At 39.9% G+C, this 230686-nt stretch carries 187 protein-coding genes, 1 tRNA gene, 2 pseudogenes and 1 riboswitch (1 of these 191 running past the window's edge); of the genes and pseudogenes, 84 read left to right on the top strand and 106 right to left on the bottom strand.

Annotated features, from left to right (window positions below; translation table 11 throughout):
• Positions 1-450: 450 nt before the first annotated feature.
• Entirely contained in the window at positions 451-933 is a 483-nt protein-coding gene (locus DYI03_RS01425) for a hypothetical protein (RefSeq protein WP_036870447.1), read from the bottom strand.
• Positions 934-1199: 266 nt separating this feature from the next.
• Between DYI03_RS01425 and DYI03_RS01420 the strand changes: the two genes are divergently transcribed.
• The 3 genes from DYI03_RS01420 (at position 1200) to DYI03_RS01405 (ending at position 4228) form a co-directional block, all read left to right on the top strand.
• Entirely contained in the window at positions 1200-2231 is a 1032-nt protein-coding gene (locus DYI03_RS01420; RefSeq protein ID WP_147287656.1) for a hypothetical protein, read from the top strand.
• 636 nt (positions 2232-2867) lie between these two features.
• Positions 2868-3245: a transposase gene (locus tag DYI03_RS01410; RefSeq protein ID WP_004357394.1), complete on the top strand. Its 378-nt coding sequence runs from the start codon at positions 2868-2870 to the stop codon at positions 3243-3245.
• Positions 3230-4228 carry an IS3 family transposase gene (locus tag DYI03_RS01405; RefSeq protein WP_004355165.1) on the top strand — a complete coding sequence of 333 codons (999 nt, stop codon included), beginning with the start codon at positions 3230-3232 and terminating at the stop codon, positions 4226-4228. The genes DYI03_RS01410 and DYI03_RS01405 overlap by 16 nt, the downstream gene beginning before the upstream one ends.
• Before the next feature lie 359 nt (positions 4229-4587).
• Here DYI03_RS01405 and DYI03_RS01400 read toward each other — a convergent pair whose 3' ends face one another.
• From DYI03_RS01400 to DYI03_RS01380, 5 genes are all read right to left on the bottom strand, one after another.
• Positions 4588-7047 (bottom strand): outer membrane beta-barrel family protein, encoded by a 2460-nt coding sequence (locus tag DYI03_RS01400; protein ID WP_021669786.1) that lies wholly within the window; start codon positions 7045-7047, stop codon positions 4588-4590.
• Between the two features lie 116 nt (positions 7048-7163).
• The gene (locus tag DYI03_RS01395; protein WP_021669787.1) at positions 7164-7529 is read right to left on the bottom strand and encodes a GntR family transcriptional regulator; all 366 of its coding nucleotides are present in this window, start codon (positions 7527-7529) and stop codon (positions 7164-7166) included.
• A gap of 62 nt (positions 7530-7591) precedes the next feature.
• The gene (locus DYI03_RS01390; RefSeq protein ID WP_242401800.1) at positions 7592-8347 is read right to left on the bottom strand and encodes a hypothetical protein; all 756 of its coding nucleotides are present in this window, start codon (positions 8345-8347) and stop codon (positions 7592-7594) included.
• Positions 8348-8453: 106 nt separating this feature from the next.
• The gene (locus DYI03_RS01385; RefSeq protein ID WP_021669789.1) at positions 8454-9194 is read right to left on the bottom strand and encodes a GIN domain-containing protein; all 741 of its coding nucleotides are present in this window, start codon (positions 9192-9194) and stop codon (positions 8454-8456) included.
• 12 nt (positions 9195-9206) lie between these two features.
• Entirely contained in the window at positions 9207-10034 is an 828-nt protein-coding gene (locus DYI03_RS01380) for an ABC transporter ATP-binding protein (RefSeq protein WP_021669790.1), read from the bottom strand.
• Positions 10035-10570: 536 nt separating this feature from the next.
• Between DYI03_RS01380 and argR the strand changes: the two genes are divergently transcribed.
• Both argR and DYI03_RS01370 read left to right on the top strand, forming a co-directional pair.
• On the top strand, positions 10571-11050 hold the full coding sequence (gene argR, locus DYI03_RS01375) for an arginine repressor (RefSeq protein WP_021669791.1): 480 nt from the start codon (positions 10571-10573) through the stop codon (positions 11048-11050).
• A gap of 701 nt (positions 11051-11751) precedes the next feature.
• Positions 11752-13776, top strand: coding sequence for a M13 family metallopeptidase (locus DYI03_RS01370; RefSeq protein WP_021669794.1), 2025 nt, complete (start codon positions 11752-11754; stop codon positions 13774-13776).
• Positions 13777-14018: 242 nt separating this feature from the next.
• Here DYI03_RS01370 and dgt read toward each other — a convergent pair whose 3' ends face one another.
• Positions 14019-15356: a dGTP triphosphohydrolase gene (gene dgt / locus DYI03_RS01365; RefSeq protein WP_036870421.1), complete on the bottom strand. Its 1338-nt coding sequence runs from the start codon at positions 15354-15356 to the stop codon at positions 14019-14021.
• Between the two features lie 125 nt (positions 15357-15481).
• On the opposite strand from dgt, the gene dut reads away from it, so the two are divergent.
• The 4 genes from dut to DYI03_RS01345 all read left to right on the top strand — a co-directional run bounded on the left by dut (position 15482) and on the right by DYI03_RS01345 (position 20430).
• Positions 15482-15919, top strand: coding sequence for a dUTP diphosphatase (dut, locus tag DYI03_RS01360; RefSeq protein WP_004356243.1), 438 nt, complete (start codon positions 15482-15484; stop codon positions 15917-15919).
• 69 nt (positions 15920-15988) lie between these two features.
• A complete protein-coding gene (locus tag DYI03_RS01355) occupies positions 15989-17674 on the top strand; it encodes a tetratricopeptide repeat protein (protein WP_021669796.1) in 1686 nt (561 codons plus the stop codon).
• A complete protein-coding gene (locus tag DYI03_RS01350) occupies positions 17671-18594 on the top strand; it encodes a DUF4292 domain-containing protein (protein WP_004356257.1) in 924 nt (307 codons plus the stop codon). Before DYI03_RS01355 ends, DYI03_RS01350 begins: the two co-directional genes overlap by 4 nt.
• Positions 18595-20430 carry a M23 family metallopeptidase gene (locus DYI03_RS01345; protein ID WP_004356226.1) on the top strand — a complete coding sequence of 612 codons (1836 nt, stop codon included), beginning with the start codon at positions 18595-18597 and terminating at the stop codon, positions 20428-20430.
• Positions 20431-20584: 154 nt separating this feature from the next.
• Here the strand turns inward: DYI03_RS01345 and DYI03_RS01340 are convergent, their stop codons facing one another.
• Positions 20585-23542: a hypothetical protein gene (locus tag DYI03_RS01340; RefSeq protein ID WP_036870244.1), complete on the bottom strand. Its 2958-nt coding sequence runs from the start codon at positions 23540-23542 to the stop codon at positions 20585-20587.
• Positions 23543-24062: 520 nt separating this feature from the next.
• Here DYI03_RS01340 and rbfA point away from each other — a divergent pair.
• The 10 genes from rbfA (at position 24063) to murI (ending at position 34445) form a co-directional block, all read left to right on the top strand.
• On the top strand, positions 24063-24398 hold the full coding sequence (rbfA, locus tag DYI03_RS01330; protein ID WP_004356241.1) for a 30S ribosome-binding factor RbfA: 336 nt from the start codon (positions 24063-24065) through the stop codon (positions 24396-24398).
• The gene (locus DYI03_RS01325) at positions 24398-25627 is read left to right on the top strand and encodes an FtsX-like permease family protein (protein WP_021669275.1); all 1230 of its coding nucleotides are present in this window, start codon (positions 24398-24400) and stop codon (positions 25625-25627) included. Before rbfA ends, DYI03_RS01325 begins: the two co-directional genes overlap by 1 nt.
• 556 nt (positions 25628-26183) lie before the next feature.
• Positions 26184-27557 carry a DUF6242 domain-containing protein gene (locus DYI03_RS01320; RefSeq protein ID WP_021669273.1) on the top strand — a complete coding sequence of 458 codons (1374 nt, stop codon included), beginning with the start codon at positions 26184-26186 and terminating at the stop codon, positions 27555-27557.
• Between the two features lie 61 nt (positions 27558-27618).
• Positions 27619-28311, top strand: coding sequence for a type IX secretion system protein PorG (gene porG / locus DYI03_RS01315; RefSeq protein WP_021669272.1), 693 nt, complete (start codon positions 27619-27621; stop codon positions 28309-28311).
• A 55-nt stretch (positions 28312-28366) separates the two neighbouring features.
• Entirely contained in the window at positions 28367-29113 is a 747-nt protein-coding gene (locus DYI03_RS01310; protein ID WP_021669271.1) for an isoprenyl transferase, read from the top strand.
• A 14-nt stretch (positions 29114-29127) separates the two neighbouring features.
• Positions 29128-31746, top strand: coding sequence for a BamA/OMP85 family outer membrane protein (locus DYI03_RS01305; RefSeq protein ID WP_021669270.1), 2619 nt, complete (start codon positions 29128-29130; stop codon positions 31744-31746).
• A gap of 59 nt (positions 31747-31805) precedes the next feature.
• Positions 31806-32324 (top strand): OmpH/Skp family outer membrane protein, encoded by a 519-nt coding sequence (locus tag DYI03_RS01300; RefSeq protein ID WP_004356236.1) that lies wholly within the window; start codon positions 31806-31808, stop codon positions 32322-32324.
• A gap of 78 nt (positions 32325-32402) precedes the next feature.
• Positions 32403-32906 (top strand): OmpH/Skp family outer membrane protein, encoded by a 504-nt coding sequence (locus DYI03_RS01295; RefSeq protein WP_021669269.1) that lies wholly within the window; start codon positions 32403-32405, stop codon positions 32904-32906.
• Between the two features lie 180 nt (positions 32907-33086).
• Complete coding sequence (locus DYI03_RS01290; RefSeq protein WP_021669267.1) at positions 33087-33596, top strand: OmpH family outer membrane protein; 510 nt, start codon at positions 33087-33089, stop codon at positions 33594-33596.
• 6 nt (positions 33597-33602) lie between these two features.
• Complete coding sequence (gene murI / locus DYI03_RS01285; protein WP_004356244.1) at positions 33603-34445, top strand: glutamate racemase; 843 nt, start codon at positions 33603-33605, stop codon at positions 34443-34445.
• 79 nt (positions 34446-34524) lie between these two features.
• On the opposite strand, the gene DYI03_RS01280 is transcribed toward murI, so the two are convergent.
• The 6 genes from DYI03_RS01280 to thiD all read right to left on the bottom strand — a co-directional run bounded on the left by DYI03_RS01280 (position 34525) and on the right by thiD (position 40447).
• The gene (locus DYI03_RS01280) at positions 34525-35499 is read right to left on the bottom strand and encodes a patatin-like phospholipase family protein (RefSeq protein WP_021669266.1); all 975 of its coding nucleotides are present in this window, start codon (positions 35497-35499) and stop codon (positions 34525-34527) included.
• Positions 35500-35913: 414 nt separating this feature from the next.
• Positions 35914-36510, bottom strand: coding sequence for a thiamine phosphate synthase (locus DYI03_RS01275; protein WP_021669264.1), 597 nt, complete (start codon positions 36508-36510; stop codon positions 35914-35916).
• Between the two features lie 118 nt (positions 36511-36628).
• Positions 36629-37399, bottom strand: coding sequence for a sulfide-dependent adenosine diphosphate thiazole synthase (locus tag DYI03_RS01270; protein ID WP_021669263.1), 771 nt, complete (start codon positions 37397-37399; stop codon positions 36629-36631).
• A gap of 13 nt (positions 37400-37412) precedes the next feature.
• Positions 37413-39008 (bottom strand): phosphomethylpyrimidine synthase ThiC, encoded by a 1596-nt coding sequence (thiC, locus tag DYI03_RS01265; RefSeq protein ID WP_025064485.1) that lies wholly within the window; start codon positions 39006-39008, stop codon positions 37413-37415.
• Positions 39009-39014: 6 nt separating this feature from the next.
• Complete coding sequence (locus DYI03_RS01260) at positions 39015-39629, bottom strand: thiamine phosphate synthase (protein WP_021669261.1); 615 nt, start codon at positions 39627-39629, stop codon at positions 39015-39017.
• Positions 39626-40447: a bifunctional hydroxymethylpyrimidine kinase/phosphomethylpyrimidine kinase gene (thiD, locus tag DYI03_RS01255; protein WP_021669260.1), complete on the bottom strand. Its 822-nt coding sequence runs from the start codon at positions 40445-40447 to the stop codon at positions 39626-39628. Before thiD ends, DYI03_RS01260 begins: the two co-directional genes overlap by 4 nt.
• A 376-nt stretch (positions 40448-40823) precedes the next feature.
• Between thiD and DYI03_RS01250 the strand changes: the two genes are divergently transcribed.
• The 5 genes from DYI03_RS01250 to DYI03_RS01230 all read left to right on the top strand — a co-directional run bounded on the left by DYI03_RS01250 (position 40824) and on the right by DYI03_RS01230 (position 44930).
• Positions 40824-41690: a DMT family transporter gene (locus tag DYI03_RS01250; RefSeq protein WP_004356281.1), complete on the top strand. Its 867-nt coding sequence runs from the start codon at positions 40824-40826 to the stop codon at positions 41688-41690.
• A gap of 312 nt (positions 41691-42002) precedes the next feature.
• The gene (locus DYI03_RS01245) at positions 42003-43253 is read left to right on the top strand and encodes a peptidase U32 family protein (protein ID WP_021669257.1); all 1251 of its coding nucleotides are present in this window, start codon (positions 42003-42005) and stop codon (positions 43251-43253) included.
• Between the two features lie 21 nt (positions 43254-43274).
• Positions 43275-43739, top strand: coding sequence for a DoxX family membrane protein (locus DYI03_RS01240; RefSeq protein WP_021669256.1), 465 nt, complete (start codon positions 43275-43277; stop codon positions 43737-43739).
• A gap of 211 nt (positions 43740-43950) precedes the next feature.
• Positions 43951-44373: a SufE family protein gene (locus DYI03_RS01235; RefSeq protein WP_004356248.1), complete on the top strand. Its 423-nt coding sequence runs from the start codon at positions 43951-43953 to the stop codon at positions 44371-44373.
• A complete protein-coding gene (locus DYI03_RS01230; protein WP_021669255.1) occupies positions 44370-44930 on the top strand; it encodes an RNA methyltransferase in 561 nt (186 codons plus the stop codon). The genes DYI03_RS01235 and DYI03_RS01230 overlap by 4 nt, the downstream gene beginning before the upstream one ends.
• A gap of 220 nt (positions 44931-45150) precedes the next feature.
• Here DYI03_RS01230 and DYI03_RS01225 read toward each other — a convergent pair whose 3' ends face one another.
• The 12 genes from DYI03_RS01225 to pyrE form a co-directional block, all read right to left on the bottom strand.
• Positions 45151-46359 carry a DNA/RNA non-specific endonuclease gene (locus DYI03_RS01225; RefSeq protein WP_021669254.1) on the bottom strand — a complete coding sequence of 403 codons (1209 nt, stop codon included), beginning with the start codon at positions 46357-46359 and terminating at the stop codon, positions 45151-45153.
• Between the two features lie 115 nt (positions 46360-46474).
• Positions 46475-48277 (bottom strand): hypothetical protein, encoded by a 1803-nt coding sequence (locus DYI03_RS01220; RefSeq protein WP_021669253.1) that lies wholly within the window; start codon positions 48275-48277, stop codon positions 46475-46477.
• 712 nt (positions 48278-48989) lie between these two features.
• Positions 48990-50531 (bottom strand): YifB family Mg chelatase-like AAA ATPase, encoded by a 1542-nt coding sequence (locus DYI03_RS01215; protein ID WP_115367869.1) that lies wholly within the window; start codon positions 50529-50531, stop codon positions 48990-48992.
• Positions 50531-51523 (bottom strand): DUF4369 domain-containing protein, encoded by a 993-nt coding sequence (locus DYI03_RS01210; protein ID WP_025064481.1) that lies wholly within the window; start codon positions 51521-51523, stop codon positions 50531-50533. Before DYI03_RS01210 ends, DYI03_RS01215 begins: the two co-directional genes overlap by 1 nt.
• Positions 51524-51624: 101 nt before the next feature.
• Positions 51625-51710, bottom strand: a tRNA-Leu gene (locus tag DYI03_RS01205).
• 103 nt (positions 51711-51813) lie between these two features.
• Positions 51814-52395 (bottom strand): hypothetical protein, encoded by a 582-nt coding sequence (locus tag DYI03_RS01200; RefSeq protein WP_004356237.1) that lies wholly within the window; start codon positions 52393-52395, stop codon positions 51814-51816.
• On the bottom strand, positions 52392-52700 hold the full coding sequence (locus tag DYI03_RS01195; protein WP_021669249.1) for a hypothetical protein: 309 nt from the start codon (positions 52698-52700) through the stop codon (positions 52392-52394). The genes DYI03_RS01200 and DYI03_RS01195 overlap by 4 nt, the downstream gene beginning before the upstream one ends.
• Before the next feature lie 154 nt (positions 52701-52854).
• Positions 52855-53268 carry a polyketide cyclase gene (locus DYI03_RS01190; RefSeq protein ID WP_025064480.1) on the bottom strand — a complete coding sequence of 138 codons (414 nt, stop codon included), beginning with the start codon at positions 53266-53268 and terminating at the stop codon, positions 52855-52857.
• Positions 53269-53427: 159 nt separating this feature from the next.
• Positions 53428-55968 (bottom strand): hypothetical protein, encoded by a 2541-nt coding sequence (locus tag DYI03_RS01185; RefSeq protein ID WP_021669098.1) that lies wholly within the window; start codon positions 55966-55968, stop codon positions 53428-53430.
• Entirely contained in the window at positions 55965-56786 is an 822-nt protein-coding gene (locus DYI03_RS01180; RefSeq protein WP_021669097.1) for a GLPGLI family protein, read from the bottom strand. The genes DYI03_RS01185 and DYI03_RS01180 overlap by 4 nt, the downstream gene beginning before the upstream one ends.
• Positions 56787-56922: 136 nt before the next feature.
• The gene (locus DYI03_RS01175) at positions 56923-57336 is read right to left on the bottom strand and encodes a polyketide cyclase (protein WP_025064480.1); all 414 of its coding nucleotides are present in this window, start codon (positions 57334-57336) and stop codon (positions 56923-56925) included.
• Positions 57337-57969, bottom strand: a complete 633-nt coding sequence (gene pyrE / locus DYI03_RS01170; RefSeq protein WP_021669862.1) for an orotate phosphoribosyltransferase — start codon at positions 57967-57969, stop codon at positions 57337-57339.
• A 441-nt stretch (positions 57970-58410) separates the two neighbouring features.
• On the opposite strand from pyrE, the gene pdxS reads away from it, so the two are divergent.
• From pdxS to lgt, 4 genes are all read left to right on the top strand, one after another.
• Positions 58411-59286: a pyridoxal 5'-phosphate synthase lyase subunit PdxS gene (gene pdxS, locus DYI03_RS01165; protein ID WP_004358395.1), complete on the top strand. Its 876-nt coding sequence runs from the start codon at positions 58411-58413 to the stop codon at positions 59284-59286.
• A gap of 4 nt (positions 59287-59290) precedes the next feature.
• Positions 59291-59863 carry a pyridoxal 5'-phosphate synthase glutaminase subunit PdxT gene (gene pdxT / locus DYI03_RS01160; protein WP_004358387.1) on the top strand — a complete coding sequence of 191 codons (573 nt, stop codon included), beginning with the start codon at positions 59291-59293 and terminating at the stop codon, positions 59861-59863.
• Between the two features lie 183 nt (positions 59864-60046).
• The gene (ychF, locus tag DYI03_RS01155) at positions 60047-61150 is read left to right on the top strand and encodes a redox-regulated ATPase YchF (protein WP_004356109.1); all 1104 of its coding nucleotides are present in this window, start codon (positions 60047-60049) and stop codon (positions 61148-61150) included.
• Between the two features lie 15 nt (positions 61151-61165).
• Positions 61166-62011, top strand: a complete 846-nt coding sequence (gene lgt, locus DYI03_RS01150) for a prolipoprotein diacylglyceryl transferase (RefSeq protein WP_004356115.1) — start codon at positions 61166-61168, stop codon at positions 62009-62011.
• A 178-nt stretch (positions 62012-62189) separates the two neighbouring features.
• Here the strand turns inward: lgt and mutS are convergent, their stop codons facing one another.
• The 7 genes from mutS to DYI03_RS01120 form a co-directional block, all read right to left on the bottom strand.
• Complete coding sequence (gene mutS / locus DYI03_RS01145) at positions 62190-64856, bottom strand: DNA mismatch repair protein MutS (RefSeq protein WP_021669858.1); 2667 nt, start codon at positions 64854-64856, stop codon at positions 62190-62192.
• A gap of 606 nt (positions 64857-65462) precedes the next feature.
• The gene (locus DYI03_RS01140; RefSeq protein ID WP_004356102.1) at positions 65463-66371 is read right to left on the bottom strand and encodes a LysR family transcriptional regulator; all 909 of its coding nucleotides are present in this window, start codon (positions 66369-66371) and stop codon (positions 65463-65465) included.
• 14 nt (positions 66372-66385) lie between these two features.
• Positions 66386-66883, bottom strand: coding sequence for a threonine/serine exporter family protein (locus DYI03_RS01135; RefSeq protein WP_021669857.1), 498 nt, complete (start codon positions 66881-66883; stop codon positions 66386-66388).
• Positions 66884-66895: 12 nt separating this feature from the next.
• Positions 66896-67675 (bottom strand): threonine/serine exporter family protein, encoded by a 780-nt coding sequence (locus DYI03_RS01130; RefSeq protein ID WP_004356091.1) that lies wholly within the window; start codon positions 67673-67675, stop codon positions 66896-66898.
• The gene (locus DYI03_RS13370) at positions 67665-67826 is read right to left on the bottom strand and encodes a hypothetical protein (RefSeq protein WP_004356087.1); all 162 of its coding nucleotides are present in this window, start codon (positions 67824-67826) and stop codon (positions 67665-67667) included. The genes DYI03_RS01130 and DYI03_RS13370 overlap by 11 nt, the downstream gene beginning before the upstream one ends.
• 381 nt (positions 67827-68207) lie before the next feature.
• The gene (locus DYI03_RS01125; protein WP_021669855.1) at positions 68208-68597 is read right to left on the bottom strand and encodes a hypothetical protein; all 390 of its coding nucleotides are present in this window, start codon (positions 68595-68597) and stop codon (positions 68208-68210) included.
• A 13-nt stretch (positions 68598-68610) separates the two neighbouring features.
• On the bottom strand, positions 68611-70536 hold the full coding sequence (locus DYI03_RS01120; RefSeq protein ID WP_021669854.1) for an AAA domain-containing protein: 1926 nt from the start codon (positions 70534-70536) through the stop codon (positions 68611-68613).
• 133 nt (positions 70537-70669) lie between these two features.
• Between DYI03_RS01120 and DYI03_RS01115 the strand changes: the two genes are divergently transcribed.
• Positions 70670-71842 carry a hydroxymethylpyrimidine/phosphomethylpyrimidine kinase gene (locus tag DYI03_RS01115; RefSeq protein WP_021669853.1) on the top strand — a complete coding sequence of 391 codons (1173 nt, stop codon included), beginning with the start codon at positions 70670-70672 and terminating at the stop codon, positions 71840-71842.
• 52 nt (positions 71843-71894) lie between these two features.
• On the opposite strand, the gene DYI03_RS01110 is transcribed toward DYI03_RS01115, so the two are convergent.
• On the bottom strand, positions 71895-72530 hold the full coding sequence (locus DYI03_RS01110) for a DUF4294 domain-containing protein (RefSeq protein ID WP_025064479.1): 636 nt from the start codon (positions 72528-72530) through the stop codon (positions 71895-71897).
• A gap of 173 nt (positions 72531-72703) precedes the next feature.
• Positions 72704-73657 carry an NAD-dependent epimerase/dehydratase family protein gene (locus tag DYI03_RS01105; RefSeq protein WP_004356117.1) on the bottom strand — a complete coding sequence of 318 codons (954 nt, stop codon included), beginning with the start codon at positions 73655-73657 and terminating at the stop codon, positions 72704-72706.
• Positions 73658-73843: 186 nt separating this feature from the next.
• Here DYI03_RS01105 and kbl point away from each other — a divergent pair, with 186 nt between their 5' ends.
• The gene (gene kbl / locus DYI03_RS01100) at positions 73844-75031 is read left to right on the top strand and encodes a glycine C-acetyltransferase (protein ID WP_004356114.1); all 1188 of its coding nucleotides are present in this window, start codon (positions 73844-73846) and stop codon (positions 75029-75031) included.
• Positions 75032-75192: 161 nt separating this feature from the next.
• Here the strand turns inward: kbl and DYI03_RS01095 are convergent, their stop codons facing one another.
• The 21 genes and pseudogenes from DYI03_RS01095 to DYI03_RS00985 form a co-directional block, all read right to left on the bottom strand.
• Positions 75193-76791 (bottom strand): RluA family pseudouridine synthase, encoded by a 1599-nt coding sequence (locus DYI03_RS01095; RefSeq protein WP_373277454.1) that lies wholly within the window; start codon positions 76789-76791, stop codon positions 75193-75195.
• Positions 76792-76891: 100 nt separating this feature from the next.
• The gene (locus tag DYI03_RS01090; RefSeq protein WP_021669851.1) at positions 76892-77356 is read right to left on the bottom strand and encodes an RNase H family protein; all 465 of its coding nucleotides are present in this window, start codon (positions 77354-77356) and stop codon (positions 76892-76894) included.
• An 81-nt stretch (positions 77357-77437) separates the two neighbouring features.
• A complete protein-coding gene (locus DYI03_RS01085) occupies positions 77438-77926 on the bottom strand; it encodes a DUF2059 domain-containing protein (protein WP_021669850.1) in 489 nt (162 codons plus the stop codon).
• A 108-nt stretch (positions 77927-78034) separates the two neighbouring features.
• Complete coding sequence (argS, locus tag DYI03_RS01080) at positions 78035-79855, bottom strand: arginine--tRNA ligase (protein ID WP_021669849.1); 1821 nt, start codon at positions 79853-79855, stop codon at positions 78035-78037.
• A gap of 59 nt (positions 79856-79914) precedes the next feature.
• Positions 79915-80865, bottom strand: coding sequence for an acyltransferase family protein (locus DYI03_RS01075; RefSeq protein ID WP_021669848.1), 951 nt, complete (start codon positions 80863-80865; stop codon positions 79915-79917).
• Between the two features lie 97 nt (positions 80866-80962).
• Entirely contained in the window at positions 80963-82261 is a 1299-nt protein-coding gene (locus tag DYI03_RS01070; protein WP_021669847.1) for an L-cysteine desulfidase family protein, read from the bottom strand.
• Positions 82262-82509: 248 nt separating this feature from the next.
• The gene (locus tag DYI03_RS01065; RefSeq protein ID WP_115367866.1) at positions 82510-84387 is read right to left on the bottom strand and encodes an IS1634 family transposase; all 1878 of its coding nucleotides are present in this window, start codon (positions 84385-84387) and stop codon (positions 82510-82512) included.
• A gap of 629 nt (positions 84388-85016) precedes the next feature.
• A complete protein-coding gene (locus tag DYI03_RS01055) occupies positions 85017-86867 on the bottom strand; it encodes a sulfatase-like hydrolase/transferase (protein ID WP_021670152.1) in 1851 nt (616 codons plus the stop codon).
• A gap of 151 nt (positions 86868-87018) precedes the next feature.
• Positions 87019-88317, bottom strand: coding sequence for a tyrosine--tRNA ligase (gene tyrS, locus DYI03_RS01050; RefSeq protein WP_004355960.1), 1299 nt, complete (start codon positions 88315-88317; stop codon positions 87019-87021).
• 111 nt (positions 88318-88428) lie between these two features.
• Entirely contained in the window at positions 88429-88677 is a 249-nt protein-coding gene (gene yidD, locus DYI03_RS01045; RefSeq protein ID WP_004355971.1) for a membrane protein insertion efficiency factor YidD, read from the bottom strand.
• The gene (locus DYI03_RS01040) at positions 88674-89114 is read right to left on the bottom strand and encodes a ribonuclease P protein component (RefSeq protein WP_021670153.1); all 441 of its coding nucleotides are present in this window, start codon (positions 89112-89114) and stop codon (positions 88674-88676) included. Before DYI03_RS01040 ends, yidD begins: the two co-directional genes overlap by 4 nt.
• Positions 89115-89173: 59 nt before the next feature.
• Entirely contained in the window at positions 89174-89929 is a 756-nt protein-coding gene (locus tag DYI03_RS01035; protein ID WP_021670154.1) for a uroporphyrinogen-III synthase, read from the bottom strand.
• Positions 89930-89935: 6 nt separating this feature from the next.
• Positions 89936-90868, bottom strand: a complete 933-nt coding sequence (locus DYI03_RS01030; protein WP_021670155.1) for a DUF4271 domain-containing protein — start codon at positions 90866-90868, stop codon at positions 89936-89938.
• A 6-nt stretch (positions 90869-90874) separates the two neighbouring features.
• Entirely contained in the window at positions 90875-92167 is a 1293-nt protein-coding gene (metK, locus tag DYI03_RS01025) for a methionine adenosyltransferase (RefSeq protein ID WP_004355919.1), read from the bottom strand.
• Between the two features lie 290 nt (positions 92168-92457).
• Positions 92458-92558: riboswitch (SAM-I-IV-variant riboswitch) on the bottom strand.
• 1039 nt (positions 92559-93597) lie between these two features.
• Positions 93598-94476 (bottom strand): hypothetical protein, encoded by an 879-nt coding sequence (locus DYI03_RS01015; RefSeq protein WP_231556652.1) that lies wholly within the window; start codon positions 94474-94476, stop codon positions 93598-93600.
• Between the two features lie 2 nt (positions 94477-94478).
• Positions 94479-95402, bottom strand: a complete 924-nt coding sequence (locus DYI03_RS01010; RefSeq protein WP_021668335.1) for a DUF488 domain-containing protein — start codon at positions 95400-95402, stop codon at positions 94479-94481.
• Between the two features lie 178 nt (positions 95403-95580).
• Positions 95581-96639, bottom strand: a complete 1059-nt coding sequence (locus DYI03_RS01005) for a relaxase/mobilization nuclease domain-containing protein (RefSeq protein WP_025064752.1) — start codon at positions 96637-96639, stop codon at positions 95581-95583.
• Positions 96629-97054 (bottom strand): plasmid mobilization protein, encoded by a 426-nt coding sequence (locus DYI03_RS01000; RefSeq protein WP_025064753.1) that lies wholly within the window; start codon positions 97052-97054, stop codon positions 96629-96631. The genes DYI03_RS01005 and DYI03_RS01000 overlap by 11 nt, the downstream gene beginning before the upstream one ends.
• Positions 97055-97414: 360 nt before the next feature.
• Positions 97415-97885 carry a DUF3408 domain-containing protein gene (locus tag DYI03_RS00995; protein ID WP_025064754.1) on the bottom strand — a complete coding sequence of 157 codons (471 nt, stop codon included), beginning with the start codon at positions 97883-97885 and terminating at the stop codon, positions 97415-97417.
• Positions 97886-97889: 4 nt separating this feature from the next.
• Positions 97890-98882, bottom strand: a complete 993-nt coding sequence (locus DYI03_RS00990) for a toprim domain-containing protein (protein ID WP_115367868.1) — start codon at positions 98880-98882, stop codon at positions 97890-97892.
• Between the two features lie 213 nt (positions 98883-99095).
• Positions 99096-100381 (bottom strand): annotated as a pseudogene (locus DYI03_RS00985) (VapE domain-containing protein).
• A 637-nt stretch (positions 100382-101018) separates the two neighbouring features.
• On the opposite strand from DYI03_RS00985, the gene DYI03_RS00975 reads away from it, so the two are divergent.
• The 3 genes from DYI03_RS00975 (at position 101019) to DYI03_RS00965 (ending at position 103679) form a co-directional block, all read left to right on the top strand.
• Entirely contained in the window at positions 101019-101333 is a 315-nt protein-coding gene (locus DYI03_RS00975; RefSeq protein ID WP_025064872.1) for a helix-turn-helix domain-containing protein, read from the top strand.
• Positions 101333-101620 (top strand): helix-turn-helix domain-containing protein, encoded by a 288-nt coding sequence (locus DYI03_RS00970; RefSeq protein WP_036870320.1) that lies wholly within the window; start codon positions 101333-101335, stop codon positions 101618-101620. The genes DYI03_RS00975 and DYI03_RS00970 overlap by 1 nt, the downstream gene beginning before the upstream one ends.
• Positions 101621-101942: 322 nt before the next feature.
• Positions 101943-103679 (top strand): tetratricopeptide repeat protein, encoded by a 1737-nt coding sequence (locus DYI03_RS00965; protein ID WP_115367867.1) that lies wholly within the window; start codon positions 101943-101945, stop codon positions 103677-103679.
• 206 nt (positions 103680-103885) lie between these two features.
• On the opposite strand, the gene DYI03_RS00960 is transcribed toward DYI03_RS00965, so the two are convergent.
• Together DYI03_RS00960 and DYI03_RS00955 are read right to left on the bottom strand one after the other, a co-directional pair.
• Positions 103886-105415 (bottom strand): IS5 family transposase, encoded by a 1530-nt coding sequence (locus DYI03_RS00960; protein WP_115367854.1) that lies wholly within the window; start codon positions 105413-105415, stop codon positions 103886-103888.
• Positions 105416-105513: 98 nt separating this feature from the next.
• Positions 105514-106710: a transposase gene (locus DYI03_RS00955; RefSeq protein ID WP_115367947.1), complete on the bottom strand. Its 1197-nt coding sequence runs from the start codon at positions 106708-106710 to the stop codon at positions 105514-105516.
• A 189-nt stretch (positions 106711-106899) separates the two neighbouring features.
• Between DYI03_RS00955 and DYI03_RS00950 the strand changes: the two genes are divergently transcribed.
• From DYI03_RS00950 to DYI03_RS00875, 17 genes and pseudogenes are all read left to right on the top strand, one after another.
• Positions 106900-107661 carry a GLPGLI family protein gene (locus DYI03_RS00950; RefSeq protein WP_244916327.1) on the top strand — a complete coding sequence of 254 codons (762 nt, stop codon included), beginning with the start codon at positions 106900-106902 and terminating at the stop codon, positions 107659-107661.
• A gap of 10 nt (positions 107662-107671) precedes the next feature.
• Positions 107672-110224, top strand: coding sequence for a carboxypeptidase-like regulatory domain-containing protein (locus DYI03_RS00945; protein WP_021668055.1), 2553 nt, complete (start codon positions 107672-107674; stop codon positions 110222-110224).
• Positions 110225-110547: 323 nt separating this feature from the next.
• Positions 110548-111467: pseudogene (locus DYI03_RS00940) on the top strand (IS982 family transposase).
• A 680-nt stretch (positions 111468-112147) separates the two neighbouring features.
• A complete protein-coding gene (locus DYI03_RS00935; protein ID WP_115367866.1) occupies positions 112148-114025 on the top strand; it encodes an IS1634 family transposase in 1878 nt (625 codons plus the stop codon).
• A 142-nt stretch (positions 114026-114167) separates the two neighbouring features.
• A complete protein-coding gene (locus tag DYI03_RS13365; RefSeq protein ID WP_021669440.1) occupies positions 114168-114329 on the top strand; it encodes a hypothetical protein in 162 nt (53 codons plus the stop codon).
• A 92-nt stretch (positions 114330-114421) separates the two neighbouring features.
• Positions 114422-115237, top strand: coding sequence for a GLPGLI family protein (locus DYI03_RS00930; protein ID WP_115367865.1), 816 nt, complete (start codon positions 114422-114424; stop codon positions 115235-115237).
• A 26-nt stretch (positions 115238-115263) separates the two neighbouring features.
• Entirely contained in the window at positions 115264-116076 is an 813-nt protein-coding gene (locus DYI03_RS00925; RefSeq protein ID WP_158635978.1) for a GLPGLI family protein, read from the top strand.
• A 33-nt stretch (positions 116077-116109) separates the two neighbouring features.
• Positions 116110-118722, top strand: a complete 2613-nt coding sequence (locus DYI03_RS00920; RefSeq protein ID WP_147287655.1) for a TonB-dependent receptor — start codon at positions 116110-116112, stop codon at positions 118720-118722.
• Positions 118723-118730: 8 nt separating this feature from the next.
• Positions 118731-118823: a cysteine peptidase family C39 domain-containing protein gene (locus DYI03_RS13830; RefSeq protein ID WP_154655473.1), complete on the top strand. Its 93-nt coding sequence runs from the start codon at positions 118731-118733 to the stop codon at positions 118821-118823.
• A 265-nt stretch (positions 118824-119088) separates the two neighbouring features.
• Positions 119089-119451, top strand: coding sequence for a hypothetical protein (locus DYI03_RS00910; protein ID WP_025064782.1), 363 nt, complete (start codon positions 119089-119091; stop codon positions 119449-119451).
• 306 nt (positions 119452-119757) lie between these two features.
• Positions 119758-119937 carry a hypothetical protein gene (locus DYI03_RS00905; RefSeq protein WP_147287654.1) on the top strand — a complete coding sequence of 60 codons (180 nt, stop codon included), beginning with the start codon at positions 119758-119760 and terminating at the stop codon, positions 119935-119937.
• 81 nt (positions 119938-120018) lie between these two features.
• A complete protein-coding gene (locus DYI03_RS00900; protein ID WP_021670371.1) occupies positions 120019-121299 on the top strand; it encodes a radical SAM protein in 1281 nt (426 codons plus the stop codon).
• A complete protein-coding gene (locus DYI03_RS00895) occupies positions 121290-123590 on the top strand; it encodes an outer membrane beta-barrel protein (protein WP_021670370.1) in 2301 nt (766 codons plus the stop codon). The genes DYI03_RS00900 and DYI03_RS00895 overlap by 10 nt, the downstream gene beginning before the upstream one ends.
• Positions 123587-125800 (top strand): peptidase domain-containing ABC transporter, encoded by a 2214-nt coding sequence (locus DYI03_RS00890; protein ID WP_231728370.1) that lies wholly within the window; start codon positions 123587-123589, stop codon positions 125798-125800. The genes DYI03_RS00895 and DYI03_RS00890 overlap by 4 nt, the downstream gene beginning before the upstream one ends.
• A 13-nt stretch (positions 125801-125813) precedes the next feature.
• The gene (locus DYI03_RS00885) at positions 125814-126281 is read left to right on the top strand and encodes a hypothetical protein (RefSeq protein WP_025877949.1); all 468 of its coding nucleotides are present in this window, start codon (positions 125814-125816) and stop codon (positions 126279-126281) included.
• 38 nt (positions 126282-126319) lie between these two features.
• Positions 126320-126646, top strand: coding sequence for a hypothetical protein (locus DYI03_RS00880; protein WP_025064780.1), 327 nt, complete (start codon positions 126320-126322; stop codon positions 126644-126646).
• A gap of 284 nt (positions 126647-126930) precedes the next feature.
• On the top strand, positions 126931-128460 hold the full coding sequence (locus tag DYI03_RS00875) for an IS5 family transposase (RefSeq protein ID WP_115367863.1): 1530 nt from the start codon (positions 126931-126933) through the stop codon (positions 128458-128460).
• Between the two features lie 18 nt (positions 128461-128478).
• On the opposite strand, the gene DYI03_RS00870 is transcribed toward DYI03_RS00875, so the two are convergent.
• Genes DYI03_RS00870 through DYI03_RS00860 form a run of 3 tightly spaced genes read right to left on the bottom strand, consistent with a single transcriptional unit; the run spans position 128479 to position 131492 of the window.
• Entirely contained in the window at positions 128479-128895 is a 417-nt protein-coding gene (locus DYI03_RS00870; RefSeq protein WP_021668629.1) for a hypothetical protein, read from the bottom strand.
• Positions 128892-130211, bottom strand: coding sequence for a site-specific integrase (locus DYI03_RS00865; protein ID WP_115367862.1), 1320 nt, complete (start codon positions 130209-130211; stop codon positions 128892-128894). Before DYI03_RS00865 ends, DYI03_RS00870 begins: the two co-directional genes overlap by 4 nt.
• 51 nt (positions 130212-130262) lie before the next feature.
• The gene (locus tag DYI03_RS00860) at positions 130263-131492 is read right to left on the bottom strand and encodes a site-specific integrase (RefSeq protein WP_025064557.1); all 1230 of its coding nucleotides are present in this window, start codon (positions 131490-131492) and stop codon (positions 130263-130265) included.
• 15 nt (positions 131493-131507) lie between these two features.
• Here DYI03_RS00860 and DYI03_RS13825 point away from each other — a divergent pair, with 15 nt between their 5' ends.
• From DYI03_RS13825 to DYI03_RS00845, 4 genes are all read left to right on the top strand, one after another.
• Positions 131508-131639 carry a hypothetical protein gene (locus tag DYI03_RS13825; RefSeq protein ID WP_259299383.1) on the top strand — a complete coding sequence of 44 codons (132 nt, stop codon included), beginning with the start codon at positions 131508-131510 and terminating at the stop codon, positions 131637-131639.
• A gap of 393 nt (positions 131640-132032) precedes the next feature.
• A complete protein-coding gene (locus DYI03_RS00855; RefSeq protein ID WP_004355922.1) occupies positions 132033-132395 on the top strand; it encodes a BlaI/MecI/CopY family transcriptional regulator in 363 nt (120 codons plus the stop codon).
• A 61-nt stretch (positions 132396-132456) separates the two neighbouring features.
• Positions 132457-133860, top strand: a complete 1404-nt coding sequence (locus tag DYI03_RS00850) for a M56 family metallopeptidase (protein ID WP_025064558.1) — start codon at positions 132457-132459, stop codon at positions 133858-133860.
• 103 nt (positions 133861-133963) lie between these two features.
• Positions 133964-134905: a tetratricopeptide repeat protein gene (locus DYI03_RS00845; RefSeq protein ID WP_021668618.1), complete on the top strand. Its 942-nt coding sequence runs from the start codon at positions 133964-133966 to the stop codon at positions 134903-134905.
• 144 nt (positions 134906-135049) lie between these two features.
• Here the strand turns inward: DYI03_RS00845 and DYI03_RS00840 are convergent, their stop codons facing one another.
• The 10 genes from DYI03_RS00840 to DYI03_RS00795 all read right to left on the bottom strand — a co-directional run bounded on the left by DYI03_RS00840 (position 135050) and on the right by DYI03_RS00795 (position 145100).
• Positions 135050-136255, bottom strand: coding sequence for an acetate/propionate family kinase (locus DYI03_RS00840; RefSeq protein WP_021668617.1), 1206 nt, complete (start codon positions 136253-136255; stop codon positions 135050-135052).
• A 91-nt stretch (positions 136256-136346) separates the two neighbouring features.
• Positions 136347-137387, bottom strand: a complete 1041-nt coding sequence (gene pta / locus DYI03_RS00835; protein WP_004355980.1) for a phosphate acetyltransferase — start codon at positions 137385-137387, stop codon at positions 136347-136349.
• A gap of 219 nt (positions 137388-137606) precedes the next feature.
• Positions 137607-139925: an outer membrane beta-barrel family protein gene (locus DYI03_RS00830; protein ID WP_021668616.1), complete on the bottom strand. Its 2319-nt coding sequence runs from the start codon at positions 139923-139925 to the stop codon at positions 137607-137609.
• Positions 139926-140209: 284 nt separating this feature from the next.
• Positions 140210-140920 (bottom strand): ABC transporter ATP-binding protein, encoded by a 711-nt coding sequence (locus DYI03_RS00825; RefSeq protein WP_004355914.1) that lies wholly within the window; start codon positions 140918-140920, stop codon positions 140210-140212.
• Positions 140904-141995 (bottom strand): glycosyltransferase family 9 protein, encoded by a 1092-nt coding sequence (locus tag DYI03_RS00820; protein ID WP_025064560.1) that lies wholly within the window; start codon positions 141993-141995, stop codon positions 140904-140906. The genes DYI03_RS00825 and DYI03_RS00820 overlap by 17 nt, the downstream gene beginning before the upstream one ends.
• Before the next feature lies 1 nt (position 141996).
• Positions 141997-142599 carry a DUF4254 domain-containing protein gene (locus DYI03_RS00815; RefSeq protein ID WP_021668614.1) on the bottom strand — a complete coding sequence of 201 codons (603 nt, stop codon included), beginning with the start codon at positions 142597-142599 and terminating at the stop codon, positions 141997-141999.
• Positions 142600-142839: 240 nt separating this feature from the next.
• The gene (locus DYI03_RS00810) at positions 142840-143676 is read right to left on the bottom strand and encodes a hypothetical protein (protein ID WP_036869851.1); all 837 of its coding nucleotides are present in this window, start codon (positions 143674-143676) and stop codon (positions 142840-142842) included.
• A gap of 26 nt (positions 143677-143702) precedes the next feature.
• On the bottom strand, positions 143703-144128 hold the full coding sequence (locus DYI03_RS00805) for a hypothetical protein (RefSeq protein ID WP_004355917.1): 426 nt from the start codon (positions 144126-144128) through the stop codon (positions 143703-143705).
• 1 nt (position 144129) lies between these two features.
• Entirely contained in the window at positions 144130-144591 is a 462-nt protein-coding gene (locus DYI03_RS00800; protein ID WP_242401816.1) for a hypothetical protein, read from the bottom strand.
• Positions 144588-145100 carry an RNA polymerase sigma factor gene (locus DYI03_RS00795; RefSeq protein WP_004355928.1) on the bottom strand — a complete coding sequence of 171 codons (513 nt, stop codon included), beginning with the start codon at positions 145098-145100 and terminating at the stop codon, positions 144588-144590. Before DYI03_RS00795 ends, DYI03_RS00800 begins: the two co-directional genes overlap by 4 nt.
• 894 nt (positions 145101-145994) lie before the next feature.
• Between DYI03_RS00795 and DYI03_RS00790 the strand changes: the two genes are divergently transcribed.
• The 4 genes from DYI03_RS00790 to DYI03_RS00775 all read left to right on the top strand — a co-directional run bounded on the left by DYI03_RS00790 (position 145995) and on the right by DYI03_RS00775 (position 150024).
• Positions 145995-146231: an acyl carrier protein gene (locus DYI03_RS00790; protein WP_004355939.1), complete on the top strand. Its 237-nt coding sequence runs from the start codon at positions 145995-145997 to the stop codon at positions 146229-146231.
• 253 nt (positions 146232-146484) lie between these two features.
• On the top strand, positions 146485-147747 hold the full coding sequence (gene fabF / locus DYI03_RS00785) for a beta-ketoacyl-ACP synthase II (RefSeq protein WP_021669176.1): 1263 nt from the start codon (positions 146485-146487) through the stop codon (positions 147745-147747).
• On the top strand, positions 147737-148618 hold the full coding sequence (rnc, locus tag DYI03_RS00780; RefSeq protein WP_004355950.1) for a ribonuclease III: 882 nt from the start codon (positions 147737-147739) through the stop codon (positions 148616-148618). The genes fabF and rnc overlap by 11 nt, the downstream gene beginning before the upstream one ends.
• 596 nt (positions 148619-149214) lie before the next feature.
• Positions 149215-150024, top strand: coding sequence for a DUF3108 domain-containing protein (locus tag DYI03_RS00775; RefSeq protein ID WP_025064561.1), 810 nt, complete (start codon positions 149215-149217; stop codon positions 150022-150024).
• A gap of 72 nt (positions 150025-150096) precedes the next feature.
• On the opposite strand, the gene DYI03_RS00770 is transcribed toward DYI03_RS00775, so the two are convergent.
• The 6 genes from DYI03_RS00770 to pncB form a co-directional block, all read right to left on the bottom strand.
• Positions 150097-151995, bottom strand: a complete 1899-nt coding sequence (locus DYI03_RS00770; protein ID WP_021669174.1) for a 4-hydroxy-3-methylbut-2-en-1-yl diphosphate synthase — start codon at positions 151993-151995, stop codon at positions 150097-150099.
• 63 nt (positions 151996-152058) lie between these two features.
• On the bottom strand, positions 152059-152565 hold the full coding sequence (gene purE, locus DYI03_RS00765) for a 5-(carboxyamino)imidazole ribonucleotide mutase (RefSeq protein WP_004355965.1): 507 nt from the start codon (positions 152563-152565) through the stop codon (positions 152059-152061).
• Positions 152566-152620: 55 nt separating this feature from the next.
• Positions 152621-153238, bottom strand: a complete 618-nt coding sequence (locus DYI03_RS00760; RefSeq protein ID WP_004355952.1) for a phosphatase PAP2 family protein — start codon at positions 153236-153238, stop codon at positions 152621-152623.
• 36 nt (positions 153239-153274) lie between these two features.
• Positions 153275-154786 carry an RNA polymerase factor sigma-54 gene (gene rpoN, locus DYI03_RS00755; protein ID WP_021669173.1) on the bottom strand — a complete coding sequence of 504 codons (1512 nt, stop codon included), beginning with the start codon at positions 154784-154786 and terminating at the stop codon, positions 153275-153277.
• Between the two features lie 38 nt (positions 154787-154824).
• A complete protein-coding gene (locus DYI03_RS00750) occupies positions 154825-155478 on the bottom strand; it encodes a hypothetical protein (protein WP_021669172.1) in 654 nt (217 codons plus the stop codon).
• 200 nt (positions 155479-155678) lie between these two features.
• Positions 155679-156899, bottom strand: a complete 1221-nt coding sequence (pncB, locus tag DYI03_RS00745; protein ID WP_021669170.1) for a nicotinate phosphoribosyltransferase — start codon at positions 156897-156899, stop codon at positions 155679-155681.
• A 261-nt stretch (positions 156900-157160) separates the two neighbouring features.
• Here pncB and cysS point away from each other — a divergent pair, with 261 nt between their 5' ends.
• On the top strand, positions 157161-158648 hold the full coding sequence (gene cysS / locus DYI03_RS00740) for a cysteine--tRNA ligase (RefSeq protein WP_021669169.1): 1488 nt from the start codon (positions 157161-157163) through the stop codon (positions 158646-158648).
• 194 nt (positions 158649-158842) lie between these two features.
• Here the strand turns inward: cysS and DYI03_RS00735 are convergent, their stop codons facing one another.
• The 3 genes from DYI03_RS00735 to upp all read right to left on the bottom strand — a co-directional run bounded on the left by DYI03_RS00735 (position 158843) and on the right by upp (position 161416).
• A complete protein-coding gene (locus DYI03_RS00735) occupies positions 158843-159160 on the bottom strand; it encodes a heavy metal-binding domain-containing protein (RefSeq protein WP_004355983.1) in 318 nt (105 codons plus the stop codon).
• Between the two features lie 190 nt (positions 159161-159350).
• Positions 159351-160397, bottom strand: coding sequence for a C1 family peptidase (locus tag DYI03_RS00730; protein ID WP_021669168.1), 1047 nt, complete (start codon positions 160395-160397; stop codon positions 159351-159353).
• Positions 160398-160756: 359 nt separating this feature from the next.
• Positions 160757-161416 (bottom strand): uracil phosphoribosyltransferase, encoded by a 660-nt coding sequence (gene upp, locus DYI03_RS00720; protein WP_025064562.1) that lies wholly within the window; start codon positions 161414-161416, stop codon positions 160757-160759.
• 281 nt (positions 161417-161697) lie between these two features.
• Between upp and pckA the strand changes: the two genes are divergently transcribed.
• The 9 genes from pckA to DYI03_RS00675 all read left to right on the top strand — a co-directional run bounded on the left by pckA (position 161698) and on the right by DYI03_RS00675 (position 174001).
• Positions 161698-163311, top strand: coding sequence for a phosphoenolpyruvate carboxykinase (ATP) (pckA, locus tag DYI03_RS00715; RefSeq protein WP_004355962.1), 1614 nt, complete (start codon positions 161698-161700; stop codon positions 163309-163311).
• 210 nt (positions 163312-163521) lie between these two features.
• Positions 163522-164853 carry a tRNA (N6-isopentenyl adenosine(37)-C2)-methylthiotransferase MiaB gene (gene miaB, locus DYI03_RS00710; RefSeq protein ID WP_004355931.1) on the top strand — a complete coding sequence of 444 codons (1332 nt, stop codon included), beginning with the start codon at positions 163522-163524 and terminating at the stop codon, positions 164851-164853.
• A gap of 297 nt (positions 164854-165150) precedes the next feature.
• Positions 165151-167022, top strand: coding sequence for an ABC transporter ATP-binding protein (locus DYI03_RS00705; protein WP_021669165.1), 1872 nt, complete (start codon positions 165151-165153; stop codon positions 167020-167022).
• Positions 167023-167066: 44 nt separating this feature from the next.
• Positions 167067-169046 (top strand): LTA synthase family protein, encoded by a 1980-nt coding sequence (locus DYI03_RS00700; protein WP_021669164.1) that lies wholly within the window; start codon positions 167067-167069, stop codon positions 169044-169046.
• 134 nt (positions 169047-169180) lie between these two features.
• On the top strand, positions 169181-170188 hold the full coding sequence (locus tag DYI03_RS00695; protein WP_021669163.1) for a lysophospholipid acyltransferase family protein: 1008 nt from the start codon (positions 169181-169183) through the stop codon (positions 170186-170188).
• Positions 170166-171323 (top strand): glycosyltransferase family 4 protein, encoded by a 1158-nt coding sequence (locus DYI03_RS00690; protein WP_036870201.1) that lies wholly within the window; start codon positions 170166-170168, stop codon positions 171321-171323. The genes DYI03_RS00695 and DYI03_RS00690 overlap by 23 nt, the downstream gene beginning before the upstream one ends.
• Positions 171324-171326: 3 nt before the next feature.
• Positions 171327-172052 carry a glycosyltransferase family 2 protein gene (locus tag DYI03_RS00685; protein WP_021669161.1) on the top strand — a complete coding sequence of 242 codons (726 nt, stop codon included), beginning with the start codon at positions 171327-171329 and terminating at the stop codon, positions 172050-172052.
• Positions 172053-172078: 26 nt separating this feature from the next.
• Entirely contained in the window at positions 172079-172819 is a 741-nt protein-coding gene (locus DYI03_RS00680) for a glycosyltransferase family 32 protein (RefSeq protein WP_021669160.1), read from the top strand.
• 9 nt (positions 172820-172828) lie between these two features.
• Positions 172829-174001: a glycosyltransferase gene (locus DYI03_RS00675; protein ID WP_004355923.1), complete on the top strand. Its 1173-nt coding sequence runs from the start codon at positions 172829-172831 to the stop codon at positions 173999-174001.
• 243 nt (positions 174002-174244) lie between these two features.
• Here the strand turns inward: DYI03_RS00675 and DYI03_RS00670 are convergent, their stop codons facing one another.
• The 4 genes from DYI03_RS00670 to prmC all read right to left on the bottom strand — a co-directional run bounded on the left by DYI03_RS00670 (position 174245) and on the right by prmC (position 178933).
• A complete protein-coding gene (locus DYI03_RS00670; protein ID WP_115367861.1) occupies positions 174245-176122 on the bottom strand; it encodes an IS1634 family transposase in 1878 nt (625 codons plus the stop codon).
• A gap of 762 nt (positions 176123-176884) precedes the next feature.
• Positions 176885-177589, bottom strand: a complete 705-nt coding sequence (locus tag DYI03_RS00665) for a ComF family protein (protein WP_025064570.1) — start codon at positions 177587-177589, stop codon at positions 176885-176887.
• Entirely contained in the window at positions 177576-178079 is a 504-nt protein-coding gene (locus tag DYI03_RS00660; RefSeq protein ID WP_021669916.1) for a regulatory protein RecX, read from the bottom strand. Before DYI03_RS00660 ends, DYI03_RS00665 begins: the two co-directional genes overlap by 14 nt.
• Positions 178076-178933, bottom strand: coding sequence for a peptide chain release factor N(5)-glutamine methyltransferase (gene prmC, locus DYI03_RS00655; protein ID WP_025064571.1), 858 nt, complete (start codon positions 178931-178933; stop codon positions 178076-178078). The genes DYI03_RS00660 and prmC overlap by 4 nt, the downstream gene beginning before the upstream one ends.
• A gap of 26 nt (positions 178934-178959) precedes the next feature.
• On the opposite strand from prmC, the gene ribD reads away from it, so the two are divergent.
• Positions 178960-179967, top strand: a complete 1008-nt coding sequence (gene ribD, locus DYI03_RS00650) for a bifunctional diaminohydroxyphosphoribosylaminopyrimidine deaminase/5-amino-6-(5-phosphoribosylamino)uracil reductase RibD (protein ID WP_021669913.1) — start codon at positions 178960-178962, stop codon at positions 179965-179967.
• Positions 179968-180032: 65 nt separating this feature from the next.
• Here the strand turns inward: ribD and DYI03_RS00645 are convergent, their stop codons facing one another.
• Together DYI03_RS00645 and rnr are read right to left on the bottom strand one after the other, a co-directional pair.
• Positions 180033-180842, bottom strand: a complete 810-nt coding sequence (locus DYI03_RS00645; protein WP_021669912.1) for a hypothetical protein — start codon at positions 180840-180842, stop codon at positions 180033-180035.
• The gene (rnr, locus tag DYI03_RS00640) at positions 180842-183118 is read right to left on the bottom strand and encodes a ribonuclease R (protein ID WP_025064573.1); all 2277 of its coding nucleotides are present in this window, start codon (positions 183116-183118) and stop codon (positions 180842-180844) included. Before rnr ends, DYI03_RS00645 begins: the two co-directional genes overlap by 1 nt.
• Positions 183119-183193: 75 nt before the next feature.
• Here rnr and DYI03_RS00635 point away from each other — a divergent pair, with 75 nt between their 5' ends.
• Positions 183194-184204, top strand: a complete 1011-nt coding sequence (locus DYI03_RS00635) for an NAD-dependent epimerase/dehydratase family protein (protein ID WP_021669910.1) — start codon at positions 183194-183196, stop codon at positions 184202-184204.
• Positions 184205-184209: 5 nt separating this feature from the next.
• Positions 184210-185184, top strand: a complete 975-nt coding sequence (locus tag DYI03_RS00630; protein ID WP_021669909.1) for a phosphatase PAP2 family protein — start codon at positions 184210-184212, stop codon at positions 185182-185184.
• A 95-nt stretch (positions 185185-185279) separates the two neighbouring features.
• On the opposite strand, the gene DYI03_RS00625 is transcribed toward DYI03_RS00630, so the two are convergent.
• The 3 genes from DYI03_RS00625 to polA all read right to left on the bottom strand — a co-directional run bounded on the left by DYI03_RS00625 (position 185280) and on the right by polA (position 192476).
• A complete protein-coding gene (locus DYI03_RS00625; protein WP_021669908.1) occupies positions 185280-187301 on the bottom strand; it encodes an Ig-like domain-containing protein in 2022 nt (673 codons plus the stop codon).
• 68 nt (positions 187302-187369) lie between these two features.
• The gene (locus DYI03_RS00620; RefSeq protein WP_021669907.1) at positions 187370-188893 is read right to left on the bottom strand and encodes a GH3 auxin-responsive promoter family protein; all 1524 of its coding nucleotides are present in this window, start codon (positions 188891-188893) and stop codon (positions 187370-187372) included.
• Between the two features lie 820 nt (positions 188894-189713).
• Positions 189714-192476 (bottom strand): DNA polymerase I, encoded by a 2763-nt coding sequence (polA, locus tag DYI03_RS00615; RefSeq protein ID WP_036870455.1) that lies wholly within the window; start codon positions 192474-192476, stop codon positions 189714-189716.
• An 88-nt stretch (positions 192477-192564) separates the two neighbouring features.
• Here polA and DYI03_RS00610 point away from each other — a divergent pair, with 88 nt between their 5' ends.
• Complete coding sequence (locus tag DYI03_RS00610; RefSeq protein WP_004358443.1) at positions 192565-193542, top strand: polyprenyl synthetase family protein; 978 nt, start codon at positions 192565-192567, stop codon at positions 193540-193542.
• Between the two features lie 431 nt (positions 193543-193973).
• Here the strand turns inward: DYI03_RS00610 and deoC are convergent, their stop codons facing one another.
• From deoC to mnmG, 6 genes are all read right to left on the bottom strand, one after another.
• Positions 193974-194885 carry a deoxyribose-phosphate aldolase gene (deoC, locus tag DYI03_RS00605; protein ID WP_004358425.1) on the bottom strand — a complete coding sequence of 304 codons (912 nt, stop codon included), beginning with the start codon at positions 194883-194885 and terminating at the stop codon, positions 193974-193976.
• Between the two features lie 58 nt (positions 194886-194943).
• Positions 194944-195279: a nucleotide pyrophosphohydrolase gene (locus tag DYI03_RS00600; RefSeq protein WP_004358418.1), complete on the bottom strand. Its 336-nt coding sequence runs from the start codon at positions 195277-195279 to the stop codon at positions 194944-194946.
• 4 nt (positions 195280-195283) lie between these two features.
• Positions 195284-195736, bottom strand: a complete 453-nt coding sequence (gene dtd, locus DYI03_RS00595) for a D-aminoacyl-tRNA deacylase (RefSeq protein WP_021669903.1) — start codon at positions 195734-195736, stop codon at positions 195284-195286.
• Between the two features lie 18 nt (positions 195737-195754).
• A complete protein-coding gene (gene uvrC, locus DYI03_RS00590) occupies positions 195755-197602 on the bottom strand; it encodes an excinuclease ABC subunit UvrC (RefSeq protein WP_021669902.1) in 1848 nt (615 codons plus the stop codon).
• A 223-nt stretch (positions 197603-197825) separates the two neighbouring features.
• Entirely contained in the window at positions 197826-198356 is a 531-nt protein-coding gene (locus DYI03_RS00585) for an adenine phosphoribosyltransferase (RefSeq protein WP_021669901.1), read from the bottom strand.
• Positions 198357-198435: 79 nt separating this feature from the next.
• Positions 198436-200307 carry a tRNA uridine-5-carboxymethylaminomethyl(34) synthesis enzyme MnmG gene (gene mnmG, locus DYI03_RS00580; protein ID WP_025064575.1) on the bottom strand — a complete coding sequence of 624 codons (1872 nt, stop codon included), beginning with the start codon at positions 200305-200307 and terminating at the stop codon, positions 198436-198438.
• An 813-nt stretch (positions 200308-201120) separates the two neighbouring features.
• On the opposite strand from mnmG, the gene DYI03_RS00575 reads away from it, so the two are divergent.
• From DYI03_RS00575 to DYI03_RS00565, 3 genes are read left to right on the top strand one after another with little or no spacing between them, the layout of a single operon-like run.
• Complete coding sequence (locus DYI03_RS00575; protein WP_021669899.1) at positions 201121-201807, top strand: succinate dehydrogenase cytochrome B subunit, b558 family; 687 nt, start codon at positions 201121-201123, stop codon at positions 201805-201807.
• 28 nt (positions 201808-201835) lie between these two features.
• The gene (locus tag DYI03_RS00570) at positions 201836-203818 is read left to right on the top strand and encodes a fumarate reductase/succinate dehydrogenase flavoprotein subunit (protein WP_004358450.1); all 1983 of its coding nucleotides are present in this window, start codon (positions 201836-201838) and stop codon (positions 203816-203818) included.
• Between the two features lie 48 nt (positions 203819-203866).
• Positions 203867-204622 (top strand): succinate dehydrogenase/fumarate reductase iron-sulfur subunit, encoded by a 756-nt coding sequence (locus tag DYI03_RS00565; protein WP_004358456.1) that lies wholly within the window; start codon positions 203867-203869, stop codon positions 204620-204622.
• A gap of 150 nt (positions 204623-204772) precedes the next feature.
• Here DYI03_RS00565 and DYI03_RS00560 read toward each other — a convergent pair whose 3' ends face one another.
• A complete protein-coding gene (locus DYI03_RS00560; RefSeq protein WP_021669898.1) occupies positions 204773-205396 on the bottom strand; it encodes an agmatine deiminase family protein in 624 nt (207 codons plus the stop codon).
• 330 nt (positions 205397-205726) lie between these two features.
• Here DYI03_RS00560 and DYI03_RS00555 point away from each other — a divergent pair, with 330 nt between their 5' ends.
• Positions 205727-206878 (top strand): TlpA disulfide reductase family protein, encoded by a 1152-nt coding sequence (locus DYI03_RS00555; RefSeq protein ID WP_021669896.1) that lies wholly within the window; start codon positions 205727-205729, stop codon positions 206876-206878.
• A 90-nt stretch (positions 206879-206968) separates the two neighbouring features.
• Here the strand turns inward: DYI03_RS00555 and yfcE are convergent, their stop codons facing one another.
• Positions 206969-207508, bottom strand: a complete 540-nt coding sequence (gene yfcE, locus DYI03_RS00550; protein WP_021669895.1) for a phosphodiesterase — start codon at positions 207506-207508, stop codon at positions 206969-206971.
• Between the two features lie 128 nt (positions 207509-207636).
• Here yfcE and DYI03_RS00545 point away from each other — a divergent pair, with 128 nt between their 5' ends.
• Entirely contained in the window at positions 207637-208572 is a 936-nt protein-coding gene (locus DYI03_RS00545; RefSeq protein ID WP_021669893.1) for a tetratricopeptide repeat protein, read from the top strand.
• A gap of 93 nt (positions 208573-208665) precedes the next feature.
• Here DYI03_RS00545 and dprA read toward each other — a convergent pair whose 3' ends face one another.
• The 3 genes from dprA to DYI03_RS00530 are packed head-to-tail and all read right to left on the bottom strand — an operon-like array spanning position 208666 to position 211559.
• Positions 208666-209793, bottom strand: a complete 1128-nt coding sequence (gene dprA / locus DYI03_RS00540) for a DNA-processing protein DprA (RefSeq protein ID WP_021669892.1) — start codon at positions 209791-209793, stop codon at positions 208666-208668.
• A 48-nt stretch (positions 209794-209841) separates the two neighbouring features.
• Complete coding sequence (locus tag DYI03_RS00535; RefSeq protein ID WP_021669891.1) at positions 209842-210258, bottom strand: acyl-CoA thioesterase; 417 nt, start codon at positions 210256-210258, stop codon at positions 209842-209844.
• The gene (locus tag DYI03_RS00530; protein ID WP_021669890.1) at positions 210255-211559 is read right to left on the bottom strand and encodes a DUF2851 family protein; all 1305 of its coding nucleotides are present in this window, start codon (positions 211557-211559) and stop codon (positions 210255-210257) included. Before DYI03_RS00530 ends, DYI03_RS00535 begins: the two co-directional genes overlap by 4 nt.
• 449 nt (positions 211560-212008) lie before the next feature.
• Here DYI03_RS00530 and dapB point away from each other — a divergent pair, with 449 nt between their 5' ends.
• The 3 genes from dapB (at position 212009) to DYI03_RS00515 (ending at position 215048) form a co-directional block, all read left to right on the top strand.
• Positions 212009-212761: a 4-hydroxy-tetrahydrodipicolinate reductase gene (dapB, locus tag DYI03_RS00525; RefSeq protein WP_025064577.1), complete on the top strand. Its 753-nt coding sequence runs from the start codon at positions 212009-212011 to the stop codon at positions 212759-212761.
• Positions 212762-212809: 48 nt separating this feature from the next.
• A complete protein-coding gene (locus DYI03_RS00520; RefSeq protein WP_021669886.1) occupies positions 212810-214348 on the top strand; it encodes a S26 family signal peptidase in 1539 nt (512 codons plus the stop codon).
• Positions 214349-214421: 73 nt separating this feature from the next.
• Complete coding sequence (locus DYI03_RS00515) at positions 214422-215048, top strand: WbqC family protein (RefSeq protein ID WP_004358452.1); 627 nt, start codon at positions 214422-214424, stop codon at positions 215046-215048.
• Between the two features lie 126 nt (positions 215049-215174).
• Here the strand turns inward: DYI03_RS00515 and DYI03_RS00510 are convergent, their stop codons facing one another.
• From DYI03_RS00510 to pnp, 4 genes are all read right to left on the bottom strand, one after another.
• Positions 215175-215729, bottom strand: coding sequence for a DUF3332 domain-containing protein (locus DYI03_RS00510; RefSeq protein ID WP_004358429.1), 555 nt, complete (start codon positions 215727-215729; stop codon positions 215175-215177).
• A 68-nt stretch (positions 215730-215797) separates the two neighbouring features.
• The gene (locus DYI03_RS00505; RefSeq protein ID WP_004358412.1) at positions 215798-216328 is read right to left on the bottom strand and encodes an LOG family protein; all 531 of its coding nucleotides are present in this window, start codon (positions 216326-216328) and stop codon (positions 215798-215800) included.
• Between the two features lie 261 nt (positions 216329-216589).
• Positions 216590-218224, bottom strand: a complete 1635-nt coding sequence (locus tag DYI03_RS00500; RefSeq protein WP_021669885.1) for a leucine-rich repeat protein — start codon at positions 218222-218224, stop codon at positions 216590-216592.
• A gap of 410 nt (positions 218225-218634) precedes the next feature.
• A complete protein-coding gene (pnp, locus tag DYI03_RS00495; RefSeq protein ID WP_021669884.1) occupies positions 218635-220881 on the bottom strand; it encodes a polyribonucleotide nucleotidyltransferase in 2247 nt (748 codons plus the stop codon).
• 363 nt (positions 220882-221244) lie between these two features.
• On the opposite strand from pnp, the gene DYI03_RS00490 reads away from it, so the two are divergent.
• On the top strand, positions 221245-222774 hold the full coding sequence (locus DYI03_RS00490; RefSeq protein WP_115367858.1) for an IS5 family transposase: 1530 nt from the start codon (positions 221245-221247) through the stop codon (positions 222772-222774).
• Positions 222775-222896: 122 nt separating this feature from the next.
• Here DYI03_RS00490 and DYI03_RS00485 read toward each other — a convergent pair whose 3' ends face one another.
• Entirely contained in the window at positions 222897-223721 is an 825-nt protein-coding gene (locus DYI03_RS00485) for an alpha/beta hydrolase (protein ID WP_021669638.1), read from the bottom strand.
• A gap of 242 nt (positions 223722-223963) precedes the next feature.
• On the opposite strand from DYI03_RS00485, the gene DYI03_RS00480 reads away from it, so the two are divergent.
• On the top strand, positions 223964-224488 hold the full coding sequence (locus DYI03_RS00480) for an NUDIX hydrolase (RefSeq protein ID WP_021669639.1): 525 nt from the start codon (positions 223964-223966) through the stop codon (positions 224486-224488).
• 217 nt (positions 224489-224705) lie between these two features.
• A complete protein-coding gene (locus tag DYI03_RS00470; RefSeq protein WP_081686627.1) occupies positions 224706-225170 on the top strand; it encodes a hypothetical protein in 465 nt (154 codons plus the stop codon).
• 199 nt (positions 225171-225369) lie between these two features.
• Here the strand turns inward: DYI03_RS00470 and DYI03_RS00465 are convergent, their stop codons facing one another.
• Entirely contained in the window at positions 225370-228078 is a 2709-nt protein-coding gene (locus tag DYI03_RS00465; RefSeq protein ID WP_036870376.1) for a calcium-translocating P-type ATPase, PMCA-type, read from the bottom strand.
• A 324-nt stretch (positions 228079-228402) separates the two neighbouring features.
• Between DYI03_RS00465 and topA the strand changes: the two genes are divergently transcribed.
• Positions 228403-230686 carry the 5' portion of a type I DNA topoisomerase gene (gene topA / locus DYI03_RS00460; protein WP_025064546.1) on the top strand. Its footprint extends 62 nt past the window's final position, so 2284 of the gene's 2346 nt are visible here — the first part of the coding sequence; its start codon is at positions 228403-228405; its stop codon lies beyond the right edge, outside the window.

Genomic DNA, 230686 nt, shown 5'->3' with positions numbered 1-230686 from the left:
TAGTTTGCTAAAATTTATTTCGCTTACCTTATAATAAGGTGAAAATATCAACAAGTATCTATCCAACCTTATTCTATGAACGCAAAGATAACTTATTTTCGTTGATATGACGAACAAAAACAATGAAAGTTTACTTCCGTTCTGCCATTTTGCAGACTTGCGTTTGCAAAGATACAATAATCGAAAAGCGATTGCAAGTTTTTAAAAGAATTATTTTATAAAGAAGTTTTTTTCAAAGTGCGATTTCTTGCCACGATTTCGTTAAGCACACGAATCAAATAACAATATTCAGATAGGAAACTAAGGAACAAGCGAATGATAATGCCTTGTAGGGGCGTGATTTATCACGTTCCTAACACCCAATTTCACTTGTAGGGGCGTGATTTATCACGTTCCTAATACACTAAAATTTGCGGAGAGGAACGTGATAAATCACGCCCCTACAAAGTATCATTGCTCGAAAGGTTCTATTTCCTCGTTAATCGCCTTACGAATATGGATTTCGGCTTTTTTCTTATTTTGCTTGGTCAGCCCTTCTTCAAGATTGGTAGCCTCCTTGTCGGCATAAGAAAGCAAAACTGATGTTAGACGACTGTTTACATTGTCTATCATTTCTTCTTCTTTGCTCTTACCCTGCGACTTTTTAGCCTTACTATATTTGGAAATGCTATCGGCAATAAAGTTATCCATTTCTTCTTGCGCTTCTCCATATATTTTTTCTCCAAACAACTTTGCTTGAAGTTCGGCTACACGGTTGGCATTTGGTTGAACATTACCTTCTTGGTCAATATTTTCTGACAATTCATGGGTGTCTTGGGCAGCCACATTGCCATTTTGCGGTGCTGTGGCAGGGGGCAACTGGTTGATAATATCAATAATTGATGACGAACAATGGAAAATACTTGTAATATTGGCAAACAAGAAATTGCTCATAAAACTGTCTATTGTTTGAAGTGCAAAAGAGCCTGTTTTGAGTTGCAAAACAGGCACTTTTAAAATTCTATAAAATCACGATAGTTCTATATTCCACAAATTTATTGAATATTGCAACCTGTTTCGCTGTAACTTCAAAATTGGCATCTTTTTCAATGTTCAGCAAAAAAAAATATTTTTATTTGCATGGATTTGAGAAAAAAATAACTACTTTTGCGGACAATTTGAGTAATTATTATCAATTAACAACAATATTTTTTTTATTTATGAACACAAAATTACAATTATTTTGCGCTATCATTCTATGTTTGACAATCAAATGGAATGCAGTATTTGCAGCCGATAACGGTATGAGCATTCGGCAAACAACAAATAGGGAGGTAAAGTCTAATCCTGCAAACAACGCCTACGATGTGGTGGCGACTCGTTCAACAACGAACAATAACGAAATAACACAAATAGAATTAGAGATAGTGAAATCTTTATTAATCCGTGAAGGTGTGGGATATCCAAAGCAAACCTCTGAAAAGCGCATTGCCTTAAAAAAAATCTATGATGCACCAAAGGAACATACGATGAAAGAATTGTTAAAAGCCAGGCAAGAATATATAGATGATACTGATGTAGAAAAGCCAGAGCATGGCAAACGCTACACCATTAAATTCTATAACTACGACCAACACACATTTTTGCTCGACTATTCTGATGGTAAGCTGTCTACACGCGAATTTAAATCAAGAGAAGTACCCAAAGAGTCGGCATGCTTCACGGCGCATGTCCTTAACAATGGAAAAGTGGCTTTCCAAACGGTTGATAAAAAGTGGTTGGGTTTTCCTATAAAAATGCCTGCTCCTGATTGGCTTACAGGTTATGCTCCTTATGGTGTAACAAACACATGGGACGAGGCAACCAACGGACTTGAATTACAAAAGGCTGGTAAAGGGAACCATGTAAACTCTGAGAATTTTCTTAATCTTTTCGGTAAATTCTATATTAAATCTAAAAGAGGAACTCGCATCAACAACAACGAAGAGGTTCAGGGGTTTTGGGTGTTAAAAACATCAGATAACACTTTTGACGCAGCAGGCGAACCTTACTATGACGAAACCTTTTCGTCTGTAATACTTATTGAGCAAGTGAAGGTAACCACAGGCATACAGCAGATAGATACCGCTGCAAAACGCACAAGCGAGAATAAAATCTACACGCTGTCAGGACAACGTATCTTTGTTAAAAAACTCTCAGAGTTGCCACGTGGCATTTACATTGTAAACGGTAAAAAGCTATTGGTGCAATAGTTTTTAGATTTCTCCTCAAATAGTGTTCATCGGCTTTGCTAAGTTTTATGACACTATTTGAGGAGGATTTTTTCTCGTTGCCACCCTTTTAACCTTCCCCCTTATTTTTTTGTGCAGGGTTTTTGCTTTGAATTTATATGTTATATAAGGGAGGAAGAAAATATTTGTAATTTTTTTTTGCTTATTTTTAAGCACCTTTCCCCTTGTTAAAGCATAAAGAAAATTGCACAGCTGTGAAAATACGTATCGACCTTTGTTCATAAGTATCTGCTTGCAAATTGTAATTTGTGGCAAAGATACTCTTTTCAAAAGTAGGGAGTCTATTTATCACATGATAAGAATGGATTTATAGGAGTTTCAAGAAATTGTTAAGGTGGGTTCTAAATATTACCACTGTAATATATAACTTTAAATAATGGGTTACGTTTTGCTATCTTTTGGTCTTTTATTGGCACAAATCGTCAGTTCATTCGGTCGCATAACCCACTATGCTCCCTCATTCACTGCCTATTTTTGCTCAATAAAAACCTCAAAATACAGCAAAGCTAATTTTTAGAACCCACCTTATCTATTGTTTGTTATGTCTTATCCTGAAATTTCTATACACATTTTCGGTGCATAAAATGAGTAAGAAATATGGTAAAAAATCGGAAACATTACAGTGATGAAGCTCGTTTAGGTTTGGTTCGTTTGTATTACGAATCAGGTTTGAGTAAGTCTAAGTTTGTTAAATTGCACAACATTTGCAATGTAACTCTCTTAAGTAGTTGGATAAAGCGTTACGCTTGTGAGAAAAAAGGCTTACCTTTGCCCTCTGAATCATTCGATATAGACATGGCAAATATAAGTAAAGAGGGTTATCGTAAAGAGTTGTCGGAATTGAAAAAGCAGTATGCAGAGTTAGAAAAAGCCTTGGAAATTTCTCGTTTAGAGACCAAAGCTCGTGATATGCTCATTGATAAGGCAGAAGAATACTTTAACATTTCAATCAGAAAAAAATGTGGGGTCAAGTAGCCACTTCACTGGTCAAGCAAGACAACCTCAGTGTTACGCTTGCTTGTAAGCTATTTGACCATCATCGTCAGTCTTTTTACCAGTTAAAGTCTGATATTGAAAAGGATATTGCCAACGAGCGTCGTGTACTTGAAAGTGTCTGCGAAATTAGGGCGGAAGACCCTGGTATCGGTGCTTATAAGCTTTGGCTCATGATGAGAAACATCTATGGTTATGAGGCAGTTATGGGTCGTGATCGTTTCTATGTCCTGCTTCGCAGACACAAGTTGATGCTTCCTCCCCCTAAGGTACGGCATACGACCAACTCCAATCATCGTTATCATAAATGGAAGAACCTTATAAAAGGCATTTCTCTAAACTCTGCCAACGAACTATGGGTAGCCGATATAACTTATATTTGGACGGCTCAAGGCGTTTGTTATCTACATCTTATAACTGATGCCTACTCCCATAAGATAATAGGTTGGGTATTAACCGATACCTTAAAAGCAGCCATGTCAATAGAAGCCCTCCAACAAGCCATCGACCAAGCAGTTCAAAGCACAGGTAATAGCTGCCTAAAGGGACTTATCCACCACTCCGACCGTGGCGTACAATACTGCTGCGATGCCTATGTTGAAGTCTTAAAATCGTATGGTATATCCATCTCTATGACAGAAGATTACAAGCCCACCGATAACGCCATAGCCGAACGAGTAAATGGTATTATCAAAGAAGAATACGTTTATCGTACCCACCAATTTGCAAACCAAGCACAAGCAAAAGAAGTTATCGGACGATACATACAATTCTATAATAACAAACGCCCCCACATGAGCATCGGCTACAAAACCCCTGCCATGGCGCATCAAGAGAAAGGACCACAACAAAAAAAGTGGAAAAAGAAAAAATATGATAAAAAACAAGAGACGAAAGAAAACAAAATTGTAACTTTACAGCGACAAACAACAAGTCAGGGGCAAAGCACATGCCAGCAACCCTGATAAGAAAGAAAAAAATTGCATGCCCCATTGAGGGGCATACAATTTTGACAAACAACAAGTAGGGGGTCAGCAAGTCCAGCTCTCATACTTTAAGTGCAACTTTAGGACTCTGTCTACTAATTTAGTATAGCAAAAAAGAAAGTGTATAGAAAGTTAGTTTATATAGCCTAAAAGTGTATAGAAAATTTAGGTAAAGTCAGTTATCTATTGTTTGAAATGCAAAAGAGCCTGTTTTGAAGTGCAAAAGAGCCTGTTTTGCACTTCAAAACAGGCTCTTTTAAAATTCTATAAAATCACGATAGTTCTATATTCCACAAATTTATTGAATATTATATGGAGGGATTTGCATCATAAAAACCTTACATTCCTACACCGCCAACGCCCATTTGCGAGTCGTTTTTCTTCTCTTGGAAGTCGTTGTTAATCTTGCTTTGATGTTGTTGATATTGCTTTTTGGTGTTACCAAAGTTCCATGTTATGTTCAGAGCTATCTGGCGTACAGGTATAACCACATTCATACGCTGTGTAAAGTTAGGACCTTCGCTGTATTGGTTTTGGTAAATTTTTCCATTGTATGGAGTAAAGAACGTCAAGCCAAGGTTGAGTTTGTCGTCAAAGAAACTCTTTGTCATGGTAAGGCTAAGCATATTGAAACCATTTCCGTGTCCTTGCAAGGTGTGTCGTTTGGTCATTCCGCCTGTGTAAAGACTAAACTTTAAGTCCCATGGGAAGGTTTGCTGCATACCAATATACGCCATTCCCTGCCAAGCGTATTTCTTTTGTCCCAATTGTGAAGAGCGCAAATCGCCGTAATCGAACCCACCATTGAAGAAGATGCGTGTTTTTGGCGACAAAGAATAATTGGCAAACATACTAAAATTAGTCCAGCGGTTGCGCACAATGTTACCATAAGTGGTGTTCAACATGCCGTTTCCGTCCATGAACGAATATTGTTCTATTTGGTTGTTAGCAAAGTTTTCAGCCAAAGTGAGGTTAATCATAAACTTAGGCGTGAAGGCATTGAAAACCAAAGCAACGTTGTGGCTCGTTTCTGCTTCAAGATTTGGATTACCATAGCTTAATATCGTTGGCACAGAGCGGTCGATATAAGGATTCAAGAAGGTTGCCCCAGGGCGTGAAATGCGCATATTGTAGTTTACACCAATGTTCATTGACGGAGCAAGATTGTAGCTAAAACTTGCCGAAGGCACTAAATTGCCATAGTTGCGCTTAAAGTTTTCGCCTTTGCCAAGTATAAATTCTACATTTTCCCATGTGTGTTCGTAGCGTGTTCCAGCCTTTGCGCTAAACTTACCGAGTACGATTTTGTATTCTAAATAAGAAGCTGCAATGCTCTGTTGGTTCTTGTAATTCACACTATTGAGAGGGTCGAACTGCTCAATGCCATTCATAATGTTGTAATATTTAGAATCGGACGTGTTGCGGCGGTTAATGTATTTTACACCAGCATTGAAGGTTTGATTCTTTGCAAGCGGTGTGGTGTAATCGACTTGCACGGTGTGTTCTGTGCCACGAGTGGCAGCATCAGAATACATATCGTTCAAAGAAAGTGGTATTCCTGCTGGCAATGGGTCGTAAACACGGCGGTTTTCGGTTGTGTTAGGCGATGTTGAGAACAAATAACTCAAAGTTATGTTACTCGTGCGTGCCTTATTTAAGAAGCGTTGATAGTCAATGCTACCATTTAAAGACGTGTTTGCGTCGCGCATCATCATCTCGTCGCCATACTTAAAGCCTGCACCATACGCTCCGCCAGAGAAACTTGTGGTTGGGTGTCCCGTACTCTTCTTGTAATAATCGGTAAGTCCTAAGGAAGCACCTATATTGCTTATTGAGTCGATTTCGTAATTCAAACTCACATTAGCCATGGTAAACGGAATGTGGGTCTTTGGCTTTTGGAACGAGTGCATAACCGAACCGTCGGTTGATGTGCGCTCTATGGTAACTTCAGGCTCGGCCATGTGCATATTGGCGTGCATAACATTTGCGCTGTAAGTGAGCTTTCCTTGTTGTCCACCCACAAAAGCCGATGATTGAAAACCATAGTTGGTAGCCGTAAAAGAGAGGGTTCCATTGTAACCATTCACACTTTGTTTCTTGCCTTCCATTTTGTTCATCACAATATTGAGTATGCCACCAACGCCTTCGGCATCATATTTTGCACCAGGATTGGTAACTACTTCGATTGATTTTATAGACGAAGCAGGCATAGCTTTGAATATTTGCGACGGATTGGCAGAGAACATTACGTTAGGTTTTCCATCAACGTAAACTTTGAAAGAACCTTGTCCGTTCACGGTAATATTGTCTTGTCCGTCCACAGTTACCATAGGTACTTTGCGCAACATGTCGAGAACCGTGTTTGATTTAGCGTCTACATCGCTTTGAACATCATAAGTCATCTTGTCGGTTTCCATCTTTACCAATGGTTTTTGTGCCATAACGACAACCCCTTTCATCATCTTTGCATCATCTTGAACCAACAAAGTGCCGAGGTTAAGGGTAGGATTGGCAGCATCAAGTTTGATGTTTCGGGTAATAACTTTGCGCCCCATGGAACTAATGGTAATGGTATAATCGCCCGAACCTTTCACTTCTTGCGAAATTTTACCATTATCGTCGGTTACCGACATGGCAACAGGTGTTTGCATATTGGGCTTTTTGAAAACACGAATCGTTGCAAATGGTTCGGTTTCGTGGGTAATAGAATCTATCAATTCGCCCTTTATAAGGGTTGTTTGTGCAAAAATTCCAGTGGAAAAGCACATACAAGCCAATGTAAATAATATTTTTTTCATCGTTTTGTCGTAATGTTAGATGATACTTTGCTTTCTGTTTTATCTCTTTTCGTAGCTATTCGGTTGTCAATATCAAAACCTAATGAGTTTTAAACTCAACAACCGAACGTGCTATTTTAATTTGTTTCTTGCGCTTTTATCCACTCTTCTGCCACATCATTCATGCTGATATCCAACAAATTCATTTGGCGGAAAACTTCTGGTAGCATCTCGTTTACAAATTCTTTCTTGCGTTCCTTGAGGATAGACTGGCGAGCATTAGGCGACACAAAGTAGCCTAAGCCACGCTTGTTGTAGATAATTTCCTCACGAGCCAATAGTTCGTAAGCTTTAACGGCGGTGTTGGTGTTCACTTCCAACATGACTGCATATTCTCGAACCGAGGGTATTCGGTCGTCAGCCTTATATTTTTCAGCGATAATTTCGTCGCAAAGTCGCTCTGCCATTTGCTCGTAAATCGCTTTATTGTTATTGAAATTCATATCTAAGCCTTTCTTTTAAATTTGAGTTGAATAAAGATGGGGCATATAACAGCCCCAATGGTTTAAATATTCAACCAACGAGTATTTACAGCTTGTAACTTACAGTAGATGCGATAAGCCAAATAATAGCAAATAAATACTTGTATAATACCCCAACCCCATAGTATCCAAGGATTGTTTTTTACCCATTCTGGAATGTAAACCACATAGTCGGTATATCTATAAATCATGTATCCGTAGCCAATAAACAAACTTGTTGTGGCAATTCCGATAACGATAAGTGCCAAAGAAGTCTTCAACCATGCTGCTTTTCGGAACAACATACCGCCTAAAATGTAGGCTGCGTTGGTGGTAAAGAAGAAGAATAACACTCTATTAAGAGCGTTGTCTTCGCCATCTGTATCATAAAAATGATGGGTTTCGATGAGCAATTGTTTTGTAGTTACTGCCAATGAGGCGAACGTTCCCTTATGAATTATCATATTAATGAGCATTTGTAAAGCATCGGCAACGAAGAAAGCCGCTACTGTAAGCACTACTAAAAAGAGGGTAGACCCAAGGAAACGTGCCGTAAACTTCTCTAAATTGGTGGCAGGAAACATGAGTTCGTCTATTTTTTGCTGCTTCATTTTCAAGTCGCTGATTATCGTTGAGCCGCAAAGAACGAGAATAATGATGGTAACAACAGTCAGAAATCCACTTACACGGAAGAACGATCCTTTGTAAATATCGTCAGTAAGCGCTTCAAATTTGAATGGGTTGGCAGCCACTATGCACGCAAACGCATAGCCAAGCAGCAGACCCAAAAAGTAATTCATGTATTCTTTTTTACGAATAAGGACAAGTCTTGAACAAACATATCCAAATCTTTTTATATTGAAAGTTTCCATATTGTTATTTCGTTTTTATTGTTTTACAAGTTGATTACTTACTTTTTTGACAACGTACAGTTTTGTTGTTGATACTTCCGTTGCCGTTTACTGTGCAAATAGGCTCAGTTTTGGTTGTTCCACGCAATGATACAAAAGCATTTCCTTCTATTCCTATCTGTGCATCGCCCGCATTTACAAAGTTAATATCCATTGAAGAATTACCAAAAATTCCTACATTTGTGCGGTCGGCAGTTAATGCTTCGACATTTACAGACGAGTTTCCATCGATGTTAAGCTTAAACGTTTTGGAAGTTAATTCAGCTATATTTATACTTGAATTGCCTTGAATATCAAACATAACGCTGTCGCCTTTCATTGGTTTTACGATATGAATATCTGAGTTTCCTTCCTGTCTAATGTTGCGTAACGTTGGCATTGTAACGTAAACTTCAGCACGATAATCCGAAAAATTGAAGTTTCCAAAAGTTAATTCGCCTTTTCCGCCAACATTATGGTCCTTTTCATCAATGATGAGAACGCCATTTTCAACCTTCATTGTCACCTCTTTTACAAATTTTTCCTTCCCTCTTACAACTACTTTAAAGGTGTCGCCAGGAATAAGACTTACTGTTGCATTTCCCATCAGGAAGAGGTCTTGGAAAGGCGTAACCTTTATTTCTTTTGTAAGCATCTTACCATTGTCTTGTTTTTTACGAATGCACGATGTAAAAAACATGGTGCAAATTATCATTGAAACACAAACAAATATTTTATTTAAAGCTATTTTTTTCATTTTCTTTCCTCCTTATTGATTGTTTAATTTACCTAATGTTGCTGCATTGAAGAGCAATTCAAGATTGATAGTAGTTTCTGAACTGTTGTCTTTTCTGCGTGCTATGACCGCATTTCCTTGCAAAGAAGGTTCAGCATAAAGCACTGATTCGTCCATTTCACTGGCGTTGCGGTAAGTGAATTCATATTCTTTCGCAATGTCTTCTACCGACGAATTGAGTATCATTTCCGAGTTGCTAAGAATAAAAACATGGTCTAATAGCTGCTCAACATCATGAACTTGGTGTGTTGATATAATGAGTGTTGAGTCAGAAGGAAGATTTCCTGCAATCACTTTGCGGAACAAAGCCTTTGAAGGAATATCTAATCCGTTTGTAGGTTCGTCCATAAGGAGCAATTGACAGCACGATGCAACGGCAAAACTCATATAGATTTTTTTCTTCTGACCCATTGAAAGGTGCTTGAAGTTTACGTCTACTGTCATTTCAAAGTCCTCCAAACATTTCATTAAAATCTCTTCGCTGAAACGAGGATAAAAGTTTTGATGAATTTTTACATACTGTTTCAGCGAGAGATTTGGAAGATTATATTCTTCTGGCACTACATATATTTCACGAAGCATTTCTGGGTGGCGCTTCTTTGTTTCCATTCCGTCGAAAGTTACTAAACCTTTCTTTGGGTGAAGCAGACCAGCAACAAGGTAAAGCAAGGTGCTTTTACCCATTCCGTTCTTGCCTAACAAACCATAAATGCGATTTTCTGAAAGTGTTAAGTTCATACCATCGAAAACTTTTTTCTTGTTCCCGGGATAACTAAATACTAAGTTTTTTACTTCAATCATAGCTGTATTTTTTTATATTATTATTGCCTATTTAAGTGTACTACCTTTTTAGTACACTGCAAATGTATAGTTTTATGTTAGTTTCTCCAAATTTTTAGGCATTTTTTTTCAATAAAACTTGTTTTTTTTCTTATTTCAATGTTTTTTCATTGCTTACACCTTATTATATAATATAGGCGGAAATATTTTCTGTTCATTTGCAAATTAAATTTTAGTTCTAAGTGTCAGACTGCTAAATGTTACCAATGAATATTCAAAAGTGAAAATATAATACACGAGAGGTAAGATAATTGAGAATTTAAATAATTGTTTTGAACTTCTATTGATTTTATTTTATACACTAAATGGGGAAAAGTTATCTGCAATACAATGTTTTATGTTGTTCTTAGTACATTTCCACAGAATGAATATAAATAGTCCAAAAGTGGTAATCTGTAATAATTTGTTATTCAATATGTAAGTTTTTGATAAAAAAAATTGCATATTAGAAAAATTTTAGATATATTTGCAGTATAATTTGTATACAGATTCGCATCATGAAAATAAAGAGCAAAAGATTAGAAACTATCAAAATGCTTATTTCAAGCATGGAGCTTAGCTCGCAAGAAGAAGTAATTAGAGCGTTAGAGAAAGAAGGTTTCAAGCTCACACAAGCGACCCTTAGTAGAGATTTGAAACAATTAAAGGTAGCGAAAGCTGCTACAATGAATGGTAAATACGTTTATGTTTTGCCAAACGACACCATGTACAAGCGTGTTTCAACACCTGGAAGAGTGTCTGATATGCTTCGTAACAGTGGCTACTTGTCAATCGATTTTTCTGGTCAAATGGCTATTATGAAGACACGTCCAGGCTATGCGAGTGCGATTGCTTACAATTTAGACAATAGCGATTTACCTGAAATTCTTGGTACGATTGCTGGTGATGACACCATCTTTATTGTTACGCGTGAAGGCTGTTCACATGAAGACGTGCTTTCATCTTTATCGTATGTTGTACCCGAAGTTATGGAATAAACAAAGAATAGACAAATTAGATAATATAAAGCCCAACGAAGTTCTAAACAAGCAACCTCGTTAGGCTTTTATAATATATGAAACAACAGAGCAGAATGAAATCAAACAGTCTTGAATAAAAATACGATGTTTTTTTAATCTATTATAATCGTTTTTATATCAAGTTGAAATACAAAATAGGCTCTTTTGAACTTCAAAACCTATTGTTTTGTGGCTCAAAACAATAGGTTTTAAAAATACTTACATAAGAGATTGATTTTCAAAGCAATACAGATTGGTTGAAATTCCCTATAAATTTAGATAAAAATACATCTTAAAAACGAATAATATTCATGGTTCTATACCCAATATTTCAACAAAAATGAAAAGATTATACATTGCCCTTTATATTATATCGCTGATTTTTACCCTCTATGCTGCCTACGATGATATTTGCAATAATAGGTTTACAAGGTTAGTAGGAATTGGTTTTGTAGTGTGTTTTGCTACGTTATCACTTTGGAAAATCTTAAAAAAATAATTGAAAGGGTGTGTTCCATATTTCAAAAAAACACTTTGAAAACTTGCTACTTATAAAAAATATTTATAATATTGCAGTTGGAAACGAAAAATACCGTAAAGCCCTCACTACAATTGGGAGGTCTTTGTAGCGTGAAAGACGACTAAACAAAAGAAAAACAATCATAAAATAAAAAACAAAAATGAAGAAAAGAACAATGATTGCTGCATGTCTTTTGGCTGCTATGTCAGTAAATGCGCAAAATCAAACATCAGGTATCGACAAAAAGAACATGGACTTGAGCGTAAAACCTGGTACAGACTTCTATCAATACGCTGCTGGCGGTTGGTTGAAGAACAATCCTTTGGACGCTGAACACACCAGCAACGGTGCGTTTGTAGACCTTTTCGAGCAAAATCAAGTGCGTATTCAAGAGCTTATTATGGAGTATGCTGGCAAACCACAGCAACAAGGTACACTCGGACAAAAGCTCGGTAGCCTTTACAACATGATGATGGATAGTGTACGCCTTAACCGTGAGGGTTTCAATCCTATCAAACCAACCCTCGCTCGTGTAGCTGCTATCAAGAGTAACAAGGAGTATCAGCTCGTTACAGCACAACTTGACCGCCGTGGAGAAAACACTATGATGTTCGGAATTGGTGTGGGTGCCGATATGCGCAATGCCGATATGAACATTGTTTCTATTGGTCAGAGTGGTTTAGGTATGGGTACTCGTGATTATTATTTGAACGATGATGCTCAAACAGTAAAGATTCGTGAGGCTTACAAAACCTATATGAAGAATCTTTTCAAGATGATTGGCAACGATGAAGCTACTGCGCAGAAGAAAGTAGATGCTATTATGGCGATTGAAACTCGCATTGCAAAAGCAAGCTACTCACAGGTTCAACTCCGTGATATTGACAAGAATTACCACAAGATGTCTTACAACGACTTGGTAATGAACTTTCCTGGCATTGATTGGGGTAACATCTTCTTGCAGACAGGTTTTCCTCGCTTCGATGCAGTAGACCTTGGGCAGCCTGAACCAATCCATGAAGTAGAGAAAATTCTTGCTGAAACCTCTCTTGACGACCTCAAGGCTTACGCTGAAATCAAGGTTATTTCAGGTGCAGCAAGCCAGTTGAGCGATGCGTTCCGTGCGGAAGCATTCAAATTTAGTAGTGCTATGAGCGGTGCCAAGCAAGACCGCCCACGTTGGAAGCGTGCTGTAAGTACAGTTTCAAGCGTATTTGGCGAAGCTGTTGGTAAACTTTATGTTGAAAAATACTTCCCTGAAAGCAGCAAACAACGCATGATTGAACTCGTAAAGAACCTTCAAGAAGCATTGGCACAACGCATTCAAGAAGCAACATGGATGAGTGCTGCAACAAAAACACAAGCTAAGGATAAGTTAGACAACTTCATTGTGAAGATTGGCTACCCTGATAAGTGGCGTGATTATAGCGGTTTGCAAATCGACGAAAAGCTCTCTTTGTATGAAAACATGCAAAACGTGAGCGAGTTCTTCCTCAAAGACGAGTTGAACAAGAAGGTAAATAAGCCTGTTGATAAATCAGAATGGGGCATGACACCACAAACTATCAACGCTTATTACAACCCTACAACCAACGAAATCTGCTTCCCAGCAGCTATCCTACAACCTCCTTTCTTCGATGCTAACGCTGACGATGCTGTAAATTATGGTGGTATTGGCGCTGTGATTGGACACGAAATGAGCCACGGATTCGACGACCAAGGTTCACAATTCGACAAGACTGGTAACCAACGCGACTGGTGGACAGCACAAGACAAAAAGAATTTCCAAATGCGTTCAAAGGTATTGGTAGACCACTTTGGCAAGTTTGAAGTTGTAAACGGTAAGAAAGTGAATGGTCAGCTTACTTTGGGCGAAAATATTGGCGACAATGGCGGTTTGAACATTGCTTTCCGTGCGCTCCAAAATAGCATGAAGAAGCACCCATTGAAGACCATTGACGGTTTCACACCAGAGCAACGCTTCTTCCTTTCATGGGCTCGTGTATGGGCAGGCAATGCTCGTCCTGAGTATTTGGATATGGTTATCACAACCGACCCTCACTCTCCTAACAATGCTCGTGTAAATGCTGCGCTCCCACACATCAACGCTTGGTACGATGCCTTTAAGATTAAGAAGAGCGATAAGTTGTATATCCCTGCCAAGAAACGTGCGCAAATCTGGTAAAAATCTATTGAAATAAATATTTTTCCATGATAATGACCGAGAATAATTCCCGTAATAACGGCTTTGTTCTCGGTCTTTTGTTTGCTCAACCGATTTGTTATTAGGTGTAATAAAGGATAGATTCAGAATTATTTCAATTCTACTTAAAATAAAAATAGTTTATTCTGATACACAAAATAAACTATTTTCTATCCCAAAACAATTGGTTTTGAATTTTTTGTACGCTACATGCGTTGTTCCGATTATATAATAGGCAAACTTATACCATTTATTTTCTGATAAATATCCAATGCGTAAATGTCCGTCATGCCGCTAATGTAGTCGATAACCGCCATGATGCGGTCTTCAAGGTTAGGATTTTGAATGTCGTATTGACTTGAAAAGCGGCGTATAAGTTGCTTGCTATGAAACTTTTGGGGTTCAGCAGCAGCACCGATAAGGGTTTCCATAAGGGTTTCCATAATCTTGTAACCCGACAATTCTACGTCCAAAACCGCTTTACTGGTGTAGATTTTATCAACTGAAACTTGAACACAATGCTTGTAATTGGCACGAGGGAGTTCGGGAATATGGTCGATTAACGAGCCTTCAAACGTACCATTGAGAATAGCTTCTTCGTTGTCTACAAAGGCATTGACACACAAGGATTCGAGCAAACCAACGGCACAGGCACGAAAATAAACCACCTGTTCGTTCTTATCGGTAACTCCTTCGTCTTCAATACGTTTGCGAATACTTTGCTTTATCTTTTCATCGAAGAAGCCTAACAACAACTCTGACGTTTCTTCGAACGACAAAAGTTTGAGTTTATGAGAATCTTCAATGTCCATTATCTCGTAGCAAATGTCGTCAGCAGCCTCCATTAAATAAGCCAATGGGTGGCGAACGTAAACAATTCCATGTTCCGACGATGCTTTACAGATAATGCCCAATTCATCAGCGATGCGCTTATAAATGTTTTCTTCTGACAAGAAAAAGCCAAATTTGCCGTGCTTTCCCGCCATAGAAGCCGAAAAAGGATATTTCACAATACTCGCTAATGTGGCGTAAGTCATGACAAATCCACCCTCACGGCGACCTAAAAACTTGTGGGTAAGCAAGCGAAAAGCGTTGGCATTGCCCTCAAAATGAGTTATATCGTCCCAAAAACGTGAACAGACTTTGGCTTGTAAATCGGCACCAGCCCCTTCTGTAAAGAAAGTTTGAATGGCCTTTTCACCACTATGCCCAAAAGGAGGATTGCCCATATCGTGGGCATAACAAGCTGTTTGCACAATAGTTCCTATTTCTTCAAAGTGAGTTCCACGCAGTTCAGGGTGTCGTTCCATCAATTTTCGAGCCACATCGTCGCCCAAAGACTTACCCAATGATGCCACTTCAAGCGAGTGAGTGAGTCGGTTATGCACAAAGACACTACCTGGGAGGGGGAACACTTGTGTCTTGTTCTGCAACCTACGGAAGGGCGCAGAGTAAATCAATCGGTCGCTATCACGCTTAAATTCCGACCTGTCATCGTGTCTTAATGCGTGTCGGTCTTCCTGCCCGAGTCGTTTATTGGAGATAAGTTTTTGCCAATCCATCATAATTTAAAAAATCTTCGCTTACGCAAAAGTACTTAAATTTGGCTAATTTCAGCCTTTTTTACCCTTTAAAATTCATATATGTGCATATAAATCATTATTTTTGCACATTATAATAAGAAATCATGATTCAAGTAAAAGTAATTAATAAGGGCAATCAACCTTTGCCCACATACGCCACAGCACAGAGCGCAGGCATGGATTTGCGTGCCAATATAGATAGTCCCATTACGCTGAAACCAATGGAACGTCGCCTTGTTCCAACAGGTTTGTACATCGCTTTGCCCGAAGGTTACGAAGCACAAGTGCGTCCTCGCAGCGGTTTAGCCCTAAAACATGGCATCACTGTGTTGAACACTCCAGGTACAGTAGACGCCGATTATCGTGGAGAAATCATGGTTTTACTCATTAATTTCTCTACCGAAGCATTCGTCATCAACGCTGGGGAACGCATTGCACAAATGGTAATTGCACGCCATGAGCAAGCAAATTTTGAAGAAGTAGAGGTGCTTGACGAAACCGAACGTGGCGCTGGTGGCTACGGACATACAGGCGTTAAGTAATTGAAAGTAAACTAATAATGGGAGGATAACGGATTGAATATTTCTTTTAAGCAATTCATTACAAAAATAATGCTGCCTCTATGCTTTGCGCTAACAGCTCTTCCGATGCAAGCGCAAGGCAATGATGTGCGTTATAACTATTTCTTTATTGAAGCAATACGCCAACAAGAAATGGGCAATCTGTCAGCTGCTTTCGATTTATTGAACCATGCTCGTGAGCTTAATCCGAACGCTCCAGAAGTTTATTTCGAATTAGCAGGCTACTATGTCGATATACAAAATACAAAAGAGGCACGCTACTGTTTTGAAAAAGCGGCTGAATTAGCTCCTGAGAATGCTACCTATTTGGAAAAGATGGGGCAGTTTTACATCTCGCAAACCGATTATCTAAAAGCGATAGAGGCCTACGAACGCTTGTATTCAAGCAATAAAACACGAGAAGACGTACTTCAAATTCTTTTCCAACTATATGGTTCGCAAAACAATTACAAGAAAACACTCGATGTTTTGCAGCGCATGGAACTGCTTTTGGGTAGCAATGAACAGTTGTCGCTTACCAAAATGCAAATCTATGAGCAGATGGGCAATAAGAAAAAAGCACAGGAAGAACTCATAAACCTTGTGCGAAAGCACCCATTAGACCTCAATTATCGCATCATGTTGGGCAACTGGTTGTTCCAAAATAATAAGAAAAAAGAGGCTTTTAAAGAGTATCAAACTGTGTTAAAGGAAGAGCCTGACAATGCGTATGCCCACCTTTCGCTCTTGGATTACTATCGTGATGCGAAGAACGAAAAGATGGTTGAGACGCTAACAGAGAAGCTTTTATCATCGAAAAAGACGGAAAAAGAAACAAAAATGGCTTTGCTCCGCCAAGTCATAGCAGACAATGAACAGAGCGAAACAAAGGATAGCACGGAAGTTTTGCAACTCTTTGACCATGTACTTTCTTATCCGCAGACCGATGCAGACATCATGATGATGAAGGCTGCCTACCTCTCTTTGAAGCAAGCACCAAAGGATAGCATCAACAAAGTCTACGAAAAAGCCATTGCTATCGAACCCGATAACTCGCGCGCTCGTATTGCTTTGATTCAAAATCTATGGGAAAAAGAAGAATACAACAAGGTAATTGAAATCGCCAAACCTGCTCAAGAGTACAATCCAACCGAAATGGCTTTCTATTATTTCGAGGGATTTGCTCACTATATGAAGAAGGATAATGATGCGGCTTTAAAGGCCTTCAAGAAGGGAGTAACGCAGATTAAACCTGACAGCGAGCCCAATATGGTGTCCGATTTCTATGCCATTATGGGCGATATTCTGCACGAAAAGGGATTAAACAAAGAGGCTTTCGAGGCTTATGATAGTTGTTTTCAATGGAGAGCTGACAATTATAATGCGCTCAACAATTACGCTTATTACTTGAGTTTAACGCTAAAAGATTTGGAAAAAGCTGAAAAAGCAAGTTATAAAACTATCAAGGCAGAACCTAAAAATCCTACATTCTTAGACACTTATGCATGGATTTTATTCTTGCAAAAACGCTATGAAGAGGCGCAAATTTATATCGATGAAGCCATAAAAAATGCCCCAGATAGCAACGCAACGTTCTTGGAACATGCAGGAGACATCTACTATCATACGGGGAAAGTGGACAAAGCACTTGAGTTTTGGCAAGAATCTTTGAAGTTAAACAAGGACAATCCAACGCTCAAAAAGAAAATTGAACAAAAGAAATACATTGCAAAATGAAGATAAAAAACATATATATTGCAGCTGTAATAGCAGCAGTTTTGGCAAGTTGCGGTACGCAAAAAGCGGTCGTAAAGCCTACTACTACGCCAAAGCCTACCCCTACGAACGCAACAGCGGGACAAGAAAAGAAGCAAGCAGAGCAAGAAAAGAAACAACAATTACAATATGTGCAGCGTGTTTCTGACTTGGCTCTTTACCAAAAGAATGTTGTTTCTAACCTTTCTTTCACAGTAAATACAGGCAAAAAGGAGATTACTGTACCAGGAATACTCCACATGCGCAAAGATGAAGTCATTCGTTTGCAATTACTTATTCCCCTACTCCGCAGTGAAGTAGGACGCATTGAGTTCACCAAAGAATATGTTTTGTTCATTGACCGCATGCACAAACAATATGTAAAGGCCAATTATACCGATGTCGCTTTCCTTAAAAACAATGGCATCAACTTCTATTCTTTGCAAGCATTATTCTGGAATCAGCTTTTCATTCCAGGCGAACAACGTGTTGGCGAGCATAGTCTCGAGGCTTTCAACGTAGACGCTGCTGCCTTAAAAGCCCCAAACAAAGGTATGATTCCTATCACGCTAAAAGAAGAAAAAATGATATATCGCTGGCTCACAGAGGCACTTTCAGGGTTTATTAATCAAGCAGAAGCAAAATATACCAGTCCAAATCATGGTGTTTCCACACTGACTTGGAACTATTCTGACTTCAAACCTTTCGGCTCAAAAAAGTTCCCTTGTCGCCATGAGGTGCTAATAAAAACCCCAATAGCAAAAGGACAGAAGACCATTTCAGCCACTTTCGAGTTGGAAGGACTAAGCGACAATGCCAATTGGGAAAGTTTTACCACGCCATCGTCTAAGTACGAGCAAGTGGGAGTAGAAGAAATATTGGGAAAACTAATGCAACTTTAAATGAAACGTATTTTATTTATATTGTTCATGCTGACCACATGCTTGCTCAGTCCGTATGCTCAAAAGCAGCGAACTGGCACCAAAAAGCCTGTTGTAAAGCAACAAACTACCAAGAAAACCGTAAAAAAGCAAGCGGTAACAACAAAGAAAACAACAGCAAAACAAACTGCTACAAAGAAACCTACGGCGCAAAATCGTAAGAAAAATGCAAAGGGAAATACGAAGCAGAAGTATGTTACAACGGAAGAAATAAAAGGCTTGCAAAAGAAAAACCAGCAGATACAAAAGGAAATTCAGCAGAACGAACAGGAATTAAAAGCCAAGCAACAAGATGTAAACGACCGTTTGCAAAAAATTATAACGTTGGATACTGAAATTGGACACCAACAACAAAGCATTGACACGATTGCGTCTGACATCAAACAAGTGAATGGCAACATCGGAATCCTTAAAGGACAGTTGCAATCGCTTGAAAATCAATTAGGAGAACGTCGTAGTCGTTTCATTCGTTCCATGCGCTACATGGCTCGGCATCGTGGCATTCAAGACAAATTGATGTTCATTTTCTCTGCCAAAACATTGACACAAATGTATCGTCGTTTGCGCTTTGTGCGTGAATATGCCGCCTATCAGCGTGCGCAAGGTGAACTGTTAAAGCAGAAACAAAACCAAGTAGACCAGAAGCACAATCAACTTGAAGCGGTGAAAGGACACAAAACCAACTTGTTACGCCAAGGAGAAAGAATTCAAGGACAAATGCAAGGCAAGAAGGTGGAGCAACAAAACGTAGTGGCATCGTTGCAAAAAGACCAACAAGTATTACAACAAGTCATTAGCGACCGCCAGAAAAAGCAACAAGCAATCAATGCACAAATCGACCGATTAATCGCAATAGAAATACAAAAAGCACGCCAACGTGCTATGGAAGAGGCACGAGCGCAAGCAGCAGCACGAGCAGCAGCAGCCAAACAGCGAGCAGCAGAAATGGCACGCAAACGTGCAGCAGCAGAAGCGGCCGCTCGTGAAAACGCAAGACGCATTGCTGAGGCGAAAGCACGTGAGGCACAAGCCAAAGCAGCGGCACAAGCCAAGGCAGCAGAGTTGGAACGACAACGCCGTGAAGCCCAAGCAAAAGCCGAACAGGCACGCCGTGAGGCAGAACAAGCCCGTAAAGCAGCCGAAGCTGAAGCATCAGCAAAACGAGCAAAAGAACTCAAACGTGCCGAAGAACGTGCGGCAGCAGCTCGTGCGGCAGAGCAAAGAGCGCGTCAAAAGGAGGTAGCCGAAACTGCACGCGCACAGCAACAGGCTCGTGAAGCAGAAGCAAATCGTGTGGCAGCAGAACGAAAAGCAATAATAGACAAGCAGCGTGCCGACCGTGAGCAGGCGGCTGCACGTGAAGCCGATGCAAATAGTTCTTTACTTTCATCAGCCGACCGTGCCATGACAGGTAGCTTTGCCAACAATAAGGGACGTTTACCAATGCCTGTTTCAGGTAAAATTGTTACTCGCTTTGGTACTTACAATGTTCAAGGAATGTCGAACGTGAAGCTCAATAGCAATGGTATTAGCATTAAAACTGCCGCTGGCAGTGCTGTACGCAGCATTTTCAAAGGCGAAGTAACAAGTGTTTCTCGCGTTGCAGGCTCTACGATTGTCATGGTACGCCATGGTGCTTACATATCAGTTTACTGCAATTTGGGTAGCGTGAGTGTAAGCCGTGGTCAGAAAGTAGGTACAGGTCAAACTCTTGGAACAGTCAATTCAGGCGGTATTCTCCAATTCCAATTGCACAAAGAGACCCAAAAACTCAATCCTGAGCAATGGCTCCGATAGGCAATGCCTATTACGCATAAAAAAGAGGTTGTATTCAACTTTAAAAGAGCCTGTTTTGGAACGCAAAACAGGCTCTTTTAAAAATGCTTCAAGTTGGAGTTGTACTAAATTCCATAAATTTGAGCGAATAGTATGGAATAAATATAGAAAGCTTTTAGAATACTACTTTTGTCGTTAGCGTTTCTTTTGTCATGTCATCAGTACAACGAACGATGTAAGTTCCACTCAATTGTATGCTGAATATTGCTTCTGCTCCTTCCAAATGATGCTGCATTACGAGTTTTCCGTCAAGCGAATAAATGCTAATCAATGAAGATGCAAATGGAGAACGTACTTTCAGATGATGCTCAAAAGTAGAAACTACAAACTCATTGTCTATTCCCATTTCTTCAATACCATTAGCGCAACCGCTACCATCGCCTTCTATTTTTGGTCTCCAATTTCTTTCTAAGGCAATTTTTGTATTACTTGTTAGTGCAGCTTCATCAGAAGTAGTCCCGTTAAGTAGATTTGGTTTATTTGGAAATTTGCTCAATTTTGGTAATTGACTATACATATCGTTGAGTTCGCAAGCAGTCATGCCGTTGTTAGCAAATCCTACAATTTTCAAGTTTGAACAATCTTTAATATCAACAGAATGTAGTTTATTTCCAGACATTGCCAATTGTTCCACGCTCTTCGTACCCTTTAAAACAACCGAAGTTAAGACGTTATTTCTAAGATTGACTAATCTAAGAGCAGAAAGATTATCGAATGTTATATTTTCCAATTCATTATCAGAAACTAAAACTTTCTCCATTACATCGTTATTGGCAGGGAGTGTCAATGTTTTCATCTTGCATTTGCTGGCTTCTATGAATTTTAAGTTGTTACAATTGGCAAGATTAACCCCTGTGAGAGGATTATTTGAACACCAAAGTTTATTCAATTTACTTAAAGGTAGGAAGTTTAATTTTTCAATCTTACAATTACTAAATCCTAATTCTTCCAATTCTGTATTTTTGTCTAAGTTCAAAGCAGTAAGATTAGCATTGTCTTTGAGTGCAAGATACTTCAAACTACCCAACTTTGTAAGGTCGAGTGTTGAAATTTTAGTACCCATTGCGTATAGAGTATGTAGTACAGGCGATTCAACTTTCAGTGTTTTAATAGGATTACTTGAGCAATCAAGATTCTCAAGTGCTTTGTACGCTGACAAATCAAGACTTGGAAGACGGTTGCTCTTGCATAAAAGTTCTACCAAAGGTGCATCGTCAGGAATGATAAGCGACTCCAATGCACATTCGTTAGCAATGATATTTTTTACTTCATGGCAATTAGATAAATCCAAATTCTTGAGTTGTTTCATTCGAGAACAATCTACATAAGAAAGATTAGGACACTTGCTAAGGTCTAATTCCTTTAAGAAGTTTTGTGAAGCCACTAAACGAACTAATTTAGTACAATTGGTAAGATTGATTTCTTGAAGCGAATTGCTACCAAAAATCTCTATGTTTTGAAGTTCTGTACTTTTCGAAAAATCAATTTCAGACAAGTAATTATAAGCAGCTTGAAGTACTTCCAGTTGTGGACAACCAGTAATATCAAGTGCTTTTAGCTTGTTTGTCATACAATTTAATTTCGTAATATTACCCTTAATTTTCAAGTCTGGACCTTTTATTTCTGATTTAAATTCGCTAAAATCAGTACCAATCGTATAGCTTACATCGTTTCCGTCGCCCCAGTCAATGGTAATTGGCGTATTAGGTTCTTTTGCAGCAAGTGCAAAACTCATCTCTCCAGAGGCTTGAACTGTAGTCATTGACACCTCGCTGGTGCGTTCATTGGTAACAACTGTGCCACAAGATTGCAGTACAGACGATAACTGAAGTTGTCCGTTACATGGGTCTACAATAGCGGCAACAATGCGATATTTGTTGGCTTCAAAATTATCTATCGTGAAAACATCAGACTTAAAATTGTATGTATTATCATCATTTACCTTCAATTCGTAACCCTCAACAGGACTAATCATCTTTATAAACTTGTTGTAAACCGCACCTTCAGGAATATTTACTTTTTCGTTTTCATCAGGTTCGGGGATAGGATTGTTTTCAACAAGATACACATTCATGCGCAATCCCTTCGTGTTTTGAATAGAAGAAATAGTACCATTTACTTTGCAAACAAACTTTCCATCACCCACTGACGATACCGATGGTGTCATTTGAGCAAAGCCCGGTCCATAGAAAGGACGAGAAAGCAAAAACTCATATATGTCGGTTTGCACATCGCTGATTTTCATTGCAGGCGTATAAATTGACAAATCTCTTAATTCTTCATGATTGTTTAATGACCCATAGGGCGACATCAAATTTCTATCTACCATTACTCGTGGCATAGCACTAATCTTATACTTTGCAGCAAGTTCGTTTTCACTCGGTGTTGCTGTAAACTTCTTTTCTCCAGCCTTGCTCACAAATGTTATAAATTCGTAGCGATTAGGTTGGCGAGTTCTGTATTTCATCATCGAAATACTGGTTACCAATCCACGATAACGATTGAAAGCCTCCTTGTCAGTAGGGTCAATGAAAGTTTCAACTACATGAGTTGGACGGCGATAAGTTGCATCAATATAGTATTTTCTAAATGGTCTGACGTATGTTTTTAAGTCTACATCAATACCATTTAGCTTTGACGGCTTTATATAAATAAGGTGTGGTTCGGTGTCTTTCGGGGTATGGAAAGTAATAAACCCTACTCCATCACGCATTTTTTCTCCCGGTAAAAGTTGAATATCGTTACGAGTTTTGCGCTGCAAAGTAGAACGGTCGTTGTCGAACCAATATTCAAACTCCATGGTATTAATTGCAGTTTTTGAAAAATTATCGATATAAAAGGCATAAAAAATAGGCTCATCGGGCGTATTATTAGGTTGAGAGAAAAAGTTAGAACCATAGAAATCATCAAAAACAACGCCTTCAAATTCAGGTGGTAATTTACCTTCCGAGGCTTTCACTTCTTGCTTTTGAAGCGGTTTTACTACTTTTTTCATAACTTGCGCCATGCTTGATGTGCTGCATAAGCATGCTGTCAGAACGAAACTCATTAGACGTAAATGTTTTTTCTTCATTGTTTGTTAGATTGTTGTGAATATTTTAGGAGCTACTTTGTTTAGGTTTGGCAACTGGCTCCTATCGTTGCGGCTTTATATGCTTTTAAATTATTTTTTTCAATTCTGTTATGGCAAATATAATTAATATTTTTATTATTTAAAAAAAATACACAGAATTATTACTTTAAAGTGTATTTTTATTACAAGTATCGCTTATTTATTTACAATATATACATTTTAAAAAAATAAAAGTATATAAGAAACGATTACTATCTCTTCTTCATAATATTTCAAAGAAAGCGCACTATTATTAGAGTTTTTTATTCAAAATTATTGCTGTCCAATAAAAAAATGAAAGCTCTACCCTCCCCTTATCCATCGGTATTACAGACATTTTTTCTTCCAGGGGCTTGTTCATCGATTTCAAACTGTAATCATTATAAATGTGGCTATTTTGAATAACCTGCAAACTTTTATAATCCTTATTTTGATATGTGCCAGAATTGCCGTATATTTGCAATGAATTAAGAAAGAAATAATGCAAGAAACAAGACAAAACCGCATAGCGCGCTTGCTTCAAAAGGAGTTGGCAAGCATTTTTCAAAGTCAAACTCGTGCCATGCACGGAGTGTTGGTAAGTGTTACACGAGCCAAAGTTAGCCCCGATTTGGGCATCTGTACCGCTTATTTAAGTATATTTCCATCGGAAAAAAGTGAGGAATTATTAGAAAATATCAATAAAAACGAGAAGTCTATCCGCTTTGAATTGGGACAACGCGTACACAATCAATTGCGCATTATTCCAGAATTACGATTTTTTATTGACGATTCGCTCGACTATATTGAGCGCATCGACGAGTTGTTGAAGAAGTAATGAACTTTCCGTTTTACATCGCTCGCCGCTATTTGTTCTCTAAAAAGAGTACGCACGCAATCAATGTTATCAGTTTGATTTCAGTGATTGGCGTTGCCGTAGCCACTATGGCGCTTGTCGTTGTATTAAGCGGATTCAATGGATTCTCCGACTTAGTAGCTTCGTTTTTCACCAATTTTGACCCACAAATCAAGGTTGAGGCTGCGAAAGGAAAAGCCATTGCTGCTGACAATCCTACGTTGGCAAAAATAAAAAAACTACCTTTTGTGGCAGTATCTACCGAGTGTGTAACCGACCAAGCGTTGGCTACTTATCACGGAAAACAAGTTATGGTAACTATAAAAGGGGTAGAAAATAACTTCGACTCGCTTACCAATATTCGTGAAACCCTCTTTGGAGATGGCGATTTCCGCCTGCAAGTAGCCAATTTGGAATACGGAGTGTTGGGCATTGGTGTAGCCCAGCAACTCAATACGTCAGTCCATTGGGACGACTTCTTGCGCATCTATGCTCCACAACGCAAAGGACAATACGACGCATCGAACCCTACCAACGCTTTTGTAGCCGACTCTTTGGTGTCGCCAGGAGTCGTTTTCCAAGTAAAACAAAGTAAATATGATAATAATTTTATCGTTACTTCCATAGGTTTTGCACGCCGAATTTTTAACCGACAAGGTGAGATTACATCGTTAGAATTAAGGCTAAAAGCAGGCGAAGATATAGGGAAGGCAAAGGCTGGTATAGAGCAACTTGCGGGAAAAGACTTTGTTGTAAAAGATAGATACGAGCAACAAGCCGACACATTCAATATCATGCGCATTGAGAAACTCTTTGCTTATGGTTTCCTAACCTTTATTTTGATGGTGGCTTGCTTTAATATTATCGGTTCGCTTTCCATGCTGATAATTGATAAAAAGCAAGATGTTATCACGCTGAGAAACCTTGGAGCAACCGAAAAACAAATCAATCAAATTTTCCTTTTCGAGGGTAGAATGATATCAGTTGCGGGAGCTATAATCGGAATAGGATTGGGATTACTCTTGTGTTGGCTTCAACAAACTTACGGACTCGTAAAATTGGGCGACCAAGCAGGCAATTTTGTTGTCAATGCCTATCCTATTAGCGTTCATTTTTGGGATATAATCGGCATTTTTGCAACTGTAATCATCGTGGGTTGGCTATCGGTTTGGTATCCAGTACGCTACATGAGTAAACGCTTAACACAATAAGATAGGTTAAGCGTGAAAGTATTTTTATACGCAAAAAACGTTTCTTTTATCGCTACATTAGAACAGTTTTCAATTGATAATTGTTCTAAATTCGTGTGTTTATAAATTGTTTTTTCGCTTTCTTTTTACACTTTTATAAAACATTGAATACCAAAGTGTTACGAACAAGCTATTATTTTGGTTTTCAAAACCTATTGTTTCGCACCTCAAAACAATAGGTTTTTCGGCTTAAAAGAGCCTGTTTTGACATGCAAAAGATTGGGTGTGGCGTGTGGACGTATATGGATTGTTCTATTTTTCTGTAACATCGGCAATTCGTTTTATTTTGTTCTGAAAAAATAAAGCGTTGGCATGAGCAACGGAAAAGAATAAGAACATCGTATGAAGTCAAAAAGACTAAAAAACAAGCGAGTATTAATTTTATTTTGGAACTTACTTTACTAAACAAACTTAAAATTAGACGGATTTTCCATATTTTACATAATTAAGTATCAAAAACGGAGAATATCTAAAGAATTCTATTTAAATTTGCAGACAAATTGTATAATTACACTCAATGAGAAATAAGATATATTCCCTTGTAGCATTTATGGCTGCAACACTCGCGCTTACTGGTTGCATGAAGAACGAGGAACTTGACAACAAAGACGCTTATAACGGTACAGCTATTGTTAGCTTTACAATTGACAAGGTGAAAGTGGCACGCGATACTGTCAATAGCGCAGGCAAAGACACCACCATTTGGGTAAGCTACAAGGCTAAAAATCATAAATTTTATATAGACCAATTGAACGGAACAATTTACAATCCCGACTCATTGCCTTGCGGAACAAAGGTGAATGCAATGTTGGTCAAGCTTGTAACCAAACGCCATGAAATGATAACGATTAAGGCATTGGAAGATGCAACTGAAAAGGAAGTTGTTAAGGACGATTCTATTGATTTTTCAAAGCCACGTACAGTTTATGTATATTCGGAAAATCATCAATTTCATCGTGCCTATACCATAACGGTAAATGTACACAAACAAGTGGGAAATCATTTTGCATGGAAGGCTTTAAACACCAGTGCTGAGTTGGCAACATTGGAAGATACGAAGGCTTTCAGTTTCAATGGTAACATTTATGTATTCGGAAAGAAGGGTACACAAACGATTGGTTATTATACAAAAGAAAATGACGGCAACAATTGGACAAAGCTTTCTCAAGCGTTTTCTGTTGATGCTTACAAGAATATCGCACTCAGAAAGAACGAAATCTTTATTTTAGACAATGGACAAATAAAGCGTTCTACTGACGGACAAGCATGGCAAACAATGGGTACAGCTGCGCTAAAACAATTGGTGGCAGCAAGTAGAATAGAACTTTTCGCTCTCTCTACTAACAATACCCTTATGAATTCGAAAGACAACGGTCAAACATGGACAAGCGAAGAATTGGACGATGATGCAACAAAATTGCCTGTTTCGAACATCAATTCCATAACTTTGCCAATGACAACCAATCCTGGTATCGACAGAGTGTTGCTCGTTGGGACAGCAGCAAACGCTTCGTTTGCAACCACATGGGCAAAACTTTCTGATTCAGAGCGACCAAACGATGTTTACAAATGGTCGTTTAATAACTCGGGAGCAAGTTCAACGTTCTCACTTCCAAACTATAACCACCTTACAATTGTGAATTACAACAACCAAATTTTGGGACTCGGACTCGCTAATGGGAAGTTTGCACAGATGATGGAAAGTAACGATGGCGGTATTATTTGGAAGAGAAATTTGCCTTATACTTATCCAACAGGAACGCCAGCAGCTACATTTGCTGCCACAGTTGACGGACAACAATATGTTTGGATAATTAGTGGTGGACAAGTTTGGAAGGGAAAACTCAATAGTATGAGTTGGACACAAAACCAGACTTCGTACGGCAATTAAATAAAAGCACTGCAATAGAACTGAGAAACAAAAAATTTGTAGGAGCAATAAAACAGAAAAAATGAAACGTATCCTTTTTTACATGATGTTTTTCGTAATGTCTGCACCTATTATGGCGCAAGATGGCGAAGAATATAGAATGGAATTAGGTGCGGGTGCAGGCGTTATGGGTTATTTGGGCGACTTTAATGGGTCGCTAACCAAAGACTTACAGCCTATGGGGTCGGCAATTATGCGTTATGCGTTCAACCCTTATATGGGCTTAAAGTTCAATGCTTCGTATGGAAAAGTCAAAGGAAAATCAAGTGATGTAAAAACTTATTATCCTAAATTTGCAAAAACTCCCTACGAATTTAACAATACATTGGTGGACGTTGGCATAACCTACGAATATAATTTTTGGCCTTATGGTACAGGAAGAGAATACAGAGGCGCACAAAGATTAGTGCCTTTCATCTTTGGAGGAATAGGCGCAACTTATGTAAGCATAAAGAATGGCGACAAGAAATCGGCTTTCTCAGCTAATCTCCCAATCGGTTTGGGTGTGAAATACAAAATGGGTGAGCGAATGAATGTGGGCGTTGAATGGGCAATGCACTTTTGTTTGTCTGACGAATTAGATGGGCAAAAAGACCCATACGATATAAAAAGTAGTGGATTATTCAAGAATACAGATTGTTATTCCACTTTGCAATTCACGTTTACCTATAGTTTCATGGCAAAATGCCGCACTTGTCATAACGACGATGAGTAGGTTTTTCGCCAAAATAGTAATATAAAAATTGACAAATTATAATCTTCCCAAAACAATGGCAGAAGAATTAGATATAACTCGCATACCCGAACACATTGCAATCATTATGGACGGCAATGGTCGTTGGGCTATGGAACGCAATAAACCACGCTCGTTTGGACACCAAGCAGGCGTTGAAACAGTGCGTAAAATAACAGCAGAGTGTACAAGATTAGGGGTAAAAAACCTCACGTTATACACATTCTCCACCGAAAATTGGAATCGGCCTACCGATGAAGTAACGGCATTAATGGGACTCGTTTTCACCTCGCTTGAAGACGAAATCTTTATGAAAAATAATGTTCGTTTCCAAGTAATCGGAGATATAAAACGCCTTCCTGTTGAAGTGCAACAGCGACTTCAAGAAACGATGGAGCATACGGCGAAGAACGATGCCATGACCATGACAATAGCATTGAGCTATTCTGCACGTTGGGAAATTACAGAAGCAACAAAGCAAATAGCACAAAAGGTGGGGAAAGGAGAAATAAAATTGGAAGAAATCACAGAAGATACAATTAGTAAATATCTGTGTACCAACTTTATGGCTGACCCTGATTTATTGATAAGAACGGGCGGTGAATATCGCATTTCCAATTATCTTTTGTGGCAATTAGCTTACTCCGAACTTTATTTCTGTGATACCTATTGGCCTGATTTCGACGAAAAAGACCTATATAAAGCTATTGTCGATTATCAAGGAAGGCAACGCCGATTTGGAAAAACAGAAAAACAAATAGAAACAGAACAAGAACAAAAATAAGAAAAGCAATATAAATGAGTAATACAAAGAAAGTCTTAATACTCTTAGCGGTTATATTTTGCTTCAGCTTAAACATTAAAGCACAGCAAAAAATAGTAAAGCCTACCATTTCGTATGCAGGCAATCCTACCACTTATAAGTTAGCAGGTTTAGCTGTCTCAGGGGTGGAAGGCTATGAAGACTATGTGCTTACAAGCATTTCCGGATTATCAATTGGACAAGATATAGATATTCCTGGACAAGCAATCTCTAATGCAGTGAAGCGTTATTGGAAGCATGGATTGTTCTCAGATGTATCCATTTCGGTCGATTCTCTTGTTGCTGATAAAGCTTATTTGCACATTTATTTGCAAGCACGTCCACGCATTTCTACCATCAACTACGTTGGATTGAAGAAAGCCGAGCGCGAGGATATGGACAATAAGTTAGGAATTATGAAGGGAGGACAGATTACTCCGAACATGATAGACCGTGCTAAATTGCTTGCAAAGAAATATTTTGAAGAAAAAGGTTACAAAGACGCAGAGGTGTTTATACGCCAACGCGACGATGTAACAGCCAAAAATCAAGTTATTCTTGATATAGAAGTTGATAAGAAAGAAAAGAAAAAAGTCCGCAATATTATTATAGAAGCTAATAAAGGATTGAGCGACAAACAAATAAAAGGTTCACTTTTTTCCAAAGGAGCATTCAAGAAAACCAGTGAAGCAGGTAAACTTGGAAATATTTTTAAGTCAAAGAAATTTACTCCAGAACGTTGGGAAGAGGACAAAAAGAACCTTATTGAAAAGTATTACGAGCATGGTTATCGTGATGCAACCATTGTCAAAGATAGCGTTTGGAATGTAGACCCAAAGCATGTAAACGTATATGTGAAGGTCGATGAAGGCAAAAAATATTATATCCGCAATATCAATTGGGTTGGTAATACAGTTTATCCTACCGAATATTTGAATAGCTTGTTGGACATGAAAAAAGGTGATGTTTATAACCAAAAGTTCATGAACAAACGCTTAATTGAAGACGAATCGTCAGTAGGTAACCAATATTGGGATCACGGATATTTGTTCTACAATCTGCAACCTACCGAAGTAAACATCGTTGGCGACTCTATCGACCTTGAAATGCGTATTTATGAAGGTCAGCAAGCCCGTGTGAAACGTGTTCGAATCAATGGTAACGACCGCATTTACGAAAATGTTGTACGCCGTGAATTACGTACAAAGCCAGGCGATTTATTCTCAAAAGCAGCTTTAACACGTACCGCTCGCGACTTAGCATCTATGGGACACTTCGATCCAGAGTCGGTTTCTCCAGTGCCAAAACCAAACTACGAGGACGGTACAGTGGATATTGATTGGAATTTAAAGCAAAAGTCTAACGACCAAGTCGAGCTTTCTTTGGGTTGGGGACAAGCAGGTGTTATTGGAAAAGTCGGGTTGAAACTCAACAATTTTTCTATGGCAAACCTATTCAGAAAGAACAAAGAACATCGTGGATTTATGCCTATTGGTGATGGCGAAACGATGGCATTAAGCGCACAAACCAATGGTAAATATTACCAATCTTATAACCTTCAATACGGAACAAACTGGTTTGGTGGAAAGCGTCCAGTGCAGTTTACAATGGGTTTGAACTACTCTAAGCATACCGATGTTAATAGCAGCTATTACAACCAAAACTACATGAACAATTATTACAATTACATGTACGGTGCTGGAAATTATAATTACAACAATTACGAGAATTATCTTGACCCTGACAAGTATATCCGATTGATTGGTGCATACGTGGGTTGGGGTAAGCGTTTAAGTTGGCCAGATGACTATTTCCAACTCTCTGTTCAGCTTTCTTACCAACGTTACATGTTGAAAAACTGGCGTTACTTCATCATGACCAATGGTACTGCCAACAACTTGAACCTTAGTGTGTCAATCAATCGTACCTCAACCGATAACCAACTCTTCCCTCGTTTTGGTTCAGAATTTAGTGCATCATTGACCATAACGCCACCTTGGTCAAAGTTTGACAAGAAGGATTACAAGAATTTGGCTACCGATAGATATTCTTCAACCTATCAAGACGAGCAGCAAGAGAAGTTCCGTTGGGTAGAATACCACAAGTGGAAGTTTAAGGCACGCACCTTTACTGCCCTCACACAAGGTCAAAAATGTTTGGTTTTGATGACTCGCGTAGAATTTGGATTGCTCGGTAGTTTCAATAAATACAAGAAGAGTCCGTTCGAAACTTTCTATATGGGTGGTGATGGTATGAGTGGTTACTCAACAGGATATGCTCAAGAAACCATTGGCTTGCGTGGTTACGAAAATGGTCAGCTCACTCCTCGTAGTGGTGAAGCGTATGCCTACGACCGTTTTTCTCTCGAACTCCGTTATCCATTCCTTTTAGGTAATACAACCATCTATGGTCTTGGATTCGTTGAAGCAGGTAATGCGTGGGCAGATACCAAGAAGTTTAATCCATTCGACATGAAGCGTTCAGCTGGTGTGGGTGTCCGTATCTTCCTCCCAATGGTAGGTATGATGGGTATCGACTGGGCTTACGGCTTTGACACAGTCTATGGTAAAAAGGGTGGAAGCCAATTCCACTTTGTACTCGGACAAGAGTTCTAATCGATTCAAAACAAAAGTTTTAGTTTGTACCTCAATAAATAAACATAGAGAGAATTGATATGAAAAAATTAATAACATTATGCTTGGTAGCAGTCTTTGCAATGGCTGCCCATGCGCAAAAGTTCGCTTTGCTCGATATGGAGTATATTTTAAGCAATGTACCTGCCTATGAGCGTGCCAACGAGCAGTTAAATCAAGTAAGTAAGAAGTGGCAAGCCGAGGTAGAAGCCCTCAATACAGAGGCTGCTACCATGTATAAAAATTATCAGAACGAAGTCGTTTTCCTTTCTCAAGACCAAAAAAAGAAGAAGCAAGAAGCCATTATGGCAAAAGAAAAGCAGGCTGCTGACTTGAAACGCAAATACTTTGGTCCGGAAGGCGAGTTGTTTAAGAAGCGCACAAGCCTTATTTCGCCTATCCAAGACGAAATATACAATGCGGTAAAAGACATTGCCGACCAACGTGGTTACAGCCTTGTTGTCGACCGTTCTAGTGCAACCGCAGGTATTATCTATGGTTCGCCAAAGATTGATATTAGCAATGAAGTGTTGCAAAAGTTAGGTTATGGCAATCAATAACCCATTCTTTTCATCGGCGAAAGCCCATATTTAGAACTCCAAAATCGTAATTATAAACAATAAAAAATAAGAAGTAAAATGAAAAAGCTAATTTTAATGTTGATGCTCTGTGCTCCAATGACAATGTTCGCACAGAAATTTGGTCATCTTGACTCACAAGCACTCTTGCAATCATTGCCAGAAGCCATGACTGTTCAAAAGGAACTCGAAGGAAAAGGCAAGGAATATGAAAAGCAACTTACCGATATGCAAACAGAATTGCAACGCAAAGCTGAAGAATACGAAAAGACAAAGAGTACAATGAATGCTACAAAGCAAGCTGAAACAGAGAAAATGCTTCAGGACATGTACACCAAGGTTCAACAAACTGCACAAGATAACCAAAAGGCTTTTAATGAATTACAACAACAAAAGCTCGGTCCTGTTCTTGACAAGGTACGCAAAGCTATCGAAGCAGTAGCTAAATCAGGCAATTATGTTTACATTATGGAAAAGGCAGCAGGTCAGCCTCTCTATGTAAACGAAGCTATCAGCAAGGATATTACTGCTGAAGTGAAGGCTCAACTTGCTAAGATGAAATAAAAAAACAAGTTGTGGCGAGCCTTAAAGGCTTTCCATATCGTCAAATAAAGCGGGTGTCTTTGCCCCGTTATCTACTCCATGCCCTTCTAAAGGAAATGGAAAAGGGTGAGGTTACCGCAAGAATAATCTTGTTGCGGTAACCTTTTTTGTTGATAATAACAGCGAAAAAAAAGATAATTTATGATGAAAAAATATTTTCTATTTCTGCTTTTTGCCGCCCTACCGCTATGGGTTAGTGCGCAAACACCTATTAAATTTGCTTATTTCAACTACACCGAAGTGTTGAAAATGATGCCCGAATATGGTGTGGCAATGCGTAATATGGCTAACCTTCGTGCCAAATTCGATGCAGAAACCAAGCGTTCTGAAAACGATTTTCATGCCAAATATGAAGAATTTTTAGAAGGTCAACGCAACTTTGCGCCCTCTATTTTGAAGAAGCGTCAAGCCGAATTGCAAGAGATGATGGATAAGAATATCGCTTTTAAGAAGGAGTCTGACCGTCTATTACTGCAAGCCGAGAAAGATGCTTTTGCCCCTGCACACGCTCGTTTGAAGCGAGTTCTTGCCGAAATGGGACATGAAAGAGGTTACGCTTTCATTCTCAATGCCGATAATAATGCGCTACCTTACGTCAATAACATGGTGGGCGAAGACATTACGGAGGCGTTAAAAACGGTTATAAAGTAATTATTTATGGATTTTACGCTATCACAATCAGCAGGTCCGATAGGGGTTTTCGATTCTGGATATGGTGGTCTTACCATTCTGAAAGGCATACGCGAGCAGCTGCCACAATACGATTACATTTACCTTGGCGACAATGCTCGTGCGCCCTATGGTTCGCGTTCGTTCGATATTGTTTATCAATTCACACTGCAAGCCGTCAAAAAATTGTTCAGCATGGGTTGTCAATTGGTTATCTTAGGGTGCAATACCGCTTCCGCAAAGGCTCTGCGTACCATTCAGAAAAACGATTTACCCAACATAGACCCACGCCGCCGTGTTTTAGGAGTCATACGACCAACAGCTGAAATCGTGGGGAAACTCACTGAAAGCAAGCACATTGGTATTTTGGCAACTCCTGGAACGATAAAGAGCGAAAGCTATAACATGGAAATTAAGAAGCTATGGGGCAATGTTGAAGTTACGGGTGAGGCTTGTCCGCTATGGGTTCCCATTGTTGAAAACAACGAGGCCGAAGGTGAGGGGGCTGATTATTTTGTGAAAAAGCGTATTGACCATCTCTTGCAAACCGACCCAAAAATCGATACATTAATTCTCGGTTGCACGCATTATCCTATCCTTTTGCCCAAAATTAAGCAATATGTTCCCGAGGGAATCCGCATCATTTCGCAAGGCGAATATGTGGCAAGCAGTTTGAAAGACTATCTTTCTCGCCACAAGGATATGGACAATCTTTGTACAAAGCAAGGCTCTGTGCGCTATTTTACAACCGAAAATGCTGACAAATTCAAGGAAACAGCTCGCATTTTCCTACAAGAAAATATGGAAGTTCACCGCCTAAAATTAGAGTAAATACAAGAATATCGTAGCGTTGAAAAACTAAAAACGGCACGGAGTTGGCAGCAAAAAATGGTAAGCTACCGACTTCGTGTTATTTTTTGCACTTATTTTTCAGTTGCATAAAGTCGCTATAATGCGCTTGTCCAGCCTGTCTACCAATTTTTATCATATCAGCAATGGCTTCCGAACTGAAACTTGTTACCCCATAATCATTTAAATTGGGGTTGATATAGATGTCGGCTTGCTTTCTATTCTCGTTGTATTTAACAATATCGGGGCGTTCAACCAACCATTTTACAATGCCGCCTAAGCCTTTCAAAAAACTCAATGGCGCACTAAAATCATCGTGTTTCGTTTGTGTTAAGTCCACTGCAATGACAATATCTGCCCCCATTTCTCTTACCACATCAACAGGAAGGTTGTTTATCATGCCACCATCGAACAGCACAAGCGAGTCTGAAACCACAGGTTTGAATGCCCCAGGGATAGCCATACTGGCACGCATGTTTCGCGCAAGACTATCGCCTGAAAGCAAAACTTGTGCTTGTTGCTTCATATCGAACGCCACACAGCGAAACGGAATGGGTGTTATGGTTCTGTTTTTCTGCTTGTATAAAGGTGCATTTGCCACCAACGAATCCAAAAAATTATATACTTTATCGCCATGCAAAACACCCAATCCGTGTGTCTTTTTACCTTCATTTTTTCGTTTTCTGATAGGAAATCCGAATAAATAAGTTATGCCATCTTCTTCTTTTATAATGCGTTTCGATAGCGTCTTATCCCTATCGGTCAACAAAGCCAGCCAATCTTGTGAACGAAACAAGGTGTCTAAATCGTCTGCCCGATAACCAACACTATACAAACCGCCCACAATGCTGCCGATACTCGTGCCTGCAATGTAGTCAATTGGTATTCCTGCATGCTCAATTTCGTGCAAAACACCCACTTCAGTAGCCCCTTTTGCCCCGCCACCGCCTAAAACCAATCCTATTTTAGGGCGTTGCGCCATGGTCGAAAGCACCACAGCGAAGAATAGAATGTATGTGAAAAACAATCGCTTCATGCTGCAAATATACTGTTTTTCAATAACATACCCCTCATAAATTGCTTTTTAAAAACTTATTTATCCTACTTTCGCAACTCGTTTTCTGCTTGTTTGAATTAAAAACCAAGTTTAGAAAAATAGAACAATCTTTGCTAATGTTTCACGCTATCGTCTGTTTTTTCTCAAAAACCTACGCTTTTTCAGTTCAAAACAGCCACTATTGCACCTCAAAATAGGCTCTTTTGCATTGCAAAATAGGCTCTTTTGAAAAGCAGGAAACTGATATTTTTTATTCGTTTGATAATCAATGAATTACAAAAAATACAAATTTCTTTATCGTGAAACAATTCGTTTTATGGAATTTAGAACAATTTTTGCAATTTCAAAAGATGAATTGCGACCTTTATTCCGAGATGGAAACTATCTCGAAAGTTATGGTTTCGCAGCTGCCGTTGCTATCTTCTTGATGTAATCGTCAAAGTTTGCATCATTGATTCGGTTCCAAACATCGCCTAACAAGGCTACTCCGCCAAAGCCATAACGCTGAATTGGAACGATATTTTCGGCTGTTATTCCCCCTAAAGCAACGACTTTCTCGTCAATAATGCCTTGCTTTTGGGCGTTCAAAAGGATTTGCGGCGTGAACGATGAGGCGTATCCTTGTTTGGAAATGCTATCGAAAATAGGACTGAGAAAGACGTAATCGCACAAGGATTTGTAGGTTTTCACTTCCTCAAACGTGTGGCACGAGCGAGAAACAGAACCTTTAAAACCTTTGGGTAGCACGCTATTGCGCCGATTAAGATGCAAGCCGTAGAGCAAAAAGCGAGCCGAAAGTTCGAAATTATCGTGCAGCACCAAACGTGTATGATACTCCACAGGAATGGCTTTGATAAGGTTTTCCACAGCTTCGGCAGCGGCTTCAGGTTTCCGAATATGCACCAAATCAACACCCAAGCGGAGCAATTTCGCTATTATCGTTGCTTCGTTGGGAATGAAATTGGGTTCGGTTATAACAATAAAACGCATCTATCTTACTTTCATAATAAGTTTATTATCAACAAAAAGGGACTATCGTGAGCGTGAAAAAGAATAAAAAAAAGTGGAAACTACTGCTTTTTGCAGCAATTTCCACCTAAATTATATTTTATTTCAACCGGTTGATGATAGCCTCAGCTACCTTTTTACCCGAAAGAAGCATACCGCCAAAGATTGGTCCCATGCGTGGTGTGCCGCCAACAGCTGATGAAGCCATACCGCAAACATAAAGTCCTGGGTATATTTCCTTTGTTCCTTCTACCACTTGGCGTTCGCCTTCAGCTACATCGAGCGAGCGTTCACCAATCACATCACCCGTTGCCGTATTGAGTTTGATGCCGTTTTTGCGTGCAACAACCTGGCACATTTCGCTGTCATGACCTGTTCCGTCTATGACAAACTTTGCCATAATATTCAATGGGTCAACGTGTAAACCCTCGCGAAGTACAGGAGTCCAGTTCACAACCACACCACTTACTACGTTATTCTTAAACACTACGTCTTCCACAGAGTAGCAATTGAAAATGGTTGCACCTGCATGGGTCGCCTTATAGAGCAAAGCTGACGTACTTTCTACCGAGTCGGCAGTATACAAACCGTCTTCGTATAGCTCGTAATTGATGTCGAAATCCTTGATAATGCTCAATGCTTCTTCTTGTATAACCAATTGATTGAACATCATAGCACCACCCCACATGCCACCGCCTGGCGATAGTTTGCGGTCGAAAATTGCTACATTCAATCCTGCTTTTGCCATGTAATAGGCTGCTGCAATGCCCGAAGGACCGCCGCCAACAATGGCAACATCGAGTTCGAGACACTTTTCCATTTTAGCAAAATAGGTGCTAATAATTCCTTTTGATACTTGTTTTTCTATCATAATATTGTTGATTTTAGTTATTTTTCTTTTCTTCTTCGTTGCAATCGCAATCCTCTAAGGTTTGACTTATGCGCATCGCACAGAAGTTAGGACCACACATGGTGCAATATTTTCCACCCACTTTGTTCGATGTTTTCCAATATTCTAATGCTTTTTCTGGGTCGAGCGCAAGGTTAAACTGGTCTTTCCAACGAAACTCATAGCGTGCTTTGCTCAAAGCGTTGTCTCTTATGGCAGCACCAGGGTGTCCCTTTGCCAAGTCGGCAGCGTGGGCAGCAATCTTGTAAGTAATTACTCCTTCACGCACATCGTCCTTGTTTGGAAGTGCAAGATGTTCTTTCGGTGTTACATAACAAATCATGGCTGTGCCGTACCAACTAATCATTGCTGCTCCAATGGCACTTGTAATATGGTCGTAAGCAGGTGCAATATCGGTTACGAGAGGGCCTAAAGTATAGAAAGGAGCGCCGTGGCACTTCTCTATTTGTCTGTCCATATTCTCACGAATCTTGTGCATTGGTACGTGTCCAGGTCCTTCGATAAAGGCTTGAACATTCTTTTCCCATGCACGTTCTACGAGTTCTCCCATCGTATCGAGCTCGGCAAATTGTGCAGCATCGTTGGCATCGTAGGTTGAACCAGGGCGCAAACCGTCGCCAAGTGATATGGCTACATCGTATTTGGCACAAATATCGCAAATATCATCGAAGTGGCTGTAAAGGAAACTTTCCTCGTTGTGTACTTGACACCACTTAGAAATGATGCTACCACCACGGCTTACCATACCCGTAAGGCGACCATTGGCAAGATGAACGTTCTTCAAACGGATTCCGCAATGTATGGTAAAATAATCGACACCCTGCTCGCATTGTTCTAAAAGCGTGTCTCTAAATATTTCCCAAGTAAGGTCTTCTGCCTTGCCGTTTACCTTTTCGAAGGCTTGATACATTGGAACAGTGCCAACGGGTACTGGGCAGTTGCGTAAAATCCACTCTCTTGTTTCGTGAATGTTGCTACCTGTCGATAAATCCATCAAGGTATCGCCACCCCATTTGCAGCTCCATACCGCTTTTTCTACCTCCTCTTCAATGCTTGAATTTTCGTGTGAGTTACCAATATTGGTATTTATTTTCACGCAAAAGTTCGTTCCTATAATCATAGGTTCGCTCTCTGGGTGGTTGATATTAGCAGGTATTACGGCACGTCCTGCGGCAACTTCGCTGCGCACAAACTCTGGTGTAATGTGTGTTTTAATGCCCAATGCCTCGCAATTCATATTCTCACGAATGGCTACATATTCCATTTCTTCGGTTACGATGCCCTTTTTTGCGTAATACATCTGTGTGCCTTTGCGATTTTCAATCCATGGTTGGCGCAATTTTGGCAATCCTTTTTCCAAGTCGATTTCCACATTTGGGTCGCTATAAGGGCCACTTGTGTCGTAAACAATAACAGGTTCGTTGGGACATTCTGTGCGCTTTCTGTTTTCGGTTGTAATGGTTGGTGTTAAGTTGATACGGCGCATTCCTACACGAAGGTTCGGATATTTCACACCTTTCATGTAAATTTTCTCCGAATCTGGATAGGAAATTTTGATGTCGTTCTTCATAATCATTTATATTTTAATTAGTTTTTCCATTTCTTCTTTAGGGTTTTCAGCATTCAAAACAGCCCCACTTATTGCAATTCCGCTTACTCCTATACCCAACAAATCGGATATATCATCGTGCAAAATGCCCCCTATGGCGATGAGTGGGATTTGTATTTGGGCGTCTTTCATTTGGTTTAATAAAGTTTCATAGCCTTTTAAACCAAGCACGGGAGCAAGATTTTGCTTTGTAGTGGTGTATCTGAAAGGTCCACACCCAATGTAATTAGCCCCTTGAGTTGCCAATCGCTGAATATCAGCAAAGGTATTGGCAGTGCCACCAATGATTTTCTCATGTCCAAGTAGGGTTCTTGCTTCATCGACAGGCATGTCGTTTTTACCCAAATGTACCCCATCAGCACCGAGTTCGTGAACCAAATGCACACGGTCGTCCAACAAAAACGTTGCGTGATAGTTGCGACAGAGCGCAGCAACTTGGCGACCCACGCTTAAAAACTGCTCATCGGTAGCATTTTTCATGCGCAACTGCACCCATTTACACCCTCCACGGAGTGCCAATTCTGTGCCTTCTATGTAGCCAAATCTTTTGTTTTCGTGCGTAATGAATTGTATGTTTGTCATTGCTTGATTAGTTTTTCAGGATTATAAAAATGGTTTACTGCTCCGTGTCCACTGCCAATTTCTACATCAGCACCTTCTTTTAAAGCGTTTGAAACATAGTTTTTTGCCATTGCAACCGCATCTTCCAATTGTAAGCCACGGGCTAAGAGAGCCGTAATCGCCGACGAAAGTGTGCAGCCTGTGCCGTGTGTGTTGCGTGTTTCAATGCTTTCAGCTTTGAAAACCATAGGTTCACTGCCGTTAGAGAAATACAATCGGTCGGTTTTCATGCTTCCTTCCACATGCCCACCTTTTATTAATAGGGCGTTGCAACCGCGTTTTAAAATTCGCATTGCTGCTTCATCAATGTCTGAAACCGATGTGATTGGCATTCCAGCCAACACCTCTGCTTCTGGAATGTTGGGCGTTAGCAAGGTAGCAAGGGGTAAAAGTTGCTGGCAAAAAGTATGAACCGCACTATCGTCCATGAGCTTATTGCCCGAAGTAGAAACCATAACAGGGTCTATAATCAGCGGAATATCGCTTACTTCGGATAAGGTTTTGGCAATGCTTTCCATATTTTCAGCACTCCCCACCATACCTATTTTAATAGCATTGGGGCGCAAATCGGTCAATACAGCTCGTAGTTGAGCCTCAACAACCGAAGGATTAATGTTTTGAATATCGAAAACCTGCTTTGTGTTTTGTGCGGTAACTGCCGTTATCACCGATGAAGCGTAGCAGCCTAAAGCCGACATTGTTTTAATATCAGCCTGTATTCCAGCTCCACCGCCACTATCGGAACCTGCAATGGTCAAAGTTTTTACATAGTGCATCATGCGTCCTTAAAGTAACAAACATTACTTTCGAACGACCGAACAACAAGGGGGAATACACCAAAAACGGATAGATAAACGCAAATTCTATATTCGCACTTCCTACGGCAGCATTATCTGCATCAGGTTATACGGGTATAATCTCAGCTCACCCAAATAAGGTGGCACCCCTTTTTCGGTTAATCCGAAAGTTTATCTGCATGCAAAGGTACTATTTTAAAAAGATTTTAGATGATAGAATAAGTTAAAAGGCGTTAAGTTATACTTTTCTCTTGTCGTTTTAATAATTCAGGTCATCGTGCCAACAATACCATAAAAAACTTGTACCTTTGCAACAATATTCAACAAACCGCTTGTCGGGAATGATGAACGAAAGAAAATGAACGCAAAAGTTAAAGGTTTTATAGCTGGCATATTGGCAGCAGTGTTTTATGGAACGAACCCTTTGGGGGCTTTACCGCTTTATGCTCATGGCATAACTTCGGGTAATGTGCTGTTTTATCGTTACGGTTTGGCTACCTTCATGTTTGCTATATGGGTGGCTTTTTCGGGCGAAACCTTTAAAATAAAACGTGGACACGCCATAAAGCTCTCGGTTTTGGGTTCGTTTGTGGGTATCTCGTCCGTCCTATTATTCCTTAGTTTCTATTACATGAATGCAGGTGTGGCATCGACCATTCTTTTCTCCTACCCCATTATGACAGCTGTTTTAATGGTAGTTTTCTATCACGAACATATCAAATGGGCAACGGCTCTGTCCATTCTTCTTGCTGTCTCTGGAATTGGTCTACTCTATCGTGGCGATGGCGGTACAACTTTGAGTGCTATGGGCATATTGTTGGTCTTAGGTTCATCATTGCTTTATGCGCTCTATATTGTCTATGTGAACCAATTTAAGATAGAAATGTCGCCTATCAAATACACGCTTTGGATAACTTTATTTGCGTGGATTTCCATTGTGGGGTATATGATTTTTGTGGGCGACCCGATTGTCATGCTTGACGAAACCGAAGAATGGCTCTATGCCCTACAATTAGCGTTATTCCCAACACTACTTTCGCTTTATTGCATAAACATTTCCATTCGCTCCATTGGTAGTACAACCTCGTCAATACTTGGTGCTTTAGAGCCTGTTACAGCAGTCGTCATCAGTACTTTCGTCTTTGGCGAAGCCTTTACCCTCCGCCTTGCCATTGGTATTGTGATGATTTTGTCATCCGTTCTGCTCATCATCTTAAAGAAATAGAAACGCTTTGAAAAACGAAATAGGCTCTTTTGAACTTCAAAATAGGCTCTTTTGAACTTCAAAACAGGCTCTTTTGAAAAGTGGGAAACTGACGCTTTTAATTCGTTTGTTAATCAACAAATTTAAAAAACACAAGTTTCCTTATCGTGAAACAATCCGCTTTGCGGAATTTAGGACAATTTTTGTAAGTCGAAAATTGCTTGTTTTGAATTTCAAAATTGCCAATGTAGCAGTCGGTTGAACCATCGTTTTGTGGCTTATCGTGCAAAATTCTCATTATTTTATAGTATCTTTGCCCCATAAAAGATAAGTATGGATATTCAAGAATATGAAATAATGGCACCTGTTGGCTCGCGCGAAAGTCTTGCAGCAGCTATTCAGGCGGGTGCTGGCTCAATCTATTTTGGCATTGGGCAGCTTAATATGCGTTCCCATTCGGCGAACCATTTCACGATAGAGGATTTAAAAGAAATAGCAGAAACCTGCAACGAACGTGGTATTAAAACCTATCTAACTGTGAACACGGTGATTTACGGCGAGGATATTAACACGATGCACGAGATAATTGATGCGGCTAAGGCTGCCAATATTACTGCTGCCATTGTCAGCGACGTGGCTGTTATGGTTTATTGTCGTCAGGTTGGCTTGGAAGTTCACCTTTCTACGCAGCTCAATATATCCAACATCGAGGCATTAAAATTCTACGCTCAATTTGCCGATGTGGCTGTTTTGGCGCGCGAATTAAACATGGAGCAGGTGGCAGAAATCTATCGCCAGATTGAAGAACAAGACATTCGAGGTCCTCGTGGCGAATTGGTGCGCATCGAAATGTTCTGCCACGGTGCATTCTGCATGGCCATTTCGGGCAAATGTTACATGAGTTTACACGATTCAAATCGCTCGGCTAATCGTGGGCAATGCACTCAAATTTGTCGTCGTTCTTACACCGTTACCGACAACGAAACAGGCAATCAGCTCGAAATCGATAATAAATACATCATGAGTCCGAAGGATTTAAAGACCATTCGCTTCGTAGACAGAATGATGAAATCGGGTGTTCGGGTGTTTAAAATCGAAGGTAGAGCGCGTGGACCAGAGTATGTTTATGAAGTTATCACTTGTTATAAGGAAGCCATTCAGAGCGTTTTGGACGGCACTTTCACCGAAGAGAAGAAAGACAAGTGGGACGAACGCCTTTCAACCGTGTTCAATCGTGGCTTTTGGGACGGCTATTATCAAGGACAACGCTTAGGCGAATGGACAAAAAACTATGGCAACAAGGCTACTGAAAAGAAAGTTTTGGTGGGTAAAGTGATGAAATATTTTTCAAAACTTGGCGTTGCTGAAATTGCAGTTGAGGCTTCGGAAGTGGAAAAGAACCAATCTATGCTCATCACGGGGCCTACAACAGGTATCATGAAGTTTGATGCCAGCGAAATACGCTACGATTTAAACCCCGTAGACAAAGCCGAAAAGGGTTGGCGCGTATCTATCCCAGTTCCCGATAAGGTGCGCCCGAACGACAAAGTTTACAAGCTTGTGAAAACAAATATTGAACAATAAACGAATAAAACCGATATAATCATGATTGAATTACGACAAATAGCAAAGCTGTTTCTACGATTGACAGTTGCTGTATCTATGCTTTCAGCCGTTGCCGACCGCTTCGGGCTATGGGCAAAGGAACTTTGTATGTGGGGCAATATGGATAAATTCATCGCCTATACACAAACGTTAATCCCTTATATTCCAGCTAATTATGTTGTATATTTGGCATGGACAGCTACCGTTTTTGAAGTTTTACTTCCTATTTGTTTGCTCCTCGGACTTAAATTGCGTTGGACTGCTTCGCTTTCAGGACTGATGATACTCACTTTTGCCCTCGCTATGGCAACATCATTGGGTATCAAAGCAGCAATAGACTATTCTGCTTTCACTGCTTCGGCAGCTGCTTTTGGCATCTTAGCTTGTGGAAATGGCTTTTGGGAAATGGACAATTTGTTTGGGAATAAACGCAGCGGCAGTCGTCGTATTCAAATGATTGGTTAAAAATATTAGGTGGGTTATAAAAATTACCACCGCAAAGAAACATAATTAAATCATGGGTTACGTTTTGTTTTCCCTTTGTTTTCTTTTTGGCTCAAATCGCCAATTCGTTCGATTGCATAGCCCGCTATGCGCCCTTACTCATTGACAATTTGTTCACAAAAAAGAAAACCAAATTAAAACAAAGCTAATTTTTAGAACCCACCTATCAAAAATGACAATAAACGAAATACAAGACGAAATCATTGAAGAGTTTTCAGAGTTTTCAGAGTGGATGGATAAATACCAAATGCTCATCGATTTGGGCAATGATTTGGACGCTTTGAGTGCTGAACATAAGAACGAACAAAACCTTATCGAAGGTTGTCAGAGTCGTGTGTGGCTGCAATGCGACATGAAAGACGGCAATTTGGTCTTTACAGCCGACTCCGATGCACTCATTACAAAGGGAATTATCGCACTTTTAATACGTGTTGTGAGCAATCATACACCGAAAGAAATTCTCGATACCGACCTCTATTTCATTGAGCGCATAGGGCTTCATCAACACCTTTCCCCTACGCGCAGCAACGGATTACTCTCAATGGTAAAACGCATCAAGGCATACGCCTTAGCATTTAGTGTGAAAGAAGCGTGAGAAAGCTACGCACCATAGAAATGAACCGTCTCTCGCTTGAGGAATTTAAGCAGAGTCGAAAGATGCCACTCATCGTTGTGCTTGACGATGTGCGCTCTTTGCACAATGTGGGCAGTGTGTTCCGCTCGTCTGATGCCTTTCGTGTCAAATCCATTTACCTATGTGGTATCACTGCAACGCCCCCAAATGCTGAAATCCACAAGACGGCTTTAGGTGCTGAAGATTCAGTCGATTGGCAATATTTTCCTACTACTGAAGAAGCCATTGAGCAGCTAAAAGCCAATGGTTATTACGTTTATAGTGTGGAGCAAGTGGAGGGTTCAACAAAATTGCAAACGCTTTCGCAACAAGTAGCCCCCATAACAAGCGAACAAACCAGCGAAAAACGTTACGCAGTAGTATTGGGTAACGAAGTAAAAGGTGTGAAACAATCGGTTGTAGACCTAAGCGACAACTGCCTCGAAATACCACAATTTGGCACCAAACACTCGCTCAACGTCAGCGTAACCGCTGGTATCGTCATTTGGGAGTTTGCTCATGCACTCCTATTGGAGTAATATTTTACACAAAAATAGGTTTCTCAAATTAAAGGCTGGTTCTATAAATTAGCCTAAAAACAGCACAACAACATAAAAACATTTACCCCTTGAAAAATCATTAAGACTTTTCAAGGGGTAAATGTTTGAATTGAATATTGAATTTATTTCTAACACACTTCTCAATGTTCACTTATTTGAAAACAATGAAAATGTATTAGTTGCCTATAAATTAGCGTTTTCATTTAATATCAGTTGGCCATGGTGCCTCTAAATCCCAACCATATTTTTTACCATCTGTTACTTCTAACATAGGCCAATCTTCCTTGGTAATAGCCTTACTTTCCACTTCTTCTTCTAACTTATCATCTAAGTTACAGAAGAAATCTATGCCTGTTAATTCTTCGAGTTTATCAATGGTGATAGCATAATCACCCCAATGCTTTTTACCCTTGCAATACTTTTTACTCTTAGTATGTTTTGTAATAAAGGCCACAGCCTTCCATTTATCACCTTTCTTACAGAGGAAAGCCATATAAAAATAACGTGCTATAGGTAATTTACATAGTTTCTTTACTACTACTCCTTTCGTTACTTCTTCTCCAATATGATATTCTAAATTTTCTTCTGAAATTATATTCTTTTTATCAATAGTTGCTCCACGTACTACGAAAAGAGTATCTCTAAAATCATCAACATTAAGATATTTTCTTACAAACTCTTCAAGATTTTTCCAAATCATAGTATTGTGATTATGATATTGAGGCTGAATATTTGACAGATAGAAGGTTTGTTTTTGTTGTATTTTAGTTACTTGTTTGTCATTGTTAGGGCAGAGATGTCCTTTGTCAAATCCTGTTCCTTTAAATTCCTCCTCATGCGTTCTGTATTTTGAATCTAATTTAGGGTCTTCAAGAAATTTGCTTGGACGACTAAAATGATTATCAACAGAATTTGCAGCACACATATAATACGCTGTCCAGTGGTTGCTGCGCAAATCGTTATCCCACTCAATGTTCAAGTTAGGGTACATCTTTCCATTTAATTCGTATTCATGATAAATAACCTGCATATTCTTAGCTAAATCGAGGCGAGGATACTCTAAACGATAAGCGTAACGATGTGCTTCAGTATCGACAATGTTACGATTAACATTACCAGAAGTATTCTCTGTTTTAGATGTTTTTTCTGGATATGTGATTGATTTCCACTGTGATGCAAGATAGTCCACAGATTTCTTTGGAGTACTTTTCAGATAAACCTTTACACCAAAATCGCCAATCTTTACTATCGAATCTATTTCAGAATTAAGGTATGTTTTCGTTTCACCATTCTTTAACTGAATGGTAAGTTTAGTGTTGATATTTTTTTCTTTACGGTTAGCGTTCTGACCTTGAACATTTTGTAAAACCACCGAAAGAATGGCTATTAATAATATACGTATTTTCATTTTTAAATATGATGTTTATATTAGAATATGTTTCCTTTTTAAACGATGTTGCAATTGTTGTCCCCTGCTGACAAATGCTATTTTAAAGAATTTGTCAGTAGGTTACGCTCATCGTTTATTTAATAATATATTTCTTTCCGTTCACGATATAAATACCCTTAGGAAGATTGTTTGTTGAGTTGCCAAGATATTTACCATCGATAGTGTAAACACGAAGTGTCGTAGCGATTGGTTGGTGAGGGGTTTCAACAATTCCTGCAGATGTACCTTCAAGCAAAAGCTTTTCGATAGTAGATCCAGCTTTAGCCATAAAGTAAGCATGAGTTGTTTTGATGGTAGCTTTATTCTCGGTATTAGCCTTTAATAGGTTACCATTTTTGTCCATAGTGAATTGGTTACCATCGGTAGACATTGGGTTAATTCCATACGTTCCTACTATCTTATGAGTTGCATCTCCTGCGGTCAAATCACCTTTTGGTTCAAGCGTAATGTTCTTTGCTGCAATATTTACTTTGTCTTCGTTCACCTTTATTACATAAGGAACACCAGCTTTTATCTCATTTGCTTTCTTGAAACACATTGTATTTCCGTCCATATGGTCGAACTCATGGATAGAAGCATTGTTGATAGTTGCATTGAATGGTAGGCAAAGTGTAGTCCATTCGCCTGAAATAAACTCACGGTCAAGGCGAATATTAACATTATTCTTTGTGCTTGGAACTGATTTATATGGCTTATTCTCGCTCACAACGTAAGTCAATGGTTTGTAACCATCGGCAGTTACGGCGTGAAGTAGCAACTTTTCGTTGTTTTCAAGGGTTATAACACCTGCTAAATCAACCAAAGCACCATCGTAAATCATATTTTTCACAACTTCTTTAGTAGCTTCAGACAAAGTCAATTGAGTGTTGTCATCTGCATTTAGCGTATAGTTTCCATTCTCACCTTTTACACTAACAAGTTGTATGTTGACCCATTCGCCAACATGTTTTTTAGCTTCGGCAGCTGTACAATTCTTTGGTTCTGTTTTAATTTCGGTTACAGGATTGGCAATAAGTAGGCTGTCAGCATTGGTTTCAGTGGTTGCTTGCAATGTAGTAACTCCGTTAATGGTCGTTTTCATACCACGTATCCAGCCAGCTACATGCTGATTGTGTGCAAAATTTGTAGTGAATTTTTCAGCTACGACCTTGCTAATGGCTACGGCATGATTATCATCTTGAAGATAGACAATATCGTTTTCTGCTAAAATAACACGAGCGTTTTCTTCAGGCTTAATCAATAATCGAACCTTGGTATTATCGGTCTGCTCCTTCAACTTAGCTATTCCTTCGATAGTTGGTACAGCAACTTCTTCACCATCTGGGTGAGGATTTGGGTCAGGTTGAGTACCTTCTTCAGCATATACAATAACGTCATCAAGGAAGAACATTTTACCCTTTACACTTGAAAAAACGATAGTAAGTTCGCCTGTTACCTCAGTGTTGAATGGCAAAGTGAAGTCTATATATTTCTCTTTTTCAAGTTCTTCGGTCTTAGTGAAAATAGTTTTTTCACTAGATTTTACTGTAACAATCACTTTACTATCAGTTTGTTTGCCAAATGCAGCAGCTTTAAAAGTCAGCTTATTGGCTTTTGTTACATTCGAAATTGATGCTGTAGCAGTACCAATCTCTTTCCCTTTACCCACTTTAATGCATTCATTTGCAGAACTGCAAGTTTTAAATTTCCAAACATCTTGATTATCTGGCGTTATCTCTTTAGTTGTTCTTGTAGGCTTACTCCAATTCCCTTCTACACCACCTTCGCCTTTAGTGGTATTAAATCTTTCAGTAAACACAGGTTTTTGTGCCATCACTGCGCCACTCCATAGCAGCAACAAGGTGAGCATCAATGTTAGTTTTAATTTTTTGTTCATTATTTTGTAGATTTTATTAAGACCATATCCCTTTGTAGGGACATTAGTCCGTCATGTTTTTTATAATATCTATACTATTTGTTTCTAATTTTCTTTAGGAGCATCTCCATTAAACACCGATTTATTCCGAGCAACGTTCACTTTACATCCTACTATTTCGACATTTTTAGAATTTTGTCTAATTAGTTTTCTTGATAATAACCTTTGCCCAAAATTAAGGTACCGCCATTTCAGCCACTCAATCAATGCTTTAAAGCATATTGGACTTCAATTAACGACACCTTTAAAATCGACTTTCAGCTATACTGTGAGTATAGCTTGCGTGATGAATATTCGTTTTTTTTTTTAGTTTGTACTTTTTTTGTAACGTATGATACCTTCGTTAATGTGATTACGACTCACAACGCAATACCATCTTTAAATATAAGACGAGCATGCCAAGGACTTCATACCATCATGCTATTAACAGATGACTTTAAGTTATTGTTTATCCATAGGTAAGGTTTTTTCAGCCCCTAACCATACTTCGATTACAAAAGTATAATATATTTTTCAGTTTTACAAATATTTCTTTCAGTTTTACGGATATTATTCTATATCTTTCTTGAAGTGTAAGTCAATTGGGTAATATGCCTATTTTTTAATTCAAAGCAGACTCTTTTTATTTCAAAAGTGGGTGATAAAGGTTTTCGAAAAATGCGAATTACAAAAATTATCGCTCTGCCCAATCGCCACGGTCAAGGTTTCGATAGCCAATTGCTTCGGCAATATGGTGGACTTTCACCTTTTCGGAATCGTCTAAATCGGCAATGGTGCGTGCTACTTTTAAGATTCTATTATAGGCTCGAGCCGATAATTTTAAACGTTCCATCGCTGAACGGAGCAATTCTAAGGATTGTTCATCGGGTTCAGCAAACTCGTGTATCATGCGTTCCGACATCTGTGCATTGCAGTGAATATTGGGATAATCCTTAAAACGAGCCGTTTGCAAGGCACGAGCCTTTAATACTCGTTCCCGAATGACGGCACTTGCTTCGCCCGATTTTGCTTGTGAGAGGTCTTTAAATGGTAGAGGTGCGATTTCGCATTGTATGTCAATTCGGTCAAGAAGTGGTCCTGAAATCTTGGAAAGGTAACGTTGTATTTGCCCAGGAGTACAGACACAATGGTGGGTAACATCACCGTAATAGCCACAAGGACAGGGATTCATGGAAGCCACAAACATGAAACTGCATGGGTAAGTTACGGTGTATTTGGCACGAGAAATGGTTATCGCGCGGTCTTCCAAGGGTTGTCGCAATACTTCAAGGGTGTGTTTATTAAATTCAGGCAACTCATCGCAAAACAAAACTCCATTGTGTGCCAATGTAATTTCGCCTGGCATAGGGTTTGCACCACCTCCTACTAAAGCCACTTCGGATATAGTATGGTGCGGACTACGGAAGGGACGTTGCGTAATTAGCCCCATGTTTTTCTGTAATTTTCCTGCCACTGAATGGATTTGAGTGGTCTCTAAACTTTCTGAAAGTGCCAAAGGCGGAAGGATAGAAGGTAGGCGTTTTGCCATCATACTCTTACCGCTGCCTGGTGGACCAATCATAATGACATTGTGAGAACCTGCTGCTGCCACTTCTAAAGCACGCTTAACATTCTCTTGTCCACGCACATCTGCAAAGTCAAGGTCGGAGGTATATTGATTTTCGTAGAACTCTTTTCGGGTATCCACCACGCATGGAGCTTGTTCGTAAGCATCGTTTAAGAAGCTAATAACCTCGCCAATATTGTTCATGCCGTACACTTCCAAAGTATCAACTACGGCAGCTTCGTGTTCATTAGCTTTCGGAACAATGAGTCCTTTAAACTTTTCGGCTCGTGCTTTTATGGCAATGGGCAGCGCACCCTTTATGGGTTGAAGGGTTCCATCAAGGCTCAATTCGCCCACCAGCATGTACTTTGCAAGATGATTAGTTTGTATTTTTTCGTTTGCAGCAAGGATTGCTATGGCAAGCGGAAGGTCAAAATTGGTTCCTTCCTTACGCAAATCAGCAGGCGCAAGGTTGGCTGTAATGTCTGCAACAGGAAATTTGTAGCCATTATTGAGCAATGCTGCTGCAATACGGTCGTGGCTTTCTTTCACTGCAACATCGGCAAGTCCTGTGAGGTGGTACATAATTCCCCTCGTAATGCTGACTTCAACGGTAACGGTATTCACTTCTAATCCATTGACAGCAGCACAATATGTTTTTACAAGCATTATAAATCGAGCTTTATAAGTCTTTGTCTTAGCGTATTAGAGGTTACCCGTCGGTCGGTAATTTGTCCGTTTACAATTTTATAATTGTCGGGTATTGACGTAAGACCCAATGTTTTTACAAGTTTACTTTCCAACATTTCTCCGTCGCAAATGGTTGGAATGGTGATGTTATTATCGGTCAAATATTTCTTTACTTCCTTGTAAGAAGGGTCTAAACAAATGGAAATTGCTTTCACATAACCTTTCTGATACAAGGTGTTTAAGGTATTTAGTGCGTCTTTACTATCTTCGTTCCAACTGCTCCATGTAAGAATATAGCTTTCTTTTCCTAATAAATTGGCATTTGTTAGCATGTTTCCATTGACATCTTTGGCAGTAAATTTAGGCATTTTTTTTCCCTTATTCCCTTGTTGAAGGGCAGTAATTTGCATTGCTAACCTATTCAATGAACCATTTTTCGGTTGTTCTTTCAGCATTAACGCAATCAATTCGGCAGCCTGTTTATAGCTTCCTCCGTTGGCAGCCACTAAGTATTTTTCGGTAAGGAACACGCTTACAGGCGATTCTGGGTGGTCTTTCACAAACTGAATGGCATACTTTTCTTGTTCAGGAGGCGATGCTGTAGCCACCTGTTGGCGGAATTGTGTCATGAGTTCATTATCGTCTGTGCCTTTCACTTCCATTTCTTTTAAGTGTGAAGCATCGGCTTTTATTTCGACAGAGCCTCCTGGTTCAGAAAAAATAGCGTGGGTTGAGAAGTTTGGGAAAACAATGATTAAGGTGCCATTGTATTGAGATGGGATTTCGTAAGTAAAGCGACCACCTTCAATCTTTATGGTATCAAGCCCCTCGATAGCCCCATCGGGACTATAAACATAGAGTTCGCCTTGATTAATGTGCAGCAATCTGCCGTCAATTTTAAAATATCCGCTGCGCCCACCGCACGAAACCAATAGTAAAGATAGTAAGAAAAAATAAACTATTTGCTTCATAAGTGGGAAGTTTATAGGGTGTATAAATGAGAAAAAGCAATCGAAACAAACTGCTCCTTCTTGCTTTTCTAACATGTAAGCATGAGCCTACGTTTCATAAGTGCCGCGAGCGGGACTCGAACCCGCACAGCCATTACTGGCCAAGGGATTTTAAGTCCCTCGTGTCTACCAATTCCACCATTGCGGCAAACCGAGTGCAAAGATAAGGTTAAATATCGAATTGAACAAAATAATCGATATTTTTTTGTAACTTACGTTGCATTTTTCTCTAAAATCGGGACTAAAAACCTTTAATACACTTGCAAAATACCATTAGGACCGCCACTTTGCGCTCTATAACGGGACATAGACTTACCCGAATTGCCCGAAACGATATTGCCGCCTGTATTCAAATTGTAGGTACGCTTGCAGTTTTTACACGTTGCAATGCCTGCTCCGTTTACGCTAAGTTCATAGGAAATAATGGGTATACTACTGGGATTAAAGCAATTTGGACATTGCAAATCGAACGCAAAGAAGCGTGCAGGATTGTCAAGGTTGCCATATCCCACGATGATGCCATTGTTTAATCCAACTCTGCGCTGACTATTCAAGCGTTCATCAATGGCATTAAAACGTTTTTCGGAGCTTAAACCTTGATTGTTTTTAAACTCAAAATAATATAAACTATTCTTGTATAAGGGTTTAATGGTTGTAAAAACGCCTGGCGAAAGTGGACTCATTGCCGAAGCGAGTGTGGGGTCTAAATGCACACTATTGTCGATTGTGAGGTTGCAATGATAGTCGCTGTACTCAAAATCGATGTTATCGTTACAAGCTGCGAGGGTAACGATAGCTAATAAAGCCAATGTTTTGGGGATAAAACGTTTCATTCTTCTTCGTTGATAATTCCTTCTTCTATGAGTTCTTCCTTGTATTCTTGCGCTGCATTTTTTCCGTTTTTCGTTTCAATCGCTATAATTGGCTGCAAAATTCGGTCTACAAATTCAGGAAAAATAGGGCAAGGACAGGTTTCAATAAAGTCTTTCACTTCGTTTAAATCGGGCATTTCCTCGTAAGATTTCTCGCTCCATGTTTGCACTTTTTCTGCCCTATGTGTCTGCTCTGCTTGCATTAATCCGCCCAAAGGACACGATAAAAATATCTGATAATAGTCTTTTAATATTTCTTTCATCATTGTTTACAATCTTTTTATTTCGATATAAGATTGTAAAGATAGGAATATTTTTTCAAACGCGGCTCTTTTTTATTACTGTTTTGCAGTTTTTCAGTTATATAAACCTTACGAAGAAGCCCACCGCCATTGGTTTTAGCGATGGGCTTCAGTGCTTTTATTCGTATGGAATCATTGCTAACGCATCGGCTATCTTTTCAATACCTTCTTGTAAAGGACTTGATACCATTCCTTTTGCAAAGAAAGGAATATCGGCATCGATGGTAAGTTTCAGCTTTGATTCTGTTTCACTTACTGGAAGTATCTGAATCCAAAAGTTGAACGACATGGGAGAGTTGTCGCTTGCAAACTTAATGGTCTTAGGCTCTTCTCTTTCAATGATGCGCATAGACACTTGTCCAACGGGTGCAACACTGATAGCGATAGAATCTTTATCGAAAGTCATATCCTTCAGTTTGTCTTCAGGCACTTTATTCTTTACTCGTTCAATATTCGTTAAGTCGCTCAACATGTTGTAAACACTTTGTTGAGGATAGGGAATTTGCTTTATGCTACTTTCAAATTTACTCATTTATTTCTTCTCTTTTAGAGTGCAAAATAGCTGCTTTCTGGCGAACAACAAGCGTTTTTAATGAGATACCTAAACTAAGAGCTAGTACCAACGAAAATATTTTTTTTCATTTCTTTTTGATTTTAAATTATTTATAATAACTGGATGCCCTGTTTATCTTTACAATGATAGCATTATTTTCAGCAAAATATCTCTACTTCTTAATTGCGTAGCTGTATATATCTGTTGAGTGTCGGTTATTTGCTGTCGGATGTATTTATTCTTGCCTAGAAGATTATTGCAGACAAGTCCTATTTCGTAACGTTTACGACGATAATATACGGATATATCGGCAAAGTATGTGAACGAGACTGAATGGTCGTTGCTATGGTACAACTCATTATTCCACTCTATTTGGAAATTACCAGGCATAAGAAAGCACTTCAACTGATGACTGAAAGAACGCAAGGGGTTAATATTGAATGCTGCATTACCCTTTGATAGTTGCCTTATATAACGATAAACACTCTTCTCCTCTATGGAGAACCACTCAATAGGTTGCAACGAAAAGGAAAGAGAGATATTAGCAGATTGCGTTTGGAAAGGTACAAAGCTATTTCCAATAAGCATCTTATAGTTGCTCCAATTGTAGGAATAGCCAAGGATAGTTGTCAAATGTGCAATGTTCCAACTTTCACTCATTCGTCCATCTATACCATGTGTGGTACTATTTGCTGTAAAATCTGTTGCAAACGTCTGATAAGAGTTGTTTATAACACGTTGCGAATACATACGTTGGTTTCGTATATTGGTAAAGCTATAGCCTATATTGACAAAGAAACCCTTCAACACGTCTTTATATTCTACAGAGGTTCTAAGAAAATGCGACAGCGTATAGTCTAGTTTCCCGTAACCTTGTCGCATCGTTATATAGTCTGTAAACAAAGGAATGTCTATCGTTGAGGAAAACTCATTAGGTCGCCATGCATAGTTATAGATACCCATAAGCGTTAACGATGGTGTAGGCATGGCAGATATATATAAATGTGGTTCTATGGTAAGCGTGCTTTTATGCTGACTTCCGTAATATCGCTCTGTCCAGTAAAGCGGTGTACTGGCTGTGAGATGAATATTGTTCGACTTATAACTGAATGTAGGACGAACGAAACTCCTCCATTCACTATATCTTCGTTTCGCACTTATGCTATCATATTCGATGTTCATTCGTTGTAATTTTGCATCTGTTCCAAAATCGTAGTTCAGATGAAATTTGCCCACTTTATGTCCCCAATAAGTATTAAATCCGCCCAATATGCTATGTTTTTCCAATCGTTCGGTAGTTTCATTTGACAGCAACAGCAAATCTGGTGCATAATTTAATGAGAGATAGGCATTCGCTGAAATAGAATGTTTACCGTTAAGGTTTCGGATGAAGGAAAGTTTGTCGGTGAGATAGCGTTGACGGGGCTTTACATATTGGCGAGTATTTCTACCATTCAATAGCGATGTACCATCGCTTTGGTCGAAGTCTATATATCCTCGCAAATCATTGGTAAGGTATTGCTTATCCGTATTTTGCTTGTACAGCACCTCTGCATTGAGTGCGTTGTGATGGCTTTGTGCCGACACGTCTTCCATGATTGCCTTGCTACCTGCCATTGTATAGATGGTTGAAGTTGTTCGCCTTTGTATAGTCTTGTCTGCCATTGCATCCAACTGTAGTCGCAAGTCGTTGTTGCCTTTTGTCTTGAAAAGCCAATTTGTAGCAAACAGGTGTGTTTGGTTAAATCGGCTTCTAGCAGTTTCTATATCGGGTGCTGGCAATGAAATATTGGCGAGAATTCCGCCGTCTGTGGGAGCAGAGTCGTCTAAATAGGCAGCCATTGGCGACACTTCCTGTCCAATATTCTTACCTGTGTTGTTGTTTTTATACATGCTGATACTTTGCACTTTTCGCGAGAAGAACATAGAAAAAAGCCTATTGTTATAGAGGAAGTCAGACTTCCTGTCCATTGCCATACCAACAGCAAGGTCTATGGTATGTGTCCATACGTTCTTTGCGCTATCTCCCAAAACGATATTCAGTGCAGCTTGCTCACTGAAACTGGTGTTTTTCAATGCTTTGATTGGTTGATGACGCTCGAAGACTTGTATTTTCTTTACTTTGTTCACATCAATGTTTTCTGATGCTTGTGTATATTTTCCACCAAGTAAATCCATTCCTTCAATATAGAACTTATTGATTTTCTTGCCTTGATATTCTATGGATCCATCTTCGTTAATGGCTATTCCTGGCATTTTTTTTAATACATCGGCTATGGTTCTGTCTTGCTTAGTTTTAAAAGAATTGACAAGGTAGTTAAGCGTATCGCCTTCTTGGCGTACCTTCTGCGACTTCACTACCACCTCTTTCAGTTCGTTTGTTTTCTCTTGCAATACAATATGTTGCCCATTCTTGAAATCAGATATGAACAAAGAAATTGTTTCGTAGCCCATCTTTCTTACCTCTATTATGCGAAACTCTTTTCCTTTGGCATCAATGGAAAAGCTACCATTAGGGCTTGAAAAAGTGTAAGCTATGGTTTGTTTCCCGTTTTTCAAAAACACGGCAGCACGCTCAACAGATGTGTTTTGTGTAGATACAATCTGCCCTGTAAGTATTTGACCTTTTGCCGTGATGGCAGACAAGAGAATTAACCATATAAGAAATGCTTGCTTCATTTCTTGTTCAAATCTTCTATCAACAAAGGAGTCAACTTTCTTTTCTTTATGTTACCGCTGCCACGCACACCTTTGAGTCTGATGATAGCTTCCTGTGGGTCGGTAGCAGTAAGAACTTCGAGTTTCTGTAAGTCGGCTGCATTTGTATTTATAAAGTTTTTCTTAGCAATAGCAATCTTTTCTCCATGTCCTTTTTGTATGCCTGTGCATTCAAAAGTATATTCGGCATTGTCAGAAACTGCTTTCAGTATCAGTCCTGGTAATCCACATAGTTTCCAAGGTCCTTCACTTATGGTAAGGTCGGGCGTATACCATACCGTCCATACTCTGCCACGAAAAGCCGTTCTTGCCTTGTTGCAACTATATTCGGCAATGATGCTGTCGCCATCTAAAAGTTCCCAGTCTAACGTTGGCATATCCTCCTCATACTTAAAGGCTGTATTCCCCACAAGTTCTGTGGTATAAGTAAGTTTGTTTGCTATGGGATAGTTCTTCAATACTACATAATGTTGTCCTAATTTAGAACTTGCTCTCATCTTGGAACTTGCTGCTAGAACCTGAGAAAGATTTCCGCCCGTGGTTTGTACCACACTGTCTAATGTCTGCTGTTGTGTTATGTTAGTGGCAGAATAGAAACTGCTGCTGTGCTTTCCAACCAATAATATCATATCATCGAACAGCTGCGGACGTTCTACACAAGACTTAAATGCTGCTTTATAACTAATTTTTAGCGTAGCCGTGTCTGTTTGTCCACAAATAGAGCTTAGTTTAAACACGGCAGCTAAAAATATGAGTATTATTTTGTATCTATATTTCATAGGCGTTTTATTGTATAACGTAATTGTGTACTATCCAACCCCACAAATTCCAGATTTAAATAATATGCAATAGTGTTGTTTAAAGGGCAACGAAGAAGCCCACCACCATTGGTTTTAGCGATGGGCTTCAGTGCTTTTATTCGTATGGAATCATTGCTAACGCATCGGCTATCTTTTCAATACCTTCTTGTAAAGGACTTGATACCATTCCTTTTGCAAAGAAAGGAATATCGGCATCGATGGTAAGTTTCAGCTTTGATTCGGTTTCACTTACTGGAAGTATCTGAATCCAGAAGTTGAACGACATGGGAGAGTTGTCGCTTGCAAACTTAATGGTCTTAGGCTCTTCTCTTTCAATGATGCGCATAGACACTTGTCCAACGGGTGCAACACTGATAGCGATAGAATCTTTATCGAAAGTCATGTCCTTCAGCTTGTCTTCAGGCACTTTATTCTTTACTCGTTCAATATTCGTTAAGTCGCTCAACATGTTGTAAACACTTTGTTGAGGATAGGGAATTTGCTTTATGCTACTTTCAAATTTACTCATTTATTTCTTCCAATTTTCAGGGTCCTTACGCCATTCGTCGAGCATAGGAATGTCCTCTTCTTTAATATAACCTATTTCCATTGCTTTTTCCACTACGTTTTGGTAGTCGGTCAAGGTTACAAGTTTCACATTTGCGTCCTTGAAGGCTTGTTCGGCGATAGGGAAACCGTAGGTGTAAGATGCTACCATGCCGACAACTTCGAAGCCTGCCTCGCGCAATGCTACTACTGCTTTGAGCGAAGAGCCGCCCGTAGAAATCAAATCTTCTACTACTACCACCTTAGAACCTTGTGGAATTTCGCCTTCTATTTGGTTTTTCATACCGTGATCTTTTGGTTTTGGACGCACATAAGCGTATGGCAAAGCCAATTCTTCAGCCACCAATGCGCCTTGAGCGATAGCTCCCGTAGCCACACCTGCTACTGCGGTAGCTTCAGGGAAGTTAGCTAAGATGGCATGAACGAGTTCGAGTTTTACAAACGAACGCACATCGTGGTAAGACAAAGTTTTGCGATTATCGCAATAGAATGGTGATTTCCAGCCACTTGCCCATGTAAATGGGTCGTTAGGTTGCAACTTTATGGCTTTAATGCCCAAAAGTTTGCCTGCAAATGCTTTCTTTAAATTTTCCATTAGTAGTATTTTTTTTATTTTGTTACAAAGGTAATTATTTTCGCATGATATTCAAAACGAACCGTAATGTATTTTACTTCTTTCGTCGAATACATTTCAAAATAGGCTGTTTTGCGTTCCAAAACCTATTGTTTTGAAGCGCAAAACAATAGGTTTTTTGAGGACAAAAAATGGTTTTGGTGTAACTTGCTGATAGCTAATGGATTAGAATACGACTGATTTCGTGTTAAAATTTGCGCCTATTTCTCCACTTTTTGCATATATATAAGCATTCAATTTATTTTATTTGGAAAACTGAAAAACACAATTCCCTTTCCATTTTGTACACATTATTTAGCCATTTCAGAATAAACATTTGGCTAATACAATAAATTATGGTATCTTTGCGCTGCATTTTACGCATCATGACATAAATAAAACAAATAAAAAAGAAATATAACTATGAAAGAGAACAGACAAGAATTGAACCGTAATTTGGCTCAAATGCTTAAAGGTGGTGTTATTATGGACGTTACAACTCCAGAGCAAGCTCGTATCGCAGAGGCTGCTGGTGCTTGCGCAGTAATGGCTTTGGAACGTATTCCTGCTGATATTCGTGCTGCTGGTGGTGTTTCTCGTATGAGCGACCCTAAGATGATTCGTGGCATTCAAGAGGCTGTGAGCATTCCTGTAATGGCAAAAGTTCGTATCGGACACTTCGTTGAAGCACAACTTCTTCAAGCCATTGAAATTGATTACATCGACGAGAGCGAGGTTCTTTCTCCTGCTGACGATATTTTCCACATCAACAAGAACGAATTTGAAGTACCATTCGTGTGTGGTGCTAAGGACTTAGGCGAGGCTTTGCGCCGTATCGCTGAAGGTGCAACAATGATTCGTACAAAGGGTGAACCAGGCACTGGCGACATCATTCAGGCTGTTCGCCACATGCGCATGATTCAAACAGAAATGCGTCGCCTCACTTCTTTAGGTGAAGACGAATTGTACGAAGCAGCAAAACAACTCCGTGCGCCTTACGATTTGGTGAAATATGTTCACGATAACGGCAAACTTCCTGTTGTAAACTTCGCTGCTGGTGGTGTTGCAACTCCTGCTGACGCTGCTTTGATGATGCAATTAGGTGCTGAAGGCGTATTCGTTGGCTCTGGTATCTTCAAGTCTGGCAACCCAGAAAAGCGCGCTCGTGCTATCGTTCAAGCAGTTACCAACTACCAAGATGCTAAGATGATTGCTAAATTGAGCGAAGACCTTGGCGAAGCAATGGTAGGTATCAACGAGAACGAGATTGCTGTTCTCATGGCTGAACGTGGCAAATAAACGTATGAAAATTGCTATATTAGCACTTCAAGGGTCATTTGCTGAGCATGAAAAAATAATGCAACGCTTAGGACACGAAACATTTGAAGTGCGCCAAGCATCTGATTGGGACAAACAAAAGGACGGTCTAATTATCCCTGGTGGAGAAAGTACCGTGATGTTGAAGCTATTACATGAACTCAACTTGTTTGAACCTATCAAGAAAGACATTGAAAACGGATTGCCAGTGTATGGTACTTGCGCAGGATTGATAATTCTTTCAAAGGAAGTTGAGGACGCTAAAAGTCCATACGACCGCTTTGCAACCATGAATATTTCAACTTGTCGCAACGCTTACGGCAGACAAATGGGCAGTTTTGCAGCCATTGCTCCGATGAAGGGCATTGCCGAACCTGTGCCAATGACTTTTATTCGTGCGCCTTACATTGATAAGGTTGGCGAGGGAGTTGAGGTTTTAGCCGAAGTGGACGGACATATTGTCGCAGCACGCCAAGGCAATCAGCTCGTTACAGCGTTTCACCCAGAGTTGGGAGAGGACACTCGCATACACGAATTGTTCGCAAGTATGTTGAAATAAAGACATTAAATACAAAAAACTCGGCTTCTATTTGCTATTAACAGAAGCCGAGTTTTTTGTGTTTAAGTGGGTTAGAAAAGAAGAGAAGGCGAGGCGTAAATCGTATTATCGATGCTTTCTTTCCACTTTTCCAATTTATTTGTGTAATTTTGCACAAAAGAAAATAAACGTTTATTTAAGAATATGGCATTAAAATGTGGTATTGTAGGTCTGCCAAACGTAGGTAAATCTACACTTTTCAATTGCTTGAGCAGTGCCAAAGCACAGGCAGCAAACTTCCCTTTCTGCACTATCGAACCAAATTTAGGTGTGATAACAGTGCCTGACGAGCGACTCAACAAACTTGCAGAAATCGTTCACCCAGGACGTATTGTGCCTGCTACTTGCGAAATTGTGGACATTGCAGGACTTGTAAAAGGTGCAAGCAAGGGCGAAGGATTGGGCAATAAATTCCTTGGCAACATTCGTGAGTGCGACGCTATAATCCATGTTATTCGTTGTTTCGAGGACGATAACATCGTGAGAGAGGGTGGCGCAGCAGTCAATCCTATTGAAGATAAGGAAATTATAGATACAGAATTGCAACTCAAAGACCTTGAAACCATTGATGCACAATTGGCTAAGCAGCAAAAAATAGCCAATGCGGGCAACAAAGATGCAAAGGTTATGGTAACGGTTTTGGAGGCTTTCAAAGAAGTTTTGGAGCAAGGAAAGAACGCAAGAAGTGTGCAGTTTGAAAGTAAAGAAGAACAACAAGCGGCTCACGACCTCTTCCTTCTTACCACAAAACCAGTGCTTTATGTTTGCAATGTAGACGAAGCCAGTGCAAAAGAAGGTAACGAATACAGCAAGCAAGTGGAGAAAATTGCTGCCGAAGAAGGTGCAGAAGCTATGATTATAGCTGCTAAAACGGAAGAAGACATTGCGTCTTTGGAAAGCTACGAGGACAAAAAACTCTTCCTTGACGAGCTTGGTTTGGCAGAAAGTGGCGTAAATCGTCTTATCAACAAGGCTTATCACTTGCTCAATCTTCAAACTTTCATCACCGCAGGCGAAATGGAAGTAAAGGCATGGACATTCCATAAAGGTTGGAAAGCCCCACAATGTGCAGGTGTTATCCACACTGATTTTGAGAAAGGCTTTATCCGTGCAGAGGTGATTAAGTATGAAGACTACTTGAAATACGGTTCAGAAGCTGCTATTCGCGAGGCTGGAAAGCTCGGAGTAGAGGGCAAAGAATACGTTGTTCAAGATGGCGACATCATGCATTTCCGTTTCAATGTTTAATAAAAACGAATCCTTATGTTAGACAACTTACTTTACATTGCGTGGCAACCCGACGAATACATCGTTCGGTTTGGCTCGTCTATGGGCATAAGATGGTACGGAATGTGCTGGCTTATCGGTTTAGGCTTGGGTTATTTCTTGATGCAATGGCTCTTCAAACGCCACAAAATAGCCGATGAAAAGTTTGAGCCCATGTTTCTCTATGTGTTCTTTGGCGCACTCATTGGTGCTCGTTTAGGGCATTGTTTCTTCTATGAACCACAAGATTTTTTAGACTCTTTGCAACATTTTATAGAGATTTTCATTCCTATAAAGTTCCTTGCTGGCGGCGGTTGGAAGTTTGTTGGCTATCAAGGATTGGCTTCTCATGGCGGAGTTATCGGACTTTTAATTGGTCTTTACCTTTATATTAAGCGCACAAAGATGAATGCTTGGGTGGTATTAGACTTTATGGGCATCTGCTCTGCCGTAACCTCTGTGTTCATAAGATTGGGTAATTTGATGAATTCCGAAATCATTGGTAAAGTAACCGATGTGCCTTGGGCGTTTATTTTCTACGATGTAGACACCCAACCACGCCACCCTGGGCAGCTTTATGAGGCAATTGCCTACTTCGTTTTCTTCTGGATTATCTTCCTTATCTACAAGAAATATCCAAAGAAAGTGGGCACGGGACTTTATTTTGGCTTGTGTTTGGCACTCATTTTCACCTTCCGTTTCTTCATAGAATACACGAAAGAAGTGCAAGTAGCCTTTGAAAATGGATTGCCAATCGATATGGGACAAATCTTAAGTATCCCATTTATTGCGCTCGGATTATGGTCTATTATGCGCTCAAAGGGCAAAGAATACAACGCATAGAATAAAGTTCTATCGAATAATGTGAGTATAAACAACAAAAAAGCAGGACATTTCTCCTGCTTTTTTCATTCTCTTTTGCTCACTTTTCGTATTTTCTGCCAATCCTCTTAAAATTGTCTTATAAGACTTTTTAAATTGTCTTATAAGACAATTTTTGGAAGTTCTCAATCCCTTTCTATCATTTACTGTTCGGTAGTACTATTCGCTTAATATCGTTGAGCTTGTTCAAAGCCTCAACAGGAGTTAGATTATTAATGTCTAAACCTATAATTTCATCACGAATTTGCGATAATACAGGGTCATCTAATTGGAAAAACGATAGCTGAACGCCTTCCCTACTCTTCTCAAGTTTCTCTGCTGTTGGCTTTCCAACACTTCCAACTTGCGCATTGTCGGTTTCTAACTCTTTCAAAACTACGTTTGCACGCTTTACGATCGATTTTGGCATACCTGCAATGTCGGCAACATGAATACCAAAAGAGTGTTCGCTGCCCCCTTTTTCCAACTTTCTTAGGAAAATAATCTTACCATCTAACTCTTTAACCGACACATTAAAGTTCTTAATTCGCTTAAAGATTTTTGCCATTTCGTTTAGCTCATGGTAGTGCGTAGCAAAGAGTGTACGAGCCGAAGCACGCGGTTGTTCATGCAAATATTCTACGATTGCCCATGCAATACTAATGCCGTCGTAGGTACTTGTGCCACGTCCTAACTCATCGAAAAGTATTAACGAGCGTGGTGTAACGTTGTTTAAAATATTCGAAGCCTCGGTCATTTCTACCATAAAAGTAGACTCTCCGAGCGAAATATTATCGGAAGCACCCACACGAGTAAATATCTTATCGACCAAACCGACCCTTGCTCCCTCGGCAGGAACGAAACTTCCAACCTGTGCAAGCAATACGATTAAAGCCGTTTGGCGCAACAAAGCCGACTTACCTGCCATGTTTGGTCCCGTTATCATCATGATTTGTTGCTGCTCATTGTCCAGATAAACATCGTTGGGAACGTAGGTTTCGCCCAATGGCAATTGGGTTTCTATGACTGGGTGGCGACCTTTTTTAATATCGATAATCGTACTATCATCGACCACAGGGCGCACATATTTGTTTTCTTCAGCAACCTTTGCAAACGAAAGGAGACAGTCTAAGCGTGCAATAAGATTGGCATTGATTTGAATTTGCGGTATAAACTCTTGCATATCTTGCACCAATTCGCCAAACAAACGTGCTTCTAATGCTAATATTTTCTCGTCAGCACCAAGAATTTTCGCCTCATATTCTTTCAATTCTGGGGTGATATAGCGTTCTGCTTGTGCGAGTGTTTGCTTGCGAATCCAGTCCTCTGGCACTTTATCTTTAAACGTATTGCGTACTTCAAGATAGTATCCAAAGACATTATTGAACCCTATTTTTAGCGAGTTTATACCTGTTTTCTCGGCTTCTTTCTCTTGAATTTCGAGCAAAACCTGCTTGCCATTATCACGAATCGCCCTCAACTCGTCTAATTCTGCATTATAACCAGTTGCTATTACATCGCCTTTATTGACCAACTGTGGTGGGTCGGGCTTTATTTCTTGCTCTATTCTTTCACGAATTGACGCACAAAGATTCAATTGTTCGCCTATCCGCTTCAACGCTTCATTATTGGTTGAAAGACAAGCCGACTTCATTGGTTGGATAGCACATAGGGCAGTTTTCAACTGAACCACCTCTCGTGGCGACACTCGCCCCACTGCTACCTTTGAAATGATGCGCTCCAAATCACCAATACGATGCAATTGGTCGTTGATACATTGGCGGAAATCAGGCTCACGGAAGTAATATTCCACTATTTCCAATCGCTCATTTATCGGTTTTACGTCCTTTAATGGGAAAATTAACCAACGATGCAACATACGTCCACCCATAGGTGTGATGCTTCTATCGACAACATTCAACAGCGAAGTGCCGTCTTCTTGCATCGGTGCAACGAGTTCTAACGAGCGAATAGTGAAGCGGTCGAGCCTTACATACTTCTCTTCTTCAATGCGTGTGAGCGATGTAATGTGGTTGATATTGGTATGTTGCGTAATTTCAAGGTATTGCATGATTGCGCCAGCTGCTATCACTCCATTGGTCAAATGGTCTACTCCGAAACCTTTTAAGTTCTTTGTTCCGAAGTGTTTCAATAGTTTTTGGCGTGCCGATTGGTCAGTAAACACCCAATCTTCCATCTCAAACGTGCAGAGTCGTGTACCAAAATGCTGTTCAAAATCGTTCTTTCGAACACGGTCGTACAACACTTCCTTTGGCGAAAAGTTGCCAATAAGTTTTTCAACATAATCAAATGTACCTTCACCTGTAAGAAATTCGCCCGTAGAAATATCAAGAAAACTTACACCACACGCTCCTTTTCCAAAATGAACTGCAGCTAAGAAGTTGTTTTCTTTATAGTTCAACACATTGTCGCCCAAAGCAACACCTGGCGTAACGAGTTCTGTAATGCCACGTTTCACCATTTTGTCTTCTGCCGACAAGCCCCGTTTCCCTTTGAGTTCTTCACGTTTTTTCTTCGGGTCTTCCAATTGGTCGCAGATAGCAACACGTTTTCCAGCCCTAATGAGTTTTGGTAAGAATGTATCTAAGGCATGATGTGGAAATCCAGCCATCTCGTCGCCCGCTGCTGCCCCATTGTTACGGCGTGTGAGCGTGATACCAAGAATTTTGGAAGCCTCTATGGCATCGTCGCAATACGTTTCATAAAAGTCGCCACACCTAAAGAGCATCAACGCATCGGGGTGCTTTTCCTTCATAGAAAAGAATTGTCGCATCATCGGAGTAAGTCCTTTGCTGTCTTTTGCCATAATATTTTTTACCTTTCTTACTGTGAGTTTCGTTTGTACATGAATTGCAAAAATACAAAAAAACGAGCAAATAATCTATTCACAACGAGTTAAAGCGAGTTAATCAAATAAAGTTCCACTCCATTTCAAGTCTAAATACTGCAACATATTGTACAAAACAAAGTGGAAACGCTCCACTATTCATTTATCATCAATACCGAAAAATAGAACGATTTGGTTAAATATAATAACCACATTTTCCCTTTTCAAACCTGATTAATAACGGAAATTTTGACTAATTTGTATATTACTGAAAATCAAGTAGTTATATTTACCTTTTTCAAACCTATTGTTTTGTAATGCAAAAGAGCCTGTTTTGAACGGCAAAACAATAGGTTTTAAACTCTAAAATAGGCTCTTTCAAAAATGATTAAAATATTGATTGTTCTAAAATCCATAAACTAAAATAGATTTTAAGGAAAAAGTATATAACTTGAATTGGGCTATAAAATTCCATTTTCGTTAGATTGAAAGCGTTATGGCTGTGCTAATGAAAAAAAAATAGACTATTCTGCAATGCAAAATAATCTATTTTAAAGTAAATAATTACGTTTTTAAAATTAAAACTCAAAGTAGTTTTGATAACGAGGAATACTTCATGATAGCGCGCGACTGACCCAATAGCTTACAAAACTCGCGTGCTGAATTTTTCACGTAGGCTTGATTTAAAAGGTGAATACACCCTTCCATATCGTTATTGCGCATTTCTAAGGGAATGCCCACCAATCCTTCCTCACCGTGGAGAGTGGCTTCAGCAAGTAAAGTTACAAGTTTACTTTTTTCAACAAGCTTTAAGAGTATGTTCACATCGTTTATTTCCAATCGTGTTTTAATCCCATTTAGCCCATCATCGGTCATTTCTTCAAACGAATTTCGGGCTTGCAATCCGTGTGCAGGCATTGCCATTTGGCAGTTTTGTAAGTCTTCGATTGTAAGCGAAGAACGTGTTGCCAACGGATTTTTATCGCTCATTACTGCCACAAGTTTGTTGTTGAATAACACATGACTATCCACTTTGTCATTCTTTTCGGTAGGTTTAAAAGCCAATACAAAGTCTACTTCACGGCGTTGCAACATATCCATAAGTTCAGCCATAGTTTTATAGACAATGTTTAAGCGCACATTGGGGTGCTGTTTCATAAACTCTAACACCGTTTCTGTAAGCAAAGGACCGAACGTATAGGTTGCTCCAATGTTGAGTTCGCCAGTAAGTAGCCCTTTCAAATCAGTCATTTTTTGCTGACAAACATCGGCATCGACCACTACTTTTTCAGCATATCTTACCAATTTTTCGCCTGCTTCGGTAAGCGATACCTCATGGCTATTGCGTTCAAAGAGCATAGTATCCAATTCGGTTTCCAATTGTTTTATTTGCTGAGATAGTGTACTTTGTGTTATAAAAAGGTTTTTTGCAGCCTCTGAAAAACTCAGTAACTCGGCAACTTTTAAGAAATATCGTAACTGTCTTAATTCCATTATCCGCCCTTATTTTAGTTTGTATATCGCGTTACCTTATACGAAATATTATTTAGAATAAGAATTGGAAGCGTAGCCCCTAACACCATTCCAAGAATATCGAATGCGCATGTAAATCCATTTGATGTGCAAAGATACAAATAATGGTTGAATAAATCTTCATTATCGGTTGATAAACACATCACAAGACCTTCCACTGTGCGGTAAGCATACATTCCAGGAATCATAGGCAGGAGCGATGGGAAAGAAAAAGTTTCGGGTGGGCATTTTGCTTTGCGTGCCATTCCTACGGTCATGAACCCAATGGTAAGTGCAGCTATGAAACTTGCCACGACCAAACCTAACCTATGGTACTCGTTATTCATGAGTATGAAACGTGTGCCATGCCCAACTGCCGATATGATGAAACAATATTTATAAGCATTTTTTGGTGGATTGCTAATGCTGGCAAAGCCTATTCCTGCTACGCCACCGAAGAAAGCGTCTTGTAATATCTCAAGAAAAAATGTCATAAATGGTAATTATTAAAACAATTGAAGATTCATTAATAAAATGCCGACCGATAGACCAACTGACAAACAAAACGTTAAAACCATGGAGTCCATAAATCTATTGAAAGCAACCAAGTATTGACCCGTCAATAAATCGCTAATGCTGTTGATGTAAGGAATGCCAGGAATGAGGTAAAGCACACAGGTTCCGAGTGCTACTTCGGGCTTTTCACCTAAGCCAAAAATATGCCCAGAAGTGGCAATTACACTCGAAAAGAAAGCACAAAGCAAGAAAACCAACTTTACATTCATACCGTCTTCGAGTAAAATTTGTTTGAGTTTAAAACCAACAAACGTTGCTACAAAGACAATAATCATGGCAATAAGGTCGCCACCAAAGAGGCGGCAGAACGAAAGGTTAGCAAAAGAAGTAAGGATTAACACTGCCCACTTATTGGTAAAAGGTGCTTTTTCTATCTCTTGCAAAACCTTTCTCGCCTCGCTAAGCTCCATACGTCCATCGGCAATACGCCAACTTAATCTACTCAAATGTGTATTTTTGTAGAAACTTATACCTGTGTGCGGTGTTCGTCTTATGACCACATTGGACTGGTTGGTGGTTGGGTCGAACACATTTAAATGTATGCTTCCAGGCATAATGAGAAGCTCGCTTTCTAAATTCCACTTATTTACAATACGGTCAACATTCTTTTTTATGCGGTCGCAAGTTGCTCCACAACCATAAAGCCATGCTGCATATTCGGCGATAAACCCGCTAGCTTCGCCTATAAATGACGACGAATTAGACTTCATCGTCGCTCCAATCGTAAATATCGTATTCGTCTGACACTTCAAATATACGTTGATTACCATTTGTAAGGCGTGCCGTGATAGCAATGCGCAATATGAAACCTACCAAAAGTAACAACATTACTGAACTCCAAATGATAACTTGACTACTCATAATTTTTTTGTTTTAAAGTTATTTGTAATTATTTACGCTGCAAAGGTAATTTGGATTTTTATGTAGGGCAATCTTTGGCTACGAATTAATTCGATAATGGCAATCGCAAAGAATTAGTATCGAACTTTCGAAAAGTCGTTCAAATTATCTTTATGATAGATATAAGTTTGCTAAAATTTAAATAATGCTACTTTTTTTCTTTCAGCATTTAGCTTTTTGAATAGTTGTGTTCGCATTTTGTAATTTAAAACTTAACTTTATTGAAATATTTCTTTGATAAATTTATTGCTGCTTGATGTAAAGTCCCCATTTTGCGAAAAAAATAAAGCTACTGTTTTGTGGTTCAAAACAATAGCTTTTATCTTAAAGTCTACTAATAAATTATTTTTTTAGAAGAGCTGAAAGTTGATTGATTTTCTTCTTTCGTTCGATGGAATAAACGCCGTGGTGGGCATCAACATAGGAAAAAACTTCGAAAGCCTTGCCGTATAACATATCGCGCAAGGGATTTGCCTTGTAGCTTGCTTCGGCATAAAGCAATTCGGCAACCATTTCCAAACGCTCGATGCGTTCTCGGTCGTTCCATTCTTTGGTTGCATAGTCGAGTAACTCCTCAAAACTAAGGTTGCGCACGAGGGTGTAATCGCCCACATATTGGCGGTATAAATCCATTAAAGCATCGTCGCGCTTGTCAAGATTTACTTTTAACATCTTCGCCAATGCCACGGCAAACTCTTCGATTAAACGGAGAAAATAATCTTGTTGTATCATGTTTGTCTATTTTTTATTCGTTGTTATTGATGTGTTGAATATATTCGAAAAGCCTTTTGTAGAAAGGGTGTTGGCTCATGGTGGCAGCATTTCCGAGTATAATGAGTTTCATGCGCGCTCGAGTAATGGCTACGTTCATGCGACGGAGGTCTTTTAAGAATCCTATTTCGCCATTTTCGTTGGCACGTACCATAGAAATGAGAATCACATCACGTTCTTGTCCTTGAAATCCATCGACTGTATTCACACTGATGAGCGCACGATAGGGTTTGAAAAACTCACGTTTCTTGATTAAACGGCGGAGGTATTGCACTTGCGCACGGTAGGGCGAAATGACACCAACATCTATGCGCTCGTCAAGTATGCGCTGTTTACCAATCTTTGTAAAGTAGTCTTGCAAAGTTTTCAGGGTAAGTTCAGCCTCGCCTTTGTTAATGCGCCCGTAGCTTTCGCCTACAAATTGCTCGTGAAAGGTAGGTTCATCGTTGCCCACTTCTATCTCGCTTGTGTCGAACCAAAGCATGGGGTGGTCGTAATCCAATATGCCACGATATTTTATTTGTGGCGCACTCTCCACTTCTCCGTGATAAAACCAGTCGGAAGAGAAACGCATAATTTGCTCGTTCATGCGGTATTGCACTTTCAAAAGCGTAACTACTTCGGGCTTGTTTTCCACAATTCGCTCCATAAGAGTTTTGCCTAAATCAGCTTTTAGGGCGGCTATGCTCTTCACAGTAGGCGGTAATTGGCAGTGGTCGCCTGCAAAAATGACACGAGAGGCACGGCGAATAGGAATCCAACACGCTGCTTCCAACGCTTGTGCAGCCTCATCAATGAAGAGCGTAGAGAACTTCTGTCCCTCCATGATACGACTATTTGAGCCTACAAGGGTAGATGCTATGACACGAGCTTCGCCAAAAAGCTGACTGTTAATGCGTATTTCGAGTTCGGTAGCACGACTTTTCAGTCTGTCCATCTTCTGATGATAACTGTCCGTTCCACGTCCTTTTCCGTTTCTTAACTGTCGTATGGCTTTACGAATAGCCCAAAGTTGGTCGTAATCGGGGTGAGCTTCGAAGCGTCGTTCGTAGGTGAAACCGAGCATTTTGTCGTTCACTCGTGTTGGATTTCCTATGCGCAAAACATTGATTCCACGGTCTACGAGTTTCTCACAAATCCAGTCTACCGCCATGTTACTTTGTGCGCAAACCAACACTTGACTCTCTTTCATCAAGGTTTCGTTAATGGCTTCGACCAACGTTGTGGTCTTTCCTGTTCCCGGGGGACCATGAACAACGGCAACATCTTTTGCCCAAAGCACTTCGTTTACGGCTTTTTCTTGCGTTGGATTGAGCCACGGCAAACGTATTGGAGCAAAGTTGAGGCGTTCAGCTTTTTGGTTTGAATAAAAAAGATTGCGTAGATAGGCTAATCTTCCATGCGTTGCCTTGATGGTACGGTCTAAGGCATCGAACATCATTTGGTAAGAGGTTTCATCGAAAGAGAGTTGGCAACCAACAGAATTGTCGGTATTTTGCAAATCGATAACGGGAGCAGAATCGGGCAAAGCAACTACCATTCGTTCGCCGTCCACGTAAGAAACCGTGCCTGTGAAGTTGTAATAATGTATTTTTTGCTGCTCTTTTGTACCATTATCTGGTTGCTTTTTAATGGTAAAAAAGCCAATGGGACGACCAAATTCAAAGTTGTGTTCAATGTCGTGGTCGGTGGTTCTGAACACCTCAACGACACGTTGGTTTAGCGAATTATAATAACTTTTGCCCACATTTAGTGGAAACCAAGCATCGCCACGCTTCACTTTTCGCTGAATACCAATAGTTTCAGTTTGTCGTCTAAATGTTTCTTTTTCTGCAAAATACTCCATTTGCAAGAGTAACTTTTGCTTTTGAAGGGCTTGTATGGGCGTTTCGTTTTGCATATAATGCAGCAAAGGTAATAAAACTTTTCACACTTTCGCCGAGGAAAAAGCGAGAATGCTTGGATAAAATGAAAAGAATGGCTAATTTTGCCTACACGTTGAACATACAAAATATGCTCAATGGGGTAGAAAAGTGGAAAAGAAAGCGACCATATTAACAATTACAGGTTCTGACAGTACGGGTGGTTCGGGCGTTCAAGCCGACATAAAAACCATCACCATGTTGGGGGCTTATGCGGCGACGGCTATCACTTCGGTAACCGCACAAGACACGGAAGACATTCAACACTTGTACGATATTCCTGCGGAAGTATTGGAAATGCAGGTCAATGCTGTGTTGAACGACCTTAAACCTACGGCTGTTAAAGTGGGAATGCTTAGAAGTGTAGAACAAGTATGGGTGGTTGAACGACTATTAAAGCAATATTCACCACGTTTTGTCGTCTTAGATGCAGTGGTAATCAGTAGTAAAGGCAACGTATTGATGCCTCAAAAAGTGGTCGATGCCATGGTTTCTTGCTTATTTCCACTTAGCAGTATCGTCATCATAAGACAAGATAGTGCTGCCTATATGCAACAAACCAACACCACGCACAACAACGAAGAGTTGGAAGCATTGGCACGAAAAATCATGAAATTGGGCTGCCAATCTGTTGTTTTACAAGGCGGTGTCATCTCAACAGAATCGCTTACCGATGTTTTAGTAGAAGAAAATTCAGCAAAAGCACGCTTTTACACACGTCCAGGATTTATTGACCGCATCACACATGGGGCTGGTGGAGCGTTTACTTCTGCCGTGGCGGTCTATCTTTGTATGGGCAATGACATGGAAAAAGCAATTGAATTGGCGCAAGAATACATGCGACAGCTCATTTTAAGGTCGGCTGATTCCAATTTGGGAGCGCACCAATTGCTCGACCATAGTAGCGATTTTCCGCAGCAAAGTATATCAAGTAGAGCGTTAGAATTGTACAATCAACTTATGGACGACATTGCTATGCACCATAAAACAAATGCCGATGTGCGTTTTTATGCTAAAAAACTCAACGTAACCCCTCGCTATTTAGCACAAATAACGCGCCGTGTGGCTGGTAGAACACCTAAACAACTCATTGATGATTACATTATAAAGGAGGTAGAAACCCACCTTTTGGGGAGAGCCAAGACCATTCAAGAAGTTGCTTTTGCCTGTGGTTTCTCTTCACAAGTACAGTTTAATAAGTTTTTTAAGAAGATGCGTGGCTGCGCACCAGGCGAATTTAGGAAAGCACACATATTAGACGTGGAACATACGAAAGAATTATAAGGCGATACAGCGAACAGATTTTGCTTTAAAGGTAGAAGTTTTAAAGTATAAACTAAAGCTGTCCAGCCTCAACTTGCAACACAATGCGCTCAATTAATCGGTCGGCTCCCTTTGGGTCGTATTGCTTTTTAAGACTTGCACCAAATACCCACGCAAATGCTTGATAGAATCCTGCACGCACAGGACCAAGAAATGCTTGTATAATTTCGTAGCCTGTTGAGTGCGTTTCACGGTCAATGAGTTTTATCAAAAGCTTTCCTTGCGAATAAGTGAGTTTCTTTACTCGTGGCGTATATTGTTCTTTAATACCTTTTTCCACCCGCTTCATGTGTTCAGCACGTTCTTTTTTATTTGGTATAGTTTCCAAATAAGCTCCTGTTTCTAATATAATTTGGTTGCATTCTTTTGCCATTGGCAACACCTTTTTTATATTAGCCACCAATCGGTTATAGGCTTGTCGCTGCTTGTCGTTCTTAAATTCGAGTGGTGGATAGATGTAAATTTTGTTGGTACGAACATATTGAATACTATCGCCCCCTACTTTTGCTTTCCCAATATGCACCATCGGCACGAAAGTAGGCGAATTTAAATCGACCACTCTATCCTCTACGTTTATGTGCTCTTGTGCAAAACACGAAACAGAACCCATGAAACAACACAATGCTATAATGTATTTTATAAACTTCATACCACGGACAAAAGTAGCGAATAATTCGCAATCGTGTGCTTTTTTCACTATAATTTTGTATAAAGCAAGTAAAAATTGTACGGAATAGCTACAAAAAAGTCCGACTGCAAACTGCAATCGGACTCTGTTATATCAACTAATAACACGTTTGTGTTATTGCTTTTGCTTGAATCTTAGAGGAGTTTCTTGCTCAATTGCTTCAACATATCAACTGTCATGCTGCTCAAATCGTATTCAGGCTTCCAGTTCCATTCTGCACGAGCGCATGAATCGTCTAAGCGGTCAGGCCAGCTGTCAGCAATACCTTGCTTCAATGGGTCTACATCGTAAACCATTTCGAAGTTTGGCTTGTGTTTCTTGATTTCAGCAAAGATTTGTTCTGGCTCGAAACTCATTGCAGCTACATTGAAACCGTTATGGTGAATGAGCTTTGTTGGGTCGGCTTCCATCAATGAAATAGCTGCGTGCAAAGCATCAGGCATGTACATCATGTCCATGAAAGTACCCTTGTTGATAGGGCAAACAAACTTTTCGTCTTTCACAGCAGAGTAGTAAATATCTACAGCATAGTCGGTTGTACCACCGCCTGGAGGTGTAACGTAAGAAATAATACCAGGGAAGCGCACTGAACGAGTATCTACTCCGTACTTCTTTTGATAGTAATCTGAAAGCAATTCAGTTGTTACTTTTGATACACCATAGATAGTGCCAGGGCGTTGTACGGTGTCTTGAGGAGTCATATCGTGTGGTGTGCTTGGACCGAACGAGCCAATTGAACTTGGAGTAAACACTGCGCAATTGTTTTCGCGTGCGATTTCGAGGATATTCCACAATCCATCGATACCGATTTTCCATGCCAAACGTGGTTTGCCTTCTGCTACTACAGAAAGAAGAGCAGCAAGATTGTAGATTGTGTCGATGTTGTATTGTTTTACAACTGCGGCAATCATTTCAGGATTTGTAACGTCGCATTCTGCTGAAGGACCGCCTTCTAAGAGTTCACCTGTAGGTTCTGCACCTTTGATGAAACCTGCAACAACATGGCTACCACCATAAATTCGACGTAATTCTCTTACAAGCTCTGAGCCAATCTGACCTGTAGAGCCTACTACTAAAATATTTTTCATATTATTATTTAATATAGATTTTGATTTTCTTAAGCGCAAAGTTATATACTTTTTGGCTTAATTTAGAAAATAAAAGTATTAATGTTGTATAAAATTATCGGTTAGAAGGAAAAAAGTAGAGTTTGATGTTCATTTTCTCAAAAAATAGTAAGACCTTTGTACTTGTAAATTTTAAAATCTAGTGTTATGTATGGTAAAATGAAAGAGCATCTTTGCAAAACAATTGCAGAAATTAAAGATGCTGGACTCTACAAAGAAGAACGTATAATCGAAGGCCCACAGCAAGCAGCTATCACTGTAAAGGGCAAAGAAGTATTGAACTTCTGTGCAAACAACTACCTTGGTCTTTCTAATCACCCACGTTTAATCGAGGGCTCTAAGAAAATAATGGACGAACGTGGCTTTGGTATGTCATCTGTTCGCTTCATTTGCGGTACTCAAGATATTCACAAGGAATTGGAAGCTGCTATCTCTGACTACTTTAAGACAGAAGATACAATCCTTTATGCTGCTTGTTTCGATGCTAATGGTGGTGTTTTCGAACCATTGCTTACCGATGAAGACGCAATCATCTCTGACTCTTTGAACCACGCTTCTATTATTGATGGTGTTCGCCTTTGCAAAGCTAAACGTTATCGTTATGCTAATGCAAACATGGAAGAACTTGAGAAGTGCTTACAAGAGGCTCAGGCTCAACGTTTCCGTATCATCGTTACTGACGGTGTATTCTCTATGGACGGTAACGTGGCTCCTATCGATAAGATTTGCGACCTCGCTGAAAAGTACGATGCACTCGTAATGGTTGACGAAAGCCACTCTGCTGGTGTAGTAGGTGCTACTGGTCATGGTGTTAGCGAACTTTGCAACACTTACGACCGCGTGGATATTTATACAGGTACATTGGGTAAGGCCTTTGGTGGTGCTCTTGGTGGCTTCACAACTGGTCGTAAGGAAATCATTGAGTTGCTCCGTCAACGCAGCCGTCCTTACCTTTTCTCTAACTCATTGGCTCCAAGCATTATCGGTGCTACACTTGAAGTGTTCAAGATGTTGAAAGAAAGCAACGAATTGCACGACAAGTTGGTTGAAAACGTAAACTATTTCCGTAACAAGATGATGGCAGCAGGCTTCGATATTAAGCCTACACAAAGTGCTATCTGCGCTGTTATGCTTTACGATGCTAAACTTTCTCAAGTTTATGCTTCTAAGATGTTGGAAGAAGGTATCTATGTTACAGGTTTCTACTATCCAGTAGTACCAAAGGAACAAGCTCGTATCCGTGTCCAACTCTCTGCTGGTCATAATCGTGAGCAATTAGATAAGTGTATCAACGCATTTATCAAGGTTGGTAAAGAACTCGGTGTTTTGAAATAATCAACTATTTTTTATAACTATTTTTTTAGAATGGGGGAAGTCATAATGGCTTCCCTTTTTTGTGCTATCAAAAGTATAATTTTTTAAAACCTATTGTTTTGAACATCAAAATAGGCTGTTTTGGACGTCAAAATAGGCTCTTTTGAATTTTAAAGTGGTTTCTAATATTCCATTGGGTATTGGAATTGAAGTTCTTTCCCAGTGCGTGGGTGAACGAAAGAAAGGTATTCGGCATGGAGATACAATCTGTCGGCAGCAGTTCCGTAAAGCGTATCGCCAAGAATGGGAGTGTTTAAACCTTCTAAATGGGCGCAATGAACACGCAGTTGGTGGGTTCTGCCTGTCAAAGGTTGCAATTCTACTCGCACGGCTTCCTTTATTTTCGAGTCGTTGAGCGGTGTTTTACCTATGATTTTATAATAAGTGGTAGCCGGTTTGCCTTGTTCGTGGTCTACAATTTGGCGTGGACGGTCTAACAAATCGGCACGAAGAGGCAACGATATGGTGCCTTCTGTGGGCAAATCTTTGGTCAATAAGGCGGTAGAAAGTAAGGCGGTATAGCGTTTCTTTACGCTTCGATTGTTGAATTGGGCTTGCAAATCCTTGTGCGCCTCCTTGTTACGAGCCACCACCAATAGACCACTCGTTGCCATGTCTAAGCGATGAACAATGATAGGCGTGTTTGACAAGCTCCAACGTGTGCGCAAAATTACCTCAACCGATTGGCGTTGGCTTCTGCCAGCTACGGTAAGCATTCCACAGGGTTTAACAATTACGGCTAAATCGTTGTCCTCGTAAATGATTTTTAGACTTTGTTCTTCGCTCGTTTCCAATGGATTTGGCGCAACATTCATACCCTTTAAATACCATTCTAATAGCGGTTTGCACTTTCCATTGCAGGCTGGATAAAATGTTTTATGTTGTCTTATTTCGGTTTTAGGGGCTGCTCCCCACCAAAACATTGCCATTTCTATGGGGCGCATGTCGTGTTCAAAAGCATATTGAAGGAGCTTTGGCTCGCAGCATTCGCCTGTTCCAGAGGGTGGAAAAAGGGTGTTTTGGCTATTGGTAGCAAGAATACGGGTGGCAAGAGCGGAGTGATGAGTCGATTTTAAGTAGTAATCACGATAAACGGACAGGAGGTCTTTGCGCTCGCCAAGTGCGTTTTGCAGTGTAAATTGTGAGAAAAGCCAACGTTGTAGTTGGTCGGACATACGCTTACGCTTCAGTTTTAACTCCGTAATTTCGGCTTGAAAATCATTTACTTTGGCTTCGGCTTCAGATAGAAGTGCTGCATAACGTTTCTTTGTGCGGTGCAATTCAGCCTTCATATACTGACTTTCGCGCACCATTTCTTCGCTTTCACGTTCCGAAACAAAGGCTTCTTTGCGGCGTTTGTCGCGTAACATTTTGGCAACAACAATTGCTTTTTGCGCTGTTGAGATGGTTTCGTTAGCTTCCGCCTTTAATTCGGCAAACATTTGTTGGGCTTTGGAAAAATTATCCGCCTGTTTAAGTTCTGCAATGCGCTTGTTTATTGCTGTGATTTCGGCTTCGTGGGTTTTGAAATAGCCATCAGGTTGCAAATAATCGAAGATTGCTGGCACAAATTCATCATCGTTTGCGCCTTCCAATTGCCCCGAATAGGCTTGTAAATAACCTATCTTACCTTTATATTCTACCAATAAAATGCCAAACATCTTGCCTTCTTTAAGTATTGGGAGCGTTGCTTGAAAAGCCGAAACTGCCGCTTTTGCCATTTCGGAAGGGGTATAAAAGAAAGGATTAGGGAAACTTTTGCAAGTTCCTAATCCTTCTTTTTTTATTTCGTCGATGCTATGAAAACGTTTATCGGTCATGTTATTTGCGTCCAAAATCGGCAGGAATTTCTCCCCATTGTTTTGTTTCCCATTTTATAATAGGCGTTGTTACGATGTGGGTGCGCAACCACTGCTCTGCTCGTGCTATTACTTTGTGAAGTTCAGCCGTCTTTTCGTTATATACCAAGGTTGTTTTACACTTCTTTTTGTTCACCCATAATATGGCATTATACGAGTCGCTATAAATCACTTTGTCCCGAATGCCTTGCTTTTCCATTAATGCCAAAGCGTGAACAATCGCCAAAAATTCCCCAATGTTGTTCGTTCCCAGCACAGGACCAAAGTGAAAAAGATGCTCACCAGTTGCCAAATCCACTCCTTGATACTCCATTGCACCAGGATTTCCAGAGCAACCAGCATCTACAGCCCATGCGTTTGCCTTCACTTCCAAAGGTAAAGGCAACACGGTATCGTGTCTATTTTCGGGTGGGTTTTGTAGTTTCATCAGCTTATATATATAAATAAGGTGTAAACCAAAGGTTTTATGGAAGTGTATTTTTGCTCCTAACAGCGAGTTGGAAAGGTCTTACAAATCTTTTACATCATACCCTTCAGCTTTCAATTCTTCAACTACGCTTTGCAATACCATTAGTCCTAATTGTTCCCCAGCTTGAAAAAGGTCTCTCGAAAGCGAAGGGTTTGTTCTCGCAACTTTGCGCCCTAAGTTAGTTTCATAAAAGGCTATAAGTCCTTTTATATCCTCTAACGTATAATAACGCTCATAAAAGGGCGCATAAAATCCCACTGCTTGTTTAAGAAAAACTACTTGAAACTTGGCTTCTATCTTAGCAAACACATCGTCAGAAATATCTTTCAACATTTTTCTAAGATTGTTCATAATAAGTGGAAATTGCGCTTTCAATGTCGTTTTACTGCCCGACACCTCCATAAACTTATCCACTGCTTCAACAAAAGCTGTATCAGTGCCTTCTGGAACTTCTACGCTTTGCGCATTCAGTCTGCAAGGAAAGGCTGCAAAAGCAGCGAAAAGAAGGCATAAAAATACTTTTTTCATAATTTCGTTATTGCTGTTTAGTGTGATAATAAATGGTTTTCAGTGTTTTTAAAGCCAGTATGTTAATAGAGATTTCCCTCTCCGAAACGAGAGGGAAATAGGGATATGTTACATACGTTCTGGCACTTCGATGCCCAAAAGTTCCATACCATTCTTGATAACTTTGGCTACATTTTGAGCAAGAACAAGGCGAGTTGTCTTTTCGGCTTCGGTGTCTGCATTCAAAATGCTGTAATCGTGGTAGAATTGATTGAACTCTTTTGTAAGCTCATAGCAGTAGTTGGCAATGCCGCTTGGACTGTAATCAACGCCTGCTTGTGCCACTGCTGCACCAAAATCGTTCATCTTTTGAATGAGCGCAATCTCCTTTTCGTTGAGCGGAGCATTAGCTTCTACGCTTGCAGGGATATTGATTCCTTGTACATTAGCCTTGCGAAGAATGCTGCGGATACGTGCGTATGTGTATTGAATGAATGGACCTGTATTGCCATTAAAGTCGATTGATTCCTCAGGATTGAACAACATATTCTTGCGAGCATCTACTTTCAAGATGAAATACTTTAATGCTCCCATGCCCACAATGCGTGCAATGTTGTTCTTTTCCTCCTCTGTGATGTCTTCCAACTTATTGACTTTGTCTTCGCTAAGGGTGCGAGCGTTCTGAATCATAGACACTACAAGGTCGTCAGCATCAACAACTGTACCCTCACGACTCTTCATTTTACCATTTGGAAGTTCCACCATTCCGTATGAGAAGTGTACCAAATCTTTACCCCACTTAAAGCCTAAGCGGTCTAAAAGGATTGAAAGCACTTGGAAGTGGTAGTTTTGCTCGTTGCCTACGACGTAAATCATCTTGTCGATAGGATAGTCTTTGAAGCGCATTTCAGCAGTTCCGATGTCCTGTGTCATATAAACCGAAGTGCCATCGCTGCGTAAAAGGAGCTTTTGGTCTAAGCCTTCGTTGGTTAAATCAGCCCAAACAGAGTTGTCTTCTTTGCGAATGAACAAACCTTTTGCTAATCCTTCTTCTACCTTTTTCTTTCCTTCAAGATAAGTATTACTTTCGTAATAAATTTTATCAAATCCTACTCCGAGTGCTTTATAGGTTTCATCAAAGCCTGCATACACCCAATCGTTCATCATTTTCCACAATGCACGCACTTCAGGGTCGTTGGCTTCCCACTTTACAAGCATATCGTGTGCCTCTTTCATCAATGGCGATTCTTGTTCAGCCTTTGCCTTTGCAGCCTCTTCATCTAAACCTTCTTGTTGGAATTGTGCTGTCAATGTAGCCAATTCTTCACGATAATGCTTGTCGAAAGCAACGTAAAAATCACCGATAAGGTGGTCGCCTTTCTTTCCAGCCTGCTCTGGTGTAATGCCATTGCCCCACTTTTGCCATGCAAGCATCGACTTACAAATGTGAATACCACGGTCGTTTACGATGTTGGTCTTCACTACTTTGTAGCCATTAGCTTCCATAATTTTAGACAACGACCACCCTAAAAGGTTGTTGCGGACGTGTCCTAAGTGTAAGGGTTTGTTGGTATTAGGCGATGAATACTCCACCATAGCGAGTGGACTATCGGCTGTTACTTGCTTTTCGCCAAACTTTTCGTTGGCATGAATATCATTAAGCAGACCAATCCATGCAGCTGGTGCAATGACAAGGTTAAGAAATCCCTTGACAACATTGTAATCTGAAATAGCATTACAGTTATCTTTAAGGTATGCACCTATCTCTTTTGCAGTTTCCTCAGGGTTCTTTCGTGAGGTTTTCAGCAATGGGAAAGTTACAAGCGTGAGGTTTCCTTCAAAGTTTGCTTTTGTCTTTTGCAACTGAATCATCTGTATTGGTACATCTGCACCATATAGTTCTTTCACAGCAGCCAATGCTGCGGTCGTTATCTGCTCTTCTATTTTCATTTCATTTGTTCTTTTATCAGACTGCAAAGGTAATAAATTTCTTTGAAAAAGCTTGGAACTTATTGCTTTTCATTTATGTTACGAAAGAATGCTTTGCGCCCAAACAACTGTGTTAAATGTGTCTTATCCAAAGCGAAAGCCACCATTAAACTGCCTGAAACACTGAAAAGTAAGGTTACAATGGTAAAGCAAATTGCAGTTTTGTCCCACGCAAAAAGTGGTAAATAGTATTTGCTGGCGAGTGTAAAGATAGGGTGAAACAAATAAATGGGCAAAGTGTTCATACCCAACCAATTGAATGAATATTCCAAACGTTGTGGTAAGCGAGTGGAAAGCCAACTTGTGAAGGCTAAAAATTCATAAACAGCCCATACGATACCAAAGCTTACCCACGTTCTAACTCCTAAAAAAACAATGATAAAGATGAATAGAAAAAGAGCAAAACGCGATGGTTTTATGAAATTTGTATATTGAATATTGCATTGGCGCAAGGCTGCTCCGAGAAAATAGTACATGACATTTTGCACGGACATGAGCGGAACGACGAATGAAACCCCATAAAGCAATAAACCAAAGGTAAGAATACGCAAAAAAGAACGTTCTTTATTGCGCACAATCAGTCCACTCAACCGATATAATAGTCCACAACCGAGCATGACATAGAGAAACCAATAAGGACCAATTGAGGTTACAAAGAGGCGTTCGCTAATGGCATTGACCGATAATTCGGTGAGTTTGTCGCGTACAGGGAGGAAATAAGACAAGACGGAAAAGCCTACTACCATTATGAAATAAGGTAGGAAAATTTGCAAAACATATTGTCCGAAGGCTTTTGTAGGTTTATCCACGTTTGCCAAATAGCCTGTTATAAACAAGAAAGCAGGCATCATGAAAGCCAAAATAGCTTCTTTTACGGCAGGATAGGTTGTGCCAAAATGAACAATATGCACCAAAACCACCAAAAGAATGAGTACGGCTCTGCTAAAATTTATTTCCGTTGAATGTTTCATTTGTTTAAGAACGCATATTTTACGTTATCGGTCGTATATCTAAAAAGGTTCACTTGCCGAGCGCAAATGAACCTTTTATATGTTAAAAATCAGCCGTTTAGCAACTGCTTTTATTTGTCATGATGTCCAAAACCATTTCGTCCATTGAGTTCATTGCGTCCTTTCCAAGATTGGTAAGGTTGCGAATAGACTTATCAATATCCTTGTCAATAATACCTTCAGCCTCAGTTACATGATGATTTTCCATTGAAAGCATAGCTGAAAGTACTGCTGTTGATACGCCAGACGAAATCTTTAATGCGCAACTTGGCTTTGCACCGTCGCAAACCATACCTGTAAGGTTGGCAATCATGTTTTTAACGGCATAGCAAATATTGGTGTAATCGCCACCCATTAAATAGGTTATACCACAACTTGAACCCGTGCTGGCAACAATACAACCACAAAGTGCCGATAAAGTTCCAAGATTTTGCTTAATGTAAATGGCTGTAAGGTGGCTCAAAGTCAAAGCACGCACCAATTCTTCAGGTGTATTTTCGTTTTCCTTTGCAAATACTACCACAGGGTTTGTTGCACAAATGCCTTGATTACCCGAACCGCTATTGCTCATTACAGGTACCATTGCGCCACCCATACGAGCATCGCAAGCCGATGCAGTCTTTGATATAATGTGCGAATAAATGCTATTTCCGAAAATACCACGGCTCAATGGTCTGTCCATACTCTTGCCTACGCAATGCCCATAGTTGCCTTTGAGGGCTTCTTGTGCCGCCTTCATATTGTAACGTTTGGCTTCGAGAATGAAATCAATTTCCTCTAATGGCGATGTAGTAGCAAAATCCCACACCATTTTCAAGTTCAATTGAATGTCTTTCTGCCCCCCTTGTGCGCCGTCAGCCTTTGCCACTTGCTTGTCGAGCAACACTTTGCCGTCAGCTTCTTCATAAATAAAGTTGGTATGTGTGGTTGCAATAATGGCTTTTGCCTGCTTTCCACCCGCTTCGCACACCATTTCGATGTACAATTTTTCGGTAATACCTTCCTTTAATTTAATGTCGATATGGTTTTCACCCACATATTTCTTGCCTTCTTCAAGACTTTCAGCATTCAAATCCTTGATGACTTCGAGCTGATATTCCGACTTTCCAATGAGCGCACCTAAGGAAATAGCGATAGGCAAGCCTATCATGCCTGTGCCAGGAATACCCACACCCATAGCATTTTTAAGAATATTAGCCGAAAGATAGGCATAAATTTTCTCTGGTTTCTGCCCCAATAATTCGGTGGCACGTGCGGTACAGAGGGATACCGCCATAGGTTCGGTACACCCCACGGCAGGTACTACCTGTCGATGTATCAAATCAATGATTTGTTCGCGTATGTTTTTCTCAAGCATCTCTATTCAAATTAGTAGTTGGTCTGCAAATGTACTCAAATTTTGGCAAACCGAAATGAAAAAGAAAGAAAAAGTTTGGCGGTGCCATAAAAAAGTAAAAACGACTCCATAAAATGATAAATGAATGCCATTCTTATCGTTTTTTTGCTTACAACGCTGCCCTACCATTTTTCAAGACAAACGCTTTAACCCAAGTTTAACACCTATCATCGTAGAATCTTGCTATTATTATACTTTTTCAGTTTTGGCTATGGACTCTGTGTCCTACAAATTTTTATTTTTCTGAATGGTGCATATTTCAGTTTTAATTTATCATATATAGCAGTTGCCTGCTTTGAGGGATTGCTGCATTGTCGCATCTGTACGATGTCTCCTAACGGGTTCCTACCTTCCGTGGTTACAAGTTTCTGGGTGCTCATCCTCCGCACGATTTCGGTCCAATAGCAGGATTCGCCTTCTCGCTTCAACTGGCAGCGGATGGTATTTACCACCCAGTAGGCAAGCAGACCGAAGAAAAGATGCGCATCGCTCCGGTCATCGGTCTGATGGTATATAGGACGGAGGTTCAGGTCGGTCTTCAACTGCCTGTTGGTACATTCGATTTCCCGTATGAGGTTGTAATAGTCCCATGTGGTACGCTCATCGAGTGTTTCTACATTGGTCCGTAGGAAGTATACGCCGTGTCCGGACTCGATGGCTGAGAGGTCTTTGAGCTTCCAGTCTACACGTAGCATTTCCTTTGGTTTTTCTTCGTTTCTAATGTAGTCTATCGCATAGTATCTTGCGATAGAAGGATATTTCTGTATGGCTCGTCCCGTACGCTCTACAACCTTCTCGTAGAGTTTCGTTCCACCTTTCTTTGCAATACCATCATTTATCTTCTTCAGCTCTGTCTCAAACCTTTCACGCCAAAGTTTGTTCATTGACGATTCGGTCATAGCCTTAGATGGAGAGGTTATCTCAAGATAGTAGTCCTCACCTTCGGTGTGTACCTTGTTGAGCGTTATTGTTTGCTTTCGGGCGTCTTTTACCATCACGCTCTTATGGTCCTCACTGAGCGTGTAATCTTTCAGCTTGGTGCGAGATACGCAGAGATAGTTGTAACCCTTTGCCTTAATAAGATTTAGATTCTCTCCGGTTGCAATACCTGCATCCATCACAATAAGCGATTTTTCTTTTTGTACAGGATTCTTGTCTGCCAGCGTATCTATCATATCAGGCAGTGATTTAGGGTCAGCCGTATTACCTTCCAGGATAGAAGAATAGCGTATGAAGCCCTCCTTATTGATACACAGGGCCAGGACGAGAAGTTTACAATCTGATCGCTTCTCTTTTGACCTACCAAACTGTGCCTTCTTGCTTTCACGCTTACTACCCTCAAAGTAGAAATTTGTCAAGTCAAAGAGCATCAGCTTGTTATCTATATTAAAAAGGTTATCTGTTACATTGCACAAGTGACATTCTATCTTCTCTTTGAGTTCATAGAGTTTGTCCGTTACCTTGTACAGGGCATTGATACCCGGAGTCCAGTCTTGCGAACTAGTGTAAAGTTCGGCGGCAGCCGAATTATCCCTGAGATAATAATACGAGGAACGTTCAGACACGGCATACACAGTCCGGATGATGAGCGCAGAGAGTGCGGTGTGGATAGAATGGTTGCTCCATCCTTGGTCACGCAGGAACTCTTCCAGTCCCAGCTTATCAATGGTCTGCTTACAGAGCCATTCTGCACCAACATTCCTTGCGTCAGTATGTTCTGCCGTAGCAAGATCGATATAACGTTCAGACTCCTTTCTTGCTTTCTGTTCCTTCTTATCGAATCTATCAATTCCACCTTCCTCTTTCATCCGCTGCCACCACTCATCCGCCTTAGCCTGTTCCAGTTCAGTAAGTCCCTCCAAATGCTTGCCAAATAAAGAATTAGTTCCTCTGTTCTTAAAACGCTCTGTAAGTGCAAAAGCAATCCTTCTCACCTGCAAGGCTGTGAGAGAAGGTTCAAAACCAATATTGAGCAGAATGAGCGAATGTACGTGTCCAGCCACGTCACGATATGACTCTTTTAGTCTATAATAAAGAGCCTTTTCACCAGTTGCCGGATTAAAACGTGTCTGTACATTTGCGTGCATAGGTGCAAAGTAACAAAAAAAAATTGATATGCTGGTGTCCTACAAATCAGATTTACTCCGTATTCAGAAAACGCTACGGCTGATTATTAAGTACTTAGCAAACCTGAAACCCTCAAAACACACTGAAAATTTATGAAAAATAATTATGCCCGTTAAACTTGGGTTAAATTTTAAAACAGCCTGTTTTGTGCTTCAAAATAGGCTCTTTTGAAGTGCAAAACAATAGGTATTGAAAAATATTACTCTCAATTAGGGGTTACATTTTGCTATCTTTTTAGAAACCATCTCAAAAAAAATCCACCTATTCAGGATAGAAGGGCTGGCAGGTGGATATATTTTTGAAGGGTATTTAGAAAAATCTTTTCTTTTTTATAGACTTAGGATTATGGTGTATTGAATATGGTTACATAAAGAGATGCCCCATATAAGAAAAGCAATAGTATAGAATATACATACGTAATTTTTCTATGTTCATATTTTATCAGATTATATATTGATAAAATGCAAAATACAGAGATTAAATAGGTTAGCCACTCTATATGGAAGGTATTGCCTATTAATATTCCTAAAAGAATAAAACCATTATTAGTAGATATATCCATACAATTGCAAAAAAGTTTTGTTTGTTACTATTTTTTGAAAAAACGATTCATGTTCATGATAACCTGATTGAGTTTTCGAGCGTCTAATGGATAATCAGAGATGGTATTCATTTGTTTGTCCATTATTTTAATGTTGCCTGTTCCTTGCTTTTCTACAATGGTTCCATCGTTGAGTATGAAGGCGTAATAAAGGTCGCTACCCACGAGATGCCAATCGCGTGAGGCAGAATCGTGTAGGTTCTTGCCCATGGAATAGTCGGAAGTAGGATTCTGAACGCCAATGGTTTGCTGCAAAATGGTAGGCGAAATATCGTAATGAGTAGTACGATAATTGCGTTTCCCTGGTTTACATTTTGGCGCATAGTAAATCATTGGAACGGCGGTTTGCCACTGCGAGTAATTGGAAGCGTGTCCCCAATAGTTGTTATGGTTTTCGTTGAATTCTTGTGAGTGGTCGCCAGTTATAATGATAAGGGTATTTTCGAGCATTCCTTTTTGCTCCATTCGTGTTAAAATAGAGCCAATAAGTTGGTCTACTTGTGCCACACAATTCTTATAAAGATTAAAGAAAGGCGTTGGGTCGGTATCGTTGTTCAAAGCCATATAGTCGGGAGTCTCCCACGTTGGCTTGAACTTGTTCAACTTTTCTTTTGGCATTTCCATAGCATGGGGCAGGTCGTAGAAGACGAAAGAAAAGAAAGGCTGTTTGCCGTCATATTTTTCCAAATCGGAAAGGAAATTTTTAGTGATTTGAATATCACGGTCGTAAGGTGTTTTACCTTCGGTTTTGATGTTCAATCCCTTTACGTTTTTGAACAATAACTTTGCAAAAGGTGGGTATTCTAAGGTTGCGCTCGGATAGGCTTGCACCTTGTAGCCCGCTTTTAGTAGCTGTTCGACCATGACAGGCTGCACATTTCCAAAGTCGAAACTTTTCCAATAGTAAGCCGATACGCCTGTGAACATTCCGAAAATACCACCGCTTGTGGCGTTGCTTGAACTCAAATGTTGGGTAAAATTTTCTGCCTTTTGTGCAAACCTATATATATAAGGTGTGCATTCTTCGTTCATGGTACGCTTATTCCACGAATCGATGCAGAGAATAACGACGTTTAATTTCTGTTTTACTGGCTTAATTTTTAGCGAATGGAGTGGGTAAATCACTGCTGTTTCGCTATTTTGAAATCTTATTTGGTTGAGTTTATTCTTGTCTACGATGCCCAATTTTGATAAAAAAGAGTTCATGCGGATAGGGAAATAATAAGGTATTACTTCTGTACTTTCCACCACTGATGTTTTCATTGTCGCACCTCCGTAGATGTGAATGCTTTGAGAAATCAATGCAACGAGGAGGATTGGCAGGAGCATTTTGCGATAAAAACCTTTGATTCGAATACGGCTTTCTATCCAGTAAGATAACCAACAAAGTGCTGAACTTAAAGCAATTAAACCTAAAATAATCACAAAGGCTTTCACATACATACTCGTTGAAAACACAAATATATCGGACGCACCTGAACTGGTTAGCATTTTTATAACCAATCCATTGATGTGGAAGTGATAAATGTTGTAGACAAAACTATTTGAAATGGCTAAAATGAAAATAAAACTATAAACAATTGTCAATAAGATATTGGCTATTTGGGGTTTTATTTTGCAGAAAATTAAGGGGAGGAATAAGGCTATATAAGGCACAAACATGATGATAGCAGCATGGGTAAAGCACGAAGTGGCATAGTAAACCCAACCTGTAAAATCCATAAAATCAAGGTTTTGTCCATTAAAAATATAGACAAAAAAGACAAATGCTAATGCCATTGAAGCAAGAAAGGCATAGATAAAACCCTGTTTTAAAGCAGATTTTAGGATAGCTTTCATCGTTATTTGTATTTGTAGACCATTTATATAGCGAGTAAATCCCGTATATTTGTAGAAAAAAAGACTATATAAAATTGCTCGTAACACCTTTAAAAGCAATGTTTTGCTGCGTTTCTTTGCAATCTTATATAGTCTTTTTCTTCGTTTTTTATTATTTCACGATGACAAGGAAGTAGTTCTTCTTTCCCTTTTGCATCAATAAATATTTTCCGTCAATAAGGTCTTCAGCTGTAATTACTTGGTCGAAAGCTTGGAGTTTCTCCTTGTTGAGTGATACACCACCACCTTTTACCAACTTACGCATTTCGCTTTTGCTTGGGAAAATCTGCATTCCTTCTTGGTTGAATACCTCAACAGCAGGCTGACCCAATAGGTCTTTAGAAATTTCGTAGTGAGGAACATCTTTGAAAACATCGTTAAAAGTTTGTTCGTCAAGTTGCAACAAGTTCTCTTTTGTTGATTTTCCAAATAAGATATTCGATGCTGCTATCGCCATGTCTAAGTCCTCTTGTGAGTGAACCATGCGTGTAACTTCCTCTGCTAAGCGGCGTTGTAAGGTTCTACGACCTGGGTCTTGGCGATGCTCTTCTATCAAACTATCGATAGTAGCCTTATCCAATGAGGTGAAAATCTTAATGTATTTTTCAGCGTCGTTATCGCTTACATTGAGCCAGAACTGATAGAAAGCGTATGGAGTAGTGCGGTTACGGTCGAGCCAAATATTACCGCTTTCAGTCTTACCGAACTTCTTTCCGTCGGCTTTTGTGATGAGTGGACAAGTCAAACAGAACGCTTCTGCCTCTTGACCGAGTGTGCGTCTGATGAGTTCTGTACCCGTTGTCATGTTTCCCCATTGGTCATTTCCGCCCAATTGGAGTTTCACTCCGAACTTCTCATACTGGTATAAGAAGTCGTAACCTTGTAGGAGTTGGTAGGTAAATTCGGTGAAAGAAAGTCCATCACTCGCCTCTCCGTTCAAACGACGCTTAACGCTATCCTTTGCCATCATATAGTTAACAGTGATGTGTTTGCCGACTGTTCGAGCGAAATCGAGGAATGAAAATTCTTTCATCCAGTCGTAATTGTTCACCATTTCAGCCTTATTAGGCTCGTTACTATCAAAGTCGAGGAACTTGCTAACCTGCTTTTTAATGGCTTCTTGGTTATGGTAAAGTGTTTCAGCATCAAGCAAATTACGCTCTTGACTCTTGCCTGATGGGTCGCCAATCATACCTGTTGCACCACCAATGAGCAAGTATGGCTTGTGCCCACAAAGCTGTAAATGGCGTAACATCATGATTCCACAAAGGTGTCCAATGTGCAATGAATCGGCAGTTGGGTCGGTTCCCAAATAAGCTGATACCATATTTTTTTGTAAAAACTCTTCTGTACCAGGCATAATTTGCGCTAACATACCACGCCATTTTAGTTCTTCAACAAAGTTTTTCATCTATATTTTTATTTTTAAAAGCCCATTCTGAGCTGTTATTCATCTATGTTTGTTGTTTAAAATCCACTTGGGGGTGATTGTAATCTTCTTTTGGGAGGGTCTTTCGAATCACTATGGCACAGGGTCGTAGCCACTTCCGCCCCACGGATTGCATCTTAGTATTCGCCAAATTGCCAATGCTAATCCTTTAAAAGGACCATGTTTGATTAACGCTTGTCTTGCATATTCCGAGCAAGTGGGAGTAAACCTACATGAAGGTGGCGTAAACGGTGTTATAAATCTTTGATAAAACAAGATTGGCAAGATTAAAAGCCACGACAAGGCACGCAAAACGAAGTGTCCAACTTTCTTTAAAGTCATGTTGTTGCGTCCTCCTTTCTTTCTTTTTCTATCTTTTCTGCGATGCGTTGCAGAAGGTTTTGCACCTTTGTTTCCACTGCTTCTGTTTCGTGCAATTGGTTGTCAAGCCATATAAAAGCCAATAAGACTTCTTTTTGAGGATTGTTTTCCAATTCATCGAGTAGTAAATACTTATTTTTTCGGTATGCTTCACGTATTTGTCGCTTGGCTCTGTTGCGTTTAACAGCACGTTTAAAGTGCTTTTTCGGTACACTAATAAGTATTTTAATTTGTGGATTTTCGTCTGTTTTGTTTTCTTTTTCCTGTACCAAATAGACCGCCCTTAGTGGAAAAGCTACCATTGAGTGGCTTTTTCCTCCGCCAAATAGTTTGTCAATGAGCAGTTTACTACATATCCGCTCTTGCTTTTTGAATGTAAATCTTCGAGCGTCTGTCATTGGTTGTAGGTTTTATAGGGTCAAGAAGGCGTACTCTTTTATCAGAATACACCTTACTTTTATTTCTTTTTCGTATTTTCTTCCAAGAAAGCACGCAATGCAGCGGTCATAGAAGGATACTTATCTGATGGTGCTTCTAAGTCTAATCGCAATCCTTGATTGATTACTTCTTTTGCCGTAGCAGGGCCAAACGCTGCAATTTTTATATCACCTTGCACAAAATCGGGCAAGTTTTTTTTCAATGAACTAACCCCTGTTGGACTAAAGAATACTAACATATCGTAGTCAAAATTTTTCTTTTCTTCTTCCGTAAGGTCGTTTGTTACGGTGCGATACATTACGCATTCCTTGTATTTTAGCTTATGAGCAGTGAGCAAACTGCTGATAGAATCAGTGTGAACCGAACTCATTGGCACAAGATATTTTTCATCTTTGTGCTTCACCATCGTAGGAATCAAACTATCAATTTTACCAGAATTGCCAAAGAATATTTTGCGTTTTCTGTATTGTGTGTACTTTTGAATGTACAAGGCAATTGTTTCTATGACGCAAAAGTATTTCATTGTTTCAGGAATTGTTATGCGCATTTCCTGTGCTAACTTGAAATAATTGTCGATAGCATGACGTGAAGTGAATACCACAGCAGTATGTTCGAGCAAATTTACTTTCTGTTGGCGAAATTCTTTTGACGACAAACCTTCCACTTTAAAGAATGGACGGAACACCATATCTACGTTAAATTCCTTCGCAATATCATAGTATGGCGACTTTTCACTCCCTGGTTTTGGCTGTGATATCAATATCTTTTTAATCATCGTGTCCTAAAAATTTATTGTCAAATAGTTATCGGTATAAACCAAGATTCCTAATAATGCCATCAACGGCATTAATTCTAAGGTGCAAAAGTACAAAATAATTTGCAGACTGGCAGCTGTTCTTTTAAAAAAGATGACATACCCTTGATAAAATAGAAGCAATTTGGCGAAAACGATTACAGTAGCGATGTAAAAGAGGGTATATTGCACGGATAAACCGAAGTAAATGAGCAATAAAACAGCGGGGAAAATCAAAACTCCTTCGGCTGAAATCAAGAAAAGTCCGAGTCTTGACCATTGCTGATTACTCTTTCTATCGAAATAGACCCAATTCACTAATTTATAGAGCAGATTTTTCGCAAAAAAATAGCTTAAAAAGATGGCTAAAAAGATGGCTACTATCAATATTGGGGAGTCTATGATATATTTTTCGCCTGCCGATGACCCTGTAAAAAGGTAGTAAGTAATGCTTAATAGCAACGATGTTTGTAACACTAAAAACAACTGAAACCTTACTTCGCGTGCTGTTTCTCCTACATTTGTGCGCCGATAAGGACGGTGAAAGAGTTCCTTTATTTGTCTGGTTATAAAGTTGCTCGACATGGAAGCAGCTATCATTGCCAATGCAAAACAGAGTAACAACGTTCCTGCCACCATGTTATCGTTGCTGACGCTGTAAGGTGCTGGGTCGCCTAATATGCCACTATGGTGCATACCAAGTTCGGGACGGTAGTAAGGATTGCCCTTGAAATAACTTTCTTGGGCAAACTTTACTTCTGTCAGTTTAAATGCTTTTGGGGCTTTCCACTCTAAAATGCTTTTTGTTTTAGTTTTTATTGTGTCAGCCACCGTTGCTTTTGCTGTTGTATCAGCCTTTTGTTGAGGCGATTTTATTCGTCTTAACAAAGGTGGAACAGCGAGAGTATCGGTTGTAGGCATATTTTGTTAAAGTCCGAAAGCTTTCTTTATTTCGTCTACTTTATCGAGTTTTTCCCATGTAAAGAGTTCTACATCAATGGTTTTATGCTCATGATAAAGGCTTGTAAAGGTCTTTTTCACAACTTCGTTCTTACGTCCCATGTGTCCGTATGATGCAGTTTCTAAATACATTGGTTGGCGTAATTTCAATTGGCGTTCAATGGCTTTTGGACGCAAATCGAACATTTGCTTAATTTTCTCTGCTATTTCGCCGTCTGTCATCTGTACTTTTGCACGATTGTATGTGTTTACATAAATGCTAACGGGTTGTGCCACGCCAATTGCGTAAGCCAACTGCACGAGAATTTCGTCGCTAACGCCTGCTGCAACCATGTTTTTGGCAATGTAACGAGCTGCGTATGCTGCTGAGCGGTCTACCTTTGACGAGTCTTTACCCGAGAAAGCACCGCCACCATGCGCTCCTTTTCCGCCATAGGTATCCACGATAATCTTACGACCTGTTAAGCCTGTGTCGCCGTGAGGACCACCAATAACGAACTTACCTGTTGGGTTTACGAAATATTTAATGTTGTCGTTGAAAAGTTTTAATACCTTTTCTGATGTGATTTGTGCTTTTACGCGTGGCATAAGGATTTCTAAAACGTCCTTACGAATCTGCGCCAACATTTGTTCGTCTGCCTGCAATTGTGCCTCAGGAGAGTCGTTTTCAGGCTTTATGAAGTCATCGTGTTGGGTTGAAACTACGATTGTATCGATGCGCTGTGGAATATTATCATCAGAATATTCAATGGTTACTTGGCTCTTAGAGTCTGGGCGCAAATAAGTCATTTGTTTGCCTTCCTTACGAATATCTGCCAATGTTGTCATCAATAAATGGGCAAGGTCGAGTGTAACAGGCATATAATTGTCGGTTTCGTTGCATGCGTAACCAAACATCATACCTTGGTCGCCTGCGCCTTGGTTGTCTTCGTCTGTACGGTCTACGCCACGATTAATGTCAGAACTTTGCTCGTGAATTGCTGATAGCACACCACAGCTATTGCCGTCGAATTGATATTCTGCTTTGGTATAGCCTATTCGGTTGATTATATTTCGTGTAATTGTCGAAATATCAATGTATTCCTTTGAACGTACTTCGCCCATGATGACCACTTGTCCAGTGGTATTGAACGTTTCGATAGCACAGCGAGAGTTCTCGTCATAAGCGAGAAATTGGTCTAAAAGTGCATCACTTATTTGGTCGGCCACCTTGTCTGGGTGTCCTTCTGAAACTGATTCTGATGAGAATAAATATGACATATTGTTTTTTCTTTTATTTTTTACTCGTTTATTATCCTAATTGTAAGCCATTACTTTGCTTGTTGTTGGGTGGAATTTATTCCATTTCCCTTTTAGTCTTTTTGCGCTTTCTTGATGAGGAACGTAATAAATCACTTCCTTACGAGCGACAAAGTTACGGTAACATCTTCGGATAACAAAATAAACATTATTTATTTAGAATTTATTAGGGTAATACCCATGCCGTATTGCAACTCGCTTTTGTCGTGAGCCGCATAATTTTTAGTTGCTAAATGTATTTTGCAGTCATGTTAAGTACTTTAAATTGTGAGACAATCCGCATCGTTTTCCCACCGTGACACTTAACTATAGCTCGGTTGGGGCGACCTTTTGCCGACTCTTGATGCTAAAAACGGATGCAAAATTAGTAGATTATTTCCATTTACACAAATTTTTAGGAGGCAAATTATTAAAAAATTGCTACCATTTAGGTTTTTTGAACGAGAAATCCACTGTAAAAGTATTAAGATGGGTTCTTTTTCAAAGTGCAAAATAGCTGTTTTCTGGCAAGCTATGATACTTTGTAGGGGCGTGATTTATCACGTTCCTATCCGCAGATTTTAGTATATTAGGAACGTGATACGAGTTGTTGAGCAAAGCGAAAAAATCACGCCCCTACAAAGTATCATTGCTCGAAAGGTTCTATTTCTCGTCACGACCATGTTTAAATTTCGCTTTGCTCATTTATATAGTTCGTTTGACTTAACGAAATCGTTCTAAAAATTACCATCGTAGTATATTACTTTAAATAATGGATTATGTTTTGCTTTCTTTTGGTCTTTTATTGGCACAAATTGTCAGTTCATTCGGTCGCATAGTCCACTATGCTCTCTCATTCACTGCCTATTTTTACTCAATAAAAAACTCAAAATATAGCAAAGCTAATTTTTAGAACCAACCTTAAAAAATCAACTGCTTTTTCAAAAGTAACGGATTTTTCTTTATCTGCATTTTGGTCAGTTTCAAAAGTAACGGATATTATCCTATATTTTTAAAACATGCGTTCAAAAATGTGTAATTTATGCCTTAAATTTCAAAATAGGCTCTTTCGCACCTCAAAATAGGCTCTTTTGCACTTCAAACAATTCTCAAAATACAACTAACTGAAAATAAGTAAGTTACCTCGTTTTTGAAACTGAATAGGTAACGATTTAGAAACGAGCAAGCTACTTGGCTTCGCTGTTTTCTGCCTAACAAAGAACGCTTGTTATTCTGTTTGCAAAGATAATACTTTGTTACCGAATAACAAGCGTTTTTTGGTGCGAAAAGATATAAAAGAATGAATGCCTTACAAGTTTATGCTGTCTTGCGGTATGTGCGAGATGGCTTGTTAGTCTTTTAGTCCAATAACTGTTGTCTTAATGATGGTACATGCAGTTGCTAACTTTTTCTTAAACAGGGAATAGGTCTAAGTCCAATTGTCTGTTTTTGGGAGGGGCAAAGACTCCGATAATTAAATAAGGATCAGGAGCTTTTCTTTTATGCCACTCGTATGAAGTACCTAAAAACAGATAAATATCTTTTTTCGCCATGTCCTCATATTTCCTGATAACTTTCTGGACAGCGGTTTCTTCACTTTTATCTTTTCGAATGCAGTTTCTATATAAAGCTCCAATTTCCCAATCTTCAATCATGAGGGTACGCGTTATTCCATCTTCAGTTACGAATTCATAACTGAATTTATAAGGAATCTTCTCTGCAAATTGAAAAGAATCCTTCATGTCCTGTTTATCTTCAAAGATGTTCAATTGGCGCAACTTTGCTTGATACTTCGCTTTGAGTTTTGACAATTTATCAGCAAATTTTTCCATGCTCTTGCCATCGTCTTTCTTCCTCAGATCACAACATACCACTCGGTTCACATGTGTAGGTTTTAATACGGCTAAAGAAATTTTGTTCTGTGTCGTCAAGGCAAGAAGTTCACTCATATTTGTGAAAACCATCTTGTTTTTCAGAACCCATTGAAGCCTTAAATTCCAATCTGTCCCTTTGCCATTTTTACCAAGGATATTCGGATCGATTTTAAGCGTATCAATATTATAGATATGGTAACTTTCTGGCCTACTGTCCTGAGTCCTTTTCTCCACATCTACCTCTATCCATTGCCATTTGTGATACCGAGGCACATCGTTATCCGCATAAATCACCCGATAGGGGATTGGGAAAATCCTTATCCAAGAGCCATCCTCACGAAACCCTGCTGTGCATACCGTTTCAAGGTGTTTTTCCGATAGAGAAGGATAAGTCATTACAGATACTAATATCCGCATAATTATAACAAAATTTCTTGAAAATCATAGGTTACATTCGGCAATTCCATCAAGGCTCTTGCCACTCGTGTACGGTGACATTGCCTTGGATCTTTCTCAAAGCAAGTGAGACAGACTCTTTTCTCCTCGTCTAAAACAGAACGCACATATAATAACGCATCCCAATTCTGTTTTAATGAGGTTTGCTCATATTCCTCAAACAGACGGTCGTAGTCCTCTTGAGTATTTAGTGCTTTTCTGTTTTCAGATTCTATGCCTAACGCAGGTACATGTATGTATTTGATCCCTACGCCCTCACAGGCTTTTTGTAGAATACCCTTGGAAAAACCATATTTCATGCTGAACGCATTTTTCCTAACATCGCATAACACTCTAATATCATTGCATATCAGTTGCTTCAGATACTTTTCAAGGGTAAATCCTTCATAGCCAATGGTCATCAGCACCGAAGAGGTGAATTTGTACCGTTCCCTGTATTTCCTGACTTTATCCATTTCTTCTTGCGTCAGCAAGTACTGGGCAATTGTACTATTGATTGCTGTAAATGGGTTTGTTCTATATGTATAGGCAATTAACTCATTTTGAGACATGTTACCGTATAATTTGCAAACTTCACGAATAGCCTGAGTATCAAACAAATCCAAATCCCTGATAAAATGAGTTTCATGCAAGGAATGATAAAGGCTGTCTTTTCTTTCTGTTTTCTCTATATCCAAATATCCTTGCTTGGATAAAACCACTAAATCCTGATTGGCCTGAAAAGAGAAACAGCCGTATTTATAAGGAACAAAATCAAAGGCTTTCTCACCAACCTGCCTACGCGTAAAAAGGAATAGATACTTCTGCAAACTCTTTGCAGAAACATCTTTCCCAAGCGCTTCGAGCAACGCCAAAATAATTTTCCTTCTATAATACAAAACTTGCATATTCTTGGGCAAAGTTACAAATTATCTTTAATAAAGCCAACAATCTTGGCAATTTTAATGTATATCTAAAATAGCATTTAACAGTAGAAATAATGTGAAGCATAGCAATTTTACTGTATTATTATACAAGCTTAGGTTTGCGCTATTTTATGTTGAGCCATGCAGCGAAGGAGATTAATTACAATCTTCTACCTCGCTTCTTTCTGTTTGCTTGGTTTCTGAGCTTGCGCTGCCACGCTGTTTCTGCATAGTCATCACCATGTGCGGATGGTGTAATCAAATCGCCCAACCCTTCCACCACATCATCGGCTGCACTAATGATGGTGTCTGCCACTGCACCAATGGGATTCTGCCCTTGTGAGGTATCATTGTCTCGTGAGATAGAGGAGCGGCTTGGAGGTACAAGTTGGTAGCCTGTATCTGATTGTTCTTTCTTTTCTGTAGGCTCTTGTACTGTTAGATGTGGTTTCCTTGTTTCTTCCTTGTTGGTTGTTTCAAAGTCATTCTGCAAGGAATGGTAGCCGAACTCCCTGCCGATTTCGGAAGCTTTGAAGCTTTGTCCATTGAAGGAGAACTTCAAGCCATATACCTTGCCCTGCTTATTCTTCATACGCTCTATGGTAATGCCGTTTTTGTTCAATTCATAAAGGAACATGGAATGCCCCGTGACGCCTGTTCCTTTGTACTTGTCAAGCAAGGTGTAGCAAATCTTCTGCACCTGCTGCTTTGTTTGCTCTCTTGTAGGGCTGGCTTTTTCCTTTTGGTGTTTCCTTTCTGCCTTGACCTCTTTTGCAATGGTCAAGCCTTTCTCCCTGCTGATTTCCTCTGCCACCCTTGCAGCCCTATTGCTCACAAAGGTGGTATCATAGACCTCTCCGTACAGGCTGATACGGTTGGCGATGATGTGAATGTGTCTATTATCAGTGTCCTTGTGCGTTACTGCTACCCATTGGTGGTTGTCAAGTCCCATTCGCTTGGCAAACAAATGGGCTATCCGCATAAGTTCTGACACAGGTAGCTTTCTTTCGTCTTGTGGTGCGATACTTATTTCGATACGGAGAAACTTGTTCCTGCAACGGCTGTTGTAGTTACTGACCACTTTCATTTCCTCATAGATAGTCTTTTGATCCCTACTGCAAAGATTATGGAAGGCAAGCCGATAACCGAGCTTGCCTTCTCTGAAAATATAGTCCAAAGCCGTGCTGCCGTGCGCTATCGCCTTACATTTACCTATCATTTCTTGTCAGATTTAAGACCTTGTATACCTCATCATCCACACGAAAATGCGGGTCGTAAAACCGCTTAAATGCTTCTTTGGCACATAGCGAAAGGTTCTTGGTGATATGTAGCCAATCCTCGTCCTTGACCTTGATGAGATTGGAAACCTGCCCGTAGAACCTTCCTGTATGCTGGAGAATGGCAATGGCTTCCCTCTCATTGTCTGTCATCTTGGGAACGGCTGTTACTTCTCCGTTAAGGAGTATTTCCCGACAATAATCGGAGAATTTCCGTCCCGTGTTTTCCGCCCTTGATTTGATACGTTTCTTCTCTTCACTGGTACATCTTACCTTGATGAACTCCGTTTTGTTCATCCGCTGTTCTTCTTTATCCTGTTGCTGCCATCGGGCAGCTTTTCCTTTATATCTGTTCATATAAGTTTCCTTGAAAGTTTATCATTGTAGATGATTTATTACCTTAATTCCTAAATACTGACCGATGAGAACGGAGTGATTACGGTCTTATCTCCCCGATAGTCTGACGAGGGGAGCAAGGGCAGTTTGTGGGTACAAACTGACGTCTTGCAATATCAGCTAACGAAACGTTTACGCACAAGGCGTTTTGCTGCCGAAAAGTGAATGCCGTGCATTCTGTGTTTAACTGCGTTCGTGGTGTTCCCATCATTCAGTATGTTTGACAAATGTCTGTTGTTATGTTCTCTAAAAAAGGGTTGAGGGTTTTGAGTGGAATAATATCCCCTTTTCCCAAAAGTCCTCGCCCCCTTTTCCTGTGCCTCACAGCTTTCTCCACTTCTCTATGTCCTCACCATACTCCTCCAAATGAATGCGCACGATGTTCTCCACGAAACTTGAAAGGTTGCTGCCCCTGTCGCCTAACCTGCGCACGATGAAGTCGGCACGTTCCTGCGTTTCCCTGCTCAGATAGACCGCTTTTCGATTGCTCAGTTTTGTCGGAACAAGGTAGGCTTGCTTGTAGGCTTCGAGTGTTTTCTTTCTCATTTTTGAGCTGATGCGTCTTTGAACAGCCATATTCTCAGTATGCCGTGTATGCTCGGATTTCCCAGAAGTGATATCCGCTTCTTCTTGAGTAATGCTGTCCTCATTCATTTCTACGTCCGTTGTTGTTTCCTCCACAGGAACGGGTTGTGCTTCCGTCTGTGGGATTACCTCATTGTCCATTTCATCATCTTGGTTGTCCAAGAACCACGAAAGGTCTTTGTCATTCATCATTGTTTTCTTTTTCATTTCTCTATCTGATTTTATGTTTGACTTGTTTTGATTCCTTGTTTTGATTTTGGTCTGTAACCGACATGTGTGCCTGTATCTGCCCTTTATGCTTCTGTCGCTCACGGACACGATTGACATGAAACTCGTTGAGGTCTTTGAAATCCTTGTAGTGTATGCTCATGTCCTCAACATGAAAGCCTGCCCCTGCAAACTCCTGTACAGCTCTCCGCCCTGCATCGTCATTATCAAGAAAGGTACGAATGAAAGATATTCCCTGCGCATTCATATACCGAATTGCTTTGGCGGTATTGCTCACGGAGTTTAGCACAATACAGGCATTTGTTACTTCTTCTTTCATTGAAAGAAAAGAAAGAAAATCCATAAAACCCTCGAATACACAAGTTGGCTGTATTTGGTTTATTATCTTGTCGGTGAATATAGGAGTAATGTCTTTCGGAGTTATCGTTCCCTTGAACGTTTTATTGTCCCGAAGCTCATAGCCGCCAGAGAGATTGGCAAAGCCGATGGCTTCGTAACATCTGCCCCTTACCTCATAAGTGATACATTTAAGAAATGGCATTGCCTTTTCCAAGTCAATGCAGCGTTCCCTCGCAAGATACTCCTGCAAATGTGGTGGCAGGGTGTCTGATATTTCTATCAGTCTCCTTGCTCCATTTACAGCCATCACAGGCTGGGAATTATTTGGCACGAAGTCTTTACGAGAACTATATGTTATATTATCGGAAGCGTTTTGTTCCAAACAGCGGATGGCTTCCGATAGCGTGCAGCTCTCCAAGCGCATACAGAGGTCGATTATGCTTCCGCCCCTGCCTTCGGCATAATCTATCCAAAGGTTCTTCTCTGTGTCCACCTTGAAGCTCGGATGCGTTTCCTCCCTGAGCGGTGAATAATACAGGGCATAGGCAGCAGTCCTACGTACAGGCTTGATGCCTTTCCTTTCGAGATACTCCACGATGGGATATCGCTTGATAAGTGATAAATCTTCTTCTTTCATTGTGATATGTTTTAATTAAACTGATTGTATAATTTTTATTTGAATGACAATAGTGTGTTTGAATGATATTTGAATGGTAGTTGAAAGAAAAACTCTTTTCTGAAGTTTTTCCTCTCCAAACTTTTTCATCTTTCTTCTTACTACATACTATTTTTTGATAAGTGATTGATAATCAGTGCTACTTTGTGGTATAAGACAATACTACACATTCTACTACATTTGGCTACTACAAGTTTTAAGGAGCGGGCAGGGCAAGATTTTCCTAATTTTGTAGACATAGATGGGGCTACCTCCGTTTCTTCGTTTGCTCATCTTTATGTATCCTGCTTTCTTCAAGGCTTCGCCCATACGCTTGGCAACAAGTGATTGGTGAGTATAAATACCCAAATAGGTAAGTATCTCCGTAGTGGTCATTAACGAATAGTTTTCATCCTCCGCTGGTTTCTCGAAGCAGCGTAGTAGTAGTTCCATTTCTGCAGTCTGCACTTGGAAATCCTCGCTCTCCCTGTATAGTTCGGCAATCTCATCATCATCAAACCAATAGCGAAAACCTGACTTTAACAGGGCTTTGGCTTCCGCATAAACATTGTCCATCGAGATAGCTTTTGCTCTCTCAATATCTATAGAAAGCACTTCAAAGGGCAGGAAGCGTCTGTAAGAAAGTCATTGCCGTTCACTGATGCCACAAAGCTTGCCAAGTGAGGATGCTCTTCCACGTACTTGTCGTAGGGCATACGGTATTTGACCATCGGACAGGTGATGAGGTTTTTGAGCTCGTTCTCGTCCCGTTTGTTGAGGGCTTTGAGTTGGTCATCAATGTTTACGATGAGGTTTTGCCCGATATAAGTCAGCGTGTCCTTCTCCTGCGGATATATCTTACCCGTGTAGCTGTAACCGTGCAAGGCTGGCGGACAGAGCAAATCCAAAAACGTGGTTTTGAACTTTCCCTGCTCGCCCGTCAGCACGAGACAGGTGTGGTTTCGGCACTCACGGTCGTCCATGGCATTGGCGACCACTGCCACGAGCCATTTGGTGAGGTACGGCAGCCACTTGTCAGAGTTACGCACCACAACGCAACTTGCCAAGTCAGGAATGGCTTTCAGTGAAAGGGAAGAAATATCACAACAGCAATTGTTTTCATTATTGCCACTACTTTCATGATTACAACTATCGCTATTGCCACTATTATTACCACAGATATTACCAATATCCCTCAAGGGCAATCCCTTGAAATACTCCTGTATAGGGTTGATACGTGGAGAGAAGCTGCTCTCTATAATGGAATAGAGGTTGTCGGAAGATGTGTTAATCCCCACATCGTTGTCAAGTTCCCTGCGGAGCGTGTTGATTTCATAGCGACCCACTTTTGAGAAGTGAGCATCGCCCTTACTCCTGTATTCAGTTCTTCCCAATACTGTGTTGTATCTGAACTCATAATAAGAGGAGAGATAAGTTTCTATCTCACCGTTTTTGGAGGAAGTCTTCCTTTGCTTAGGCATATTGTTTCCTCCCTTCGATTTACTTTTATCTGCATTCTTCTTCATTATATGCTTGGTTTGGTTTCAGAGAGTGAAGTTATTACGAGAAGATGAAAGTTCCAAGCATTCGGAGAGTGCTTGCATAATGTTGCGTTCATTCGCAATAAAGTTCGCACGGATTTTTGAGGAGACAGGAAAAGAAATGACTGATTGAAGCCCAAATTAAGTCAAAACAGAAGATAAAATAGCAAGGAAAGACAGAGGTAGAAGTGTACCCTCTGCACACGTTTGCAGTATTCAGCACCAATATTGCAAACAATAGAATCAGTACAGAAATAGGGTAGCTTTTGTCTACACCAAGAGTGCTACAAGGTGCCACTTAAAAGAAGAATGATAGAATAGGACATGCACCGCCCTATCTTTGCGTCAAACGGACGGTAAAAGAAGAAAACAGGGAAAGAATGCGCAAACGGCTGCTGATAAAATGCATTGTCTTTTTCCTTGAAGTTCCCGATATTTCCCTGCTGTTCCCTGCTGCTTTGAAGTGTGATAAACTCATCATACTTTTGCAGACATAAACGTGCGATGATACGCAAAACAGGCAAAGGTATTGTCAATACCAATAAGACAGAATTACAAACAAAACAATAATAGAATTATGGGATATTTTATCATTACGGATTCAAATTGGACAAGGCTCAGAAATGAGATACTTAGCCTTGCTGAGACCTGCCATAAGGCATTTGGAGAACAAAGCAAGCATACCGATTGGCTGCACAACGGTGATGTGTGCAAGTTGCTTAACATCAGCAAGCGCACATTGCAGCACTATCGGGATACAGGCGTGCTGCCTTTCTCGCAAATCGGGCATAAGTGCTATTACAGGCGTGAGGATGTGGAGCTATTGCTCCAAAGTAAATCGGAGAAATCGAAAAAAACAGATTCAAAAATAACAAATAAGGAAAGAGAATGATGGAACAGGTAAGAGACTTGAACATGGATGCGGACGATATGCTTGTGGTACTCTCCGCACTTGAGGGAGTGAACAGACGGATAAAGGAAGTAGCACAGACACACAAGCCGCTCTTTGGAGGAGAGCATTTCCTAACAGGTAAAGAAGTATGCGAGAGGCTGTATATCAGCCCACGCACCCTGCAGGACTATCGGGATAGGAAGATTATACCCTATATACAGTTCGCAGGGAAGATACTCTATAAGGCTTCGGACTTGGAAAGGATGTTGGAGGAGAATTATAAGTAGGATAAGATGATTAGTATAATTGATAAACTCAACAAGTAATCAGAGCGGAAGCATAACTTTATGTTATTCCTATTTTAAACCCAAATCGGTCATTAGAAATTTTTCCGTGCAAAAAGTCAGATTATAGCAGACTGTTCCATTGTAATAGCATCTGTATATTAACACAATATGCATCTTTCGTTCTATTGCAAGACAAAATGAAAGCGAAATTTTCTAATGACCGATTTGGGTTAAAAAGAGTCTGTTTATAAATCATTTTAATATACTTGAACTATAATTATTTACTAAGAAGTACTATCTTTGCATTAAAAATGCAAATACAATGAAATATACGCTTACTATATTCACACTACTTATCTTTGTATTGGTGGGATGTAACAATTTCACATATCATGGAGAATTAGCCACTATTGACAGTCTCATAGCTCATCAAGACAAACGTGCATTAACGATCTTGGACAGCCTTTCTAAAAATCAGCGGAATTTTACGAAGAAAGATTATCTGCTTTATCGTTTTCTTTTGGCAGATGCCCATAATCAGTTTTTCATCTCTATGAAAGCCGATACCTTTATGACCGATGTTGCCGATTACTATAACAGGTACGGAAACGACAAACAACGTATAAAGGCCCTCTACCTGTTGGGGTGCGTTTATCGCGACAAGGGAGATGCGCCAATGGCGATTGAATATTACAACAAGGCTGTGGAGCAAGCGGATACAACACAAGCAGATTGTGATTTTAAGCAACTCAGCAGAGTTTACGCACAGATGGCGGGACTGTTCGACGAACAACGTACTCCCAAGATGGAACTGAAGATGTGGGGCAAAGCGATTGCCTGTGCCGAGAAAGTAAAAGACACACTGGCAGTTATTAATTTTCTAGACCACATGGGTGGAGCTTATTATTTGCTTAATGACAAGAAAAAAGCCTTGGAAATCAACCATGATGTTTACAAACGTTACATTGCCTGTGGCAGGGCTTCCGATGCTGCGGGGTCGTTGCTTACAACGATAGAAGCAGAAATAGAAAACAATCAATTAAAAGAAGCCAAGAAGCATATAGACGAATACATTAAATACACGGGTGTGCTGAATGGGCAACAAGAACTAACAGAAGAAAGAATATCTTCCTTTTTCTATATAGGCAAATATTACGAAGCGATAGAAAAAAATGATTCTGCGGAATATTTCTATCGTAAATTATGGAATGGTTTTGATGAAATTGAATATCAAGAAGCTGCATATAAAGGCTTGTTGTCCGTATTCGAGAAAAGTGGCGAGAAAGACTCCATTGCCAAATATGCCCGATTATTTGCCGATGCCAACGATTCAGCAAATTTTCAGGAGTCGGCAACAGAAATAACACGGGCGCAAGCTTTGTACAACTACAACGAAAGTAAAAGAAAGGCTACTGAAAAAGAAGAAGAAAACAACAACCTTATACGTGTCATCTACGGAATACTTTTCCTTGTATCAGCTATATCGGTAATCGGATATTTACATAGAAAAAAGATGTCTGATAAAAGAAAGGCACAGCAGATGGCTGCCAACAAAGAATATTCCTCATTGCTATTTAGATTTAGCAAAGCCACCAGCGATGTGCAGGCGTTAAGACATGATATGGAAAGATTCAAAAAGCAGAAAGAGCAAGAGATTATGCACCTGCAAGAACAACTGTCGTTCTATCAGGAAGATACGGCAAAGGAAAAGGAATGGGATATTGAGCAGGCTTTGCTTTCTCATCAAATAGTGATAAGATTTCATGATTTGGCAGTCCATGCCAATATGCCAACGGAAAAAGAGTGGCGTCATCTCATTGAAATAATTTCACAACGTCTATCAGATTTCTATACCAAGATTAGTAATGCAAGTTACGCACTTACCAGTCAGGAAATTAAAACCAGCATCCTTGTCCGACTTTACTTTAGTCCTTCGGAAATCGCAACCTTATTAAATTTGAAAAATCAGCGTATAACAAACATCCGATCCGCTATTAATAAGAAGCTATTTGGCATAGATGGAGCTAAGGGAATTGATAAAAATATTAGGGAAATGTGATCAATAAACCATTTTTGTCAAGATACAAGTCTTTGATAATCTGTATTTTACACTTTTTCTTTAAGAAAGTGTAAAATGTGTAATCATTTTTTTTGTTATATCTTTATGACAATAGTTCGTTAAAATTTGAGTATATGGCTACGCAGCCTTAGGCTGCCAACCAATGAGTTCTTTGACAATCTTACTAATTAGGGTCTGCTGAATTATTATCTCTTCACAGACAGAGGGTAGCAGACGTAGCCCCTCATAGTGACGATAATGATGAAAAACCACCAGATTTCGGTCAGGGCAAGACAAAGTTCCCTGAGGAACTTCATCACGTTTTTAACGAAGTAGCACATTCCTGTCCAGCATCGTGCTGTATCTGGAAGCTTGGCTCTTATGTCATTGGCTCGATAGATTCTCTTGCCAGTACCGAATGAGCATTCGATTTCATTGCGCTCCCCGATGGCTTTGGCCATTCTGGATTTCATCTCATCTGAAGGAGGATCCTTCGGTGGTCGCCCTAACGGTTTGCAGTATGAATGGATTTCAAAATCCTCAAGTATATCTCGGTTTGACCTGTTTAGGTAAATCTTATCCGCAAGGATGGTGGCCGGAAGATAGCCGAAGCGTTCTTTGAAAAGTTGAATCTGTAGCAAGAGATCCTGGCTCTCGTTGTAGGCATCCCAGCTGTGGTGGTCGATGAACGTATAGCCCTCGACTATGCTTGCACCTATCTTGGCCCCGAACTCAGTCCTTGCCTTAGCCTTTCCACGGACAATGGCACGGACGTGTGGCTGAAAGATGCTCAGTATGCGGTCTGCACAAGTATGAGTCTTTGACCTGTACATCTCCTCCTGCTGATGGTACATCGTGAGGATTGCAGTCAAGGTGCGTTTCTCATATAGGAATAGGCTCTCGTAGTACGTCTTGTTCTTTGCAAGCAAGTCCATTAAGATGCGGATGTCCTTGCGCAAGTAGTTGAGCATCACCCCGATAGTATCACGCACCATCTTGCCTTTCTTCTTGGCTTTCTTGACAAGCTGAAGGTATGCCTGACGTGCATGCTTGTAGTTCGTGCGTGGCTTGTGCAGCTCAAACATCTCGCACACCTTTATAATATAGTCGGTAACCTTGCGGCAACCATCATGTATTATATCAACGTCAACAGGATAACGCATCTCTGCATCGGCACAGGTAGCATCAATCTTCAGCACTCCCTTGTGCTCGCGACCTTTTGAGTCGGTGAAGGAAGCGGCATTCGGATCCTCTGGTTTCGGAGCCGGCGGGTCCTCATCATTCCTCTTCGCCTCTTCTTCTTCACGCTTGCGTTTCTCTTCAAGAAGACGCCTCTGCTTGTCGAGAAGCTTGACTGTCATCTTGTTGAGTTCTTCCTCTGAGATTCGCTTGCGTATCGTGACGAATAGGCTCGGGTCGAATATAGGCTTGTCGGTGAACTCATGCAATCCACAAAAGTACTGCATGTAGGGACTCTCTCTGATAATCTCGATGGTCTCGGCATCACTCAGGTTTAGTTTGTGCTTGATAATCATTGCGCCGAGAATCATGCGTGCCGGCTTGTTCCCTGCACCTTTCTTCTGATTGTCCAACCTTGAGTTGTATTCCTTCTCAAGTTCTGTCCATGGAAGAAGGTTTCCGAGAGCCACCCATCGGTTTGTCTTGTCCAACTCATCAAGGGATGAGCGGAGCAAACCGAGGTCAAGTTGCTTGTATTTTGGAGCGTAAAACTTCATCTTGCTATGGATTTAACTATATAAAGGTACGATTTTCTAGTTAAACAAACAAAGAAATAAAGTTATATAAACTTAAATATCAGAGAGTTATAAATTATTCAGTAAACACTAATTAAAGTTCGGTTCGGTCGGCATCGGGATATATCGAAAATTAATTTCGTATAGTTCGCATTGAACATCAACGACTTAACTTTTGCCATGGAATTGTCCATACCATTGTCTTTCATGAAGACCTTGGCGGCATTCAGTGAGGCAAACGATGCGTTGAACGCAAAGTCTAGCTGTCTCTTGTGTCTTGCCTGACAATCCATAAGTCCCGTAAACTGCTTGCTGTCGCGATAGCAGAACTCTATCTGGAAACGAGTGCGGTATGTCTTCAATACTTCCTCACCCGTCATTGAGAGTTTTGTCGAGAAGAACAACTTGCACTTTCCACCTGGCATTCGCCAGATGACAAGTCGCACCCTCTTCTTCAGAGCCTTGGCATAAGCCTCGAGGGTGTACGCCTTTCCGTCCAGTCCATCAATGTGCAGTTCTTCCATGCATGAGAGGTTGAGGTTTGCCAAGTCAATCTTGTCTCCCTTGACTCTTGGTCGTCCACGCCTCTTTTCCCTCTTGGGAATGTAATGCAGGCAAGCGTTGTCACGGAAGCGGCTGACCAGATAGAAGCCAAGCTCCGATATGCCCTTCTCGAACGTGGATGTGGAGAAGAATGCATCAGCCACTACTATATCAGTGATACTCAGCAGTTTCTTTGAATACCGCTTCATAACACTGATGTAATATTCGACGAGTGTCTTGTTCCTCATCTTCAGCGCGGAGTTCCCTATTGTCTGATGGGCACGCAGCATCATGCACTTGTTGTTGGCAACATCCAGCAAGCCGATGCCCATGATTTCAAGTCCGTGCTTCACCGCCCCTGCACATCCCGACCAGAACCGTCCGATATGAGGAGTCTTCTTCCCGGCCTTGCTGATATAGCATGGGTCTATGGCAATGGCAAGTAAGCCTTCCATTTCCAACACACGCCTTGCAAGAGACAGGTTCAACAGAAGCCAATCAATGCAGTCTTTCTTCTTGCGGTTGAAATTCTGACGATAGGTCTGCTCGCCATGCTTGCCGTAGCGAGCCATCTGTGTGAAGTTTATCTTTCTGGGTAGAATCATATATAAAGTCAGTATCTCGATGAGCAGAGTCTGGAAAGTTTTTGCTAACTTTGCACCAGATTCTTTCATTGATGTACGGATTGCACCCTTGAGGATCTCCTCATATTGGCTAAGTGGTTCTGAAATCATCATACTTTTAAAGTCTTGAATAAATTATAAAGGTACTGAAAATCAGGCACTTAGCCAAATTTATTTAGTTATGTTTTGTTAATCAATTCGCTCATTTTCAAACAATTATGTGATTATTAACAGAGTATTGTTATGAAATAATTAATTTTGCTTTCAAATAATCAAAATCAAACAACTATGAATAAACTTATGATGAAGTTTTACTCTTTCTGTATCACATTTATAATGTCGCTGCTTAGCTGCTTTGGACAGAATACACATATAATTGAACCAAGTATAATCGAAGTCAGTTACCATGTAAAAATTGGTAATAGCTATGATGATTTTGCACTGAGGGTGGGGAAAAATGTAAGCCAATATTTTAGTTATCATAAATTACGATTTGATTCTTTGGCTACTAATCCTGAAACAGCTTTGGCGATGATCAATGAGAAAATAAAAGCAGTCCAAAATAGGAATAATTCTACCGGGCCTGAGATCGTAAGTCCTGGCTATAGAGACTATCTTTATAGAAATCTTGAAGAAGGTAAAACGATAACATATACAGGGATTTGGAACTCGCATTATAGAATTGTAGAAGATATCCCCACACAAGAATGGGTAATTTGTGAAGACAGTACACGGGAAATAATAGGATTCAATTGCAAGATGGCAACAACGCACTTTCGAGGACGAGAATGGAAAGTATGGTTTAGCGAAGAAATTCCGTTACCACTTGGTCCATGGAAACTGGGAGGATTACCCGGATTGGTTTTAGCTGCACACTGCAATGGCTATTTAGATATAACAGCAAACAATATAAGAAAAGAACAACTACCACCCGTTAAATTTTATAATTTCTGGGAGGTAAAATATAAAGATATAGATCGTCTCACATTCTTAAAAAAGGCTACCGATCCGACGCTATACCCAAAGAATACTATCTTTTATCCTCAAATGGAGCTAGAATAAAACAGTGAATATGAAAAGATATATTACCTTGATTTTGATTGTGCTACTTGTGCAGTCAGCAGGAGCACAGACGATGGTGAAGGGTGTTGTTACCGACATGGGAGGACATCCTGTGCCTGCGGCTATTATTAAAACGATCGATGTTTTCACAAAAAAGACATTGAACTTCTGCCAGACAGACGATAAGGGGATTTTCACTATCGCAGCCCATGAAGGTAATATTCTATCTATTTCGGCGATGAGCTATAAGAAGCAAGAGCTGAAGATCACAAAGGATATGCCAGAAAAGCATATTACGTTAGAAGATGATGTCAAAGCATTGGAAGAAATCGTAGTGAAAGCCAAACCTGTTCGGCTGAGCGGAGATACGATAAAATATCTTTTAAACACGTATGCGAAGCCTGAAGATCGCACACTGGCCGATGTCCTTTCACGTGTTCCGGGCTTTGAAGTAAATAAAGAGAATGGTGCGATACAGTATGAAGGCAAGTCTATCAGTAACTTCTATATAGAAGGCATGGATATGATGGGTGGTAAATATGGCGTGGCTACAAAGTCTTTACCAAAAAATGATGTTGCAACAGTGGAAGTGCTGAAGCATCATCATCCTATCCGCGTGCTTGATGACTTTACCTATTCCGATGACAATGCCCTCAACATCCGAATGAAGAATGGGGCTAAGGCACGTTGGATGACAACCTATAATGGAGGAATGGGAATCAAGAGACATGGTGGATTGTGGAATTTTGAAGCCTTTGCCATGCGCATAAAGCCAAGTTTCCAAACAATGCTTACCTATAAAACAAACAACATTGGCAAGAATATACGAAGAGAGACCACTGATCTATTGAACTTTGATGACCTTCAAAGCCCCTTGACAGCTATGCTTTTGCTCCCATCTCCATCTACTCTATTGCTCGGAGGACGCTCACTTTTCAATCGCTCACATGCCGTAAGCCTAAATACGCTGCAACGTATAAATGAAAACTCGCAGATAAGTGTACAGATTACCTATACCAACGACCGCAATGAGGCTACCTCTTTGCGACATTCGGACTATTATACGAATAGCGGAGTTAAAACAATAGAAAATACCAAACATTACTTGGAGAAAGGCAACGAACTCTTTGCAAAGGTGAAATACGAGAATAATGCAAGCAATCATTATCTTAAAAATGAACTTTCGGGAAACTTCGTGTGGAACAAACAATGGCTGAACGAACAGGGAACCGAGCCGCATGAGATGATGGGAAACCTGCCAGTTTATACACTGAGAGACAACTTCAGCATCATGAAGAAATATGGTAAACGTTTAATTACCATAGAATCGAAAAATATCATGCAGGTACGTCCACAACAGATGTTTGTAGATTCTTTAGCACAGCAAATAAATCAGCATTATTATGAAACAAACACAGATGTCAGCGGGAGCTTTAAACTCGGTAGATTTATTGTATCTGGACAAATTGGCATCAATGCAGGAACTCATCGCTTTTCATCTAATTTAGTGGGAGTACCAGATAGTCTGGGATTGCTGACGGGTAAAAGCAGCTTTACTTTTACGAAATTCTATGCCAATCCGAGTCTTGAATACATGGTGAAAGATTTTGATTTCACATTATCGGGAGAAATGTCCTACAACCATTATAAGTACAGCTTGGATAATGGCCAATCTAAATTTCTTTTTTCTCCTAACCTCCATGTTAGATGGAACGCCACAGCAACATGGGCTTTTTCGGCTGATGCCTCCATTAATACAATGCGGATAAATGCTGCCCACTTTTATCCAACACTGGTATTACAAGACTATCAATACATAAATAAAGGTTTGGCAGACTATCATTTAAGCAAAGAGAAAAGCGTAGGAATAGGAGTAGTTTATAGCGATGCTCTGAAAGGAAGTTCTGTGCGATTTCGCGTTACAAGATCGTTTGGCAACTCGCCTTATACACCTACACAAGACTATGTGGGCAACTACATCTTGGAATCATTAACTCCTGAAGACACAAAATATAATAGCTGGAGTATGACTCTAATGGGTTCACAGGGAATAGGTTTCTTAAAAGGAAAGCTAAATGTAAGGGCATTATACAACGTTATGAATAGTTATATGGTACAGAATGGAGAACGGATGCCTTTCGATACAAAGAACCTAGGACTTACCTCAAGCCTTGATATTGGTCTGATAGAGGGTGTGGACATAACTTATAAACTTACTTATGGCTTTCATCAGATGAAGATGCCTGCGCTTAGTAGAACTTCCAATCTTAATAGTTGGAAGCATGAGGGAAGTATCAGAATCCCTCTATGCAAAGTCCTAAGTCTGGAAACTTTGACGGAATACTATCATAACGAAGTCGCACAGAAGAAATTTAAAGATGTTTTCTTTCAGGATTTTACCTTGATGTTTCAAGCCAGTCACTTCGACCTTAGTCTATCTTTGAATAATATTCTTAACAAGAAAAACTATGGCTATGGAATTAACGGCACCCTTTCCAGCAGCTTCAGCAATCAGGATATAAGAGGAAGAGAGTTGATGCTTAGTTTTTATTATAAACCTTGATACAAATCGTTAATGCACTTTCTATTTTACCCCAAATTGGTCATTAGAAAAAGCTTCTTGTCATTTTCTAATGACCGATTTGGGTTAACAAGAAGCTATTTGGCATAGATGGAGCTAAGGGAATTGATAAAAATATTAGAGAAATGTGATCAATAAACCATTTTCTATCAAGATACAAGTCTTTGATAATCTGTATTTTACACTTTTTCTTTAAGAAAGTACGCGAGTTCGGGATAAGAAAAGCACTTAAAAAGTTGGTAATCTCGCTTATTATTTGTACCTTTATAGGTGATAATCAACAAGTTACAAATAAAGATAAAGCGATGATTACCAAAGATAAAGTTACTGAAATATTCTGTATTATAGATGAATTTAACAGAAATTTGAATTCTGAACTCGAAAATAACCTTTTTCTACCTACTAATAACGGTAAAGGAAAACGTTATAGAAATCGTAAAGGTCGTCTTTCTGAAAGCGAAATTATGACTATTCTTGTGTGCTATCATTTCGGTACATACCGTAACTTTAAGGAGTATTACCTCAACTGCATTCGCGGACAACTCAAGCAGGAGTTTCCCGATGCTGTATCCTACAATCGTTTCGTGGAACTCATGCCACGTGTTTTCTTCAGGATGATGATGTTTATGAAGCTTTATGCCTTTGGCAAATGTACGGGAATAACATTTGTCGACAGTACCATGATCCCTGTATGTCATAATGTAAGGCGTTATTCAACAAAGTATTTGCAGGTTTCGCGAAGAATGGGAAAGGTACTATGGGTTGGTGTCACGGCTTCAAACTGCATCTGCTCTGTAATGACTCAGGAGAGGTTATAACCTTCTGTCTTACAGGGGCAAATGTTGATGACAGAGATAAACGGGTGTGGAGCGTTTTTACAAAAGTCTTGTATGGAAAAGTGTTCGCTGACAGAGGATATATCAAAAAGGAACTCTTTGAAACATTGTTCGACCAAGGCATACATCTCGTACATGGTCTAAAAGCGAACATGAAGAACAAACTTATGCCTATGTATGACAGAATCATGCTTAGAAAGAGATACATCATCGAATGTATCAACGAGTTGCTAAAGAACAAGGCTAACCTTGTACATTCACGGCACCGATCAATACATAATTTCATCATGAACTTATGTTCTGCTCTTACAGCCTATTGTTTCTTTGACAATAAGCCGGAGGCACTGCCAGTACACGTGGAGAAATCAAGGCAATTGGAACTTTTCTAAAGATTTTCTTATCCCGAACTCGCGTAAGAAAGTGTAAAATATGTAATCATTTTTTTTGTTATTTCTTTACAAAATAATTAACTTTGCTTTCAAATAGTTCCCTCAAAGATATCATTGGCAACTTATAATTGATGGTATAGGAGTGGAGGAAAATAATAAGGAAACATTTATAAAATATAATAAAAGGCAATTATACATCTACATGCTTTACTTACATAGCCATATAGACTGCCTAAAAGCTTTATTTGCAAACTCTTATAGAGAGCAAATTAGCTTCTCCGATGAGGCAATAATTACATATAAGAGTTTGTTGAACTCTATACAAAGTATGAATATCCAACATTATCCCTTTGTACTCATAAACAGTTATAGACTGCCCAAAGGATATAAGATAACCGACATTCCATATATCTCAAGATATACTGAATAAAAATAAAATATAGACTTAAAAAGCGAAGAAGTTGCTAATCTTTTAATTTGAAGTCTATATAGAGGCACTGCCTAACCTCTTATTTAACCCAAGTTTAACGGGCATAATTATTTTTCATAAATTTTCAGTGTGTTTTGAGGGTTTCAGGTTTGCTAAGTACTTAATAATCAGCCGTAGCGTTTTCTGAATACGGAGTAAATCTGATTTGTAGGACACCAGCATATCAATTTTTTTTTGTTACTTTGCACCTATGCACGCAAATGTACAGACACGTTTTAATCCGGCAACTGGTGAAAAGGCTCTTTATTATAGACTAAAAGAGTCATATCGTGACGTGGCTGGACACGTACATTCGCTCATTCTGCTCAATATTGGTTTTGAACCTTCTCTCACAGCCTTGCAGGTGAGAAGGATTGCTTTTGCACTTACAGAGCGTTTTAAGAACAGAGGAACTAATTCTTTATTTGGCAAGCATTTGGAGGGACTTACTGAACTGGAACAGGCTAAGGCGGATGAGTGGTGGCAGCGGATGAAAGAGGAAGGTGGAATTGATAGATTCGATAAGAAGGAACAGAAAGCAAGAAAGGAGTCTGAACGTTATATCGATCTTGCTACGGCAGAACATACTGACGCAAGGAATGTTGGTGCAGAATGGCTCTGTAAGCAGACCATTGATAAGCTGGGACTGGAAGAGTTCCTGCGTGACCAAGGATGGAGCAACCATTCTATCCACACCGCACTCTCTGCGCTCATCATCCGGACTGTGTATGCCGTGTCTGAACGTTCCTCGTATTATTATCTCAGGGATAATTCGGCTGCCGCCGAACTTTACACTAGTTCGCAAGACTGGACTCCGGGTATCAATGCCCTGTACAAGGTAACGGACAAACTCTATGAACTCAAAGAGAAGATAGAATGTCACTTGTGCAATGTAACAGATAACCTTTTTAATATAGATAACAAGCTGATGCTCTTTGACTTGACAAATTTCTACTTTGAGGGTAGTAAGCGTGAAAGCAAGAAGGCACAGTTTGGTAGGTCAAAAGAGAAGCGATCAGATTGTAAACTTCTCGTCCTGGCCCTGTGTATCAATAAGGAGGGCTTCATACGCTATTCTTCTATCCTGGAAGGTAATACGGCTGACCCTAAATCACTGCCTGATATGATAGATACGCTGGCAGACAAGAATCCTGTACAAAAAGAAAAATCGCTTATTGTGATGGATGCAGGTATTGCAACCGGAGAGAATCTAAATCTTATTAAGGCAAAGGGTTACAACTATCTCTGCGTATCTCGCACCAAGCTGAAAGATTACACGCTCAGTGAGGACCATAAGAGCGTGATGGTAAAAGACGCCCGAAAGCAAACAATAACGCTCAACAAGGTACACACCGAAGGTGAGGACTACTATCTTGAGATAACCTCTCCATCTAAGGCTATGACCGAATCGTCAATGAACAAACTTTGGCGTGAAAGGTTTGAGACAGAGCTGAAGAAGATAAATGATGGTATTGCAAAGAAAGGTGGAACGAAACTCTACGAGAAGGTTGTAGAGCGTACGGGACGAGCCATACAGAAATATCCTTCTATCGCAAGATACTATGCGATAGACTACATTAGAAACGAAGAAAAACCAAAGGAAATGCTACGTGTAGACTGGAAGCTCAAAGACCTCTCAGCCATCGAGTCCGGACACGGCGTATACTTCCTACGGACCAATGTAGAAACACTCGACGAGCGTACCACATGGGACTATTACAACCTCATACGGGAAATCGAATGTACCAACAGGCAGTTGAAGACCGACCTGAACCTCCGTCCTATATATCATCAGACCGATGACCGGAGCGATGCGCATCTTTTCTTCGGTCTGCTTGCCTACTGGGTGGTAAATACCATCCGCTGCCAGTTGAAGCGAGAAGGCGAATCCTGCTATTGGACCGAAATCGTGCGGAGGATGAGCACCCAGAAACTTGTAACCACGGAAGGTAGGAACCCGTTAGGAGACATCGTACAGATGCGACAATGCAGCAATCCCTCAAAGCAGGCAACTGCTATATACGATAAATTAAAACTGAAATATGCACCATTCAGAAAAATAAAAATTTGTAGGACACAGAGTCCATAGCCAAAACTGAAAAAGTATAATAATAGCAAGATTCTACGATGATAGGTGTTAAACTTGGGTTAAATTCAAGATACTCAAATACTAGTTAAGAGCATTTTTGAAAGGCAAAAAAAATATTACTATTAAATTAATTTAGAAAATTATGAAAAAATTAGAATTAAAAGAGTTAGAAAACATCTTTGGTGGTATTTCTAGAGAAGAGTATTGTGAAAATCTTCGCAAAATTATAGCTAACAATAAACTTTCGGAGAAGGCACTTGCAGGGTGGACTATTGGATATAGTACTCACTGTGTGGAGCATTAAGCTATTATTTTAGGTGGATGTTTAAAACATCCACCTAAAAAAAATTTCATTATATTGAAATCTTTTCATTATTAGCAAAGCATAATTATGTTATGAAATATAGTTGGATAATATTTTTTATATTAATATCATCTGTCGTAACTGCACAGAAGAAACTTGATGTTACCAATCTCGAGTGTCAATATCAATATGTACATATGCAAGATACCCTGAAAAAAATACTGGATGAGGATGATAGACTTGTGCTGTTATTAGGTAATAAAGTTTCTAAGTGTTATAGTTCTTATAGTATGCAGGTTGATGAAAGATACGAAAATCCCAATAGGCGTAAAATTATAGATGCGGAAATCATGGAGTTTCTTAAAACTAAGAAACAACCATTACACAAGCGTATGAAGGCATATGTCTACAAGAATTATCCCGAAGGCAAAATGACCGTTACAGATGGACTATCGCTACAGGATTATATTTATGTTGATTCTCTGAATAATATCAACTGGACGATGGCAGACTCCACAAAAACAATTTTGAATTACACAGTTCAGATGGCAACATGCGATTATAGAGGACACCACTGGACTGCATGGTTTGCTCCTGACGTGCCTGTCAGCGATGGTCCATGGAAGCTACATGGCTTGCCAGGACTAATCATGGAGGCATACGATACCAATGCTTATCATCATTTCACGATTGTGGGAATTCGAAAGCTTACTGATATGCCAATTGTCATGAGTAAGACTTATGTTGGTACCAATAAATTTGAAAAAGTAAAACGGAAAGATTTTCTCAAGTTGCAAAGACAGTATCTCGAAAATATGAGCGGAATAATCAAAATGGAAACAGGAATTGATCTTGACCCCAATTCTTCGCCTACACAATTAACCTTTCAGCCCTTAGAAACAGAATAGTTGTAAAAACGAGAATATAAATGCCTATGAAAGCGATATTAACGTTGTTATTCGTATGTATGTGCTGCAAAATATCAGCACAGAAGATGCTTGATAATGCTAATTTTGAGTACCAATACAAATATATCTATCAGAATGATACAGTAAAAGGAACTACAAAAGACGACAGATTAGTATTGTTGATAGGCTCGAAAGTTTCAAAGTGCTGTAGCTTCTATAGCCTTCAGATAGACAGTTTAATGTCTAAACCTGATTGGTATGAAATCTATAGAAAGCAGTTAAATCAAGCATTTACAAGTAATATTGACCCACCTCATAGACGTATGAAGGCATACGTCTACAAGAATTATCCAGAAGGCAAAATGACCGTTACAGATGGACTATCGCTACAGGATTATATTTATGTTGATTCTCTGAATAATATCAACTGGACGATGGTAGACTCCACAAAAACAATTTTGAATTACACAGTTCAGATGGCAACATGCGATTATAGAGGACACCACTGGACAGCATGGTTTGCTCCTGACGTGCCTGTCAGCGATGGTCCATGGAAATTACATGGCTTGCCAGGACTAATTATGGAGGCATACGATACCAATGCTTATCATCATTTCACGATTGTGGGAATTCGAAAGCTTACTGATATGCCAATTGTCATGAGTAAGACTTATGTTGGTACCAATAAATTTGAAAAAGTAAAACGGAAAGATTTTCTCAAGTTGCAAAGACAGTATCTCGAAAATATGAGCGGAATAATCAAAATGGAAACAGGAATTGACATTGATCCAAATTCTTCGCGGAAGCAATTAGGTTTTCAGCCCTTGGAAACAGAATAGAGCCGTTAAGAATATAAAACACAACATAGTATTATGAGAACACATCAGCGATACATTACATTGACCTTATTGTGTATATTGGCATTGCAACTCCATGCACAAATAACGCTGACTGGAGTTGTACGCCTACAACGGACGAGACAGCCTCTGTCAGGTGTGATGGTCAATCTGAAACAAAAAGGCAGTAAACGTATCCTGAAATTCATACGAACTCAAGCTGATGGCAGTTACAAGTTGCAGACTTCTACACCACTTGCAGGCAACGAACTGCAATTCTCCTTGATTGGCTACGCCACAGAGATACTCTCACTTTCGGAAGGACAGACACAATACGACATGATGATGACAGAAAAGTCTACCGAACTGAGAGAAGTCATTGTGAAAGCCCCAAGCATTCGTCAGCGTGGCGACACACTTGCCTACAACGTGGCAAGTTTTGCCGACATCAACGACAAGTCGTTGGCAGACGTTTTGAAGAAAATGCCAGGGATAGAGGTGTCGGAAAGTGGAGAGATAAAACACAATGGCAAGCCTCTAAATAAATTCTATATTGAGGGACGCGATATGTTGGGTGGTCGCTACAATTTGGCTACTACCAATATTCATCAAACAGACGTTGCATCAGTGGAAGTGCTGCAAAACCATCAGCCTATCAAAGCCCTTGACGATATGTCGTTTTCGGAGAGTCCAGCCATCAATATCCGACTGAAAGAGGCGGCAAAGAGCAGGCTTGTTGGAACAATCAAGGCGGGTGGCGGTATCAGTCCTAATATGTGGGAGAGCGAGGCAACACTGATGCGCTTTGCTAAGAAAGCACAACTACTCAATACATTGAAGAGCAATAATATCGGAACAGATGTTACAAGGGACAACATGGTATTGATAGATGATATAGGCAGTAGTTTTCTGAGTCGCAACTATGCTTTGAAGAACTATATAAATGTAATCCCCGACCGATTGATGGACATCAGTGAGAATAGAGTACGCAAGAACCAGACACACACTATTTCGATGAATAATCTTTGGGGTGTTGGAAAAAACACCGACCTATCCACACAGCTACTTTATTCGCACGATCGATTAGTATCGGCTTCATGCTCGCAAACCTCTTATTTTCTCAATGACAGCACAATTTTGACCAACGAAAACCAAAAGGCAAAGACCCGACAGAACAAACTTTCGGCAAGCATTGCACTGAACACGAACACCAGCAGATTGTATTTTACCAACACCCTTTCAACCGATTTACAATGGAACGACACCGACATAGATATTGAAGGAACTTATCCAAATCGTCAGACAGCTCGACAGCCATCGTATAAGGTTCACGACAAGTTTGAACTGCTCAGACGTACAGGTAACCAAGCGTTCACATTCAATTTCTACAATGCTTATATGTCAAATCCACACACATTATTGGTGCAGCGACCTAATGGAACGCAACAACAGAATGTGCGCTCTCAGGCTTTCTTTAGCAATAGTAGCACCTCGTTGGGCTATTATCTGAAACCCTTCATGGTATCAATGAAGTTAGGGTTGGTTGTTCTGAGCCGAAGTATGAGAAGTACAGCCGATGGTATACCCGACTCATTAGGTTTGGTACACAATCATGTTGATATGACCTACCTTCGTGTCTACGTTTCTCCTGAAGCCGAATTTAAAAGTGGCGGATGGCAAGTTAGATTGACATTGCCCATAAGTTATACTCCCTATTTCTTTAAAGACAAATTTGTTCAGACTTCCAACAACCACCATAAAGTAATCGTTTCGCCCTATGTTTATCTGCAATACCTATTCTCTTCCAAGTTTAAGATGTCGCTTTCGGGAAGTATATCTCAAAACGAAATTAGAGAACAGAATTTTTACAATGGACTGATACTTAGTGATTATAGAAATCTGAACACAGGTTTTGTGAATTATGATAGCGAACAAGGTAAATCTCTATCATTGTCTTTCGATTACAAACAACCCTTGAATACGCTTTTTGCCAATGTCTACATCACTCGTTCATGGAACGAAAGCACACTGACCACCTCTCGTCGATTTATAGATGACTATATTCTGAACTCGTATTTTGCTCGAAAAACCCACTCAAATACTTGGATGACAGGCGCAAGAATGAGCAAGGGACTCAACCTTCTTCGAGGAATGATAAGTGTTTCTACGGATTATATGAGTTTCAATGGTGCATTAGTCCAAAACGACAATCTCTCTCATTATCAATCAAACTTATGGAGTATTACGACTAAAGTCAATATTCATCCTCTTAAATGGCTTGAGATGAACTATGAGATAACATACAGCAACGAATCAATGACGTTTAAAGATATTGATATACGTTCCTCGTCCAATAACCTTTCACAGCGTTTTTCTTGCAATCTAAACATTACAAAGGCTTGGCTGCTGAAACTATCAGGAGAACATTACAGCAATCAGTTGTCCGATAACACGCATAAACAACTCTTGCTTACCGATTTCTCCACCTCCTATACCTTTGTACATGGTGTGGAACTGAGCCTTAACGTGCGTAACTTATTTAATCAAAAGACCTATGCCTACACCAGTTATACCGATCTGATGCAGATACGTCAGGAATATGAACTACGCCCAAGAAACATTTTGGCATCTGTGTTTTTCCATTTCTAAACTTAATTATGAGAAACTTTCCTTTGATAAAACAACATGATGCCATGCAATGTGGTATATCCTGCTTGCAAATGATATGTAAATACTTTGATAATACTTAGTCGTTCCTCAAGAACTCGACTTACAACCAGCAAATGGTATTGGATAACACCTTTGTTTCATTAGTCGGCATAGATGGAGCTAAGGGAATTGATAAAAATATTAGGGAAATGTGACCAATAAACCATTTTCTATCAAGATACAAATCTTTGATAATCTATATTTTACACTTTTTCTTTAAGAAAGTGTAAAATGTGTAATCATTTTTTTTGTTATATCTTTACGAAATAATTAATTTTGCTTTCAAATAATCAAAATCAAACAACTATGAATAAACTTATTATAGTAATTGCATTGTTTTTATTTATTCCGATTAATGTATCTGCGGATAATATTCAGGAAATATATCTTACTGTTGAAATTGTCAAACCTGGACATAACGGACCAATATATAGATCGCCAACTCGTCCTATTGTTGCAACTTTAAATAATGCTATTCTGACTTTCAAAGATTTAAAAGAAGAGTATATTTTAACGCTTTGGGATGAGAATGGAACGCTTGTATATACAATGTATATTGTCCCGAATGTCTCAGATTATGTTTTACCCGCAAATCTTAAAGGGGACTATATGCTGAAGTTGAGTTCTGAAAGCAGCTCATATATGGGTAATATTTCCATAAATAGCTGATATAATTAGACATGCAAATGCCTATTATGGTATCATAAAAGCAGTAGAACTACATTAACAAATCCAACTAATAGCAAAAAATATCTTAAGATAAATATAGAGTAAGAAACGCTCGCAATTTTAAGGGACGAGTTCCTTTTAATATCTACGTTGACAAAAATCGCGATAAATGCCATTGTAGCTTGGGTAACTTAGCCAAGGTTTCAAAAAAATCTATAAGAATATTCTTTATAGATAATCTAAAAAATAAAAGAAATGGAAATTATAAAAATTCTTGAAAAGGGAGAACAGGTTTCAGAAAAACAGATGATAGATTTATGCGGAGGCACTGATTTAATGGCCAACACCAACAAAGCTATTGTCTATTGCAGTTGTGACGGAAATGGCGATAATACTAACAAAGGATTAATTTGCTCATGTGATGAAGACAAGCCGTTAAAGCCTAATAAAGATACTGGTGATGGTAAACCCATCAAGAGACCATAATTTATTACACTTGTAAAAACACTCTAGCGGGAACGAGTGAAAAATCCAATTTTCACTCGTTCTCTCAAAACTTAAAATTATATGGCTATAAAGGTAAGTAGATATACAATTTTTCATAGACAAAATGGGAAATTATATTTATATCATCAACTTAGCAAAGCATTATTGGAAATTGACGAAGAGATGTATAATGCATTAACAACATCAAATTTAGATATTATTCCTTCTGAAACGAAGCAATATCTTGAAAATGCTTTCGTATTAATAGATGAATCGATAGAGGAAAGTGATGCGATTAAAGCTGCAAATTTACATTGTAGATATAATTCTGATTCTATACGTATTACGATATTACCTACATTAAATTGTAATTTCCAGTGTTGGTATTGTTATGAAAATCACAAGCCCTCTAAAATTAGCAAAGATGGGATAAGTTCAATATTGAAATTTATAAAACAGGAAACCATCTCAAAATCAAAAAAGGCAATTATCCTTGATTGGTTTGGTGGAGAGCCGATGTTGTGTTTTAACAATATTATTTATCCATTTTCAAAACATCTTATATCTTGGTGCAAAAAAAATAATATAACGTTGTATAGTATGACGACAACTAACGGAAGCCTTATTAATGAAGACAACGTAGTGAAAATTAATGAAATAGGATTGTCGCAATTTCAAATAACGTTAGATGGTGGTAAAGAATTACACAACAAGACAAGATTTTCTAATAATATAAAAAATTCTTACGATAAAATTGTTTCAAATATACATCTACTTTGTGATAAAGTAGAAAACATAAACATTGAACTTAGAATCAATTATACGCCCGAAAACATACATACGTTAACATCTATTCTTGATAACTTTGATTATCATATTAGGCATAAAATCAAAGTATCACCACACATCGTTTGGCAAGAATCAGATAAGGTAATGGATTTAAGTAAAAATATCCAAGAGTTTTGTCAAGAAGCACTAAAAAAGGGATATGTTATTCCGAATAATATACTCAGGAATCGCTGTTTATCATGTTATACTGAAAACGCAGACCAATATGTAATAAACTATGATCTATCTGTATATAAATGCACTGCAAGGGATTTTGACAAACAATATTCAATAGGAAAAATTCTCCCAAATGGAAAATTCCTCCCAAATGGATTATATTATAAATATATCACCGAGCCAGCCCCTTTTATTAATGAAGTATGCCTAAAATGTAATATTCTACCCAGTTGTATGTTTGCGACATCGTGCTTACAGAAAAAAATTGAACGGTCGAATCATTCCTGTTGCAAGGAACTTATTAACAAAAATATCAACACTTTTATAAGTCAGAAAATAATATCACTATGCGATTGAAAATAATTTTGCTCTTCGTGTTATCCCTACTGGGACAGATAAGCGTTTACGGACAGGGCAGCGAAAAGAGAATTTTTGGCTACGTTGTGAATAGAAACGGGACACCCTTGGAGTATATTAACGTGACGGTAAGAAATCTTACGGATTCTACATTTATCACAGGAAAGCTCACAGACGAGAACGGACAGTTTGCGTTCGACAGCATTCCAGCCCCTGCTTATCTGGTATTCAGCTGTGTGGGCTACACGACTCGACAAGAGAGGGCCACTGAAGGCGAAATGAAGATTACGCTGGAAGAGAATCAGACGGAGCTCTCTGAGGTGGTCGTGCTCGGAGCCTATTCCACGAGGAAACCATCAGGAGTGCTCAGCGTCAGGATGCAGGGCAACCCGATAGCCGAAGGAAAGAACATCATGGAGGCACTGAGATACGTTCAAGGCATACAAGTGATCAACAATGATATTCTGGTGAACGGAAAAGACGGCACTCAGATATACCTCGGCGACAGGCTCATCTCCACGTCTGAATTGCAGGCTATTCCCGCATCGATGGTAAAGAAAGTGGAGATTACCTCAAATGCAAGAATCTCACATGGGAAGAATGCCAAAGGAGGCATCGTCAAGGTCACTCTCAAAGAGCAGGAAGGACTCATAGGAAACGTCGAAGCCGTCATACAGGCCGACAAGGTGGGACTGGTAGATTTAAGACTCTCTTCGGCAATACAGTACCAAAAAGGAAAGTTCACCCTCTACAACAACATCAAGGGGGGAATGGGAACATACAGGACACGATATGACAGGACCGACACCTATCCAAACCACACAGAACACAGGCACTCTGACTCAAAAAAGAAAGAGGCGGCCTTGATGGAGAACATCGGTCTGGCCTATAAATTGAGCTCCAGACAATCACTGAACCTCTACGGAGGGTTCTACTGCGTAAACGATAAAATAGATTTGGTGAATATTACAAACGGCCAAGTGGGATTCAGGAACAACGATGAAATGAAATTCTATGAGATCAATGCCGGCCTTTACTACAAGCTGGGATTGCTGGTGGGCGACGGCTCATACTTCTCGACAAAGGTGGAATACTCCAGACAGAAAACCAATACCGATGAAACCTATTTCAGGAATCAGGAAGACAACACCAATCTTGGTCAGAAGCTGGACTACATAACGGTAGATCCGCATTTGGAAATTAACTTCAAGGACGGAAGCAGTCTGAGCGGCGGGTTCCGATTCAGCAGAGTGGCAGACAACAACCAGACTGCCGGAATTAACAACCCACTGCTCAAAGGAATAAAAAAACAGGATTTCAGATTATCGGGAGGAGACAGTTCGCCGTGGATAGAATACGGACGGATGTTAGGCAAGAAAATTTATGTGCAAGCAGGAGCAGAATATCTCGTAACGAATATGCGGTATAAGGACCGGCTCAATCCTGAAGCCAACTATGAAGTAGATTTTAAGGTTGTAGATACTAACGTGCAGTTTCAATTTGTACTCAATTCCAAAAACAAGTCATTCCTGACACTGGCATACAAGAAAGACTATTCGCTGCCCAGTTATGGATATTACAGCCCACTGGCTATCTATCAGAACGAAAAACTCTACAGCATAGGAAACCAAAAACTAAAAGTAGAAAGTTATCACACTGCGGAGTTGAACTATTACGTGAACCCACGCTGGACGGTAACCTATCGACTGAAAACAGGAAAGGACATCATCCACATCATGGCACATCAGGACGAACAAAATCCCGAAGTGGTATATACACAGCCCGATAACGTGGGAAAACTGCTGCGGAACTATCTTTCCGTATCCTATACAAATAGGCTTCTAAAGTGTTGGAATACCAACAACCTCATATACACAAGCCACAACTATGAATCCATGCCGGAGTTGAAAGTCAGAAAACTTACCTTCGGATGGAGTCTGGACCAGCAAGTGGAACTGAGGGAGAACCTCGGCCTGATGCTTTCCTTCAACGGTGAGACACCACGGGAACGACTGAGCTACAGGACAGGAACCAGATATGGAGTTGATTTGGGTGCCTATACGATACTCTTCAATAATCGGATGAACATAAATCTTATGCTAAGCAACATCTTGCACAGCGACAACGAAATAACCTTCAAGACAGGCAACATAGAAATGAAACGCATTGATGTATCGCCCTTGACAAGAGTGAAACTGTCTGTCTCGTGGAACTTCTCCGCTGGCGAGAAGATAAAGCGACAAAAAAACAATATAGTGAACTCAACCTCCAGAGAAACACCAACTTTATGATGTCATTGGGCAAGAAAAGAATTATTTTCAGTCATCAGAGAGATGCAATGGACTGTGGTCCTACATGTTTGGCGATGATAGCCACATACTACAAACAGCATCCCGATATTGAACGGATACGAAGAAACTGCCCATCTGGTAAAAACGGAATTTCCTTACTTGGAGTTGATAGAGCTGCCAAAAAGATAGGATTTGACACTGTGGCTGGGTGCTTGGGAGTAAAAAGACTTGTACAAGGCAGTCCGTTCCCTTGCATCCTCCATTGGAATCAAAACCATTTCGTGGTACTCTACAAAGTCAAGAAAAGCAAGACGTTTTACATTGCAGACCCCGGAAAAGGACTTGTGAAATACGAACTTGAGGAGTTTAAGAAACACTGGATCAGCACGCAGTCGGGCGGTGAGGAAAAAGGTATTGCGATGTTCTTAGAGCCAATGCCTGCATTTTACGAAAATAAGATAGAAGACAGCACCAAAGAGGAACGGTCGTTTAAATTCCTCTTTGGTTATATCAAGCAATACCGCAAGTATTTCGGTCAGATTGTCTTGGGACTATTGGTGGGAAGCCTTTTGCAACTCATCCTGCCATTCCTCACACAGGCCATCGTCGATGTGGGCATCAAGAATCAGAATATCAGTTTTATCTGGCTGATACTTCTCGGACAACTGATGCTCACGGTGAGCCGCACCGCCATTGACTTCATCCGTCGATGGCTCTTGCTGCATATCTCCATGCGCATCAATATTTCGCTTGTGAGCGACTTCTTCATCAAGCTGCTCAAGCTGCCGATGTCGTTCTTCGACACCAAGCTGATGGGCGACCTCATGCAGCGCATGGGCGACCACAGCCGTGTGAACTCGTTTCTGACACAGCAAACTTTAAACATCGTGTTCTCGCTCTTCACCTTCGTGGTGTTCAGCATCGTGCTGCTTTCATACAACTGGCTCATATTCGTCATCTTCATGCTCGGCAGTCTGCTTTATGGCGGTTGGCTTGCGCTCTTCCTAAGGCGCAGAAAGGTTCTCGACTACGAACTTTTCGAGCAGCAAGCCATCAACAACAACAAGACCTACGAGTTTATCACCTCCATGCAGGAGATAAAACTCCAAGACTGCGAACAGCGCCGTCGCTGGGAATGGGAGGATGTGCAAGCCGACCTCTTCGGAGTGCAGATGAAATCGTTGAAGCTTCAGCAGACACAGGAGGCAGGCAGCATATTCATCAACGAACTGAAAAACATCGTCATCACCGTGGTGGCAGCAACAGCCGTTATTCACGGACAACTAACGCTGGGCATGATGCTCGCCGTGCAGTACATCATAGGGCAACTCAACTCGCCAGTTGAGCAGTTGATGAGTTTCTTCTACTCCGTGCAAGATGTAAAGATAAGCCTTGAACGTATCAACGAAATCCACCGTATGGACGATGAGAACGGAAAGCAAGGATTGGAAACTTCTGTGAAAGAAGAAAACAAAGGCATAGACCTTGAAAACGTAAACTTCAAATACGACCCTCACGCACTGAAAGCCATCATTGATGATGTAAGTCTCGCAATCCCTAAAGGCAAAGTAACAGCCATTGTCGGAGCGTCGGGTAGCGGTAAGACAACGCTCATCAAGCTAATGTTAGGCTATTATCCCGTATTGGGCGGTCGAATAACTATTGGCGGAACTGATGTAAATACACTCAACAAGAAGTGGTGGCGCAGACAATGTGGTGTGGTGATGCAAGACGGTGTGATATTCTCCGAGAGTATAGCGAGGAATATTGCCGTAGATGATGGCGAGATAGACAAGGAGCGTTTGCAGAGGGCAGCCGAGATAGCCTGTATTCACGATTATGTAATGGGACTTCCCTTAAAATACAACACCAAGATAGGTCGCGATGGTGTAGGCTTGAGCCAAGGACAGAAACAGCGTATCTTGATAGCAAGAGCCGTATATAAGAACCCCGACTATATCTTCCTTGACGAAGCCACCAACTCGCTTGACGCCAACAATGAGCGCATGATAGTAGAACATCTTGATGAGTTCTACAAAGGCAAGACGGTGGTTATCGTGGCACACCGACTAAGTACGGTAAAGAATGCTGATCAGATTGTGGTATTGGATAAAGGCAGGATGGTAGAAATTGGCAACCACGAAACACTTACAGCAAATCGAGGTGCATACTATAACCTCGTGAAGAATCAACTTGAACTGGGTAATTAAAATAGAAAAGATTATGAAAGAAGTTGATAATATAGAATTGAGGAGTGAGAAAGTTAGGCACATCATAAGTGAAGTGCCTAACTCGTTAGTTAGGTATGGAATACTGGTGATAGCCATCATAGTGATTGGACTTTTTGCAGCATCCTACTTTATACCTTACCCTGAGACGGTAGTCTGCAAGGCTGTTGCCGTGGATGCAGGAAACGTCACGATATCTGTTCCATACAGATATATTAATGAAATAAAGAAAGGCTATAAAGTGAGAATAGAATTTGATGGTTACCCTGCAAGCACCTATAATTATAGGACAGGAGGAATCATAGAAATTTCCAAAATACCCGTCCTTTTTAAAAGTGAGAATTTTTTCCATGCCCATGTATCACTTTATGGATCTGGCTATAGAATATTTCGTAAAATGTCGGGAAATGCCTTCATACTTATTAGTAATGAAACTATATTTCAGCATATTATCGGACTATAGATTAATAATAAATAATTATAAACTAAATGTTTACGAAAATGAAAATTAAAATTAAAACTCAAAGTGGTTATGCCTCTACCTTGGAAAATAAAATTTTCAGGATGGCAAATCAAAATGAACTACAAACTTGGTCAGTTATGAAAACAAGTGAGAACGAAGACGTCTTAGTTCATTCTGAACAATGGAGACACGAGGGATTAGTCAAATTAGCGAGTAACGGAAATGAAATGAGTTGTCATATCTTATGTTGGCAAAATCATACTAAATCTTGCAATGATATTATTCCGTATCTAACAGGTCGATTTACAGAGATTTTGCTAAAATATTTTGAGGACGAAATTGATTCCTTTGAAATTATAGATTAAATATCAAAAGTCTCTTAATATTAAAAAAATGTTGTCTGTAGTTGCATGGTAGTAATAATCAAATTTCCAACCAACTACGGAATAATCCTTTTTCTTTCACCGCATTATCCCTTATTGTAGTCATGTAGTAAGATATGGTCGGTGAAAGAAAAAGGAAAATAAATACAAATAATTAGTGTTTACTGAATAATTTATAACTCTCTGATATTTAAGTTTATATAACTTTATTTCTTTGTTTGTTTAACTAGAAAATCGTACCTTTATATAGTTAAATCCATAGCAAGATGAAGTTTTACGCTCCAAAATACAAGCAACTTGACCTCGGTTTGCTCCGCTCATCCCTTGATGAGTTGGACAAGACAAACCGATGGGTGGCTCTCGGAAACCTTCTTCCATGGACAGAACTTGAGAAGGAATACAACTCAAGGTTGGACAATCAGAAGAAAGGTGCAGGGAACAAGCCGGCACGCATGATTCTCGGCGCAATGATTATCAAGCACAAACTAAACCTGAGTGATGCCGAGACCATCGAGATTATCAGAGAGAGTCCCTACATGCAGTACTTTTGTGGATTGCATGAGTTCACCGACAAGCCTATATTCGACCCGAGCCTATTCGTCACGATACGCAAGCGAATCTCAGAGGAAGAACTCAACAAGATGACAGTCAAGCTTCTCGACAAGCAGAGGCGTCTTCTTGAAGAGAAACGCAAGCGTGAAGAAGAAGAGGCGAAGAGGAATGATGAGGACCCGCCGGCTCCGAAACCAGAGAATCCGAATGCCGCTTCCTTCACCGACTCAAAAGGTCGCGAGCACAAGGGAGTGCTGAAGATTGATGCTACCTGTGCCGATGCAGAGATGCGTTATCCTGTTGACGTTGATATAATACATGATGGTTGCCGCAAGGTTACCGACTATATTATAAAGGTGTGCGAGATGTTTGAGCTGCACAAGCCACGCACGAACTACAAGCATGCACGTCAGGCATACCTTCAGCTTGTCAAGAAAGCCAAGAAGAAAGGCAAGATGGTGCGTGATACTATCGGGGTGATGCTCAACTACTTGCGCAAGGACATCCGCATCTTAATGGACTTGCTTGCAAAGAACAAGACGTACTACGAGAGCCTATTCCTATATGAGAAACGCACCTTGACTGCAATCCTCACGATGTACCATCAGCAGGAGGAGATGTACAGGTCAAAGACTCATACTTGTGCAGACCGCATACTGAGCATCTTTCAGCCACACGTCCGTGCCATTGTCCGTGGAAAGGCTAAGGCAAGGACTGAGTTCGGGGCCAAGATAGGTGCAAGCATAGTCGAGGGCTATACGTTCATCGACCACCACAGCTGGGATGCCTACAACGAGAGCCAGGATCTCTTGCTACAGATTCAACTTTTCAAAGAACGCTTCGGCTATCTTCCGGCCACCATCCTTGCGGATAAGATTTACCTAAACAGGTCAAACCGAGATATACTTGAGGATTTTGAAATCCATTCATACTGCAAACCGTTAGGGCGACCACCGAAGGATCCTCCTTCAGATGAGATGAAATCCAGAATGGCCAAAGCCATCGGGGAGCGCAATGAAATCGAATGCTCATTCGGTACTGGCAAGAGAATCTATCGAGCCAATGACATAAGAGCCAAGCTTCCAGATACAGCACGATGCTGGACAGGAATGTGCTACTTCGTTAAAAACGTGATGAAGTTCCTCAGGGAACTTTGTCTTGCCCTGACCGAAATCTGGTGGTTTTTCATCATTATCGTCACTATGAGGGGCTACGTCTGCTACCCTCTGTCTGTGAAGAGATAATAATTCAGCAGACCCTAATTAGTTGTCAGTATTACCTATCAGGAATATCGGTGTTATCATGAATGCTGGTTTCTGCAACTTCTGACAGACGTACTTTCTGAACAAATGTGCTTCCGTGCTGTCCAACAGGAAAGATAAGGCGATAATCATAGGAAGTGGATAGAGCGGTACATAACCTTTGAACCGTCCATTGATAACGACTTCTTCCTCGTCTGAAACTCTTTCTTCGGGATGCAGGCTGAAAGATCTTATTATCGTTTGCAGTCTGTGGTTGAGTTTGCTCCACGTTACTCCGAAGAACCTTGTAATTTCTCCCTCCGTCATGGCAATGTCCCCGTTTCCCCTATGGACAATCTGCATATTGCTGCCCCAATCAAAGATGCTGCGCTGATTCTCCGTGCTGGTCTTTGTTTTTGATTTATAGCTTGTATTCATGCCGTTTCCTCCTTTCTGCCATTTGAATTGACAACCAATGGGATTGTCTTTGTGTCCGTTGCTGCTTCCACATCTATATTTACGGTATTTTTGTCCTTTGCCTTGTACCTGGCAATAAGCCTGTCCATGTCCTCCGAAATCTTACTATCCGTCACCTGCGCATAAACTTGAGTGCTTGATATGGAGGCATGTCCCATCATCTTGGCTATACTTTCAATGGGGATACCTGCGCTCAGACTCATCGTGCCAAATGTATGTCTTGCCATGTGAAAGGAAAGTCTTTGGCGAATACCACAAGCCTTTCCCACGATGCTCAGCTTGGTATCCATGACACTACGGCTGCAATCACGGTGAAAGACAAGGTGATCATCTTTTTCTTTCACCGTCTGCTGTTCCTCGCTTCTTTCCGGCTCTTTCCGGCAATGACTGATGATGGCTTCCGCTATGGGATGTAACGGCACGATGAACTCAACCTTGGTCTTCTGACGTTTCTTTCTTATATACATCTGTCCATCCGCTGTCGTTTGGATATGCTTGTATTCCAAATTTTCCATATCCGAGATTGCCAGTCCTGTGAAGCAGGAAAAGATGAACATCTGTCTTGCTAACTCTGTTTCCTTGTCATTCATCCTCATTGACATAAGTTTCATTACATCGCTCTTTTGCAGAAAGCGTATCTTCTTTTCCTCTTTCTCATACTTGGCATTCTCAAACGGATTGCAGCGGATAATCCTCTTGCTGACTGCACGGAACATTAGTCGGCTCAGCCAGCAGAGGTTGCTGTTGACGGTAGATGCTTTCAGTCCACGCTTTTTGAGAAAGAAGCGGTATTCCTCGAACAAGTCCTCTGTAATTATTCCGATGGGTATGTCCTGCATTCCCTTGTTTTCTACAAATTCACGGAGATTTCTGTTAGAATAGAACAGGTTCAGATAAGTTCCCTCTGCCCTTGATCTGCCAACACTTTCCTTGACTGTTTGCAGTTCGGCCCTGCTCATGGCAAGGAGCGTGGTCGGATTGGTGGCAATACCCTGTAAGCGGTTCTTTACAAGCTCCACACTTACCACTCCATCCTTTACAAGAATATCCCGATAGGTCTTTTCCACTAAATCCCTGAACTCATTGATTCTGTGATTGGTCTTCCTGTTAGTTGTCAAACCCTGCTTGGTGTTCCACTCGGAGACTTTACACTCTTCTCCTGTGGTAATGGCAGCATTCTTTCCGTCGATGGTGATACGGCAGAGAATGGCGGTATTGCCGTCTGCCTTGGTCTTCTGTCTGTTGATATAGAATAGTATCTTGAATGTACTTCTCATTGTCTTGGTGATCTTGAATTATAAGTAATGATAAGATAGAAAAAAAAGTAATCAGATTGTTAACTGCATATCTTCAGTGAAAGAAAGGAAACGGTCAAATTCCTCAAAGAGTTTCTGTGGCGTTACCTTTGCATAACGCTCGGTCATGCTTACGTTGCTATGTCCGAGCATCTTGCTCACCGTTTCAATAGGTACTCCTTGCTCAAGCGTGATAAGTGTGGCAAAGGTGTGTCTTGCCGTATGCGTGGTAAAGGGAAAGGCTATATCCTCTCTAAGGCGCAATGCTTTAAGATACGACTGATAGGTGGCATACTTCATCTGTGGCAGCAGTCTTTCCCTTTCTTCGCCTCGATACTTCTCTATTATCCTAATCGCTTCAGGCAACAACTTAATACGGCAAAGTACACCTGTCTTCTTCCTATTGAACTTCATCCAAAGATTTTCCTCATCATCACGGACAAGATGTGTCTTACTTAATCCCATTAAATCACAATAGGCTACACCTGTATGACAGGCAAAAACAAACAAATCCCTTGCTGTTTCCATTTCTTCCTCCAACTCTCCGAAGTGGGTATTCATTAGTTTGTCAAGTGAACGTCTGTCAAGTGCCTTTGGGAGTTTCTTATCGCCCTTGCTGATTTTGACTTTGTCAAAAAGCAGGATGTCTGCCAACCCCTCACGGTAAGCCTGCCTGCAAACTGTTTTCAAATGGGTGGCGACATTGTAGAATGAGCTCTCCTGAAATCCACACTCTCCCAAGAAGTACTGCTGAAACTCATGGATGAAGTTCTCTGTCAGTTGTGAGAGGGCTAAGTCAGAAACCTTATACTTCTTTTGGATGAACTCCTGCAAGTGGATTCTCGTGGAGTGATAGCTTGCCATTGACTCTTTTCTGATGTCTATACCTATATGACTTTCTTTCTCTTTGATGAGCATATCAAGTCTTTCGATGAGCATGCACCGTATCTGTACACTGCCTTGGAACTGTTCCTTCACGTCGGTTGCGTCAAATGGGCAACCTCTTGCAAGCAAAGACTGATAGGCTGACTGGATGGACAGCAGCAAGTTCTCCAACCTGCCATTCACTTCCACCGCCTCACGACTTTTTCCGTCCATTCTGCTCTCACGGGGATTCCACAAGTCAGGATTGCAGGAGAGCTTGCAACTGAACTGGGCGATGGAACGCCCAATGGTTATCCGTCCCATAATCGGTGCTTTACCCGACTTGTCCAGACCGCTCTTTTTGAGGTAGAGCAACACCTTCATTATTTCTGTTTTCATACGCTTTGATGTTTTGTGGCAAAAATACCAATTTCAAAGCGTTCATCACTTATGCAGAAAACTGCCGACCGTAGCAACAGCCACACGAGCGAAAATAACTCAGTTACCGAAAATTACTCCATCGTTACCTATGGCAAAATCGGGTAACGGTTTAGTAACTGAACTTCTGCCTAAATCTGCGTATACCTGCCCTTTTTGAAAAAGGAAGTTCTATGCAAATTATTCCGTTTCCTTCTCATTATCAGTCAGTTTACACCAACTTCGATATTTCTTCATTTTCGTTGATTAGTTGCAGCATTAAAATAGGCTGTTTTGAGGTGCAAAAGAGCCTATTTTTATTTTTTATAGGTAGGTAAAAGAGGTTGAAAATCTAACAAAGCTATTTTAAATCCTATAATATTCGTATTACGAAATAATCGTATTAAACTATTATCCAAAGCTTAAAAATAGACTTATTAGTATTTATTAACTATTAGTATTTGTATGTATTACGAAATTCTCGTAACTTTGCGAATAGAAATAACAAGAAATGAAAGTAGAATGGAAAAACTAACCAAAACAGAAGAAGAAGTAATGCTGCACATTTGGCGTTTAGAAGATTGCACGACTAAGGAGGTTTTGAACGAATTGGACGACCCAAAACCACCTTATACTACCTTGGCTTCTGTTATAAACAACTTGAAACGGAAAGGTTTTTTAAACGCAAAACAAAAAGGTTTGACCTACCATTATAGTCCGAAAATAGCGAAAACGGAGTATAAAGCCGACTTTATGAAGGGGTTTGTAGGCAATTATTTCAAGAATTCTTTCCGCGAAATGGTTTCATTTTTCGCCAAAGAAGACAAGATTTCGCCTGACGAATTGAAAGAAATTATTGAAGAAATAGAAAAGGGAAAAGCCTAAAAAGGCTTCAAAAGATAAATAAGTCTTACGCTTTCCTCGCTCAAAAATTAAAAAAATAATGATGTTACTCTATCTATTGAAAATAAATATTGCCCTCATCGTCCTTTTGGGATTTTACAAACTCATCTTCTCGGGCGATACATTCTTCCTTTTTAGAAGAATAACATTGCTGGGAATCATTGTTATTTCCATTGCTGTGCCAGGGTTAAATCTGTCTTATTGGGTAACAAGTAACGAAGAACTCACGTCCATGGCGACCCATTATGCAACCAATGTATTGCCAACGGTAACCATAGGAATTAAAGATAGCGGAGCCAGTTCGTGGGATTTTGTTTATGTCCTAATCTATGCCATAGTCGTTTCAATACTTTTGGCACGTTTCGCATGGCAAATTGTGAGCATTGTGAAGCTGAAAAATCGTTGTAAAACAAAGCTTATCAATGGGAAGAGTGTTTATATCTTAGAGAAAATAGAGAGTCCTTTCTCGTTTTTTAATTGGATTTTCGTTAATCCTACCAAACATAAAATTCAAGAATTAGACGAAATTATAACCCACGAAGCAGCCCATTGCCAGCAAAAGCATTCCATAGATATTATTGTAACTGAGCTGTTTACAATCCTATTTTGGGTAAATCCGTTCGCATGGTTGCTAAGGCGTGAAGTTAGATTGAATTTAGAATATCTTGCCGATAATAGAGTATTGGAATGTGGTTCCGATAGTAAGCAGTATCAATATCATTTGCTCGGCTTGACATATAAGAAGAACGTAGCTACAATATCAAATAATTTTAATGTTTTACCTCTTAAAAAAAGAATCAAGATGATGAACAAGAAAAGAACAAAAAGCATAGGAAAGGCAAAATATGCCTTGATTGTTCCCATGACGGCAGCCCTATTGGTGGTCAGCAATATTGAAAGTGTAGCACGAGCCGTTTCTAATGTAGCCCAAAAAGAAGTTTCTGTGCTGAGCAATCAAGCTATAAAAATGAACCAACCTACTGAATCCAAAGCAGATAAGGCGTTAGTCATTACGCAGAATATAGCCGAAACAAACCTCCAAACCAATGTTCCGAACCCTAAGAAGGTGGTAAAGAAAGCGGCAAAAAATAAAAAAAGTGATTACCAAATGCCTCAATTTGGTGGTAATATCAATGTTTGGTTAATGCAAAATGTAAAGTATCCTGATGAATCAGTAAAGAAAAACGAAGAAGGAAACGTTATTGTTGCTTTTACAATAGCAGCCGATGGCAGCGTTAATAACCCAAAAGTGGCAAAAGGAGTGAGTCCTGCACTCGATAAAGAAGCCCTTCGCATGATTTCTTCTATGCCAAAATGGAAACCAGCCATAGAAAATGGCAAAGCAATAGAAACCAATTTTATCCTTCCTGTAAGTTTCAAATTAAGCAAAAAAGAGGCTAGAAAGGCAACGAAAAAAGAAAAGGAAGTAATTGAAATTCACTTGTAAGTTATAAAAAGCAAGCAAGGTAAATCAAGAAAAGACTTGAAACACAACAGAACGCCTATGGTTTTACGATATTCACCATAGGTGTTCATCAAAAATAATCACGATGAAAAAGTTAAAAATCTTCATTTTTATTTTCATAGTAGCCTGTATGCCAGCTTTTGCACAAAGAAATCAGCAACTAATAGCACAAGGCGACAGTTGTGTAAAGGCGTATGATTATTTTCATGCCTTAGATTTTTATCAGCAAGCACAAGCTATGAACGATAATAACACCATAAAAATGAAACTTGCCAATTGTTATTATCTTCGCACAGCCTATAAAAAATGTATTGATTTGCTGCAAAAAATTCCAGAAGATAGCTTGACGCACGATGCTTTACGCGAAATGTATTACGCACAAGGCGCAATGAAAAAGACTGAAGAACAGACCTATTGGGGAAAGAAACTTCTTGAAAAATTTCCAATGGATGGGCATATTCTTGCCGACCTTATACAAGTTTTCTTATCTCAAGAGGATAATGACGATGCGCCATTTTTATCTGTGCTCTATGGAGAGCGTTATTATAAACTCGATTCTACCAATGTTGAAGTGAACAAAGCATTGGGAGAAGCCTATTTTCTTGCCCAAAAATATGAGAAATGTATCAACATTTACAAGGACATTATGGAAATGGACGAAGCCAGTTACAACGCTTTTTATTATACGGCAGGGGCATTTGAATATTTAAACAAACTTGATTCGGCAGCTTTTTACTTTAAAAAAGCAGTGGCTTTAAATCCAAAATTGCCTGTTGGTTTTTATAGATTGGGAGTTGTTGAAAACCAATTGAATCATTATGATGAGGCTATCAACTATCTACAGACGGCAGCTAAGCTATACGAACCCAGCAAACCCATCATGTTTGTAATCTACAAAAATATAGGAGAGGCAAAACTTAAACAACAAGATTTAAAGGCTGCCTATCTTTATTGGGGATATGCACTTGCTTATGTAGACGATAAAGAATTGGAACAGAAGAGAATAAATCTCAAGAAAAGTCTATAAGTCTTGTTCACACACCTATTTGCAGCAATTCTTCTGCCATTAAAAAGACTAATTCAAGTGGAAAGGACAATAAAAAAAGTGGATAACTCCGTTTGAGAGTTGTCCACTTTTTATTTTTTTATATTCTGTTACTTTGGGCTAAAATTACTTCTTAGCCTCCATAACAAGCTCTTGTGTATCGCGAGCAATTACAATTTCTTCATCGGTAGGAATTAAAAGAACCTTCACCTTAGAGTCGTCAGCTGAAATTACATGCTCAACACCACGGCAATTGTTCTTTTCTTTATCCATCTTAATGCCGAGGAATTCAAGTCCTTCGCAAGAATCCATACGAAGACTAGTTTGATTTTCGCCTACACCAGCTGTCCAAATAATCATGTCTACGCCACCCATTGCAGCTGCGTAAGCACCGATGTATTTCTTAATGCGGTAAGAATACATTTTTAAAGCAAGAATAGCACGCTCGTTACCAGCTGCTTCTGCAGCTTCTATGTCACGCATATCAGAGCTAATGCCTGTAATACCGAGTACACCGCTTTCTTTGTTCAAGTAGTCAGCCATCTCTTGTGGCGTTTTACCAAGTTTCTCCATCATGTAGGTAACAGCTGAAGCGTCAATGTCGCCACAACGTGAACCCATCATCATACCTGCCAACGGAGTCAAGCCCATTGAGGTATCAATTACCTTTCCGTTCTTGATAGCAGCCATTGAAGCACCGTTACCAATGTGGCAAGTAATAATTTTTTGGCTCTTATAATCTACGCCCAAGAACTCGCATGCACGCTTAGAAACATAGCGGTGGCTTGTTCCGTGGAATCCGTAACGACGAACGTGGTACTTCTCATACATTTCGTAAGGCACAGCATAGAGGAAAGCGTGAGGAGGCATTGTGCTATGGAAAGCATTGTCGAATACGGTTACTTGTGGAGTGTGAGGCATTAAAGCATCAACCGCTTTCAAACCGCGTAAGTGTCCGAGGTTGTGAACTGGTGCAAGGTCTATCAAACTTTCAATACCTTTTTCCACTTCTTCGGTTACAATGCAACTCTTTTCAAACAAGTCGCCACCTTGCACAATGCGGTGTCCCACTGCATCAATTTCGTCAAGGCTCTTTAATGCGCCATATTTTGGGTCGAGCAAGAGGTCGAACACGAACTTAACACCTTCTTTATGGTCAGGCATATCGTGCATAACTTTCTCTTTGCTACCATCTTTCATTGTTACTTTTACGAATGCTTCGTCCAAGCCAATACGCTCTGCACCACCCTGTGCAAGCACACTTTCGTCAGCCATATCGTACAATTTGTACTTGATAGAGCTACTTCCGCAGTTTAAAACTAATATCTTCATGATGTAATTTTTGTTTTCTGTTTATTTTTTAAGCATAGGAACGCAATTTAAAACCACTATGTTTGCAACCAAATTACGCCCCTACAATGTTTTAAGCCTTAGCGTCTTGTGCTTGACAAGCGGTAATAGCCACCATATAATAGATGTCGTCTACTGAGCAACCACGAGAAAGGTCGTTTACAGGACGTGCAATACCTTGGAGAATAGGACCAATTGCTGTTGCGCCACCGAGGCGTTGAACTAACTTGTAGCCAATGTTTCCAACTTCGAGGTTAGGCACAACCAATACGTTTGCCTTGCCAGCGATGTCTGAACCTGGTGCTTTCTTTTTTGCAACAGTTGGGTCAAGTGCTGCGTCAGCCTGCATTTCGCCGTCTACTTCAAGTTCTGGGTAGCGTTCTTTTGCAATCTTTGTTGCTTCAATCACCTTGTCAATGATGTAAACACTCTTGCCTGTTTCCTTGTCAATAGCGTCTTTTGCTGACCCCTTTGTAGAGAAACTGAGCATTGCAACATGTGGAGCTTTAAAGCCAGCTACACTCTTTGCAGTTGCTGCGGTGGTGTATGCGATTTGAGCCAATTGCTCTGCGGTTGGATTTGGAGTAACGGCAACGTCGCCCATTACTACTACGCCGTTTTCGCCATATTGTGCTTCGTGGGTCAAAACAAGCATTGCGCCACTTACAACGCTAATACCTGGTGCGCATTTAATAATTTGTAATGCTGGGCGAAGTGTGTCGCCTGTAGTTGAAAGTGCACCTGAAATTTGTCCGTCAGCACCTTCCATTTTTATAATCATACAACCCAAATAGAGATTATTCTTTACCAACTCGCGTGCCTTTTCTATGGTCATGCCTTTCTTTTGGCGGAGTTCAGTAAGTTTTGCAGCATATTCTTCACTGCGTGGGTTGTTTTCTGGGTCTACGATAGTAGCCTTATCAATGTTTTTTAAGCCCCAATCAGCTGCCAATTTCTTGATGTTGTCAGGGTTACCAATAAGAATTAATTCTGCAATGTCGTCGGCTAATACTTTGTCAGCGGCTTTCAGAGTTCTCTCTTCCTCAGCTTCAGGAAGTACAATGCGTTGCTTGTTGGCTTTAGCACGAGCAACAATTTGCTTTAATAAATCCATAGTAGATGTTAATATTTTATTTGTTAGATGTCTATTTTGAAATGCAAAGATAGCAATTTAGCCCTATAAAACCAAAAATAAGCTGATTTTTTACACCTTATTAATACATGGTGGCATTTTAACAAGTTAAATAATGTTAGTAACTTTAACGCAAAAAATCCATATTTTGCCTTCAAACAAGGCGAAACATGGACTTTTTACTATTCTTTTCAAGCTCTTTTAGAAGCGGCTGCGCTCGTTCTTTCCTGCACCCGTTCCTTTGTATTTACTGCGTGCTGTGTTGAATTTGTAGCGCAAAGTAACGTATGCTTGTCGTGAATCGAACTCTTGATGAACCGTTGTTTTCAGTGTATTTGTGTAGAGAATAACTTGTTGCGATCCTCGATTGAACAAATCGTCTACACCAACAGTAACGGAAAGTCTATCGTTCAAGAAGGTTTTGCGCACCGAACAATTGAAATTAAAGCAATTGCTGATAAGTTCTGTATTTTCTGTTATACCCTTCGAATTGAATTGCATGAAGGATTCTACTGTCCAATTGTGCTTAAATTCAAACGAATTGTTCATTTGTATGCCCCAAATAGGTTTGCTTAAATCGAATTTTCTGCCCAAACGCTCAATGTCAAACCACTGCTTTTGGTAGAACAATGTGAGTTGTGGCGACCAAATGCCTATGGTTGGTGATGCAGTAAGGCTTAAAGAAATTTTTGGTAATTTATCTAAATTGCGATAACGTAATGTTGTAATATTCTCATCGTTAGGGTCTTGCTCGTTCCAATACATAATTTGGTTGTGCGTCTCAGTGTAATTGGCAACAAGGGTAAGGATTTTCCAATTTGTAACCAACGAAAGGTCGTGCAATGTGGTTGGTTTCAATGTTGGGTTGCCGCTCTGGCGTGTAAAACGGTTCACATACGAAACATTGTTGCCCAACTGATTGTATGATGGGCGACGTGTTTTTGCCGAATAAGCGAGTTGTAAATTCACTTTTTTAATTTGTGTAGCAAAGCTGAACGATGGAAACCATTGGTTGTAAGTGCGGCTATGGTCTGGGCTATAAACGCCTTGGTCGTAGTAATCGGAATTAACGTGTTCGTAGCGAAGTCCTGCCATGAGTTGTCCGATAGATGTCATGCGACTATACTCCATAAATACCGCATTGTTACGCTCCTTAATGCTTGATGTTGCATTGGCTACAAAGCCTTCTTCGTTGTTGAAAGTTTGCTCGTGGTTGGTGTAAGTGTTCTCATTTCCTACCGAAAGATTTCCGCCAAGCAGTGGGTGTGAAAGCACCAACTTGGTAGCAAATAGCTGGTTGGCGTGCTGTCCTACTGTTGTAACCGTGCGGTTTTCATAGTTTTTGCTTTGCTCGGTGGTTATTTTTTTGTCGGTTTCTCTTCCATAATAATAGTCGGTATTGAAGTCAATGCCCAATTTTCCAACTTTTCCGACATAGTAAGCCGACAAACTTTTGTTAGGAATGGCACTTGCTTTGCCTTGTATTTGCGATTCAATGTGGTCGTAAAGTATATTGTTTTTCAAAATATCAGTTGAGAAAACACCATGATTGTCGTTTTTGCCAACCACCAAATTTGTGAAAAATCTTGCTCCCACAGCATGGTTTTGGTTTATTTCGTAGGCTGCTGAAAGTGTATAATTATTGTTCGTACTGCGGGATTTGCTCTCACTATTCCATCTGTTTTCCCACAAATTGGCAATTTGCACCTCATTTATGGTTGTTTGATTATTGATACCATTGTCAATATAGTAACCCGTTCCAGCCGTTATTTCCAATCCTTTGTGGCGATAGTATGCGTTCAGTTGGTTCTCTGTGTCCCAGTTTTCCCAATAGTAAACCGACGAACGAGCATCGAAACCAAAGCCATCGCCCGCCCGTTTCACAGTGTGAATACGAATAACGGCACGCACCGAAGCATCATAGCGCGCACCAGGATTGGTAACTACTTCTACATCTTTAATATCCGATGAGTTCAAACGCTCCAATTCCGTGGCATCGTTGACTCTTCTGTTGTTAATGTAGATAACAGCCGAACCTTTACCCACCACAGAATAGTTGCCATCTTTGCCCGAAAGCAGCGGAATGCGTTTTAAGACATCGTTTCCCGAACCTGCTTTAGCTAATGAAGAACCAATGATAGTAGTAACAAGGGCATCGTTGCGAATAGCCATTTTGGGGCGTTGTGCTGTAATGGTGATACCTTCCATCGTCTTTGCTTCTGCTTTCAACTGCAAAGTGTCGGTAGTGAGGGGCAGAGAAATATTGCTTTGAGTATAGCCTACGCCCGAAATGCGCAAAAATACCTTTGCATCGTTGGGTACAGAGAGTTGGAATGCGCCCGTGTTATCGGTGATAGCACCCGTAACGAGCGAAGAGTCGCGCACCGAAAGCGCAATAATATTGGCATACTCAATAGGTGAACGCTGTTCGTCTACTATCCAACCTCGAATGGTTTGCTGCGCTTTTGCCATGTTTGCAAATAACAAAAGCATGGTTAGCACCATGTAAAATTTCTTCATAATTGTTTATGCTTAATATATTAGTGCCAACAAAGGTAAGAAAAGAACTTTTTCTTATAAAAAAAAACGAATTTATTTTCTTCTTTTTGTTCATTTTTTACACTTTTGTGTAGTAATTTTGTTCAGAGTAAAATAGCGGTTCATGTTTCGTGGGAGGGCAGGTTTCAGTTTTTCCACCTATTGTTTAAAAATTAAAAGTGCCTATTTTAGAATGCAAAACAATAGGTTTTGCGCTACAAAATAGCCTGTTTTGGGTTACCTTCTTTTTTTTACAACTGTAAAAATCATTCGCCTAACAAGGTGTTAATGCTTTTTTGAACATCGGGAGCCTCAACGATATGCAGCCCATTTTTGTTCAATTCCACGAGTGTGTCGGCAATGCGGAGGGCTAATTCAAGGTCGTGGGTAGAAAGAAAGACTACCTTATCGGTTTCTTTTGCCAAACGATGGAGCAGCTGGAGCATCTCTACTTTCGAAGGAAAATCAAGGAAAGAAGTGGGTTCATCTAATAAAATAACGGGAGTTTGCTGGGCAAGGGCTTTGGCAATCATCACCTTTTGGCGTTCTCCGTCCGACAAAGTTTGCACCATACGGTGGCGTAAATGCTCTACTCCTACCAAGTTGATGGCTTCATTAACCACCTTTTGGTCGTCAGCGTTTAGCTTTCCCCAGAAACCAGTGTAGGGCATGCGACCCATTCCCACCATTTCGGCAACATTAAGGTTTTGAACATCGGTCTTATAAGTCAAGACAATGCTGATATATTTTGCTCGTTCGCGTTGAGTAAGCGAGTCAATATCACGACCATCTAAGAGTAAACGACCGCTAATTTTAGGCAAAAAACCCGTCAAAGTTTTCAGTAAAGTAGACTTTCCTATACCATTTGAACCTATCAAACAAGTGAGTTTACCACTATGAATTTCAACATTAATATCGGAAACCACAGGAGCAAAACCTTTATAACCAACTGATAATTCTTCAAGACTTATTTTCATTGGTTTCAGAAGTATTGAGAGGATTAGTAGGGATAGTCTGTTCAAGCAAATGATGAACGATGGTTTGTGGCTCAATACTATTCATACAAGCAAAATCTTGTCTGTAACAAGGTTTATTTCCATACACTGAACAAGGGCGACAAGTAAGATTTTCGTTTTGAATAACGTCTTTTTCGCTTTGTTTCCACCCGAGGAAACCGCAAAATGGGTGAGTTGCGCCCCAAATGCTAACCACACGAGTTCCAACAAGTGAAGCTAAGTGCATGTTAGCACTATCCATTGAAAGCATAAGGTCAAGGTGGCTCATCAAAATAAGTTCTTCATTGAGTCCGTTAAGCTTTTCAAATGCGCAAGTACAAATAGGATATTTCGCTGCCCACTGGCTTAAAATTTCCTTTTCTTCTTTCCCTCCACCGAAAAGAAAGAGGCGCAATGGGCGTTTAGAATCTTGCAAAAGTTGGATTACTTCCTCCATTTTTTCTTTCGGATACATCTTGCCTTCGTGCGCAGCAAAGGGCGCAATGCCAAACCATTGTTCGTTGTTTGGTTTCTCGCCAATACTTGTTAAAGACGAAAGAATGTTTTCTCCGTTCTGAAAAAGAGTTGTAAAATCAATCTTAATAGGATAACCCAACCGAGCAAGTACATCGGCATAATTTTGGAATGAGGTGGGTTGCTGTTCCATTACCTTATTTGATTTCCTACAAAGTTTACGCTTTTCTGCCTTATGTTTGTCGATTGTAGCGACTTTATAGCCGTGTAATTTGAATCGATTGCGTATAAATTTTGTGCGTAACACATTGTGGAAATCGGCAATGGCTGTTGGTTGTTTCGCCAACAGTCTGCCGTATAATTTGTTTAGACCCTTTATTCCAACGTATTCTCCCTTCAAATCGGCTTCCATAAAGTCTACATTCTTGGGCATATAAGCAAAGAATGGACGAGCAAACGGACGCGATAAGACACTGATACGCACCTTTGGATATTGCGTAGCCAATGAGTAAATAACGGGAACTGCCATAGCGACATCGCCAATAGCAGAGAATCGGATTATAATAATGTGGTCTGTCCTCAATCTATTTCTTGTAAAGTACAGGATTAGTGGCAGGGTCGTTGTACATTTTCATTTGCCTATATACCTTCATATACTTGCGTCCTGTCTTAATATCCTCAAGCAATTGGTCGATAGCCGAGCCTAAATCAACTTGTTGTTCAAGGAGAATTGCCAATTTATTCTTGCACTTTTCAATGTGGTCAGCCGTTGCATCAGTGCGCTCAGCCTGCTCTTTCATGTGGTAAATCTTGAGTGCAAGAATCGATAAACGGTCTACTGCCCATGCTGGACTTTCGGTGTTTATCGTCGCATCGTCTAATATTTTCACATCAGAATAGAGCTGACGGAAATAAGAATCAATCTGTTCCACCAAGTCAGTTCTGTCTTGATTAGAGCGGTCGATGCGGCGTTTTAGTTGCATTCCGTCCTCTGGTTTGATGTGAGGGTCGCGGATTAAGTCTTCAAAATGCCACTGAACGGTGTCAATCCAGCATTTCAAATACAAACGATTTTCAATAGATTCTCGTTCGTATGGATTACTAATAGGTGTATCAACATTATCCTTAATGTGGTAATCACGGATAGCTTGACCAAAAATCTCATTACAATGTTCTGTAAATGACATATTCTTATGATTTTAATTTTTGTGCAAATATACTCGAAATAAATCAGATACACAAACGAAAGGCAAGGGAAATGAAGAATATATAAGTTTGAATAAAAACTTTCTATGAAAAGTTAGCTACTCTAAAAACAAAAGTTTAGTCCTTTTTTGTTCTTTTTGGTTGGAGAAAATAGATATAATAAAATCGTGGACAACTCATTGTTGCCCACGTATTTATTATAGATGAGGAATTAAGAAGCACTAAAATGTAAATCCAACTCCTAACCCAATAGGGTGGCAAGTGGGACCATCTTTAAACATTTTGGTTAGTCCATAGTGAGCAAATATATTGAATCCAGCAAAGCCAATGTAGCCTTCAAGGTCTATACCAATAGGATTTACATTCAATTCCCTGCTTACCGTATAACGTTTATCGCCTATTCTGTATTTACTTTTTATATTTGTACGCCATTCCATAGATACACCTATTCCAATAAAAGCATCACGTTTAGCAAATTTTTTTTTCCATTCGAATATCAAAGGTATCTTCCAATATGTATATTTCAAGAAGCTTGTTTTCACTCCCGTAGTATCATTCTTCACCATTATAGTTTTATCACCAATATTATTAAGGACATAATCCGTATTAAAATGATTATGAACAAAACCCACTTGTAGTGCTGACATTAAGCCAAAGGCATCAGACTTTGTTAATCCTAAACCAATATCAAATACTGTTACGCCCCATTCTAACGATTTAGCGTCTCTACTATGCATTTCGCTGCCTCCATTCAACAAATTTTGTCCTATAAAGAAATCTGCAAAATGCCCATAGAATGTGTGTCCGCTCTTCTTTTTTATTGGTACAAAAGGCGATGACACAAAGATACGCTCTACTTCTTGTCCGTCTACATAACTTTCTTCTTTTGTTTTTGTGTATTCGTTTCCATTTTTGTCTAACAAAACTATTTTGGTTTCCACACTATCGATTTTTACTACGATTTGTTTATCACGATACTGAAAGGTTGTATCGTTCTTTTCAGCAGCTATTCCTGGAACAACTGCCATAAATGATAGAGCTAATAATAGATTTTTCATAATTTTCAGTTTATACATTTTATTTTTTAACGCTTTATATAGCAAAGTTTGAGTATATCGTCAGGTCCAAGCGCACCTTCTATGTATATCAAAGCCCCACCTCCATCATCTCTATTCGAAAAAAGAATATACCGATTGATGCTCGAAGATAAAGGAGGGAGCATGTAATACCCACTTGTTATACTTCCATTTTCGATTATTTCTCTAATTTTCTTTGCTTTTTTTCTATCGCCTTGCAAATAAGGTTTTATTCTATTGCCTATGCGTTTATAGGTTAATGATTTATAAACCTGTAATTTATAGCCTCGCAAAGTGGTGTTATTCAGCACAACCATCTTACAACCTTTCTCTCGTCCAAATCGTTCAAAGGCTGCTCCCACCTGCAAATCCTTTTGTGCTTTTATTGGTAATTGACACAAAAGAAAGGCTATAATAAGAAAAATACTTTTCATTTTACTTTTCATTACTATTTTCTCCTATTAATAAAAGTGCATCAAAATCTTTATCTCCATCGTTTGAGACAATATCTAACGCTGCTTCGGCTTCACGATGTAATATTTCTTTGTTTGTGGTACGTTCACCATTTATCACACCATAATCATTATACTGTCCTAATTTCACTTGCCGTATCATCAATACAACGACCATAAATATCGCTGCTATAGAAATTAGCATAATAATTTTTTGAGAAAGTTTACTTCGTTGTTGCTTAGAAGATTTCTCAATTACCGAGTTTGATGATAATTCTGAAACTATTTTTTGCTGCTTTTCCCAAGCGAATAAAGCTTTTAAAGGCTTTAAATCTTCGGGCAATATTAACGCATCTTGAATAAAGAAGTCACGCAATTGTTGCTCTTCTGCCACAGTTGTAGTGCCATCGAAATATTTTTCAACCAATTGTCTTATATCTTTCATTTGCATAACTTATTCCTTTCTATCGTTAATCTTACATATTCTTTCTGAATGCGGCGGCGAGCGCGAGATAAATTCTGTCTTACTGCTTCCACAGTGCAGCCACAAATTTTCGTTATTTCCTCATTTTCGTATCCATCTATATCCTTTAAGCGGAAGATTTGTTGTTGCAATGGAGGAAGATGCTCCACTATCATTCCAATGAAAGCCATTTCATCTTTTGCTGCTAAATAGTCTTTCTCAATGATAAGGTCTTGCGTTTGCTCCCCTTTATTGCATTCATAATAGCGGCGATGCCTCCAATGGTCTATTGCAATATGCTTTAAAGTAGCCATAGCCAAAGCCTCTATGTTCTGATGTTTATCCAATCGTTCACGCATAGTCCATAGTCGAAGGAACGTTTCTTGCACAAAATCATTGGCATCGGCGTCTCCTCCTTCTAATGTTCTTGCCTGTCTGAGCAGTGATGCTTGCAGGTTCGTAACTATTCGGTTGAATTGTTCTATTTCCATCGTTGTTCAATAGTTTAACGAATGAAATTGATTTTTGTGACATATAACTATTAATTTTTTTACTTAAAAATCTAATCGTTACCTCTTATTCATCTTTTTGATAAGACTTATACTTGACTATTATAAGTGAATTTCTTTGAATGCGTACTGAAAAAGTTGAAATTAAAAAATAATTCTTTATAGGTGGGTTCTAAAAATTAGCTTTGTTTTAATTTGCTTTTCTTTTTGTGAGCAAATTGTCAATGAGTAAGGGCGCATAGCGAGCTATGCAACCGCACGAATTGGCGATTTGAACCAAAAAGAAACCAAAGAAAAACAAAACGAAACCCATTTCCTAAGTATATTTCTTGCGGTGGTAATTTTTAGAATCCACCTATAAAAATAATATGCAATAAAAACTTAATTTATTCCTTTACTTTATGGAATTTAGAACAGTCCCTATTTAGTCGATTTTTAAAACCTATTGTTTTGGCGTTCAAAACAGGCTCTTTTGAGCTTCAAAACCTATTGTTTTCGAGTGCGAAACAATAGGTTTGAAAATACTATTCCTAATGCGTTGATTTTCATATAAATACAAGATTGGTCAAAAAGTCGGTGCTATTTGAATAAGAAATATAAATATTTTTGCAATTCTCTTACGCACTTTCTTTTCGTGTAACGATGATTATTTTATTTTTTCTCCGTAAAAGTAATCTTCTAACAATGTGTCATAATGACTTGATTTATCGCAATATAATAGAAAAAGTAGCATTTTTCTTGCACAATCGCATATAGTTTGTGCAATAAAGAGCATATTTTTGACTAAAATATTTGCGTACATGGAAAAAAAATCTTTCCTTTGCAGCCGATTTTAGAAATTGAAAGTTATTATTAAAACATTAAAAACTTATAATTATGTCAGAAATTGAATCAAAGGTAAAAGCAATTATCGTAGATAAGCTCGGTGTTGACGAGGCAGAAGTAAAGGCAGAAGCAAGTTTCACAAACGACCTTGGTGCCGATTCATTGGATACTGTAGAACTTATCATGGAATTTGAAAAAGAATTTGGTATTTCTATTCCAGACGATAAGGCAGAAAAAATCGCTACTGTAGGCGACGCTATTGCTTATATCGAAGAGAACGCTAAGTAAGAAGACATATAATTGTGGAAGGAGTATTACTCCTACCGCAATTATTCTTAAAGCAATTACTTATTCTTACTTAGGTTTCAACATTCAGAATACTTAATATTAGAATAAGAAGTTAAGGAGTTAAGCCAACGTTTTACTTACATTGTTCATTCAATAATGATAGTAGAACCCTTGCTTAACTCCTTAATTTCATTCTGAAAGAAACCTTAAAGCGTATCGGAATACCGATGACAATAATTTAAATTAGAAATTAATGGAATTAAAAAGAGTTGTTGTAACAGGCCTTGGTGCCGTTACACCATTGGGAAACAACCCAGAAGAGACATGGAAAGCCATGCTTGAAGGTAAAAGTGGTGCTGGTCTCATTACAAAATTCGATACAACCAACTTTAAAACAAAGTTTGCTTGCGAGGTTAAAGACTTAAATATAAACGATTATATTGACCGTAAAGAGGCTCGTAAGCTCGACCGTTACACTCAATTGGCTATCATTAGCGCTGTTCAAGGTGTTGAAGATTGCGGAATTGATTTAGAAAAAGCTGATAAAAACCGTATCGGAGTAGTTTACGGAGTAGGTATTGGTGGTATCAAAACCTTTGAAGAAGAAATTGGTTACTATGCTACTCACATTGAAAACGGACCAAAATTCAACCCATTCTTTATTCCTAAAATGATTGCTGACATTGCTTCTGGTCATATCAGTATTCGTTTTGGTTTCCATGGTCCTAACTTTACAACTACTTCGGCTTGTGCTTCATCAACCAATGCTATTGGTACTGCGTTCAATTTGATACGTTTGGGCAAAGCTGATATGATTGTTAGTGGTGGTGCTGAAGCTGCTATTACCGAAGGTGGTGTAGGTGGTTTCAATGCTATGCATGCGCTTTCAACTCGTAATGATTCGCCTGAAACTGCTTCACGTCCATTCTCAGCAAGTCGCGATGGCTTTGTTATGGGCGAAGGTGCTGGTTGTTTGATTCTCGAAGAGTTGGAACACGCTAAAGCGCGTGGTGCTAAAATCTACGCAGAGTTGGTTGGAGAAGGTGAATCGGCTGATGCTCATCATATCACAGCTTCTCACCCAGAAGGATTAGGTGCTAATTTAGTGATGAAAGCAGCTTTAGACGATGCTGGAATGACTCCTGAAGATATTGATTACATCAATGTTCATGGCACTTCAACTCCTGTTGGTGATGTTTCAGAGGCTAAAGCCATTGTACAACTCTTTGGCGATGCAGCTTACAAACTCAATATTTCGTCTACAAAAAGTATGACGGGACACTTGCTTGGTGCCGCTGGTGCGGTTGAAGCTATGGCTTGTGTACTTGCTATTCAGAATGATATTATTCCTCCAACCATCAATCACGATGACGAGGATAAAGATGCTGAATTAGATTACAATTTGAATTTTACGTTTAATAAGGCTCAAAAACGCGAAGTTCGTGCTGCTCTTAGCAACACATTTGGCTTCGGAGGTCATAATGCTTGCGTGATTTTCAAGAAGTATGCTGAATAAATTCATTGACCAAATAAGGCTCCCTTTCCGCAAGGAAAAGGAGCTTTATTTGTCTATATACCATATAATTGGTATCCTTCCTCACAATCTTGAATATTATAAGACGGCACTTTTGCATAAGAGTGTAGCCCGAAGAAACGAGAAAGGGCGTCCTATCAACAACGAACGTTTAGAATTTCTTGGCGATGCAATCTTAGATGCAATTGTAGGCGACATTGTTTTCCAACATTTTTCTGGCAAACGTGAAGGATTTTTGACCAATACTCGTTCCAAAATAGTCCAACGTGATACGCTCAATCGATTGGCAAAAGACATGGGAATTACACGTCTTATTCTTTCCAATGGGCGTTCAGCATCACACAATAGTTATTTGGGCGGCAATGCTTTCGAGGCTTTAGTGGGTGCGTTATACCTTGACCACGGCTATAATGCTTGTAAAAAATTCATGCAAAAGCAAATCCTTGGCGAACTCATCAATATTGATAAGGTGGCTTATAAGGAGGTGAATTTCAAGTCAAAATTGTTGGAATGGACACAAAAACATAAGGTTGAGATTGAGTTTAAACCGCTTAATTTTGGAAAAGACAGCGATGGAAATCCTACTTTTTCTTTCCAAGTAATCTTAGAAAATATAGCTTGCGGAGAGGGAAAAGGATACTCTAAAAAAGAAAGTCAGCAGGAAGCAGCCAAAGAAACAATGCAACGAATCAGAAAAGATGCAAAGTTTGCCGATAAAATCTTTGCTGCAAAGAAACTTAGACTTCAAAAAGAGGCGGAAGAAAAGGCTAAAATGGAAACCAAAAATACAACAGATGAAGATTTAGAAAATAATGTTATTTTGGTAGAAATAGAGCAAAACACTACTGAATAGCAGTGTTTTTATAGCATAAAATAAAAGCCAAAAGCAATGAAAAGTTGCTTTTGGCTTTTATTTTTTATTATTTTTCGGAAGAATAACGCTCACTTTAAAAATCAATATAGGATCTTTTGAATTTTAAACAACCTATATGAATCATGCAAAGAAGCGAAACCACCCTACTCTACCCTACTCGATTTTTATGAAAAAAGTGTGGATAAGTCTGTGGAAAACCCACTTAATAACTTTTTAAAAACACGAATTTATCCACACTACAAAAGTTATTCAATAGGTTTGGTGGATAACCCAAAAGTTATTAAAGTCGTTTTATGAAAGTTTTGCACACCTTTTATCGTTTAAAAGATATAAACTTATTATATTTGCAGTAGATTGTTGATATGTTGATAACTCAAAAATATAACTGATAATCAATAAGAAAGAAAGAAAAATGATTGTGGATAACTCGTAACAAAACGTTGATAACGAAATAGACAAGGATTTGTTTAAAAAGTTATGAACGCTATCCACAGCCTATCATCATCATATTTCTTTTCTTATTTAAAAAGAAAAATAATATTATTATGAAGAGAGTAAAGAAAATTGTGGATAAAATGGATTTTAGAAAATATATAGTTGTTTCGCTTATGTTGTTACTTTCAGTTGCTTCATCAGCGCAATGTTCATTCAGAAATACAGCATTTAATAGTGGCGAATTTCTGACTTATAACCTTTATTTCAATTGGCAATTTGTGTGGGTCAAGGTAGGTACAGCCTCATGGTATACGGTTTCGTCCACTTATAAAGGCATTCCAGCTTATAGAGCATCGCTTATGACACGAGGAAACGGAAAGTTAGACAAGTATTTTGTAATGCGTGATACGTTGCTTTGTTACAATACGAAAGATTTAGCCCCACTCTATTATCGCAAGGGAGCCAAGGAAGGCAAGCGTTATACAGTGGACGAAGTGTTTTATTCTTATCCGAATGGGCGTGTAAACATCAAGCAACATTACATAAATAACGAGGGAAAACATCATTGGCTCACTACAAATCCAAAGAATTGTGTCTACGATATGATGAGTATTTTCTTGCGTGCAAGGAGCTTTAACCCTACCAGTTGGAAGAAAGGATATGTTGTTAATTTCCCATTAGTAGACGGAAGTAGCACCCATTCTGCACGCATTATTTACGATGGAAAGACAACAATAAAGGCTGATAACAATAAGAAATATCGTTGTTTGGAACTCTCTTATTATGAATATGACGACAATAAATGGCGCAATATAGCCAGTTTCTTTGTTACAGACGACAATAATCATATTCCAATCAGATTGGATATGCGCTTGAAGTTTGGGTCTGCTAAGGCATTTCTTACTACAATGAAAGGAATAAGACAAAAAATTACATCGCAAGTGAAGTAATTCATTTTATAGAAGCATAAAAAATCCCTGTTAAAATCTTGCTTAACAGGGATTTTTTAGATAGTTTCAACCTTATTTTTGGTCGTTTTTAATCAGTGCGAGTAAGTGTTCTACTGCATCTTCTTCAGGTATATTTTTTTCAACACAAACCTTTTTGCGATACAAACTAACCTTTTTTAAGCCTGCACCTACATAGCCATAATCGGCATCAGCCATTTCTCCAGGACCATTTACAATGCAACCCATGATGCCAATCTTTAACCCATTCATACCTTTTGTAGCCTCTTTTATGCGTGCAATGGTGGTGCGGAGGTCGTAAAGGGTTCTGCCGCAACCTGGACAAGATATGTATTCGGTTTTTACCATACGCAAACGACCTGCTTGAAGAATACCAAATGCAGTTTGTTCGATGTCGTCTTGCGAAAGATTACCATCGTTCATAAGCCACAAACCATCGGTTAGTCCGTCCATCATCAATGCTCCCATGTCAGCAGCAGCCGAAAGTTGGAACTGTTCTTTGGCAGTTGGTTCGTTTTCCTTTACCTTATCATCGGTTGAGAATTGGTACATTTGTGCAAAAATCAGTGGATTTTTCACACCAGCAATCATCATCTGATGCGCCAAAGCACGTTGTTCGGCAAGTTTGTTTTGATGAGAACTTACACAAATAACGACTACTTCGGGGTGGAATTTAAGGCAAGCCAACAATTCTTCTGACGGAGTTCCATATCTTACAACTAAGAATTTCAATTTTGAATTGACCGTTCCTATCAATGGAATGGCAGGCGTTGGGAAGATAGGATAGATGTTTTCGGAAGGCAATTCGCCCTTTGAAGCCAACTCAATGTAAGCATTATAATCGATAATATAACGTTGTCCGTCCTTTAATTGTTCTGGCAATTTGTCATTAACATAGATGTAATCTGGTTTAGGCAATGCCGAAACAACTGTCGAACTGCTGTCTTCTTTGTTTTGCGATGCTATGACTACTGGCACATTATCGCCTCCGATATTCTCTACAGCAACTGTTTCTCGGCGTTCAGGGCGCAAATAATCGAAACCATTGAATGGCTCTGCTGGTACAATTAAATGCCCTTTCTTTTGTCGAATATAGCGTGTTAAATAGCGAGCCACAGGTATTTCGTCTTCAGGGTCTTCGCTTAACGAAACACGAATAGTATCGCCGATACCGTCGTTCAGTAATGCTCCAATGCCAACCGCACTCTTTATTCGTCCGTCTTCACCCTCTCCAGCTTCTGTAACACCAAGGTGGAGCGGATAATTCATACCCTCTTTTTCCATTTCAGCTACCAAAAGGCGCACTGAACGTACCATGACCACCGTGTTAGAGGCTTTGATAGAAATAACAATATCGTTGAAATTTTGTTTCTTAAAGATGCGTAAAAACTCCATACAGCTCTCGACAATGCCTTCAGGAGTATCGCCATAACGCGACATAATACGGTCGGACAAACTGCCATGGTTTACTCCTATGCGCACAGCCGTGTGGTTTTCTTTGCAAATTTCAATAAAAGGGGTAAGACGTTTTTCTATCTTTTGCAATTCCTTAGCATACTCTTCGTCAGTATATTCCAATACTTTGAAGGTGCGACCAGGGTCTACATAATTGCCAGGATTGATGCGAACTTTCTCAGCATATAGGGCTGCAACGTCGGCAACATTGGCATTGAAATGCACATCTGCACAGAGTGGTGTCATAATCCCCTCTTCTCGCAGCTGCGCATTGATATATTTGAGATTTTCAGCCTCACGCTTTCCTTGCGTAGTAAGTCTTACAAGTTCGCCACCAGCAGCTATAATACGCTTTGCTTGTGCTACACTTGCTTCAGTATCGTTGGTATTTGTAGTTGTCATAGATTGGATTCTGACAGGATTGTCGCCTCCCATATCCAATGAACCAACATGAGTTACCGAACTTTTCCTACGCTCGTAATTAAATAAATCTATCATTTTAATGTTTTAAACCTACCTAATTAATATTTTAAACCTATTTAATTAATGTTTAAAACCTATCTAACATTTAAATTTATAGTCGTTTATTTCAGACAATTCCTTATTGGCTTTTTCTATTTTTTGTCCTAAAGTAGACTTCCAATGTTCCACTTTCTTTGCAATTTCTTCATCGCCTAAAGCTATCATTTGGGCAGCTAAGATAGCAGCATTCTGCGCTCCATTGACTCCAACCGTTGCTACTGGAATGCCAGGAGGCATTTGAATGATTGAAAGCATGGCATCTAAACCGTCTAACATGCCTTTAATAGGCACTCCAATAACAGGTAATGTTGTTGAAGCAGCAATCACCCCAGGCAAAGCAGCAGCCATTCCAGCCCCTGCAATAATGACTTTTATGCCACGACTTTTAGCCTCTTTTGCAAAATTTTCTACTGCTTGAGGTGTGCGATGGGCTGAAAGTGCATTTATTTCAAATGGAATTTCGTATTGTTCCAACCACTTACAAGCCTTTTCCATTACAGGAAGGTCGCTTGTTGAACCCATAATTATACTTACTATTGGTTTCATTTTTTCTAATTTTATGATGTTATTTTATATTGATTAGTGTCTCTGTCGTTTTGTTTTATACCAAAAGAATGGTAATGAATGCACTTATCGTGCCGAGAAAGAATCCCATTGTTACTTGTATGAGGCTGTGTTGTCGCAAAATAATACGACTTGAACCTACAATTCCAGATGCTATGATGACCAAACAGAGCCACCAAATAGGATTAAAATTGAGCATAAACGAAAATGCAATCAACCCTCCTAACACTCCACCAATCGCTGCCGTATGGGTAGATATTTTCCAATAAACATTGATAACGGCACATAACATTTGAATAACCAAGGCTACGATGAGAATGGAGGTTATAAGATGGGGTAAATGCAGTAAATTCATGATGTAAAAGCATAAGAAATAGCACAAAATGGAGATGATATAAGGTACTATTCTACGCTCTTTCTGCCCTAATTGTATGGGAGTCCAGCCATGATATTGGCGGTAAAGATGAATGAGAAGTGTAGGAATTAACACCGTAAACAAGTAGGTCATCAGCACCAAAGCTAACTTTACTTGAAAGGGAAACATGCTCAAATAGGAGAAAATGAAGATAGCCAAGATGCCTACAACCGGTAAATAAAACGGTGTAAGTAGCATGCTTGCTATTCGTGCAGTAAGGATTATATTTTTCTCACTCATTGAATTTTAATTTATTTTACTCCTTAATATAGTTTATTATTCTTTCCTTAATCGTGCAACAGGGAAGTTTAATTGTTCTCGATATTTGGCTACTGTGCGGCGAGCAATAGGAAATCCCTTTTCTTTCATTACCTTTGCGAGCGTGTCATCGCTCAATGGTTTACTTTTATCCTCCTGCTCTATCACCTCTTTCAGCACTATTTTTATCTTTCTTGTAGACATTTCTTCACCTTCATCAGTGGTGTAACTGTCGGTAAAGAAGTGGCGTAAAGGGAATGTTCCCCATCTTGTTTGCGCATATTTTATATTGCTTACGCGTGAAATAGTCGATATATCGAGCCCAGTTTTTTCGGCAATATCCTTTAAAATCATGGGTTTCATATCGGCTTCGTTACCTTCTTGGAAGAATTTTCGTTGTATTTCGATGATTGCTTTCATCGTAACGTAGAGTGTATTTCTTCGTTGTTTGATAGCTTCAATAAATCCTTGTGCCTTATCAATCTTTCCTTTTGCGTAGAGCAATGCTTCCTTTTGTTGCCTATTCATGCCCTCTTTGTTTTCTTTAAACGTTTCGAGCATATCGTTAAAGCTTTGTGAAACACGCAATTCGGGCAGTTCTCCTTGATTTAAAGTGAAACTTACATTTCCGTTTTCGTCTGTATCAATGATGAAATCAGGTGTAATTTGTTGTACATTTCTGCCCAATGTTTCCCCCATTGATGCTCCTGGCTTCGGATTTAGTTTTCTTATTTCGTTTTGTAATGCTTTTACTTGCAAATCAGACAGTTCGAGTGCATTTTTAATTTTGTCCCAATGCTTTTTCGTAAAGGCTTCAAAATAGTTGTTGAAGATAGTAAATAAGATTTTGTATAGATTGCTATTTCTATCCCATTCCCCTTCTTTCACCTTTCTTTCTATCTGCAAAATCAAGCATTCTTGTAGCGAACGCGCTCCTATTCCAGGCGGGTCGAAGTCTTGCAAGAGTTTCAATATATGTTCAATTTCGTGTTCGTTCAAGTCAATTCCTTGGTAGATTGCAAGTTCATCGGCTATTACGTCTAATTCCTTTCTTAGTAATCCGTCATCGTCCAGACTACCAATAAGATATTTTAATACAGTTTTTTCACGTTCAGTAAGTATTCTTTCTGAAATTTGTTCGTTTAGTTTGTCAATAAATGAAGTGGAATCACCATATACAATCTCTTCATATTCAGCATTATCACGCTGCATTTGTCCGCTGTATGTAGGTAAATCATCGTCAGAAACCATATGTTCCAAAGCTGAATCTAACGCATCTTGTCGCTCTTCGTTTTCCCTTTGCGAATCGAAATCGTATTCTTCTTGCTCTGAACTCTCATTTCTTTCGTTATATTCCCCCTCGTCTTGCCCTTTTTCCAAAGCAGGGTTGTCGTCCAATTCAGCGTTTACGCTTTCTTCCAATTCGGTTAATGGCATTTCAAGTAGTTTCACTTGCAACATTTGTTGCTGTGAAAGGCGTTGCACTTGTTGCTGTTTCTGTTCTTGAATTTGTATTTGTTCTTGAGCCATAATCCGTTTATAATGCTTGCAAAATTACGAAAAAACTCCTACAATCGCTTAAAATATTCTTGCAATTCTGTTGCTAATTGTGAAAGAATATTAGGGTCTTTTGTTCCATATCTATCCCATATCATTTGGCAAGGCAGCAAAATAGGCGAAATCATAAGGTCGCTATTGTTTAAATAAGGGTCGCAAAATTGGAAAATCTCTAATATTTCTACTACCCTTTTGCTTGTAATTCCCACTAAATGAGCCAATTCTTTCACTTCTGGTGTTTCCTCTACCATTGTAATGGGTGTGAGTTGGAAATATAAATCCAACACCATAATGAGGATAACATTATTTAAATCCTTCGCATCGTTGATGGGTAGAAAATCCTTTTCAAATGTTTCGTTCGTTTCCACCCCCTCGTAAAACGTTTCAGCCTGTCCAAAACCCTTCATTTCCCTTATTCTTTTGGCTTCTTTTTTGAGTTTTTTAGGGTTGTCGCCATACTTCTTCCACAACGATTCTAAGGTTGGTGTGCCACGTTCTATCAATTCTTTTAGTTTTTCAGACAATACTCTTGGCGAAATATGTAATTCCAAACTCAACTCAACCATTGAGCGTGCAAAAGTTGGTTTTAGCCCTACTGGTTTCTTAAAGTAAACTTGTAGCAGCAGTAGCCAATATTCATCGGACCATAATTGATGTATTGCCATAAGCCAAAATGATGTTATTTCGTTATGGCAAAGTTAGTTATTTTATTAAGAATAACCAAATATTTCGTATCACACTTATTGCTTTAAAATGCAAAACCGCCTATTTTGAACTCCAAAACAGGCGGTTTTATGCTCCAAAACAGGCGGTTTTATGCTCCAAAAGAGCCTATATTATTTTTCAAAGATTTCGTTTCCTCTCTCTACCCTATCATTCTCAATAGATACGCACATTTTTCTGGGTTGCCCAACGTTTTGCCTTTGTCGCACGAAAGTTTCACGCAGTCGTGCCATTCGCGTTTCTCTGTGATGCGCATCTTGGTGAGTTTGACGACAATGTTCATTGGTTTTACGTTCTCAACATCACAGGTTAAGAAAGTTCCCATACCATAACTGTCTTTCATTCTTCCGTTTACATATTGATGAATTTCTATGGCACGGTCAATATTCAGTCCATTACTGAAGACAACTTGCTTGGTAGTTGGGTCTATTCCGAGCGATTTATATTTCGCAATGATTTTTTCTAATTGCTCTTCTTCTACCCCACTGTCAATGCGCAAACCCGTAAACATCATAGCCATGCGCTTTGATAGGTTGCTGAAAAACACTTTATCGCCAAAGCAATCGTAAAGATAAATGCCGTTATCGCCATCATAAACATCACTGAATTTGCGCATAACATTGAAGTTACATTCAAATACTCCGCTCACATTTTCCTCAAATTCAATGATTTGGTGGCTCATGGTACCGATTGGAACAATATCGTTTTTCATTGCCAAATATACGTTGCTCGTTCCCGTAAAACGTCCTGTCCATGGGTGGAAACCAGTTTCATCGGTGTAACCTCCCTCCTTGTTTACTTCGTTCATGGCACGCACAACCATATTATGGTGGTCGAACGACATTCGGCGACGTGTTCCCATATCGCCAAGAAGTAAGCCCGAAGACAAAATTTTGCGTGTTTTTTCCACACAACGCTCGTATTCTCGCTTTGGGTCATAGCCTGAAATATCGCCTTGAAGCGTGTGCATTAATTCGGAAACGATACTCAAAATTGGCATTTCCCACATGATAGTAGAATACCATTTGCCACATACTTTTACGTTCAAATGACCTTCCTCGTCTTGCCAAACCGTAACTTCATGAGGATTGAAACGATAGCCACGGAGGAAAGTAAAATACCATTCGGGCAAATAATACATACGTTTCTTTAAGAAATCTATTTCCTCTTCGGTTATAATGACACTTGGCATATAACCCAACTGCTCATTTAAAAGTTCAGCAAACCCTGCGGGATAAACCGTTTTATGGCGGTCGAAGAAGGTGTATTCTACCTCTGAACGAGGGTAAGTTTGCAAAATATAATACTGACAGCTAAACGTATAAGCGTCATTATCAGTAAAATGATGAATTATTTGTCGCATAGTTTTTTCTTATTTCTTACCTTTCAAAAGGTTATTGAATAATGCAAAGAAAGCTATTACGTTGTAGGGGCGTGATTTATCACGTTCCTAATATCCTAAAAAATGCTTTTTTGCTGTTAGGAACGTGATAAATCACGCCCCTACAATCTGCTAATTGCAGCTATATCATAATGCAAAGATAATAAAACTTAGCGGATAAGTGGTCTAACTCCCATTTATTTTGTATTTTTGCACCTACATTAATAATAAAGAACTCTAAAAATGCAGAATTTAGTAATATACAACACGCTGCATAGACAGAAAGAACGCTTTCAGCCTATTGCTGCTCCCAACGTAGGAATGTACGTTTGCGGGCCAACAGTTTACGGCGACCCACACTTGGGACATGCTCGCCCATCGATTACTTTCGATATTTTGTTCCGCTATTTGCAACACATTGGCTACAAAGTACGCTATGTTCGCAACATTACAGACGTTGGTCACTTGGAACACGATGCCGATGAGGGCGACGATAAGATAGAGAAAAAGGCACGATTGGAGCAACTTGAACCAATGGAAATTGCTCAATTCTACACCAATCGCTACCACAATGCCATGCGAATGTTGAACGTTTTGCCTCCTTCAATAGAGCCTCACGCAACAGGACACATCATAGAACAAGAAGAACTTGTCAAGGAAATCATGGCAAATGGCTATGCTTACGAAAGCAACGGAAGCATTTATTTCGACGTGGCAAAGTATGATAAAGACCACAAATACGGCAGACTTTCGGGCAGAAACCTTACCGACATGATTAATAACTCGCGCGAATTGGCAGGTGTAAGCGAGAAACGCAATCAAGTAGACTTTGCACTTTGGAAGCGTGCTATGCCAGAACACATTATGCGATGGCCTTCTCCATGGAGCAATGGTTTCCCTGGCTGGCACTGCGAGTGTACTGCTATGGGTAGAAAATACCTCGGTAACCACTTCGATATTCATGGCGGCGGCATGGATTTGGTATTCCCTCACCACGAATGTGAGATTGCTCAAGCCGTAGCATCACAAGGTGATGACATGGTGAAGTATTGGATGCACAACAACATGATTACTATTAACGGACAAAAAATGGGTAAATCGTTGGGCAACTTCATTACTTTGGAACAATTCTTTACGGGCAATCACGACACATTGGAGCAGGCTTACTCGCCAATGACCATTCGTTTCTTCATTCTTTCAGCCCATTATCGTGGCACAGTAGACTTCTCTAACGAGGCGTTACAAGCTGCACAAAAGGGCTACGAGAAGCTAATGAATGCCATTGAAGACTTGAAGCGTGTGCAAACCGCAGACAAGAGCGATGAAAATACAGCTAAATTTGTAGCTGAATTGCGCCAAAAGTGTTACGATGCTATGAACGATGACTTGATGACTCCTGCTGTTATCTCGCACCTTTTCGAGGCTTGCCACACCATAAACTTGCTTATTGACCACAAAGCGCAAATAAATGAAGCCGACTTAAAGGAACTTTCAGAGACTGTAAACCTCTTTGCGTTCGATATTCTCGGTTTAATCAATGAGCGTGGAACTAACAATGATGCACGCGAAGCGGCATACGGAAAGGTGGTAGACATGGTGTTGGAACTTCGTGCAAAGGCTAAAGCCAACAAGGAATGGGCAGTTAGCGACCAAATTCGTGATGCGCTTGCCGATGCTGGTTTCCAAGTTAAGGACACCAAAGACGGTGTTACATGGAAGTTAGACAAGTAATAACAAGAAAATAGCAAATCGTTTGATTTACTCAATCTAAAAATCCACTATTCAAAGTCTGTTATAAACCTTTGAATAGTGGATTTTTAAATTTTAAATAACTTATTGTCAGCACCTTATAAAAGTGCGACAAAAAAGTGAAATTCTATTTTTCAGTCTTTATTCATTGCTAAAATGAGTGTTGATAGGTATGCTTAAATTTTCACAGCCGTACCAGAACAAGCCACCATAAGCATTGAACCACTCTGTCCGACAGTTTCATAATCAATATCAACGCCTACAATAGCGTTTGCACCAACCGCCTCTGCACGCTGCATCATCTCACGAATTGAGGTTTCTTTGCCCTCTTGTAACACTTTCTCATAAGAACTACTGCGACCGCCAACAATATCTCTGATACCTGCAAAGAAGTCCTTTACAAAGTTAGCACCGATGATAGTTTCGCCTGTTACAAGTCCTTTGTACTCTAAAATCTTGTAACCTTCAATGTTTGGAGTTGTTGTAATAATCATAATTTCTAATAATTTAATTTTTTATTTTTACTTTATTTTTGCTTTGATATAATAAGAAAATAACCATTATATAAAAATATTTTTAATTTAATTATTCTCTCATATCTACAAAATATAATCTAAATAATATTATAATTTAATTTATTTTTTAATTTAACCCGTCTATATTCTCTTTTATTCTTACTTCTTTTTACTTTTGTGGTACATATATCGCAATGGTTTTTAGGCGCACATAATTGTAGCTAAGGTACATAAAACCTCCAAAGCGATTGGTTCTGCCCCAACTATTCTTACAGCAAAAGTATTTATTACCTTGCTTATCGTGGGCTATTCCCACTATTTCCATGCAATGGTCGTCCGTGGTTTTAAACGTTTCAAAGGCTTTTTGACGCTGCTCTTGTGTGGGTTTCATGCTTTCGTTTTCTATGCGTGCAAAGCCATTTGCATAGGAAAAGCCGTCCTCCGATATATCTCCTTCCCAACAAATTGGGTGTCCTGCTCTGAGGGTACGTTCCATTTTGGTTATCATCTCCTCGATTGGCACATTTAAAAACGTGTTATGGAAATAATTATCAGGCACTTCCAAAGGAAAATATTCACCAAATGGGTGGTGTAAAAAGCTCGTTATTGCTAAATATTCATCGTTTCGGCACACACTTCGAGCAAATTCTTGTGGCGTATATACCGCTCCGTAAAGGAAAACATGGTTGGGAATGTAACCTATTTCAGCGTCTAAAAATTCATTTAAATGGTTTATTTCAGTACCAATATGGGCTGATTTCGGTGCCATAACAGCTTGATTCAACTTCCGCGATATAACGTTGTAATTTGTATTTTTGCGCTGATGATACGCATCATAGTGCTGTAAGCCGTAGGTTTGAATCAAGTCTATCAGCATTCCACTCATACCTCTTGTTGTGATTGGGGTATCATTGCCTCCTAATAGCGTTTTCCTTTTCTGCGACATGAGTTTTCTTTTGGCTTGTTCCAGAAGATACATGCGTGCCACATAGTCGGTACTAAGATTAATGGAATCGCCTTTCATCAAATGTTCTGTTTCGATTGTTGCCAGCATAGCGTATGCCCAGCAAAGCGAACTCTTCCCTTGGTTCTTTACAGGCGTGGTTTTCAAGCGCACTTCGTCTGTAAATTTCTCTTTCGAAACATACTCTTTTTTTTGCTTTGTGCAGCCTATAAAAAGTAGCAAAGCCGCTACTATGATTAAATTTCTCTTCATATCTATGCCAAATAATTCCGTTTTGCTGTATTGGGTATGCTTTTACTATGAGGAACACAAGTGCAAGATAGTGAATTGTAGACACATTGCGTCCTCTATGTTATATGAAAACTACCCCAAGCAGCTGTATTTATCATTCGTGCTATGGAATAATTTCTGACAAAGATAAACAAAAAAAAGAAACGAATAAGAAGAAAATATCTTTTATTGATATTAATATTTCAAAAAAACGAAAAGTAATTTATTGTAATCTTTTTTATGGTATGAAAAAAAGCACCATTCTGGCAATAATTTTACTTATTGTCAGGATAGCACTTTTATGCTGTATCTCTATAAAATAGAAATTTATCTACTAAAAATTATAACTTTTCGCCGTAGCAAAGGTCGCCTGCATCGCCAAATCCAGGTACAATATATTTATGTTCATTGAGTCCTTCGTCAATGGCAGCACACCATATTGTAGTTTCGCTGTCAGGGAAAGTCTTTTTTATATGTTCAATTCCTTCTGGAGAAGCAATGACACAAGCAACATGAACGTGGCGAGGTGTACCCTTAGAAAGAATAGCCTTGTAGCCTAATTCCATCGAACCACCTGTTGCGAGCATAGGGTCTGCGATAATCAAAGTTTTGCCGTCAATATTCGGAGTAGCCAAATATTCCACATGAATGCCTACTTCGTGGTGCGCATCGTCCTTGTATTCACGATATGCGCTTACAAAAGCATTGCCAGCATGGTCGAAAATATTAAGGAATCCATTATGAAAAGGAAGTCCAGCACGGAAAATAGTTGCAAGAACAACCTTATCGATAGGTACATTTACCTTTGAAATGCCCAATGGAGTTTCGATATCCTTTGTTTCATACTGAAGAGTTTTTGAAATTTCAAAGGCTTCAAACTCTCCAATTCTCATAACGTTGTTACGGAAAAGAAGGCGGTTTCTTTGGTAGTTCTTGTCACGGATTTCTGCCATGTATTGATTCACGATGGAGTTTTGTTCCGAGAAGTTTATGATTTTCATATATTTCTTTTTAATTGGATTAAACCATTTGCAGATTTTACTGCAGTCCAAAATTGTGGCAAAATTAAGAAAATAGTTTAATTTTTGCAACGTCTGAATAGCAAATATCCATGAATAATATTCTTTTTTAAATTCTTTAACCTTACATCTGCCTTATCTGCGCTTTTTTCTTATTTATCCTTTTGCTGAATATGAATATTTTCTTACCTTTGCGGTGATAAAAAAGATGATGTTTTTTACGAATAGAATTTTTAATTTTCAACATAATAACATTATAACTAATGGCAAATTTTGATAAAAGCGTACTTGAAAAGTACGGAATTACAGGAACAACAGAAGTAGTTTACAATCCTTCTTACGAAGTTTTGTTCGAAGAAGAAACAAAGGCAGGTCTCGAAGGTTTTGAAAAAGGTAAGGAAACAGAACTCGGCGCAGTAAACGTAATGACAGGTGTTTACACTGGTCGTTCACCTAAAGATAAGTTTATCGTTGACGATGTAAACTCACGCGACACCGTATGGTGGACATCTGACGAATACAAGAACGATAACAAGAAGATGACAGAAGAAGCTTGGGCTGTTGTAAACAAATTAGCTAAGAAAGAACTTTCTAACAAACGTCTTTTCGTAGTTGATGGTTTCTGCGGTGCTAACAAGGATACACGCATGAAGATTCGTTTCATCGTGGAAGTTGCATGGCAAGCTCACTTCGTAACCAATATGTTCATTCGCCCAATCAACGAAGAAGAACTCGCTCAAGAGCCAGACTTCATCGTTTACAATGCTTCTAAGGCTAAGGTAGAAAACTACAAAGAATTAGGTTTGAACTCTGAAACTTGCGTAGCTTTCAACGTTACATCTAAGGAACAAGTTATCATCAATACATGGTATGGTGGTGAAATGAAGAAGGGTATGTTCTCAATGATGAACTACTACTTGCCATTGAAGGGTATCGCTTCTATGCACTGCTCTGCAAACACTGACCTTAATGGCGAAAATACAGCTATTTTCTTCGGTCTTTCTGGTACAGGTAAGACAACTTTGTCAACCGACCCTAAGCGTCTTCTCATTGGTGACGACGAACATGGTTGGGACGATAATGGTGTGTTCAACTTCGAAGGTGGTTGCTATGCAAAAGTTATCAACCTTGACAAGGAATCAGAGCCAGACATCTATGGTGCTATCAAGCGCAACGCATTGCTCGAAAACGTTACAGTAGCTGCTGATGGTAAGATTGACTTTACAGATGGTAGCACAACTGAGAACACTCGTGTTTCTTACCCTATCTACCACATCAAAAACATCGTTAAGCCTATCTCAGCAGGTCCTGCTGCAAAGCAAGTTATCTTCTTGAGTGCTGACGCATTTGGTGTGCTTCCTCCAGTTTCTATCCTCAGCCCAGAACAAACAAAGTACTACTTCCTTTCAGGCTTTACAGCTAAGTTGGCAGGTACAGAGCGTGGTATCACAGAACCAACTCCTACTTTCTCTGCTTGCTTCGGTCAAGCTTTCTTGGAACTCCACCCAACTAAGTATGCTGAAGAATTAGTTAAGAAGATGGAAAAGAACGGTGCTAAGGCTTACTTGGTAAATACAGGTTGGAACGGTACAGGCAAGCGTATTTCTATCAAGGATACTCGTGGTATTATTGACGGAATCCTCAGTGGTGCTATCAACAACGCTCCTACAAAGACTATTCCTTTCTTCAACTTCGTAGTTCCTACAGAATTGGAAGGCGTAGATACAAACATTCTTGACCCACGCGACACATACGCTGATGCTGCTCAATGGGAAGAAAAAGCAAAAGACCTCGCTGGTCGCTTCATCAAGAACTTCGTTAAGTACACAGGTAACGAAGCTGGTAAGGCACTCGTTGAAGCTGGTCCAAAGCTCTAAGAAATTGTAATATACACAATATATTATGCTAATTTAGCCCCCTTCATTTTTCGAAGGGGGCTTTTTGTATTTCAAAACAATAGGTTTTAAAACTCAAAACAATAGGTTTTTATGTGCTAAATAGGCTGTTTTAAAATAGTATGGTGTAAACCTTTGTTATTCTGCCAACAAATGCGTAACTTTGCAAGCTGATAAAAGAAAGTTTATTCGATGAAAAAACTCTATATAGAGACTTACGGCTGCCAAATGAACGTAGCCGACTCGGAAGTGGTTGCTTCCGTTATGAAGATGGCAGGATACGATGTGTGCGAAAAAGAAGAAGAGGCTGACGCTATTTTCCTCAATACTTGTTCCATACGAGAGAATGCTGAAAACAAAATTTACAACCGATTGGAAACCCTTTATGCCGAAAAGCGAAAGGGTAGGGAGGTTATTTTGGGTGTCTTAGGGTGCATGGCTGAGCGTGTACGCAAGGATTTAATAGAAAATCATTATGCTAATCTTGTTTGCGGTCCCGATTCTTATTTGAATTTACCAGAGATGATAGCGCGATGCGAGAATGGACATAACGCCATGGATGTAGACCTTTCCACGACAGAAACCTATCGAGACATTGTGCCACAACGCATTGGTGGTAATCGTGTTTCGGGCTTTGTGAGCATTATGCGTGGCTGCAACAACTTCTGCCACTATTGTATTGTGCCGTTTACTCGTGGTAGAGAGCGTTCGAGAGATGTGGAAAGCATATTAAGAGAGGTAAAAGATTTGCACGATAGAGGCTTTAAGGAAGTTACTTTGTTGGGGCAAAATGTCAATTCTTACGGACTTTTACCGAACGGAAAACGCCCCGAAAATGGTACATCGTTTGCCGAACTCTTACGAAAAGTGGCACAAAGTGTTCCCGATATGCGTGTGCGCTTCTCTACTTCCAATCCAGAAGATATGACAGAGGATATTCTCCACGCCGTAGCCGAAGAGCCCAATCTTTGCAATCATATTCATTTCCCAGCACAAAGTGGTAGCAATAAGGTGTTGAAGGATATGAATCGCAAATATACCCGTGAGGATTATTTAGAAAAAGTAGCAGCCATTCGTCGCATTATTCCAAACTGCGGATTGACCACCGACATCTTTGTGGGCTATCATGACGAAACTTTGGAAGACCAAGAGCTAACGCTTTCGTTGGTACGTGAGTGCCAATTCGATTCTGCTTTCATGTTCAAATATTCTGAACGTCCTGGAACTTACGCAGCAAAGCATTTGCCTGACAACGTTTCAGAGGAAGAAAAAGTGCGTCGTTTGAACGAACTCATCAAACTTCAAACCGAGATTTCGGCTCAACAGAACAAGAAAGACGAAGGCAAAGAGTTTGATATTCTCATCGAACGCTTTAGCAAACGCAGCCGTGAGCAACTCATGGGTCGCACCGAACAAAACAAAGCCGTTGTCATTCCACGTGGCAACCATCACATTGGCGAAACTGTTCGTGTCCGTATTACAAGTTCAAGTTCGGCAACCTTGATAGGCGAAGCGGTGGAATAAAGACATTACAAAGAAGATAATATTAAAGAATCGGCTCAAAAATGGTAAAAAAATAGAGTTTTACGGCTCAAAATGAGCCATAAATCCTCTGTTAAACCCAATTTTTGAGCCGATTATTTAAAATATATTCTTTTCTTCGGTTTTCAAATATTGTTTCTTTTTACTCATTCACATCAGGTTATACAACTGCATTTTTAGGTAATTTTTCCCTTCATCACACATCTCTATGTGCAAGAGCGGTCAAAAAGCGAATTTTTTATTTGCAAATTTACGTCTAAACATTTACCTTTGTAAGCTATGAAAGATTTCATACAAGTATTAAAAAGATTTGTTCCACCTTATAAGAAATATCTTATCATGGCTGTGGTGTTCAACATTCTTTCGGCATTGTTGAATATTTTCTCATTCATGACACTCATTCCTTTGCTGCAAATTCTCTTTAAAGTAGATGCAGGAACAGGTGCAACGCATTATATTCCGTGGAATCAAGCTGAAAATTTGGGTCAGTATAAAGATATTTTATCGAACAATGCCGACTATTATGTGCAGATGTTCGTAACCGATTGGGGACCTACGAATACGCTTTTAATTATAGGAATAGTCTTGGGATTCATGACTTTCTTGAAAACGGGAGCTTATTTCTTGTCTTCAGCAGCCATTATTCCAGTGCGTACGGGTGTAGTTCGCGATATTCGCAATGCGTTGTATCAGAAAATAACACAGCTATCGTTGGGATTTTTCAGCGAAGAACGCAAGGGAGATATTATTGCTCGCATGAGTGGCGATGTACAAGAAATAGACAATTCGGTAATGGCATCGTTGGATATGCTCTTTAAAAATCCTATTCTTATCCTTTTTTATTTTGCTACTTTGCTGGTTGTGTCTTGGCAATTAACCCTTTTCACCCTCATTTTCGTACCATTCTTTGGTTGGTTTATGGGGAAAGTAGGGCGCAAACTCAAACAAAATAGTGTTACCGCACAAGCACTTTGGAGCGATACCATGAGCCAAGTGGAAGAAACTTTAGGCGGATTGCGTATTATTAAAGCCTTTTGTGCAGAACGATTGATGAATGACCGCTTCGATAAAGTGAACAATAACTATCGCAACGACATCATGAAAGTGAACATTCGCCAGCAGTTAGCACACCCAATGAGCGAATTTTTGGGAACGCTGATGATAATTGTTGTTCTTTGGTTTGGCGGTACATTGGTCTTAGGACAATATCCTGTCATTAGTGGACCTACCTTTATTTACTACCTCGTCATACTTTATAGCATTCTTAATCCCCTCAAAGAATTTTCAAAAGCAGGTTACAATATCCCGAAAGGTATGGCTTCTATGGAGCGTGTTGATAAGATATTAATGGCTGAAATAGAAATAAAAGACCCAAAGAACCCGAAAGAACTTGATAGTTTCGACCATGAAATAGAGTTACGAAACGTTAGTTTTGCTTATACAAGTGATAAGTTGGAAGACGGAACAGAGCAGTATCATTGGGTGCTACGCAATATTAATTTGGTCATTCCAAAGGGAAAAACCATCGCATTGGTAGGACAAAGTGGAAGCGGAAAATCTACTTTGCTCGACCTTATTGCTCGCTATTATGATGTGCAAGAGGGAGAAGTATTGATAGACGGAGTGAATGTGAAAGACCTAAATTTGCACAATTTGCGCAAATTTATAGGAAATGTAAACCAAGAAGCCATTCTCTTTAACGATACTTTCTTTAATAATATCTCGTTTGGTGTCAATGCTACAAAGGAAAATGTTGTAGAAGCAGCCAAAATAGCCAATGCTCACGACTTCATAACGCAAACTGAAAATGGTTATGACACCAATATTGGCGACCGTGGCGGTAGACTTTCAGGCGGACAACGCCAGCGTGTTAGCATTGCTCGTGCCATATTAAAAAATCCACCAATCCTTATTCTTGATGAAGCAACATCGGCTCTTGATACCGAAAGCGAACGTTTGGTGCAAGATGCGCTCTATAAATTAATGAAGACACGCACCACTATCGCCGTGGCACACCGCCTTTCTACCATTAAAAACTCAGATGAAATTTGTGTAATGCACGAAGGAAAAATCGTAGAAAGAGGCACTCACGACGAACTAATGCATCTTGATGGCTATTATAAGAAGCTGCATGATATGCAAGAAATTTAATGGATTAGCTTGAAAGGTTGATAGCTTGAGAAAAAAACAAATGAATGGGAAAGTCAAACTATAACGGAATTACTTTGAAATCGTTGCAGCCAATGTTTGCTTTGGTTGTAAATCTTGTGTTGGCCTATTTGGTTTACTTCGTGGCGAGGATAGCTTTTTTGTTTGAAAACTATTCTTTTTTCAAGGCGGGGTTAGATATTTCGCATTTGTGGCAATTGTTTCGTGGCGGATTAATGTTCGATACCAGTGCGATAGTCTATTCTAATGCGCTTTATATTTTATTGATTCTTTTCCCGATTTGGGTGAAAGAAACTGATATTTATCATCGTATTTGTCGTTGGTTGTTTGTGATTATCAATAGCGTTGGACTGTTTATCAATCTTTGCGATGCGGTTTATTTTCCTTTTACCTTGCGTAGAACAACGACAAGTGTGTTTAAAGAGTTTAGCAATGAGCATAATTTAGGAAACATTTTAGGTACTGAAATTATTCATCATTGGTATTTTGTGCTGCTTTTTATTATTGTTTCTTGGGGTTTGTACCAACTTTATAGAACGCCAAAGCTGAGTCATTTTGATTTTAAAACCATAAAACAACGTTGGCATTTCTTTGCCATTAACTTTGTGGCACTATCGCTTGTAGTTGTTTTTTGCGTAGGAGGAGCGCGCGGTGGATTACAATCGGGTGTGCGACCCATTACGATTAGCAATGCCAATGAATTTGTAAAACGCCCTATTGAGTGTGCTTTGGTCTTGAATACGCCCTTTGCTTTAATCCGAACCATTGGCAAAAGTATTTTTAAAGTGCCTGAAACTTTCGCTTCTTTAAAGGAATCTTCTAAGTTTTTCAATCCCGTTCATCTTCCCAATCCAGAGGCAAAAGCCAATAAAAAGAACGTTGTTATCTTGATAGTTGAGAGCTTCGGACGTGAATATATCGGAGCTTTCAATAAGCATTTAGAGGGTGGTCGCTACCAAGGTTATACGCCAAATGTGGACAAACTCATTGCTAAGAGCGTTGTTTTTGATTATTCTTTTGCCAATGGGCATAAGAGTATCGATGGAATGCCTTCGTCTTTGTGTGGCATTCCTATGTTTATAGAGCCTTTTATCCTTACTCCTGCGTCCATGAACGATTACATTGGCATTCCTGGTTATCTCTCTAAATGGGGCTATCAGACGGCTTTTTTCCATGGGGCTAATCGTGGTTCAATGGGTTTTCTTGCCTTTGCCAATAAAATAGGTTTCCAAAAATATTATGGACGACAGGATTATGCTGCCGATAAACGTTTTGGTGGTGATGCCGATTTTGACGGAAATTGGGGCATTTGGGACGAACCTTTCTTGCAATACTACTGCGCAAAGATGTCGGAAATGAAGCAACCTTTTATGACAGCCCTATTCACGGTGTCGAGTCATCACCCTTTTGTTGTGCCTGATAAGTATAAAAAACGCTTTAAAGAAGAGCAATTGCCTATTCATAAGTGTATTCGTTACACCGATATGGCGATTGGAAAATTCTTTGCTTCGGCAGCAAAACAGCCTTGGTTTAAGAACACTATCTTTATTTTAGTAAGCGACCACACCAATCAAAGCAATCATCAACAATACAAAACTGATATTGGCGAGTTTAGCGCACCTTTCATTCTTTACGACCCATCGGGCGAAATAAAACCTGGAAGACGGGAAGGAATAGCTCAACAGATAGACATTTTGCCAACCATTTTCGGTATTTTGGGCTACAATAAGCCTTATTTCTCGTTTGGTTGCGATGTTTTAAACACACCCGCAAAGGATACTTACGCTTTGAACTATATCAATGGCGTTTATCAATATACAAAGAATGGCTACACAATGCAGTTCGACGGCGAAAAAACAACGGGTATGTACAGCTTGAACGACCTATTCATGCAGTATAATCTTGTAGGAAAAGTGCCAGAACAAGCCCGAATGGAACAAGAATTGAAGGCAATTATTTACCAATATATGTACCGAATGGTCAATAACAAATTACAATCGAATTAATAAGTATTTAAGTTTCGCTCAGTTTTCATAGGAGAAACTGTGAGTTTCCATAGGAGAAACTGGAAGTTTTGTGTAGAGAAACTCAACGGAAACGATATACTTTGTGCGAGAAAGTAATTATAAAGCGAAGAAAAATGAAAGAACTAACAAATAAAATCCTATATGGTTTGGTTTACGGCGTGTGGTATGCGCTGTCGTTATTGCCTTTCCGTATCCTCTTTTTATTCTCCGATTTCCTTTATTTCCTTATTGCTCATGTCGTGAAATATCGCCATAGAGTAATTTGGAAGAACCTAAAAGAAAGCTTTCCAGAGAAGACCGATGCCGAAATCAGCCGTATTGAAAAAGATTTCTACCATTGGTTTTGCGACTATCTTGTGGAAACCATCAAACTCATGAGCCTATCGCCTGCTGCTTTGCGCAAGCACATGCAGTTCACAGGTATGGATAAATTTAATGAAATCTTAAACAATGGCGGTTCGTGTGCCATTTATTTGGGGCATTATTGCAATTGGGAATGGATTTCTTCCATACCACTTTGGGTCCCCGAGCATGTGCAATGTTGCGAACTTTACCACCCTTTGGAGAACAAACCCATGGACCTTTTGTTTAAAAAGGTGCGTGAACGCCACAATGCACTCTGCATTCCGATGCAAGAATCATTGCGCAAAATTCTCGAGTTTAAGCGTAAAAGTTCTTCGCTTGTGGTAGGTTATATTGCCGACCAGGCACCTACTTGGAACAATATTCACCATTGGATTGACTTTCTTCACCACGATACACCCGTACTGACAGGTACTGAACGCATCGTAAAACATACCAATCAAGCGTGTTTCTATGGCGACATTACCCGAACCAAGCGAGGATATTATGTTTGCGAACTCAAGCCAATCGAACTAAATCCTAAGTCGAAAGCCGATTTTGAGATTACCGATATGTATTTCCAAATGCTCGAAGCAACCATCAACCGCGCTCCTGCTTATTGGCTTTGGAGTCATAATCGTTGGAAAAGAACCCACGAAGAATTTAATTTGCGCTACGATGAGACAACAGGAAAAGTTGATTTTGGCGATTTAGAAGAGATTAAAAAGCGCAAAGCAGCACAAGCAAAACAAGAAAATGAGCATGGGGAAATACAATAACATATCCATTGGCTACGATGCAAAACGCATTGTGCGCAACAATACTGGTTTGGGAAACTACGGAAGGACGCTCATCAATGCGCTCGCCGAAGTGAGTCCCGAACTGCAATTGCGGCTCTATGCTCCCGACGAGGGCAATGAACGATTGAGAAACGAGGTAATAAAAGCCAATAACATTAGCTTTGTTTACCCTAAAAACCTCCGTTTTCGCTTTCAAAAAGACCTGTGGCGACAAGCTGGAATAGTAAACCAATTGCAGCAAGACAGGGTTCAACTTTACCACGGACTATCGGGCGAACTGCCCAAAGGCATTGCGGCATCGGGCATTAAGAGCATTGTAACCATTCACGACCTTATCTTTTTGCGCCACCCCGAATATTATACGTTCATCGATGCCTTCCTTTATAAGCGCAAATTCCTCCATACTTGCCAAGAAGCCGATCGCATTGTCGCTATCAGCCAATGTACTAAACGTGATATTTTGCACTATTCCGATTTCCCAGAAGAGCGGATTGATGTTGTTTACCAAAGTTGTGGCACACGTTTTCGTGATGTTGTGAGCAACGATTTCAAGGCAGAAATAGCACGAAAGTATCAACTTCCCAAACGTTTCCTACTCTTTGTCGGTTCAATCGAAGAGCGTAAAAACTTGCTTTTGGCGGTGAAAGCCTTGTTGAAGCTACCCCAAGATATTTCGATTGTTGCCGTTGGGCGCAAAACAAAATACACTCAAAAGGTTGAAAAGTTTGCTCAATCGCACGGCATTATCCCTCGTTTACACTTCCTTCATGGCATATCAAACGCCGAACTTCCCGCTATTTACCAGCAAGCCGAATGCTTTGTTTATCCTTCTCGCTACGAAGGCTTTGGAATACCTATCATTGAAGCCATTCAAAGCGGTTTGCCCGTTGTCGGTTGCACAGGTTCTTGTTTGGAAGAATCAGGCGGAAGTGCCAATTTATATGTAGACCCAGACAATGAAACCGACTTTGCCGCAGCGGTTTCAGCCCTCCTTGTGGGCAACGATGATAGGCAACGGCGCATAGAAGAAAGCCAAAACTACATCAAACGCTTTGAAAATGGCGATGTGGCACAAGCTATGCTCACCGAATACGATAAACTTTTAAACCTCTAAACCATGCTGCAAATCGATAAAAACTATCCAAAAGTTACCGTTGTTACCGTTTGTTTCAACGTGAAAGAAGCCCTTTTACTGACGGCGAATAACGTTTTTCAGCAGGATTACCCCAGCTTAGAATACGTCATTGTAGACGGAGCATCGACCGATGGCACTGTTGAAGCCTTGCAAAACATGGGCGAGAAACTCAACAAATGGGTGTCTGAACCCGATAAAGGCATCTATGACGCCATGAATAAAGCCGTTAATTTGTCCTCTGGCGAGTGGATAATCTTCCTCAATGCAGGCGACACTTTTGACGAAAACAATGTTCTAAAACGTGTGTTTTCCCAACCTCACAAAGCCGATATAATTTATGGCGATGTGGTAAAGGGCAATATTATAAAGCAAGCCGAACCGCCCCACAACGCTCATCGTATGTATTTTTGCCACCAAAGTTGCCTCACTCGTAAGGCTTGTTTGCAGGAATTTCCTTTCGATATAAACCATAAGATGTCAGCAGACTTTAAGTTTTTCAAACAAATGTGGAAGGCTCGCAAACAGTTCTTGCAACTTCCATTCGCTATTGCCAACTTCGATACCACAGGAGTGTCTAATACAAGTCGTTCAAAAGGATTGATGGACAATATAAAAGTGATAAAAGAAACCGATAATTTCACGGATAAACTTCGCTTTTTGCCTCGTCTTTACCTTGTTTATAGTATTTGCAAATTAAGAAATAAATAAAACCAAGATAAAACCAAGATAAAATAATGATACCAAAAGTAATACATTATGTGTGGTTGAGCAACGACCCATTCCCTTCGAAAATTAAAAAGTGTATGGAAACGTGGCAAACCATGATGCCTGATTACGAAATAAAGCGTTGGAGTACCGAAAATTTTGATATTTCTGCGGCTCCAAACTATGTGAAAGAAGCTTTCAAACAGCGCAAATGGGCGTTTGTAGCCGATTATATTCGCATGTATGCACTCTATCATGAAGGAGGAATTTACCTTGATTCCGATGTAAAAATACTAAAACCATTCGATGAATTCCTACATTACAATTTCTTTTCATCATTAGAATATCACCCTTTACAAATCGAAATGACAGGCGCAAGGGAAATGATTGATGCCGAAGGCAATAGAATAAAAGACGGATATGTGTCGGGCATTCAGCTTCAAGCAGCTGTAATGGGGGCAGAACCAGATTGCCAATTTGTAAAAGATGTATTAGACGACTATCAAACTCGAACTTTTGAAATGCCAAGTGGTCCAAAAGGAAGTGGAATTATCGCCCCTTTCCTTTATGCAAGGGCAATGGAAAAATATGGATTTAAGTACAAAGACGAAGACCAACTCTTGCAAGACAACATGAAAATATATCGCTCTGAAATCTTTGCAGGCAACAAACACGAAGTCACAAAGAATAGTTTTGCTATTCATTATTGCGCCCATAGTTGGACACCAACGTGGAAAGAGAAGTTAATGAGGAAATTTGGAATAAAATAAATAATTAGAATGAAAGTTGTACATGTCAGTGTAGCAGATACAGGAGGTGCTGGACTTTGTGCTTACAGAATATGCAAAGCACAAAGAGAGATAGGGATTGATGCTCAACTTGTAGTACTTTATAACAAACAAAAAGAAAGTTTTGTACACAAAACAGGGGGCGTAACCTACTTTTTACACAGCTCTTTGCGCAAAATAAAAAAACTTTTTCATATTGCCGATGAGGTAAATATGTGCAGAGCTTTAGGTAAACAAAACGGTGCTACCTATACTTTACCACTTTCTCCAATTGATATAACGAAGTTAGACGTGGTAAAAAATGCCGATATTGTACATTTACATTGGATAGGCGGCTTCTTAGATTATCCTTCTTTCTTTGCTAAAATGAGCAATAAGACGATTGTTTGTACGCTTCACGACCAAAGTATTTTGTACGGAATAGCAAGCATTGAACAGCAATATTTGCCCAATAACGAACTTGAAAAGAAATACTATAAGCTCAAATATGAAGAAATGAGTAAAGTAGAACATTTCGGTGCAGTTTTTCTTTCGAAGATGAGTTTTGAAAGTTATAGCGTTCATGAAATGTTAAACCACGCAAAGAAAACCATTATCTATAATATGGTCGATGGTCGTCTTTTCAAACCCTTTCCTAAAGAACAACTTCGCCAACAATTATCGCTTCCCAATACAAAACTTTTCTCCTTTTGTGCTTACGATATTAACGATGCCCGCAAAGGTTTAGCAGTGCTTTCAGAAGCACTTATGCGCATCGATTCGTCTTATAGAATATTGGCAATTGGGAAAAATAGAAAGGGAAGTAAATGGGCAAATGTCATAGAAATGGGCTTTTTCGCTGATGCAACAAAAATATCAGCCATACATTCTGTTGCCGATTTCTGTTGTATGCCAAGTTATAAAGAACATTTTGCCCAAGCTCCTTTAGAGGCAATGGCATGCGGAACACCTGTTATCGCCTTTCCATGCAGTGGAACGGAAGAACTTATTACACCCCAAAACGGCATTCGTTGCACCGATTTCACCCTCGAAGCCTTAGAAGAAGGCATCAGAAAAGCCTTACAAACAGAATATAATAGCGATGAAATTCGCCAAGATATGCTCAATCGTTATGCCCCTGAAAAGATAGCAAAAGACTATTTAGCATTTTACGAAACCTTGTAAAATAGCCGAAAAACAGCAGGAATTTTGACCAATCTGTATCTTTTTGAAAATCAACCTATTATATATGCGTTTTTAAAACCTATTGTTTTGCGTTTCAAAACAATAGGTTTTGAACCTCAAAAGAGCCTATTTTGCGATGCGAAATAGGCTCTTTTTAAAATGCTACTAATAATCATTGTTCTAACCCAAGTTTAACACCTATCATCGTAGAATCTTGCTATTATTATACTTTTTCAGTTTTGGCTATGGACTCTGTGTCCTACAAATTTTTATTTTTCTGAATGGTGCATATTTCAGTTTTAATTTATCATATATAGCAGTTGCCTGCTTTGAGGGATTGCTGCATTGTCGCATCTGTACGATGTCTCCTAACGGGTTCCTACCTTCCGTGGTTACAAGTTTCTGGGTGCTCATCCTCCGCACGATTTCGGTCCAATAGCAGGATTCGCCTTCTCGCTTCAACTGGCAGCGGATGGTATTTACCACCCAGTAGGCAAGCAGACCGAAGAAAAGATGCGCATCGCTCCGGTCATCGGTCTGATGGTATATAGGACGGAGGTTCAGGTCGGTCTTCAACTGCCTGTTGGTACATTCGATTTCCCGTATGAGGTTGTAATAGTCCCATGTGGTACGCTCATCGAGTGTTTCTACATTGGTCCGTAGGAAGTATACGCCGTGTCCGGACTCGATGGCTGAGAGGTCTTTGAGCTTCCAGTCTACACGTAGCATTTCCTTTGGTTTTTCTTCGTTTCTAATGTAGTCTATCGCATAGTATCTTGCGATAGAAGGATATTTCTGTATGGCTCGTCCCGTACGCTCTACAACCTTCTCGTAGAGTTTCGTTCCACCTTTCTTTGCAATACCATCATTTATCTTCTTCAGCTCTGTCTCAAACCTTTCACGCCAAAGTTTGTTCATTGACGATTCGGTCATAGCCTTAGATGGAGAGGTTATCTCAAGATAGTAGTCCTCACCTTCGGTGTGTACCTTGTTGAGCGTTATTGTTTGCTTTCGGGCGTCTTTTACCATCACGCTCTTATGGTCCTCACTGAGCGTGTAATCTTTCAGCTTGGTGCGAGATACGCAGAGATAGTTGTAACCCTTTGCCTTAATAAGATTTAGATTCTCTCCGGTTGCAATACCTGCATCCATCACAATAAGCGATTTTTCTTTTTGTACAGGATTCTTGTCTGCCAGCGTATCTATCATATCAGGCAGTGATTTAGGGTCAGCCGTATTACCTTCCAGGATAGAAGAATAGCGTATGAAGCCCTCCTTATTGATACACAGGGCCAGGACGAGAAGTTTACAATCTGATCGCTTCTCTTTTGACCTACCAAACTGTGCCTTCTTGCTTTCACGCTTACTACCCTCAAAGTAGAAATTTGTCAAGTCAAAGAGCATCAGCTTGTTATCTATATTAAAAAGGTTATCTGTTACATTGCACAAGTGACATTCTATCTTCTCTTTGAGTTCATAGAGTTTGTCCGTTACCTTGTACAGGGCATTGATACCCGGAGTCCAGTCTTGCGAACCAGTGTAAAGTTCGGCGGCAGCCGAATTATCCCTGAGATAATAATACGAGGAACGTTCAGACACGGCATACACAGTCCGGATGATGAGCGCAGAGAGTGCGGTGTGGATAGAATGGTTGCTCCATCCTTGGTCACGCAGGAACTCTTCCAGTCCCAGCTTATCAATGGTCTGCTTACAGAGCCATTCTGCACCAACATTCCTTGCGTCAGTATGTTCTGCCGTAGCAAGATCGATATAACGTTCAGACTCCTTTCTTGCTTTCTGTTCCTTCTTATCGAATCTATCAATTCCACCTTCCTCTTTCATCCGCTGCCACCACTCATCCGCCTTAGCCTGTTCCAGTTCAGTAAGTCCCTCCAAATGCTTGCCAAATAAAGAATTAGTTCCTCTGTTCTTAAAACGCTCTGTAAGTGCAAAAGCAATCCTTCTCACCTGCAAAGCTGTGAGAGAAGGGTCAAAACCAATATTGAGCAAGATGAGCGAATGTACGTGTCCAGCCACGTCACGATATGACTCTTTTAGTCTATAATAAAGAGTCTTTTCACCAGTTGCCGGATTAAAACGTGTCTGTACATTTGCGTGCATAGGTGCAAAGTAACAAAAAAAAATTGATATGCTGGTGTCCTACAAATCAGATTTAGTCCGTATTCAGAAAACGCTACGGCTGATTATTAAGTACTTAGCAAACCTGAAACCCTCAAAACACACTGAAAATTTATGAAAAATAATTATGCCCGTTAAACTTGGGCTAAAATCCATAAAAATCGTGTCCCTTATAGGTGGATATTCAAAATTCTATATGCGTAAGTTCAATATAGAACTGCAATAATATATGGTTTTATTGGGCTTTTATTTTAGAATCAATTGTTTTAGAAGCTGAGTAAGAAACTTGAATATTCTACTTTATATCCTATCATTATTTGTAGGCTGGTTCTATAAATTACCACCGCATATAGTCATTAATTTTTTATGAAATACGTTTTGTTATCTTTTGGCTTCTTTTTGGTTCAAAATGTAAGTTCGTTCAGTCGTGTAGCTCGCTACACTCCTTCACTCTCTTGCATTTTGACCTCAAAAATAAGCTCAAAATCTAACAAAGCTAATTTATAGAACCAGCCTGTAATGTCCGTTCTATTCAGCAAAATTCAATGTCTACGAACAAGGGCGTAAGCCGTAGGGGCGTGATTTATCACGTTCCTAACACTATAAATATTGTTGATAGGAACGTGATGATGAGTTGATGAGTTTGCGAATAATCACGCCCTTACAAAGTATTATTTTTTGTTATAACCCGTCACAAAGTTATTTGTAGAAATAGAAGAAAGTAATTTTTTTCAATTTTATAGCCTATTTATCGGCAGCAAAGCAGAGGGCGAGAACGCTAATTTTAATGTTTTCGGCTTTCATGAGTTCCTTTGCCAGCGATGTAAGGGTTGCTCCTGTGGTCATAACGTCATCGATGAGGAGAATATGCTGATTGGATAATTTTTCGGGGTGGCACAACTGGAAGGCATTCTCTACATTTTTGAGGCGACTCCATTGGTCTTTGTGTGTTTGACTTTCTGAGAAATGGGTGCGTTTCACTGCGTTTTCAATGATGGGCAAACCCGTTATGGACTTTATTCCACGGGCTATTTCAACACTTTGATTGTAGCCTCGCTTTATTATTCGCTTTCTTGTGAGCGGTACAGGCACAAGGGCGGTGATGTTATGAAAGAAGTTTTGCGCCATATATTCGCTTGCAACAAGTTGTCCAAGGGTGTATCCTATTTCGGGAGAGTCGAAATATTTCAGTTTATAAATGAGTCTACTCGTTGACGATTGAGGTTTATAAAATAAGAAAGCTGCTCCCTTTTCGATTGGAAATTTACCCCAAAACAGGCGTGCAACAGGATTTTCTAAAGCATTTTTATGGTAGTTTGTTCGTGGTAAAGCAAGGTTGCAAGCAGCGCAAAGCGGTTGTTCGCTAATGCTCAATCGCCTTCCACACATCGGACAAGCACGTGGCGCAAGGAGGTCGAATAGTCTTGTGAGGAAACTAATCTGCGTCATCTTCATTCACATCGTCCACAATGGAAGCATCATCGACACACTGCCGAATTAAATCAAGCGTAAAACCACGTCCCATTGCGTATTTTATGAGCTTCATAGACCGCTCGTAATCGGTTTCAGCCTTAATGGTTTTATACTTATTTTTCATCAATGGGCGCAGCACTTCTAAGTATTTTTCAGGCTCAATTTCGTCTAATATTGGTTGCGAAATACTGGTGGGTATGCGTTTTTGCCATAAGGCTTGCTCAATTTTTCGCCGTCCCCACTTGTTGAACGTTATTTTATCACGCACGAAAGACCGAGTAAATCGTTCGTCATCGATGTATTTATAATCAATTAATTTGTCGATAATGCGTTCTTGCGCATCGGTTGGAATGCCCCATTTACGTAGTTTTTCAGCCATTTCTCCCGAGCAATGTTCGCCCCGAGCGCACAAATCGCCTAATTTTCGCAAGGCTTCTGCTTCTGTGATTGTTTTCTTTTGTATCATGGGCGTAAGGCTTTTACAAATCGTTGTTTGCCAAATTGGTCGTTGCGCACTTCTATTTCAACGTATCCCAAGGTGTTCAACATCGTTGAAACCTCCTCTCCATAGTGTTCATTGATTTCAAAATAGAGTTCGCCGCTGTGTGAAAGTGCCGTTTGTCCGTATTGCGCAATGGCACGATAGAAGCGCAATGGGTCATCGTTAGGTACAAAAAGTGCCGTAGAAGGCTCAAAATTGAGTACATTGGGCAACATTTCGGTTCGCTCATTCTCGCAAATATAAGGCGGATTGCTCACAATAATGTCGAACATTTCCTCTGTTGCTGTCATTTCTAAGGCATCTTTCAGTTGGAAATTCACTGCTGCGCCCATGCGTATAGCATTGTCGCGCGCAATTAAAAGGGCATCTGACGATAGGTCATAAGCCGAAACCACGGTGTTAGCCATATCCAAAGCAAGTGTAATAGCGATGCAGCCGCTACCCGTTCCAATATCTAAAAGGCGCAGAGGAGCAGGCGGTTGCAAGCCACAGAAAGGACAATCGTGCGATTCCATGACCCATTGGCACAACAATTCTGTTTCGGGACGAGGAATGAGTACACCTTTGCCCACACCAAACTGCCGTCCGCAGAACCGAGCCGAGCCAAGAACATACTGAATAGGTTCGCCAGTTTCTAAGCGGAGCATTATTTTTTCGAGTTCATTGACATCGTCTGCTGATAATTCCGTAACTTTGTCGGTATAAATATCGGCAAGGGTTAGTCCGAAATGGTCTTCTAAAACCATGCGAACAATGGCTCTTGCTTCACCTGACGGATAAACTTTTGTAAGCCGTAGGCACATCTTTTGATAGGTCATACTCATGATGCAAAGATAAAAAATAAATGGAAATGAAACAAGAGGATAGGGACGAAATGTATATGCGTCGCTGTTTGCAGCTGGCGAAAAATGGTAGATTGAACGCTAAACCCAACCCAATGGTGGGTGCAGTGATAGTGAGCCATGACGAAAAAATCATTGGTGAGGGCTACCATGTGCGTTGTGGCGAGGGACACGCTGAGGTAAATGCCTTTCATTCAGTGCGTCCAACTGATGAGCATTTGCTTTCTGAATCGACCATTTATGTTAGTCTTGAGCCTTGTTCTCATTACGGAAAAACGCCTCCTTGTGCCGATTTGATAGTTCGAAAGGGTGTACGCCGCATGGTTTGTGGCTGTGTAGACCCTTTTTCAGAGGTACAAGGACGTGGCATTGAGCGCATTCGTCAGGCAGGAATTGAAGTAAAAGTGGGCGTTTTAGAACAAGAATGTTTGGCTTTAAATCGTGAGTTTATAGTGCGAAACACCTTGCATCGCCCTTATATTCTCTTAAAATGGGCGCAGACGGCAGATGGTTTTATCGGTTATTCAGCAGCAGAAGCAGCAGAAAAAGGTACGCTTTTTGTTTCTAACGGCTTTACGAAGATGTTGGTACACAAGCTAAGGGCAGCGTATGACGGTATTGTTGTAGGGCGTGTAACGAACGATTTAGAGCAGCCGAAGCTCACGGTTAGAGAGTGGAGTGGGGCAGACCCATTGAAAATCGTGATGACTTCCAAGGCAGAAACAATGCAAAATGCAGATGAAAATGTGTTGTTTGTGAGCAGTCCGAAGGCAATGATTGAGGCGATAGGGAAGCTTGAACGCACGAAACCAGTTTGTTCGGTCATTGTAGAAGGTGGCGCACAAACATTGCAATCGTTTATTGATGAAAATCTTTTCGATGAGATAAGAGTGGAGACAGCCCCTTTTTCCATTCACAAAGGCGTTGCTGCACCGCAACTTCCGCAGAATATTGAAGTGGTGAAGAGGGAATTTTATGGGAATAGCATTGTAACTTACAAGCGATTATAAGTGTTTGATTTGTCGGACTTGTCGGACGAGTCAGACTGTTCTGACACAAGTAAAGCAAATTGTGTTTAGTATTCCACCATTTTTGCCCACGCTTCGGCAATGACTTCGTCTATTTGAGGCACCGATTGAGGTATTTTGAAAGTCATATTCTTGTTCTTTTCTTTCTTAATACGCTTCATTTCTTGTTCGGAAATGGTCATGCGGTCGGTGATAAAAAGCTCTGACCACACATCAATCTGCTCGTCTTTGTCCTCACCACGATAGTGTGCCATGAAAGTTTGGTGCTTACGAGCCGAAAAAAGGTCGCTTAACGTGTATGTTCCTTCATTTTCTGAATAGGTTTCTTCCTCCTCAAACTGTGTCATTCGGGCAATAATACCATACATTTTCAGTTGGTTCATTTCTATTTCGTGGTTCGGTTGTCCCACCAAATTGTCCATTTTAATCGTTACACCCGTATATGCAATCTTTTGATTAGGAAACTTATGTATTTTAATTTCCCCACATTTGTCTGCCCAACGGTAAATATCGCCATTGTTGCGAGTGGAATACTCCTCGCTTTTAATGCTTTCGATGAGTGGAACAACCTCTAACGCAGGCATATTCATGCGCACAAAGGTTTCGTCGCCATTGGCTTGTGGAGCTTTTCGGCGGCGTTCGCCAAGAAATTTGCGGTCTACAAATGTCGCTTTTTTAGCTGTTGTGTCGAGTGGAACATACATTTCCACCATACCATCAACGAAGTAAGAGAGCAAAGAATCGGTAGCCTGATAGACTCGATAGTAGCCTTTCAGTCTTAAAAATTGTTGCTCTTGCGCCTGTGCAGCAAGAGCAACAATAAGGCAAACAAGGATTGTTTGTAGTTTTTTACACATTATCTACATCTTTTATGTCCTTTTGAATGACCGTTAGACTTAGGCTTTTGCAGCGTTTTTTGTGCCTTTTTGCCTTCGTCATCATCAGCCAATGTGAAGTCAAGTTGTTTGCGTTCCAAGTTGGCTTTTGCCACTTTTATGCGTATTGGGTCGCCCAACTGGTAAGTATGATGGTGTCTGCGCCCTATAAGACAATAATTCTTTTCGTCAAATTCATAGTAATCATCGTCCAAATCACGCATAGGAATCATGCCTTCGCAGTGGTTTTCGTCTATTTCGGCATAGATTCCAAAACTCTGAATACCACTGATATGAGCGTCGAAACATTCGCCTAAGTGGTCGCCCATGAACTCTACCATTTTGTATTTTATAGAGTCGCGCTCGGCATTTTGAGCCACTTGTTCCATGTCGGAGCAGTGTTCGCACAACTCTTCAATATGGTCTTGATTGGCAGAGCGTCCGCCTTCTTGATATTTGGTAAGCAAACGATGCACCATAGTGTCAGGATAGCGGCGAATAGGCGATGTAAAATGCGTGTAATAGTCGAATGCCAAACCGAAGTGTCCAATGTTATGCGTGGTGTATTTTGCCTTCATCATGGAGCGTAAAGCAATGGTTTGAATCATTTTTTGCTCCTTTTTGCCTTCTACTTCAGCCATTAATGCGTTCAAAGCACGAGCCGTTGCGCCCTTTGTACTTGACGATTTGAGACGATAACCAAACTTGGCAGTGAACTGACGGAGGTTCTCAAACTTCTGTGGGTCAGGGTTATCGTGAACACGATAGGGTAGGGTTTTGGCTTTTTTGCCCCGTGCTACCTTTCCAACTTGCATGGCTACATACTTATTAGCAAGGAGCATGAACTCTTCAATCAGTTTGTTGGCATCTTTAGAACGCTTGAAATAGCAGCGAATAGGTTTGCCTTTTTCGTCAATATCGAAGTGGAGTTCTTCTGAATCAAAGTTTACGCTACCATTTTTGAAGCGGTCTTTGCGCAAAAGTTTTGCTAAACGGTCGAGCGTAATGATGTTTTCGGCAAACTCACCCTTATATCCTTCTTTGTCAGGAGCAGGTGCTGGCTCGCCCGTTCCGTCTACTACGCCATTGTCTTCCAATAGCTTTTGAGCCTCTTCGTAGGCATAACGGCGGTCGCTTTTAATGACGGTGTGCGCCAAATGGAAGTGCTTTATTTCTGCATTTTCGTCTAAATGGAAGATTGCACTATAAGCCAATTTCTCTTCATCAGGTCGCAATGAGCAGATGAAATTGCAAAGACGTTCGGGCAACATCGGTATCGTTCGGTCTACAAGGTAGATAGATGTAGCACGTTTTTGGGCTTCTTTGTCAATAATATCGCCCTCTTTTACATAGTGAGATACATCGGCAATGTGTACGCCAACCTCCCATAAACCACTTTCAAGCTTACGAATAGAGAGCGCATCGTCAAAGTCTTTTGCATCTTTTGGGTCAATGGTGCAAGTCCAAACATCACGGAAATCTTCACGTTCAGCCAAGTCTTGTGCTGTAATCTCAGCACTAATTTTCTCAGCAGCCTCTTCAACTTTCTTCGGATACTTATAAGGCAAACCAAATTGGGCAAGGATAGCGTTCATTTCTACATCGTTATCGCCTGCTGTACCCAATACATCTACCACTTCACCGACAAGGTTTTTATGGTCAGCATCAGGCCATTTAGTGATTTTCACCACCGCTCTGTCGCCCGTTTTACCACCATTTAAAGCCTTCTTTGGGATTAAAATATCGTGTACGAAAAGGTTTTCTGGTGTGATAAGGAAAGCAATTTCGGGTTCCACTTGTAGTTTTCCAACAAATGTTTCTTTCTTTCTTTGCAAAATTTCGATGACCATTGCCTCCTTAATATGGTTGGTTCGGCGTGCAAAAAACTGTACTTTTACACGGTCGCCACTAAGGGCTGACATTGAATTTCGCTCTGAAACAAAGACAGGTGTACCTCCATCATCAGGTAGGAAAGAGTTTTTTCCATTTGATTTTCTAACAAATACACCTTCTTGCACTTGCCCTTTCGTGTTCAGCGTATAAGCATTTTCGCCTACTTTCGCTAAGAAATCGTCCCAAGCCATCTCTTCCATTACATCGATAGCGAGCATTTTAAGCGGGTGAGTAGTGAGTTTCAATGCACGAAATATCTGTTTGAAACTAAAAGTTTGGTCTGGTTGTGTTTGGAAAAAACCTGTTATTTTTTCAGCAAGTTCTGCTTTGTTCAATCGTTTTTTTCCTTTTTTTTCCTTTCCCATAATGATTTGCACTTTGATTATATCTACAAAGTAACGAAAAAGTTTGTATCTTTGCAAATCTTTCATACAATTTTAATGAAAAAAAGAATACTTATAACAGGGGCTTCGGGCTTTATTGGCTCGTTCGTTGTAGAGGAAGCACTGCGCCAAAACATGGAAGTTTGGGCAGCAGTGCGTGGTTCTTCATCGAGAAAATACCTGCAAGATGAGCGCATAAACTTTATAGAACTCGACTTTTCAAATGAGGAAAAGTTGCGTGAAGCGTTGCGTCCGCATCAGTTTGACTATGTTGTTCATGCTGCAGGAGCTACAAAATGTTTGAAGAAAGCAGACTTTTTTCGAGTTAATACCGAAGGAACACGCCATTTTATCAATGCACTTTTATCGTTAGAAATGCCACTCGAACGCTTTGTTTTTGTGTCAAGTCTGAGCGTTTATGGGGCTATTTCGGAGCAAATGCCTTATAAAGACATTGAAGAAAATGATGAAAAATGCCCTAATACAGCATACGGCGAGAGTAAATTGGCGGCAGAAAAACTTTTGGCAACGACCCAACACAATGGTAAAACACTGCCTTACGTCATTCTAAGACCTACTGGAGTATATGGACCGAGGGAAAAAGACTACTTTTTAATGGCAAAATCAATCCAGCAGCATACTGACTTTGCAGTAGGTTTTCAGCGTCAAGACATTACGTTTGTGTATGTAAAAGACTTGATTCAAGCGGTTTTCTTGGCTTTGGAACGAGGAAAAACTGGGCGAGGATACTTTATAACCGATGGCAAAGTATATCAGAGTTCTACTTTTAGCAACTTAATTCGTGCAGAATTGGGCAACCCTTGGTGGGTCAGAATAAAAGCTCCCATTGCTTTGTTGCGTGTGATTACCTTCTTTGGCGACCTCTTTGGACGCATGACAGGTAAACTTTCGCCACTTAATAATGATAAATATCAGATATTAAAGCAGCGCAATTGGCGTTGCAACATTCAACCAATCATTGACGAATTAGGCTATAAACCTGAATATGACCTACAAAAAGGTGTTAAAGAAACAATGGATTGGTATAAAAAGAACAATTGGCTTTAACGAAGATGATAAAATTTTTAGTTGATTTATTTACACTTGAGAAGAAACCATTAAAGGGATTGATGGCAATAGAGTGGGCAATGGGCGTTTACATGGCTTTTACGTTCGTTTTAATCTTCTTCATGTACACAAAAATGAACCAGCCAGAAGCCATGATTTATGGTCGTTTGCGTGTCGTTGCTATGACTTTCGCCCTTTGGTTGGTCTATCGCATCGTGCCATGTCGCTTCACTCGCTTCGCAAGAGTAGCTGCACAGTTAGGATTATTGGCATGGTGGTATCCCGATACCTACGAGTTTAACCGCTTGTTGCCTAATCTTGACCACGTTTTTGCCACTTGGGAGCAAAACCTTTTCGGCTTCCAACCAGCCTTATTATTTGCAAAAGAGTTGCCCGATGCTGTGTTTAGCGAACTTTTTGATATGGGTTATGCGGCTTATTATCCCATGATTGCGCTAACGGTATTCTATTATTTTATCTGGCGTTACAAGGAATTTGAGCGTGTAGCCTTCATCATGTTGGCTTCGTTCTTTATTTATTATGTCGTGTTTATCTTTGTTCCTGTGGCTGGACCAACGTTCTATTACAAGGCAGTAGGATTGGAAAAAATCGCTGCTGGCGTGTTTCCTAATGTTCACGATTACTTTAATTTCCACCAAGATTGTTTGCCAAGTCCTGGCTATACAGACGGAATTTTCTATTATTTGGTGGAAGATGCCAAGGCAGCAGGGGAGCGTCCGACGGCAGCTTTCCCAAGTTCGCATGTTGGCATCAGTACAATTTGTATGTTTTTAATTTGGCATACGGGCAACAGAAAGCTATTGGCAGCCTTAGCACCCTTCTATTTCTTCCTTTGTTGTGCCACGGTTTACATACAAGCCCACTATCTTGTCGATGCCTTAGCAGGCGTTATATCGGCTGTTTTGGTGTATTTCCCACTCTATTATGGTACTCGAAATATGGTGAAAAAGGGACGATGATAGTCTATTACGCCTCCGATAATCGTTGAGAGCAGTATAAATGAAAAAAGGTAATTACGTTTTTAAAATTCATAATTACCTTTTTTCAGTATTTGTTATTTCTTTTTCTTTTCCTGTTTCTTAATTTTCTTATTTTTGAGATTCTCTTCTAACCCATTTCGTGGGTTGTATTCTAATCCCAACTGCTTGGCACGTTCGTAATTGCGCATCTTTATCTTTTGCTTCTCCTCTCCTTTTTGCTTAGTAATCTTGCTCGGTTTTTGCAAATAGAGCGGTGTTTCGCGCGGTTTCCATGTAACTCTTACGTCGCGTTTTGCCTTACATTCTATTTCCTTTGGATAGTAATAGACTGCTTCGGGTTGTCGTTGCTTGTTGTATAAGCCCGTATCCCAACGTCCATTATCGTTGTCATCGACTATCAAACGCAAGTAAACAGTGCTTGGTTTGACGTAATAGAACGTGGCTTCATTGTCCTTTGCTGCAACTTCCTTGATAGGTTTGTCGCTTTCGTTCATAAGTTGTAGCAAACAATTCTTGCCTTCCATGCCTTGTAAAGCCACAGTGAGCGTGCAAAATTCGTCTAATGAACTGACACGAATGCCTTGTTTGAACTTTTTAGATGCCTTGCCGTAAATGTCTACAAAGGCTGCTGAATCAAGTTCAAGACTGTATTCTCGCCCTGGTGTCCACTCTCCAATGAGTTTGTAACATCGGGCTCGGCTTGGGGCAATACCGAATTGATATTTAGCACGATACCAAAGTGTGTCTACTTTCTCGTAAAGATGAATCTTAGTAGTGTCGCACAGAGCCACAGGCGAAGCGATTTGGAAAGTAGGATTCTCGTCTGGTGCTATTTGCGAGTTCACATTGTACCTGATAGGCAACTCTTCCTTTGGAAATTCGGTTTGATATGGGCGATTTTTCTCTTTGTTTTTGTCTTGTTGTTTCTTCCATTTTGCAACTTCTTCCTCGTGTTTTTTCAAGCGTTTGGCGTATGGATTTTTAGAAAGAACCTCCAATGTGTCAGCCTTTTTCACGAGTGTTCCTAACGAGTCAGTTACCCAATGGTTTACTTCCATGCGCAGTGTGTCTTGATTGACCAATGCAGTGTCTTTTAACCAATATGTAATGGTGTCTTGGTTGAGGCTCGGCTCGGTTATGAAAGCGTCTTTGGTATTGAAATTCAGCCCTGTAATTTGTGGTAATTCGGCATTTCCGTAGCTATAAAACAACGTGAAATTATCAGCTTCTTTGCGCTCTGCTTTTAAGAAAAATCTGCCTGTTTGTTGTTCCGTAAAGGCTGTTAGCACCACGTCATCGGGCAAAAAGTGTGTGTAAGGCACTTGTTTTATATCGGTAATGTGTAGTGAATCGCGCCAAATGGTGTCTTGTTTAATGTCGGGTTTCGATGAAGGCATGATGACTTCGGGTGTGAAAGCCAACTTTTCGCTTTGCTGATTGAAACGATAATTGCCGTCCATGTCTTGTAAAGCATAGATTCGGTAGTCGCCTTTTGCTACGCCTTTAATGGCAAAATGCCCACGACTGTCGGTGCGAGCGACACGCAGCATCGGTAAATGCTGGAATGCGGTATCGTTTTGGTTCTTATAAAGTCCAACCATAATCCCTTTAATTGGCTCTAAATTCTCGGCTTCAAGCACATAGCCAGCCACTTCGAACGAGTCAATTTGGTTGCCCGTAGAGAACGAATAAGTGTAATTTCCCATCGGGTTGCCCTCGTTATTGTCGGCAATGGCATCGGAAAAATCAACCGTATAGGTGGTGTTTTCCTTCAAAGTGTCTTGCAATTCCACTGTGATGCGCTTTCCGCTTACCTTTATAACAGGTGCTTCCAATTGTGGTGGCGACACAATGACCTTTTCAGTAGGATTTTCTAAGGTGATGAACTCATTGAAAAGCAACGTTATTTTCTTGCTGTTTACATTGCTTGACCTATCGGAAGGCGACGAAGCAAGTATGCGTGGGGGAGTTTCATCGTACCAACCGCCATCGGGTTGCCCCATTCTTGCACAAGAAATGAGGTTGAGCAAGAGAAAGAAAAGGATACAAAAGCTGTTCCATTTCTTTGCTATTTTTATTATTGTTTGTTGGTTCATAACTTATCCTTCTTTTTTATTTTTTCGATACCCATTGTTTTAAAATTCAAAACAATAGGTTTCAAAAATCAAAGCATTTTCTTTGTGTTCATTTCCAACATCTCTTCAATGTTTTTACGACTGTTTGAAAGGCGTGGAACCTTGTGTTGTCCGCCCAATTTTCCTTTCGATTTTAGCCAATCGTTGAACAATCCTTCACGAGCAGGGACGATTTCCAATTCTTGTAGGGTAATATCGTGGAAACGTTTCGCCTCGTAATCTGAATTTATCTCTTGTAGTTTGCGGTCTAAAATAGTAGTAAATTCCTTTAAGTCGGACGGTGCTTTCGTAAATTCTATGAGCCATTGGTGGCGACATTTAGCATTGGCGTCCATGAAAATAGGTGCTGCCGTGTAGTCGGAAATCATAGCTCCCGTAGCCTTACAAGCTGTTTCCAATCCCTGTTCGGCGTTGTCCATGATGAGTTCTTCGCCAAACGCATTGATAAAGTATTTGGTTCGACCCGTAATGACGAATTTATACGGATTGATTGAGGTGAAACGCACTGTGTCGCCTATCTGATAACGCCACAAACCGCACGAAGTAGTAATGAGCATCGCATAGTTTCGTCCTATTTCAACCCCCTCTAACGGCACTATATTTGGGTTTTCGCTTTCAAATTCGTCCATTGGCAAGAACTCATAGAACACCCCATAATCGAGCATTAGCGACATACTTGCATCGGAAGGGTCGTCTTGAATGCCGAAAAAGCCCTCCGAAGCGTTGTAAGTTTCCATGTAATGCATATCCGATTTGGTGATAAGCTGCTCGTATTGCTCACGATAAGGCGTAAAAGCAATGCCCCCATGGAAGAAAACTTCTAAGTTTGGCCACACCTCTTGCAAGTGTTTTTTGCCCGATAACTCCATGACACGCACCAAAACAGAGAGCATCCATGAGGGTACTCCCGATAGGTTGGTAACATTTTGCGTAAGGGTTTCTTGTGCTATGCGGTCGCGTTTTATTTCGAAATCACTCAATAATGCCACCTGTTTCGATGGCACTCGCTTTAAATTAGCCAACGGATTGATGTTCTCAATGAGGATTGCACTCAAATCGCCAACTAACGAATTGGGCAAATTATAGTTGGGCGAATGGCTCCCACCCAGTATTAAACTCTTTCCACTGAACAACTTACTATTCGGATTATTGCTTAAATAATAAGCCACAACATCCTTACCACCTTGATAATGAACATGTTGTAAACCTTCAGAAGTGATAGGAATAAACTTACTTTTATCGTTTGTTGTTCCCGAAGACTTAGCATACCATTTTACCTGACCCGGCCATAAAACATTGCTTTCGCCATGTCGCATACGGTCAATATCGGCTTTCAACTCTTCGTAAGTGTTTACAGGAATATTCTGCGCAAAGTTTTTATACGACTTAATAGTGGAAAAAAGATGATTTCTGCCATACTCCGTGTTCGTTCCACGTTCTATTAAATACTTCAATACCTTGCGTTGAATAGCCACACCTTCATGGGTATATCGCTCTAATTCGTGGCGACGGGGTTGAAAATACAACTTGTTTACGATGCTTGTCAGACTCATTTTTTTTCAATATATTTCAAACTACAAAAGTACTGTAAATATAATGAATACAAATATATTTCACTAATTTTAATAGCTTATGTAGATATTCTTTCCATTTCGTAGGTGTAAGAATGTGCAAGTAATAATAGTAAATGATTAAACAGGGTTATTTTTTTTATATTCGCTTTTAAACGAATATATAATATTCCATTTATAATCAATGAATTAGAATGTTTTTATTAATGATAATTACACTTTTATGAGGGAAAACTTTATGTTGTTTTACACTTTTAATGAGGAAATGGAGTAAGAAATACTACAATTTTCAGTATAGTATTTTATGGAATTTAGAACAATCGTTATTTTATCGAAAAATAAAAGAGCCTGTTTTGGCGTTCAAAACAGGCTCTTTTGAGCTTCAAAACCTATTGTTTTGAAATGCGAAACAATAGGTTTTTGAAACGAGTATGTAATATATTGATTTTCAAGAAGATAGAAATTGGTCAAAATTTCTGTAGAAAAAGCCTCCCTCAACGCCTCCGATAGGAGGGGAGTGCTACCTTACTTGTTCGAGAGTATGGTAATTTGCTATATTTTCTTTTGTATCGTAAATAATGATACCTTGTAGGGGCGTGATTTATCACGTTCCTAACACCCTAAAATAAGCTGACTCTTTGTTGAGAGGAACGTGATAAATCACGCCCCTACAAGGGATTATTATTTGCTAAATGCGAGAAAATAGGGGAGAAAAGCACTTGCCACGGGCCAGCAAATGTGCGCTCCCCTCCCAACGGAGGGGGTGGGGGAGGCTATTGTATAGGTGTATCGGCTTTCTTTTTTAGTGTGCTTCCAACCAATTTTTGCCCCAGCCAGCATCGGCAGTGAGGGGAACTCGGAGTTGGTAGGCGTTCTGCATTTCTTCTAAAACAATGCGTTCTACAAGCTCTTTTTCTTCTGGATAAACCGAAAAATTGAGTTCGTCGTGTACTTGGAGTATCATTTTAGAGCGTATTTGCTCACGTTCGAAACGTTGATGAATGTTTACCATTGCCACTTTTATAATATCTGCCTCCGAACCTTGTATTGGTGCGTTGATAGCATTGCGCTCTGCAAATCCACGAACAGTTGCATTTCTGCTGTTGATGTCATTCAAGTAGCGGCGGCGATGGAATATGGTTTCGGCATAACCCTTACGTCTTGCCTCTTCTTTGGCTTGCTCCATATAGGCTTGAACCTTTGGAAAAGTCTTGAAATAGTCGGCGATTAGTTCTTTGGCTTCGCCGTTTGGAATGTCCATGCGTTGGGCTAATCCGTAGGTAGTGATACCATAAATAATACCGAAATTGGCTTGTTTAGCCTTCTTTCGTTGTGCATCGGTAACATTTTCCATATCCTCGTGCCATATTTTGGCAGCCGTAGCACGGTGAATATCATGCCCCTTACGAAAGGCTTCCATCATGTTTTCATCTTCAGAAAGATGAGCCATAATGCGCAATTCTATCTGACTGTAATCGGCAGAGAAGAACAAACAATCGGGTTCTGGTATGAAACACTTGCGTATTTCTTTACCGTCATCAGTGCGAACAGGTATGTTTTGCAAGTTAGGGTCGCTTGAAGAGAGTCGTCCAGTAGCCGTAAGTGCCTGATTAAACGATGTGTGTATGTGTCCCGTTTGTGGTTTAACGAGCTTTGGTAGCGCATCAATATAGGTGCTAAGGAGCTTTTTGATGCCACGATATTCTAAGATTTTTTCAACAATAGGGTGCTTACTTTGTAGGCTTATCAACACTTCTTCGCTTGTAACGAATTGCCCTGTTTTGGTTTTTTTAGGCTTCTCCATGATTTGGAGCTTACCAAAAAGTATTTCACCTACCTGCTTTGGACTTGAAATATTAAAGGTTTCGCCTGCCAATTCGTATATTTCTGCCTCGTATTTATTCATGCGTTCAGTGAAAATGCGTGATGTCTCTTCCAATGCTTCCGTATCTAAACGAATGCCGTGGAGTTCCATATCAGCTAAAACACGCACGAGTGGCATCTCAATATTCCAGAATAAATCTTCAGCATTTACCTCCTTTAGTTTTGGCTCTAATACGTTTTTGAGTCGCAAAGTAATATCAGCATCTTCGCAAGCATAGTCGGAAACTTCGGCTGGAGCAAGGTCGCGCATATTCTTTTGCTTCTTTCCTTTTGGACCAATGATGTCCTCTATATGCACGGTTTGATAGTTTAGCAAGGTCTCAGCCATGTAGTCCATATTGTGATGGAGTTCGGGTTGAATGAGGTAATGGGCTATCATAGTGTCGAAAAGTTTTCCTTTCAAAGTAACACCATACTTCTTTAACACTTCGTAATCGTACTTAATGTTTTGTCCAACCTTGAGAATTTCCTCACTTTCGTATAGTGGTTTAAAGATATTTACTATCCTTAACGCTTCTTCACAATTAGGAGAAATGGCGACATAGAATGCCTCTTTTTCTTCGACAGAAAAGCTTAAACCTACCAATTCTGCATCAATTGCATCGACAGAAGTTGTTTCTGTGTCTAAACTGAGAACCTTCTTTGTAAAGAAATATTCACAAATTTTCTTTGCTTCTTCCTCATTTTCAATGAGTTTGTATTTGTGTGGTACATCTGAAAGGCTTAAATTTGGCGATTTTTCGGGCGCAACTGCATGCTTGGTCGGTATTTCTTCAAATAAATTGAGTTGTAAATTTTCTGTTTTTGGGTTTTCTTTCCCTTTTTTAAGGAACTTGTTAAGAAGTGTTTTAAACTCTAATTCTTGGAAAATTTCAGTGAGTTTCTCTTCATCAATGGCTTCAACTTTGAGTTCGTCCCATTTCATATCGAAAGGCACATCGGTGCGTATGGTGGCGAGAAACTTTGACATTTTTATATCATCGACTGCCCCTTCCACTTTCTCACGCATCTTGCCTTTGAGTTCATCGGTATGGTTTAGCAAGTTTTCGACAGAGCCAAATTGGTTGATAAACTTAGCTGCTGTCTTTTCGCCTACCCCTGGACAACCGGGAAAGTTGTCGGCAGAATCGCCCATGAGTGCTAAAAGGTCAATTACTTGAGCGGCTTCAGGCACACCATACTTATCTTGAATTTCGTTAGGTCCTATGATTTCGTAACCTCCGCCATGGCGTGGACGATACATAAAGATGTTGTTGCGAATGAGTTGCCCGTAATCTTTGTCGGGCGTGAGCATATAGGTTTCGATGCCATCGTTGCCCGCTTTCAAAGCCACTGTACCGATAATGTCGTCAGCCTCGAATCCATCAGTCTGCAAAATAGGTATGCGCATGGCTTCGAGTATCTGCTTTATATAAGGTACAGCGAGTTTAATGTCCTCTGGAGTTTCTTCACGTTGCGCTTTATAGTCGGGAAATGCTTCGTGTCGGAAGGTTAATCCGTGGTCGAAAGCCACCGCAATGTGGGTGGGTTGCTCCTTCGTAATTACTTCGTTGAGTGTGTTACAAAAGCCCAAAATAGCTGAAGTATTTTGTCCTTTTGAGTTGATTCGTGGACTCCTTATGAAGGCATAATACGACCTATAAATGAGTGCGTACGCATCGATGAGAAACAATTTATCCATTGTAAAATATCTTTTTAGGGTAAAATTACAAAAAAAAAGCCATATATGTAGATAATATTCAGTATTTTTGTAACAAAATAAATGTAGCATGGATTATCTATCTATTATAAAATCTCCAATTTCTAAGGAATTAGACGATTTCATCTCTTTGTTTAACAAGGCGTTAACGCATGATGATGGGTTGTTGGCTAAGGCTTTAGAGCATATTAGAAACCGTGGTGGAAAGCGTATGCGCCCTCTCTTAATGTTGCTTATGGCAAAGAATTTCGGTGAGGTAACGTTTGTGGCACAACATGCTGCCATAGGTTTAGAATTGTTGCATACGGCAAGTTTGGTGCATGATGATGTGGTAGACGAGAGCGTTCAGCGTCGTGGGCAGGCTTCAATGAATGCTACTTATAATAATAAAGTGGCAGTATTGGTAGGCGATTACATACTTTCAACTGCCTTGTTGAACGTGGCATACACGCAGTCGGACGATATTGTGCGCGACCTTGCCGAGTTAGGGCGTACGCTTTCAAATGGTGAAATATTGCAATTGACCAATATTTCGAACCAAGAAATATCGGAAGAAGTTTATTATCAGGTGATTAACCAGAAGACTGCAGCCTTGTTTGAGGCGTGTGCTGTCATCGGTGCAAAGGCTGGACGTGCTTCGGAAGAGGCGATAGAGGCAGCACGATTGTTTGGTCAGCGCATTGGAATTATCTTCCAAATTCGCGATGACATCTTCGATTATTACGATTCTACCGAGATTGGTAAGCCTACTGGCAATGATATGGCAGAAGGAAAGCTGACTTTACCCGTTATTTATGCGTTGAAATCGACGAATAATACCGCCATGATGGATTTAGCAATGAAGGTGAAAGAAGGCAACGTGAGTGCCGAAGAAATCGCTCAGTTAGTAGCTTTTACAAAGCAGAGTGGTGGTATTGATTATGCCGAACAAAAGATGATGGAGTTTCATAGCGATGCAATGAAGTTTATAACGACTTATGTGAAGGACGTGGAAATTGCTAAATCGCTACAAGCTTATTTGGATTTTGTGATTCAAAGGAAGAATTAATCGACAGAAAGAAGATACATTTAGGCGTGCATATTGTTAGGAAATATAGAACAATATGTACGCTTATTTTTTTGTACTAATACTATTCAAAATTAAAAGAGCCTATTTTGCTGTTCAAAATAGGCTCTTTTGAACTTCAAAACCTATTGTTTTGAAATGGCAATTGCCCTATACTGAATTTAGTTGATAATTCCTGCTACACGAATTTAGAACAATTTTTGCTCTGAAGAATGGAGTTAGGCGGACGAATTAGACTGGTCTGACCTGTCCGACAAGGTTAATATTACACAAGAGTGGGGAGAGAGCTTCGTGAATCCCTGCCTTTTAAAAGCCTTATTAGCCCCATCTATCTCGTTTAAAACCACAAAAAGCCCGACTCAAAATAATAGAATCGGGCTTTTGTAAAATGATTTTGTTGTTAAAATCTTAGCTTAGAAGAACTTAATTTCCTTGCCTTCGATTTCGCTCAATAAGAGGTTGGTCAAGCGACTTGTACCTAAACGGAACCAGTAGTTATCCAACCATTTTTCGCCAAGGATTTCCTTGTAAATGGTATAGAAGATAACAGCGTCCATAACGGTATTGATGCCGCCAGCAGGCTTTAATCCTACTTGAATGCCTGTCTTGTCGTAGAACTCTTTAATGGCAGTACACATGATGTAAACGGCTTCTGGAGTTGCGCTAACCTTTTCCTTACCAGTACTTGTTTTAACGTATTCAGCACCTGCAAACATAGAAAGGAGGGCTGCTTCCTTAATGCTGCGAGCATTAGGAAGGTCGCCTGTTTCGAGGATAACCTTCATAGGAATTTCGCCACAAGTTTGTTTCAACTCGCTGACAGTATCGTAAACATCTTCGTAATCGCCTGAAAGGAATTTACCAACAGGGAGAACGATGTCAATTTGAGTAGCACCATCTTGGATAGCAAGCTTTGTTTCGATAGTCTTTACTTCAAGGAATGTTTGTGAAGAAGGGAAGTTACCTGTTACGTTTGTGATGTCTACACCGTCCACTTCAAGGCTTTCAGCGATGAGTTTTGTGAAACATGGGTAGGCACAAACAGCTGCTACGTGAGGGAGGGTAGGGTATTCCTGAGCAAACTTGTTTACCTTTTCCACCATTGCAAGTACATCTTCTTCAGTATCAACGGTGCGAAGTGTGGTAAGTTCCACGCTACCTAAGAGGAATTTTTTTACTTCTAAGGTGTCGTTTTCAGGCACTTTCTCTGCTATAATCTTCTTTACCGCTTCCTTAACTTGCTCGTCTGTAATGTTTAAATCGTACTCTTTGAGCATATTGTTATACTTGCTTGTGCTTTGAATTTTACCTTCGTTCTTTTCCATAATCTATTTTTATTTAATAATAATTTGTTTTTATCGTTTTAAATCGTTCTATCTTATCTTATTTTAGTTTCTCGTTTTGCTTGTGTCGGTCTTTGTCTCGGCTTGTCTTTTTAGCAAAACTTTTGCGTAATTCATCAGTTAAATCGACACCTGTTTGATTGGCTAAGCACATTAAAACCCACAGAATATCAGCCATTTCCTCGCCTATGTTAGGCTTTTCGCCTTGCTTAAAACTTTGGTCGCCATAGGTTCGAGCCATCACACGAGCTAACTCGCCCACTTCTTCGGTAAGACATGCCATGTTGGTAAGTTCGCTAAAATAGCGTACCCCATAGGTCTTTATCCACTCATCGACCATCTTTTGGGCTTCTTTTATTGTTATTTCTTGTGTCATAAGGCTATTCCTTGTTCTTTGTATCCATGCAGATGGTAACAGGACCGTCGTTTAAAAGCTCTACTTTCATGTCTGCTCCAAACTCGCCTTCTCCCACTTTCTTGCCCATGGCAGCGCTTAATTCCTTGCAGAAATACTGGTAAAGCGGAACTGAAATTTCGTGTTTGGCAGCGTGAATATAGCTTGGTCGATTGCCTTTTTTGTAGCTTGCCATCAGCGTAAACTGCGAAACTACAAGGGCTTCACCGTTAATATCCATCACGCTTTTGTTCATTACGCCGGCTTCATCGTCAAAAATTCGTAGACCAACAATCTTCTTTATCAACCAATTAGCATCGTCTTCTGTATCGTTTTCGCCAACTCCTAAGAGAATTAAAAGACCTTGCTGAATGGCTGACTTAACGTTGTTGTCTATGCTAACAGATGCGTGCTTAACGCGTTGTATTACAATTCTCATACCGCAAATTTAATTAAATTATTTGGAATTAGGGTCAGTAGGGTGGAAATAATTAAATAGTAATGATGCGCGAGAGCCTCCAATGATGTTTGTAAGTTGTTGTAAATCAGCTTCTTTGATGCGTTTTACAGTCTTAAAGTGCGTTAAAAGTTGCTCTTTAGTCTTCGTTCCAATTCCTTTTATGGCATCTAATTCGCTGTGTAACTGGCTTTTAGAACGTTTATCTCTATGAAATGATATGGCAAAACGGTGGACTTCATCTTGAATTTGAGTAAGTATTTTAAACAACTCAGAGTTGGTCGGAACACCAATTGTTTGAGGAGGAAAACCGTAAAGTAACTCATTTGTGCGGTGTCGATTGTCCTTTGCTAAACCAGCAATAGGGATTGTAATGTGCAACTCATCTTCTACGACCGCACGAACAACCTCCATTTGCCCTTTACCTCCGTCTGTAATAATTAAATCGGGTAGGGAAGTGCCTTCTTCAATCATGCGTTTGTATCGTCGTCTGACTACTTCTTGCATCGAAGCATAGTCGTCTGGACCTTCAACAGTCTTTATATTATACTTGCGATAATCCTTTTTTGAAGGTTTCATACCTTTATATACGATACAGCCAGCGACGGCATCTGTACCCGATATATTGGAGTTGTCGAAGCATTCGATATGATATGGCAGTTTTGGAAGCTTTAATCTGTCTTGCAATTCCTTCATCAATCGGGTTTGTTTCTGCTCAGGATTGAGCTTTTCGGCTTGCTTTAAGCGGTCAAATTTATGCTGTTTAGCATTCATTTCCGACAATTCTAATAGATGTTTTTTATCGCCTCGCTGCGGAATAAAGAAGGTTGCGTCCTTTATTTTAAAGTCCATCTCGAACGGAACAATTATCTCTTTTGCTGTACTTTTGAAGCGTTCACGAATCTCAAGGATAGCCTCATTGAGCAATTCTGCATCACTTTCCTCTAATTTTCGCTTGTATTCAAAGGTAAAACTTTGGTTGATTGCACCATTTGTTACATGGATATAGTTGATAAAAGCATTCTTATGATTGTCGTCATTAATGATAGAGAATACATCAACGTCGGCTATTGTGTAGCTAACAATCTCGCTTTTTGCTGCAAAATTAGCCAATGCCAAGTAGCGTTGCTTATACTTTTCAGCCTCTTCAAAGCGCAATTCTGCAGCACATTCCTCCATTTTTGCCTTCATTTTTCGCTCCATTTCGCGCGTATTACCCTTTAAAATTTGCTTTGATTCCTCAATATTTTGGCGATAATCCTCGTAAGATTGCTTTCCAATACACGGTGCTCCGCAATTTCCAATATGGTATTCCAAGCATGGTTTATACTTCCCTTGCTTTATTCCCTCCTCTGTAATAGGGTATCGACAAGTGCGTGGCTTATACACTTTCTTTAGTATTTCGAGTATGGCATACATACTACTGATGTGCGAATAAGGACCAAAAAAAGTTCCATAGCGTTTGTTTATATTGCGAGTGTTAAAGATTCGTGGGAAATACTCGTTTGTTACACAAATGGAAGGATAGGTTTTGCCGTCTTTTAGCAGCACATTGTAGCGTGGTTGGTATTGTTTTATGAGCTGATTCTCTATCAATAACGCATCCTCCTCGCTATTTACGACCGTGTATGTGATGTCATGAATCTTTGAAACCAATACTTTTGTTTTAAAACGATCAGTCTCTTTGTGGAAATAGGACGCTACTCTGTTTTTTAAATTCTTAGCTTTGCCAACATAAATGATAGTATGCTCCTTGTCGTAATATTGATATGTGCCTGGCTTTTCAGGCAAGTTCAATACTATATTTTTAAGATATGCTAATCTTTTTTCGTTTTCTTCTTTTGTCATACTGCTAAAGCCTTTGTACAAAGGAGTTTGTTATATATTTTGTTTCACGTGGAACGGAATGCGACTTTGTTCCATTTTATGTTGCAAGCTATTTACTTTTGAGTAGTGTCTCTTGTGCTGTTGCGCATAAAACCGAAAGACTTTTTTGATGTGTCTTTCGGCTTTATATAGTTCAGGCTACCCTTTGGTAGAATGATAATCTAATTCTTTTGCTCTAATTCGGCTAGAATTTTAACAAAGAACTAATTTCTATATCCTCATCGAATGTGCTTCTGCATTCTGGAAATTCCTTTTCAAGTTCGATAATAAAATTGCAATAAACTTTTTTCGGATTGAATTTTTTCACCAAACTGCATGCTGCGCGCATTGTTCCTCCCGTTGCGAGGAGGTCATCGTGTAGGAGAATGACATCGTTTTCGTTAATTGCGTCTTTGTGAATCTCGATAGTGTCAATGCCATATTCCTTCGCGTAGCTTTCTTGAACGGTTTCGCAAGGTAGTTTTCCTGGCTTCCTGCACAATACTATGCCTGCTCCTAAACGCAATGCCAATGCTGATGACATTACGAAACCACGGCTTTCGATTCCTACAATCTTTGTTATTCCCCTATCTTTGTACAATTCGTACATCTCATCTGTTATCTCTTGCAATGCTTCTGATGATTTAAATAAGGTAGTAACATCGCGAAAATTGACACCTTTGACTGGCCAATCAGGAATACATCTTAGGTTGTCAAGTAGTATTTTACTATTCATATTCAATTAGTTATGTATGTATTATCTTGTAAAATGTTTCATGTGAAACGTTGTTTTGTTCTCTTTTAAAATTGAGTATTTATCGTCCCATAAGGACTAATAAAACGTTTATGTCGCTTGGACTTACTCCTGGTATTCTACTTGCTTGCGCTAATGTTTCTGGTTGAATGCGTTCAAGCTTTTGGCGGCACTCAGTTGAAAGGTCGTGAATGGTAGAATAATCAAAGTGTCCTTTTATTTTTATGTCTTCTAAGCGGTGCATTTTGTCGGCAAAAATGCGTTCTCTTTCGATGTAACCTTTATATTTTATTTTTATTTCAGCTGCTTCTGTAATCTCTTCTTTTCTGTTTGGCGCAGCATTTATGATTTCTTTTAATTCTGAAATGTGTTCTGATAGAGCGTGAATATTAACACCTGGGCGTGCAATAAGGTCGGAAATCTTCACAGAACCACGTATAGGTGAACTACCAATAGATTCTAAATAACCATTGATTTCATGCGGTTTCACTGCATTTTTATTACAATAATCAATCGTTCTTTCTATGTGATTCTTCTTTATAATCCACCAATCGTAGCGTTCTTTTGTGGCAATACCGATTTCATAAGCCCTTTCTGTTAGTCGTGCATCGGCATCGTCTTGTCTTAAAAGTATGCGGTATTCTGCACGTGAAGTGAACATTCTGTAAGGTTCGTCTACACCTTTTGTTGTTAAATCATCGATGAGTACGCCTATATAACTTTCGTCTCGCTTCATGATGAACGGCTGGTTTCCGCTGCAAAGCATGGCTGCATTTATACCTGCAACCATACCTTGTCCGCCTGCCTCTTCATATCCTGTTGTACCATTTACCTGTCCTGCAAGGAATAAATGTGCAATAATCTTCGATTCCAACGATGGTTTTAATTGTGTTGGATCGAAGTAATCGTACTCAATAGCATACCCTGGTCGATACATTTTTGCATCTCTTAGTGCTGGAATTTTCCTGAGTGCTGCAAGTTGAATTTCCCACGGCATAGACGAAGAAAAGCCGTTTAGATACATTTCATTCGTATCTACTCCTTCGGGTTCGAGGAATAATGGGTGTGTATTCTTATCGGGAAATGTTACCAATTTAGTTTCTATTGAGGGACAATAGCGTGGTCCTGTACTCTGAATTTGTCCGTTGAAAAGGGGAGAATCAGCCACTCCACGACGTAAAATTTCGTGTGCTTCTTCGTTTGTGTTACACGTCCAGCAAGGCAATTGTGGTAGCTTTCGGTAGTTACCTATAAATGAAAATTGGTGATAATCCGATTCTCCTGGTTGTGCTTCCATATCCTCGAAATGGACAGAACGTTTGTCAATGCGTACAGGAGTACCCGTTTTCATTCTCTCTTTTCGTATGCCCCAGCGTGCAATGCTCTCTGCAAAATTGTGCACAGCAGGTTCTGCGCATCTTCCACCTTCCACTTGTTTACGTCCAATGTGCATCAATCCGTTCAAGAAAGTACCCGCTGTAACAACAATAGCTTGTGCATATAGGTCAATGCCCCATATTGTTTTTACGCCAATGGCTTTTCCGTTTTTGACGATAAGTTCATCAGCTTGGTCTTGAAATATGTCTAAATTGTCAGTGTGGTCGAGCGTTCTTTTCCATTCTGAGATGAACTTTTCTCTATCGCATTGCGCTCTTGGACTCCATACGGCGGGGCCTTTTGAGCGGTTAAGCATGCGAAACTGAATAGCAGTAGCATCGGTAACAATTCCCATTTGTCCGCCCAGTGCATCAATTTCTCTGACTATCTGTCCTTTTGCGATGCCTCCGACGGCAGGATTGCAACTCATTTGTGCAATCTTGTTCATGTCCATTGTTACCAAACAAACTTTTGCGCCAATGTTGGCTGCTGCTGTTGCTGCTTCGCAACCTGCATGTCCGCCTCCAATCACCAACACATCATATTTGAAAGTTATGCTCATTCGTTCTTTATTTTTCCGCAAAAGTAAGAAATTAAATTGGAATATGCGTGATATTTGAAGTATTATGCTTTTCTATTTGTAAAACATTAAAAAAAATATTACATTATCTTTATGTTTCTTTCCAATTTTCTGTGCTTATGAACAATATGTGGAAAAATAGAACAAAATGACTTTTAATTTACAATATGTAGGCTATTGAAATTCAATAGTGCCTATTTTGAGCTTCAAAACCTATTGTTTTGAGTTGCAAAATAGGCTGTTTGCAATTGTGAAATTAGTGCTTTTTGTGTCTAAATAAATTGATACGGATGTAACTATCAGTGTTTTAGTTATTTACAGATGTGTTGTTTCACATTCTATCTAAATGTATTAAAGGGAGGAGAAGAATAGAACAATTTTTCGAAACCAAGTTTTACGCTTTTTGATGCACTAAGTTTTCAACTCGGTAGAGGTGCTACTTGTTGTAGCAATAATTTATTTTTGCTTTACATTTGTCTGTTTTCGAGGCAGGTAATGAGGGTAGTCATTTTTTGTTTTGTGTTTTGATGTTACATTTCGTTAGTTTCTGCTTGTTTAGACGTTGTCAATATAAGGTTTTGGCGCATGTTTTATCCTTGTTTTTTTGTTAAAAAAGTTTGGTTACTCATACATTTTTCGTATTTTTGCAACGTTTATTCAACACCTAATAATAATGTACAGACGTTGCCTAAATTCAGTTTCGTTCTGTTTTTGGCATTATCTAACGTGTGCGTTCACGAAAAAGACAAATAATTCTAACAGTTTAAATATTTTAAAAACAAAACATTTATGTGGTTAATCAATTCTTCTATTGGTAGAAAAGTTGTGATGTCGGTAACCGGTATTGCGCTTATTCTATTTCTGACATTCCACATGTCAATGAATATTGTAGCTTTGTTTTCAGGCGAAGCATACAATATGATTTGTGAATTCTTAGGTGCCAATTGGTATGCAGTGGTTGCAACAGTGGGTTTGGGTGCTTTAACCGTAGCTCATATTGTTTACGCTTTCATTCTTACGGCACAGAATCGTCGCGCACGTGGTAATGAACGTTATGCTGTAAACGGTTCAAGTCCTAAAGTTGAGTGGGCTTCTAAGAACATGTTGGTGTTGGGTATCATTATCCTTTTGGGTATGTTGCTTCACTTGTTCAACTTTTGGTATAACATGATGTTTGCTGAAATTGTTGGCATGAGTACACAATTCTCACCTGCTGATGGTTTTTCTTACATCAAGGAAACATTTGCCAACCCTGTATTTGTAGCACTTTACATTGTATGGCTTTGTGCTATTTGGTTCCACCTTTCACACGGTTTCTGGTCAGCTATGCAGACTATTGGTATCAATGGTAAGGTATGGTTCAATCGTTGGAAGATGATTGGTTTGGTTTATACCACTCTTCTCATGTTAGGTTTCCTCGTTGTTGTACTCGCATTTGCATTTGGTTGTGCTCCAAGTCTTTGCTGTGCAGCTTAATTCATAATATTTAGAAAGATACAAGATTATGGCTAAAATATTAGATTCAAAAATCCCAGAAGGACCAATAGCTGAGAAATGGACCAATTATAAGGCTCACCAGCGTTTGGTTAACCCTAAAAATAAATTGAAGCTCGATGTTATTGTCGTTGGTACTGGTTTGGCTGGTGCCAGTGCAGCTGCCTCACTTGGCGAAATGGGCTTCACTGTTTACAACTTCTGTATTCAGGATTCACCACGTCGTGCGCACTCTATTGCCGCACAAGGTGGTATCAATGCAGCTAAAAATTATCAAAACGATGGCGACTCAGTTTATCGTTTGTTCTACGATACAGTAAAGGGTGGCGACTATCGCGCACGTGAAGCAAACGTTTATCGTTTGGCTGAAGTATCAAATAGCATTATTGACCAATGCGTTGCACAAGGTGTTCCTTTCGCACGCGAATATGGTGGTATGTTGGCAAACCGCTCTTTCGGTGGTGCGCAAGTATCACGTACTTTCTATGCAAAGGGGCAAACTGGTCAGCAACTCCTCCTTGGTGCTTACTCAGCATTGAGCAAGCAAGTTCATGACGGACGTGTAAAACTTTACACACGTTACGAAATGGAAGACGTTGTTATCATTGACGACCACGCACGTGGTATCATTGCTAAGAACCTTGTAACAGGTAAACTTGAACGTTTCTCTGCTAATGCAGTTGTCATTGCAACTGGTGGTTACGGTAACGCATACTTCCTTTCTACCAATGCTATGGGCTGTAACTGTACCGCAGCTGTTCAGTGCTACCGTAAGGGAGCCTACTTTGCAAACCCAGCATACGTTCAAATTCACCCAACTTGTATTCCTGTACACGGCGACAAGCAGTCTAAGCTCACATTGATGTCAGAATCATTGCGTAACGACGGTCGTATTTGGGTTCCAAAGAACATAGAAGATGCTAAGGCATTGCAAGCTGGAACAAAGAAAGGTTCAGATATTCCAGAAGAAGAACGCGACTACTACTTGGAACGCCGCTACCCAGCATTCGGTAACTTGGTACCTCGTGACGTAGCTTCACGTGCTGCTAAGGAGCGTTGCGACCATGGTTTCGGTGTAAACAACACAGGTTTGGCTGTATTCCTTGACTTCTCTGAAAGTATCAACCGCCTCGGTATTGACGTTATTCGTCAGCGTTATGGTAACCTCTTCGATATGTACGAAGAAATTACAGACGTAAATCCAGGTCAGTTGGCAAAAGAAATCAATGGCGTAAAATACTATAACCCAATGATGATTTACCCAGCTATCCACTACACAATGGGTGGTATTTGGGTTGATTACGAATTGCAAACAACTATCAAGGGACTCTTCGCAATCGGCGAATGTAACTTCTCTGACCACGGTGCTAACCGTCTTGGTGCTTCTGCATTGATGCAAGGTTTGGCTGATGGTTATTTCGTACTCCCTTATACCATTCAAAATTATCTCGCTGACCAAAGTCTTTGGGGCAAGATTTCTACCGACCACCCTGAATTTGTTAAGGCAGAAAAGGGCGTACAAGACGAAATCGACCGCTTGATGAATATTCAAGGAAAGCGCAGTGTAGACTCTATTCACAAGGAATTTGGTCGCATTATGTGGGAATATGTTGGTATGGGTCGTACAGAAGAAGGATTAAAGACTGGTTTGGAAAAGATGAAAGCACTACGCAAAGAGTTCGAAACCAACCTCTTTATCCCTGGAAGCAAAGAAGGACTCAACGTAGAATTGGATAAGGCTATCCACCTTCGCGACTTCATCATGATGGGACAACTTGTAGCACACGATGCACTTTCACGTAACGAAAGTTGTGGTGGACACTTCCGTGAAGAATATCAAACAGAGGAAGGCGAAGCAAAGCGTGATGACGAAAATTACTTCTATGTAGGTTGTTGGGAATATAAAGGCGACGATACCGTTGCTCCTGAACTCATCAAAGAACCACTTGAATACGAAGCAATTAAGGTTCAAACACGTAACTACAAGAACTAATTTTAGGTCAAAGTTGCTTAGGCAATACATTAAAAAGAAATCAACGTAATGGAAAAAATAATAAGTTTCACGCTTAAAGTATGGCGTCAGAACGGACCAACAGCACAAGGTCATTTTGATACATTCGAAATGAAGGATATTCCTGGTGATACTTCATTCCTCGAAATGCTGGATATCCTTAACGAACAGCTTATAGAAGATGGACAAGAACCTTTTGTCTTCGACCACGATTGCCGTGAAGGTATCTGCGGTATGTGTTCTCTTTATATCAATGGTCACCCACACGGACCAGCAACAGGGGCTACAACATGTCAACTTTACATACGTCGTTTCAACGATGGCGATGTAATTACAGTTGAGCCATGGCGTTCTGCTGCTTTCCCTGTTATTAAGGACTGCATGGTAGACCGTGGTGCTTTCGATAAAATCATTCAAGCTGGTGGCTATACAAGCATTCGTACAGGTCAGCCACAAGATGCTAACGCTATCCTTATCTCTAAGGAAGATGCTGACGAAGCTATGGACTGCGCAACATGTATCGGTTGTGGTGCTTGTGTTGCAGCATGTAAGAACGGTTCAGCAATGCTCTTCCTTTCTTCTAAGGTTAGCCAATTAGCACTTCTTCCACAAGGCAAACTTGAGGCAGCTAAGCGCGCTAAGGCTATGATTATGAAGATGGAAGAACTCGGATTTGGTAACTGTACAAACACAAGAGCGTGTGAAGCAGAATGCCCAAAGAACGAATCTATTGCTAATATCGCTCGTTTGAACCGCGAATTTATCAAAGCAAAACTCGCTGATTAAGCAAAATTAAACTCTAAAATAAATCCCACAACCTTTACGGGTTGTGGGATTTTTCATTTAAAGTGTTGTGATAATCTTATTTTATCACCTTCATTTTTCTGTTTTTTAGGAAAAATGAAGGGGCAAATCGTAAATAACAATTCGTTTTTATTATGACATGGATTTGTCTTGAATGCTCTTACTGTAACAAACAAATTCGCCTTCATCGCTGAAGAAAGGTTGTGCGTAAACACCAACTACTGCCAAATCAGGAAAACAAGTCTTTATTTGTTCTAATGCCTCTTTGTCTTCTTCGATGCGCTGCATAGGTACAATGACTACTTTCGAGGTTTGAATGTAGTTGATATAAGCCCAGCTCATATCTTTAGGGTTGCGTTTTCCATTGCAAGACGAATAACTAAGTTCTACAACTTCGTAGCCGTCAGCCTCAAATTCAGCCTTTAAAGTAGCCGCAATTTCTGTATCGTATTCAGCACAATTGGTCATTAATACACGATTATTGCCGATATAGCGCACAATACTTTCGATATGGTCAGCCATGATGCCCTCGTTAGCAAGCCAAGTAGGTTTGTAGGCTTTGCAACATTGCAGGTCTGTTTCTTCAGCAATTTCGTGTCTTACACCATAAATATCTAATACCATGCACAATTTGCTGTAAATTGGCAATACACTATTATCGTTCAGCACCTCATTGGCAAAGTAGACTTTGTCAGCATTGATATGTTCAGTCTTAATTTTTTCAGCTGCTTGTTTTATAGTTTCTAAGTGTTTCATAGATGTTCGAGTTATAAATTTTACTTTATGTAAATAGTAATAGAGATGTTGCAAAGTTACAAATATTCCAATAACTGCCTAATTTTTTTTGCAATTATTTCATAAAAAATCGCAAAAAATGTTCATTTAACGCTGTGTGCCTTAACCATTGCTCAATCGTTTGCTCATAATTCCCAAAACAGGTCATTGTAAACAGATGATAGGGAATAGCCGAAATAGGTGTGGAAAAACTAATCAAGGCTTTTTGCCCAGCAATATTTTTCACGCATTAGTTTTGGTATTTTTCCACGAAAAGGTTACCTTTGCAAACAGAAAATTATACTTCTACGAATGAAAAATATATTTAAAACAATAATTACAGGCTGTTTCCTCACAGGAATGGCTATGTTGGCGAGTTGTACAGGCGAACAATTTCATGTTCAAGGCACTATTTCGAATGCAAAAGATTCGGTGCTTTATTTTGAACATAATAGTTTGACAGGCTTCAAAACGGTTGATTCTGTGAAACTTGACACACAAGGTAGCTTTAAATTTGCTGGTGCGAAGGTGGAATCACCAGAGTTTTATCGTTTGCGCATAGCGGGTCAGATTATCAATATCGCCATTGATTCAACCGAAACTGTTGATGTTAAAGCCACTTTCCCACAGATGGCGACCAATTATTCAGTGAAAGGTTCGTATGAAAACGAGAAGATTAAGGAATTAGCATTGAAGCAAATGGATTTGCAAAGTCAATGTCAAGCAGTGGTAATGCAACACCCAGAGGTTGCCGATTCGCTCATTTCTCAAATGATTCAAGGCTATAAGCAAGAGGTGAGTGTCAATTACATTTTCAAAGAACCAATGAAGGCTTACAGTTACTTTGCTTTGTTCCAATATATTGTCATCAACAATCAAGCAAAACTCATCTTTAATCCGAAAGAAGATGCCAAAGATAATAAGGTTTTTGGTGCGGTTGCCACAAGTTGGGACGCTTATTATCCTAATTCAGAACGTGGGCAAAATCTTCATAACATAACGATTAAAGGTATGAAAGACACCAAGATAGCGGCAGCAAACAATCAAAAAGTTAAAATAAATGCGGCTGAAACAGGTGTTATTGATTTACCTTTGTATGATAATAAGGGCAACTTGCATCACCTAACAGACTTGAAAGGCAAAGTGGTATTGCTCAATTTCCATGCTTTTTCACTGCCTGGCTCTGCTGAATACATCATGCACATGCGTGAACTTTACAACAAATATCATGCTCAAGGCTTGGAAATTTATATGGTTTCGCTTGACGAAAACGAGCATTTTTGGAAGGAAAGTGTTGCCAGTTTACCTTGGATAAACGTTTACGACAATACAGGTATCAGTCAAGCTTACACGGCAGCGGCTACAAAAACACCAATTGTTTACTTGATAGACCGTAGCAATACAGTGGTTAAAAACCCTGCTCAAATCAAAAATATAGAGACTGATGTGCGCGCATTGCTTTAAAAATGGGCAATAATCAACCCAAGAAAATATCAAAAGGAGGCTCTCTCACTGACGAGAGAGCCTCCTTTTGTTTTTAATATGGCTTGTTTTCTAAATTGTTTTTTCGCTTATTGCTATTCCTTCCATATTGTATGCTGTAAATTTTCCGTCCTCGTAAGTCATGAATGTGGCTACATTTCCACCCTTAGGGAAGGTGATTGAGCCAGTGTTACAGACCAAAGTGTCGCCTTGAGGAGTAAGTTCCCAAAGGTGAGTATGCCCATAAACAATGGCATCGAAATGACCTTTTGGCATTTTTTCCTTATTATAAACGTGTCCATGTGTCAGGAAAAGCTTCTTTCCTTGGTCTACTAACAATGTGTAATCTGCCAAAATTGGGAAGTTTAATAGCATTTGGTCTACCTCTCCATCGCAGTTTCCACGAATGGCAATAATGTCTTTGGCACGCTCGTTGAGCAGTTCCACAATGCCTTTAGGGTCTAATCCCTCTGGAATAGAGTTACGAGGACCATAATTTAAGATGTCGCCCAAGATGCAAAGCATATCGCAATGCTGCTCATCGTAAAACTTTAAAACCTTTTCTAAGGCTGGACGGCAGCCATGTATGTCGGATACTAATAAATATTTCATTGCTTTATTTTTTTGGCAAAGTTACTATCTTTCGGTCGAAAAAGTGAGTTTTCATGCGTGGAATTAAGTGATTGTAAAGAATTATTGCTATCTTTGTCATTACGAACCACAAAAGAAAGGTTAGCATTATGGAAGTAAGAGATGTATTTGAATTGCGAAAACAAGGAAGAATCGAAGAAGCCTATAACGCCATTCGCCCTATGTATGCCGTCCATAAAGGGCATTACACCACGATAGCTATGTTCTGGGTGGGTGTCGATATGATGCGTTTGCGTTATCAACAACGCCGATTGACAGAAGCACACAAGATTTTTTTGAGTTTGATGAGGCTCTATCCTACCATGGACGACAAAGATAAGCGTGGACAAGCCGTGTTAATGCGTGCGGCAATCTTTGTTTTCGACCATAGTACATCGTTTTCCATGTTGGATTTCATTACCCATTGGGGCATAGACAAATTGCCTGACGAAGATTGGAAGATGGTTGAGGTGAACGGACACTATGTACAATCGTTGGGACTGCGCATCGTCAGTCGAGTTTTCAAGGAAGTTGAAGGAAAACCAACGGTGGAAATGGCATTGAAAGCAGCCCCTATTTTGGCAGTAGCATTGAAATATAGCCCGTACAACATGAACAATCAGTGCCACAAAGCCACCATTTACACCATCATGGGTAAGAAAGAGAAAGCCATTAACATTTATCGCCACTTGCTAACCAAGCACCGTCAGTCTTATTTGTATAGCAATCTTGCCGATTTAGTGGACAATGACAACCTTAAAATTGCGCTTTTAACACGTGCTATCACCAACCAGCGAGAAGAGAAATTCCGCCAACGCATGCGTTTTACATTGGCTTCCATGTTATACAACGTTAATAAAGCGCAAGCGAAACACGAGTTGGATAAATGTATTGCAGCACGAAAGCAAGCGGGATACACCATTACTTGGAAAATGCAAAACCTTGTTGCGAGTTTGAAAGACGTGTTGCCAACCTCCGATATAGAGCAAAGAGCGTTTTATAGGCAGCAAGAAGAAATTGTGAAAGCCTTTGTAAAGCAAGATTAAGCCCCATTGTTATTATAAGATAAGTTCAACGGAAAATAAAACAAACTTTTTGACGACAGAGTAGGGTAGTTCTTGGTTGATGAAACACGCTCTTTAACTCAACAAATGGTAGCAACCGCCAGCCATAGTGCGTATAATTCCTTTCATTTCCAATTCGAAAAGCAAGGCAGTAAGGCGAGCAATTGGAAGATTGGTTTGTACAGAAAGCATATTAATCTGTAAGTCATTGTGAGTTTGCAGTGCCTCCACAATCTGTTTTTCTTCTTCTGTTAAAGTAGGAAATAGGGTGCGTTCAATTCCATTTTGATGCGCTTTCTCCAATTTAAGGTCGTTTTCCCAATTCATAGCCTTCACAAAATCGAAAGCAGAAGTGATTAAATTCGCTTCATTATCACGGATAAGCCGATTGCAACCCTCGCTATATTCAGCCCCAATGGCACCAGGAAAAGCAAAAACATCACGACTATAACTCCGTGCAATGCTGCATGTGATGATACCACCGCCTTTGTTTGCCGATTCCACGAGTAGGGTTGCATCGGAACACCCTGCTACAATGCGATTGCGTTGTACGAAGTTTTTCGGTTTAGGCTGCGTGTTGATAGGATATTCCGTTATTACTCCGCCTCCTTGTTCGCACATTTCTGTTGCTGTTGGGGTGTGCGTTCGTGGATAAATGAAGTCTAATCCATGCGCCACAACGCCTACGGTAGGCAATCCATTCGCCAAGCATTCACGATGAGCGCATATATCTACGCCATAAGCCAAACCACTAAATACCAGCGTGTCGGGGCATAATGATTGCAAATCACGGACAAACGAGCGTATCAAGTCGCGTCCATAGCTTGTGCAATTTCGTGTTCCAATGATGTTAATGGTGTGCAATTTGTTTAAATCGGTGCTGCCTTGTTGGTACAAAACCAAGGGCGCATCGTTGCATTCTCGTAGTCGTTGCGGATAATTAGCATCGTTAAAACAAATGACATCAATGCCGTGTGCAGCATCATATTCCAATTCTTTTGCTGCAAAATCCACATATTGGTCTAATCTTTGCAAAGCTTCCACAAGATAAGTTGAGGCATCGGGCAATATTTTGCGTATATCTTTATGATTTTCAAAGATAGCTGTTGCCGAGCCTGCTGCCTTGTAAAGTTGCAGCAAAGCCGTTAGATTAAACAAGCTAAGGCGTGTTAATGCGATGGAATAGAGTTGTTCTTGCGACATTGATTCATTTGTTTTCAAAATAAATTCAGTTTGTTTTATCAATCATCTTTACTCGTTTTCTTTCAAAAAAGGAGCGAAAGCCTCGTCATAATCTTTACTTTCTCCGAGTTTTCCATTGGTCAAAACCACGAGCGAAACCTCTGCGTGGAACGATAAACGTTCATCGCTTGCACGGAAAAGGTCATGAGTGAAAATATAGCGAATGCCTTGTTTGCGAAGTCCTAAGCGTGAAATAAACTCATCATCGCATTTCAAAGGTGTTTTATATTCTAAACTCATGCGTGCCACAACAGGGTCTACTCCCTTGTCATGGAGCTTCGAAAAACTTACACCTAAGGAGTTTATGAATCTGTGACGAGTGTGTTCCGTATAATGTAAGTAGTTGGCATTGTTCACGATACCCTGTATATCGCATTCGTAATCGCGAACTTCCATTCTTGTTTCGTATATGTAATTTGTTTTCATTCTTTGTTTGATTTTAAATATTCGTATCCTATTCTGCACCGCAAGCAATCTTTGCGGTCGCAATATTCTTTCTTTAATTGTATTAAAGCCTGTGAATCGCCAGCCGATTCGACCTTTAATCCCACTTCTTCCCACATTCTTACGATGTGATTGTTTTCTGCTTTCAAGGCTTCAAGAAACGCAAAAGCACGGTCGATGAGCTTTTCTGACATTTTGTAACGACCGTATGCAAACAATATTGGCACCACTGTGTTGATGCTAATGAGCTGCAAAGAAGCTTTGGAAAGCGTCTTTTTATTCGCCTTACTCGCCTCACCTCCAAAGGTATAATGGTTTTCCCAATAGGGTGTAACGTGGGTTTGCAAAAGTTCAAAAACCTCTTCTATGGTTTGGCAATCTATCAATGCTGACAAATTGGAACGTCGTTCGTAATACAAATGCGCTAATTGTGCAATGCGAATGGTGGGAAAATTCTGTGGGCGGAGGCGTAAAAACCGCCACAAACGACCGTCTATCGGCTTTAAATGGAACTTATGTGCCAAGTATTTATATTCGCTTTGAAGGCGCAAAAAGTATTCATCTTCAGCCGCTTTTGTGCGTTGTTGTTCCGATAGATAGTCCAAATCTAACAAACCAGCTTGTCCCATGAAGATGGCTTCTATCTGAAATAAATCATCATGGTGGTGGTCTACATTACGAAAAGGGATATTGGTAGCCCATTGTTCAAAGGCTTCTCCGTTAATTCCGAAACCGAAATTGCGTGCCAAAGACACGAAATAAGCCGCTTCCCAACTATCTTCACAAAGTTTTAACCGAGCGTTGATAGCTTTTGTTCGTTGCTCTAAGCGTTCTGTTTGTAAAGCACTCAGCCACGAATGCACCATTAATCGTGAAAGATTGGGAATAATTTTATAGCATGGCGGATAGGTGTCGGAGGTTTTAAGTTCATTATAATGCGTTGCAACATGTTCAGGAACAGGGAGTAATAGTTGTGGTGGCGTGTCGCCATTGCTTTTCTTTACCCTCGTATCCGATACGCCTACAACGTGCAGAATGACGTTATCATAGTTTGAATCCTTATCATGACCGTGCAAAAACCAATCGGAAGCCTTATCGTGAATTTCAACATTGCCCACCCAAAGCGTGCCATCGATTTTCACTTTTGCATTGAAAAAATCGGGACCAGCGTCCTTATTGGGCAGTCCTGTGTCCACTATTTCAACCCTTTTGCCGTCGGTTGTCGTCAATGGTGAAAGCGGAAAGAACTTATGTTTCCACACATAATGGATAAGTTGTTCCATGATTGATTTGGTTTTAAGACTACAAAAATATAAAAATTAGTGGGAATAATGTTGTTTTCACGAGTTAAAGGGAGTTAAGACAAGGTTGTAAATACTCCGTTTCTACTCTTTTTAGAACCGAAAAGAAGGGAAATTTTGACCAATCTGTATTCTCTTGAAAATCAATGCGTTGCAAAGGTGAAAAATAAGCTATTCTTTTCGATGTCAAAACAATAGGTTTTGAAGCTCAAAACAGCCTATTTTGGAATGAAAAAGAGTGTGTTTTCAAATTTACTCAAATCGGTATTGTTCTATATTTCCATATCCGAAAGTTTTACAACAGAAGATTTAACCGCTTAACACTATGCTTTTTCGGTTAAAATAAATAAATATATTTTGTGCTATCTATGATTTCCACTAACTTTGTGGGCGGTTATTACCTACATTTTATCATCAAAATCATTTCAAAAATGAAGATAGCACTTATTGGTTACGGCAAAATGGGACACATGATTGAGCAAATTGCGCTTGAACGTGGACACGAAATCGTTTGTAAAATTGATGCAGACAATCAAGAAGACTTTGATTCTGCTGCGTTTAAAGGTGCTGATGTAGCCATCGAATTTACCAATCCTACGGCAGCTTACGGCAACTATTTAAAGGCTTTTAAGCACAATGTGAAAGTTGTAAGTGGTTCTACGGGTTGGAAAAATGAACATCAAGCCGATGTAGAACGCCTTTGTAAGGAAGGGCAAACCTTGTTTTGGGCGAGCAACTTCTCTATTGGTGTTGCCATTTTCAGTGCGGTAAACCGTTATTTGGCGAAAATTATGAATCAATATCCTCAGTATGATGTTGAAATGGAGGAAACCCACCACATTCATAAACTTGATGCGCCTTCGGGAACTGCCATTACTTTGGCTGAAGATATATTAGAAAATATCGACCGCAAGGAACAATGGGCAAAAGGAAAGCAAACTAATGCTGATGGAACCATTACTGAAATGGAAGAAATGGGCAAGAATGTGTTGCCAATTGCTTCGGTTCGACGTGGCGAAGTGCCTGGCATTCATAGCATAAGTTATGACTCTGAAGCCGACAAAATCACCATAACCCACGATGCTCACAACCGAAAAGGTTTCGCTTTAGGAGCGGTTTTGGCAGCTGAATACACGAAAGACCACACAGGACTTTTAAGTACGGACGACTTATTTAAGTTTTAAAACATCGTAACCACACGCTGTGGAAACGCAAAAGAATAAAAATAACCAATGATTGACAAAGAAAAAGCAAAACTTAACCCCAAGAAACAATGGGCAAAGTTTATTGTTGTAATAATCCTTTATCTCGCTTTCCTCTTCTGGGTGAAAAGCTGGTTGGGATTAATAGTAGTACCTTTCATCTTCGATGCTTACATTTCAAAGAAGATAAAGTGGCAATGGTGGAAAGAATCTGACGGCCCTGTAAAGTTTATTATGAGTTGGGTTGATGCAATTGTCTTTGCCTTAACAGCGGTTTATTTCATCAATTTGTTCTTCTTTCAGAACTATGTCATTCCGTCTTCTTCGCTTGAAAAATCGTTATTGACGGGCGACTATCTCTTCGTATCAAAGCTTAGCTACGGTCCACGCATACCGCAAACACCGCTAACCATGCCTTTGACACAGCATACTATGCCTTTCTTCAACATGAAAAGCTACATCGAGTATCCTCATTGGGACTATCGCCGTGTAGAAGGATTAGGCAAAGTGGAATTAAATGATATTGTTGTGTTCAACTATCCTGCGGGTGATAGCATTTTAAGCGAACCACAATATCAAGCAGAAGACTATTATCGCCTATGCTACGAAACGGGTACAAGCCTTTTAATGCAGCAAAATCCAGCGCTTGCACAGGCTCAACGTAATGATTTACAGCAGCGTGCGTTCTATGAAAAAGCATACGTCTTGGGGCGAAACTATCTCGTTAGCCAAGCAGCGCAGTTTGGTGAAATTGATTCACGCCCTACCGACCGCCGTGAAAACTATGTGAAGCGTTGCGTAGGATTGCCAGGACAAACTTTACAAATAAAGAATAAGGTGGTCTATCTCAATGGAAAGCCAAACAAAGAGCCTGAAAATGTAGAATATACCTACATGGTGAAGTTTAATAATGTTACGGCTGCCGACTTATTGAGCGAGCGTTTCGACGATACACGTAAGGAATTGGGCATTAGTAGCGAAGATATTCAAAGTTTATCTCGCCTCCATGGTTATGATATGGAACATGGATTGGTATTGAGCAAAGCTGCTTTGCAATACGATGGCTATATGCCGCTCACCAAACGAGCAGCTGCTGAAATGAAAAAACGTGGAATCGTAAAAGCCATACGCCCTGTAACGGACAAGGATATATACTCTGGTGCGAATTATCCGCTTAACTCTGACTTAGGTTGGAAGACGTGGACACGCGACAATTACGGTCCTATTTGGATTCCTGCCAAGGGAAAAAGCATTAATTTAACGTTGGCTAATCTTCCTATTTACGAACGTTGCATCAAGGTTTATGAGGGCAATAATTTGCAAGTAAAGCAAGGAAAGATTTACATTAATGGCAAGGTGGCAAAGTCATATACCTTTAAGTTAGATTATTATTGGATGCAAGGCGACAATAGACACAACTCTGCTGACAGCCGTTATTGGGGTTTTGTGCCAGAAGACCATATTGTTGGTAAGCCATTATTTATTTGGTGGTCGAGCGACCCCGATAGAAGAGGTTTGGGCGGAATACGTTGGAACAGACTCTTTACATGGGTTGATAATATAAAATAAGATTTTGGGAGGAGTTAAAAATAAACTCCTCCTTTTTCTTTTCTTTTTCAAATATCAAAATTCTTTATAGCTTATGCGTTCATTGCTATCATCTGCCTATTTTGCACCCATTCAATGGTATCAAAAACTCAATCAATCGAGTGAATGTTTGATAGAACAATACGACAATTTTGTCAAGCAAACTTATCGCAATCGTTGCGTTATTGCTGCTGCAAATGGTGCGCAAACACTTTCCATACCGATTGAAAAATTTGAAGGAACAAAGTGTTTAATGAAAGATGTACGCATTAGCGACCACGATAATTGGCGACATCAGCATTGGAATGCGTTGGTTTCAGCGTATGGAGAAAGCCCATTTTTTGAATATTATCAAGACGATATTCGCCCTTTTTTTGAGAAAAAGTGGGATTTCCTTTTCGATTTTGACATGGAAATTACGCAAAAAATGTGCGAATTATTAGATGTTCGAGCAAATTATCGTCCCACTACTGACTTTCTACCGATAGCAAAAAATGGCAATGAATCGCTTGATTTAAATGATTTTCGTGAGGTAATTCGTCCGAAAAAGCCCTTGCTCGACGCTGATTTTACACCTAAAAAGTATTACCAAGTCTATGCTGAAAAGTTCGGTTTCTTACCTAATCTTAGCATTCTTGACCTACTTTTTAATATGGGAAACGAAGCTATTTTTTATTTATAAAGGCTGTTTGAGAGAAGCAAATTTGCGCTTTTGAAATGTAAAGGGCATGTCTTGAATAAATTGAACCCCAGAAGTTGAGTAAAAACTTCTGGGGTTCAATTTGTTTAAGTTTATCTTTGTAGACTTTTATCTTGCTGCCATGAAGTAGCTTGTGCCTGCAACGGCTTGACGGAGTTCGTAAACGCCTGTTGCATCAGGGGTAACATTGATGGTCATACCGTTATTTAAGTAAGCCTTGATAGTGCCATCTTGGTTGAAATGAATCAACTTTGTTTCTTTACCTTCATCGTTTAAGTACCAATTATTCTCCTCTTTATTATATGTAAGGTAGTAAACGCTGCCATTAGGGCGTGTAATTTGGTATCCATTTTCGAGATATTTCACAGCATACATTAAGCCGTCGTCGCCTTTAATGTTCTTTGTCTTGCCGATATTCTTTGCCATTGGGTTGTCGCCAGTCCAAAATTCTATCGTGTTCAATACCAATACATCGATAGTACCCGCAATAGCGTAAGCTGGTGAGATGACAATGAAGATTAATTCGTTAAGAAACTTTGAGTCAGTGGCGCGCTTATTCCAACTTGCCAATTTGTTGAACATGGTGAATGAACCCACGCATGAACTTGCTAACATTGTGCCTGCTACGAAGTAGATAGCAGTTTTGAATCCTTTACTTTTCATAATAAATTGAATTTCTATAAAGTATAATATTGCAAATATACTGATTTTTAATTAACCGATATACTTTTTTACGAGATTTTAGCGATAAGTTCATCAAAAGTATTGGCAATATCAATGTATTGATGATAATCGCCACGGATAAATCCTTTGGCTTGCAAATCGTCTAAGGCGGCAATCAATGGATTCCAAAAACCTTTTACATTGTACAAAACCACTCGTTTTTGATGATAGCCTATGGTGTGTGAGGCTGCCACAGTGAAGACTTCGTCTAATGTACCAATGCCTCCTGGGAGTGCAACCGTTATTTCGCTTTGCATCATTAATATGTCCTTGCGGTCGGAAAGGTTGTCGCATGGAAATTCAATGTCAATATATTGGCTTTTCTTTCCACCTTTTTCTATCAAACTTGGCACTACTCCAATGGTTGTGCCACCTGCTTCATGAACCGATTTTCCAATACATTCCATCAATCCAATGTTGCAACCGCCATAGGTTACCGTATGATTATTCTTACCTATCCAATGTCCAAATTCCTCCGTAGCACGAAAGAAATCGGCATCAATATTATTGTTTGCTGAACAAAAAACTCCTATTTTCATTTGTGTTATCGCTTATTTTTGAGTGAAAAAAATACGAATACAAAGATAATACAAATAAAATTTGTATGCAAAATAATAAATAAAAAGGTTTGATAGAATTGCGTTTGCTGAGCAAACAGCCTATTTTGCCCTTCAAAAGTTCCTGTTTGGAAAAACGTTCAAATCAGTGTGAATTGGAATAGGATAAAGGTCAAGTGGAAAATGTATGGTATAGAATAAAAAAGGACGCCACTGAATTGTAGCGTCCTTATCTGTTGTATTTTAAAGTTTTACCACTTTTTTATTTCCATTTTCCAATTTTACTTTCACAACATAAATGCCTTGTGTTGGGAGAGTTATAATCGTTTCGTTACTATTGAGCTTCTTCTCGCTCACCTTAGCTCCATTTGGCGCATAAGCCTCAACTAATTCGATATTTTCATTAGCTGAAATGCTAACATTGTTGCCTAAACGTGTAACCTTAATGTCCTTGCCGTTTGTTGCAACACCTGTAATTCCGTTAGGAGTCGTTGGATAAGGCTCTGTTATGTCGCTGCCAAAAGGAAAAATCCAATTGTTATTTGTATAAGATGTATAGGCTTCTTTCTTTACATGTAATTTTACGTTGGGTAAAACAACCTCACCAAAAGTACCTTCGCCTAATTGTGGAGCGTTTACAGCATAGCTATATATATTCTTTAAACCTTTGCAGCTGTAGAATGCCATGTCGCCGAGGCCTAAACAACTTTCAGGTATGTAAACATCGGCTACATTTTGATTAAAAGCAAAAGCGCAATTAGCAATAAATTTTGTCTCGGCAAGGAGTGTGAATTTAGTGCTTTCGCTCATTGTTGGGGCTGCCATGAAGACTAAACCATCTTTTGTCTTATAATAAATACAACCTTCGTAAACAGGGAAAGAAGCATTACCAGCAAAGTCGAACTTAGCTATTCCGTTGTTAGCCAAAGCACCCATACCAAGTTTTTCTATGGTTGCAGGAAGTTTAATGCCTTTCACGTTCTTACATTCATAGAATGCCATTGGGTAAATCTTCTTTGTTTCGCTTGGTACAACAAACATATCAGTGCTGTATTGTTGTGGGCATTCGTATAAAATATCCTTGTTTTTAGAGTATAAAACACCATTCTCAGCCATCATATATGGGCTATTTGCAGCTACTTTGAAGCCTTTGAAATAAGGACAACGGAAGAAAAGTTTAGTCCCACTCTTCTGCATAGATGCTGGTATAGTGAGTTCTTCGATTGCTTCGCAACGTTCGAAAACGCTGTCTTTCAACTCTACTAAGCCTTCGCCAAGGGTTACATTTGACAATACTTTACAATTGTAGAAAGCTTTCGTTCCAACTACCTTGACGCCATTAAGTGTTATGCTGCTAATACTTTTACAATTGGCAAAAGCAAACTCTCCAATTTCTTCAATTCCCGCAGGGAAATCTATGCGCAACAGACTTGGGCAAGTTGAGAAAGCACCCATAGAAATCTTCTTTAGATTAGCAGGTAAGGTTACTATCTTAAGATTTTCGCACAATGCAAATGCACTACGTCCGAGGGAATCAAGTGAGTTAGGCAATTTAATCTCTTTAAGCATAGGGCAATCCTCAAAGGCTTGGTCAGCAATAATTCTTAATTTACTATTTGGAGCAAAGGTTACACTTTCCAAAGAAGGTGCCATATTGAAAGCGCATTCGTGGATTACTTCCATTGAGGCAGGAATAGTAACCGACTTAATAGAAGACATCATAAATACTCTCGGTGCAATTTCCTTTACACCTTCTGGTATTTGATAATTCTCAGGTGCCCCAGAAGCATCGACTAAAACGCCATTTTCGATTTTTTGGGCATTAAGTACTATTGGAAACAATGCCAATAGGGTTAAAAGTAGAGGCTTAATTCTCATGATTGTTTGTATTTTAAATTAATATTAATGTGATATTGTAATGTTCTTTTCATAAGTATAGCTTCGCAAAGATAAGAATAAATTTTATAATGAAATAAAGATAAACGAATAAATTATATTTTTTATATCCTGTTTTCGGAAGTATTGCAATGTTATGCGAGTTATTTGCAGAAACTTATAACTATTTGTAATTCGTGCTGCTATGGATTACTTATTTCTATTTTATTTGCTGCTAAATTTTGTAATATAGCGAAATTCCAATGTGTAAAGTGAAGTAGAAATGAACGAAATATAAATAATGGGAGTTTATTAAAACTCTGTCTTGAATAAAATACACCAATATTTTGTATAATAAAAGAGGATATGTCAAAATGACACACCCTCTTTTATTATATGGAAATCGTTACCGATTATTCTTCAAAGTTACGACGGCGGTCGTTATCACGGCGTGGACGACGCTCGCCTCTGTCGTTTCTGTCCCCTCTATCGCCACGTGGACGGCGTTGAGGTTCTACATATCCTTCTGGCTTTTCTAACAAGCAACGGCGTGAAAGCTTGTATTTTCCTGTCTTAGGGTCAATGTCAAGGAGTTTAACTTGTATCTTATCGCCTTCCTTGATACCAGCTTCTTCAACTGTTTCAAGACGTTTCCAATCAATTTCAGATATGTGGAGCAAGCCGTCTTTGCCTGGCATGATTTCAACAAAGCAACCATATGGCATGATAGAACGTACTGTTCCTTCGTATGTTTCACCAATTTCTGGGACAGCAACGATAGCTTTAATCTTGCCCAAAGCAGCATCAATAGCTGTCTTGTTAGGAGCAGAAACTTGGATTTTACCAACACCATCAACCTCGTCAATGGTAATTGTTGCACCTGTATCTTCTTGCATTTGTTGGATAATCTTACCGCCAGGACCGATAATTGCGCCGATAAATTCCTTTGGAATCTCCATTTGAACGATGCGAGGAACTTGTGGTTTCATTTCTTCGCGTGGTTCAGGGATAGTTTCTGTTATCTTGTCAAGGATAAATTCGCGTGCTTGTTTAGCTTGCATAAGTGCTTTTTCGAGAATTTCAAATGAAAGTCCGTCGCACTTGATGTCCATTTGTGTTGCAGTAATACCATCACGAGTACCCGTTGTCTTGAAGTCCATATCGCCCAAGTGGTCTTCATCGCCGAGAATATCGCTCAACACAGCGTATTTATCTTCGCCTGGGTTCTTAATCAAGCCCATTGCAATACCTGAAACAGGCTTTTTGATTGGCACACCTGCGTCCATTAAAGCGAGCGTACCTGAACAAACTGTAGCCATTGAAGACGAACCATTAGATTCTAACACTTGACTAACAAGGCGAACTGTATAAGGGAAATCTTCTGGAATCATGCCTTTCAAACCACGCCATGCCAAGTGTCCGTGTCCAATTTCACGACGACCAACGCCACGTTGTGCCTTTGCTTCGCCAGTACAGAATGGAGGGAAGTTGTAATGAAGGAGGAAACGTTGGTAACTCTTATCCAAAACGTTATCAACCATCTTCTCGTCCAACTTAGTACCCAATGTACAAGTTGCCAAAGCCAAAGTTTCACCACGTTGGAAATATGCGCTTCCGTGTGGCATAGGCAATGGGTCTACCTCACACCATATTGGGCGGATTTCGTCGCATGCACGTCCGTCCATGCGTTTGCCAGTATCAAGAACGCTGCGGCGCATAGAGTCGCGCTCAACATCAGCGAAATAACGGTCTATTTGTGCGTGTTTTTCCTCGAGGTCGTCTTCCGAAAGGTCTGTATGCGCTGCATCGTATCGTTCTACGAAGTCAGTTTTAATTTTCTCATAGACCTCAGCACGATGCTTTTTGTCATCATCGCCACTTTGAGCTTGCGCATAACATGCATCGTAGGTTTCCTTTTTCACTTGCTCACGCAACTCTTCATCGTTCACTTCGTCGCAATATTCGCGCTTAACGTCTGTTCCGAGTTCTTTTGCAAGTTCTTCTTGAATTTCGCACATAGGCTTAATAGCATCGTGTGCAGCCTTCAAAGCGTCAATGAGGTCTTGCTCTGAAACCTCTTCCATTTCTCCTTCCACCATCATGATGTTGTCTTTGGTGGCACCGACCATAATATCCATGTCGGCTTCCTTCATTTGTTCGAAGGTAGGATTAATGATATATTCTCCGTTTACACGTGCTACGCGTACTTCTGAGATTGGGTGTTCGATTGGAATGTCAGAGCATTGCATTGCTGCTGATGCTGCGAAACCTGCCAAAGCATCGGGCATATCCACGCCGTCAGCCGATAGGAGCATTACGCTAACGAATACTTCTGTGTGATAATCTGAAGGGAAAAGTGGACGAAGTACACGGTCTACAAGACGTGATGTAAGGATTTCGTCGTCGTTAGCTTTGCCTTCGCGCTTGGTGAAACCGCCAGGGAATCGGCCTGCGGCAGAGTACTGCTCGCGATAATCTACTTGCAAAGGCATAAAGTCTGTACCTGGAACTGCCTCTTTGGCTGCACAAACAGTGGCAAGAAGGACAGTATTTCCCATACGGAGAACTGCTGCGCCATCGGCTTGCTTTGCAACCTTTCCAGTTTCAATTGTGATGTTTCTTCCATCAGCCAATTGAAGAGTTTTCGTAATTACGTTCATCTAAAAATTTAAAAATACTTATTGTTTTGACCTACATCATAAGGGAAAGGTAAAAAGAGAAAAGCAAAATAAATACAATCATTTTGCTTTGACTGACAAATTACAGTTTCCACATAAAATAAAAAATCGTACAAATTTACCGAATAAAAGCCAAACCAACGAATAAAAGCAACAGATATTTTATAATTCTACTATTTTTCTATTGTTTTTTGCCTAACTTATAGCTACTTAGCCTTTCTTTTCTTCTTTAAATAGTGTTTACTGAATAATTTATAACTCTCTGATATTTAAGTTTATATAACTTTATTTCTTTGTTTGTTTAACTAGAAAATCGTACCTTTATATAGTTAAATCCATAGCAAGATGAAGTTTTACGCTCCAAAATACAAGCAACTTGACCTCGGTTTGCTCCGCTCATCCCTTGATGAGTTGGACAAGACAAACCGATGGGTGGCTCTCGGTGACCTTCTTCCATGGACAGAACTTGAGAAGGAATACAACTCAAGGTTGGACAATCAGAAGAAAGGTGCAGGGAACAAGCCGGCACGCATGATTCTCGGCGCAATGATTATCAAGCACAAACTAAACCTGAGTGATGCCGAGACCATCGAGATTATCAGAGAGAGTCCCTACATGCAGTACTTTTGTGGATTGCATGAGTTCACCGACAAGCCTATATTCGACCCGAGCCTATTCGTCACGATACGCAAGCGAATCTCAGAGGAAGAACTCAACAAGATGACAGTCAAGCTTCTCGACAAGCAGAGGCGTCTTCTTGAAGAGAAACGCAAGCGTGAAGAAGAAGAGGCGAAGAGGAATGATGAGGACCCGCCGGCTCCGAAACCAGAGGATCCGAATGCCGCTTCCTTCACCGACTCAAAAGGTCGCGAGCACAAGGGAGTGCTGAAGATTGATGCTACCTGTGCCGATGCAGAGATGCGTTATCCTGTTGACGTTGATATAATACATGATGGTTGCCGCAAGGTTACCGACTATATTATAAAGGTGTGCGAGATGTTTGAGCTGCACAAGCCACGCACGAACTACAAGCATGCACGTCAGGCATACCTTCAGCTTGTCAAGAAAGCCAAGAAGAAAGGCAAGATGGTGCGTGATACTATCGGGGTGATGCTCAACTACTTGCGCAAGGACATCCGCATCTTAATGGACTTGCTTGCAAAGAACAAGACGTACTACGAGAGCCTATTCCTATATGAGAAACGCACCTTGACTGCAATCCTCACGATGTACCATCAGCAGGAGGAGATGTACAGGTCAAAGACTCATACTTGTGCAGACCGCATACTGAGCATCTTTCAGCCACACGTCCGTGCCATTGTCCGTGGAAAGGCTAAGGCAAGGACTGAGTTCGGGGCCAAGATAGGTGCAAGCATAGTCGAGGGCTATACGTTCATCGACCACCACAGCTGGGATGCCTACAACGAGAGCCAGGATCTCTTGCTACAGATTCAACTTTTCAAAGAACGCTTCGGCTATCTTCCGGCCACCATCCTTGCGGATAAGATTTACCTAAACAGGTCAAACCGAGATATACTTGAGGATTTTGAAATCCATTCATACTGCAAACCGTTAGGGCGACCACCGAAGGATCCTCCTTCAGATGAGATGAAATCCAGAATGGCCAAAGCCATCGGGGAGCGCAATGAAATCGAATGCTCATTCGGTACTGGCAAGAGAATCTATCGAGCCAATGACATAAGAGCCAAGCTTCCAGATACAGCACGATGCTGGACAGGAATGTGCTACTTCGTTAAAAACGTGATGAAGTTCCTCAGGGAACTTTGTCTTGCCCTGACCGAAATCTGGTGGTTTTTCATCATTATCGTCACTATGAGGGGCTACGTCTGCTACCCTCTGTCTGTGAAGAGATAATAATTCAGCAGACCCTAATTAACTTTCTTTTGATTTTTAAGGTTTGATTTTGGTTATAAATAAAAGGTGGTTGGAGCATGAGAAAACTGCCTAACCACCTTTGCTATTTATCTGAAACGTTCTTAAAAACTTCTTAACCAAGCCTTTAAATCCATCATTAATTCCTCGTGATAACGGAAACCAATCTTGCTTCCCCAGCCATGTCCGCCACCAGGATATACGTGCAAGGAAGCACGAATATCGTTTTTATAAAGTTCGGTGTAATAATTGACTCCATTTGCTGGTGGAACGCTGTTATCGTCATCGCTCAAAGCAATGAAAGCACGAGGTGTCATGCGTGATACATTCAAGTCGGCACTATATTTTCTTTGGTCTCGTTTGCTTGGGTGGCTACCTAAAAAGTTATTGAAGCTGCCTTCGTGTCCAAATCCTTCTGTCATGGAAATTACGGGATAGAATAAAATTTGGAAATCGGGCTTAGCCTCACCATGTGATGATGTTGCAAGCGTTGCAGCTAAGTGTCCTCCTGCGGAAAAGCCCATGATACCTACATCGTTTCGGCTTATTTTCCACGCTGTTGCATTCATACGTACAAGTTTGATGGCTTGTTCTGCATCAGCAATAGGCACTTTGGGATTTCCATGTGGTAAACGATACTTCAAAACAATGGCTGCAATGCCTTGATTTTGGAAGAATTCTCCCCAATCATAACCTTCTGTGTCCATAGAAAGCGAACTATAACCACCACCTGGGCATATTACAACGGCGCGTCCTGTGGCTTCTCTGTCAATAGGAAGATAGACACGCACTTTGGCTGTATCCATTTTATCGCCATTATCGTAAGGTTGTTTGCCATTATAAAGTTTCACTTCGAATGTGCTTTGTGCTACAGCTGTGATTGAAAGCGCAATCGTTGCGGCTACTGTAAATAGTTTTTTGAAGTTCATTCTGCTCATTTAAATGTTTTTGTTGCTATCCGTTTTGTTAGTGGATAGCTTGTATTACGGAAGATTTCATCGCTGAAAATAAGTCCATTTGTCTACAAAGTTAATAAAAAAGCAGCGAAACGGCTCTCATGTTTAGAGTTTTTAGTATATTTGCAGGCATAGCACGGGTTTCAAATGGTGCTTAAACTATTTTTAAAATTTATATAGTTTATATTAACAACTTATAGAACAGACTTTTAATCATGCATGTATTAGAGAAATTCAAATATTGTCCAGTGTGCGGAAGTGAGCATTTTGAGGAGCAAAATGCCAAGAGTAAATGTTGTGAAAATTGCGGATTTGAATATTATTTGAACCCCAGTGCAGCGGTTGCTGCGTTCATTTTAAATCGTAAAGGCGAACTTCTTGTCGTTCGTCGCAAACTTGAACCTTCCAAAGGAATGCTTGATTTGCCAGGCGGTTTTGTTGATATTGACGAAACAATGTACGAGGCTTTGTTAAGAGAAGTAAAAGAAGAGACGGGACTTGAGGTGGTAAAATCCGAATTTTTTACTACTTTGCCCAATCATTATAGGTATAGTGGGTTCATGGTTCCTACCTTGGACACTTTTTTTATTTGTGAAATCGAAGACGAAAACCTATTGAAAGCTGCCGATGATGCATCGGAAGCCGTTTGGTTAAAGCTGTCAGATGTGCATACCGAACATTTTGGTTTGCGTTCTATTCGTCATGCTTTGCGTGCATTTTTGCAGTGTCGTGGCTTTTAAAAAAAATAAAAAAGCAGACGATTTCTTCTTTCGTTTGCTTTTTTTTCGTTCCTTTGCACACCATTAATTTACAAAAATTAAATAGAGAACTTATGAATGTACGACTTATTATCGCTTCATTATTATTTTCAACAGCGTTAACTGCGAATGCTCAAACCGAAAATACACGTTCCAAAAGTATTTATCTTGAATTGCTGGGTCCGTCAAATGGAGTGGAGTGAACTTCGATTCACGTTTTAACAAAGATACTGCTTGGGGCTATCGTGTAGGTTTTGGCTTTGGTTACTATCGTTCAAACTCCTTTTTCTATAGTTCAAACTCCATTTTCGGTACTAACGAATCATCACGAGCTTATACAATTCCGTTGGGTGTGAACTATTTAGTGGGTAAAAACAAGCACCAATTAGAAGTGGGCGTTGGTGTGAATGTAGGTCTTTATAACGACCATTATACCATTGCCCGATGGGAAAAGAACGAAGTTATGTCAGATATTAAGTTCGACTATAAGAAAGAAAACAATTTTGGTGCTTTCGGTTTCGCCACCTTAGGCTATCGTTATACAGCACGCAAAGGGTTTCAATTCCGCATAGGTGTTACTCCTGCCTATGTTTGGGGGTCAAATCGTGAAACTAAAAACAAGTTTGTCCTTGCGCCATACATCAGCTTTGGTAAGGCATTTTAGTGGTTTTTCACTCGTCCGTAGTCAAGGATATAAATTTTATAACAACCGCTTAAAATATAAAAAGAGCCTATTTTGCAGCGCAAAATAGGCTCTTTTTGTGTTCAAAACCATCTGTTTTGATTTCCCGACTTGTTCTTTCAAAAAACGAACCCCATATTCTAAATATATTTCTTGCGGTGATAATTTTTAGAACCCACCTTTAACTACTTGTTTTATTGCCAGAGATTAATCTGAACAACTCACCAAGGACGAGTACACCAGCCGAAGACACGATGATTATCACCCAATCGATGATTTTAAGCGGTGTTACGCTGAACATTTTCCCGCCTAATTCGACGATTAATATTTGCCCAATGAGAATCAGGAACAAGATGAACAAGAAACTGCGACAATTCTTTAAATGGAAAGCACTGCGCCCTGTGGCGAAAGAACGTGCGTTAAACATATTCCAAAATTGTAGCATGACAAACAACGTGAAGAATAAACTCAATTCGTAAGCAGTGAGTTCACGATGAGCAGTAAAGTTGAATTGCAACAAATCAAGCATTTCTTCCGTTTTAGAATACTCCAACATGAGAAGGAACGCAAAGAGCGAAACAAAGAAAATGCCACCTAAAATAATAATTCTTTGCCACATAGCCCTCGTTATAATGAAGGCTTTTCGGTTGCGAGGCTTATCGTTCATTACACTTCTCGAAGGTGGTAAAGCCGCCAAAGCCATGGCTGCAAAGGTGTCCATGATAAGGTTTACCCACAACATTTGCGTAACCGTGAGCGGACTTTGTGTCCCCATGAACGCACCAACCAACACAATGAAACACGCTACAACATTGACCGTAAGTTGGAAAAGAATGAAACGCTGAATGTTTTGATACAAACTGCGCCCCCACATCACCGCACGACCAATCGAAAGGAACGAATTGTCGATGATAGTAATATCCGATGCTTCCTTGGCAACACTCGTTCCGTCGCCCATCGAAAGACCTACATGCGCTGCTTTCAAGGCTGGTGCATCGTTCGTACCATCGCCCGTAACTGCCACTACTTGGTTGAGGCTCTGCAAACATTCTACCAATCGTTTCTTATCCATCGGCTTGGCACGTGCAATTACCTTTAAATCCAACACACGTTTGCGCAATTCTTCGTCGGTTAAGGCTGCAAGTTCGGGTCCCGTAATGATATTCCTGTCCGTATCTTGAGCCGTCCAAAGCCCCACTTGTCGCCCTATTTCCTTTGCCGTTCCTGGGGTATCGCCCGTTACAATCTTCACGCTGATACCTGCATCTAAACATTCTTTCACTGCCGCTGGCACTTCTTTGCGCACAGGGTCGGCAATGGCAACAATGCCAAGGAAGGTAAATTTTGCATCAATTTCGGTTTCCCCTTGCATGATTTTAGGAATGATACCCGCTCCTAAGTTGTTGGTTGCAGTTTCAGGAAGTTCTAAATAAGCGAAGCCCAAGGTGCGCATTGCTTGATTTTGCCATTGTAAAAGTTGGCTGTTGATGTCGTCCCACGAATGATTGCCTGCAATTTCCGAACAGAAGTGGCGAATAATATCGGTTGCACCCTTTATATAAAGAAACTTTTTGCCTTCCACAGCAGTCGAGCGCACCAATGTAGCCATGTATTTTCGCTCGGTAGAGAAAGGCAATTCATCAATGACTTCCACTTCATCACGCATCGTTTGATAGTCTAAACCTTGGTCGCGAAGCCATAAAAGCAACGCACCTTCCGTTGGATTGCCCAATGCCACAGGCTTTTCAGGTGCAGAAAGGTCGAGCGAAGCAGTGGAATTGACCGCTATTCCCTCCCTCATCAAGGCAGCATGGAGCGCATTCTTGTCGTCAGATTGCATTTCGTGAACACGCATTTGGTTCTGTGTCAGCGTTCCAGTCTTGTCGGTACAAATCACCGTTGTAGCACCCATTGTTTCGCAAGCGTGCATTTTGCGTACCAAATTATTGGTCTGAAGCATTTTGCGCATTGAATAAGCCAAACTCAAAGTAACTGCCATTGGCAATCCTTCAGGCACTGCCACCACGATAAGCGTAACGCAAATCATGATAGTATCCAAGAAATATTGTATGAAATGCACCCATTCGAAATCAAATTCATTGAAATACATGAGTACACGACCTACCAAAATTAATGCTGCAAAGCCATAACTTGCCCACGTTATCAATGTTCCAAGACGTTCTAATTGTTCGGTAAGCGGTGTTTTCACACTGTTATCAATCTGTGCGGCGGTGAAAACTTTTCCATTTTCGGTAGCATCGCCCACCTTTTTAACTCGAAACAAACCATGACCTTCCATCACTTTCGTACCACGCAACACATGGTTGGTTGGGAAAGTGGCGTCATTGTCAAACTCTTCGGGCTTTATGCTCTTCTTACAAATAGGTTCTCCCGTCAAAGAAGATTCGTCAATGTTGAGCGAAACCGCCGTTAGCAACTCGCCGTCGGCAGGAATATCAGCTCCTGTATTGAGCAGAACAAGGTCGCCAACAACTATATCACGCTTCGGAACATTGGTTGTATTACCATTTCTGATAACTTCCACCGCTTCGTCATCGTTCACTTGATTTAAAATTGAGAATGCTTTGTTGGCTTTTTCTTCAAAAAAGAAAGCTAAGCCCGTAGCCAACAGAATGGCAATAAAGATGCCCACAGGTTCGAAAAACACTTCCTTTCCTTCGTGGAGTACAAAAAATTCATAGAAAGAAATGCCGATTGACAGCATTCCTGCTATGAGAAGAATTACGATAAGAGGGTCGTTAAACTTTGCAATAAACCTTTTCCAAAGCGGAACTTGTGCAGGCGGAGTCAGAATGTTAGCCCCAAATTTTAATCTACTCTCACGAACTTCCTGTTCGTTAAGTCCTTCATAATGTTGTTTGTGTGTCATAAATCCTATAAATAGAATGCAATTTTTGCTTTGAAAGGGCATAGACTGAACCAAAGGAGGATAAGTCGGACTTTTCGGACGAGTCAGACGAATCCGATGTGAGTGTCAATCTTTTTGCAAAGCCAGATGAGTCAGACAGGTCAGATATGTCCGACTTGTCTTTTTGTTAAGTCGTGTGCAGCCATTTCGTTATGCAAAGATAGCAAAACAAGTAAGACAAAGACTTGGTAAAAACTTAAAAAATCAAAAAAGTCTCTATTATATAAGGTGTATGCAAAAAGTTTGTTTAATTTTGCGCCCTTGAATAAAGTACGTAATGCTGATATGCAAGAAAACTTAGTTATAGTAGAGAGCCCTGCAAAGGCAAAAACAATAGAAAAATTCTTAGGCGAAGACTTCAAAGTCATGTCGTCTTATGGTCATATCCGTGACCTTAAAAAGAAGGAATTGAGTGTAGATTTGGACACATTAGAGCCAAATTATGAAATTCCAGAAGAGAAAAAGAAAATCGTTTCGGAACTTAAAAAGAACGCAAAGGAAGCCAAACAGGTTTGGTTGGCGTCCGATGAAGACCGCGAAGGAGAAGCTATTAGTTGGCACCTTTGCGAAGTTCTTGGTTTAGATGAAGCGAAAACTAATCGCATCGTATTTCACGAAATTACGAAATCGGCTATCCTTGCGGCAATTGAAAGCCCTCGCCGATTGGATATGAACCTCGTTAACGCTCAACAAGCACGCCGTGTACTTGATAGATTAGTGGGTTTTAAACTTTCGCCAGTATTGTGGCGTAAGGTGAAACCAGCTCTTAGTGCTGGTCGTGTGCAGAGTGTTGCAGTACGATTAATCGTAGAACGTGAACGCGAAATACAAAATTTCGTGAGCGAACCATTCTATCGTGTCAATGCAATCTTTGCAGCTGAGAGTGAAGATGGAAGCAAAAACGAAGTGAAAGCAGAATTGAACAAGCGATTTACCAAGCACGAAGACGCATTGGCGTTCCTTGAATTGTGTAAAAAAGCGAAGTTTAGAGTGTCGGCAATTGCCAAAAAACCACTCAAGCGTACACCTGCTCCACCTTTTACAACCTCTACTTTGCAACAAGAAGCAGCACGAAAGTTGGGTTTTACAGTAAGCCAAACCATGATGGTTGCACAGCATTTATACGAAGCAGGACGTATTACTTATATGCGTACCGATAGCGTAAATCTTTCATCTTTGGCAGTAAACACAGCAAAAGAAGAAATTACAAAGCTTTATGGCGAAGAATATAGCAAGGTAAGAAAGTATCATACAAGTAGCAAAGGGGCGCAAGAAGCTCACGAAGCTATCCGTCCTACCTACATGGATACCCAAAATATTGAAGGAACAAGTCAGGAAAAACGACTTTATGACCTCATTTGGAAACGTACAATTGCATCGCAAATGGCTGATGCACAGATTGATAAAACCAACGTAAATATCAGTATTCTCGATGAAAACGACAAGGAATTAGCCAAACATCAATTTGTTGCAACAGGCGAAGTGATTACTTTCGATGGTTTCTTGAAGGTATATCGTGAATCAACCGATGATGAAAACGAGTCGGAAGATTACTCTCACGCACTGCCAGTGATGCGAGAAAATGAAGATTTAGAACGTCGTAGCATCGTTTCAACCGAGCGTTATTCAATGGGACCAAGCCGTTATACGGAAGCAAGCCTTGTTCATAAGTTGGAAGAATTAGGCATCGGACGCCCTTCAACATACGCTCCTACCATTTCAACCATTCAACAACGAGAGTACGTTCAGAAGGGTGATAAGAAGGGAGAGGAACGCTCTTATGTCGTAGATACTTTGCAAGCACTGAAAATTACTTCGAAAAACAAGAAAGAAGTAGTAGGCGCTGATAAGGGAAAACTTATTCCTACCGATATTGGTATCGTGGTAAACGACTTCTTAATGGAGAACTTCCCAGATATTTTGGACTATAATTTTACGGCTAAAGTAGAACAAGATTTCGATAAAATTTCCGAAGGAAAAGCTGTTTGGAATGCCGAAATGAAGAAATTTTACAAGAAGTTTGAACCATCTGTTGAGGCGGTTATGAATGCTCGTTCAGAACATAAGGCAGGCGAAAGAGAATTGGGCAACGACCCAAAGACAGGCAAACCTGTATTCGTAAAGATTGGTCGCTTTGGTCCTGTGGTGCAAATTGGAACTGCTGATGATACAGATAAACCACGTTTTGCCCAACTCCCAAGCGATAAGAGCATGGAATCTTTGACCTTAGAAGATGCCTTAGAACTCTTTAAACTCCCTCGTACGGTTGGTCAATTCGAAGATACCGATGTGGTAATTGGTGCTGGTCGCTTTGGTCCGTATGTGATGCATAATAAAAAATATGTTTCTTTGCCAAAAGAAGAGAACCCTCTCACGGTTGGTTTGGAAACTGCTATACAACTTATTCAGGCAAAACGTTTGCAAGAAGCACAACGCCATATCAAGAAATTCGATGAAAATCCTGATATGGAGGTTATGAATGGTCGCTACGGACCTTACATTGCCTTCGAGGGAAAGAACTATCGTATGCCGAAAAACCTCCACGATAAGGCGGCAGAGCTTACCTACG

This window comes from Prevotella disiens (assembly GCF_900454955.1).
GTDB lineage: Bacteria > Bacteroidota > Bacteroidia > Bacteroidales > Bacteroidaceae > Prevotella > Prevotella disiens.
This window is presented reverse-complemented; position numbering and strand designations above follow the sequence as displayed.

Bases quoted from the DNA above. Each gene is read 5' to 3' on its own strand.
- DYI03_RS01105 (WP_004356117.1), bottom strand. From the start codon at position 73,657: ATGAAAAATATTTTAGTAGTAGGCTCTACAGGTCAGATTGGCTCAGAG.
- DYI03_RS00760 (WP_004355952.1), bottom strand. From the start codon at position 153,238: ATGAGTGAGAAAAATATAATCCTTACTGCACGAATAGCAAGCATGCTA.
- DYI03_RS00845 (WP_021668618.1), top strand. From the start codon at position 133,964: ATGAAAAAGTTAAAAATCTTCATTTTTATTTTCATAGTAGCCTGTATG.
- miaB (WP_004355931.1), top strand. From the start codon at position 163,522: ATGAAAAAACTCTATATAGAGACTTACGGCTGCCAAATGAACGTAGCC.
- DYI03_RS01225 (WP_021669254.1), bottom strand. From the start codon at position 46,359: ATGAAAATACGTATATTATTAATAGCCATTCTTTCGGTGGTTTTACAA.
- upp (WP_025064562.1), bottom strand. From the start codon at position 161,416: ATGAAAATCATAAACTTCTCGGAACAAAACTCCATCGTGAATCAATAC.
- prmC (WP_025064571.1), bottom strand. From the start codon at position 178,933: ATGACCTATCAAAAGATGTGCCTACGGCTTACAAAAGTTTATCCGTCA.
- DYI03_RS01300 (WP_004356236.1), top strand. From the start codon at position 31,806: ATGAAAAAATTAATAACATTATGCTTGGTAGCAGTCTTTGCAATGGCT.
- DYI03_RS00905 (WP_147287654.1), top strand. From the start codon at position 119,758: ATGATAGATTTATGCGGAGGCACTGATTTAATGGCCAACACCAACAAA.
- DYI03_RS00870 (WP_021668629.1), bottom strand. From the start codon at position 128,895: ATGAATACAAGCTATAAATCAAAAACAAAGACCAGCACGGAGAATCAG.
- DYI03_RS00830 (WP_021668616.1), bottom strand. From the start codon at position 139,925: ATGAAGAAATTTTACATGGTGCTAACCATGCTTTTGTTATTTGCAAAC.
- DYI03_RS01070 (WP_021669847.1), bottom strand. From the start codon at position 82,261: ATGCTTGAGAAAAACATACGCGAACAAATCATTGATTTGATACATCGA.
- thiD (WP_021669260.1), bottom strand. From the start codon at position 40,447: ATGATGCACTATGTAAAAACTTTGACCATTGCAGGTTCCGATAGTGGC.
- DYI03_RS01340 (WP_036870244.1), bottom strand. From the start codon at position 23,542: ATGAAGAAAAAACATTTACGTCTAATGAGTTTCGTTCTGACAGCATGC.
- DYI03_RS00700 (WP_021669164.1), top strand. From the start codon at position 167,067: ATGGGAAAGTCAAACTATAACGGAATTACTTTGAAATCGTTGCAGCCA.
- DYI03_RS01260 (WP_021669261.1), bottom strand. From the start codon at position 39,629: ATGACAAACATACAATTCATTACGCACGAAAACAAAAGATTTGGCTAC.
- DYI03_RS00695 (WP_021669163.1), top strand. From the start codon at position 169,181: ATGAAAGAACTAACAAATAAAATCCTATATGGTTTGGTTTACGGCGTG.
- DYI03_RS01075 (WP_021669848.1), bottom strand. From the start codon at position 80,865: ATGAAACATTCAACGGAAATAAATTTTAGCAGAGCCGTACTCATTCTT.
- DYI03_RS01095 (WP_373277454.1), bottom strand. From the start codon at position 76,791: ATGGCAAAAGCGGCAGTTTCGGCTTTTCAAGCAACGCTCCCAATACTT.
- cysS (WP_021669169.1), top strand. From the start codon at position 157,161: ATGCAGAATTTAGTAATATACAACACGCTGCATAGACAGAAAGAACGC.
- yfcE (WP_021669895.1), bottom strand. From the start codon at position 207,508: ATGAAATATTTATTAGTATCCGACATACATGGCTGCCGTCCAGCCTTA.
- DYI03_RS01290 (WP_021669267.1), top strand. From the start codon at position 33,087: ATGATGAAAAAATATTTTCTATTTCTGCTTTTTGCCGCCCTACCGCTA.
- rpoN (WP_021669173.1), bottom strand. From the start codon at position 154,786: ATGGCTCAAGAACAAATACAAATTCAAGAACAGAAACAGCAACAAGTG.
- dgt (WP_036870421.1), bottom strand. From the start codon at position 15,356: ATGGATTGGCAAAAACTTATCTCCAATAAACGACTCGGGCAGGAAGAC.
- yidD (WP_004355971.1), bottom strand. From the start codon at position 88,677: ATGACTTTAAAGAAAGTTGGACACTTCGTTTTGCGTGCCTTGTCGTGG.
- DYI03_RS00935 (WP_115367866.1), top strand. From the start codon at position 112,148: ATGCACGCAAATGTACAGACACGTTTTAATCCGGCAACTGGTGAAAAG.
- DYI03_RS01220 (WP_021669253.1), bottom strand. From the start codon at position 48,277: ATGAACAAAAAATTAAAACTAACATTGATGCTCACCTTGTTGCTGCTA.
- DYI03_RS00810 (WP_036869851.1), bottom strand. From the start codon at position 143,676: ATGAAAAATCTATTATTAGCTCTATCATTTATGGCAGTTGTTCCAGGA.
- DYI03_RS00575 (WP_021669899.1), top strand. From the start codon at position 201,121: ATGTGGTTAATCAATTCTTCTATTGGTAGAAAAGTTGTGATGTCGGTA.
- DYI03_RS00545 (WP_021669893.1), top strand. From the start codon at position 207,637: ATGGAAGTAAGAGATGTATTTGAATTGCGAAAACAAGGAAGAATCGAA.
- DYI03_RS00480 (WP_021669639.1), top strand. From the start codon at position 223,964: ATGCATGTATTAGAGAAATTCAAATATTGTCCAGTGTGCGGAAGTGAG.
- DYI03_RS00840 (WP_021668617.1), bottom strand. From the start codon at position 136,255: ATGAAGATATTAGTTTTAAACTGCGGAAGTAGCTCTATCAAGTACAAA.
- rnr (WP_025064573.1), bottom strand. From the start codon at position 183,118: ATGGGAAAGGAAAAAAAAGGAAAAAAACGATTGAACAAAGCAGAACTT.
- DYI03_RS00485 (WP_021669638.1), bottom strand. From the start codon at position 223,721: ATGAACTTCAAAAAACTATTTACAGTAGCCGCAACGATTGCGCTTTCA.
- dprA (WP_021669892.1), bottom strand. From the start codon at position 209,793: ATGTCGCAAGAACAACTCTATTCCATCGCATTAACACGCCTTAGCTTG.
- DYI03_RS00535 (WP_021669891.1), bottom strand. From the start codon at position 210,258: ATGAAAACAAATTACATATACGAAACAAGAATGGAAGTTCGCGATTAC.
- DYI03_RS01395 (WP_021669787.1), bottom strand. From the start codon at position 7,529: ATGAATTTCAATAACAATAAAGCGATTTACGAGCAAATGGCAGAGCGA.
- DYI03_RS00465 (WP_036870376.1), bottom strand. From the start codon at position 228,078: ATGACACACAAACAACATTATGAAGGACTTAACGAACAGGAAGTTCGT.
- DYI03_RS00815 (WP_021668614.1), bottom strand. From the start codon at position 142,599: ATGTCATTTACAGAACATTGTAATGAGATTTTTGGTCAAGCTATCCGT.
- DYI03_RS01250 (WP_004356281.1), top strand. From the start codon at position 40,824: ATGAACGCAAAAGTTAAAGGTTTTATAGCTGGCATATTGGCAGCAGTG.
- DYI03_RS00995 (WP_025064754.1), bottom strand. From the start codon at position 97,885: ATGAAAAAGAAAACAATGATGAATGACAAAGACCTTTCGTGGTTCTTG.
- DYI03_RS00970 (WP_036870320.1), top strand. From the start codon at position 101,333: ATGGAACAGGTAAGAGACTTGAACATGGATGCGGACGATATGCTTGTG.
- DYI03_RS00890 (WP_231728370.1), top strand. From the start codon at position 123,587: ATGATGTCATTGGGCAAGAAAAGAATTATTTTCAGTCATCAGAGAGAT.
- DYI03_RS00895 (WP_021670370.1), top strand. From the start codon at position 121,290: ATGCGATTGAAAATAATTTTGCTCTTCGTGTTATCCCTACTGGGACAG.
- pdxS (WP_004358395.1), top strand. From the start codon at position 58,411: ATGAAAGAGAACAGACAAGAATTGAACCGTAATTTGGCTCAAATGCTT.
- fabF (WP_021669176.1), top strand. From the start codon at position 146,485: ATGGAATTAAAAAGAGTTGTTGTAACAGGCCTTGGTGCCGTTACACCA.
- DYI03_RS01015 (WP_231556652.1), bottom strand. From the start codon at position 94,476: ATGCGGATATTAGTATCTGTAATGACTTATCCTTCTCTATCGGAAAAA.
- DYI03_RS00965 (WP_115367867.1), top strand. From the start codon at position 101,943: ATGAAATATACGCTTACTATATTCACACTACTTATCTTTGTATTGGTG.
- DYI03_RS01130 (WP_004356091.1), bottom strand. From the start codon at position 67,675: ATGAAGTCTAATTCGTCGTCATTTATAGGCGAAGCTAGCGGGTTTATC.
- DYI03_RS00750 (WP_021669172.1), bottom strand. From the start codon at position 155,478: ATGGCAATACATCAATTATGGTCCGATGAATATTGGCTACTGCTGCTA.
- DYI03_RS00910 (WP_025064782.1), top strand. From the start codon at position 119,089: ATGAATAAACTTATTATAGTAATTGCATTGTTTTTATTTATTCCGATT.
- DYI03_RS00865 (WP_115367862.1), bottom strand. From the start codon at position 130,211: ATGAGAAGTACATTCAAGATACTATTCTATATCAACAGACAGAAGACC.
- DYI03_RS01390 (WP_242401800.1), bottom strand. From the start codon at position 8,347: ATGAATTACTTTTTGGGTCTGCTGCTTGGCTATGCGTTTGCGTGCATA.
- DYI03_RS00885 (WP_025877949.1), top strand. From the start codon at position 125,814: ATGAAAGAAGTTGATAATATAGAATTGAGGAGTGAGAAAGTTAGGCAC.
- DYI03_RS00960 (WP_115367854.1), bottom strand. From the start codon at position 105,415: ATGAAGTTTTACGCTCCAAAATACAAGCAACTTGACCTCGGTTTGCTC.
- DYI03_RS01420 (WP_147287656.1), top strand. From the start codon at position 1,200: ATGAACACAAAATTACAATTATTTTGCGCTATCATTCTATGTTTGACA.
- DYI03_RS00930 (WP_115367865.1), top strand. From the start codon at position 114,422: ATGAAATATAGTTGGATAATATTTTTTATATTAATATCATCTGTCGTA.
- DYI03_RS00770 (WP_021669174.1), bottom strand. From the start codon at position 151,995: ATGATAGATTTATTTAATTACGAGCGTAGGAAAAGTTCGGTAACTCAT.
- DYI03_RS00825 (WP_004355914.1), bottom strand. From the start codon at position 140,920: ATGAAAATAAGTCTTGAAGAATTATCAGTTGGTTATAAAGGTTTTGCT.
- mutS (WP_021669858.1), bottom strand. From the start codon at position 64,856: ATGGCAAAAGACAGCAAAGGACTTACTCCGATGATGCGACAATTCTTT.
- DYI03_RS01090 (WP_021669851.1), bottom strand. From the start codon at position 77,356: ATGAAACTACAAAACCCACCCGAAAATAGACACGATACCGTGTTGCCT.
- pnp (WP_021669884.1), bottom strand. From the start codon at position 220,881: ATGAACGTAATTACGAAAACTCTTCAATTGGCTGATGGAAGAAACATC.
- DYI03_RS00680 (WP_021669160.1), top strand. From the start codon at position 172,079: ATGATACCAAAAGTAATACATTATGTGTGGTTGAGCAACGACCCATTC.
- DYI03_RS00560 (WP_021669898.1), bottom strand. From the start codon at position 205,396: ATGAAACACTTAGAAACTATAAAACAAGCAGCTGAAAAAATTAAGACT.
- DYI03_RS01210 (WP_025064481.1), bottom strand. From the start codon at position 51,523: ATGAAGCAAATAGTTTATTTTTTCTTACTATCTTTACTATTGGTTTCG.
- DYI03_RS00735 (WP_004355983.1), bottom strand. From the start codon at position 159,160: ATGATTATTACAACAACTCCAAACATTGAAGGTTACAAGATTTTAGAG.
- dtd (WP_021669903.1), bottom strand. From the start codon at position 195,736: ATGAGAATTGTAATACAACGCGTTAAGCACGCATCTGTTAGCATAGAC.
- DYI03_RS01185 (WP_021669098.1), bottom strand. From the start codon at position 55,968: ATGAAGCAAGCATTTCTTATATGGTTAATTCTCTTGTCTGCCATCACG.
- DYI03_RS01235 (WP_004356248.1), top strand. From the start codon at position 43,951: ATGACAATAAACGAAATACAAGACGAAATCATTGAAGAGTTTTCAGAG.
- DYI03_RS00665 (WP_025064570.1), bottom strand. From the start codon at position 177,589: ATGACGCAGATTAGTTTCCTCACAAGACTATTCGACCTCCTTGCGCCA.
- DYI03_RS01405 (WP_004355165.1), top strand. From the start codon at position 3,230: ATGTGGGGTCAAGTAGCCACTTCACTGGTCAAGCAAGACAACCTCAGT.
- DYI03_RS01135 (WP_021669857.1), bottom strand. From the start codon at position 66,883: ATGACATTTTTTCTTGAGATATTACAAGACGCTTTCTTCGGTGGCGTA.
- DYI03_RS01140 (WP_004356102.1), bottom strand. From the start codon at position 66,371: ATGGAATTAAGACAGTTACGATATTTCTTAAAAGTTGCCGAGTTACTG.
- DYI03_RS01295 (WP_021669269.1), top strand. From the start codon at position 32,403: ATGAAAAAGCTAATTTTAATGTTGATGCTCTGTGCTCCAATGACAATG.
- DYI03_RS00625 (WP_021669908.1), bottom strand. From the start codon at position 187,301: ATGAACCAACAAACAATAATAAAAATAGCAAAGAAATGGAACAGCTTT.
- DYI03_RS00790 (WP_004355939.1), top strand. From the start codon at position 145,995: ATGTCAGAAATTGAATCAAAGGTAAAAGCAATTATCGTAGATAAGCTC.
- DYI03_RS00555 (WP_021669896.1), top strand. From the start codon at position 205,727: ATGAAAAATATATTTAAAACAATAATTACAGGCTGTTTCCTCACAGGA.
- DYI03_RS01010 (WP_021668335.1), bottom strand. From the start codon at position 95,402: ATGCAAGTTTTGTATTATAGAAGGAAAATTATTTTGGCGTTGCTCGAA.
- DYI03_RS01275 (WP_021669264.1), bottom strand. From the start codon at position 36,510: ATGCGTTTTATTGTTATAACCGAACCCAATTTCATTCCCAACGAAGCA.
- DYI03_RS00860 (WP_025064557.1), bottom strand. From the start codon at position 131,492: ATGAAAACAGAAATAATGAAGGTGTTGCTCTACCTCAAAAAGAGCGGT.
- DYI03_RS13365 (WP_021669440.1), top strand. From the start codon at position 114,168: ATGAAAAAATTAGAATTAAAAGAGTTAGAAAACATCTTTGGTGGTATT.
- DYI03_RS01380 (WP_021669790.1), bottom strand. From the start codon at position 10,034: ATGATTGAAGTAAAAAACTTAGTATTTAGTTATCCCGGGAACAAGAAA.
- polA (WP_036870455.1), bottom strand. From the start codon at position 192,476: ATGGATAAATTGTTTCTCATCGATGCGTACGCACTCATTTATAGGTCG.
- DYI03_RS01270 (WP_021669263.1), bottom strand. From the start codon at position 37,399: ATGATAGAAAAACAAGTATCAAAAGGAATTATTAGCACCTATTTTGCT.
- DYI03_RS01000 (WP_025064753.1), bottom strand. From the start codon at position 97,054: ATGAACAGATATAAAGGAAAAGCTGCCCGATGGCAGCAACAGGATAAA.
- DYI03_RS01370 (WP_021669794.1), top strand. From the start codon at position 11,752: ATGAAGAAAAGAACAATGATTGCTGCATGTCTTTTGGCTGCTATGTCA.
- DYI03_RS00805 (WP_004355917.1), bottom strand. From the start codon at position 144,128: ATGAAAAGTATTTTTCTTATTATAGCCTTTCTTTTGTGTCAATTACCA.
- DYI03_RS00990 (WP_115367868.1), bottom strand. From the start codon at position 98,882: ATGAAAGAAGAAGATTTATCACTTATCAAGCGATATCCCATCGTGGAG.
- DYI03_RS01125 (WP_021669855.1), bottom strand. From the start codon at position 68,597: ATGATACAACAAGATTATTTTCTCCGTTTAATCGAAGAGTTTGCCGTG.
- pckA (WP_004355962.1), top strand. From the start codon at position 161,698: ATGGCAAATTTTGATAAAAGCGTACTTGAAAAGTACGGAATTACAGGA.
- DYI03_RS00880 (WP_025064780.1), top strand. From the start codon at position 126,320: ATGAAAATTAAAATTAAAACTCAAAGTGGTTATGCCTCTACCTTGGAA.
- DYI03_RS01005 (WP_025064752.1), bottom strand. From the start codon at position 96,639: ATGATAGGTAAATGTAAGGCGATAGCGCACGGCAGCACGGCTTTGGAC.
- argR (WP_021669791.1), top strand. From the start codon at position 10,571: ATGAAAATAAAGAGCAAAAGATTAGAAACTATCAAAATGCTTATTTCA.
- porG (WP_021669272.1), top strand. From the start codon at position 27,619: ATGAAACGTATCCTTTTTTACATGATGTTTTTCGTAATGTCTGCACCT.
- DYI03_RS00730 (WP_021669168.1), bottom strand. From the start codon at position 160,397: ATGAAGAGAAATTTAATCATAGTAGCGGCTTTGCTACTTTTTATAGGC.
- pncB (WP_021669170.1), bottom strand. From the start codon at position 156,899: ATGCGACAAATAATTCATCATTTTACTGATAATGACGCTTATACGTTT.
- DYI03_RS13830 (WP_154655473.1), top strand. From the start codon at position 118,731: ATGAGAAACTTTCCTTTGATAAAACAACATGATGCCATGCAATGTGGT.
- uvrC (WP_021669902.1), bottom strand. From the start codon at position 197,602: ATGACAAAAGAAGAAAACGAAAAAAGATTAGCATATCTTAAAAATATA.
- pdxT (WP_004358387.1), top strand. From the start codon at position 59,291: ATGAAAATTGCTATATTAGCACTTCAAGGGTCATTTGCTGAGCATGAA.
- argS (WP_021669849.1), bottom strand. From the start codon at position 79,855: ATGAAAATAGAAGAGCAGATAACGACCGCAGCATTGGCTGCTGTGAAA.
- DYI03_RS01280 (WP_021669266.1), bottom strand. From the start codon at position 35,499: ATGAAGCGATTGTTTTTCACATACATTCTATTCTTCGCTGTGGTGCTT.
- DYI03_RS01030 (WP_021670155.1), bottom strand. From the start codon at position 90,868: ATGCCTACAACCGATACTCTCGCTGTTCCACCTTTGTTAAGACGAATA.
- murI (WP_004356244.1), top strand. From the start codon at position 33,603: ATGGATTTTACGCTATCACAATCAGCAGGTCCGATAGGGGTTTTCGAT.
- DYI03_RS00530 (WP_021669890.1), bottom strand. From the start codon at position 211,559: ATGGAACAACTTATCCATTATGTGTGGAAACATAAGTTCTTTCCGCTT.
- tyrS (WP_004355960.1), bottom strand. From the start codon at position 88,317: ATGAAAAACTTTGTTGAAGAACTAAAATGGCGTGGTATGTTAGCGCAA.
- DYI03_RS01345 (WP_004356226.1), top strand. From the start codon at position 18,595: ATGAAACGTATTTTATTTATATTGTTCATGCTGACCACATGCTTGCTC.
- DYI03_RS00900 (WP_021670371.1), top strand. From the start codon at position 120,019: ATGGCTATAAAGGTAAGTAGATATACAATTTTTCATAGACAAAATGGG.
- DYI03_RS00950 (WP_244916327.1), top strand. From the start codon at position 106,900: ATGATGAAGTTTTACTCTTTCTGTATCACATTTATAATGTCGCTGCTT.
- DYI03_RS00920 (WP_147287655.1), top strand. From the start codon at position 116,110: ATGAGAACACATCAGCGATACATTACATTGACCTTATTGTGTATATTG.
- DYI03_RS00505 (WP_004358412.1), bottom strand. From the start codon at position 216,328: ATGAAAATAGGAGTTTTTTGTTCAGCAAACAATAATATTGATGCCGAT.
- DYI03_RS01085 (WP_021669850.1), bottom strand. From the start codon at position 77,926: ATGAAAAAAGTATTTTTATGCCTTCTTTTCGCTGCTTTTGCAGCCTTT.
- DYI03_RS00610 (WP_004358443.1), top strand. From the start codon at position 192,565: ATGGATTATCTATCTATTATAAAATCTCCAATTTCTAAGGAATTAGAC.
- DYI03_RS00855 (WP_004355922.1), top strand. From the start codon at position 132,033: ATGGAAAAACTAACCAAAACAGAAGAAGAAGTAATGCTGCACATTTGG.
- DYI03_RS01055 (WP_021670152.1), bottom strand. From the start codon at position 86,867: ATGAAAGCTATCCTAAAATCTGCTTTAAAACAGGGTTTTATCTATGCC.
- pta (WP_004355980.1), bottom strand. From the start codon at position 137,387: ATGGATTTATTAAAGCAAATTGTTGCTCGTGCTAAAGCCAACAAGCAA.
- DYI03_RS00800 (WP_242401816.1), bottom strand. From the start codon at position 144,591: ATGAAAGATATAAGACAATTGGTTGAAAAATATTTCGATGGCACTACA.
- DYI03_RS01120 (WP_021669854.1), bottom strand. From the start codon at position 70,536: ATGCAAAACGAAACGCCCATACAAGCCCTTCAAAAGCAAAAGTTACTC.
- DYI03_RS00620 (WP_021669907.1), bottom strand. From the start codon at position 188,893: ATGAGTCTGACAAGCATCGTAAACAAGTTGTATTTTCAACCCCGTCGC.
- DYI03_RS01035 (WP_021670154.1), bottom strand. From the start codon at position 89,929: ATGATTAAAAAGATATTGATATCACAGCCAAAACCAGGGAGTGAAAAG.
- DYI03_RS00515 (WP_004358452.1), top strand. From the start codon at position 214,422: ATGCGTTCATTGCTATCATCTGCCTATTTTGCACCCATTCAATGGTAT.
- DYI03_RS01410 (WP_004357394.1), top strand. From the start codon at position 2,868: ATGGTAAAAAATCGGAAACATTACAGTGATGAAGCTCGTTTAGGTTTG.
- lgt (WP_004356115.1), top strand. From the start codon at position 61,166: ATGTTAGACAACTTACTTTACATTGCGTGGCAACCCGACGAATACATC.
- DYI03_RS01305 (WP_021669270.1), top strand. From the start codon at position 29,128: ATGAGTAATACAAAGAAAGTCTTAATACTCTTAGCGGTTATATTTTGC.
- DYI03_RS01110 (WP_025064479.1), bottom strand. From the start codon at position 72,530: ATGAAGTTTATAAAATACATTATAGCATTGTGTTGTTTCATGGGTTCT.
- DYI03_RS01200 (WP_004356237.1), bottom strand. From the start codon at position 52,395: ATGAAACGTTTTATCCCCAAAACATTGGCTTTATTAGCTATCGTTACC.
- DYI03_RS00975 (WP_025064872.1), top strand. From the start codon at position 101,019: ATGGGATATTTTATCATTACGGATTCAAATTGGACAAGGCTCAGAAAT.
- DYI03_RS01245 (WP_021669257.1), top strand. From the start codon at position 42,003: ATGGATATTCAAGAATATGAAATAATGGCACCTGTTGGCTCGCGCGAA.
- DYI03_RS01175 (WP_025064480.1), bottom strand. From the start codon at position 57,336: ATGAGTAAATTTGAAAGTAGCATAAAGCAAATTCCCTATCCTCAACAA.
- dapB (WP_025064577.1), top strand. From the start codon at position 212,009: ATGAAGATAGCACTTATTGGTTACGGCAAAATGGGACACATGATTGAG.
- deoC (WP_004358425.1), bottom strand. From the start codon at position 194,885: ATGGAAAAGAACGAAGGTAAAATTCAAAGCACAAGCAAGTATAACAAT.
- DYI03_RS01215 (WP_115367869.1), bottom strand. From the start codon at position 50,531: ATGCTTGTAAAAACATATTGTGCTGCTGTCAATGGATTAGAAGTGAAT.
- DYI03_RS01425 (WP_036870447.1), bottom strand. From the start codon at position 933: ATGAGCAATTTCTTGTTTGCCAATATTACAAGTATTTTCCATTGTTCG.
- DYI03_RS00630 (WP_021669909.1), top strand. From the start codon at position 184,210: ATGATAAAATTTTTAGTTGATTTATTTACACTTGAGAAGAAACCATTA.
- DYI03_RS00775 (WP_025064561.1), top strand. From the start codon at position 149,215: ATGGATTTTAGAAAATATATAGTTGTTTCGCTTATGTTGTTACTTTCA.
- thiC (WP_025064485.1), bottom strand. From the start codon at position 39,008: ATGAAGAACGACATCAAAATTTCCTATCCAGATTCGGAGAAAATTTAC.
- DYI03_RS01180 (WP_021669097.1), bottom strand. From the start codon at position 56,786: ATGAAATATAGATACAAAATAATACTCATATTTTTAGCTGCCGTGTTT.
- DYI03_RS00645 (WP_021669912.1), bottom strand. From the start codon at position 180,842: ATGTGTAAAAAACTACAAACAATCCTTGTTTGCCTTATTGTTGCTCTT.
- DYI03_RS01385 (WP_021669789.1), bottom strand. From the start codon at position 9,194: ATGAAAAAAATAGCTTTAAATAAAATATTTGTTTGTGTTTCAATGATA.
- purE (WP_004355965.1), bottom strand. From the start codon at position 152,565: ATGAAACCAATAGTAAGTATAATTATGGGTTCAACAAGCGACCTTCCT.
- rnc (WP_004355950.1), top strand. From the start codon at position 147,737: ATGCTGAATAAATTCATTGACCAAATAAGGCTCCCTTTCCGCAAGGAA.
- ychF (WP_004356109.1), top strand. From the start codon at position 60,047: ATGGCATTAAAATGTGGTATTGTAGGTCTGCCAAACGTAGGTAAATCT.
- DYI03_RS00675 (WP_004355923.1), top strand. From the start codon at position 172,829: ATGAAAGTTGTACATGTCAGTGTAGCAGATACAGGAGGTGCTGGACTT.
- DYI03_RS00585 (WP_021669901.1), bottom strand. From the start codon at position 198,356: ATGAATAGTAAAATACTACTTGACAACCTAAGATGTATTCCTGATTGG.
- DYI03_RS00600 (WP_004358418.1), bottom strand. From the start codon at position 195,279: ATGACACAAGAAATAACAATAAAAGAAGCCCAAAAGATGGTCGATGAG.
- DYI03_RS00490 (WP_115367858.1), top strand. From the start codon at position 221,245: ATGAAGTTTTACGCTCCAAAATACAAGCAACTTGACCTCGGTTTGCTC.
- DYI03_RS00570 (WP_004358450.1), top strand. From the start codon at position 201,836: ATGGCTAAAATATTAGATTCAAAAATCCCAGAAGGACCAATAGCTGAG.
- DYI03_RS01355 (WP_021669796.1), top strand. From the start codon at position 15,989: ATGCTGCCTCTATGCTTTGCGCTAACAGCTCTTCCGATGCAAGCGCAA.
- DYI03_RS01400 (WP_021669786.1), bottom strand. From the start codon at position 7,047: ATGAAAAAAATATTATTTACATTGGCTTGTATGTGCTTTTCCACTGGA.
- rbfA (WP_004356241.1), top strand. From the start codon at position 24,063: ATGCAAGAAACAAGACAAAACCGCATAGCGCGCTTGCTTCAAAAGGAG.
- dut (WP_004356243.1), top strand. From the start codon at position 15,482: ATGATTCAAGTAAAAGTAATTAATAAGGGCAATCAACCTTTGCCCACA.
- DYI03_RS01195 (WP_021669249.1), bottom strand. From the start codon at position 52,700: ATGATGAAAGAAATATTAAAAGACTATTATCAGATATTTTTATCGTGT.
- kbl (WP_004356114.1), top strand. From the start codon at position 73,844: ATGTATGGTAAAATGAAAGAGCATCTTTGCAAAACAATTGCAGAAATT.
- DYI03_RS00500 (WP_021669885.1), bottom strand. From the start codon at position 218,224: ATGAGAATTAAGCCTCTACTTTTAACCCTATTGGCATTGTTTCCAATA.
- pyrE (WP_021669862.1), bottom strand. From the start codon at position 57,969: ATGGAAAATTTAAAGAAAGCATTTGCAGGCAAACTTTTGGGCATTAAA.
- DYI03_RS01325 (WP_021669275.1), top strand. From the start codon at position 24,398: ATGAACTTTCCGTTTTACATCGCTCGCCGCTATTTGTTCTCTAAAAAG.
- DYI03_RS00925 (WP_158635978.1), top strand. From the start codon at position 115,264: ATGAAAGCGATATTAACGTTGTTATTCGTATGTATGTGCTGCAAAATA.
- DYI03_RS00705 (WP_021669165.1), top strand. From the start codon at position 165,151: ATGAAAGATTTCATACAAGTATTAAAAAGATTTGTTCCACCTTATAAG.
- DYI03_RS00510 (WP_004358429.1), bottom strand. From the start codon at position 215,729: ATGAAAAGTAAAGGATTCAAAACTGCTATCTACTTCGTAGCAGGCACA.
- DYI03_RS00685 (WP_021669161.1), top strand. From the start codon at position 171,327: ATGCTGCAAATCGATAAAAACTATCCAAAAGTTACCGTTGTTACCGTT.
- DYI03_RS00670 (WP_115367861.1), bottom strand. From the start codon at position 176,122: ATGCACGCAAATGTACAGACACGTTTTAATCCGGCAACTGGTGAAAAG.
- DYI03_RS00565 (WP_004358456.1), top strand. From the start codon at position 203,867: ATGGAAAAAATAATAAGTTTCACGCTTAAAGTATGGCGTCAGAACGGA.
- DYI03_RS00660 (WP_021669916.1), bottom strand. From the start codon at position 178,079: ATGATACAAAAGAAAACAATCACAGAAGCAGAAGCCTTGCGAAAATTA.
- DYI03_RS00945 (WP_021668055.1), top strand. From the start codon at position 107,672: ATGAAAAGATATATTACCTTGATTTTGATTGTGCTACTTGTGCAGTCA.
- DYI03_RS01320 (WP_021669273.1), top strand. From the start codon at position 26,184: ATGAGAAATAAGATATATTCCCTTGTAGCATTTATGGCTGCAACACTC.
- DYI03_RS00955 (WP_115367947.1), bottom strand. From the start codon at position 106,710: ATGATTTCAGAACCACTTAGCCAATATGAGGAGATCCTCAAGGGTGCA.
- DYI03_RS00520 (WP_021669886.1), top strand. From the start codon at position 212,810: ATGATTGACAAAGAAAAAGCAAAACTTAACCCCAAGAAACAATGGGCA.
- DYI03_RS01190 (WP_025064480.1), bottom strand. From the start codon at position 53,268: ATGAGTAAATTTGAAAGTAGCATAAAGCAAATTCCCTATCCTCAACAA.
- DYI03_RS01240 (WP_021669256.1), top strand. From the start codon at position 43,275: ATGATTGAATTACGACAAATAGCAAAGCTGTTTCTACGATTGACAGTT.
- DYI03_RS01040 (WP_021670153.1), bottom strand. From the start codon at position 89,114: ATGACAGACGCTCGAAGATTTACATTCAAAAAGCAAGAGCGGATATGT.
- DYI03_RS00850 (WP_025064558.1), top strand. From the start codon at position 132,457: ATGTTACTCTATCTATTGAAAATAAATATTGCCCTCATCGTCCTTTTG.
- DYI03_RS00875 (WP_115367863.1), top strand. From the start codon at position 126,931: ATGAAGTTTTACGCTCCAAAATACAAGCAACTTGACCTCGGTTTGCTC.
- DYI03_RS00635 (WP_021669910.1), top strand. From the start codon at position 183,194: ATGAAAAAAAGAATACTTATAACAGGGGCTTCGGGCTTTATTGGCTCG.
- DYI03_RS01310 (WP_021669271.1), top strand. From the start codon at position 28,367: ATGGCAGAAGAATTAGATATAACTCGCATACCCGAACACATTGCAATC.
- metK (WP_004355919.1), bottom strand. From the start codon at position 92,167: ATGTCATATTTATTCTCATCAGAATCAGTTTCAGAAGGACACCCAGAC.
- DYI03_RS13370 (WP_004356087.1), bottom strand. From the start codon at position 67,826: ATGAGTAGTCAAGTTATCATTTGGAGTTCAGTAATGTTGTTACTTTTG.
- DYI03_RS00690 (WP_036870201.1), top strand. From the start codon at position 170,166: ATGAGCATGGGGAAATACAATAACATATCCATTGGCTACGATGCAAAA.
- DYI03_RS00795 (WP_004355928.1), bottom strand. From the start codon at position 145,100: ATGGAAATAGAACAATTCAACCGAATAGTTACGAACCTGCAAGCATCA.
- DYI03_RS01065 (WP_115367866.1), bottom strand. From the start codon at position 84,387: ATGCACGCAAATGTACAGACACGTTTTAATCCGGCAACTGGTGAAAAG.
- DYI03_RS01350 (WP_004356257.1), top strand. From the start codon at position 17,671: ATGAAGATAAAAAACATATATATTGCAGCTGTAATAGCAGCAGTTTTG.
- ribD (WP_021669913.1), top strand. From the start codon at position 178,960: ATGGAAATGAAACAAGAGGATAGGGACGAAATGTATATGCGTCGCTGT.